Origin of the sequence: Corynebacterium kalinowskii (genome assembly GCF_009734385.1) — a bacterium.
Classification (GTDB): domain Bacteria; phylum Actinomycetota; class Actinomycetes; order Mycobacteriales; family Mycobacteriaceae; genus Corynebacterium; species Corynebacterium kalinowskii.
In genome coordinates this window covers 1322970-1553655 of the sequence record NZ_CP046452.1, presented here as the reverse complement: position 1 = coordinate 1553655, position 230686 = coordinate 1322970, and the positions used below count along the sequence as shown (strand labels likewise).

Here is a 230686-nt window from a genome sequence, read left to right as displayed (position 1 = left end):
TGCTGCACCAGCTGAAGAAAGCCGCGCCGGAAGCAAACTTCCTGCCGGTCAACGACCGCGCAGAGTGCGGCTACATGAAGCGGATTACTCCAGCCGCCCTGCTGCGATGCCTCACAGATGGAGCAGATGTTGTTGACGTTGACCCGGACGTGGCTGCGAAAGCCCGAGCCAGCGTGGAACGCATGATTCAGATCGGAAAGCCAGGTGACGGCGAATAATGCCAGATTTCGGCCTTGACCTTGCGGATGCCCGCAAGGTTATTCGAGTGGCACTCGATGAAGACCTCGCATACGGACCAGATATCACGACCTTCGCCACCGTCGGTAGCACGCAGCGCAGCCGAGCAAAGGTGGTCAGCCGGGAGCATGGAACCATCGCCGGAGGTGCGCTGATCGCTGAGGTCATCGCTTTGGTGAGCGAGAATTCGGACTTCACTGTCAACTTGCTCAAGCAGGACGGTGACACAGTCGCGCCGGGGGAGGCCGTGGCTGAGATTGAATGCCCGACGCGGGTTCTGCTCACCGCCGAACGTACTTTGCTCAACCTGCTTACCCATTTGTCCGGCATCGCCACGGCGACCTCCGCATGGGTTGAGGAAGTAGCCGGCACCAAAGCGAAAATTCGTGATTCCCGCAAAACCCTGCCGATGCTCCGGAAACTACAAAAGTACGCCGTTCGTGCCGGTGGGGGAGAAAACCATCGCATGGGACTGGGCGACCGCGCCATGATCAAGGACAATCATGTCGTTGCTGCCGGTTCAGTGGTCGAAGCGCTGCGCTGCGTCCGACTCGAATTCCCAGACGTATGGTGCGAGGTTGAAGTCGATACCCTGGCGCAACTTGATGAACTGCTCACCGAGTCCCCGGACGAGATCCTGCTGGACAACTTCGACCTCTGGGAAGTGCAGGTGGCAGTGCAGCGCCGAAACGCGTTGTCCCCAGAGACTTTGCTGGAGGTGTCGGGTGGCCTCATCCTGGAACAAGCAGCCGAATACGCCAACTGTGGCATCGACTATCTGGCTGTAGGTGCACTGACGCACTCTGTGCGAACCCTCGACCTCGGGTTGGACTTCGACTAGTCAGCGCTGGCGGTGCGCTGGCCTATTGATCTGGCCAGCGCACTGGCGACGAACCGGTGATCTCAAGGCTCAGCGCATCGATCGCTCGCAGAATTGATTGAGTGGCGGAACCGATGACTTCGCTGAGCTGGTCCGCGCTGAAACCATGAGTGATCGGGATGGCGTACTCCACCCGCAACTGCAAGTGTTCCTCTTCTTCCACCCACAACGCGCGAGTGGCTGCTGGGGCGTTGTTCCAATCGTTGGCAACGAGAAATGCTCGCAGCCAGTCAGATTCCGGAAGATCGCAATCCCAGTGCCCGCGCATCAGCAGTGACGGGCCATTGTCAATGAATACCGCCATCAAGATGTTGTTGATGCCGGTGACAATGAAGTCCTCATGCTTTTCCATCTTCTCGATGCCCTTTTCGCGCCAGGCTTCGGCGATGCCGTCGATGGTGACGGGGGTCAAGGGGTCGTCGAAAAGCGCAGGCTCCTCAGAGGAGTCCAGGAAGAGGTTGAGCGCGGTGCTTTCGTCGAGGTCGCGGGTCGGGTCGCCGTCGATATCGTATGGGCGAAATAGTGTCTGGCGGAGGGCTTTATCGTCTTCGTAGGTGCGGGCGTAGTCGTTGAGCGCAATGAGGTGGCTGCCCAGCGTGCTGGCAAGTTCGGTGACAGCCATGTCGGTGACATCGCAGGAGCGGTACATGAAGTCGCTGAGTTGCTCCCACGATGCGCCGGCACCAATGGGGAAGTGTGACACGAAGGATACGGACACGTCACCTTCGTCGGTGACGCGGAACGAGGCAGTGGGGTTGATGCGCTCAGAGTTCCAAGACTCAATGAACTCGGTGACGTCATGGAGCTTGGCCATGCTGATATCGCACCGTACCTGGGCGATGGACACGATTGCAGGATCTGGATGGGCAGTGAAGGTAAACAGCTGTCGATGCAAATCCCAAGGAACGAGGAGTCGGTCAGCTCCCTCGACAAAATTGAGCCCAATCGACTCAGCAACCGCGCTGAGCGTCGCGATTGTAGGAAACATCAGAATTTTCTTGCGCTCGGCTTCGTCGTAGTTCACCTGACACCTCCTTCCGAGTCTTACCCACCCACCGGGATTGTATAATTTGCAAAAGGGTGAAAATTATTGTCTCGGTGTTGCCTGCTACCACTCTAAGCCCCCTAAAAAGGGCGGAAAATAGGCGCTGGCCTAGCGGAGTTTAAAGTACCAGGTAGACAGACACCTAGAATAATCCATATTTCCACCATGCCAGATCGCGACCGGCCACTGGGCCAAGGAGGCTGACCACCATGCTAAGCACCATCGATGTGCGTGGACAAGTAACGAGCATGAGCGTGCTGCGACGCACGCTGCCTCGCGCACAGATGGATGTGGACGCCGTACAGTCTACGGTTCAGCCCATCGTTGAGGACATCAAACAGCGCGGTGCCGTCGCAGCCCTGGAGTACGGGGAGAAGTTCGACGGTATTGTTCCTGATTCGGTAAAAGTGCCAGCGGACGTCGTGAAGCGTGCTGCTGACGAGCTTGACCCGCAGATCAAACAAGCCCTGACTGAGGCTATCGCGCGGGTGCGCACGGTTCACGCCGCCCAGAAGCCGGAAGGCAGCACGGTCACCTTGGGCGATGGAGCTGTTGTGCGGGAGGAATTCCTGCCCGTTGAGCGCGTTGGATTGTACGTCCCGGGCGGTAACGCGGTGTACCCATCCTCTGTGATCATGAATGTGGTGCCTGCGCAGGAAGCGGGCGTTGCTTCTCTTGTCGTCGCCTCACCGCCACAGAAAGAGTTCGGCGGCTGGCCACACCCGACCATCCTCGCTGCCTGCTCGCTGCTGGGCGTGGAGGAAATTTGGGCCGTGGGGGGCGCGCAGGCCATCGCGCTTCTGGCGTACGGCGACAACGACCTGGATCCCGTGGACTTGATCACCGGCCCGGGCAACATCTTTGTCACCGCTGCTAAGCGCTGCGTGCGTGGTGTGGTCGGCATCGACGCCGAAGCTGGCCCGACCGAAATCGCGATCGTAGCCGACGAGACCGCCAATCCGGTCTACGTCGCCTACGACCTCATCTCCCAGGCAGAGCACGACGTCATGGCCGCATCCGTGCTGATCACCCCGTCAGTCGAACTGGCCGAAGCAGTGGACCGCGAGATTGAGGCCCGTTACGGTGTCACCCTCAACGCCGACCGCGTCGCCCAGGCCCTCAAGGGGGAGCAGTCGGGCATTGTGCTTGTCGACGACATCGACCACGCCATCGTGGTGGCCAACGCCTATGCCGCCGAGCACCTGGAGATTCACACCAGGGCGGCCACAGAAGTTGCCGCGAAGATCAGGAACGCTGGCGCCGTCTTTGTGGGCGAACACGCCCCGGTGCCGCTGGGAGACTATGCGGCGGGTTCCAACCACGTCCTGCCGACATCCGGCTCCGCAGCTTATGCTTCGGGCCTGTCTACCTACACCTTCCTCAAGCCCATGCACTTCGTGGAATACACGCAGCAGGGGCTGCGTGAAATCGGTTCAACCATCATCACCCTGGCAGATGCCGAGCGCCTTCCAGCGCACGGCGAAGCAATCAAAGCACGACTGGAGAAGAACTAATGGCCCTGAGCGATCTTCCGCTGCGCGAGGAGCTGCGTGGTAAGTCCGCCTACGGCGCACCTCAGCTCGACGTTGACGTTCGGCTGAACACCAACGAAAATCCCTATTCGCCGTCTCAGGCGCTCATCGACGACCTCGTCGCCGAGGTCGGCAAGCTGGCGGCGGATCTCAACCGCTACCCAGAACGCGACGCGGTAGAACTGCGTACGGCGCTGGCTGATTATGTCAGCGAGCAGACCGGGGTAACAGTCACCGTCGACAACGTGTGGGCAGCCAACGGATCGAATGAAGTGTTGCAGCAGCTGCTGCAGGCGTTCGGCGGTCCAGGGCGTACCGCCATGGGCTTTGTGCCGAGTTATTCGATGCACCCGATCCTGTCTCAGGGCACGCACACTGAGTTCATTGGAGTGCCTCGTGGCGCGGACTTCCGAATCGACATGGAACTGGCTCTGTCTGAGATCGCAGACAAGCAGCCTGACGTTGTCTTCGTGACCACGCCAAACAACCCAACTGGCGACATCACCTCGCTGGAGAACATCGAAACAATCGTGCAGGCCGCTCCCGGCCTCGTCATCATCGATGAAGCCTATGGCGAATTCTCTCCGTCGCCATCGGCCACCACACTCCTTGCTAAGTACCCGAACAAGCTGGTCGTCTCCCGCACCATGAGTAAGGCTTTCGACTTCGCGGGCGGTCGCCTCGGCTACTTCGTTGCCGACCCCGCCTTCATTGAAGCAGTCATGCTCGTCCGCCTGCCGTACCACTTGTCCACCCTGTCTCAGGCCGCCGCGATCGTGGCGCTGCGTCACCGGGAAGACACACTCGCGACCGTCGCAAAGCTAGCTCAGGAGCGTGACCGGGTAGTGGCTGGGCTCACCGAGCTGGGGTACGAGGTTATCCCGAGCGAATCGAACTTTGTGTTCTTCGGCCCGTTCGCGGACCAGAAGGTAGCCTGGCAGCAGTTCCTCGACGAGGGCGTGCTCATTCGAGACGTCGGCGTTGCCGGCCACCTCCGGGCCACCATCGGATTGCCAGCAGAAAACGACGCCCTGCTTCGGGCAGCACAGAAGGGTAAATAACATGCGCATCGGACGGGCATCTCGTACTACCAGCGAATCGGATATTCAGGTCGAGATCAATCTCGACGGCAGCGGCAACGTCGACATCGACACCGGAGTACCTTTCTTCGACCACATGCTCACCGCTTTCGGCGTGCACGGCGCTTTCGATTTGAAGGTGCATGCCAAGGGCGACACCCACATCGACGCGCACCACACCGTTGAGGACACCGCAATTGTCCTCGGCCAGGCGCTGCTTGAGGCAGTAGGGGACAAGAAGGGCATCCGCCGCTTCGGCTCGGCAATGCTGCCGATGGACGAAACCTTGTGTGAAGCCATCGTGGACATCTCCGGTCGCCCGTACTTTGTCATGAACGGCGAGCCAGAGCACATGCTGCATCAGATTATCGGCGGGCATTACGCCACCGTGATCAACGAGCACTTCTTTGAAACGCTCGCTCTCAACTCCCGCATTACGCTGCACGTGCGCTGCCACTATGGCCGCGATCCGCATCACATCACGGAAGCCGAGTACAAGGCGGTGGCTCGCGCATTGCGCGCTGCTGTCGAGGCTGATCCACGCCTCACCGGCATTCCTTCCACCAAGGGCGCTCTGTAGTCCATGGCGGAAGTTGTTACAGTGGCTAGCAGTGCAACTGGGCCGAACTACGCTTTTGTGTACATTCTGTTCATTCTCGCCGGCCTTTTGGTTGGTGGGGCATGGTCGGCGTACCAAGCGGAAAACCGCCGGGCGACGTACGGCTTGGCTGTGATCGCGGCTGTAGCTATCATCGCTGCGCTGTACATGTTGATTGGAGAAATGTCCTAAGAGGAGGATTGATGGCGAGGAACCGGCGGCTGTCACGCGAAGAACTTGATCAGCTGCCCAGCATGTGGAGCAGCCCGGGGTTTCTCGCCACAATCGTGGCAGTGGCCGCAGCCTTCGGTAGCTGGTCGCTGCTCCTGCCCGTCGTTCCTCTCGCTGTCATTTCCTCCGGAGGCTCCGATGCCTACGCCGGAGCAACAACCGGCGTATTTATGGCAGCAACCGTCCTTACCCAGATTTTTACACCGCGGCTGTGCCGGATGTTCGGCTACATCCCAGTGATGAGCGTGTCGGCATTCCTTCTGGGAGCGCCTGCACTCGGTTACCTGTTCAGCATGGATCCGCTACCTGTGCTGCTCATTTCCGCGCTGCGAGGCGTGGGTTTCGGCGCATTGACGGTGGCTGAGTCAGCCCTTATCGCGGAACTGGTCCCGCTGCGCTTTCTAGGCAAAGCTTCGGGAATGCTGGGGCTCTCGGTAGGGTTGTCTGAACTCATCTTCCTGCCCGTTGGTCTCTACCTCGCTGAACAAGTGAGCTTTGCTTCCGTGTATGTCTTGGGCGCGATAGTGGCGCTGATCGCTGCCGTCATGTGTCTGTTGATCCCACGAATCAAGCCCGAGCCGAAGGGATCCCCGGCCGCCGTCGAAACACAAGCTGCACCAGTGGCTACCTGGAAATTGGTCACCGTCCCTGCGATCGGCATCTGTGTCGCCTCCATGGGATTTGGCGTGGTGTCTACTTTCCTTCCGGCAGCGGTACGTGAAGCCGATGCCCAGAGTGGTGCCTTGTACGCAGGAATCGTATTGTCTATCGTCGGCGGCGCGCAGATGGTGTTCCGCTACCTTGCCGGCGTGGTTGCGGACCGCCGTGGCACACCGGGAGCCAGCATGGCGCCCGCGTTGCTAGCTGGGGCATTCGGCTTGGCGTTGATGGCGGTGACCGTGGCTAATGGCTGGTCCGTGTGGCTGCTGTTTTTCGCTGCCGTGTTTTACGGTGGCGGTTTTGGCGCAGCGCAAAATGAGGCCTTGCTGGAGATGTTCACCCGTTTGCCGCGCAGTCGCGTTTCTGAAGCTTCTGCCATCTGGAATATCGCTTTCGATTCCGGTACCGGCATCGGGTCCTTTGCTCTCGGTTTGGTGGCCGCCACCTACGCTTATTCGGGTGCTTTCGCGGCCGCTGCGGGCCTCATGGCCCTCGGTTTAGTGGCTACGCTTCTCGACGCTCTCCTCGGCCGTCACCGCATCAGCGAGACCGACAACAGCAAGGAACGTTTGCGTCGGGTGCGCCCGGTACGCCCCTTGCGCCCGAAGCGGAAACGCAAGTAGCTAAAATATCCGGCATGAAGAAGATCGCCCTGCTTGACTACGGCTCAGGTAACATCCGCTCGGCCCAACGCGCCCTGGAACAGGTCGGTGGTCAGGTTACTGTCACCAGCGATCCAGAGATCGTCCTCGATGCGGATGGATTGCTGGTCCCAGGCGTTGGCGCTTTCGACGCCTGCATGAAGGGGCTGCAGGCTGTTCACGGTCCTCGGCTCATTGGTGAACGACTAGCCGGAGGGCGGCCCGTACTGGGGATCTGCGTAGGCATGCAGATCTTGTTCGAAACGGGTGTCGAGCATGGTGTGACCTCCAAGGGGTGCGGGGAGTGGCCGGGGAGCGTTGAAAAGCTCGAGGCCCGAATTCTTCCGCACATGGGGTGGAACACTGTGGATGCACCCGCTGACTCGGCCATGTTTGAGGGCATCGATCCCGATGACCGGTTCTACTTCGTCCACTCCTACGGTGTGCGCACCTGGGAGTTCGAAGGAGACGGTCTGACAACTGCGCCACAGGTTGCCTGGGCCACTCATGAAAGTGACCGATTCGTGGCGGCCGTGGACAACGGCGCACTTTGGGCCACCCAGTTCCACCCAGAGAAATCTGGAGACGTGGGGCTGAAGCTCCTCCGCAATTGGGTGCAAAGCCTCTAAGAATAAAGGTTAGACTCAGTAACTATGACTTTCACTCTTCTTCCCGCAGTAGATGTTGTCGGTGGCCAGGCTGTGCGCCTGCACCAAGGCGAGGCCGGCAGCGAAACTGTGTACGGCACTCCACTCGAAGCTGCCCTCATGTGGCAGGAGCAGGGCGCGCAGTGGCTGCACTTCGTGGATCTTGATGCGGCGTTTGGCCGTGGCTCCAACCATGAAATGATGGCCGAGATCGTCGGCAAACTCGATATCAATGTCGAGCTCACGGGTGGCATTCGCGATGATGCTTCGCTTGAGCGGGCGCTCGGCACGGGTGCTCGTCGTGTGAATATCGGCACTGCTGCGCTAGAGAAGCCAGAGTGGTGCGCTGAGGTGATCGCCAAGTACGGTGACCGCGTGGCCATCGGCCTGGATGTTCGCGAGGTCGACGGCGAGTGGCGGGCCAAGGGCAATGGCTGGGTGACCGACGGCGGTGACATGTGGGAGATCCTGGAACGGCTTACCCAGCAGGGCGTCTCCAGGCTCGTCGTCACGGACGTGTCCAAGGATGGCACGTTGACTGGACCAAACATCGACCTGCTGCGTGACGTGGCAGCGGCTACCGACGCGCCCATCGTGGCCTCGGGGGGCATTTCCGTGCTTGACGACGTCATCGCCCTGTCGCAATACGTGGCAGAGGGAATCGACTCCGCGATCATCGGCAAAGCACTGTATGAAAAGCGTTTCACGCTGCCGGAAGCACTAGCAGCGGTAGCAGACAAGTAGCTCCGATGGATCCGCGCATGCTGCTTGCCATAGCCGAAGCGGTGGTGGATGACTGCGAAAAGGAATTCCTCGCTGGACTCGGCACAGCGGAGCGGGTGTCCAAAGGCAAACATGATTTTGCTACCACCGCCGATCTGAAGATCGAGCTCATGTTGCGCCGGGAGCTTACTACGCTCACCGGAATCCCGGTGTATGGGGAAGAAGGCGGCGGCAGCCTCGATGATCCAGCTGTGTGGGTGGTCGATCCCATTGACGGAACTTCCAACTATGCTGCGGGCAATCCTATGTGTGCCATCTTGGTTAGCCTCCTGTTTAAGGGGCAACCGATCGTGGCACTCTGCTCGCTCCCAACCATGGGCAAACGACTCACTGCTTTCGAGGGCTCCCCGTTGATGATCAACGGTCAGCCTCAACCCCAGCTTCAGGCCCCTGCTCCCGAGGTAGTGCAAATCGGCTTCGGATCGCTGGTGGCCAGTTCATCGCACCAGTTCCGCACCCGGCTGCGCCAAGAACTACTCGGTACCCTCGCTGCGTCACACACCCGGCTGCGGGTAACGGGCTCGGTTGGGGTGGATCTTGCGTTCACCGCCATGGGAATCTTCGCCGCATCGGTTACCTTTAGCCCCTTTGCCTGGGACAATGCTGCTGGAGTGCTTTTGGTCCAAGCGGCAGGAGGACAGGTGACGGATCTCGACGGCAACCCGTGGACGACAGAATCGGTCGGCATTGTCGCGGGGGCGAAAGAGAAGCAGGCTGACCTCTTGGCTACCATCAATCAGATCTGTGAATAAGGAGTGAGCATGGCAGTTGCAATTCGTGTTATCGCATGTTTGGACGTAGATGGTGGGCGAGTGGTCAAGGGCGTCAATTTTGACAATCTTCGCGACGCTGGGGATCCGGTCGAGCTGGCCGCCCGTTACGGCCAAGAGGGTGTGGATGAGCTTACCTTCCTGGATGTCAGTGCTTCTAAGGAAGGGCGTGGCACCATGCTCGATGTGGTACGTCGTACGGCTGAGCAGGTATTCATCCCGCTGACAGTGGGTGGTGGTGTCCGCAGCGAAAACGATGTAGATGAACTGCTTCGCGCAGGCGCTGACAAAGTCAGCATCAACACCTCCGCCATTCACCGCCCAGAACTGATCTCTGAGCTCTCCCAGCGTTTTGGGGCGCAGTGCATTGTGCTGAGTGTTGACGCGCGTCGCGCAGCGGATCAGCCATCTGGGTTTGAGGTCACCACCCACGGTGGAACCAAGTCTGCTGGTTTAGATGCCATCGAGTGGGCGCGTCGCGGTGCCGAGCTCGGCGCGGGCGAGATCCTGCTCAACTCCATGGATGGCGACGGCACTCAGGACGGCTTCGACATTGAGCTGATCGAAAAGGTGCGGGCTGTGGTGGATGTCCCCGTCATTGCCTCGGGTGGCGCGGGAACCGCTGCGCACTTCCCGCCAGCTGTGGCCGCCGGTGCGGACGCAGTGTTGGCAGCCTCGGTATTCCACTTCGGCACTGTCGCGGTCTCCGAAGTCAAGGATGCACTGGCCGACGCAGGTTATGAGGTTCGCCGATGACCAATCCCGCTGAATTCGTCCTGGACAAGGACATCGAAAGCAGCTTGAAGTTCAATGACGCAGGGCTCATCCCGGTTATTGTCCAGGCTGAGGGCACTAAGGAAGTGCTGATGATGGCATGGATGGACAGCCATGCACTGGCGCATTCCCTTGCCACTCGACAGGGAACCTATTTCTCACGCTCCCGAAATAGTTACTGGATCAAAGGGGAGACCTCTGGGCACGTTCAGGAAGTGGTGAGTGTTGCCGCCGACTGCGATGGTGACACATTGCTGATGGTCGTCCGGCAAACTGGCGCGGCCTGCCACACCGGTTCCCGTACCTGCTTCGACGGGCGGGAATTGCCATGCGCAAACTAGCCACAGCAGGTCTCGCACTTTCCGCGATCGCGATGTGGGCAGCCTCGCGCCTGACTTGGCTCGAAGTGTCCGTATTCGATGACAAATCTGGCGACGCGCACCACCAGCTCGTCGGTGCGGTGTGGTCGACCGAGACCACTGCTGTTGCCCTGCTGTTGCTGGCTGCGGTCGTCGCCATGCTTGCTTTGCGACGTCTCGGGCGGCGCATCGTTGCCGCTATCGCGGCCCTTGCCGCCGCAGCTGCGAGCTGGCAACCGCTACAGCTGTTGCTGTATGGTGCGGATCCGCTTCGTACGAAGGAACTGCTCACCAGCGGTGCGGCTTCACAACAACAGAATAAGCCGGTGACCGTCACAGAATGGGCCCAGATAACCGACATTTCCGTCAGCGCAGCCGGGCCAGTGCTCACATTGGTTGGTTGCGCTGTGGGCTTGCTGGCGGGCATCGTGCTGGTCATGAAGCCGGGCGAGGATAGTGTGCGCAAGAGCAAATATGAGCTCAAACAAGCACGGGAAGAAAAGCTCGCCGACGAGCTGAACGAGGATCCTGACTCGCCACGCCTGATGTGGGACGCACTCGATGCTGATGTTGACCCGACAGCAAATAGGCGTGATTTTTAACCACCCTAGGGGAGCGACTAGCCTTAGGAATCGTGCACCAAACTAACTCGGTTCTGCGCGGGAGGTCAGGCTAACTGATGTCCATTTTTGAGCAGATTATCCAGGGCGTCGTGGAGGATGTTGCCTACCGCGAAGCTCAGGTGCCCTTCAAAGAAATCAAAGCGCTGTCCAAATCAGTGGAGCCGCCGCGCGATGCGTTAGCTGCTTTGCTGCAGCAAGGCTGTGGTGTGATCGCGGAGATCAAGCGCGCGACACCGTGTCGTGGACAAATTGCTAGCATCGAGCATCCCGCTGATCTGGCTATTCAGTTTGAGGCCGGCGGCGCGCGCATTATTGGCTGCCAGACGGAACGTCGTCGCTTCATGGGGTCCTTAGAGGACCTGGCCGCCGTGAAAACGGCAGTGTCGGTGCCGGTGATGAGCAAGGACTTCATCATCGACCCGTACCAGATTCACGAAGCTCGCTACTACGGTGCGGACATGGTGCCGTTGGTAGTTTCTGCACTCGATCAAGCGCGTCTTGAATCACTGCTCGACCGCATCGAGTCCCTTGGCATGACCGCGTTGGTGGAGGTATATACCCCGGAAGATGCGTCCCGAGCAATCCAAGCTGGAGCCAAAGTCGTCGGTGTCAATGCCCGCAACCTTCACTCGATGACCATGAACCCGAGTGCCTTCGGCGATATCGCACCGGGTCTGCCTCGCGAAACTGTGCGCATTGCCATGTCGGGTGTGCGCGATGCCAAAGATTTGCGGTTGTATGCCAGCGCCGGCGCGGATGCCGTCGTGATCGGCGAATCCCTGGTGACAGCCCCGGAACCGATGAAACTGGTGCGGACGATGGTCGCGGTGGGGCAGCACCCTGCGACGCCAACCGCTCGTTAATTAGTGGGGTAGTGGCAGCGGATTGCTTGCCAATGGTGCACACTAGTGTGCGTGATGAACCTCGCTTACCTTCCTTCCCCTCCTCAAGGTGTGTGGCATCTCGGCCCTGTTCCGATTCGTGCCTATGCGCTGTGCATAGTAGCTGGCATCTTGGTGGCAATCTGGATCACCAAACGCCGTTACGTCGCGCGCGGTGGGAACGAGGACGTGGTCATGGATGCGGCGCTGATCGCTGTCCCTGCGGGCATCATTGGTGGCCGCATTTACCACGTCATAACAGACAACAATCAGTACTTCTGCGATACCTGTAACCCAGTCGATGCCCTGAAGATCACCAACGGTGGTTTGGGAATCTGGGGTGCAGTGGCCTTGGGCGTGGTGTGCGTGTGGATCATGATGCGCATGCGCGGGCTTAAGTTTGCACCGCTTGTCGACGCCGCTGCTCCCGGAATCATTTTGGCCCAAGCAATCGGTCGCCTGGGTAACTATTTCAACCAGGAACTGTATGGTGGGCCGACCACTGCGCCCTGGGGCCTGGAGATTTATTACCGGGTGGACGCGAACGGCGCTTTGGCGCCCCTTACTGGTCGCTCCACGGGCGAAGTGATCGACGTCGTGCACCCCACCTTCCTTTACGAACTGCTGTGGAACGTGCTGATATTCGCGCTGCTGTTGTGGGCCGATAAGCATTTCAAGCTGGATCGCGGCCGCGTGTTCTGGCTGTATGTAGCCGGATACACCGCTGGTAGATTCTGGATCGAACTGATGCGTAGTGACCCGGCGACCCTTGTTTTTGGTTTGCGAGTAAACACCATTACCTCGGCTGTGCTGTTCGTCATTTCGGTAGTGATTGTGATGTGGCTGAGTCGAAAGCGTGCTGAGGTTGATGCGTCACGACCAAAGCAGGATTTGTAGCAGCACTGCCCCAACCGGACTAGGGTGGGGATCGTGAACAGACGAACGAAGATTGTATGTACGCTTGGTCCAGCCGTAGCAAGCAAAGAGGGTCTCCTCGGTCTTGCCAAGGCTGGAATGAATGTCGCGCGAATGAACTTCTCGCACGGCGAGCACGAAGATCATGCACAAAACTACCGCTGGGTTCGCGAGGCTACTGACGAAACTGGTCAGGCCATCGGTGTCCTTGCTGACCTGCAGGGCCCAAAGATCCGACTCGGACGATTTGTCGACGGCGCTACCGTCTGGGAGACCGGCGAGACTGTCCGCATCACTGTTGAAGATGTCCCTGGCACTCACGACCGCGTGTCGACCACCTACAAGGAGCTAGCCAAGGACGCCAAGCCTGGCGACCGCCTCCTCGTTGACGACGGCAAGGTTGGGCTCGTCTGCGTAGCTATCGATGGCAATGACGTAGTCTGCGAAGTCACCGAAGGTGGCCCGGTATCCAACAACAAGGGTGTATCCCTGCCAGGCATGAACATCTCCGTCCCGGCGCTGTCCGAAAAGGACATCCGTGACCTGCGCTTCGCTTTGAATCTCGGCGTGGACTTCATCGCCTTGTCCTTCGTCCGTTCTCCGGCCGACATCGAGCTCGTGCACAAGGTTATGGACGAAGAAGGTCGCCGAGTACCAGTGATCGCCAAGCTTGAAAAGCCTGAGGCTGTCGAAGCTTTGGAGTCCATCATCCTTGCCTTTGACGCAGTCATGGTCGCTCGTGGTGACCTCGGTGTTGAGGTACCGCTGGAGGATGTTCCAGGCGTACAGAAGCGTGCCATTCAGATTGCCCGCGAGAACGCCAAGCCAGTAATCGTGGCAACTCAGATGCTGGACTCCATGATCGAAAACTCCCGCCCGACCCGTGCAGAAGCTTCGGACGTTGCCAACGCCGTGCTCGATGGCGCTGATGCCGTCATGCTCTCCGGTGAGACCTCCGTGGGCAAAGACCCACAGAACGTGGTCCGCACTATGTCTCGCATCGTCACTGCTGCGGAACGCAACGGTGAAACTCCGGCGCTGACCCACATCCCGCGGACGAAGCGTGGTGTGTTGTCTTACTCGGCACGTGACATTGCTGAGCGTTTGAATGCCAAGGCTCTGGTAGCGTTCACCACCTCTGGTGATACCGCTAAGCGCCTTGCTCGTCTGCACAGCCGCCTGCCACTGCTCGTGTTCACTCCTGAGCCTGCCGTACGTTCGCAGCTCGCTCTTACCTGGGGCGCACAGACTTTCCTGTGCCCTCGCGTGAGCACTACCGACGAGATGATGGTCGAAGTGGATAAGGCGCTGCTGGCAATGGAAGAGTACGAAGTCGGCGACGTCATGGTCGTCGTCGCCGGTACCCCTCCGGGGGAGCCTGGCAACACGAATATGATCCACGTTCACATGCTGGGCGAGGATGTCAGCGAAGTTAAGTATTAAATTCACTTCCTCCGGTCGCGGATTCCTGGCTTTGTGGCAGAGTTGGAGGGGTGAAACCTTCGAACTCTGTGAATGTAGTACAAAGCGTCCCAGCCGAGCTCACTCCGCTGTGGCGCCTGGCCATGAATCTGCGCTGGTCTTGGCGGCGCGAAACCCGCGAGCTGTTCAAGACGATCGATCCACTGAAGTGGAGCGACTTCGACGAGAATCCCCGTCGGATGCTCATGGAAGCATCCGCGGTTCGCCTTCAGGAGCTGGCCGCCGACGCGGACTACGTTGCTAAGGTCCGGGCGGAAGAGCACAACCTCAACGAATACCTCCAGTCCTCTCTCTGGTACCAAGACACCCACGCTGTCCACCAGGTCAAGGATCAGGCCACGGTAGGGGAGAGCGACCTCGGCCCAGCCGACCCAATCGCCGCCTACTTCTCCATGGAATTCGGCATTCACCCAAGCCTTCCGATCTACTCCGGTGGCCTGGGTGTTCTTTCCGGCGACCACATGAAGTCCGCCTCCGACCTCGGCGTTCCGCTGATTGGCGTCGGCCTGCTGTACTCCTACGGCTACTTCACCCAGTCCTTGTCCGGCGATGGCTGGCAAGAAGAGCACTACGAATACCACGACCCGCACAAGCTGCCTGTCGAGCCAGTCCTCGACGAAAAGGGCCAGCAACTCAAGGTCACGGTCGCATTCCCTGAAGGTCGCGACATCGTTGTCGCACTGTGGGTCGCAGCTGTCGGCCGTGTGCCACTGCTCCTGCTGGACACGAACATCCCAGATAACCCACCGGAGATGCAGAATGTCACCGACCGTCTCTACGGCGGCGACAACGAGCACCGCGTGCGCCAGGAACTCGTCCTCGGCGTCGGCGGTGTCCGCGCGGTCAACCTGTTCTGCGATACCCGTGGTCTTGCTCGTCCACGCGTCGCCCACCTCAACGAAGGCCACGCCGGCTTCCTTGGCCTGGAGCGCATCCGCGAGCGCATGAACGAAGGCTTGTCCTTCGACGCTGCTCTGACTCAGGTTCGCGCAGCGAGCATCTTCACCACTCACACCCCAGTTCCTGCTGGCATCGACCGCTTCGACATGAACCTCGTGCGTCGCTACCTCGGCGAAGGTCTGCCAGAGGATCGTCGTCTGGTCCCAGGCGTTCCGATGGATCGCTGCCTCGAACTCGGCGCCGAAGCTGATCCACACCGTTTCAACATGGCGCATATGGGTCTGCGACTGGCTCAGCACGCCAATGGCGTCGCAAAGCTGCACGGTGAGGTCTCCCGTGAGATGTTCGCTTCCCTGTACCACAACTACGAGCCAGCAGAGGTGCCAATCTACTCCGTCACCAACGGTGTGCACCTGCCAACGTGGACCAAGCCGGAAATGCGCGACATCATTGAGCGCTTTGCCGACGGCCAGGACCTCGCAGTGGCTGACACGTGGACCAACGAAGATGCAGTTTCTGACGAAGAGCTGTGGGAGACTCGCAACAAGCTGCGCGCCGACCTGGTCCGGGTTGCCCGCACCGCGGTCAAGCAGTCTGGTGTCAAGCGCGGACAGTTCGAGGCTCAGCTGAACTGGACCAACCGAGTCCTTGACCCGAACATCCTCACCGTAGGCTTCGCGCGCCGCGTGTCTACCTACAAGCGTCTCACTTTGATGCTGAAGAACCCAGAGCGTCTGCGCAAGATCCTTCTCAACGAAGATCGCCCAGTTCAGTTCGTCATCGCTGGTAAGGCGCACCCACACGACATGGGCGGCAAGAAGCTCATGCAGGAGATTGTCCGCTTCGCCGATGAAGCAGGCCTGCGCGACCGCTTCCTGTTCCTGCCTGATTACGACATCGGACTGGCTGGCTTCCTCGTATCCGGCTCCGACATCTGGCTGAACAACCCGGTCCGCCCACAGGAAGCTTCCGGCACCTCGGGTATGAAGGCCGTAATGAATGGCTGCATGACCCTGTCGATTTCCGACGGCTGGTGGGACGAAATGCCACAAGAAGGCTACGGCTGGACCATCCCTACCGTTGAGACAGACGACCTGATGTTCCGTGATGAGCTCGAAGCTGAGGCAATGTACGACCTGCTCGAGCACGAGATCGTCCCGATGTTCTACGATCGCGACGAGAAGGACATGCCGCGCGAGTGGCTGCAGATGATTCGTCGCTCCATGACCACGCTGTCTCCAATGGTCAGCTGTACCCGCATGGTGCGCGACTACACCGAGCAGTTCTACCGCCCAGCCAACCATGCATCCCGACTGGTGTTGCATGACAACGACGCTGCCCAGCAGTTCGTGAACTGGAAGGAACGCGTCTACCAGGGCTGGCCAAACCTCCGACTGTCTGATCTGCAGTTCGGCAACGCTACCAACTGGGATCGCGCGGTTACCTCCGGTGAGCCAGTGGCAATTTCTGTTGATGTCGAGCTCGGCATGCTCACTGACAGTGACGTTTCCGTACAAGCAATTGTGGGTAAGGTCAACGCCGCTGGCGACATCGTAGACCCTACGATCACCGAGATGCAGGATAACGGTGAGGGCCGCTACTGGGCACAGCTGCCAATTCACGAGCCAGGCAATCTGGGCTACACCGTACGGATCGTGCCGAAGCATCAGATCCTGCCAAACCCGGCGGAACTTGGTCTAGTTAAGTTCTATTAATTCACAGTTATAGGTATGGTGGGACATGTGAGTCCCCTCGAAGGCATTCGGATCTCCCGCCGTACCACCCAAGCCCAAGTGGCGTACAACGAACTGCGTCGTGCGATCACTTCTGGCGAGCTGCCTGGTGGAACCCACATTGTGCAGTCTGAATGGGCCGACCGGCTAGACGTGTCAATCACGCCTATCCGGGAGGCCATTCGTCGTTTAGAACAAGATGGGCTCGCGCACTCAGAAGCGCACAAGGGAACAACTGTCACCCAACTTAGTTTTGAGGCCGCAGAGGAAATCTACACACTCCGGCGGACGCTAGAGCCAGTTCAGCACCGATTGGCAGCGGGTCGACTTTCCGGGACGGTCGACGAGGCGCGCGAGTTGTGCGTAGAAATGAATGATGTGCGCGACCCGGTCGAGTTTTGTGACCTCGACCTGCGCTTTCACTGCATGATCATGGGGCTCAACGACTCCTGGACATCCCGCGTCGCACGACTGCTGGGGATTGCCGCCGGTCCGTACATCACGATCAGCCTGCATGCCGATCCCGAGTTGATGGCGGTGGCAAACGAGGAGCACTTCCAGCTCCTCGATGCCCTTGAAGATGGCGACATCGAACGCGTCATTTCGTTGAACGCACGGCACCTTGAGCACGCCGTTAGCGTGCTCAAAACGGTGCGCTTTCCTATTTCTTCAAATAAGTCAGTACAGCAGTAGCCGCAGCCAGATTCGACGCCTGAACGGTTGGCTCGAAATCGGGAAGGAAATTGCTCATGTGGTTGGACGGGATGTCCTCGGTCACTCGTCCCGCTGCCACGGCAGCATCCCATTGAGCTCTTGGTGTGGCACCGACCATCCAGTACAAGTAGGGCGCTCCGAATGCGCGCGGTACCTGCGAAAAGTCCTCGGATGCCGTCCATGGGGTTCCGTCGATGGAATCTACGCCGAATACAGCATCGAAATTGCTTCGGACCGCTGCGAACACCTCGGGTGAGTTGTCCGTCAGTGGTGCATGATCGGTGTACTCAAAAGTTGGCTCCTGCGGGCATCCTGAAGCCTGGCATTCTGCTCGGACAACTCGTTCCACAGCCGCGTACAGGTGGTGCTTGACGGCATCGTTGTAGGTGCGGCAGTTCAGCACCAAATTAGCGGTGGCCGGAATCGTATTATTGGAATTGCCCGAGGTGAGCGTACCCACGGTAATTACCGCGAACTCGGACGGAGGAATCTCCCTGCCGACGATGGCCTGGAGGCGCACCACAATCATCGCGGCCACAAACGTTGGGTCCACAGACAGATGCGGCATGGAACCGTGTGACGACCGACCAAAAATTTGGATTCGGATCGTGTCGGCAGCGGTCAAAGCAGGTCCTGGCTTCGACATGACTGTTCCAGCGGCGCCGGGTCCGATGTGTTGGCCCAGCACCACGTCCGGAACCGGCATGAGGTGCTTGAGCCCGTCGTTTACCATGGCCAGAGCGCCAGCACCGTTTTCTTCAGACGGCTGGAACAAAGCGATGAAGGTACCAGACCATTGATCGCGAAGGTCGTCGAGAAGCGCGCAGCAGCCGAGCAGCGCGGTGGTGTGCATGTCATGACCGCAGGCATGCATGAGCTTGGTGCGCACGCCTTGTGGGGTGACTCCCTCTGCGACAGAGGCGAACTCGACGCCGGTGGTCTCTTCGACGGGGAGGGCGTCGAAGTCAGCACGCATCACTGCGGTGGGGCCTTCGCCATTGCGGAAAATGGCAATGATGCCGTGGCCACCGATGCCGGAGACGACTTCACAGTCAAAGTCAGCCAGCTTGGCCTGGATCCGGCTAGCAGTGCGCTCTTCCTGCATGGACAACTCGGGGTGAGTGTGCAGGTCGCGGTAGAAATCTCGCTGCCAGGTGAGATCGGTGGTGGCTGAGTTGAGCAGCTCGGCAATATCGTTCACAACGGAATCCTCTCGTTCTTTCTCTAAACCCTAACGCAGGACCGGGTTGTACTTCAGGCAGTTGCGCTCTACATATGCCTCGGTGGCGATGCGAATCGTCGGCGCAATGCGTCCCTCATCGCGCAAGGAGAACATGGCACTGACCACACGATCGCGAATGTTCTGAGGCGACAGAGTATTGAGATAGATTTTGGTGCCGCCTTCGAATCCGGCGAGATTGGACACTCGCCATTTGATCATGACGCGCCATGGCATAGGAATGTCGAGGTCGATGGGCTTGTGGTGCCATTCTTCATTGCACGGCACATCAGGGCCGGTCGCGGCATGGCAGGCGTGCATGAGATCGCTCATGCCACCAATCTCATCGTCCGTCTGTAGCCATGGTTCCGGGGTAGCGGACTTAGAGTAAATCTCCAGGGTGGGGTAGCGGTGGCCGAAACCGGCGAAGGCGACGGCGTAGTCGTTTTCGGCGATGATGAGATTGTGGTAGTTCGCGTAGTCGACGGCCCACTCGTTGTACATGTTCGGGTTGGCCCGCAGACGCGCAATTTCTTCTTCCGCGTGCACGCCACGCTCGTCGATGGCCACCAGTTGCTTGTGTAGGTGGTCAAAGGAAGCACCCGCAGGCTTGAGCCAGTTTTGAAACACTGCCACGTATGGGGCGTAGCGATTGCGGGCGTAGAGGTCGGCAACGGCCTGGGTGGTGAAGCGAATGAGGGCGCGGTGTTCATCTACGCTGAGCGTGCCTGACGACGCCAATTGGTTGTCATGCGTCGCCCCGTCAACGTAGTGCCTGCGCCCAATGATGAGGTCGTGCCCACCGGCGAAGTAACCGCCAGCGCGTTCCAGAAGCTGTTCTTCGGTCATCGCTTCGAGCTCTTCGGCAGGTTTGCCGGCGGCCTTCAGCCTCGTACGCACGATCGACAGGACGTGGTCTCGGCCCGCTGGATCTGCCAAATAGTCCTGCATGCGTGCGTTGGTTTCCGGGTCGATCTGGAATCCGTAGTTCTCCCGCCAATAGTCAAAGGAGACAATCTCGAACAGGTTGGGTACCCGCCGGAATTCGGCGACGCTTTGGCCCAGCTGGCTGGGGAGAAGTCCTGGGCGGGTGAACCAGGTTCCATTTTCCCGCACCATGCGGGACTTCTCCGGAGGAGTCTGTAGGAGCCTGTCGGAGCAGAAAGCGCACGCAGAGGTGTGATCGGCATCTGAGAGCGGTCGGGGATCAGTTGCTGGGGTAGACAGCGGTCGGTTTCCCCGGCCGGGCACTGTCCATACCTCGGTACCCGTTAGTGGATTGACTTGCTTCAGGGTGCCGTCAGCCATGGTGATCAGGGGAGTTGGGCGATTGTGTAGCGGTGTGCTCATAACCTACAAGCGTATTCGCTACTGTGAGGTTATGCCTGAAATCGTGTTTGATGCCCTTGTTCCCGAAGCAGAAATCCCTGCGCTTTACCAGCGCTTCGAGCAACTTGCCGCAGCAATGCATGTCACCGTATCTGTCAGCGACGAGGTGACCGTCACCGAAGACGTCGAACGCCAACTTCGGGAACAACTCGAGGATGAGGCCCCAGACCGCCGAGTGGTTCGATTTTCAATCCACGCAGCCAGCAATCTCAATCAGACGGCCATGACCTTTGCCCGCTTGTTGACACCACACGCGGATTTGCCTCCGGAGCCGACGGCCCTCGAAAACGAGGAAGCCTTCGAGGTTGCTGCCGTCTATCCGTGGACTGTGGTGATCGTCCCTTAGAACTGGGCGGCGATGCGGCGACCGGCGTCGATAAGCTGCGTTCGCACATCAGCATCGATGAGCTCGGCGGTGAGCACTCCCGCGGGCGCATCGGAGATCTTTCCAGCCACGATCGCGGACCGTACCTGGGCGCGTTCAGCGAGCTCAAGCACCATACCGGTGACTTTGCCGGTGAGCGATTGGGAATCGAAGGAGCCCTCGCCCGTAATCACGAGATCGGCTTCTGCAAGCTGCTGGTCCAGGCCCATCGATTGCGCCACTACCTGCGCGCCGGGCAGCACGTGGACCGCGTCTTCGGTGCCGTGCAGCATGGTAGACAACCAGGTCAAAGCGATGGGAACGCCGCCGGCAGCACCGAAACCAGGGCGCTCGGGGTCAATGCCGCAGCGCTCGCACAGAGTGGCTAGGGCTTGATCGAGCTTATCGACGTCCGTCTCGCTCGCGCCCTTCTGCGGGCCAAACACAGCGGCAGCACCGGTTGGTCCGGTGGCTGGTGCCGTAACGTCTGCGAGTAGCACCCATTCGACTGAAGCTGCTGGAATGTTGAGTTGAGCGGTATCGAAGTGGTCGAAATCTACGAGGGCGGCGCCGCCTTGACGGAGTGGATGCCCCTCCTTATTCATCGGGGTAGCGCCGAGGGCAACGAGGATGCCCGTGCCACCGTCGACGGTCGCACTTCCGCCGAGGCCCAGGGTGATGCGGCGGGCACCACGGGATACTGCATCAGCAATCAGCACTCCGGATCCATATGTGTCGCCGGTGGTCGGTACCAGATTGTCTTGGACCGCCGGTAGCCCGGAGGCTGCGGCGATGTCAATGAAGGCCTCGCATGTTTCAGCGTTGTAGACGTAGCTGGCTTCGGTAAGACGACCTGCCGCATCGGTAGTCGGCAGCGTGATGGACGAACCGGAGAAGCAAGCGGCGGTTCCTTCCCCTCCGTCGGCGAGGGGGAGAGTGGTTATTGAGGAATCGGGGAGGACTTCGGCGACACCGGTAGCGATGTACTCGGCTGCTAGTGCCGCGGTCGCGGTGCCCTTGAAGGAATCTGGGGCGATCAGGATGTTCATGTCTGTATAATTTCCAATCGAATGCATAATCGTGCCAAGAGTTTTATTCTCACGTGGTGGAATATTGTTCAACACTACATTTGGTTATTTGAGATGGTCAGCGCTATTTTCAATGTTTTCCCATGATAATACCGTTGTGACTGACATCTCAAAAATGCCTTGAAACGGGTCTGCGATACCTTCGGGCGTGAATGGGCTAAGAATATTCTGATAGGGTTTCCATCGTCACATTGTTAGTTGAAGTAATTCACTTGCAGGTGGTCGTTTTATCCGAAAGCGCATGTCCCACAGTGCTAGACATTACCCACTGACATGGCCTTTTCGAAGGTTAGGGCTGCGCGAATGTTGAAAGGAATGCAGCATGTCAAATATTGAGGCTCAAGTCTCTGACTATTACAACAAGCTTCTGCTGCGCAATGCCGGCGAGCCAGAGTTCCACCAGGCCGTCGCTGAAGTACTCGACTCCCTCAAGATTGTGCTCGAAAAGGATCCGCACTATGCGGACTACGGGCTGATCCAGCGTCTGTGCGAGCCTGAGCGCCAGCTGATGTTCCGTGTCCCTTGGGTAGATGACCAGGGTGAAGTTCAGGTCAACCGCGGTTTCCGTGTTCAGTTCAACTCCGCAATCGGCCCGTACAAGGGTGGCTTGCGTTTCCACCCATCCGTGAACCTGGGCATCATCAAGTTCCTCGGCTTTGAGCAGATCTTCAAGAACTCCCTGACCGGCCTGCCAATCGGTGGCGGCAAGGGCGGCTCCGACTTTGACCCTAAGGGCAGGTCCGATGCTGAAATCATGCGTTTCTGCCAGTCCTTCATGACTGAGCTGCACCGCCACATCGGTGAATACCGCGACGTTCCTGCCGGTGACATTGGTGTCGGTGGCCGTGAGATCGGCTACCTCTTCGGGCAGTACCGTCGTCTGGCTAACCAGCACGAATCTGGCGTGCTCACCGGCAAGGGTCTGGCATGGGGCGGCTCCCTGGTTCGCACCGAAGCCACCGGCTACGGCCTGGCCTACTTCACCAAGGAAATGCTCACCGAGCATGGCGAGTCCTTCGAGGGCAAGAAGGTCATCGTCTCCGGCTCCGGCAACGTGGCAATCTACGCCATCGAAAAGGTCCAGGAGCTCGGCGGCACGGTCATCGCCTTCTCTGACTCCTCTGCATGGGTGGAGACCCCTAATGGTGTCGACGTGGCAAAGCTGAAAGAGGTCAAGGAAGTTCGTCGCGAGCGCGTGGCTGCGTACGTTAACGAGGTTCCAGGCTCCAAGCTGCGTCTTGAGGGGTCCATCTGGGATCTTGCGTGTGACATCGCGCTTCCTTGTGCCACTCAGAATGAGCTCAATGGTGCTCAGGCCACCACCCTGGCTGACAACGGCTGCAAGTTCGTAGCTGAAGGCGCCAACATGCCTTCTACTGCTGAGGCAATCGAGGTCTACCGCGAGCGCGGCATTCACTTCGGCCCAGGTAAGGCTGCCAATGCCGGTGGCGTGGCTACCTCTGCACTCGAGATGCAGCAGAACGCATCCCGTGACGCATGGAGCTTTGAATACACCGACCAGCGTCTGCACGACATCATGGCCAACATCTTCCGCAACGTCGCCAAGACGGCTAAGGAATACGGCCACGAGGGTGACTACGTAATTGGTGCAAACATCGCCGGCTTCAAGAAGGTCGCCGACGCCATGCTTGCCCAGGGCGTTATCTAATCACAGCTCTTAAAGGCCATCCCGCATCGTGTGGGATGGCCTTTTTGCGTTTCTGCCACAGTCGCGCGAGAACCGTTCCCGTTTGGATATCGGGTAGGACGAGAAACTCATTGGCGCTCTTCTGCGTTGTCCTCCCAGCCCAGTGGAGCAGTCTAGGTAAGCTGGGCACCATGTACCGCGTTTTTGAAGCTTTGGATGAAATGGTTCAGACCGTCGAGCAGGCCTATGGCGTGCCGATGACCGCCAACTGCATGGTGCCCCGCAATGACATGCTGGCGCTTCTCGACGACCTCCGCAACGCCCTACCTGTCGAGCTTGATGACGCTCAGGACGTCCTCGATCAGCGCGAAGAGATCATTCGCGGTGCCGAGGATAAGGCCGCAGATATTGTTGAGGATGCCGACCGCGAGGCCAATGATCTCGTGACGACCGCTCGTCACGATGCTGACGTGATGGTCTCGGATGCAGAGAACCGCGCTCACGCCACCGTGTCCAAGGCGCAGGATGATGCCGGCCGTATGGTCGACGATGCGCGTCGAGAAGCCGATGCGCTGGTCGACCGCGCTACCGCCGAGTCCGAGCGCTTGGAGAAGCAAGCCCGCGACTCTTACGATCGTGCGGTCCAGGAGGGCCTCGCCGAGCAGCAGCGCTTGGTCTCTGAGTCCGAGGTTGTTCGCCGCGCTAATGAAGAAGCACACCGCGTCGTCGATGCTGCTCACACCGATTCCAATCGCCTGCGCATGGAATGCGACACGTACGTGGATGGCAAGCTCGCCGAGTTCGAGGAGTCTCTGTCCGCCACGCTGCGCACCATCTCCCGAGACCGTGCTGCTATCCGTCGTGGCGCAGGCGCTTCCGGCGCTCGAGAGGAAATCTAAATGGCCTCGCCACTCGTCTTTAACGTCACCGCGTTGCTCCGCGGCTCCGGCATGCCAGAACAGCGCACCCAAACCGGCGTGTCCGAGGAACGTATCGGCGTTGCGATGATCGCTATTGAGCCGGGTACCGAACTCACCGTCGATGCGACTCTCACCCCGCTAGGGGAGGGCATCATGGTCGACGCCACCGTTTCTTCCACGTTGACCGGGCAGTGCTCGCGCTGTCTAACTGAACTTCATCCTGCGTATGAGGTCACCGTCAACGAGGTTTTCGCTGCATCCGAGGACTTTATCCAGGGCGATGCGGGCGATGACGAGGATGAAATCCCGCAGGTCGTCGGAGATGACATTAACCTCACCCAGAGCGTGATCGATGCGGCCGGACTTGACTTGCCATTCAACCCCACATGCGAGTACTTTGGCCTCGACTGCGGGGACGATGAGGTGCCCGCCCCGGACGGAGTTTCCGGTGAAGAGGACGACCGCCCAGACCCTCGCTGGGCTGGACTGGAGAAATTTAAGTGAGTCGAAAGAAGGCCCGCATCACCGGCGCTGAAGCTCTTGATGAGGCATTTGCCGCAGTCGATCACGCGCCCTTGCGTGCTTCGCTCGGCGTAGACATTGACGACGAGCACCTGCGCCTGGCCCTCACACACCGCTCCTTTGCCAACGAAAATGGCATGCTCCCGAACAATGAGCGCCTCGAGTTTCTCGGCGACGCAGTCCTTGGCCTGTCGGTAGCAACGCAGCTATACGTGCAGTACCCGGACCGTCCTGAGTCGGATATTTCCAAGATGCGCGCCTCCATCGTGAGCCGCTATGGCCTTGCCGATATCGCTCGCGAAATCAACCTTGGCCAGCACATTCTGTTGGGTAAGGGCGAGGAAGGCACCGACGGTCGCAGCAAGGATTCGATTCTCGCGGACACCATGGAGGCAATCCTCGGCTCCATTTACCGCCAGTTCGATTTCGAAACTGCCCGCGACGTGGTACTGCGTCTCTTCAAAGCCAAGATCGACACCGCCTCCGCCCGCGGCTTGCACCAGGACTGGAAGACGACCCTTCAGGAAAAGGTGGCGGAGAAGAAGCTGCCAGCTCCGGTCTATGAATCAGTAGTGGCCGGTCCTGACCACGATCAACTGTTCACCTCAAACGTGCTCATCGACGGCACTGTCCGCGGCACCGGCACCGGCCCGAACAAGAAGCTCGCCGAACAGCAAGCCGCTCACGAAGCGTTCCTCGCCATTCGCTAATGCCGGAGCTGCCAGAAGTCGAGGTGGTGCGACGTGGGTTGGCCGCCCATGTCGTCGGCAAGCGCTTTGCGACGGCGGAGGTTTTGCATCCACGCGTTGCACGCCGCCAGCCCGGTGGCGCTGCCGAAATTGAGGCTCGCATGGCAGGTGCCCTCGTCGAGGGCATTGACCGCCGGGGCAAGTATCTATGGCTTGATACGTCGCAGGGGGCGCTGCTCGTCCACCTTGGCATGAGTGGGCAGATGCTCATCAAAGATTCTTCCGCCGAGCCTCACAAGCACCTCCGGGCGCGCGCAGTTCTCGACGACGGCCACGAAGTTTGGTTCGTGGACCAGCGCACCTTCGGGTACTGGCACGTCGGGGAGCTAGTCGATGGGGTTCCTGAACTAGTGTCCCATGTCGCTTCCGATCTCTTAGATCCTGCGCTGGACCTGGGCTTTTTGGGTGAGCGGATCCGTTCGCGACGCTCAGCAATTAAGCGGGTGCTGCTTGATCAAACCGTAGTGTCCGGGATCGGCAACATTTACGCAGACGAGATGCTGTGGCAGGCGAGGATCCATGGGGAGCGCCTTGCTTCTTCTCTTTCGGCTTCTGAGGTCGCTGAATTGTTGACCTCCGGTATTGAAGTGATGCAACGGGCCCTGTCCCAGGGCGGAACTTCTTTTGACGCGCTGTACGTGAATGTCAATGGAGAATCTGGTTATTTTTCTCGGTCGCTGAATGCTTACGGACAGCTAGGACGGCCGTGCCCGCGCTGCGGCACGCTCATCGTTCGGCAGCAATTTGCGAACCGCGGATCGCACTTTTGTCCGCGGTGTCAGGCCTTGTAGTCATCGCTAAAAAGACGCAGCGTGGCGGCAGTCATGAAAGTCCAACTATGTGTCATAGGGTACAAGCGTTTACGCTACCCCTATGGAAAACCTCCAAACATACGTAGAGACATTCAATGAGCACTACTGGAAGTTCATGATCGTGCTTCTGGTCGGTGCGGGCCTCTGGTTCTGTATCACCACCATCGTCGTACAGATCCGCTACATCCCCGACATGTTCAAGGCGGTCGTCGAAAAGCCATCCGACATCTCGGAAGGGCAAAAGGGCATATCGGCCTTCAAAGCTTTCACCATTTCGGCTGCCTCCCGCGTGGGCACCGGCAACGTGGCCGGCGTAGCCATCGCCATCGCCACCGGTGGCCCGGGTGCGGTGTTCTGGATGTGGATGCTTGCCATCATCGGCGGTGCCACGTCATTCATCGAGTCCACGCTGGCGCAGGCATTCAAGGTGCGCGATTCACAGTCGTACCGAGGTGGCCCGGCGTACTACATCACCAAGGTCTGGAAGCTGAAGTGGGCAGCCGCCCTATTCGTCGTGCTCATCACCGTCACCTATGGTTTTGTGTTCAACGCCGTGCAGTCCAACTCCATCTCGGAGGCCATGGCTCAGTCCTTCGACGGCGATCCCATGCGCACGAAGATCATCGTTGGTGCCGTGTTGTCCCTGCTGACGGCGATCATCATTTTCGGTGGCGTGCAGCGCATTGCCAACTTCACACAGGTCATCGTGCCTGTCATGGCCACCATGTACATCGTGATCGGCATAATCGTGTTGGCCCTGAATGCCGACAAGATCCCCGGAATGGTGTGGTCCATCTGGACTCACGCGTTCGGCATCCGTGAATTCGCGGGCGCCACATTGGGAACAGTGATCATGAAGGGCGTACAGCGTGGCCTGTTCTCCAACGAGGCCGGTATGGGTTCCGTCCCCAACGCTGCCGCTACCGCTTCGGTATCTCACCCGGTTAAGCAGGGTCTGATCCAAACCCTCGGCGTGTATTTCGACACCATCGTTGTCTGCTCCATCACGGCCTTCATCATCCTGCTGGCCCGTGGCGACATGGACCCTGAACTCACTGGTATGCAGATGACGCAGAACGCGCTGGCTTCCAACGTCGGCGAGTGGGGCATTCACTTCCTCACCGTGGTCATCATCTTCCTGGCGTTCTCTTCCGTCATCGGTAATTACTACTACGGCGAAAGCAACATCGAATTCTTGACCCAGTCCAAGGGCGTGCTCAACGGCTTCCGCGCCCTGGTTGTTGTCTGCGTGTTCGCCGGTGCTCTCGGCTCTGTGCCGCTCGTCTGGGCGCTTGCCGACACCTTCTCCGGCCTCATGGCCACCGTTAACCTGCTTGCGATCCTCCCAATGGGTGGCATTGCCGTCGCACTGCTGAAGCACTTTGCCGAGCAGCGCTCCCAGGGCCTCAACCCGGTGTTCCACCGCGACGATGTCAAGGGCATTCGCGGCTGGGACGGCATGGAATGTTGGGATGGCTCGGACCCGCTCACCCAGCGATGACCCGCCTCACTGCATTTGTGCTTGGCGACGTCCAAGGCGTCGGATTCCGTTGGCACACCCGCTCACGAGCTCTCGAACTAGGGCTAGCGGGTAGCGCCACGAATCTGGTCGATGGCCGTGTGTGCGTCGTCGCAGAAGGACCGCGCGCACACTGCGATGAACTTCTCTCGTGGCTGCGCAGTGGGAACACCCCAGGCCACGTTCAGACCGTAGTCGAGCAGTGGTCGGAGCCGAAAGGCGTAACAGGGTTCGACATCCGCTAGGCGAGGGAGCTTAATTGCTCCGACTCTCCTTTGTGGGTCTCCCTAATCAAATCCGCCCGGTGTTATTATCTACCAGTGCATTTGAAATCGTTGACGCTGAAGGGATTTAAGTCCTTTGCGTCAGCGACGACCCTAAAATTTGAACCCGGCATCTGCGCCGTGGTCGGCCCGAATGGTTCGGGCAAATCCAACGTGGTGGACGCATTGGCGTGGGTGATGGGCGAGCACTCCGCGAAAACGCTGCGTGGCGGCAAGATGGAAGATGTCATCTTCGCCGGCGCCGGAGACCGCCAGGCGCTTGGCCGCGCCGAAGTGACACTCACCATCGACAACTCTGACGGCGTGCTACCGATCGAGTACTCGGAAGTGTCCATTACCCGCCGCATGTTCCGCGACGGCGCCAGTGAGTATGAGATCAACGGCTCCAAAGCCCGTCTGATGGATGTGCAGGAGCTGCTCTCAGATTCCGGAATCGGCCGCGAGATGCACGTGATCGTGGGGCAGGGGCGCCTAGCTCAGATCCTGGAGTCGCGCCCTGAGGAGCGCCGCGCGTTCATCGAAGAGGCAGCGGGTGTGCTCAAGCACCGGCGTCGTAAAGAAAAAGCCCAGCGCAAGTTGGTGAACATGCAGGCCAACCTGGACCGACTGGAAGATCTGACCGACGAGTTGAAGCGGCAGCTCAAGCCGCTAGCTCGCCAGGCAGAGACCGCCCAGAAAGCCGCCACTGTGCAAGCTGATGTGCGAGACGCACGCCTGCGCATTGCGGGCGCTAACCTGGTGGAATTGCAAGACAATCTCAGCAATGTCGAGCAGCAAGCCCGCATGTTGAAGGAACAGGTAGAGGCCCTCAGCGATCAGCTGGAGGAAGCTACCGGCGAAAGCATGGAGCTCGAGGCGCTGGTGGAGCAGGCGACCAAAGAATCCGACGACGCGCAGCAGTTGTGGTTTCAGCTCTCGGCCCTGGCAGAGCGCGTATCAGCTACCGTGCGCATCGCAGCCGACCGTGCCAAAGCAGCTCCAGAGGTCCCATACTCCGGACCTGACCCAGATGACCTTGAACGCAGAGCTGAGCAGGCGGAGCGCCAACAACAAGAGCTCGACCAGGCCGTTGAAATCGCCCGAGAACGCCTCGAATCTATCCGCGAAGAGGTAGAAACCCACGAAGACTCCTTGAAGCGAGCCGATAAAGAACACTTAGCCCGAGTGCGCGCGATCGCCGACCGCCGCGAAGGCGTAGTTCGCCTGCTCGCAGCGGAGGAAACCCACCGAGCCCAGGTGGGCACGAGCCAAGCCGAGGCCGAGCGACTCACAGAAGAACTCGAATTGACCTTGGAGCGTGCGCAAAAAGCCACGTCCGAGCAAACTGGCCTCGCCGAGGAAATGGCCGAGCTGCGCAAGGCGCGACAACCCCTGGAGGAGGCGCATACCCGTGCCGCCGCCGAGGCGGGCGCGGCGGAGTCTCGCCTGGAACAGTTGCGCACGCAGCAGCGCGACCTAGAGCGCGCCGTGTCCAAATGGGAATCACGCATCGAAACGCTGCAGCAAACCGCGCCCAAGCACGAGGTCAACCTCGAGGGTTGGGCACCAATCACCGAGATCATCACCCCACACAAGGGCCGCGAGACCGCGCTGTCAGCAGCGCTTGGCCCGATCGCGGAGGCCCTCAGCGGCAGCGATATTGGCGCGGCCCTCCAAGAAATTGGCAGCACCGACATCACCCGCACCGTGCTCATCGAGGTGTCTGACAAAACCGAGTGGCGCATGGACACCACGCTGCCGAAGGGTGCCACGTGGCTGTTGGACGAGGTGGACGTCGATAAGCGCTTTGCCCGCCCGCTCACGCGCTTGCTTGCCGACGTCGTGCTGGTCACCGACGCAGCCCTGGCTCAGACCGTGGTCGAGCAGGACCCTCGTCTGCGCGCAGTCACTCTTGACGGCACGCTCAGGGGAGAAGGCTGGGTCGCAGTCGGCTCGGGGACGAATGCCGTGGAGACTGCGGCGCACATCGCCGAGGCTAAGGCGGAACTCAAACAAGCTAAGGCGGAGCTCGCGGACATCGCTGGTACCTTCGAAGGCGCAGTCCAGGCCGCAGAGGAAGCCCGCGTAGCCGCAGCAGGAGCCAAGTCCGCGCTACGGGAGCATGACACCAACCTGGGAGCGTTGGAACGCGACGTTCTCCGATTGGAAAAGCAGGCTGGGGCCAGCAAGAACGAACACGAACGCATGGCTGCCCGCGTGCAGCAGGCAGAACTGCGTGCAATCGAGGCACAGCAGAAGCTGGATGAGACACTCGACCGCCTCGCACGCGTGGAGGACCAAGACGAAGAAGAACCCTCCACCGAGGAGCGCGACGCCGCCCAGGCAGCCCTGGCCCAAGTCAAGGCCATGGACATGGAAGCACGCCTATCCCTGCGCACTGCAGAAGAGCGGGCCGGACAATCCCGCGGGCGCGCTGACCAACTGCGGCGCCAGGCCCAGCACGAACGTCAGGCGAAGGCGCGACATGAAGCCGCGATGGCATCGCGCCGGGCTGCCGCTGAGCTGGCCCGGGCCGTCGAACGTAATGCGTCCCTCATTAAGGACCGTGTCTCGGAGGCGCTCGCTCAGGCAGAGCAGCAGCGCGTACGTACCGCGGAAAACAAGAACCTGTTGAACTCCAAGCTGCACACGGTGAAGGAACAGACTCGTCAGCTGCAGCAACAGCTCAATAAGTTCAGCGATTCCAAGCACGCCTCAGATATCGCTCGTTCGCAAGCTCAGGTCCGCATCGAGGAAGCGCAGGCACAGGCCGAGGAACAATTAGGCGTGCCGGTGGAGGTTCTGCTCAGCGATTACGCGCCTGCAGAAGACTTTGACAAGGGAGCCGAGCTTGCCCGGCTGAAGAAGGCGGAGAAGGCCTTGGCCTCGCTCGGCAAGGTGAACCCACTCGCGCTGGAGGAGTTCAAAGCGCTGGAGGAGCGCTACGAATACCTCGCCGGTCAGCTCAATGACGTGCAGCAGGCCCGGAAGGACCTGTCGGAGGTGATCGAGGACGTCGATAAGCAAATCCTGCAGCTGTTCACCGATGCCTGGCACGACGTGGAGCGCGAATTCCCTGCCGTCTTTGCCACCTTGTTCCCGGGCGGTGAGGGCAGGCTAGTGCTCACCGACCCAGACGACATGCTGACCACCGGCATCGAAGTTGAGGCGCGCCCGCCAGGCAAGCGAGTCAAGCGCCTCACGCTGCTGTCCGGTGGCGAGAAGTCCCTCACGGCGCTCGCCATGCTGGTGGCCATTTTCCAGGCACGCCCGAGCCCGTTCTACGTCATGGACGAGGTGGAAGCGGCGCTCGATGATACCAACCTGCGCCGCCTCATCGCCCTGTTTGAAAAGCTGCGGGAAAGCTCTCAGCTCATCGTGATTACGCACCAAAAGCCTACGATGGACGTGGCAAACGTTCTCTACGGCGTGACCATGCGAGGCGATGGCGTCACCCGCGTTATCAGCCAGCGCATGAGTCCTGCTACAACTTAAGGGTTAGCTACGAAAGGAAGAACATTGAGCGGCGGCCAGCCTATTGCGGATTTGCAGGACTCTCTCCTCGGATGGGCATCACAAACCGAGCTTCAACTGAGTCAAACCCTCGCCGACATCGACTTCTTTCCCCACTCCGGACTCGGACGTGACGAGCTCCAGCGCATCGAGCGTTTCTTCGGTACCTTCGTGCGCCGTCAGCTCTCCGCCGGTGCGGATTTCGCCGCGCTTATCGACGTCATGCCCGCGCTCACTTCAGCCACGCTGATTAAGCGTGCTTCGCGCATGGTGGAGAAAGAACAGTTCTTTACTGAGTACTGTGCCGGACTGGAAATCGATGCCTCTCTCGCCTCGGTGGTGGCTGGGAAAGTCTTCGAGCTGTTGGAAAAGACCGGGCTGTACGTCGGCTCGGAGGATCCGGTGCTGGCCTTGGAACTTCACACCGGCGTGACCAGCGCGAAGATCCCCGATGTGTTGGAAGCCATGGATGGCGATTTCGATCCCGCTGAGCTGGGCATCCCACTCAGCCCCTTCCATGAGCAGCTGTTCGCAGACATCGCTGAGGTGCGCGCTTTCTCCCTGGAACATCCGAATTCCTGGTTGGATCGGGATCGCTCCCACCTGGCGCTGGCTCCATTGGTCAGCGATTCCGTGGTGGAGGAGTTGAAAGAACGTCCTGCCGGAACGGAGAATCGTCGCACGGCGGTGGGAGTTGCCACCCGAGAGCTGCGTCCACGCATCATTTTGGATGCTAACCGCCGCAAGGTCTGCCTGCGACTGCCCGAGCAGCGAGTAGCTGAAGACCATGAGATCGTGTGGCGGGTCAGCATGGAGGGCACCACCCGGATCTACCGAACCGGGCGCCCGTGGGGCGATACCTCGCCGTTTTCCGAGGCTCTGGACATCACGCTGGATCGGCCAATTCGCGAACTGACCGTTGTTGACTCAACGAACAACATCACCTGGAATGTGCCTGTCATTGACTCCGAAGACCCGGTATTGGTCTTTAGTCCTAAGGGACACGACATGTCCTCGAAGATGACGCTGCACTATGCCTCGTTGTCGGTCATCGCTCCCGAGGACGCCACGCTCGTAGATGTAGTGACCTCTAAGCCACTGCCCGAGGTTGAGCAATTTGCCATCGAGGGCTGGGATGCATGGATTTGTCATATTTTGGATACCACAGCGGCAGATTCGATCCAGCTCGTTCGCCCCGGCCAACAGATCTCACCAGTTCGTCCTGTTCGTGCCATCAGCCCGCGTCAGCGCGTGACATTCCGCGATCCGGCTCCCGCCATCGACAACATCCGCACGACCTCTGGTCTCAAGGTTCATAGCGTCAGCCTGATTGCGGATTTCCCGCCCACTCTGTCAGGCGCCGATGAGACCTGGTATTTGTCTATTTCCTCCTTCGTTGGTGCCGGCGCGTCCGGCGAGGAAGTATCCCAAGAGGAGCCGCTGGAGGTTCCCGCCGAGGGCGGCAGCTTCGAGATCTTCGACCCCGAGGCCTACGACGATCCGTGGGTTGGTGAATACCTCGTCCGCATCCGCGGCCCGCGCAACGAGTCTTTCCGTCACGAGTTCGCCATTGTCGAGGGCATGGCTGCCTCCACCGATTTCGCAGGTTTGGTGCGTTCAGTGCGCATCCCGGCAGCTGGTGGGCTTTCCGAGGCCGTGCTCCTGGTCAAGCCGACATTTAAGGAATCCGACGTCACCCCAGCGGAGATTTCCGTGGCGCCAGATGCCGCAGAAGCGACATTCGCGATCACCACTGAGGTCGGTGATCAACTGCCACTAAGGTTTACGCCGCCGCGTCTACAGTTTGAACTCCCGCTCGTCGGCAAGCCTGCGGTGTGGCGCACCGCCCGCATCTCGTGCCGTGCGTCGGACATCGACCCCGCCCGCCCGATCCGGATCCGTGCCGGTCAAGGACTTGGTCGCCCACAGGTTTCGCTGCGCAACCAGCACGGCGCACCAGTGCGCACCGTCAAGCTGACCACCGAGGACGACTACACCTACGAGGCGCTGCTTCCAGCCACGACCATGATGGGGGGCCGCCTCGAACTTGAATGGACGGACCCGCGCAGCAAGAAACGCGCTTCGGTCAACCTTGCCGACATCACCTCGCAGCCTGCGTTTACCTCGCTCGAGCTCGCCGAGGACCGCCTGCTTATCGACGGCGATGGCCTCGCAGCCTGGATCTGGCTCGCCGCTGCGCCATGGGTACCGGCTCGCTCTTTGGCCCTGACTCGCGACACTGCGTTGCCAGCCGACCTGGTGGGCGCCGGCGACCTTATCGTGGACGTGCACTCTGATGATCCTTTCAACATCCTGCGCGCCCCGTATGCACCGACGGAAGCTGCTATTCGCCTGCCACAAGCTGGCTGCTACCAGGATCCAGAACCTGCCTTCGCGCAGCTCTCCGCGTTTTTAGCTGGTGAGGAAGACACCGCTCCGAACGATCCTCGTCTCATGCCCGTGCTGTGGGACTACCTGGCGTCTTGGAAGGGCGAGCTTGGCGATAGGGAAGCGGTGCTCACTGCACTGCGCTCGAACCCAAGCGCCGCGTTGGACGCATTGTCAAGCTCCCTGGTTCCGGCAGAACTGCAGCCGGGCAGGATTATTTCTTCCGGCCTCATCCTGGGACCGTTCTCCGCTGCAGACGGATCGTCGAAGCATCGCAGTCCTTGGATTGGTGCTTTGGAGCTACTCGGTCAGTTGCCTGGTCTGATCGAAGGTGAACAGCCGGTGCGTCCGGTGGTGAAAGAACTGGAAGCGCTCGCTGGAAAGCGCCTGGTTGAAGCGCTGTCCACTGGACGTGACAATACGCTCGATACCGCCTGCATCGATCGCAGTACTGTCCAGCTCGCGATGATGGACGAAGCACAGCAGCAGGCGCTGCTCGGTGTGCTTTTCGCCCAAGGCGATATGGTTCCTGGAGCAATCATGGATGACACCTCGCGTCTACTTGCCGTGATGGAGACCTTCCACAAGCGCGCCGAGTTGACCTCTCTGATTGACGAGGAACTGATTCAAGCAGCCGTCAGCACCCTGCGCGCGCTCAAGGGCGCAAACAAAGCTGTGTACGCATCCGCTCGTGTGCGCTTCGACAAGCTTGATGGCGTGGACACCAATGCACGAGAGAACCATTGGGCGCTGGTCCCCGTGGTGTCCATGGTCTTCGCGTTGGCAGCTCGTATGCACGCCCATGGACTCATGGGCAAACCTAAATTGCTGCTCAAAGCAGCGGGAGAGTGGGCAGAGCTAGCTGAGATTGTGCCGGATCTGGTCACCGCAGATTTGGTCGCAGCAGAAGCTATGGTCTTGGCGGTCAAGTATCCGGGAATGTAGCCAGGTAGGCTGCGTGGGTCCTCGTTGGGAAGATCTGGGGCGTCGAGAAGCCAGCAACGGGTGGTAGCAGTTTGAGGGAAAAGTGGCAGCCTAGTAGGCACTACTGCCAAGATGGAAGCCATGACTATGACTTACCTGATTATCGGCGCCGTTGTCCTTCTTCTGCTCCTCCTCATTGTTGTCATTGCGCTTGGCAACAAGCGCAAAAAGGAAAAGACGGTCTCTTTTACCAAGGAAGAAGCGCCAAAGGAACTGACCCGCGAAGAAAAGAGTGGCAATTACACTGCTACCGGCGGGTTCAATTTTGCTCCAGCGAAGGAAACAGAACCAGTTCTTCTTGATAATCAGAAGCTCGATGCTCCGCAGCCAGCCGCTGCGCAACCACTCAAAATGCAAGAACCTGAGGTCAAAGCTCCAGCGGCACCCGCAGCAGCGCCAGTGGTTCCGGTGGTCCCGGAGATCCCAGAAGAGCCACAGGTGGACGTCCCAGTCGAGGCACCGGTTTCTGCCGCCACGCCGATTGCTGCGACGCCGATTGCACAGGAAGTTGCTGAAGAGGTAGCTCCTGAGCCGGTAGTTGACCCTGATGCCGACCCGGAAGAAGAGCCAACGGTCGAGCCAGCTGGTCAACCGGATATCGAGCAAGAAGATGAAGTCCTCAAGGAAATCCCTGAGCTCGATGAACTTGATGAAGAAACCGAATCCCCAGTAGTGGAAGAACCGGTTGAAGCCCCGACCGAGGACAAGGCACAAGAGTCCCCAGTTGCCGCCGAGCAGGAAACCACACAGGAAGCGGAAGAAGCCGCCGAGGCTGCAGCTGTTACCGTCGATGCCGCCGAGCGTGCGCTGGAGGAAACCCCAGTTCCGAGCACCGCGCCGGCTCCAGCACCTGCCCCGCTCGACGACATCGAACCAGCGGCAGGACGCCTGGGCAAGCTGCGTGGCAAGCTGGTCAAGTCCAACAACTTCCTTGGCCAATCCGTACTTGGCATGCTCACCGCGGGCGACCTTGATGAGGATGCCTGGGAAGAGATCGAAGACCAGCTGATTATGGCTGACCTTGGTACCGCCACCACCGTGAAGGTTGTGGAGTCGCTCCGGGCCAAGATTGCCGAGCGAGGCGTGGAAAGTGAAGCACAAGCCAAGGCGATGCTGCGGGAGACGCTGATCGAGGCAGGAAAGCCGGAGCTTGACCGTTCCATTAAGGCCATGCCTTACGAGGGCAAGCCAGCCGTCGTCCTCATCGTCGGTGTGAACGGCACCGGCAAGACCACCACGACCGGAAAGCTCGCCCGCGTCCTTGTCTCCATGGGACACAAGGTACTGCTCGGCGCAGCCGATACTTTCCGTGCCGCTGCTGCCGACCAGCTCGAAACCTGGGGTCGCCGCGTCGGAGCTGAGACCGTCCGTGGCGCCGAAGGCGCAGACCCGGCATCGGTTGCTTTCGATGCCGTGGCCAAGGGCGTCGAGACGCAAGCAGATGTGGTGCTTATCGATACCGCCGGTCGTCTCCACACCTCAGTCGGTCTGATGGATCAGCTGGGTAAGGTCAAGCGCGTGGTGGAGAAGAAGGCCAAGGTCGACGAGGTTCTCTTGGTGCTGGACGCCACTGTGGGACAAAATGGCCTCATGCAGGCGCGCACCTTCCGTGACGTTGTGGACATCACCGGCGTGGTTCTCACCAAGCTGGACGGCACCGCCAAGGGCGGCATTGTCTTCCAGGTACAGGAGGAACTCGGTGTGCCAGTCAAGCTCGTTGGCCTGGGCGAAGGCGCCGATCATCTGGCCCCATTCGAGGTGGAGAGCTTCGTCGATGCGTTGCTGGCCTAAGTGCTGGCGGGCAATTTCTCCGCCTGAATTTATTTCTCTACAGCATCCTTAGTAAGCCTTATGCTTTTCTGCATTGGGCTACTGATGGGCCCCTGATTGTGAAAGAAGGCCCGTCATGACTACGGAAGTCTTTGCCAACGAAAGTTGGATGCTTATCTCGACAGCGCTGGTGCTCCTCATGACACCAGCGCTTGCGCTCTTCTACGGCGGTATGTCTCGCCAGAAGTCCGTGCTGAACATGATGATGATGTCCTTCGGCTCTCTCGGAGTTGTCGCCGTCGTCTACGTGCTCTGGGGCTGGTCGATGTCTTATGGAACCCAAGACATTGCGGGAATCTTCTCCAACCCATTCGAGTTCTTCGGTCTTCGCGACTCGATCGGAAGTTCGGAGGCTCCAGTCATTTCCAAGTACGGATACCCGACCGTCATCGAAGTCGGCTACCAACTCACCTTTGCCGTCATCGCCTGTGCACTAATCTCTGGTGCGCTCGCCGACCGCGTGAAGTTCGGCACCTGGATGGTCTTCACCGCACTCTGGTCGACCTTCGTGTACTTCCCGCTCGCGCACATGATTTGGGGCGGTGGCATCCTTTCCGAGCATGCGCATTCCGTCGCTGCCTGGATGTTCGGCTCCGAGGACGGGGAAGCGAAGGTTCCCCCAGTCGATTTCGCGGGCGGCACCGCCATCCACATTTCCGCCGGCACGGCTGCGCTCCTGCTGGCAATTGCCGTCGGTAAGCGACACACCTTCATGCGCACCGCGCATCGCCCGCACAACCTGCCCTTTGTGATGCTCGGCGCTGCGCTGTTGTGGTTTGGCTGGTTCGGCTTCAACGGCGGCTCGGCGCACGGCGCGGGGTGGACTGCGGGCCTGGCCACGCTCAACACCACGTGCGCTGCCGCGGCGGGAATCCTCGGGTGGCTGCTCGCCGAAAAGCTTCGCGACGGCCATGCCACCTCACTCGGCGCAGCCTCCGGCGTCGTCGCTGGACTTGTCTCGATCACCCCGGCGGCAGGAGTCCTCATGCCGGTGACCTCGATTATTTTGGGTTTTATCGGCGGATTCCTTGCGGCTTTTGGCGTGGCGCTGAAGTTCCGTTTCAAATTCGATGACTCGCTCGACGTGGTCGGCGTGCACCTCGTCGCCGGAATTTGGGGCACAATCGGCCTGGCACTTTTTGCCCATGACAAGGGCATCTTCACCGGCGACATTTCCTATGGTTTCAAGCTGCTGATCGTACAGATTGTGGTCGCAGCCTTGACGATGCTTTACGCCGGAGTAATTACCGCAATTATCGGATTTGTACTCGAAAAGACTCTCGGATGGCGCGTCGACTGCGCTGTTGAACACGGGGGCATCGATGCCCATGTCCATGGCGAAACCGCCTACGACGCACTCGGAATGGAAGGAAAGTAAATGAAACTAGTAAGCGCTGTTATTCAGCCCTTCATGCTCGACGAGGTGCGAGATGCCTTGAGGAAGCTGGGATGCCACGGCATGACCGTTACTGATGTGCAGGGCTTTGGCATGCAAAAGGCCCAACAGGAGGTGTACCGCGGTGCCAACTACAACCCGGAATACGTAGCGAAGTCGAAGATCGAGATCCTGATCCACGAGCAGTTCCAAGAACAAGTTGTCTCCGCGATTGTCGAGGCCGCACGAACGGGGAATGTCGGAGATGGCAAGATCTGGGTGACAAACGTGGAGGAAGCAGTGCGCGTCCGTACCGGCGAACGCGGAGACGCGGCGCTGTAGGTGTTTCTGGGGCGCTAACTTCGTGTAGCGAAGCAAGCCGACTAGCATGGTTACGACATAGCTAACAAAGACTAGGGAGCAATAGACGTGTTTGAATCTTTGTCCGACCGCCTGCAAACCGCCCTGACGGGGCTACGGGGTAAAGGCAAGCTTTCAGAAGCGGACATCAACGCCACTGCGCGCGAGATTCGTCTAGCTCTCCTCGAAGCCGACGTTTCCCTCACCGTCGTCCGCGGGTTTATTAAGCGCATCAAGGAACGTGCCGCCGGTGCCGAAGTTTCCGAGGCGCTGAATCCTGCGCAGCAGGTTATCAAGATTGTTAACGAGGAACTCGTTGACATCCTCGGTGGCGAGACTCGTCGCATTAACCTGTCAAAGAACCCACCGACCGTCGTCATGCTTGCCGGTTTGCAGGGTGCAGGTAAGACGACTCTCGCCGGTAAGCTGGCAAAACACCTGGTTAAGCAAGGCCACACCCCGATGTTGGTGGCCTGTGACCTTCAGCGCCCGGGCGCTGTGCAGCAGCTGCAGATTGTTGGCGAACGCGCTGGCGTGCCGACGTTCGCCCCGGATCCCGGCACTGCAGTAGACACCTTCGAGCACGAAATGGGCACCTCCCACGGTGACCCAGTTGAGGTCGCCCGTCAGGGCATCGAGGAAGCTAAGCGCCAGCAGCGCGACTTCGTGATTGTGGATACCGCAGGTCGCCTCGGTATCGACGAAACCTTGATGACGCAGGCACGCAATATTCGCGATGCCGTCAACCCAGATGAAGTTTTGTTCGTCATCGATTCGATGATTGGCCAGGATGCGGTCCACACCGCGCAGGCCTTCCGCGATGGCGTGGACTTTACCGGCGTCGTTCTGACCAAGCTGGACGGTGATGCCCGTGGTGGTGCGGCGCTGTCGATCCGTGAGGTTACCGGCAAGCCGATCATGTTTGCTTCTACAGGCGAGAAGCTGGAAGACTTTGATGTCTTCCACCCAGAGCGCATGGCGAGCCGTATTCTCGGCATGGGTGACATGCTCACCCTGATCGAGCAGGCAGAAGCCACACTTGATCACGAGCAAGCATTGGAAACTGCCCAGAAAATGGGCACCGGCGAGCTCACTCTGGAAGACTTCCTGAACCAGATGCTGATGATCCGCAAGATGGGGCCTATCGGCAACATCTTGAAGATGCTCCCCGGTGGCAAGCAGATGTCCCAAATGGCGGACATGGTGGATGAGAAGCAGCTCGACCGCATCCAGGCCATCATTCGAGGCATGACCCCAGCCGAGCGCGAAGATCCGAACATCCTCAACGCCTCCAGACGCAAGCGAATCGCCAACGGTTCCGGTGTGTCCGTCTCAGACGTGAATAATCTGGTCGAGCGCTTCTTCGAAGCCAAGAAAATGATGGGCAAGATGGCCGGCCAGATGGGCATGGGCGGCATGGGTGGTGGCTCCGCTACGAAGAAGAAGCGCACCACCCGCAAGGGCAAGGGCGGCAAGAAGAAGCCAATCAAGAACCGTGGACCAAAAATGCCGGGCGGCGGCATGCCAGGAATGCCTGGTGGAATGCCAGATATGGCCGAACTGCAGAAGATGCAGGAGCAGATGGGTGGCGCTGGGATGCCAGGCATGCCTGGGCTTCCGGGAATGCCCAAGATGCCGAAGGGCATGGAGAACATCGACTTGAGCAAGCTCAAGTTTGATAAGTAGCTAGGTCCTCGACCATTCGATACTGAATCGATAGTGGCGACGCCGTCTGATTCTGGCCCCAGGAAGAATCTTTTCAGCCTGGGACTTAATCTCGGCGTAGTCCTCCGCTGGATCCTTCATGGCCACTTCCGGGTCTGTTTTTCCGCGGATGATTGACTCGGCAGTTTCAGGCAGCCAGCTGAGGCCTGCAACGAGGTAATCCAGAGGAGTGCTGAGCCGGTGGAGTCCGAGGATGTACAGTTTCCCGCCGTCTTTAAGCTGTGTGCGCATCTTTTTCAATGCAGGCATGAGAGGCATGTGGTGCAACGACGCTACGGAGACAATGTAGTTGAACGCCGGCAGCTGTGTGGTCAGGAAGTCGCCCTGGACTGTTGTTCCGTGGTCCGCCGCCGAAACTAGGGCAGTGGGATCTGGGTCCACGCCCCACAGGTCATCGGAACGGGATTTCAGACAGCCCAGCAGCTCACCAGTGCCGCAGCCGATGTCGAGAGTGCGTGCACCATCAAACGGCATCGCGCGAACTATCTCGGGATAGAAGGCCGAGTTATGATTCCAAAATGGAGCGTTTTGGTTCCCAGCGGGCATGTGGTCTAAACTAGTCGAGTTCCTGCGTAATTTCCGTTACCGGCCCCGGCCGAGCGGAGACGTCACACGCAGAGCAAATAAGGGGTTGAACCGGTCTTGTTAAGAGAACAAGATGTCTGTACTGCCCAGTGACTAGAAGGAATCTGCATGTCTGTAAAGATTAAGCTGCAGCGTATGGGCAAGATCCGTACCCCGCACTACCGCGTTGTTATCGCTGACTCCCGCACCAAGCGCTCCGGCAAGGTTATCGAGAACATCGGTACCTACGAGCCAAAGGCTGAGCCATCCGTCATCAAGATCGACTCTGAGCGCGCTCAGTACTGGCTCGGCGTTGGCGCACAGCCAACCGAGTCCGTCATGGCACTGCTGAAGGTTACCGGCGACTGGCAGAAGCACAAGGGCCTCGAAGGTGCAGAAGGCACCCTCAAGGTTGCCGAGCCAAAGGCTTCCAAGCTTGACCTGTTCAACCAGGCTCTCGCCGAGGCTGCTGACGCTCCTACCGCTGAGGCAATCACCGAGAAGAAGCGCAAGGCAAAGGAAGAGGCTGAAGCTAAGGCTAAGGCTGAAGCTGAGAAGGAAGCTGCCGAGAAGGCTGCTGCTGAAAAGGCTGCCGCAGAAGAGGCTGAGAAGGAAGCTGCTGCTGAAGAAGCTCCAGCTGCCGAAGAAGCACCTGCTGAGGAAGCTGCTGCAGAGTAATTCCTGCTAATGCAAAACCGCGCCATGGACAATCCAGGCGCGGTTTTTTCATGCCTTGAAGCGAGTGGAATCCGTAGGCCTACCAAAACGGCACGGGCCCGGCATCTTCATTCCTTCGCAGGTAATCGCGCATCCCTGGAATAGCGAAGCGCAGCATGCCGTGGCTTGGCGAAACAACGATGTGTCTGTCCAGGAGTCGCCTACGGTACTGGCTCACGGTATCAGGAGTCTTCTCTAGGCGATCGATGAGGTCAGCGAGCTTTGAATCCCCATTATCTTCAGCCATCGCATTCAAGAAATCGCGTTCCAGGGCGGTGCAGCGTGACAGGACCGGTTCAAGCACAAGCGTGCCGAGTTCCTGCTGCGCGCGGATGATCGCATCAGTGGCATCGGTGATGGTGCCGTTCGGGGAGTTTTCCCAGGCGTGATAGCCAATGAGCTGGATGAGGAATGGGTAGCCGTGGGTCGCTTCGACAGCGGACTTCAAAGCTTCGGCAGACCAGGTACCACCGGCTTCTCGCACGGGTTCGGACAAGCCACGAGATGCGTCGGATCGTCGCACGGCGCCAAGAATCCGCCGGTCAGCGCGCCGTAGGAAGGTGATTCCTGGGTGCTCTAGCAATTTGGCAACTTCTTCAGGAAGACCCGCCACAGCGAGGGCGACATTGCGACGCTCGCGGAACAGGTGCTGAATCACTGCCATGAGCTCTGCGAGCTCGTCCACGGTTGCGCGACCGACCTCGTCAACGGTGATAAACAGCCCGTTGCTCACCAGGTCAGTTGCCGCAGTTAGCTCGCCACGCAGGCCACGTCGTGGTTCGTGTTTCTTTTCCACCTCGGAACGAATGCCTCCCAACCCTGCCGGGGCATTAAGGCCGGTGATCTTGCGTGTTACCGAGTTCGGATCTAACTCTTTCAAAAGCTCGGGCAGTTGTTCCTCGGCAAGACGGCCAACCAGGCCCGGCAGCGCCGTTTCGGACAGGATGTGCCAACCTTCGCCCCTGGCTGCATCCTCCAGCTCATTGAGGAGTACGGTTTTGCCGACGCCACGGGTGCCAACGATCAGCATCGCGCGGCTCGGCGCTCCGGGGCCCTGTCGCAGTGACCGCGTAAAGTCGGAGACGATCTCTTCTCGTCCTACGGGCAAGCTTGGCGACGTCCCAAAGGTGGGAGTAAACGGATTGGTCAACACTGCAATCAACGCCTTTCAGTTTACTCAGTTTGAGCTTTGAGACTCAGTTTACTCAGTTTTACCGCTCGGGTACACTAATCGCATGGAATTGATGATCGGTCGCGTGGTGAAATCGCACGGAATCAAAGGCGAAGTGGTGGTGGAATCTACCACTGATGAGCCGGACATTCGCTTTGCGTTGGGCGAAGTCCTGCATGGCAAGCAGAGCAAGAAGGAACACGAGTTGACCATTGATGCAGTGCGTGTCCATCAGGGCCGCTTGCTGATCAAGTTTGAGGAAATTCCAGATCGCACCGCCGCAGATTCTTTGCGTGGCACCCAGTTTTTCGCAGCTCCCCTTGAAGACGATGACGACGAGGGATTCTACGATCACGAGCTCATTGGCTTAAAAGTCATGCACAACGGCAAAGAGATCGGCGAGATCACCGGTGTCAGCCACGGCCCTGCGCAAAGTTTGCTGGAAATGGGCGATAAGCTCATCCCATTTGTCGAAGCCATTGTTCCCGAGATTGATGTGGAAGAGGGAACGGTAGCGATCACTCCGCCAGAAGGGCTGCTCGATCTCTAATGCGCCTCGACGTCATCACCATCTTCCCCGAGTACCTCGAACCGCTCCGCCACGCCTTGCTTGGCAAAGCAATCGAGAAAGGCATTCTGTCCGTAGGAGTTCACAACCTGCGTGATTGGGCCACCGACGTGCACAAATCCGTCGATGACACCCCGTATGGCGGTGGGCCGGGCATGGTGATGAAACCGACCGTATGGGGGCCAGCGCTCGACGACGTCTGCGTAGGTAAGTCTGCTGGTTGGCAGCTGGATTCCGCGGCACCGCACGTCGATAAGCCCCGGCATGATGACCTAACTGGGCGCGAATTCGAGGGGTACGTGGAGCCTGCGGAAGAGGATAAGCCGCTGCTGATCGTCCCGACACCGGCCGGAAAGCCGTTTACTCAAGAAATGGCACGCCGTTGGTCAGGCGAGCAGCACATTGTTTTCGCGTGTGGCCGCTACGAGGGCATTGACCAGCGCGTTGTAGACGATGCCGCGCATCGCTACCGCGTCGAGGAAGTGTCCATTGGCGATTATGTGCTTATCGGTGGGGAAGTTGCCGTGTTGGTGATCGTTGAGGCCACTACTCGTTTGATCCCGGGTGTGCTGGGCAATGCGTCTTCGCATGAAGATGACTCATTCTCGGACGGCTTGCTGGAGGGGCCGTCGTATACCAAACCGAGGGAATGGCGTGGTTTGGCAGTGCCTGACGTGCTCTTTTCAGGCAACCACAAGCTGGTGGAGGAATGGCGACGCGAACAGTCTGTGAAGAGGACACGGGAGCGCCGGCCGGATTTGTTGGAAGGATTGGAATGATTGTCTTAGTCTCTGAAGACTTGTTGCGGGAACGCATCGGCAAAGCACTGCGAGAAGAACGCAAAATTCAAGGCCGGACGTTGGAGGAAGTGGCTCGAAAAGCAGCGATTTCCCCCTCCCACTTATCGGATATTGAAAGAGGCGAAAAAGAGGGATCTTCTGAGATTATCCGGGGCGTTCACCGAGCGCTTGGCTTGGAGCTCGATCAACTGTTAAATCGTGCGCTGAGTGCGTCCTCGCCTCGGCTTTTTGCAGCAGCTTAGAGGCCACCGGTAACAGAAATGACCTGTCCGGTCATCCAACGGGCATCCTTGCTGGCCAGGAAAGACGCTACGCCGGCTACATCTTCGGGTTGACCATAGCGCCCCAGCGGAATCATTGTTGCTATCTGTTCTCGGATCGCCGGATCTGGATTGACAGCGCGGTTTCCAGGAGTGTCTGTTGGCCCTGGCCGAAGCGCATTGACTGTAATTCCTTGCGATGCCAACTCCTTAGCAGCAACTTGGGTGAGCGATTCCAACGCCGACTTTGCTGCGCAGTATCCTGCAATGCCTGGCTGTGGCATGGCAGTGTTGAGCGAAGATATGTTGATGATCGAGCTTCCTGTAGGCATAGCAGGGCTGAGATGTTTGATGAGGAGAAAAGGCGCAGTTACGCCAATCGTGAGGTTTTCTTGCCAGGTTGTGAGTTGAGTTTCCGTAATAGGTGCAATCTCGGTGACGCTCATAGCGTTATTGACCAGAACATCAAAACTCTCTGCCTTAACATCACTGACGAGGCGTTGGATTCCTTCGACGGAGCTGAGGTTTGCTTGGAATGCGTAACCTGAGTTGCCACACGCTGAAAGATCTTCGGCTAGGCTCTGGGTCGCCGAAGAATCGCTATGCCACGTAAAGCTGACTTGGAATCCGTCACTTGCCAAGCGCTTGACAATCGCGCGTCCGATTCCGCTAGATCCGCCTGTAACGAGGGCCTTTTTCGTTTTCATGCTTGCTATTGTGTGGGAGCCTGAAGCGAATTGGAGAGTTTTCCGCTATCAGCGAAAAATCATCATTGATGGCGACATTCAATAGCGACGTCACGTGGGAAGAATTACGGCTCCACTTCAAATTTCACTACATCTACCTCCGAATCAGCTTCTAGTCCTGGGTAGTGGAAATCGAGGGCGCCGTTAAGCTCGGCAAGGTCCCGAAACCCATCACGACGAGCAATCTCATCAGTTAGCTCGCGCCGTTTGATCGTCAGGGACGAGTGAATCGTGGCAGCAAGTTCAACAACGCTGCCGTCGCTCTTTTCAAACACGATTGTTGCAAGGCCCGGAGGGAAAGGGTCATCGACACGAATGGTTTGCTTTTTCTTGCCGGAACGAATCATCTCTTCGTATCCTTCCCACATATACATTCGTCGGGGTTCTTCTGCTGCGCGCCAGTCATATGCATGAGGAAGTAGTTCATGAATCGAAAGACTGGTGAAACCATTTGGTGTGCGGACAATTGCTTTGATGTCCCGATCCAGGTCGAAGAACACTTGGCGACATTTTCCGCAAGGAGAAATCACGTCACCCGTTGGTGCATACACGGCGACAACGGTTGTTATAGGATCGCCATTTTTCAGTTCTGCATGCTTGCTGAGCGCAGAGATTTCAGCGCATGGACCGCCGAGGAAATGGTACACGTTGACACCAAGGATGATGTCTCCTGAGGCGGTAAGCAAACCAGCCGCTACGGTAGTTTCATTGTCATTAGAGGTGGCTAATGCGTGCTTGCGAACTGCGTGGATGAGGGCTCGTTCTTCAGGTGAAATCATAAGGAAAGTATGGCAGACCCCTCGATCCCGGGATACCTTTCGGGAGCGAGGGGTCTGCTTAGCTACTTCCAGGAGGAGTTGTGCCTTCAGGAGGGGTGACACTACTTCTTAAGGAAATAGCTCCTTCACGTCGGTGCCGGTGGCGAGCGCAGCAACAACGAGAATTCTGGATTGGCCAGGGCGGAGGATGCCCGAACCAATCACGCCTTTTTCGGCAAGGGTGGCACCGCCGCCAGCACCGCCGTACGTTCCTTCGACCAGGCCCTTGTCCACGCGGGTGGACATGACTACTGGGATGCCTTTCTCGGCGACGGCGACGATGGCATCAGCTATCTCGCCACCGACGTTGCCGGAACCCATGCCCTCAATGACGAGGCCCTTGGCGCCGGAATCAACAGCAGCCTTGACCAGTTCTCCGGGAGCACCTGGGTAAGCGGCGATGATGTCGACGCGAGTACCGTCCAGCTTCTTCACCGGCAACGGCTTAGGCCGTTTCACGTCTCCGGAAGCATTCGTGTCGAAGCCGTCCTTACTGGAGGCATCCTTCTTGTACGCGCCGCGGGCGGCGAGAATCTTTCCGCCGAACGCAATGAATGCGCCCTTGCCCTTATTTTTTGGATCAGTGGCCGCGGTGACCGCGAGGGTCAGGTTGTCCGGGCCGTCTGTCTCTGGGTCGTCGAAGGGGAACATCGAACCGGTGAGCACAACCGGTTGATCGGCATCCAAAAACGTATCGATCGCGATGGCGGATTCTTCCATCGAGTCTGTGCCGTGGGAGACGATGATGCCCGTGACTCCGTCTTCCTTGAGCGTTTTATGGACCATCTCCAGAATGCCATCGGTGTCCTTGAGAGTCATGGCGCTCGAATCGAGTTGGCTGACCTGACGAACTTCGATCTTGAGCTTGTTCTTGTCGAACTTTTCGTAGACCTTTTTCAGCAGCTCCTCGCCCGTCACAGTCGGGACAAGCGCGCCGGAGGCATCTTTCTGGCTCGCAATGGTGCCGCCTGTGGCAAGCATGACGAGCTTTCCCGAGATCGACTTGTAGTCGACTTTGCTTGCGGGAGTGGCAGCAGTAGATGTTGTCTCTGCCGTCGTCGAGCTCGTGCTGCAGGCAGCCAACACACCACCAGCGGAAACGAGCGCGCTGCCAGCGAGGAAACTTCGACGAGAAAATCCGTGGGATCCCATCTTTCTTCCTTTCCTTAAATTGAACTTAACTTCGATTTAATCCCGTTCGGCGCCCTCTCCGCAGCAGTTGAGAGGTTTTTCATTTCTGGGAACTGTTTTACTTTTACTTAATTGAGCCAGGTGCTTTCGCGGGAGGACCGGCGCGTTACCATGGTCAAATGCTTTCCCTCATTGCTCAAGAACTCGGAATTTCCGAAAGCCAAGTCACTGCGGTCCACAAGCTCCTCAATGAAGGCAACACCGTCCCCTTCATCGCGCGTTACCGCAAGGAAGCCACCGGGGGTCTCGACGACACCCAGTTGCGCACCATCGAAGAACGGCTGACCTACCTGCGCGAACTCGAAGACCGCAAGTCTGCAATCCTCAAGGCAATCGAAGAGCAGGGCAAGCTTAACGACGACCTTCGCGCCCTCATCTTGGAAACGACCACGAAGGCTCGTCTCGAGGATCTCTATCTGCCGTTCAAAAAGCGCCGCAAGACCAAAGCAGACATCGCTCGCGAAGCCGGCTTGGAACCGCTGGTGGATCAGCTTCTCGAAGCCAAAGAACCAGATTTGAAGTCCTTCTACGCTGAAGGCTTCGCCGATGACAAAGCTGTCCTTGATGGCGCTCGCGCCATCTTCGTCGATCGCATGGCCTTGGACGCCGACCTCGTCGGTGAAGTTCGCGAAGAAATGTTCAAGCGGGGCACCATGGCTGCATCCGTGGTGGCAGGTAAGGAAGAAGAAGGCGCGAAGTTCAAGGACTACTTCGAATTCTCGGAGCCATTCCATACCTTGCCGAGTCACCGCATTCTCGCGCTGCTCCGCGGTGAGAACGAAGGGATCCTGCACCTCAACTTGGACGCAGATGACACCTTCTTCGAAGGGCTGATTAAGAACCGCCTAGACCTCAATGACACCCAATGGATTAACGATGCTGTTCACTGGGGATGGAAGACCAAGCTGTACATCTCTGCAGGCCTTGATACTCGCATGCGGCTGAAAGAGAAAGCAGAAGAAGGCGCGCTTGAGGTCTTCAAAAAGAACCTTCGGGACGTTCTGTTGGCCGCGCCCGCGGGGCACCGGGCAACGCTGGGCCTGGATCCTGGTTACCGTAATGGCGTCAAATGCGCGGTGGTGGACGAGACCGGCAAGGTGCTCGACACCCTCATCGTGTATCCACACCAGCCGCAAAACCAGTGGTCGCAGGCGGTCCAAGCACTCGCTTCCAAGGTTGCAGAGCATGGGGTTGACCTACTCGCCATCGGCAATGGCACGGCATCCCGCGAGACCGAGAAGCTGGCAGGGGAGATCGCTAGTTTGATCAAGGAGGCCGGTGGAAAGAAGCCGACGCCTGTCGTCGTGTCGGAGGCAGGGGCCTCCGTGTACTCCGCATCCAAGCTGGCCGCCGAGGAATTCCCGGACATGGATGTGTCCCTGCGTGGCGCTGTGTCCATTGCCCGTCGTCTGCAGGATCCGCTTGCCGAGCTGGTAAAGGTCGACCCGAAGTCTATCGGCGTGGGGCAGTACCAGCACGACGTGAATCAGACTGCGCTGGCAAAGGCACTGGACAACGTGGTGGAGGACGCCGTGAACGCTGTCGGCGTGGATCTCAATACTGCCTCCGTCCCGTTACTGACACGAGTGGCAGGCGTGAACGAAACGATCGCCAACAATATCGTGGCGTTCCGCGACGAAAACGGCATGTTTGCCTCCCGCGCAGCACTAAAGAAGGTGCCACGTCTGGGGCCTAAGGCCTTTGAGCAGTGCGCAGGCTTCCTGCGGATTCAAAACGGCAAGGATCCCCTTGATGCCTCTGCCGTGCACCCTGAGGCCTACCCGGTGGTCAAACGCATTTCGGAACAGACGGGGCTAAAAGTACAAGAGCTCATCGGAAACAGCAGCGTCTTGCAGAAACTCAAGCCCGCGGACTTCGCTGACGAAAAAGTCGGCATTCCAACAGTTACCGACATCATCTCCGAACTGGAAAAACCAGGTCGAGACCCGCGCCCAGAGTTCAAGACCGCCACCTTCAAGGAAGGCGTGGAAAAGGTCTCTCACCTCAAGCCCGGCATGATCCTCGAAGGTGCTGTGACAAACGTAGCGGCGTTTGGTGCCTTCGTGGATATCGGAGTCCACCAGGACGGCCTCGTCCACGTCTCGCAGTTGGCGAACACGTTTGTCGACGATCCACATAAGGTGGTGCGATCCGGACAGATCGTAAAGGTCAAGGTGTTGGAAGTCGATGAGCAGCGGAAACGAATCTCGCTGACCATGCGCTTGGAGGAAGAGCCACAGCAAAAACGTGATCGCGGGCCGCGAAAGTCGCAGGGAGCTCCTAAGGCTGGCAAGGGGCGTCGACAAGCGCCTGCAACAGGCGGATCCATGGCTGATGCGCTGAAGAAGGCGGGATTTGGTCGCTGAGTCCCAAGGTGGCATACTGCTTAGGTTGACTGCTTACCTAAGCAGCGGCGAACCATGTAGTGAATACGAACCGGCCGAGTGAAAACCGCTAGGTTCCTCTGTTCTGATGTAAAAGGATTGTTTCATGAACAAGATCGACAAGCTCGATGCACAGTCCCTGCGCGAGGACGTTCCTGCGTTCCGTCCAGGCGACACCCTCGACGTCCACGTGAAGGTTATCGAAGGTAACAAGACCCGTACCCAGCTGTTCAAGGGTGTTGTTATCCGTCGCCAGGGCGCTGGCGTCCGCGAGACCTTCACCATCCGTAAGGTTTCCTTCGGTATCGGCGTTGAGCGTACTTTCCCAGTACACTCTCCAAACCTTGAGAAGATCGAGGTTGTCACCCGCGGTGACGTTCGCCGTGCAAAGCTGTACTACCTGCGCAACCTGCGCGGCAAGGCAGCAAAGATCAAGGAAAAGCGCTAGTCTTCCTTGGCTTAAAGCACTCCAGTTCGCTGGGGTGCTTTTTCTTTTGGGCACCACAAGTAGAATCTTGCGTTTAGGGTCAAAATTGGGCGAATTCCGGCCGGAAATGTCGAAATTTACTTGTGCATCTCTGGAGTCCATTGATCGGACTGCTAAACTTCTCGCTTATGACTGACTCAGCTGCAAAGAAGCAAAAAAAGGACACACCTTGGTACATTGAAATACCGATGGTGATTATTACGACCTTTATCATTATCGCTTTGGTGCAGGCTTTTATTGGTCGGCTGTATGTCATTCCGAGTCAGTCCATGGAGCCAACTCTGCATGGTTGCCCTGGCTGCACGGGTGACCGCATTTACGTAGATAAGATCGCTTACAAGACCGGTGAGCCTGAACCCGGCGACGTCGTTGTCTTCCGTGCACCCGATTCTTGGACTGGTGGCCACTACACCTCCAAAGACAACAACATCTTCTCCGGCCTGCAGAATCTCGGCTCCTACATCGGCCTGACCTCCGCTGACGAGACGAACATGGTCAAGCGCATCGTGGCAACCGGTGGCCAGACGGTGCAGTGTTTGGAGGGTGACGAAGGTGTCAAGGTTAACGGCAAGGTCATTGACTCTTCCTACCAGCTGCAGCCAATGACCTATGCCGTCAACCCTGAGCGTGGTTCTGATGTCTGTGGCGGTGACTACTTCGGCCCGGTACAGGTTCCGGAGAACAATTACTTTGTTATGGGCGACAACCGCACCAACTCTGCGGATTCCCGTTTCCACCTCGGCGATGAGCACCAGGGAACGGTGCCTCACGACAACATCGTGGGTAAGGTGCAGGCGATCGTGCTGCCGTTCAACCGTATTGGCGCGGTTGAGGACTTCGACATCCAGCAGTGATCGAAGCAGCTCTCCACGCGGCCGGTTTCAGTCCCATCGTTGGGATCGATGAAGCCGGCCGTGGCTCGTGTGCGGGCCCGATCACTATCGCGGCGTGCATCCTGCCACCGGCTTTGCCCGCCGAACTTGTCGGCCTTGATGACTCCAAGAAGCTGACCCCGCTGCGTCGCGCCCGACTGTTCCCCCTCATCAAGGAACTAGCTCTGAGCTGGTCGATTGTTCACATCTCTGCCACCGACATCGATCGCTTCGGCATCCAGCACGCCAACATTTCGGGCATGCGCCGGGCGGTGGCGCAGCTGGGTCTCACCGCCAACTACGCGCTTATCGACGGCTTCGGTGTCCCCGGCCTCCGCCAGCCACAGCTGCCCATCATCGGCGGAGATGGCTTCGCGCGCTGTGTTTCCGCCGCCAGCATTTTGGCCAAGCATGCACGTGATGAGTTGATGATTGACTACGCAGCGCAGTATCCGGGTTACGCCTTTGAAAAGCACAAGGGGTATGGCACGAAGGTTCACCTCGATGCGGTGCGCCGTCAAGGAGCGAGTCCGATTCATCGTTATAGTTATGCCAATGTGGCCCTGGCACATGGTCAATGGTTGAGCGAGAAGGAGCATCGGTGAGCGCTGAAGAGCTGGAAAACTACGAGTCTGAGGTTGAACTGTCGCTGTACCGCGAGTACCGAGATGTGGTCAGTCAGTTTTCTTATGTAGTGGAGACGGAGCGTCGTTTCTACCTGGCCAACGCTGTAGAGCTCATTCCGCACACTACCGGTGGCGATGTCTACTACGAAGTACGTATGTCGGATTGCTGGGTCTGGGATATGTACCGAGCGGCGCGATTCGTGCGTTTCGTCCGTGTGATTACGTACAAGGATGTCAACATTGAGGAACTCGACAAGCCGGAGATGATCATTCCGGAATAGGCCTCCGGAGGTTTTGTCAACCCCTCTGATTTAGTACCCTTCGAAAGTTGTGGATAACTCGGGTTATCCACAACTTGTCTATTCCCATCGTGGCCCCTATCAGCTGACACTGGCATATTCCAGAGCACCAGGTCGCGAAAAGATTAGGGGGACACATGGCCAATCAACTTGGAATCTACGGGGAACAGCAGGCAGCGCAGTACTTTCTCTCGCGTGGCGGCATCATCCTCGGACGCAACGTGCGCTACAACTGCGGGGAAATTGATCTGATCGTCCAGATGGGCGGAGAAGTAGTCTTCGTGGAAGTAAAGACGCGCAGCAGTTGGGATTTTGGCGCAGCGGAATCAGTTACGCCACGAAAATTCACGAGGATGAAGCGCGCCGCAGCGGCGTGGCTTGAAGGCCAGCCGTATCGGTCGGTGCGGTTTGATGTGTGGGTCTATGTCGTCGACAAGGGCGCGGTCGAGCACTACGAGGGGATCGACGGTGGCGCTAGCTAAGACACTGTGCGTGAGCTTTGAGGGCGTGAGTGCCCTGATCGTGGGGGTCGAAGCAAACATTGGGGCGGGCTTGCCAGGGATGTACGTGGTGGGCCTGGCTGGGGCTGCCATGTCTGAGGCTAAGGATCGGCTCAAGACCGCGATGATCAATGCCGGGCTGCCATGGCCGAAGACGAAGCTGATTGTCAATCTTTCGACGGCTGACCTGCGCAAGAGCGGAAGCCACTTTGATTTGGCGATCTGCGCCGCAGTGATGTCTGCGACACTCAACGTGCGAACGGATGACACGATGTTCCTCGGCGAGGTCGGACTCGATGGTGCGATAAAGCCGGTGCCAGGTATTCTGCCAGCACTCTTGGCGGCGCGTGATCATGGAGTGCAGTGCATTGTTGTCCCCGCCGGCAATGAAGCTGAAGCCGGCGCATTGGCAGGAATCACCGTTCTGACGGCTTCCCATATCACCGAGGTAGCCGACTGGTTGCAGGGGCATGGACCGCTCGATCGAGCAGTTGGGTATCAACGAACTGCGGAACGGCACCCGGATATGGCCGATGTCGTAGGGCAGGAAGAAGCCAAGATTGCAGCTGAAGTCGCAGCAGCAGGAGGACATCACCTACTCTTGATTGGCCCACCGGGATCTGGAAAGTCGATGATCGCGGCACGTATCCCAGGAATTCTTCCGGAGCTGACGGACAATGAAGCTATCGAATCATCAGCTGTTCACTCGATGTCGGGTAGCGGACTCGACGGGCTGCTACGAAGTGCGCCGCTCGTTACACCACACCACAGCGTCAGCAGCGCAGCACTGATCGGTGGTGGCTCCGGCAGGCCGAAGCCCGGTGCGGTGAGCTTGGCACATCACGGAGTGTTGTTTTTAGACGAGATCAACGAGATTCCTGCCCACGTGCTCGACAGCCTACGAATGCCCTTGGAATCTGGGGTGGTCCGGCTTCTACGAGGTCAACGTGAAGTCATGTTTCCCGCGCAGTTTCAGCTGGTGATGGCCGCGAACCCCTGCCGATGTGGTTGCGAGGAACCGGCCGATTGTACTTGCCCCGCAACCGTGCGACGCCGCTACCTCAGCAATTTGTCGGGGCCGCTCAAAGATCGGATCGACCTCTGTGTGCGCACACATGTCCAGGGAGCACAGATTCTTGGCGATGCCGAATCGTCCGCAGCGATCGCGGCTCGCGTCGTAGCTGCCAGGGAAAGGGCGCTCCACCGGTGGGGAGTCCTTTCTGGTCGAATGGACTCCCGCACGCTGCGCCGGGATTTCGCAGCTGACGAAGCCGGTATGGCGTACCTTGGCGCACTGTTAGCAGACGGAGAACTAAGCCAGCGCGGGGTGGATCGAACCCTGCGCGTGGCTTGGACTCTGTCAGACTTGGCACAGCAACCCAAGCCTGGACTCGAGCAGATAGCGGCAGCGACTGCTCTCCACAACACGAATGTGACGGTTCCGGTATGAGCAGAACACGTGCGTGGGCTTATCTGTCTCGGTGCGTTGAAGGGCCGAATCGGCAGCTCCAGGCGCTATTGGCTAATGGTCGAGATGTCGAAGAGATTGTCCAAGGGATAAAGAGACGCGAAACGTGGGTGGGGGACCTGCTGCGTGCGACGGAGGCGAGGTACCAGTTCGACCAATCCCAGCAAGATCTGGACGCAATTTCCAGGCTCGGGGGACGCTTAGTTACGCCAGACGATGCCGAATGGCCGACGAACGAATTTGCTCAGGCCTTCGGATTTGCAGCATCAGGCCTGAGCGACTGCGCCCGAAGCGTGCAAGACGATGCTGTGGCACCCCACGTTTTGTGGGTTCGAGGCAAAAACGTGCGCGAGCTCGTGGCAAGGTCCGTCACGGTAGTGGGCACTCGAGCGCTGTCCACCTATGGACGAGATGCCACGAGGATGCTGGTCCAAGGTTTGGTGGGGCATCAGTGGACCATCGTATCCGGGGGAGCACTAGGTATCGATGCGGTGGCGCATAACACTGCGCTCGACTGCGGTGGCCGGACAATCGTGGTGGCAGCCTGCGGACTGGACCGCAACTATCCGAGTTCACACACCGGACTATTCGACAAGGTAGTTCAGCGTGGCGCCATCTTAAGTGAGTATCCACCTGGAGTAACTCCGGCGCGACATCGATTTCTCACGCGTAACCGGTTGGCCGCGGCGCTCACGGCAGGCACCGTTGTAGTCGAGGCGGCCTGGCGCTCGGGAGCTTTGAATACGCTCACCTGGGCGGAAGGCTTGGGCAAGGTCGCCATGGCCGTTCCAGGGCCGATTTCCACACCAGGGTCGCTGGGCTGCCATGACCGGATCCGCAGTGGCCGGGCTCAGCTAGTAGTGAGCGCAAACGAGATCAGGCAGCTGCTCTCTCGCGTGGGTGAGATAGACGTGGACGGGCAATACGAAATGTTGTTTGCCCCCAACACAGTTCAGTCGCTGTCGCGAAATGAGATGCGGGTGTTTGACGCACTGAATCGAGAAGGATGTACAGCGGACGAAGTTGCCGGCGCCGCAGGCCTAACAGTCAGTCTGAGTGTTCATATCTTGGTTGACCTGGTTAAACGGGGAGTAGTTGTGCGAGATGGTGGAAAGTTTAAAAGGGTGGAGAATGAGGGAAAATATTAATGAAACAAAACCCTTGCGTATTTCATGTTTTGCCGCTAACATAGGTTAGGCAAGCCTAAGTGAACGGGGTTTGCGGGGCACTTCCTCCCCGTAAGCCCCACCAAGCTTCAACTGCCTGATTGCGGTGGCGCCTCCATCAATCCGCGATCGGGTAGGCACTAAGGTTATGCATTATGGGTGAGTTCGACAGCACGGCGGTACGGCGATTCGCCGTGCCGCTTTTGCTGGTGGTGTCATGGCAGAGTTGATTCCCCTCATCGAGGACTACTGTGAATCCCTTCATTTGGTAGCAGGGAAGTCCCCGGCAACAATCAAGAGCTACCGCAGCGATTTGCAGCTCCTTGCCCAGGATGTGGCTACGACAAAGGAATTAACGCTCAGTTCGCTGCGAGCGTGGCTGGCTAAGGCGGTAGCTGAAGGTAAAAGTAAAGCTACCCTCGCGCGACGCACTGCATCAGTAAAGGGATTTTCAGCCTGGTTGGTTAAGCAAGGTGAGCTGGATCGCGATGTGGCTGCTCGCCTCGTCACTCCGAAGGCTGGTAGGCATTTGCCCAGGGTGCTAGCCCAAAAAGAAGCCGGCGAACTGGTGGGAAATGCGGTGTCGGAAGACGAAGTGCAGTTTGCACGCGACAGTGCGATTCTCGAGTTGATGTACGCGGCGGGCGTGCGTATTGGTGAGCTTGTGGGTTTGGATGTCGGGGACGTGGACGTCGCAAAGCGCACTGCCAAAGTCACAGGCAAAGGCAACAAACAGCGGATGGTGCCTTTCGGCGCAGCAGCTGCGGACGCGCTGAGTCAGTGGATCACAGTACGGGGCGAATTAGCTCAAGCCGAGGAATCCGCCTTGTTTGTCGGAGTGCGTGGCAAGCGGATAGATCCACGCCAAGTGCGCAGGGTGGTTGAACGCGCAGCTGCGGTGACCGGCGTTTCTGACCTAACACCGCATGGCCTGCGACATTCGGCTGCCACTCATATGTTGGAGGGGGGCGCTGACCTGCGTATTGTGCAGGAAATGCTGGGTCACTCATCGTTGCAGACTACGCAGATCTATACCCATGTCACTGCTTCTCGTCTCAAGGCTGCCTTCGATCAAGCCCACCCACGGGCTTAAGGCGAATTGTTGGCAATGAGAGCAGCGACAAGGGATTGATGTAGTCATCCTTGCCGATAAGCGCTCCCCAGTGGAGTCCTTCATTGCCCGCCAACCGCCCAATGACCTGTCCTTCCGCTACCTGGTCGCCCTGCTTAACTAGTGCATGCACCGGCTGGTAGGTTGTCTTAATCCCATCTGAATGCTCGATGGCAATAACCGGTGTTCCTGCGATGACTCCCACGTAGCTGACTATCCCGGCCGCTGCGGCGCGTATCGACGCCCCCGGTGCCGCAGCTAAGTCGACCCCGCGGTGCCCACGGTTCCAATTGTGGGCTGGTTTGTCGAAGGGCCGCGCCACTCCACTGGCGTAGTCCTTTCCGGTGGTGGGGGAGACATAGGCTGTGAGGAGCGGCATCATCAGGACCATCGCAATTGCTTTGGTATTCATGGCCACTGATTGTGATGGATCTTGACGCCAGTGAAAAGCTCTTTCTTATTGCTGCTGTGGATGCTGGTGCAGATGTGATGGAAATAGAACAACGTGTGGATAACCCCATTCATGCATTTGGAAAGTTCACTTGGAGCAGTTATCCTTGCCTTAGCAGTGTGTCCGCACGCTGACTACGCGCGTCCAAATTCGTTCTCACGCAACGTGGTCCCTGGGGAAACTTAGGGTGTTGCGCCACAGACTTGGTCGCTAGGAGCAGGAGAAAAACCTGCAAAATACGAAAACCGAAACTTCTACTTGAAAGGAAGCACCCATGGCAGTTGTAACCATGCGCGAGCTTCTCGACGCGGGCGTCCACTTCGGACACCAGACCCGTCGTTGGAACCCAAAGATGCGCCGTTTTATCTTCACCGATCGTAACGGCATCTACATCATCGACCTGCAGCAGACGCTGACCTTCATTGACGAGGCTTACGAGTTCGTCAAGGAGACCGTTGCTCACGGTGGCACCATCCTCTTCGTCGGCACCAAGAAGCAGGCTCAGGAAGCAGTTTCCACCGAGGCTACTCGCGTTGGCATGCCATTCGTCAACCACCGTTGGCTCGGCGGCATGCTGACCAACTTCCAGACCGTTGCCAAGCGTCTGCACCGCATGAAGGAACTGCAGGCCATGGACGCAGCCGAGAACGGCTACGAGGGTCGCACCAAGAAGGAAATCCTCATGCTCACCCGTGAGCGCACCAAGCTGGAGCGCGTCCTGGGCGGCATTGCCGACATGAACAAGCTTCCTTCCGCAATGTGGGTCATTGACACCAACAAGGAACACATCGCGATTTCCGAGGCTCACAAGCTGAACATCCCAGTTGTTGCCATTCTGGACACCAACTGCGACCCAGACGTTGTGAACTTCCCAATCCCAGGTAACGACGACGCCATCCGCGCTACCGCGCTGCTGTCCCGCGTCATCTCCACCGCTGTGGAAGAGGGCAAGAAGGCTCGCGAAGAGCGTCAGCTCGCCGCAGCCAAGGAAGCCGCTGGCGACTCCGTAAAGGAAGACGCTGAAAAGGTTGAGGTCGCTGCCAAGGTAGAGGCAACCGAAGAGGTTGCAGCTAAGGCCACCGAAGAAAAGACTGCTGAGTAACACCCAGCTCCCTTTCTCTTTACCTAAAGCCCCCGAATTTCATAAGGAAATTCGGGGGCTTTTCGGCATTCTTGGGCCCCGCTGCAAGCAAGGTCCCTGGTTGTCGACTACGCTTTCAAAAGAATACCGCTCAATTACTCAAGGAGGATCGCCCCACATGGCGAACTACACCGCTGCAGACGTCAAGAAGCTGCGTGAAATGACCGGCGCTGGCATGATGGACAGCAAGAAGGCACTCGAAGAAACCGCTGGTGACTTCGAAAAGGCTGTTGAGCTGCTCCGCATCAAGGGAGCCAAGGACGTCGGCAAGCGCGCAGAGCGTACCGCCGCTGAAGGTCTCATCGCTGTTTCTGGCAACACCATGGTCGAGATCAACTCTGAGACCGACTTCGTTGCTAAGAACGCTGAGTTCAAGGAATTCTGCGCAAAGATCGCTGACGCTGCAGCAGCAGTGAAGGCAAACTCCACTGAAGAGCTCGCCGCTGCTGAGGTTGACGGCATGACCGCAGCAGAAGCTATCCAGCAGCTCTCCGCCAAGATCGGCGAGAAGCTCGAACTGCGTCGCGCAGTTACCCTCGAAGGCGACAAGGTTGCTGTGTACCTGCACCACCGTGCAGCTGACCTGCCACCAGCAGTCGGCGTTCTCGTTGCTTACGAAGGCGACGACGAGGCTGCTGCCAAGGCTGCAGCTATGCAGGTTGCCGCTATGAAGGCTCAGTACTTGTCTCGCGAAGACGTCCCAGCTGACGTCGTCGAGAAGGAGCGCGCAACTCAGGAGAAGATCACCCGCGAAGAGGGTAAGCCAGAGGCTGCTATCGCTAAGATCGTCGAAGGTCGCATGAACGGCTTCTACAAGGACGTCACCCTGCTTGAGCAGGCTTCCGTCTCTGATAACAAGAAGTCCGTCAAGCAGCTCATGGACGAAGCAGGCGTCACCCTGACGTCCTTCGCTCGCTTCGAGGTAGGCCAGCACTAGTTTTAGTGCTCATGAAGACGCGTTCCGTGCCACAAGGTGCGGAACGTTTTTTCATGTCCGTAGGTCAAGGTAAGCTGATTTAAGAAATAACGACCCTGTAGGAAGGTGCACCGTCTATGTCAGACGACTCCGGTAACGAACGCCAAGGATTCAAGCGAGTAATGCTGAAACTGGGCGGTGAAATGTTCGGTGGCGGAAACGTTGGTATTGATCCCGATGTGGTGCAAAACGTAGCACGCCAGATCGCTGAGATCGCTAAGACAGGCACCGAAGTCTGTGTTGTCATCGGTGGTGGCAACTTCTTCCGCGGGGCACAGCTGCAGCAACGTGGCATGGATCGCTCACGCTCGGACTACATGGGCATGCTCGGTACTGTGATGAACTGCCTTGCTCTCCAGGATTTCTTGGAAAAAGCAGGCGTCGAAACGCGTGTGCAGACCGCCATCAACATGGCTCAGGTGTCAGAACCTTACCTCCCACTGCGCGCAAAGCGTCACCTGGAAAAGGGCCGCGTTGTCATCTTCGGTGCTGGTATGGGTATGCCATTCTTCTCCACTGACACGACTGCGGCCCAACGTGCCCTAGAAATCGACTGTGAAGTCCTGCTCATGGCCAAGGCCGTCGATGGTGTCTACAACGCTGACCCGCGCAGCAACCCCGATGCTGTCATGTACGACGAGATCACCCCACAGGAAGTCATTGAGAAGGGCCTGAAGGTCGCAGATTCCACCGCATTCAGCCTGTGCATGGACAACAACATGCCGATCCTCGTGTTCAACCTCCTTACGGAGGGCAACATTGCGCGCGCCGTGCGTGGTGAAAAGATCGGTACCCTGGTCCGATCCTGATAGATTTACTATTCGACAACCAAAGCTAAGCTAGAGGAACAACATGATCGACGAAATCCTGTTTGAATGCGAAGAGCGCATGGGCGCTTCCGTTGACCACACTCGCGAGGATCTCACCACCATCCGCACCGGACGCGCCAACCCAGCGATGTTCAACGGCGTCATGGCTGAGTACTACGGCACCCCGACCCCAATTACTCAGATGGCAACCATTTCAGTCCCTGAGCCTCGCATGCTGCTGATTAAGCCATACGAGATGTCAGTGATGAACGAGATCGAGAACGCCATCCGTAACTCCGATCTCGGGGTGAACCCAACCAATGACGGCCAGGTCCTCCGCGTCACCATCCCGCAGCTGACCGAGGAACGTCGTAAAGACATGGTCAAGCTAGCCAAGGGTAAGGGCGAGGACGGCAAGATTGCTATCCGCAACGTGCGCCGCAAGGGCATGGAACAGCTGAAGAAGCTGCAAAAGGACGGCGATGCCGGTGAGGACGAAGTCCAGACCGCAGAAAAGGATCTAGACAAGATCACGCAGAAGTACGTCGGCCAAATGGACGATCTCGTTGCTGCCAAGGAAAAGGAGCTCATGGAAGTCTAAGGACTTGCCATGATTCTAATAAAGCGCTGCCCACTACAGCAGCGCTTTTCGTATGTAGGAGAAAACGGTGGAGCACATTCGGCCAAAGAACTCGGCTGGTCGAGATCTAAAGCAGGCAATCGCTGTGGGCGTAAGCCTCGGTGCCCTAGTCCTGCTGGCAATTTTCGTCATCCCGTTTGGCTGGTACCCGCTTGTCGCCACAGCAGTCTTTCTAGCTACCTGGGAAGTGCACGCACGCCTCAAAGAGCACGGCTACGTGTTGCAGCGTATCGTGCTCCTGATCGGCGGACAGGCCATGGTGTGGCTGTCCCTGCCGTTCGGGACAAACGGTCTGGTATCGGGCTTTGTAGCTAGCGTCCTTCTGCTCATGTTTGGCCGACTCTTCCACCACGGCCGCAACACCGCACCCCAGAACTACTTGCGCGATATGTCCATCGGCATCTTCGTGCTCACCTGGATCCCGCTCTTTGGATCTTTCGCAGCCATGCTCTCGCAGTTGGAACAAGAAGGCGTGCGCTATGGCATGTACATTGTGACATTCATGCTGTGTGTGGTCGCCTCGGATGTCGGCGGCTATATCGCCGGAGTCATGTTTGGAACCCACCCGATGGCGCCAGCTGTTAGCCCCAAGAAATCCTGGGAAGGCTTTGGTGGTTCCATCGTGCTGGGCAGCATCGCCGGCATGCTCACCGTCACTTTGTTCCTCGGCGGAACTTGGTGGATTGGCATGCTGCTCGGCGTGGGCCTAGTCATCTGCGCGACCCTCGGGGACTTGGTAGAAAGCCAGTTCAAGCGCGAATTAGGCATCAAAGATATGTCCGCCATGCTCCCCGGACACGGCGGCATCATGGACCGGTTAGACGGCATGTTGCCGTCAGCCATGGTCACCTGGCTCGTACTGAGCCTGATCTAGCAGCTTGGTCTAGCAGCTTGGTCTGGGAACCTCACCTAGAACTGAAGAGCAGCCTTGCGGGCGCTCTTCACCTGGCGGCGCAGTTCAAGCATGCGTACGCCGCCGACAATCGCCATGATCAGGGCGCCTGTGATGGCTGCCAGCAAGAAGCCGACACCAGCCGGAACGGCGAAGGTCCAAGCAAACAGGTTTAGCTCAACCTGCTGTTGATTCTGCATGATGAAGACCAGCAGCAAAATCATCAGCAAAGTGCCAAAGATCAATGCCACCCAGGTGCCACCCGCAAGGGAACCGCGCACCTTGGGCTTAACTTCCGAAGACTGCAAAGCAGGAGTATGCGGAGTTTCGGATTCGGTGGTGTTGGGGTTGTCGTCGTAAAGCGGTGCGTCTGGTGTAGTCATATCACCCATTCAACGCGTCGCACGGACAATGTGCCAATTGGCGTATGAAAAAATTAATGGAAAGATGGGCAGTATTATGGCTGAAATTCCCCTCGTATTCAATGCCCCCAAGCGTGGCATGCCACCTACCCACTTCGCTGACCTGTCCGCGGAGGAGCGCATCACCGCCGTCACTGAGCTGGGCTTGCCGAAGTTCCGCGTCGACCAGATCGCGCGCCACTACTACGCCCGCCTCGAAGCCGACCCGATGACTATGACGGACCTGCCGGCTGCAGCACGCGAAAAGGTGCGCGACGCACTGTTTCCAACACTTATGACTCCGGTGCGGGAAATCTCAACCGATGGGGGAGAGACCACCAAAACACTGTGGCGTCTTCACGACGGAACTCTCCTCGAATCAGTGCTCATGCGCTACCGCGACCGTGCGACCCTGTGTATCTCATCGCAGGCGGGATGTGGCATGGCTTGTCCGTTCTGCGCCACCGGCCAGGGCGGTTTGGATCGCAACTTGTCGACGGCGGAAATCGTGGACCAAGTCCGAGCTGCCGCCGCAACAATGCAGCAGGAAGGCTCACGCCTGTCCAACATCGTTTTCATGGGTATGGGCGAGCCGCTAGCCAACTACAAGCGCGTTGTCTCCGCCGTCCGGCAGATCACGTCGCCGGCTCCGCAAGGTTTCGGTATTTCCCAGCGCAGTGTTGTGGTCTCTACCGTGGGTCTTGCGCCAGCTATTCGTAAATTGGCCGACGAAGAGCTTTCGGTCACCCTTGCCGTCTCGCTGCACACTCCTGACGATGAGCTTCGCGATAGCCTCGTTCCTGTGAACAACCGCTGGTCGGTAGAGGAGGTGCTGGATGCAGCCCGCTACTACGCCGACACGTCCGGTCGCCGTGTTTCTATCGAATACGCCCTCATCCGCGACATCAACGATCACGGTTGGCGCGCTGACATGTTGGGCAAGAAGTTGCACAAGGCCCTTGGCCCGCTCGTACACGTTAATCTGATTCCGCTGAATCCGACCCCGGGCTCAAAGTGGGATGCTTCTCCTAAGGAGCAGCAGGACGAATTTGTTCGCCGCGTTATTGCGCAGGGCGTGCCGTGTACTGTGCGTGACACCCGTGGCCAGGAAATCGCCGCGGCTTGTGGCCAGTTGGCCGCAGAAGAGCGGTAGCCTCCTTTTCCTGTTTTGTGGCCGACCTCAAAACAGGAAAGCACAACAAAAAACTCCCAGGAGGACAATCTTCCTGGGAGTAATTTGTTGTGTCACTAGTTCAGTTCGCGCTTGACCATCTTAGGGTCGACGTTCTGAGCACGCAGCTGGCTGTCGGTGAGGTTGGCGTGGGTGCCGGTGAGGGTGAGCTGGTCGTAAGTCCAGTGTGGCTCCTCGTGGCCGACTGGCTTGTTGTGGCCAGTGACGGTGCGAACCTGGGATAGCTTTGGCTGGAACAGCTGAATCAGCAGGCCGATGGCGATGAGGGCTGCGATAGAGCAGAGCCAGATGGTCTCAACGTGGCCACGGTGGTTACCGAAGTTCATGCCGAGCAGGAAGGCGACGGAGATCCAGCCAGCGATCTGGATTGGGCCACGACCGATGTTGTGCCAGCCCCACGCTGCCGATGGCTCGTCGAGGGTAGACACGCCGTTGTGTACCTCCGGCTCAATCTTGTGAGAACCAGCCACGTTCTTAGCTCCTTCATGTAAAGAATTACTGTTCCTAAATATCTTTGCATAGTGTAGTGCCCTAAGCATCCATTCAACGCACCGGCCTGCCCCTGCCGGGTGGGAGTACACCCAAAAGTGGTGGGTGCTGCAATAATAGATTCGTGAAAAAGCGCATTCTCATCCTCGGTAGTACTGGTTCGATTGGCACCCAGGCTTTGGAGGTGATCGCAGAAAACCCGGACAAGTTCGAGGTCGTGGGTATCGCCGCGGGCGGTTCCAACCCCGATGCGGTGATCGCGCAGGCGCGAGAGCTGGGGTTGCGGGCGGGGCAAGTGTGCGTCGCAAAGCCAGCTGCGGCATCGCAGGTGTCTGAGGCGCTCGGGGGTGCGGTGCTCACCCACGCGCACGAGCTTGTCGACGCCATCGAAGCCGACACCGTCCTCAACGCGCTCGTCGGATCGATGGGTTTGCGCTCGACGCTGGCAGCATTGGCATCCGGCGCGACTCTGGCGCTCGCGAATAAGGAATCCTTGGTTGCGGGCGGGCACATCGTGTTAGAGAAGGCTAAGCCGGGGCAATTGGTGCCGGTGGATTCGGAGCATTCGGCGATGGCGCAGTGCCTGATGGCAGGGGATAGGGCAGAGGTAGCCCGGTTTGTGTTGACGGCGTCCGGTGGCCCGTTCCGCGGTTGGACGCGGGAGCAGATGTGGGAGGTGACTCCGGAGCAGGCGGCGAAGCACCCGACCTGGTCGATGGGTCAAATGAACACGCTGAATTCGGCAACGCTCATCAACAAGGGCTTGGAGCTTATTGAGGCCAGCCTGCTGTTCGGGGTTGATCCGGAGCTGATCGATGTCACGGTGCACCCGCAGTCCATCATTCACTCGATGATCACCTTCCATGACGGCGCGACGATCGCTCAGGCATCGCCACCGTCAATGAAGCTGCCGATCTCCATGGCGCTCGACTGGCCACACCGCGTAGCTGGGGCACAGCCTGCGCTTGACTTCACAGGTGCCCACGACTGGACCTTCGAGCCGGTGGACGATATCGCGTTTCCTGCGGTTCAACTGGCTCGCGATGCAGCCACCGCTGCTGGCACCACGCCTGCGGTGTACAACGCCGCTAACGAGGAAGCTGCCGAGGCCTTCTTGCAAGGACGGATTAAGTTCCCGCAGATTGTGGATACGGTGGCTGAAGTGCTGAGTTCTGCATCCGAGTTCGCCGGTGTACCGTCGAACGTCGACGATGTCATCGCTGTGGAAACTGAGGCGCGTCGCCGGGCTAACGAAATCGTGGACCGGATCGAATCCTAAAGCTGGGGAGACTAAAGCAGTGGGCTATTTCGCGGGTGTCGCACTTTTCGCGCTGGGTATCGCCCTGACCATTGGGCTGCACGAATGGGGCCACTACAGCGTGGCGCGAGCTTGTGACATGCGCGTGCGCCGCTTCTTCATTGGATTCGGCCCGACGGTGTTTCAATTCACCCGTGGCCACACCGTCTACGGCCTCAAGGCCGTGCCCTTGGGCGGGTTCTGCGACATCGCAGGAATGACGGCGATTGATGAAGTCGCCCCAGAGGAAAAGCCCTACGCCATGGTGGATAAGCCCTGGTGGGCTCGCGTAGCGACGCTCCTTGGCGGCGTTACCATGAACCTGCTCATTGGCCTGATCGTGCTGTACATCGTGGCGGTTGGCTCTGGACTTCCCAATCCGAAGGCCGACTTCACTGCCACCGTTGCGGAAACTACGTGCGTCACCCCAGATTGCACTGATGCGGGGCCAGCAGCTGCAGCTGGCATCAAGCCTGGCGACCGTATTCTGCAGGTAAATGGCCAGGACGTTCCGACGTTCATGGACATGCGCGAACTGATCATGGGCAAGCCGGGGGAGACCGTCACCCTGCAGGTCGAGCGCGACGGTGTCCGCCAAGATGTGCAAGTGGATGTCCCTGCGGTTGAGCGCCCAACCGAGGACGGTGGCATCGCAACAGTCGGCGCGATCGGCGTGGTCAATCAAAAGCCTAAGGATGCCATCAAGCAGTATGGGCTTATCGACGCTGTCCCCGCGACCTTCTCCTTCACTGGCCAAATGCTCTCTGCAACGGTCCAGGGCGTTGCCGCTATCCCAGCGCAGGTGCCTGGAGTTGTTGCTTCCATCTTCGGAGCCGAGCGCTCAGAGTCCTCTCCAATGAGCGTCGTCGGCGCTTCCCGAATCGGTGGTGAAGTTGCAGAGCGCGAGCAGTGGGCGACGTTCCTGCTCATGTTGGCCAGCCTGAATTTCTTCCTGGCTTTGTTCAACCTCATACCGCTGCCTCCACTTGATGGCGGACACATTGCGGTGGTGCTCTGGGAGAAGCTACGCGATTGGGGACGTGGCCTCCGCGGGTTGGCTCCTGCCGGGCCTGCGGACTACACCAAGCTCATGCCACTGACTATTGCGATGACGGCTGTGCTGTTGGTCTTTGGTGCCATCGTGATCGTTGCGGACATCGTCAATCCCATTAGGTTGTTCTAACCGGGCATTAGCTGTCGCACCTGGGTTGTCTGGAACTTGCTGACATCCCAGGCTGGCTCGGGCCGGTGCTAGAATGGCTACCACTGATTTCTAGTGGTTAATTCAAAGGAGCACGCACTGTGTCTAACCCCATCGGCCTCGGAATTCCGGATGCGCCACTGCCAACCCTCGCGCCTCGTCGTAAGACGCGCCAGCTCATGGTCGGCAAGGTAGGTGTCGGTTCCGATCACCCGATTTCGGTGCAGTCAATGACCACCACCAAGACGCACGATATCAACGCGACGCTCCAGCAGATCGCGCAGCTGACCGCCACTGGCTGCGACATTGTTCGTGTCGCCTGCCCAAAGACGGTGGACGCTGAGGCGCTACCGATCATCGCCAAGAAGTCTCCAATCCCAGTGATTGCGGATATTCACTTCCAGCCGAAGTACATCTTTGCCGCCATCGATGCCGGTTGCGCGGCAGTTCGAGTAAACCCAGGCAACATCAAGGAGTTCGACGGTCGTGTCAAGGAAGTAGCCAAGGCTGCTGGCGACGCAGGTATTCCGATCCGCATTGGCGTCAACGCTGGTTCTCTGGACGCTCGCATCATGGAAAAGTACGGCAAGGCCACGCCAGAAGCCCTGGTGGAGTCCGCACTGTGGGAAGCTGGCCTGTTTGAAGATCACGGTTATGGCGACATCGCCATTTCCGTGAAGCACAATGACCCAGTGGTCATGGTGGAGGCCTACCGCCAGCTGGCAGCAAAGTCCGACTACCCGCTACACCTTGGCGTGACCGAGGCCGGCCCTGCATTCCAGGGCACCATCAAGTCCTCGGTAGCTTTTGGCGCACTGCTGGCAGAGGGTATCGGCGACACCATCCGCGTCTCCCTGTCCGCTGACCCAGTAGAAGAAATCAAGGTCGGCGATCAGATCCTGCAGTCCCTGAACCTGCGCCCACGCAAGTTGGAGATTGTCTCGTGCCCATCTTGTGGTCGCGCCCAGGTGGATGTGTACAAGCTGGCCGAAGAAGTCTCCGCAGGCCTGGAGGGTATGGAGATCCCCCTTCGCGTAGCCGTCATGGGCTGCGTTGTGAACGGCCCAGGCGAGGCGCGCGATGCGGATCTTGGCGTCGCATCCGGCAATGGCAAGGGCCAGATCTTTGTTAAGGGCGAAGTAATCAAGACCGTCCCGGAATCAGAGATCGTGCAGACCTTGATCGAGGAAGCTATGAAGATCGCTGAGACCATGGAAGATACCACGATCACTGGTGCTCCAACGGTGTCTATTACCAAGTAACTGCAACAAGATTCAGCCGCACGATAACTTCTATCGTGCGGCTGAATCTTTTCCTGGGTCGAAGAAGTAGCTACGAACGCGCCTCCCCAGAATCCAGGAAAGCGCCTGTTAAAGTTGGTTTTCATGAGAGCCCTCCCCGTCGTCGCAGCTGTCACTATCTTGGCTACCGTCGCTTCGTCGTGCACTCCGAAGCCGGACTTTGCAGACCCGACGGTGACGGAGTTCGTCGAGGCGATTGAGCAAGGGGACGTCGATAAGGCAGCGTCGCTCACCGACAATCCGGACTTGGCAAAGGACCTTATTGGCCGCACTATCTCTGGCATGCAGGCGGAAGGGGTCGACGCCGCAGTTACGTCCGTTACCAATCAAGACACCCTCGCTACCGCCAACGTGCACCTCGATTGGAAGCTGCCACGGGAGCGCGCCTTCGCCTATGACTCCACGGTGACGCTCACGAAGGTCAAGAACGAGTGGAAAGTGCGATTCCTGCCCACGATCATTCACCCGACGCTGGGAAACAACCAACACCTCGAGCTGCGGCCTATTGAAGCCAAAAAATCACGGGTGGTCAGCGCCGACGGAGCGGACGTACTGCAACCAGGTAGCGTGTACCGCATCCTCGTCAATACCAGCAGTGGAGAAAACCTCACCGGTACCGCGGCTCGTGTGGCGACCGTGGTGAACGCTAACAAAGGACAGAGCTCGATTCCGGAGCTGAACTCAGCTGATTTGGCCCGAAAATTGGCGGATCATCAAGGCAACTACTCCGTGGCTGTCGTGGGCGGCCCCGAGGGGCGAGCAATCGCCGATGAGTTGCGTGGAGTTCCGGGTGTCGTGATCAATGAGGAAGCAGCAATGGTCCGCACTGACCCGACCTTCGCCCCGGAAATCATGTCTCGGGTGGAGAAAATCGTCGCTGATGAGCTCGAGGGAGCCAATGGCTGGCAAATTGCCGTAGTCAACCAGAACGGCACCGCGATCGAGTCTCTGGAACGGCACGAACCACAGTTGGCGCCGGCCGTGCGCGTCAGCCTCGACCATAAAATGCAGCAGGCAGCGCAGGAAGCAGTGGACCTGCGCAAAGATAAAAAGACGATGCTGGTGGCAGTGCGTCCGTCCACCGGTGAAATCTTGGCCGTGGCACAAACTCGAGAAGCAGACAAAGACGGCGACCCAGCTCTCATGGGCATGTACCCACCGGGTTCGACATTCAAAATGATTACCGCCTCCGCTGGCATGGCTCATCAAGGTGTCACCCCGGGTTCTACCGTCCCATGCCCGGGCACCATGGAAGTGGGACCCCGCATCGTCACCAACTACAACACATTCTCCCGTGGCAATACCTCACTTGACGATGCGTTTGCCCAGTCGTGCAACACCACCTTCGCCGACATGTCCTCCCGCCTAGCACCTGGGGAATTGCAGAACATGGCCAAAAGCTTTGGACTTGGTATCGATTACAACATTCCCGGCCTCGACACGATTACCGGATCAGTGCCCCATGGCGACGAGTTTATGCAGCGCGTGGACGAAGGATATGGCCAGGGCCTTGACCTGGCGAGCCCCTTTGGCATGGCGCTCGTGGCCGCCACCGCGGCTGCCGGAAAGACACCAGTGCCCAATCTCATCTCGGGACACCGCACCGAGGTCAGTGAAGATGTCCCGGCTCCGGATCCAATGGTCGTCGAAAATTTGCGTGGCATGATGCGTTCGGTGGTGACCTCCGGTACCGCTCGTGGCATGAGCCAAACCGGCGGTGAAATCTACGCCAAGACCGGTGAAGCAGAATTTAGTGGTGGCTCCCACGCGTGGTTCGCCGGTTACCGCAGCGACGACATCGCCTTTGCCACGCTGATCGTCGGCGGCGGTGGCTCGGAGACCTCCGTTGCAGTGACCGATCACTTTTTCAAAAAGATTGACGAGCCAGCGAAACCTTAACGCTCTTTCACCAGCCACTTCGGTCCGAATGCCATGTTTGTGCGGTGAACCTGCCATACCAACACGGCGGTGACCACGGCAAACACTAAGACGGTCAGTACGGAAGCTTCGATGCCGAACGCGCCACCGGTGACCGCTTCGTGGCCTGCCAGAGATGTGGTCCATATGCCTACTGTGGTGTTGCCAGACACCGGCATTCCCAGGATTACTCCCTGCATGGCGTTCCAGGCAGCATGTACGCCAATCACCAACCACAGCGAGCGGGTGAGCGCGTACAAGAGCCCGAAGAACACGCCAGCGGTGAGTGCGATGGCCACAGCGGACCAGGCAGTCGCGTTCTCATTTCCTAAGTGCAATGCGCCGAACACCGCGCCTGAGATTACAACGGCGAGCCATGTGCCCAGCACCGATTCCAAAAACCGGTAGATAACGCCGCGCGTGATTATCTCCTCGGCTATTCCGGCGGTGATCACGCTGCTGATGAGCCGATCGCGCCAGAGTGACCAGTCGATACTTTCGGTCCGAGTTAGGTGCACCTCGGCAAAGGGAACCGTGGTGCCTACGCAGATCAAGAACAACGCGCCACCTACGATCAGGCCCGCAAGGAGCTGCCAGCTGCGTAGGGGAGCCAGCTCAAAGGGCACACGACGACCTTCGCACAGCCAAGCCACTAACCAGTACGTGATCAACGCAGTCAGGATGGACACCACAGCAGTCTGCGCAGTGTCCGAGAGCCCGCCGGATGCTAGTGCGATCGGCATTCCCACGACACCAGACAGCAGGAAAAACGCAAGCAGTCGAAAGAACGGGTTCCGAAGAACTTTAGTGAGGGTCGACTGTTGTTCAAATGACTGAGGTTGGTCTGGGGAGCTAAGTATAGAGCGCATACCTCCATTAGATGCGCGGTTTAATAGGTTGGCAATAGGTGGGGAGCAGCGAGCGCGTTAACATAAGGGACATGACTAGAAGCGCCAAACTCGTCCCAGGAAATCCCACCCCGATTCGGAGCGTGCCAAGCAGCATCGCCCGTCCCGAGTATGCGTGGAAAGACAGCGTCCAAGAAGCCATCGGCGAACCGCTCATTCAAACCCCAGAGGTCATCGAGGCGATGCGCGAAGCTTCCCGTATCGCCGCCAACGCCTTGGTCCTTGCCGGCCGTGCAGTGCAGCCCGGTGTGACTACCGATTCCATTGACGCGATTGCGCATGAGTACATGTGCGACCATGGTGCTTACCCATCTACGCTCGGCTACCGCGGCTACACCAAGTCTTGCTGCATCTCCCTCAATGAGATCGTCTGCCACGGGATCCCGGATTCCACGGTGATCGAAGATGGCGACATCGTGAACATTGATGTCACTGCCTTCAAAAATGGTGTCCACGGCGACACCAACGCCACCTTCCTCGCCGGAAATGTTTCGGAAGAACACCGCCTGCTAGTGGAGCGCACCAAAGAAGCCACCATGCGCGGCATCAAGGCCGCCAAGCCGGGGCGTGAAATCAATGTCATTGGCCGTGTGATCGAGTCTTACGCCAAGCGCTTTGGCTACAACGTGGTCCGCGATTTCACCGGACACGGTGTGGGACCGACCTTCCACAATGGTCTCGTGGTGCTGCACTACGATTCCACCGCCTATACCGATGTGCTGGAGCCAGGAATGACGCTCACCATCGAGCCGATGATCAACCTCGGCGGCCTAGAATACGACATTTGGGACGACGATTGGACCGTCCAGAACCGAGACGGCAAGTTCACTGCTCAATTTGAGCACACGATCGTCATTACCGACGACGGAAATGAGATCTTGACGCTGCCTGACGAAAACATCTAAATGTCAGCCGTCCTCATCGCCGGTACTACTTCGGACGCCGGCAAGTCGGTCGTGGTTGCCGGGCTTTGTCGCGCACTGGCCCGGCGTGGCCTCAAGGTTGCGCCCTTCAAGGCTCAGAATATGTCGAACAACTCGGCGGTGTGCCCTGACGGTGGTGAGATCGGACGAGCTCAAGCGCTGCAAGCACTTGCTTGTGGCCTTGAGCCCAGTGTGGACTTCAATCCGGTCCTGCTCAAGCCGGGTTCGGATCGCACGAGTCAGCTCGTCGTGCGTGGACAAGCTGTCGGTTCTGTCAGCGCTCGCAACTACATTGAACACCGCTCCGAGCTTCGCGAAGTATCAGCGCAATGCCTGCGTGACCTCGAGTCTCGTTTTGACATTGTCATTTGCGAGGGAGCCGGCTCCCCGGCAGAAATCAACTTACGCGAGACCGACGTGGCCAACTTTGGCCTAGCCGAAGCTTGCGATCTCCCCGTCTACGTGGTGGGCGACATCGATCGCGGGGGAGTGCTGGCCCACCTCTACGGCACCTATTTCATCTCCGCGCCGGAAGACAGGGCGCGAATCAAGGGGTTCGTGATCAACAAATTCCGTGGCGATCAGTCCATCCTCGACCCTGGCCTGCTGCAATTGCAGCAGCTCACTGGAGTTCCGACCGTCGCCGTCCTGCCGTTCATCAATGGGCTGTGGATCGATGCCGAAGACTCCTTGCAATCCGCGGTCGGTACCAGCATCGGGCCTGCCACCAACGCACTTGGTACCCAGCGCCTCCGGGTCGCAGCCATCCGCTTGCCGCGCATCTCAAACGCCACGGATGTGGAAGCACTCGCCTGCGAACCAGGCGTAAGCGTCACCTGGTCCACCGACCCGGATTTCATCGCAGACGCCGACCTCGTCGTCCTACCAGGTTCAAAGGCAACCCTGTCTGATCTAGCCTGGCTTCGCGATTCCGGCATCGCGACTGTCCTCCAGCAGCGGACCCAGCCCACCCTCGGGATCTGCGGCGGGTTCCAGATGATGTGTACGCTTATCGACGACCCCGTGGAAGGCCACTCCACTGAAGAAGGACTCGGAATCTTCGACTCCGACATCACTTTCTTCCCGACCAAGACACTCCTTCGACACCCCGATGGTGCTTATGAGGTCCACCACGGGCAGGTCACGCGAACTGCAGAAGATCCGTGGATCGGTTCCGAAGGCGCTCAGCGTGGTGTGTTCCGGGGAACTCATCGGCACGGCCAGCTGGAGAACGACACCTTCCGTAGAGACTTTTTGCGTTGGGTGGCCCTAGCTACTGGGAAGAAGGGTTTCGTGGTCAGCGAGGACACTAGTTTTCAGCAGGAGCGCCTTCGTCAATTGGATTTGATTGCCGATGCGCTCGAGGCAGTCTGGGATGTGTCGGATTTGGTAAAGCAGACTATCGAAAACGCTGGCGATCGACAGTCTGCTTCCCCAAATTCAACAAGCTAAAACTCTAGGCCGAGCAGCGCATTCTCAATCAGCTCTGGCAGTGCAGGGTGGATCCAGTACTGCTTCGTGGCCACCTCGCGACAGTCGAGGTCGAAGGCCATTACGGTGATGAGCTGCTGAATGAGAGTAGATGCCTGCGGACCGATGATGTGGGCACCGAGCAGTTTTCCGGTGCTGCGGTCGGCGATGAGCTTAGCGAACCCGTCAGTGTCTTCCATGGCCCAGCCATAGGCCACATCACCGTACTTCTGCACCTTTACCGTGACGTCGTACTTCTCTCGTGCTTCAGTTTCAGTGAGTCCGACATAGGCAATCTGCGGGTTGCTGAAGACCGCTGCAGGTACGAAATCGTGCGGCATCGAACGGAGATCTTGTGGGTGGGCAATGTTGTGTTTAACGGCCCGCATTTCGGCGTTAGCGACATGCTTGAGCTGGTACGGGGAAGAGACATCGCCGAGTGCCCACACACCCTCAGCTGTGGTGCGACCGAATTCGTCAACCTTGACGCGATCCTCATCCATTTCGACACCTGCGGCGGCTAGGTTCATCTGATCGCCGTTAGGCGTGCGGCCTGTGGCCACCAGCAATACGTCGGTGTCCAATGTCGAGCCGTCGGACAGTGCCAAGGAAATTCCAAGGGTAGCCGAGACGACCTCGGTGTCGTACTTTACGGTCCACTGGGATTCGGCGGCCTTGGCGAAAGCGGCGGCGATGTCGTCGTCAATCCCGCGAAGCATGCGGTCGGAACGCACAAGCTGGGTGACCTCGACGCCCAAAGCGGAGAAGACGTGGGCGAACTCGCAGGCGATGAACCCGGCGCCGACGATGGTCATGCGACGCGGCAGCTCGGGCAGGCGCATGATGTCTTCGTTGGTGTAGTAGCGCACGCCTGATTCTGCGATGGCAGTGGGGATGACGGGGCGCGAGCCAGTGGCTATGATGATGGTATCGCCGGTGATTTCCTCGCTGCCGACGCTGAGCGTGCGAGGGCCGGTGAAGCTAGCGTGCTGGTCGTAGACGTCGATGTTGGGAGTTTCAGGGCCGCGTCGATAAGCCTCACCGCCAGCAGCGATGGGATCGATTCGCTTGTCAAAAACTCGCTGGACGATCGACTGCCAATCCACCCCATCAAAGGAACCCTGGATGCCATAGGTGCCCGCATGCTCGATGGTGCGAGCGACGTCAGCGGCGTAGACGTACATTTTCGTCGGGATGCATCCCACGTTCAGGCAGGTACCACCGAAAACGCCCTTTTCCACGATGGCGATGGATTTGTTGTCGAACTCTGGGCCCGGAATTGAGTTACCGGAACCCGTGCCGATAATAACGATGTCGTAGTGCTTGGCCACGGAAAACTCCAATCAGTATGTGGAGCCAATCATAGCCTTTGCTGCGCGAGCCACTGCCCGCACGTAGTCAGCGCTTGATTCCGGGGCTTTTCTCGCGAAAGGAACACATCGTGGCGAGCGTCCTGAATGGAAATCGTGGTGACATCGTCGCCCAGTTTGTTCGACCACTTGATGGATTCGTCAATGTCGAGCACGACATCGCAAATGTTTGATTCCTCTGAATAGGGTTTGTTGAGCCAGGACTTCGACGAACACAGCACCAGAATAGGAATCCGGCAGTGGACTTTCCCTGACTTCACGCGATCAATACTGCGAATTACGGCGTGAATCCAGCCCCAGTACTTGTCATGGCCGCCCACCGGTTTGTATTCGAGGGAGAAATCCCATTCGCCGTATAAATCCTTATGCAGGGATGAAACGTATGCTTCTAGCTTTTTGGTGTGTAGTTTTGCCTCTGGCCGGTGCGTGGCCATGATTGGTGCTAATCGACGCCCCATAGCCACGGTAGGGAAGGAGAACATCAAATCCAGCCATGGACTGTTCATGATAATTCCCTTAACAAAAGGAAGAATTGTATTGTCTTGTGACTTCTGTAGGTGATCGATCCACATCGCTGCTGTCAGGCACCCCATTGAATGCGCCATCATGACCATGGCCGAATGGCCCGCATTAATGATCTCGGTGGTGGCAATGGTCAGATCCTTGAAGTAAATGCCTAAGTCTGAGATGTAGTACCAGCGCTGGCCTTCTTGGTGAGAGCGCGCGCACTTCCGAAAGTCGACAGAGTAAAAGGCATAGCCCTGTTCATGAAAGTACTTCGCGACATGCTTGTGGAAGAAGTAGTCACTCGTACCAGGAATGTACAGAATGGCCTTTCGGGTGTGAAACGTACTCTCACTACCCTCGGGCAGGTAACGAACCAGAGTGACCACGACAGGTGGCTGACCATCGGGATCTATGCCTACGTCGAAGGTCCGTCTTTCGAAATCTGGACCGAGAATATCCTCGGTCCACTCTGGAGATATCGGGAGGGGTGCCATACGTGCCAATCTTCAAATCGGGGTGATTGAAATGTTCGACGATACTTAGTTGATACTAAGACAAAATTTAGTCATAAGGGAATAGGTACGTCCTGCTCGATGAGATTCAGGTTGCAAAGAGGGGTGCGTGGGCATAAACCCGAATTCGGGGGAGGCTCAAAGGGGGTTGGGAACCACGCCAAGGTTAATTACATTGCCGACATTTGCAATTGGCTGGAAACTCCAACTTTCTATCCCGCTTTTGCCACCGGGCCAAAATATCAGCGTAAGCTAGATGGGCAAAGGACTTGGTCGGTCTGCATTAGTGGAACCGACCGGTATGGGAAGTCCACCTCAGGGACTCGGTACTTCCGCTCCTCGTTGCTGCGGGGTAGGGAGCCGTGGTGTTCGAGGTTTCTATGAAACGTTGCACAGCCTATGAAAGAAGTTGAGTTACAGTGTCCGAAGCTAATGTAAGCGCAAAGGTAACTGACGAGGCGGATGTAGTCCTCATCGGCGCAGGTATCATGAGCGCCACGCTCGGGGCGATGCTCAAGCAACTCGAGCCAACGTGGTCGCAGATCATTTTCGAGCGCCTGGATGTTCCGGCAGAAGAGTCTTCTTCCCCGTGGAACAACGCCGGCACCGGCCACTCTGCGCTGTGCGAGCTGAACTACACCCCGCTGCAGCACGGTGAGGTGAACATCGCCAAGGCAGTGCGAATCAATGAGAAGTTCCAGGTCTCTCGCCAGTTCTGGTCCCACCAGGTGGACAACGGTATCCTGACCGATCCGCGCGAGTTCATCAACCCGGTTCCTCACGTCTCCTTCGGACGTGGCGATGAGCAGGTTGCCTACATTAAGCAGCGCTACGAAAAGCTGTCCAAGCACACCTTGTTTGAAGGCATGCAGTACTCCGACGATGACGCGAAGTTCGCTGAGTTCCTGCCGTTGATGGCGAAGGGGCGCGACTTCGAAGCCGAGAAGGTCAACATCTCTTGGTTCGAAGGTGGCACCGACATCAACTACGGTGCTCAGGCAAAGCAGTTCCTCGAAGCAGCTCAAAAGGGCGGTACCGAGATCCGTTACGGCCACGAGGTAGTCACCATCAAGGCTGACGGCGCCAAGTGGAAGATTGTGGCTAAGAACGTCCACACCGGTGACATCTCTACTGTCAAGGCTTCCTTTGTATTCGTCGGCGCTGGCGGCATGGCTTTGCCACTGCTGCAGAAGTCCGGAATCAAGGAGATCAAGGGCTACGGCGGATTCCCAGTTTCCGGAGCTTGGCTGCGTTGCACCAACGACGAGCTCATCGAGCAGCACGCCGCTAAGGTCTACGGCCAGGCATCTGTAGGTACCCCACCAATGTCCGTGCCTCACTTGGATACCCGCGTCATCGACGGCAAGAAGGGCCTGCTCTTCGGCCCATACGCTGGCTGGACCCCTAAGTTCCTGAAGCAGGGTTCTTTCCTGGATCTGTTTAAGTCCTTCCGTCCAACCAACTTGCCTTCTTACATGGGCGTTGGTGTGCAGGAGATGGGCCTGACCAAGTACCTGATCACTGAGGTGATGAAGGACGAGGCTGCTCGCCTGGAATCTCTGCGCGAGTACATGCCAACCGCTAAGGCTGAGGACTGGGAGCTGGTGATGGCTGGTCAGCGCGTCCAGATCATTAAGCCTTCTGGCGCTCCTCGTTTCGGTTCCCTGGAGTTCGGCACCGCCCTGATCAACAACCCTGAGGGCACGATCGCTGGTCTGCTCGGCGCTTCCCCAGGCGCTTCCATCGCACCATCCGCCATGATCGAGGTTCTGGAGCGTTGCTTCGGTAACCGCATGATCGAGTGGGGTCCAAAGCTGAAGGAAATGGTTCCTACCTACGGCGTTGCTCTGTCTGGCGACAAGCAGCTGTTCCGCGAGGTATGGGATCGTACCCAGCAGACCCTCAAGCTGGAGGACTAAAAACCGTTGACTAACGCCCCTTATCCGGGTTTTCCATTCGCTGCCGTTGTTGGGCAAGAGCAACTTAAGTTAGCGCTCATCCTTAACGCGATCGCTCCCCGGATCGGGGGCGTTGTCGTGCGCGGCGAAAAGGGAACCGCCAAGACCACCACCGTGCGGGCCTTTGCAGCGCTTATCGACGGCGCACCCCTGGTCAACCTCCCCCTCGGTGCCACCGAAGACAGAGTGGTGGGCTCACTCAACCTCGAGACCGTGCTCACCACAGGAAAGGCCGAGTACCAGCCAGGTCTGCTCGCGCAGGCCAATGGCGGCGTGCTCTATGTTGATGAAGTCAACCTGCTAGCCGATCACCTGATTGACGCGCTGCTCGATGCCGCGGCCACTGGCCAAGTCACCATCGAACGCGATGGAATTTCCCACAGTTCTCCGGCATCGTTTGTGCTGGTGGGCACGATGAATCCGGAGGAAGGGGAGCTGCGGCCGCAGCTGCTCGACCGGTTCGGTTTCGCGGTGGAGGTCGCCGGGACGAAGGACGTCGAAAAGCGCGCAGACATTATGCGCCGGCGACTTGCTTTCGAGGCTGATCCAGTTCGGTTCGCGCGGGAGTGGTCGGAACAGACGGAGGCATTGGCTGCGCAAATCGCGGTGGCGAAGGAGCTGGTTGGCCGCGTGCTGCTCAGCGATGAGGCTTTGACGGCGATCGCGAAAGTATGCGCTTCCTTTGATGTCGATGGCTTGCGCGCTGATCTCGTTATCGCTCGAGCTGCGGTGGCACATGCCGCGTGGCGAGGCGCCGAGGAAGTAGCGGAGGAAGACATCCGAGTGGCTGCAGAGCTCGCGCTGCCACACCGCAAGCGTCGCAATCCGTTCGACGAGCCGGGTGTGACGGAGGATGAGCTGGACGAGGCCTTGGATGGCGCGTTCGATGAGCCGGAACAGGAACCTCAGCCGCCTTCGGAACGGCCTGAGCGCGAACCAGACGCGCAGCCGGACTCGGATGGAAAGGCAGGTAGCGCCGACACCGGCGCCCAGTTTCGCACCTAAGCTCCTTCGCCGACGCTCCAATGCCGCAGAAGGCAGCCCGGGACGACGCTCACATGCTCTGACATCTGCAGGCTCGACGATTCGCGCAGTATCCGGTGGTCACGGACTGCACCTAGTCGGGACTTTGTTCGCGGCGGCCGAAAGAGGCGCGCATATCGATGGCGCCAGCCTCGACTTCCGTCCCGCCGATCTGCGCGGCCAAGTGCGACGCGGCAAGCGCTCTAACCTCATCGTGTTCGTGGTTGATGCTTCCGGGTCGATGGCCGCGCGGGATCGGCTCTCGTCGGTCACTGGCGCTGTGTTGTCATTGCTGTCTGACGCCTACCAGCGCCGCGACAAAGTGGCGGTGATTTCGGTGCGAGGCGCAGCTCCTGAGCTGCTGCTGCCACCGACCTCGTCGATCGATGTAGCAGTCCGGCGCTTGTCCAACGTGGCCACCGGTGGTCGGACGCCACTGGGCGAGGGCCTGCTGATGGCACACGAGCTCACGGAGCGCGAGTACCGACGCGACCCGGGCAAAGAACCCATCCTGGTGGTGTTGTCTGACGGTCGGGCCACCGGCAGTTCAGGATTGGCGGGAGCTAAACAGGCTGCTGCGCTCATCGCTTCACGCAAGATCGCCTCTTCGGTGGTGATCGACTGCGAGGCTGGATCCCGGGTGCGCCTCGGATTGGCGTCCGAGCTAGCTAAGCAACTGGAAGGCGTGTGCGTGTCGTTAGCCGAGCTTTCAGCCGACTCGGTGGCAGGGATTATCGAGGCGCTGTAGGGCGAGTACGCCGTGTTTTGGGATACGTAGAACCGCATATTGCAAGCAGCACTCGTGGTACTTGTGATGAAGATGGCCGGATAGCGTTTGTTCTACTCGCGATATGGGGTTTCACGTATGCGGTTTCCGGATCCAAGTCGCCCATAACAGCGTTCGGAAGCTTGCCTCCAACACGGGTACATTCGGAATCATGACCACAACGATCGTGCCCAACATTTGGTGCAATGGCAACGCCCGTGAGCTCGCTGAGTTCTACACCGAGGTCTTCCGCAATACTCGGGTTATCGGTTCCCAGCAGTACCCAACCGAGGGGCTGCCTGATTTCCAAAAGGACATGGCGGGCAAGGATGTGACAGTCGATATTGAGATCGATGGTCTGCCAATGACCCTGATCAACGCTGATGACACTTTCCGTCCAAACCCGGCGCTCGGCTTCATGGTGAACTTTGATCCAGCCCAGTTTGAGGACGCGGAGAAGTACCTAGATCTAGCTTATGAAAAGCTCAAAGACGGTGGCCGGGTGCTCATGGAACTGGGTGAGTATCCATTCTCCAAGAAGTACGCCTGGGTGGAAGACAAAGCAGGCGTGAATTGGCAGCTCATCATGACGCGACCGGAAAACGATCCACGCCCGCACATCATCCCGGCCTTCATGTTCTGTGGGCAAGCGCAGGGCAAGTGTGCGGAGGCAGTGGATTACTACTGCGAGGTTATCCCGAAGTCTGAAGTCGGACGTCGAGTGATGTATCCGCACAGCCCGAACGAGGTCATGTTCTCCGAATTCCAACTCGCCGGCCAGTGGTTTACCGCGATGGATTCGGGTGTGCCACAGGACTTCAGCTTTGTCGGTGGCGTCGCCATGTTGATCAATGCCAAAGACCAGGAAGAGATCGATTACCTGTGGTCCAAGCTCGCGGCACAGGAGCAGCCGTGTGGATGGTGCGTCGATAAGTTTGGTGTGGCGTGGGAGATCATTCCAGAGAACTTTGGGGAACTGATGGCAGCACCCGGTGCGTATGAGACGATGATGGGAATGACCAAGATAGAGATTGCCGAATTTGGTTAAGCAAACCGTAGAAACCACTACTGAATCGTCGCTTTGTATAACCAAATTCGGCCTGCGTTGTCTAAGGAGTAGTCATGCCCCAAGGAAAAGTAGATCCTGCCAACATCCCTGATGATGGCCTCACCACCCGCCAGCGCCGCATGCTGCCCATCACTGCGGTGCACACCGGTCCGGGCAAGGGAAAGTCCACTGCCGCTTTCGGCATGGCCATGCGCGCCTGGAATCAAGGCATGAAGGTGGGTGTCTTCCAGTTCGTGAAGTCGGCGAAGTGGAAGGTCGGTGAGGAGGCAGTATTCAAGCGCCTCGGCGAGCTGGAGCCGGGCTCCGTGGAGTGGCACAAGATGGGCGAAGGCTGGTCTTGGACCAAGAAGCAGGGCTCAGATGAGGATCACGCACAGGATGCGCGTGATGGCTGGGAAGAAGTCAAGCGTCGCCTGAACACCGAAACCCATGACTTCTACGTGCTCGACGAATTCACGTACCCCATCAAGTGGGGCTGGGTGGATGTCGATGACGTTGTGGCCACGCTAAAGAATCGACCGGGAACCCAGCACGTGGTGATCACCGGTCGCGATGCCGATCCGAAGCTCATCGAGGTCGCTGATTTGGTCACCGAAATGACCAAAATCAAGCACCCGATGGATGTGGGGCGCAAGGGGCAGAAGGGTATCGAGTGGTAACTCCCGGCATCCTCATTGCCGCTACCGGTTCGGGGACGGGTAAAACCACCATCGCCACCGGCCTCATGGCCGCGCTGAGCAAAACGCGAAAGGTCGCCCCGTTCAAGGTCGGCCCCGACTACATCGACCCGAGCTATCACAGCCTTGCTACAGGCATGCCTGGCCGCAATCTGGATGCAGTCATGTGCCCGGGCCTCATCGGTCCGCTCTACGCCCACGGATCCGCGGGCAAGGACATCGCCGTGGTCGAAGGCGTCATGGGGCTTTTCGACGGCCGCATCACCGATTCTCACCAGGCGCTTCCCGCAGGATCTTCGGCAGCGATCGCCGCTGAGCTTGGGCTGCCTGTAATCCTGGTGGTGGACGTCCGCGGGATGAGCCAATCCGTGGGCGCTTTGGTCAAGGGTTTTGCCACCGAGTCAACGGACGTTCATGTAGCGGGCGTGATCTTGAATCAGGTTGGCAGTGATCGCCACGCTGCGGTGTGCCGTGAAGCAGTAGAAGCTGCGGGCATCGCTGTAGTAGGCGCAATCCCCAGAGTGGAAAAAGTCGAGGTGCCGAGCAGACACCTGGGCCTGATCACCGCGAAGGAACATGGGGAAAAGGCACGCCAAGCCGTGGAACGCATGGCTGAGCTGGTGGAAAAACACTGCGACATGGCGGCAATAGTTGGCCTGGCTGCGGCGAATTACGCGGGCGAGGAGTGGGTGCCGGGGAGGGTCGTCGAGAAGCAAAAGGCAGTGACGGTCGCGATGGCCGCGGGTCCAGCGTTTACGTTTGCGTACGCCGAGCACCGAGAGCTGCTGGAGGCGGCTGGCGCTCGTGTGGTGGACTTTGATCCGCTGACCGAAGCTTTGCCTGAGTGTGATGGCCTGATCATCCCCGGCGGGTTCCCGGAGGAGCATGTGGAGGCGCTGGCTGCGCGGGAGGATTTGAAGCAGCAGGTGCGGGCACACGTGGCTGCGGGCAAACCCGTCCATGGTGAATGCGCGGGACTGCTTTGGCTGGTGGAGAGTCTGGACGCCCATCCGATGTTGGGCGTGATCGGCACGCATGCAGCTATGGGGCGGCGGCTGACGCTGGGGTATCGGGAGTCTGTGGCGCTGACGGACAGCGTGCTGTACCGCGCTGGCGAGCGGATCACCGGTCACGAATTCCACCACACTGCGCTGACGGACTCCGATGCTCAGGGCTTCGATAAGGCGTGGGGCTGGCGTGCCTGGGACGGAGCCCCGAAGCAGGAAGGGTTTATCCGAGGCAATGTTCATGCTTCTTACCTGCATGTTCACCCGGCGTCATGCCCGCAGGCCGTGCAAAGATTCGTGGCAGCCTGTGGCGGGTTAAACTAATAACCCATGGGAAAGCGCAGTGTAGTTTTGGTCGGTGGCGGTCCCGGCGCCTGGGACCTCATCACGGTGCGGGGCATGCATGCCTTGCAAGCCGCCGATGTCATTTTGGCCGACCACCTTGGGCCGACGTCGGAACTGGAAAAGCTGTGCGATATCACGACCAAAGAGATCATCGACTGCTCCAAGTTGCCCTACGGCCGACAGGTGGCGCAAGAGAAAATCAATGAGATGCTGGTCGAGCATGCGCTTGCCGGCAAGAATGTGGTGCGACTGAAGGGCGGTGACTCCTTCGTATTCGGACGCGGATTTGAAGAGGTCCAGGCCTGCGCCGAGCATGGCATCGAGGTGGAAGTTGTCCCCGGTGTGACCTCTGCGATCTCCGTTCCGGCAGTGTTCGGGGTGCCGGTTACACAGCGCGGCATGGTGCATTCTTTCACTGTCATTTCCGGGCACGTCCCTCCCGGACATCCCACCTCGCTCAACAATTGGTCCGCGCTTGCGCAGACTGGCGGCACCCTCGTGGTGATCATGGGTGTTAAGAACGGTCCTGCCATTGCGAGCGCGCTTATCGACGCAGGTCGCCCCGCCTCGACTCCTGTCGCCGTCATTCAGGAAGGTACAACTTCGTCCCAAGTAGGGTTCCGCTGTACACTAGAGACGTTGGGGATATCATTGCGTGGCAATGGAGTTATGCCTCCAGCGGTCATCGTTATTGGGGAAGTTGCCGGACTAGAGGTGTAGCTCACTATGCAGGCTTGGTGGCTGTATTCGCTTGGAGTACTACTCTCCGTGTCTGCGATGCTGCTTTCACTCAACCCCGGCGGTTTGCCGTTGTTTTGGCTCATGCCGTGGGTACTGCTGCTGTTGCTCTTCAGTTTGACGTGGGTTGTCACTTTGCTCCACCGACATGCTGTACGTGCGCTCTGGGGGAGCGCACTGGTGTGCGTCGTCAGCGCCGCAGTTGTGCTGGCAGGAGTGCCATTTCAGGTGCACTGGAATTTTGTAAAACCAGATCTTGAGCGAGCCCTGGAAACCGGGACGTGTCCGGATCGCGCGGGACTCAGCAAAGTTCACTACTGTTCTACTGTTGTCGGTGAGCGGGCGTTCAATTTTGGCACTGGATTCATCGACCAGAGCTATGTGTTGCGAACTACCGTTGAGCCCGTGGCGAACGGCCCGGACCAATTGGTCCGGGTGAAGAAGATAGATACCGACTGGTACGTCGTGGTACGGGAGTTCTAAGAGTCTACTTCCAGAATGTGTCGCCGAGCTTCATCACGATTGCTGGCATCACAACGGTGCGCACCAGAAGCGTATCGATCAGCACACCGATGAAAATGACCACGCCCATCTGTGCCAGCGCAATCAGCGGGAGGACACCGAGCGCGGCAAACACCGAGGCCAGCAGGATGCCCGCAGAGGTGATCACGCCGCCGGTGGAAGATAGCGCCTTGAGAATTCCTTCCCGCGTTCCCACATGGGTAGCTTCTTCCTTCGCACGAGTGATCAAGAAGATGTTGTAGTCGACACCTAAAGCCACGAGGAAGACAAAGGCGTACAGCGGAGTGGTCTCGGCGATCGCACTGAACTTGAACACGTGCTGGAACACGAGCCAGGAAAGGCCCATCGCGGAGAAGTACGTCAGGATGACGGTGGACACCATGATCAGTGGGGCTACCCACGAGCGCAGCAAGAAACCAAGTGCCAGCGTCACTAGCAGTGCGAGCAGTGGGAATACTACCAGCTGATCCCGCTTTGCGGCGGCAATGTTGTCCTGGTTCTCGGCTTCCGGGCCGCCCACAGTTGCGTTGCTCAGGCCCGCGCGAAGCTCGTCTACGGATGGGCCGGAGACAAGCAGCACGTCCTCCTTTGTGCTCATGACCCGGCCACCCAACTGCTCAATCTCCTTGGTGGTGGCGGCGACATCTTTCGCCCACACATTGGCCGGGGTAGCATCTGCTTGGAACTCGCGTTCCAGCGTCTCGGCTGCACTGATGGATTCTGGGGTGTCCATGAATTGCTCAGAGGTTTCAAGTCCCACACGGGAGCCGAACAGCAACGTTCCCGCTGCTATGAGCACCAGGATAGATGCCGTCATGACGGCGGTGGCGTGGCTACGAACCAGGTTGCCAACCTTTTCCCACACTGCTGCATGCTGAGGTTCGCCGTCCTTCGGAACACGCGGCCAGAAAATCCACCGTCCGAAAAGCACCAAGGCGCCTGGCAAGGCGAGCAGCGCAAAGGCCGCAGCGACGACGATGCCATAGGCGCATGCCAAGCCCAGGCCTCGGGTGGCAGGCACCAGGGAGAGCAGTAGACACAGCATGCCCAGCATCACGGTGGTAGCACTCGCAATGACTGACTTGGCGGTAGGCCACCACGCTGCTTGCATGGCCTCGAAGCGGTTTTCATGACGGTGGAGTTCGTCACGATAGCGGGAAATCAGCAGCAGTGCGTAGTCAGTGCCCGCGCCGAAGACGAGGACAGACAAGATTCCGGAGGTGGATTCATCCCACACCACGCCCGTTGCGGAGAGCAGGTGGGTAAACGTGACGCCCGCGAATCGGTCCGCGATGCCGATCATCAGCAGCGGAATCAGCCACAGGAAAGGGGAGCGGTAGGTGATGATCAACAAGATGGCCACAATGGCGGCGGTGACTGCCAAGAGTAGGAAGTTCGCGCCGGAAAACACCCCGGCTAGGTCAGCTTGGATGGCCGCTGGGCCGGTGACTTGGACGCTTACGCCGTCGGGAAGCCACTCCGTGGCCTTGGCTCGCAGCTCCGCGATCGTGTCCTTATCCTGCGCATTCGTGCCGTCAGGAACCTCGAGTGGGACCATTGCGGCCCTGCCGGACTGCGCCGGAATGAGTGGACCACCGAGCTTGCTAGCCACGGCTTGAAGCTGTCCAATAGCTGCGGGGTTGTCAAAACTGAAGACTGCGACTGCAGTGGAGGTTTCCTCGCCCGGCAGTTCTTGCATGTGCTTTGCGACGGCCGTTGAATCGAAGCCATCAGGCAACCGATCTGCCGGCGTGGACGCAGATTCTTTTGCTCCAAACATAATGCCGAGCAGGCCGATGATGACCGCAATGAGGAGCCAAATTCTAAAGGGATGGAGTTTGGTGGCAGATTGCATAAGGCAATCTTACGGTGCCGTAGTCAGCGGTCTATTTCTAGCGCGCGCCCTTCCCCGCTGTGGGTTAGGATGAGCTGTCATTTCTGTGCGGAAGAGCTAGGAAACTGCATTATGGCTGGGAAACACCGTAATTCCAATGCCCGTAAATTGAGTCGCCGACAGCTGCTTGCAGTTGCAGCGTTGGCTCCGGCTGCCGGGGTAGTAGGCGCGACCGATGTGCGTGGATCCGCACCAGCGCCTGTAGTGGAGGAAGCCGTTGCTGCTGATACAGCTGTGCCGGAGGTCATTGTTCCAGTCGTGGATCGGTTTCGAGGCCGTACACCGGTAGCGTGGGGCATGGACCTGCCGGGGATTGTCCACTCGGTGCCCACCGTCCCTGGCCGGCGCACCCTCGCCCTTACCTTCGACGCCTGTGGCGGTGGAGTCGGCGTTGCAGAGGAAGCAAAACTCATCGCCGTCCTGCGCGAGTTCGCCGTGCCTGCCACCTTGTTCCTCAACAGCCGCTGGATCACCGTAAACCCTCAGCTCATGCGCTCTATTATCGACGACCCCCTGTTCAGCGTTCAAAATCATGGCACCAGACATCTGCCGTTGAGCGCCTCTGGACGACCGGCCTATGGCATCCCAGGAACTGTTTCCGTAGATGATGCGCTGGCCGAAGTCACTGGCAACCGAGACAGTGTTCGCGAGCAGTTTGGGCATGAGATGACCTGGTGCCGATCAGGCACGGCGCAATACGACGATGTATGCGTAGACATGTGCAACGCTTCCGGCATCCGTATCGCCGGATTCACCACCAATACCGACCACGGTGCCACCGCATCCGCGGCGCAGATCAGCGCGACGATCCGCAACATGCCCGATGGTGCGATCGGGTTCGGACACATGAATCACCCGGGATCGGGCACCGCCGATGGGGTGCGCGATGCAGTTGGTCAACTCAAGAACCAGGGTGTTCAGTTTATGAAAATGACCTAGCAACAAAACTGGCTGTATTCAAGGAATTTAGAACGGACGATCCGCCAGTAATGCTGATTGCCAACACCGGAAGATGCTGCATACAAAAATATGTATAGGCAACAATATTTCCTAAATACCTGCTAATGCAGATTAGATGTCGAGAAGATTATGCAGTCCATTTCTTTGTACATATTGGGATTATCTTAGCTGCGAGGAGGCTTCATTGGATCGCGCTTTTCAATTCCCTTGTACGGCCCTTCAGATTTCTTGGTGTCCAGGTAGTTGCCGTCGCCGTCATATTTATCCCAGCACTCGGTTCGAGGATTCCAAGTTTGATAACGATCGCTTACTTGTCCGCGTCGAAAGCCTTCATTCGTATTTCGTGCCATATCTTTCCCAATTAGTAGAGTTAGGACGGGTAGAGATACCCCAATTTTCGAACCGTGCGATGCGAATTTCTATCTCGGGGTATCAAAATGAGAACTCCGTACCCGTACTGATGGTTGCCCAAAATGCAGCTTGGCCGTGTACCGTTATGGATTCTTCTCTGTTCACAGCGTATTCGCCGGCAAGCTATGCAGGGCTCTCAACTGGTTACAGACGGGTGACCGCTTCTTTCCCTAGTTCATGCCGAAGGAAGGCTCGAAGATTTCCATGAACTTTTGCTTTGATATTCAAGCTATCGCTTGAATAGGTTTCCTAATAGGCTCCCCAGAAATCCAGATGAGTCAGATTTGCTTGGCTTGGGAGGGTTGGGCGTAGAACGATAGTGCGTGCGAACAGAAGACTCGCCCCGGTTGTGCGAGTGAACAAACACCCGTTTCTTTCCATCATTGGTCTTTGCCATGGGAATCTCCGAATTTTAGCTTCGAATATGTAGGTTAAGCGTAAAACCACCATAAACTACTTTCGTATTCATTGCGACAAGTACAGACTATCTTTGGATTCCGAATTGTTGACACTAAAATTCATTTGAAACTGACCAAATGGTCATCTAGATTTCGAGGCACAACTGGTCGTCGCTTCTCTTCTTAAGCTCTATGCCAGCTTCTGCGAGGATTCGTATAACATCGTCGGTACTTGTGATGCCACTGGCTACGATCGCCAACTCCCGCGCCACCAGCCCGCGGTAGTGCTTATTAAAGTGACTGACCACTTTTCCGTTCTTTTCCACCCGGACTGTGACGGCTCCGGGAACAGGTCCGAGCTGCTGGTACGTGCCGCTGCGTAGGTCAACGATCAAGCCGGACTCCGCCGACAGCACGCGCGTGATGCGGGCACCCCAGCGTGCCTTCATCGTCTTCGTGGAACGAGGGAGCTTGCTGCCACCGGAAAGTCGATAGTGCGGGATCTGGTCTGTAGCTCTGACGAGACCGAAGAGCGCTGAGCCGATGACCAGCCGATCGAGGGCGGGAGCGGGGAGAGTGGGAGCGTCAAGGGCGTCGTAAAGCACGCCCGTGTAGCGCAGAATCGCCGGCATGGTGGGGGAGGTGAGCAGCTCGCGGTTGGCAGCGGCCTCGTCCAATTGCTTTTCCGACAATCCGAGGGATTTCCTAGCCTGCACGTCCGTCATGCCAGAGACGATGCGCAGCAGCTCGCGTCGCACGGGGTTCAATGAAGGAAAGCTGAGCTTTTCGACGTCCAGCGCCGGGCCATCCCCGCCCCACGCTTTCGTCTCAGAAGGTGGCAACACGATCAACATGGGTCATACTTTAGCTGGAGGTGAGAAAATTGAAGTTGACCAGCTCTCGCGAGCAACTCCCAGTTTTCGTTGACGTATTGATGGCGCTTGCTCTCGTGGTCAGCTTGGTGTGCTTGCTGTATGCGTCAAGCGTCCCCGGCGGCGCCACATCTATGTTGATCATCGTCGTGTTATGGATTCTTCCGCTGTTCGGGTTGACCTACCTGGCGGTGGTGGGAGTATCCATCGCGAGCCGTAAGCTTTTCCGTTCATTGTGGTGGCCGCCAGTTTTCATAATGGTGTCAATTGCGATTCTGGCACTTGACGTTTCGGAAAGAATCCACTGGCCATTCATCAAGTCTGATCTAGAACAGGCCGTTGCTTCTGGGCAGTGTCCTAGCTCCGCCGGCCTAACCAGAGACATCACTTGCACTGAAGTCTCTGGCAATCCCGCCTTCGATCTTGGTGGTGGCTTCATCGATTCGTATTATCTCGTCCGCGCCCCTGGCGGGCTCGATCTTGCGAAACCCATGGAAATCCAACGCGACCTGGGAGACTCTTGGTATCTCGTGTACGTGCCCTTCGAATAGGCGCGGTATATTTATCAACCATGATCACTCGCATGTCCTCACTCTTCCTTCGCACACTTCGCGAAGATCCGGCTGATGCCGAAGTCCCAAGCCACAAGCTGCTCGTTCGCGCTGGATACATCCGTCGCGTTGCCCCGGGCGTGTACTCGTGGTTGCCACTGGGCCTGCGAGTCCTCCGCAATGTGGAGACAGTGGTTCGTGAAGAGATGAACGCCATCGGCGCACAGGAGTTGTCCTTCCCAGCACTGCTGCCACGCGAGCCATACGAGACCACCAACCGCTGGACCGAATACGGCGACTCTTTGTTCCGCTTGAAAGACCGCAAGGGTGCGGACATGCTGCTCGGCCCCACCCATGAGGAAATGTTCACGGCCACGGTGAAGGACCTGTACAGCTCCTACAAGGATTTTCCAGTCACCTTGTACCAGATCCAGACCAAGTACCGCGACGAGGAGCGCCCGCGCGCTGGCATCCTGCGTGGACGCGAGTTTGTGATGAAGGATTCCTACTCCTTCGACATGTCTGACGAAGGCCTCGAAGAGTCCTACCAAAAGCACCGCGTTGCTTACCAGCGCATCTTCGACCGCCTCGGCGTGAAGTACGCCATCTGTGCCGCTACTTCCGGCGCCATGGGTGGCTCCGCCTCTGAAGAATTCCTCGCTATCTCCGAGAACGGTGAGGACACCTTCGTGTCTGCAACTGATGGTGACTACGCTGCCAACGTTGAGGCAGTGGTGACGCAGCCGGGCGTCGAAAAGCCGATCGATGGGCAACCAGCAGCAGTCGTGCACGAAACCCCAGATGCAGTGACCATCGCTGCCCTCGTTGAGTGGGCCAAGTCTGTTGGCATCCAAGCTGAGGCAAAAGACACTCTGAAGTGCTTGGCAGTGAAGGTTCGCAAGCCGGGCGAGGAGTGGGAGCTCACGGGCGTCTTGCTTCCTGGCGACCGTGAGGCTGACATGAAGCGCCTCGAGGCATCTTTCGAGCCGGCCGAAGTTGCGCTGCTTGAGCCTGAGGATTTTGCCAAGTACCCATTCCTAGTCAAGGGTTACATTGGACCAAAGGGCCTGGCAGACAATGGTGTCACGGTGCTTGCAGACCCACGTGTCGTCGCCGGCACCTCGTGGATCACCGGTGCGGATCAAGCAAATCACCACGTGGTGGGCATGGTCTGTGGCCGCGACTTCACCCCAGACGGCTTCATTGAGGTCGCCGAAGTTCGAGAAGGCGACCCAGCACCAGAAGGAATGGGCACACTCACCCTCGAGCGCGGCATCGAAATCGGCCACATCTTCCAGCTCGGCCGGAAGTACACCGAGGCCATGGACGTGCAAATCCTGGACCAAAACGGCAAGACCGCTGTCCCGACTATGGGTTCTTATGGCATCGGCGTTTCCCGCCTCGTCGCTGTGCTAGCGGAGCAGATGCACGACGACAAGGGCCTCGTCTGGCCTGCCGAGGTCGCGCCATTCCAGGTGCACGTGGCCGTCGCCAACAAGGACGAAGCTGCAGGTAAAGCGGCCGAAGAACTGGCCACCGCATTGTCTGCTGCCGGTGTTGAAGTGCTTATCGACGACCGTCCCAAGGTCTCCCCAGGCGTGAAATTCAAGGATGCCGAGCTCCTCGGTACGCCATTCGCCGTAATCCTCGGTCGCTCCTTCGCCGACGGCAAGGTTGAAATTCGCGTGCGCGGCGGCGAAACCCTGGAGATCGCCTACGACGAGGCGCTGGCGAAGATCCAAGAGCTGCTTTAGTTCTGAACCCAAAAGTTTCACCCCTACTTGGCCTCAAAAAATGATTTAGTGCCAAGTAGGGGTGAAATTTTATTTAGTTAGGACAGCTTCAGGAACGGGGCCTGCATCGGGTCCTCGCCCCGAGCGCTGACCAAGGCTGCATACCTGACGGCAGCATTGCCGGCCTGGACCAGGGCGTAGCGGCGCCATTCGTCATTGCCAGACGCGAGAGCGGAGGATTGCCAGCGCGAGACGCTGTCGGCTTCGACTGCCACCAGGAAATCGCTGGTTGCCTCGACAGGCGGATACTGGCTGAGGTCGTAAGCAGCTGGGGCTGGGGTGGAACCTGCAGGCAGGGAAGCAACCAGTTCCTGATGGCGCTTCAATGACTCTTCCACCATCGGAGTGGCCGATCCCGAAAATGCGAGGGAAACATCCAGCCCGTACACCACAGCGTTTTCCCACTCGAGCATCGCGGCATCGACGGCGGACGGAGGCGTGGCGGAAACTGGACCGGCCATCATCGCGAGCTGCGTGTAGATCGCTGCGACCCGTGGCCGAGAGGACTCGTCGAGCGAGGGGAGTGCGTCCAGCACTCCACTGGCCGCGTCCGATGGGGCCAGTGGTGCAACAGTTGGCTCGGCCTTCGGATAGCGGCACGCTTCTGGGGTGGCACCATCGGAGGTGGTGCCACAGAGGCGGGCGATTTCGTCGAAAAGCGCTTGGGCCTGGGTGGCACGCACGTCGGCGTAAGAAGCATCGGCAGACTTGGAGTCGCTGAGCGCTTGTTCGCCGAGGCCAACCAGCGCCGGATCGGGCGTGGCGACCGAACAACCGGACAACAGGAAACACAGGGCAAACAGGCGCACTTTCACAGCAGCTTAGTTTAGTGACCTGCGCCCGCTATTGTGGTAGCCATGGCTTTTCCCACCGCAGATAAAATTACCGAGCTCATCACGCCGACTCTCAGCAGCTATCAGCTGGATCTTGAAGAGTTGAAGATCACGAAGGCAGGCGCGAAGTCTGTCGTCTCGATTGCGGTGGATCGTGATCAACGACCGGACCTCGACCTCCTGGAGGTCGTGTCGAATGAACTCTCCACCCAGCTCGATGCGGCCGAGGAGCGTGGCGATGTCTCGTTTGGCCCTGGCTACAGCCTTGAGCTGTCAACCCCGGGCGTCGATACGCCGCTCACCGCGCCGCGTCATTGGCGCCGCAACCAGGGGCGCAAGGTCGCCATCACCCGCGAGGGTCAACGCGAATTTGCGCGCATCGGGGCGCTTAACGACGCCGCCGACACCGTCATTCTCGTCACACGAACCGGGAAAAAGCTGGAAGTAACCGAACTGGAATTGGCCAAGGAACACCACGCAGTGGTAGAAATTGAATTCTCAAAAGTTCCCGCCGACGAGTCTGAACTCGCGGCCAAGACATTCGACGAAGCCATAGCGTGGCGAGAGGAAAACAAGTGAATATTGACATCAAGGCTTTGGAGGCCATCGAAAAGGACAAGCAAGTTTCTGTCCAGGACCTCATCGTGACTATCGGTCAAGCCTTGCTGGACACCTACAAGGCGTCTCCGGGGAACGAAGGCACTCGCGCCCGCATTGACATTGACCAGGTCAGTGGAACAGTGTCCGTCATCGCTTCCGAGCGCGATGAGAACGGCAACGTCACCGAATACGACGACACGCCACAAGATTTCGGTCGTGTGGGAGCACTGGCCGTGCGAGATGCGATTGTAAAGAAGCTGCGTGAAGCAGAAGCATCCCAGGCTTATGACCAGTACTCCGGACTCGAGGGCACGGTTGTCTCCGGCATCGTTGAAGCCGATGCCATGGCAAACGAGCGCGGCATGGTCGTAGTCAACCTGGGCACGGAACTTGATGGTCAGGATGGCCTGTTGCTTCCTGGCGAGCAGATTCCAGGGGAGAAGCTCAAGCACGGTGACCGCGTAAAGACCTTCATTGTTGAGGTCAACCGCCAGCCACGAAATGTTCAGATCAATCTCTCCCGTACTCACCCAGAACTAGTCCGTCGTCTCTTTGAACTTGAAGTTCCCGAGGTTGCTGACGGTGCTGTAGAGATCATGGGAATTGCCCGCGAGGCTGGCCATCGCACCAAGATCGCTGTCCGCGCCACGGTGAGAGGGCTCAATGCTAAGGGAGCATGCATCGGCCCACGCGGTCAGCGTGTGAACAACATCATGACCGAGCTTGGCGGTGAGAAGATCGACATCGTCGACTATGACGACGATTCCGCCAAATATGTCGGTAACGCTCTGGCCCCGTCCAAGGTGGTACACGTGGAAGTTATCGACCACGAAGCACAGCATGCCCAGGTCACGGTACCGGATTACCAGTTGTCTCTTGCCATCGGCAAGGAAGGTCAAAATGCCCGCTTGGCTGCGCGACTGACCGGTTGGAAGATCGATATTCGTTCCGACGCTGAATAAAGAGCCGTGTCGGGTGAACCTCGGGTTAACTTTTGGCCCGAGGTGGCGTAGAGTAGTCAACGGCCCGTGCGCGGGCCGGCGATATTCTACTGCCATTTTCAGCCCAACGTTTGACCAATGAAGTGAGTTCCAGAAAGGCCGTGCATGACCCAGTCCCAGCTGCTTTCCCCAGGAAAGACTGAACGACTGAGAACCTGTATCGCCACCCGGAAAACGCTTCCTGATTTTCAGCTGCTGCGTACTGTTCTCAGCACCTCTGAACCTAACGTTGTGGTTCCTGACCTGGAACGAAAGTTTCCAGGCCGGGGCGCATGGATAACTCCAACGCTCGAGGCGTTGGATACTGCTGAACAACGTAAAGCCTTTGGGCGCGCGTTTAAGGTGTCTAGCCTGCTAGACACACGTCTCGTCCGGCAATACCTGCTGGACACGACAACGAAACAAGAAGGACTACAACACTGATGAGCACCCGATGAAGCATCAGCGATGAACGTCAATATAGACACCTAGAAGCGCCCGGCTTTTCGACGGCCTGGACGCTTCTAGAAAACCTAGAGGAGAAAAGTGCCCGGAAAGCTACGTGTACATGAGCTTGCAAAGCAACTCGGTATTACCAGCAAGGAACTACTCGCAACCCTGAAAGACCAGGGCGAGTTTGTGAAGACCGCGTCTTCCACCATTGAACCACCTGTGGTCAAGAAGATGGCCCAGTTTTACGAGAAGAAAAGCGGCTCGCCTGCGAAGGACCAGGCAAAGCCTGCTGCGCCTAAGCCAGGTGTAGCTGCAGCCAAGCCTGGTGCCGCCAAGAAGCCTGCGGCCACACCAGCACCTGCTCAACCAGGAGCTCCAAAGCCTGCTGCCGCGGCAGCCAAGCCTGGTGCGCCTAAGCCAGCTGTCAAGCCCGCTCCGGCACCACGTGCCGCAGCCGAGCAGACCCCTAAGTTCCAGGCTCCACAGGCGGAATCCGCCAAGCCGGGTGCTCCTAAGCCAGCTACTCCGAAGCCAAGCACGCCAAAGCCGGGTGCACCTAAGCCAGCTCAGGATCAAGCTCCAGCGATGCCACGTCCAATGGCAAAGCCAGGACCGAAGCCTGGTGCTCGCGCGCCACGAGTAGCTAACAATCCTTTCTCCACTGGTGGTTCTTCTGAGCGACCAGCACCACGTCCAGGTGGACCACGCCCAGGCGGCGGTCGTCCGGGCCAGGGTGCTCCACGTCCAGGTCAGGGCGGACCTCGTCCGGGCCAGGGTGGCCCACGTCCTGGTCAAGGTGGACCTCGCCCAGGTCAGGGTGGCCCGCAGCGTCGTGACGCTCGCCCACAGGGCGCAGCATCCGGTTCCGAGGAACGTCAGGGTGGCGGACGTCGTCCATCGCCAGCGATGATGCCTAACAACGCACCTACGCCAGGTCAGATGCCTACGCGCGCCGCCGGTGGCGGACGCGGTCGTGGCGGCTCCGGTGGCCCAGGCGCTGGCGGCGGCCAGGGTGGCGGCTTTAACCGTCCAGGTGGCGGCACCGGTGGACCTGGTGGCGCTCGCGGCGGTCGTCGCGGCGGTACTGCTGGTGCTTTCGGACGTCCTGGTGGCGCACCTCGCAAGGGTCGTAAGTCGAAGCGCCAGAAGCGTAGCGAATACGAGGCAATGCAGGCCCCTAACGTCATCGGTGGCGTACGCCTGCCTGACGGTCAGGGTGCAACCCTGCGTCTTGCTCGCGGTGCATCCCTGTCTGACTTCGCTGAGAAGATCGGCGCAGACGCAGCAGCACTCGTCCAGGCGTTGTTCAACCTTGGTGAAATGGTCACTGCAACCGCATCCGTGTCTGAAGAGACTCTGATGCTGCTCGGTGAAGAAATGAACTACAAGGTCCAGGTCGTCTCCCCAGAGGACGAAGACCGTGAGCTCCTGGAGAGCTTTGACCTGCAGTTCGGTGAAGACGAAGGCACAGAAGAAGACCTCGCGTCTCGTCCACCAGTGGTCACCGTCATGGGTCACGTTGACCACGGTAAGACTCGTTTGCTGGATACGATCCGCCAGGCAAACGTTGGTAAGGGCGAAGCCGGTGGCATCACCCAGGGCATCGGCGCCTACCAGGTCGAGGTTCACCTCGAGGAGCAAGATCGCACCATTACGTTCCTGGATACCCCAGGTCACGAAGCCTTTACGGCTATGCGTGCCCGTGGTGCCAAGTCCACTGATATCGCGATCCTCGTCGTTGCCGCCGATGATGGCGTCATGCCTCAGACCGTGGAAGCAATCAACCACGCTCAGGCTGCCGACGTCCCAATCGTCGTGGCTGTGAACAAGATCGATAAGGAAGGCGCATCCCCGGAGAAGATCCGTGGTCAGCTGACCGAATATGGCCTGGTTCCAGAAGAGTACGGCGGCGAGACCATGTTCGTGGACATCTCTGCAAAGCAGGGCACGAATATCGACGCACTGCTCGAGGCTGTCTTGCTCACCGCAGATGCTTCCCTCGACCTGCGCGCTAACCCAGACATGGATGCACAGGGTGTTGCTATCGAAGCGCACCTGGACCGTGGCCGTGGCCCAGTGGCCACCATCCTCATTCAGCGCGGTACCCTCCGTGTCGGCGAGTCCATTGTTGTGGGTGACGCCTTCGGTCGTGTTCGTCGCATGGTGGACGAATACGGCGAGGACGTTGAAGCTGCGGGTCCATCCCGTCCAGTCCAGGTCCAGGGCCTTAACTCGGTACCTGGTGCCGGCGACAACATCCTCGTGGTAGAAGACGACCGCGTGGCACGCCAGATCGCTAACCAACGCAGCGCCCGCAAGCGCAACGCGCTGGCAGCGAAGACCCGCAAGCGCGTATCCCTGGAAGATCTGGATGCAGTGCTCAAGGAAACTTCGACCCTCAACCTCATCCTCAAGGGCGACAATGCAGGTTCTGTCGAAGCTCTGGAAGAGGCTCTGCTCAAGATCGAAGTGGACGACGAAGTGCAGCTCAACATCATCGACCGTGGTGTCGGTGCTGTGACGCAGACCAACGTCTCCCTGGCAGCTGCTTCCGACGCAGTGATCATTGGCTTCAACGTTCGCGCTGAAGGCAAGGCCACTGAGGAAGCTAACGCCGAAGGTGTCGAGATTCGTTACTACTCCATCATTTACCGCGCTATCGAAGAGATTGAGCAGGCTCTCAAGGGCATGCTCAAGCCAATCTACGAAGAGCGGGAAGTGGGCAAGGCCGAGATCCGTGCGATCTTCAAGGCTTCTGCTGTCGGCCTCATTGCAGGTTGTATGGTCGAATCCGGCAAGGTGCGTCGCAACGCTCAGGCTCGACTCATCCGCGACGGCAACGTTATCGTGGAGAAGACGAACATCGATTCCCTCCGCCGCGAGAAGGACGATGCTGTCGAGGTAACCGCAGGTTACGAGTGCGGTATGGTGCTGTCCTACCCTGATATTCAGGTTGGCGACACCATTGAGGTGTACGAAATGGTCGAGATTCCTCGCGATTAAGAAAGTTGAATGTGGCCCTCAGATCGGACGAATTAAGCTAGAAACGTCCGTACAGAGGGCCACATTCGCCCCAAGGTTTAGGAGTTATCCGTGGCAGACAACGCTCGTTCCGCTAGGCTTGCCAAGCGCATCCTCCAGATCGTGGCTTCCGCAGTGGAGCTGCAGATCAAGGATCGCCGACTTGAGTTCGTGACGATTACCGACTGTACGGTGAGCGGCGATCTGCACGACGCCACGGTGTACTACACCGTGCGTGGTGCGACGATCGATGAGGCTCCGGACACGGAGGCCGCTGCAGAAGCTCTGCACCGGGCTCGTGGCCAGCTTCGAAAGATCGTTGGTGATCAGTTGGGTGTCCGCTTCACTCCAACCTTGTCCTTTAATCTGGATACCGTTCCGGAGGCTTCCGCTCACATGGAGGCGTTGCTCGCCAAGGCCCGCAAGCGCGACGAGGAGTTGCGCAAGCTGGCCGAAGGGGCAAGGCCTGCCGGTGATGAAAACCCATATAAGGACGAATAGCAGATGAATCCTCTGCCTTTTTCCGCCGCCACCGCGCTGGTTGCTCAGGCGACGTCCATCGCGGTGATCGGGCATGTTCGTCCCGACGCAGATGCTATTGGCAGTGTGAGCACATTGCTGCAGGCATTTCAGCAGTTGGGTAAGGATGCGTCCGGGTGGATTGGGCAAGAGGATGCATTCGCAAGCAATCTGTTGTCGATCCCGTTCGCGAGCGATGTCTCGTGTGCGGCCGTGCTTCCACAGGTGGACCTCCACGTGGTTGTCGACTGTGGCTCGATTGATCGCGCTGGCGCCTTTCGGGAGTACCTAGAAACCTGTGGTGTGCCACTGATCATGGTGGACCATCATGCATCTAACTCTGGGTTCGGCGATGTCAATCTTCTTGATCATTCTGCTGAATCCACCACGACGATTTTGCGCGAGTGGCTGCGTGACCTCGAAGTCTCGCTGAACACCGGCATCGCGCACAGCTTGTACGCGGGCTTGGTCACCGACACCGGCAACTTCCGGTGGGGTCGTCCCCAGATGCACACTCTGGCCGGCGAGCTGGTCGCGCATGGCCTCGACACCCGCGTCATTGCGGGCCAGCTTATCGACGACGTCAGCCTCAGCGGACTCAAGATGGTGGGCAAAGTGCTGTCCGGCATCGAGCTGCGACAGGCGGGAGACCTGCAAGTCGCAATCCTCACGGCCACCCACGACGTGATTGCAGGGCAATCAATGTCCGAGGTCGAAGGCCTCGTCGACTACGTCCGTGGTATCGACTCCGCCGATCTTAGCGTGGTCTTCAAGGAATATTCGCCTGGCTGGTTCGCAGTATCCCTGCGCACCACCAAGGACCTAGATGTTTCCGCCATTGCTGGCAAACTTGGTGGCGGGGGTCATGTCCAAGCGGCTGGGTACACCACGGAGGGCACTGTCGCTCAAGTCCATTCGGATTTGCTGCACGTGGCGGAGTCCGTCGGTAGGTAAGTGGCTGCTATGGGCGTCGATAAGGCGGTGCGCGTTGATGCGCGCACCATTTTCGGTCTTGCTTTGCCCGCGTTGGGTGTGCTGGCAGCAACCCCGCTGTACCTACTTTTGGACACAGCTGTGGTGGGTCGGCTCGGCACCACTGACTTAGCGGCTCTGGGCGCTGCGACGACGATTCAAGCCCAAGTGACCACCCAACTGACATTTCTGTCTTATGGAACGACAGCGCGTTCGGCGCGGCTGTTTGGCGCTGGTCGCAGGGCAGATGCTGTGCGGGAGGGCGTCCAAGCAACGTGGGTGGCATGTGCGGTCGGCCTAGTGCTGGCAACGTTCGTGTGGTTTTCTGCGCCAACCTTGAGTTTGTGGCTGGCAGGGGAGCAACCAGTGGCACAGGAGGCCACGCGCTGGCTTCGGGTTGCTGCACTAGGCATTCCACTAATTCTGGCCACGATGGCGGGTAATGGCTGGTTGCGTGGCATCCAAAACACGCGCTTACCTCTTGTCTTTACGCTGTGCGGAATCATTCCGAGTGCGGCGCTCGTGCCAGTGCTCGTGCATCGTTACGGGATTGTGGGTTCGGCGTGGGCGAACCTCATTGGGGAGACTATTACGTTTTGCGGGTTCCTCGTTGCGCTTCTTGTGACGCATAAGGGTTCGTGGCGACCAGACTTTGGCATCATTGGCCAGCAGCTCGCAATGGGTAAAGATCTGATTTTGCGGTCGTTGCTCATGCAAGTGTCGTTCGTGTCGGCGGCTGCGGTGGCAGGCAGGTTTGGCGCGGCATCGCTCGCGGCACACCAGGTGATGTTGCAGTTGTGGTCCTTTTTGACGCTAGTGCTGGATTCGCTGGCAATCGCCGCGCAATCGCTGGTCGGAGCTGCGCTGGGTGCGACTTCGATACCAGCGGCTCGGGAGATCGCAGTGAAGGTCGTGCGCTATTCGGTTGCGCTGGCTCTTGTGTTAGCGCTGATTCTCGCGGCAGGGTACCAAGTCATTCCCGCGCTATTCACCAATGATGCTGTCGTGCTGGATACGATGCTCACCCCGTGGTGGCTGATGTGCGCGATGGTTGTTGTGGGAGCTGTTGTCTTCGCGTTCGACGGTGTGCTCCTCGGCGCTTCCGACGCGGCCTTCCTCCGCAATGCGACGCTGCTGGCAGCCGTTCTGGGGTTCTTGCCCCTGGTGTGGCTGTCGCTCGCCTTCGACTGGGGAATTGTGGGCGTGTGGTGCGGTTTGGCAAGCTTCATTGTGCTTCGTGCTATCGCTGTCGTGGCACGTTTCTTCAGTATGAAGTGGACGCAGTCGGTCGTTGTGGCGGAAAATAGGGCATAATCAAGAAATGCAAGAGCAGGAAGGAGACCCGAGTGACGCATGTGCAAACGCTGTGGGCTGTCTCTGACCTCCACGCCGCGGTCAAAGCCAATGGTGCGGTCATCGACTCGATCCAACCTCGGCATCCATCTGACTGGCTGATCGTGGCTGGCGACGTAGCCGAGCGCACTGAGCTGGTCCTCGAACAACTCACGAGGTTGCGACAGCGTTTTGCGTGCGTCATCTGGGTGCCTGGAAACCACGAGCTATTCTCCCGCTCCGGTGACCGCGCCAAGGGACGCGACAAGTACGACGAGTTGGTGGATGGCTGCAGGCTTATCGACGTCCTCACCCCCGAAGACCCCTACCCGGTCTTCGCCGGTCGCACGATCGTCCCACTGTTCACCCTCTATGATTACTCCTTCCGTCAACCTGGTCACACCGTTGAGCAGGCGGTGCAAGCAGCTCATGACGTTCAAGTGGTGATGACCGACGAGTTTGCCATCGCCCCCTTTGTTGATATCCGTGCCTGGTGTTGGGACCGGCTCGCGTACTCGATTAAGCGCCTTGGGAGAGTGAGTGGGCCGACCATTCTCATCAACCACTGGCCGCTGGTCCAAGACCCGATCATGAAGCTGGCGTGGCCGGAGATTGGGCTGTGGTGCGGCACCCGACATACGCGTACCTGGGCGCAGCGCTATGGCGCCGAACAGGTCATTTACGGTCACCTTCACATGCCGGGAATCATCGAGGTGGGCGGCGTGCCCCACGTGGAAGTGTCGCTCGGCTACCCGCGCGAGTGGGAAAACTATCCGCAGGATCGGCCGTGGCCGTATGCCGTGCTGGAGGTTGAGCATGCTTGATGGCTCGCTTTTCCCGGCTTCCGCAAAGTTCAAGACTTTTCGCACCGGTCCTGAGCACACTGCGCTGGATCATTTTCACAAACTGCATCCACTTGAACGCGCTCTGGTTGCACACTCGCTGGACGTGCGGAAGGCCGAGTTTGGCGACGCTCGTTGGTGTGCCCATGAGGCTTTGAAAGAGCTCGGCCGTGATAGCGGTGCCCCGATTTTGCGTGGCGAGCGGGGGATGCCGCTATGGCCAGCCTCGGTCAGTGGATCCCTCACTCACACCGATGGTTTCCGTGCTGCGGTCGTAGCCCCACGGCTGCTCGTCCGTTCCATGGGGCTCGACGCGGAACCGGCAGAACCGTTGCCAAGTGGTGTGTTGTCTTCTGTCGCTCGGGAAGGCGAATTGGAACAGCTGGATCGTCTCAAAGCTCAGGGCGTCCACTGTGCGGATAGACTGCTGTTCTGCGCTAAGGAAGCTACGTACAAAGCGTGGTTCCCCCTCACACACCGCTGGCTCGGGTTCGAACAAGCTGAAATCGACCTGCGCGATGACGGCACCTTCATTTCCTACCTCTTAGTCCGCCCAACCCCGATACCATTTATTTCGGGCCGGTGGATCGTCCGAGATGGATATGTGATCGCTACGACTGCGGTGACCTAGTAAGCCCGGTCGGATTTGGTAATGCAGACTGACTTTTTCGGCAGTTTTCGTCAAGGTGCTTAACCAAATCCAGCCTGGGTGTCTACAGCGTCGAAGGGCGCGCCACGAACACCGTCGACAGCCGCTTGCCTTTCTCTTTCACCAGTGCCACAGCCTGGCCATTGGGCATGATCGCTGCGTGCACGCCCTGGAGTCCGCGCGGTTCGAGCCATTTGCCCATCGCTAGGTCGGCACCCTCAGCTTCGGTCACCTCGAGCACCGGGTATGAAAGTGCTAGCGCTTGATCAAGCGTCAAGGAAAACGAGGGAGATTCTTCAATCTCGGCGAGCGTGCGGGCATGAGCCAGTGTGAATGGTCCAACAGCCGTTCGGCGCAGCGCCGTCAGGTGGCCGCCGACTCCGGTGAGTTCGCCTAGGTCGCGGGCCAGCGAGCGGATGTAGGTTCCGGAGGAACAGTGCACTCGGACATCGAGGTCGTAGAACTCTTCGTCACGACGGCGATCCAGGACATCAAAGGCGAAGACTGTCACCGGGCGCTCCGGGATCACGACGTCTTCGCCGGCGCGGACGCGTTCATGCGCGCGCTTGCCATCGATCTTGATGGCGCTGACTGAGCTTGGCCGCTGCATGATGTCCCCGGTGAGCTGGGAGATGAAGGTATCGATGCTGGAGTCGTCGACAAGCGCTGCACTGGCGCGACTGACCTCGGTGCCCTCGGCATCGTCGGTGGTGGTGGCCATGCCGAGTCGGATGGTGGCCTCGTACGTCTTGGTTTCGGCGACCATGTGCGCGAGGAACTTGGTGCCACGCTCGATGCCTGCGACGAGCACGCCTGTCGCCATCGGATCAAGCGTGCCTGCGTGGCCAACCTTTCGGGTGCCGAAAGCTCGACGCAGCTTGGCCACCACATCGTGCGACGTCATGCCCGCAGGCTTATCGACGACCACAATTCCCGAATTCGCAAGCGCATCACACATGGCCACTAGTGTATGACGTACTCTTTATCCGTGGATATTTGGCATGGACTTGGAGACGTTGCCCCGGCGGCATCTGTCGTAACTATCGGTGTGTTCGATGGCGTGCACCGAGGACACCAGACGCTGATTGGTCGGGCCGTAACAGAGGCTACTGCGCGGGATCTGCGCAGCGTTCTCCTTACTTTCGACCCGCACCCGGTGGCCGTGATTCGTCCGGACAAAATGCCGGCGCTCCTCGGCACCATGACTGACCGTGCAGCTCGCGCCGAGGCCCTGGGCATTGATGCGATGCTCGCAGTTCCGTTCACCCGGGACCTCGCGCAGCTGTCGCCCGAGGAGTTCTTCTCCTCGGTGTTGTTGGATGTGGTGCAGGCTCGCGTCATTGTGGTGGGGGAAAACTTCACTTTTGGTCGGATGGCTGCCGGAGACGTCAATACCTTGCGCGAGCTGGGGGAGGCACACGGTGTCGAAGTTATCGTGTTGCCGCTGCTCGAAGAAGACGGCATCCGTTTTTCTTCGACCACTGTTCGTGGAATGCTGGACTCCGGGGATGTCTCTGGTGCCGCCCGTGTTCTTGGCCGCCCCTTTTCCGTATCGGCGACCGTAGTGCGCGGTGCCGGCCGCGGCGGCAAAGAGCTGGGCTTTCCGACGGCCAACATGTACTTCCCAGATGAGCGCGCCCTACCTACTGATGGCGTTTACGCCGGATGGTTCATCATTCGTTCCGCGGCGCCGATCTCTGGCGACATGGAGCCAGGACAGCGGTACCCAGCAGCCATTTCAGTGGGAACCAACCCCACATTCGGAGATACCCGCAGGTCGGTTGAGACTTTTGTCCTGGACAAGCACGCCGACCTCTACGGGCATGACTGTGAAGTCGAATTTATCGAGCACATCCGTGGCATGGAGAAGTTCACCTCCGTGGAAGAGCTGCTCTCAGCGATGAACCGCGACGTAGCTGAAATCCGCACGGTTTTGGGTATTTCTTCCTCTTAATGGTAGAGTCCCCAGGTGGTTTTACTGCGGTTCGCAGCAGTTGACCCGTCGCTTGTTTCAAGCGGTACATTTCATGCGGACTGAAATATATACAAGGAGAAAACTCCATGGCTCTTACTACTGAGCAGAAGAAGGAAATCCTGGCCGAGTACGGCCTGCACGAGACCGACACCGGTTCTCCAGAGGCTCAGGTTGCAATGCTGACCAAGCGTATCCAGGTCCTGACCGAGCACCTGAAGTTCCACAAGCACGACCACCACTCTCGTCGTGGCCTGCTGCTTCTCGTTGGTCGCCGCAAGGGCCTGCTGAAGTACCTCGCTGACAACAACGTCGAGCGCTACCGTGACCTCATCGGTCGCCTGGGTCTGCGTCGATAGTCTGCAGATAAGACTTCTTATATAGCAATTACCTCCGCCATGTTTTTGGTGGAGGTTTTTGTGTTTCTTGGGTGTTGAGGGCGCATCGCTTCCAGTTGACGTGCGGTGATGATCAAACTCTTTGCGTTACCCTGCACCGACGGATTGATGGGTAAACCTGCTCAGAGGTGGCGGGTTTACCCACCATTTGGTTGACTAGCTCGTCGGATTGATGGGTAAACCTGCACCTGGCCCGGAAGTTTACCCACCAGCTGGTGGGCTAGAAAGAGCAATCGTGCCTCTAAGCGGTGAACCGAAGGTCAGCTAGTCGGCTTTCGGTCTAAGAGGCGTCGACAAGCCAGCAAAGCTGGAATCCAGCACTTGCCCAGCTAGATGATATAATCGCAGGCAGTCTAAACACTGGACCCCAACATGGCGGCACCGATGACCGCCACGCACGATGAACGCAAAGAGGAGAACTCGCCTACATGAGCGATGTCGCTTTCTATCAAGACCCCGAATTTGGCACCTACGGTGTCACCGCAACTATCGATAACGGTGACTTTGGTACCCGTACCCTCCGGTTCGAAACCGGACAGCTGGCCCGCCAAGCAGATGGCGCAGTGACGGCTTTCCTCGATGAGGAGACCATGCTGCTGGCCACGACCACGGCTTCGAATCAGCCACGTGAAGGCTTTGATTTCTTCCCTCTGACCGTGGACGTTGAAGAGCGGATGTATGCCGCTGGCCGCATTCCGGGTTCTTTCTTCCGTCGTGAAGGCCGTCCTTCCACTGAGGCCATCCTTGCATGTCGCCTGATCGATCGCCCGCTGCGCCCGACGTTTGTCAAGGGTCTGCGTAACGAAGTACAGATCGTCATCACCGTACTGTCCATGGATCCTAAGGACATGTACGACGTCGTCGCTATCAACGCGGCATCCGCAGCTACCCAGCTTTCCGGCCTGCCAGTGTCCGGCGCTGTCGGTGGCGTGCGCATGGCACTCATCGCCGATGAAGCACACCCAAAGGGCAAGTGGATTGCATTCCCAACTCACGAACAGCACGAGCAAGCGCTGTTCGAGATCGTCGTCGCAGGCCGCATCGTGAGCAAGAACGTCGGCCGCAAGACGGTGAATGACGTCGCCATCATGATGGTTGAAGCTGGTGCGACCGAGTCCGTCATCGAGCGTGTCAAGGGTGGCGCCCCAGCGCCGACCGAAGACGTTGTTGCTGAGGGCCTGGAAGCTGCAAAGCCTTTCATCGAGGCGCTGTGCCGTGCGCAGGCCAAGCTTGCCGACGCCGCCGCCAAGGATGCTCAGGAGTTCCCACTCTTCCCGCCATACACCGACGACATTTACGCCGCGGTGGAGAAGATCGCTGCGAAGAAGCTCGAGAAGTTCATGTCCATCAAGGGCAAGCAGGAGCGCGAAGAAGCTACCAATTCCTACATGGATGAGGTCGTGGCAAAGTTTGAAGAAGACGAAGCCAAGGAAGTTCGCGCAGCCTACAACGCTGTGATGAAGGCTGTCGTTCGCCGCCGCATCCTGACCGAAGAGTTCCGCATCGACGGCCGCGGTGTCACCGACATTCGTGACCTCGGCGTAGAGGTCGACCTGATCCCACGCGCACACGGTTCCTCCCTGTTCGAGCGTGGCGAGACCCAGATCATGGGTGTGACCACCCTGGACATGCTGAAGATGGAGCAGCAGATTGACTCTCTGACCCCAGAGAAGTCCAAGCGCTACATCCACCACTACAACTTCCCGCCATACTCCACCGGTGAAACCGGTCGCGTGGGTTCGCCGAAGCGTCGCGAGATCGGCCACGGCGCCCTCGCTGAGCGCGCATTGCTTCCAGTGATCCCTTCCCGTGAAGAGTTCCCTTACGCAATCCGTCAGGTATCTGAGGCACTCGGCTCGAACGGTTCCACCTCGATGGGTTCTGTCTGTGCCTCCACGTTGTCCCTGTACAACGCCGGTGTGCCACTGAAGGCTCCAGTTGCTGGCATCGCGATGGGCCTGGTTTCCGATGAGGTTAATGGCGAGACTCGCTACGTTGCCCTCACTGACATCCTCGGCGCTGAAGATGCTTTTGGCGACATGGACTTCAAGGTTGCAGGTACCCGCGAATTGGTTACTGCATTGCAGCTGGACACCAAGCTCGACGGCATTCCTTCCGAGGTTCTGACCGCAGCACTGGCTCAGGCTCGTGACGCCCGCATCACCATCCTGGAAACGATGGCTGAAGTTATCGACGCCCCAGACGAGATGAACTCTCTGGCACCGCGCATCAGCACCGTGACCGTGCCTCAGTCCAAGATCGGCGAGCTGATCGGGCCTAAGGGCAAGACCATCAACGCCATCACCGAAGAGACCGGTGCTGACATCTCTATCGAAGAAGACGGCACCGTTTACGTTTCTGGCACCGGCGCGGCAGCCGATGCTGCGATCGAGAAGATCAACGCCATCGCTAACCCACAGCTGCCACAGGTCGGCGAGCGCTACCTCGGCACCGTGGTCAAGACCACCGCCTTCGGTGCGTTCGTATCTCTGCTGCCTGGTCGTGACGGCCTGGTGCACATCTCCAAGCTTGGCGGCGACAAGCGTGTGGAAAAGGTCGAGGACGTGGTAAGCGTCGGCGACAAGATTCAGGTTGAAATCGCGGACATTGACAACCGCGGAAAGATCTCCCTGGTTCCAGTCGAAGACTAATCACTAAGAAGTTAACCCCTTTCCGAGTCATGGAAAGGGGTTAACTTTTGCCTACATTCGAATGCCCAGCTGCTCAGCCTGCCGCTTGAGCTGCACTACCAACGGGTGTTGCGGTGCAAGACCGATAGCGGAAACAAGCGCCAGAATTGGCAACAGTGCGGCGATGAGACCACCGATGGCAGAACCCGTGGAAGAGGTTTCGGCAGAGCCTCCTGTATTGCCCGCCGTTGCGCTATCGCAAGCCGTGCCACGTGGCAGTGTGTTGCCCTTGCTATCCACGTAGATTTCCTGGATGTCGTTGTACTGGCGACGCTCGACCTGGACCAGGTTGTAGTCCTTGTCTAGCACTGGGAAGGCGTAGACCGGGGTAGTGGTGATCTTGGCGGCAACGGCATTGCTGCACTGGAGAGGAGCGAAGTCCATCTGAAGGTGGCCGTAGTGCTTACCGCCGTCGATAAGCTGGCGCGTACCGTCAATGTCCTGCCATAGCTCCGGCGCATCGGTCTGGGCCATCCACTCGGAGTGGGAGTTGAATTTCACCGGTGTGTACGTTCCGTCTTCGTTCTTGACGTTGTACTCGCCGCGGAGGCCGTCAGCTGCGACACCAACGTCGAAGTGGTGAATGCCGGTGCCGTCGCCGTCTGCATCGACAAAGGAGCGCTCGAACATTTCGTCATGGCCGGAGATGACGGTGGCCACGCCGTACTTCTCGAGCAGTGGTTCGTAGACGCGCATCGGGCTGCCCGGCTGCTCGTCTGAGGTAGCGGAAGCCATAGCGGTGCCGTGAACGCCAGAGGAGTAGGCGCTGTGGTGGAACTGGACAACGATGATCTGGCCCTTTTCGCGTGCATCGGCTAGTTGCTTTTCTGCCCAATTCCACTGCTCAGAGCCAGGATTGAAGTCCGGTTGATCTTCGCTGCCAGCAGCGCGGATCTGCTCCTCGGTGTAGGAAGTATTGGTGTCGGTGCCGAAAGCATCGGCGGCAGCAATGGCGGTGTCGTCTCCAGGGATGGCCTTGAGCTTTTCGACGTCTGCGTCTTGGTCTGGCAGGCCATTCGTGGAATCCAGCGTGATGATGGTCAGTGGGCCGTGGTCTACGCGGTGGTAGGAATCGGCGTGGTTCGGGTTATCGGAACCGAAGGTGTCGATGTAGGTCTGGTAAGCCTTGCGCCCCTTGGCTGGTCCTGCAGCAACACCTGCATCGTTGAGGTATCCGCCGTTGAGAGCACCGAAGGTTTCCCAGTTACCTAGTGCAGTAATCATGGGGACCGAGCCAGCAAGGTCGCCGTTCTCGCCGGCCATGTAGCCAAAAAACTCGTCCCATCCTGGCTGGTAGCCACCGCCCTGAACCAGGTCACCGGCAACCATCAGCAGGTCAGGGTCTTGACCTTGGATGATCTTGAGGTTCTCGCGCATCGCCTGATCCTGCGTGAGTGGGTAGCGCGGTTCCTCCTTGCCCAAGCGCTTATTGTGGCCGAACTTCTCAAACCACGCGGACCCTTCAGTCGGGCGTGGCAGGGACCCCTCAGCGTAGGACTCCGGGGCTTCCCATTCACGGGCGCCAGACACTGTTGGACGGCCTGCCGGTTCGGTCTCCGAGTCAGAGAACGCGATGACGCGGAACTCGTCCCACGTGCCACCTTGCGCGGGCGCGGTTGTGAAAGAGTCCGTGTAGGTGTGACCGTCGAGCTCGACGGTGTAAGAGTATTTTGTGTTGGGAGTCAGGCTCGTGGCGTGGGCCTGGTATTTCACATTGGTGTTGGATTTGAGCCAGGATCCTTGCTCCAGCCCCTCGATCTTTTGCGCTAGCTCGGCAGAGGTGTACGCCAGATGCGGCTGTGCTTCGCCCGTCACGGTTTCATTCACCACGACCTCGCCCTTCGGGGAGGTGACGGTGACAGTTGCAGGAGCATTTGTCTCCCCGAACCACGTCAGGGTCATTTCGTTAGCGGCTGGCTTCATGAGGTAGGGCGTGATACGAAAACCTGGTGCTGCGTCGGCAGCTACCGCGATTGGGGCGGTGATGGCTCCGTGTACTAGAGATAGGGACGCGATAAGCGCCACAAGGGGGCGGGAGGACATAGCTGGGCTCCTGATGAGGTGGGTGATGTTGCCTCATCGTTATAGCAATCCCACGTTTCCATCCAGCGGAATAGAAATTAACTCCTGGTAAACTGCCTTTAGTATCGCTTCAGATACCGGGTATTATGGCTCCGAGGTCGAGCCGTTGCGAAACTTCGGCGAATTTTCGGCCTAGACTGGATGCTTATCCGCCGATTGAAAGGCTAGAAAGATAATGAACGACATCAAAGTGGGTGTCCTTGGTGCAAAGGGGCGCGTGGGGCAGTCAATCGTGGAAGGTGTTAATACTGCCGACGGACTGACCTTGGTCGCTGAGGTTGATAAAGGCGATAGCCTTCAGCTGCTCGTCGATGCCGGCGCCCAAGTTATTGTCGATTTCACGGCTCCCCAGGTTGTCATGGACAACCTCGAGTTCTGCATCAACAATGGCATCTCCTGCGTCGTTGGTACCACCGGCTTTACCGAAGAACGGTTGAACACGGTACGGGGCTGGCTTGCCAACAATCCCGAGGTCGGCGTTCTCATTGCCCCAAACTTTGCTATCTCTGCAGTATTGACCATGCAGTTTGCTAAGCAAGCAGCGCGATTCTTCGACTCCGCCGAAGTTATCGAAATGCACCACCCGAACAAGCTTGATGCGCCTTCAGGTACCGCTATCCACACCGCTCAGGGCATTGCCGATGCGCGTCGAGAAGCAGGCATGGGGCCACAACCGGACGCAACCGAGCAGTCCCTAGACGGCGCGCGTGGCACGCTTATCGACGGCATTCCAGTCCACGCCGTTCGTATGCAGGGCACCGTTGCACATGAAGTAGTCATCTTTGGCGCCCAGGGGCAGTCCTTGTCCATTCGTCAGGACTCTTACGACCGCACCTCCTTTGTGCCGGGCGTACTGGTCGGCGTGCGTGAGGTGCAAAACCGTCCGGGTCTGACCATCGGGCTTGAGAACTACCTCGACATTTAGTTGAAAGGAAATAGGCAGTAATGGCGAAAGCCGTAACACTCAGCGTTGACCTCATCGCGTGCACCAACTTCGTGGCACCAGCGGACATTGACTGGAGTACTGAAGCAGGCGGTGGGGAAGCGCTCGTTGAATTCGCGGGTCGGGCCTGCTACGAGAGTTTTGATAAGCCCAACCCTCGGACGGCCAGCAACGCTGCCTATTTGCGCCACATTTTGGAAGTCGGCCACACCGCGCTACTCGAGCACGCGACGGCCACGTTGTACCTGCGGGGAATATCCCGCAGCGCTACTCACGAGCTGGTCCGACACCGACACTTTTCGTTTTCGCAGCTCTCGCAACGATTCGTCCACCCGGAGGAATCGAATGTCATCGTCCCGCCGCTCATTGCTGAGGACGAGGACCTGTTGCGACTCTTTCATCGCGCAGTGGACGAGTCTCGGTTCGCCTTTGATGAGCTGCTCGAAGCGCTCGAGGACAAGCTCGCCGACGAGCCGAACGCATTGCTGCGCAAAAAGCAGGCACGACAAGCCGCTCGATCCGTGCTTCCCAACGCCACAGAGTCTCGAATTGTCGTAACAGGTAATTTCCGCAGCTGGCGACACTTCATTGGTATGCGTGCGACCGAACACGCCGACGTAGAAATCCGCAAGGTTGCCGTCGAGTGTCTCAAGGTCCTCAAAGTGCAAGCTCCCACGGTATTTGGGGACTTCGACATCGCCACGCTGCGCGATGGTTCTGAAATGGCAACTAGCCCTTACGTAACGGACTTTTAAGAAAGCCACACCACAAAAGGAGACGAACAATGAACGCAAACAAGAACGGTGTCGACCTATTCGGCACCATCTCAGTAGCCATGGTGACGCCTTTCGACGCAGCTGGCGACATCGACGTTAAGAAGACCGGCGAGCTGGCGCACTACCTGGTTGACAATGGTATTGACAGCCTTGTGGTCTCCGGAACCACTGGAGAATCTCCGACCACCACTTATGAAGAGAAAGCCACCTTGATTAAGGCGGTTCGCTCCGCAATCGGCGACTCGGCGAAGATTATCGCAGGTGTCGGAACCAACAACACCGCTGCTTCCGTACGGCTCTGCCGTGAGGCTGCCGACGCAGGTGCCGACGCACTCCTAGCGGTTACTCCTTATTACTCCAAGCCGTCTCAAGAAGGCGTATACCAGCACATGATTGCTGTCGCTGATGCGACAGATCTGCCAGTGTGCCTGTATGATATTCCGGGTAGGTCCTCGATCGAGATTGCATCTGATACGATCAAGCGGTTAGCTGAACACAAGAATATCCGTGGCATGAAGGACGCAAAGGGCAACCTCTGTGCAGCCACCGAGCTAATCGACGAGACAGGACTCGCGTGGTATTCGGGAGATGACCCCCTGAACCTGCCGTGGCTGAGCCTCGGCGCATCAGGATTTATCTCGGTGATCGGCCATGCAGCTCCACGCGCATTGCGTGAGCTCTATACAAGCTTCGAGGAAGGCGACCTCGCCCGTGCGCGGAAAATCAACGCCACGCTGTTCCCGCTGTTTAATGCGCAAGCACGACTCGGCGGGGTCAGCATGAGTAAGGCTGCTCTGCGACTGCAGGGCATTGATGTAGGAGATCCTCGTCTGCCACAGGTTGCAGCTACTGCGACTGAGGTTGAGGAACTGCGAATTGACTTAGTAAAGGCTGGAGTCCTCTAAACATGACCGAACCACGTAATCGCGCTCGCAAGGTAACCCGTAAGGCTGGACCACCCGAGGCCGTTGAGGCAGTGACGTTCCAAGCACCGGAAATGCCTACTGAGAGCGATTTCGCTCCGGCAAACCAAGCGGCGGAAGCACCAGCTGCAGAGTCATCCGAAGGTGACAACCGCGGCCGCGGCCGCACGAATGGTAACCGTCGTGGTGGACGTTCCCGTGGTCGCTCAAACGGCGGCAATAACGGCAACGGTGGCAACAATAATGGTGGGGGCCGCGGTCGCCGCACCGTGGTTCAGACCATGCAGGGCGCTGATCTGACCGAGCGTCTTCCAGAGCCTCCACAACCATCCAAGGATGGTCTGCGCATCGTCGCACTCGGTGGTATCTCCGAAATCGGCCGTAACATGACGGTCTTTGAATACAAGGGCCGCCTGCTGATCGTTGACTGTGGCGTGCTGTTCCCGTCCTCCGGCGAACCAGGCGTGGACCTGATCCTTCCAGACTTTTCCTACATGGAAGATAAGTGGGACAAGGTCGAGGCTTTGGTTGTCACTCACGGCCACGAGGATCACATCGGCGCCATCCCATGGTTGCTCAAGCAGCGCCACGACATGCCAATTCTGGCCTCCCGCTTCACTTTGGCGCTCATCGCCGCTAAGACGAAGGAACACCGCCAGCGTCCGAAGCTGATCGAAGTCAACGAGCAGTCTGATGTCACTCGTGGCCCATTCAACCTGCGCTTCTTCGCCGTCAACCACTCCATCCCAGAGTGCCTGGGCATCGCCATCAAGACTGGTGCAGGCCTCGTCGTACACACCGGCGATATCAAGCTCGATCAAACGCCAACCGATGGTCGCCCAACCGACCTGCCGGCGATGTCTCGCTTTGGTGACGAGGGCGTAGACCTCTTCCTGTGTGATTCCACCAACGCGACCACACCGGGCGTTTCCGGTTCGGAGTCCGAAATCGGGCCGACCCTTAAGCGTTTGGTCATGGATGCTAAGCAGCGCGTCATCATCGCCTGCTTCGCTTCCAATGTCTACCGCGTGCAGTCCGCTATCGATGCCGCTGTCGCTTCCGGTCGCAAGGTTGCTTTCAACGGCCGCTCCATGATCCGCAACATGGAAATTGCGGAGAAGATGGGCTTGCTGAAGGCCCCTCGTGGCACCATCATCCAGATGGACGAAGCCGCGAAGATGGCTCCGCACAAGCTGCTGCTGGTCACCACTGGTACCCAGGGCGAGCCTATGGCAGCCCTGTCCCGCATGGCTCGTCGCGAACACCGCCAAATCACGGTGCGCGACGGCGATCTCATCATCCTGTCTTCTTCGCTCGTTCCGGGCAATGAAGAGGCCGTCTTTGGCGTCATCAACATGCTCTCCCAGATCGGTGCCACCGTGATCACGGGTCGCGATGCCAAGGTACACACCTCCGGCCACGGCTACGCCGGCGAGCTGCTGTTCCTGTACAACGCTGTCCGTCCTAAGAACGCCATGCCGGTGCACGGCGAGTGGCGCCACCTGCGCGCCAACAAGGAGCTGGCTATCTCCACTGGTGTCCAGCGCGATCGCGTTGTGTTGGCCCAGAACGGCGTAGTTGTGGACCTCGTAAATGGTCGCGCACAGGTCGTGGGCCAGATCCCAGTCGGTAACTTGTACGTCGATGGCACCACGATGGGCGACATCGATGAGAAGGTCCTGGAGGACCGTACGTCCATGGGCGAGGGTGGCGTCATTGACATCACCGCAGTAATCGACAACCGCACTGGCCGCTTGCTCGAGCGCCCAACCGCACGCGCAGTCGGCTTCTCTGAAGATGCCATCGCCATGATGCCGGAGATTGCCGAACTCGTTGAGACCATCATGACCGAGCAAGCTGGTGAGGGTGAGAATGATCCTTACCGTATGGCACAGCAGGTCCGCCGCAAGGTTTCTCGCTTCGTCGAGCAGAAGTGGCGTCGTAAGCCGGTTATCATGCCGACCGTCGTCCCGATGACGTCCGAGACTGAGAAGATCGAAGACTCCGAGTTGGATGCCGCGCGTCCAAGTCTGTAGTTCGAACGGTTAGCTATGCGCCCGAGAGTAGGTTGTGCCTACACTCGGGCGTATGTCTTTTTCTATTGCTGAGCGAGCCCGACTGGTCCAGTCCCTGTTGAGCGTGGGGCCCGATGCCCCGACATTGTGTGAGGGCTGGACCGCCCATCACCTCGCGGCGCATCTGCTCATTCGCGAGCGCAAACTGCTTGCCACGGCGGGAATGTTTGTGCCACCGCTGTCCGGAATCACTGATCGAGCCATGGCAAGCCAACTCGGCCGCCCGTTCGAGGATGTGGTCCAGGAGTGGGGGAGGGGACCGCGCGGTGCGTGGAAGCTCATCGACAAAAAGGTCAACGTCGCCGAGCACTTTGTCCATCACGAAGATGTGCGCCGTCCCCAGGGCATGGAAGCACGCGGCTTCTCGACGCCCGAGATTGCCGAACTCTATGCTGCGCTCCGCACCGCGAGCGCTGCCTTTGGGCAGTCATCAGCCGTGGTAGAACTGTGGCCACATGGTCAACTGCCTATTTACGCTGGCGACCGTCATGCAGCTGAGCGCGTGCAAATCCATGGCGATGTGGGCGAGTTGTTGCTCTACACGTTCGGCCGTCCAGTTTTGAAGCTTGATTTTGTTGGTAATGAAGAGCTAGTGCGACGCCGTTCGGTGTAAATTTCCCAACATAACCGGTGTGGCGCGTGTGACTAGTGTGCCTTGAGCGACTAAGGTTTGGGGCATGTCAGTCTCTGCAAAGCCAAAGTCCTCGAATCGGACCCGTCGAAAAACGGGGCCGACGACGAGTTCACGACGCAGCACATCGTCTGTTTCGCTGAACTCTCGCTCCGCAAGCCGCGCTGCCGAAACCTCTCATGAGCGTACCGGCAGCGCCTTTCGTGCGGTAGGTTCAGGACTTGGTGCAATGTTTGGGGCAACCGCACGTGGGGTCGGTGGCGCAGCGCGCAAGATTGGTCGACAAGACTTGGGGGACAAGGATGTGAAGGAAAAAGAGCTGCAGCCTGAGGAAAACTCCGGCCGGGGTCTGAACCTCGACGAACAGGCAGACGGTATCGGCCTGACCTTGATTGGCCTTGCGCTGGTCCTTGGTGGCACGGTGTGGTTCAACGTTGCTGGCCCGATCGGTCAAGGAATCGCCGATATCGCCCACCTTGCTGTTGGCGCTGGGGCGTTAATTCTTCCCATCGCATTGTTCGTGCTGGCGATGGCCTTGATGCTGGGCAAGAAGCCGAGCGCTGATCGGCAAACCGGATTGGTAATCGGAACTGCCCTCATTGTGCTCAGCATGCTCGGTTTGGTGCACATCTTCGCGGGCAATCCTGCCGATTGGCCAGCTCGCAAGACCGCCGGTGGCGCACTTGGTTACATCGTCGGAGGGCCCCTTGCTGCTGGATTTAGCTCCTACCTCGCGATTCCAATTCTTGTGCTCGTCATTGTCTATGGAGCGCTCCAGGCCACCGGCGTGGCAGTCCGAGAGTTCGTTGACTATGTCATTGGTGCTGTAGGTTTCCGTGACGGTGCTGACATGGACGAAGAGGACGATGATGACCCATACGCAGCTGCAGACCGCGAAATCGAATCGCTGTCTCGGGCACCCCGGGCCGCTCGACCGGTCAGGTCTGCCCGCCCACTAGACAACTATCCACTCGACGAGGGCGAAGACGAGGAGGACGAAGACCCGCAACCTTCTCTGTTCACTCGGGCGAAGCCAACTCCGAAGCCACGTAAGGCCGCTATTCCAAAGGCCACGGAGAATCTCTACGACGAACCAGTCGCAGCTCCAGACACCGACGAGTTCCCGGCAGTTGTAGCCGACAAGCAGCCGGCGCAGCCTACAGTTGCTTTGCCTACTGCGCCTGCCGTACCTGTGGGCGTCGATAAGGCGCCTGACGCTGTTGCAGCCAGCCGCGAGGCGATCCGTGACGCGATCATTGCCCGTTCCGGCATTGATCCAGCTGCAGTCAAAGCCTCCACGCCGAAGAGCGAGCTGAAGAAGGACACACCACCGCCTGCGCCGCGCGAGGTGGCGGGAAATTACGAACTGCCAAGTACCGAGCTGCTGATCCCCGGTGAGCCTCCAAAGACTCGTACCGCAACGAATGATCGCATGATCGAGGCGATTACTGATGTCTTCCGGGAGTTCAATATCGACGCCGTGGTGACCGGATTCTCCCGTGGTCCGACAGTCACCCGCTACGAGGTCGAGCTGGGGCCGGGTGTCAAGGTTTCCAAGATCACCAACTTGCAGTCCAACCTCGCTTACGCAGTCGCAACGGACAATGTTCGCCTGCTCGCACCAATCCCGGGCAAGTCGGCAGTGGGCATCGAGGTGCCAAACGCCGATCGTGAAATGGTACGCCTTGCCGACGTCCTCAATGCGCCGGAGACGGTATCCAACCATGATCCAATGCTGATCGGACTGGGCAAGGACATTGAAGGCGACTTCATCTCCCATTCCATGCAGAAGATGCCGCACCTGCTGGTTGCTGGTTCCACCGGCTCCGGTAAGTCTGCATTCGTCAACTCGATGCTGGTATCGCTTCTTACCCGTGCGACCCCAGACGAAGTCCGCCTAATTCTGGTGGATCCAAAGATGGTGGAGCTCACGCCTTACGAAGGTATCCCGCACCTGATCACGCCGATCATTACTCAGCCGAAGAAGGCTGCCGCGGCGCTGCAGTGGCTGGTGGAGGAGATGGAGCAGCGCTACATGGACATGAAGTCCACGCGTGTGCGCCACATCAAGGACTACAACCGCAAGGTGAAATCCGGTGAGATTACGGCTCCGCTTGCTTCGGAGCGCGAGTACCGTCCTTACCCGTACATCGTGTGTGTGGTGGACGAGTTGGCAGACCTCATGATGACCGCTCCGAAGGAAATCGAAGAGTCCATCGTGCGCATCACCCAGAAGGCGCGTGCTGCCGGTATTCACCTGGTGCTGGCAACTCAGCGTCCGTCTGTTGACGTGGTCACCGGCCTGATTAAGACCAACGTGCCATCGCGTCTGGCCTTTGCGACGTCCTCCCTCACCGACTCCCGCGTCATCCTGGACCAGGGAGGCGCCGAGAAGCTCATTGGCATGGGCGACGGCCTGTTCATCCCGCAGGGCGCGGGCAAGCCGATCCGTATGCAAGGCGCATTTGTCACCGACGAAGAAGTGCAAGCTGTGGTCGAAGCAGCTAAGGATCAGGCGGAGCCGAACTACACCGAAGGCGTCACAGAAGAAAAGGCTTCGGAAAAGAAGGAGATTGACGAGGAGATCGGCAACGACCTCGAAGATCTACTCGCAGCAGTTGAAATCGTGGTCACTTCCCAGCACGGTTCGACGTCGATGTTGCAGCGTAAGCTCCGAATCGGCTTTGCTAAGGCTGGCCGACTTATGGACTTGATGGAAAACCGGGGAGTGGTTGGCCCATCTGAAGGCTCGAAGGCGCGAGAGGTTCTGGTGAAACCAGAGGAACTCGACACCATCTTGTGGATGATCAAGGGCGCAGATCCTGCGGACGCTCCAAAGGAAGATGGTTGGGAAGAAGCAGGCGACGACGATGTGAATATCGTCCAAGCGAATCCCCAAGGCGGCGTCTTTTAGGCGTGCTTTATGACACACCACTCTAGATCCGCTAGAGTGGTGTTTCGTCTTGGAGGGGAGTACCCCACTTTTCGGCATTGATCGTCAACACGGCTACCCAACAAAACGGGTTCCCGGTCATGTCGGCCCTTGTTTCAGCAAGGGCGGGGGAGACCTCCGGTCATTTTCGTGGATCCGATTAGGCCGGAGGTCTTTAGTAGTGGAAGTAAATATGTTGACCTGGAGCATCACCGGACTGGTGATCTTGGGGCTGTTTATATTCGATTTTTATACCCACGTGCGCAATCCGCATGAGCCAACCATGAAGGAATCCGCATACTGGATGCTCTTCTACATGGCCCTTGCCACAGCGTTCGGCGTGTTCTTGTGGCTCACATGGGGTGAGCCGAATGATCCGCACCAGCATGGAATGGAGTTTTTCACGGGTTATGTCACGGAGCTAGCGCTCTCAGTGGACAACCTCTTCATGTTCGCCCTCATCATGGGCTCGTTCAAGGTCCCTCGTATGTACCAGCAAAAGGTACTGCTCATCGGCATCGTTTTGGCGCTGGTGTTCCGACTGGTATTCATTCTCCTCGGCGCGGCAGTGATCAACGCCTGGACCGACGTGTTCTACCTGTTCGGTCTGTTCATCTTGTACACCGCAGTCAAGCTCATCATCGATGAGATGTCTGACCAGCCGGAGCAGGACCCATCGGACATGTGGGTCATTCGGACGCTGCGCAAGGTCATCCACGTCACGCCGACGTATCAGGGTGACAAGCTGTGGATCCGGCACATGGGTAAGCGTGCGTTGACCCCACTGTTCGTGTGCCTGGTTGCTATCGGCATGATCGACGTGATGTTCGCACTGGACTCGATCCCGGCCATCTACGGCATTACCCAAGAGCCATACATCGTGTTCACTGCTAATGCCTTCGCACTGCTTGGCTTGCGTCAGATGTACTTCCTCCTGGACGGTCTCATCGATCGTCTCGTGTACCTGCCTTACGGCCTAGCCGTGATCCTCGGCTTCATCGGCGTCAAGCTCATCCTGCACGCATTGCACGAGAACAACCTGCCGTTCATCAACGGTGGCGAGAACCTGCATGTCATCGAAATTCCGACTTTGGTCTCTCTCTTGGTGATCGTTGGCGTGCTGGCCATCACCACTGTTGCTTCCCTCATTAAGAGCAAGCGCGACGAAGCACAGGGTGGTGTCATGCCGGAGTGGAACCCGGCGAAGAACATCGAAGACCCAAGCCTGTAAGTCCTTTCCACAGAAAACAGCCCGTACGCCTGTAATTGAAAAACAGGAGTGCGGGCTGATTCCGTTTTCAAGCGGGCTAGTTGAAAACGTTGAGGACGGGGTTCCAAGGGCGGATGCTCCGGCCATCTAAAGCACTTTCGGTGTGGAATGGATCCTTGTCCATCAGCTCGGTAGCTTCCACAACGGTTGCACCTTCCGGCAAGCGAATGACGATCAGCGCGCCACCGTCCTGGTCGAGGAATGGTCCGGAGCCGACGAGGATGCCTCGATCCTTAAGTGTGCCGAGGAATTCTCGGTGGATCGGACGAATGCTGGCGATGGCTTCAGAATCGGCAGGGTAGCTGTAAGAAACGGCAAAGTAGTTCATGGCTTCCAAGTTTAGGGGCGTAGCGTTTGTAGGCGCAGAGAAACAGGTAGGGTAGTGCCTTGTGAATGGCGTACAAAAGACCTCAAATTGGAACGTGCCGAATGTGCTCACTAGCTTGCGCATCATTGCTGTTCCACTTTTTGTGTGGCTGGTGCTCAAAGCTGACCACACAGACACCACGTGGATGTGGTGGTCTTTCGCATGTTTTGTGGCGCTCATGTTTACGGACAAGCTTGATGGCGATATCGCCCGCAAGCACAATCTGATCACCGACTTTGGCAAAATCGCCGACCCGATTGCCGACAAGGCGCTGATGATCTCGGCGTTTGTCAGCCTCAACATCGTGGGAGTGCTACCCGTGTGGGTGACCGTGGTCATTGTTGTGCGTGAGCTCGGCATAACCTTCTGGCGCATGATTCAGCTGCGACAGGGCAAGGTGGTTCCGGCGTCCAAGGGCGGCAAGATCAAGACCACCTTGCAATCCGTCGCGGTGGCGCTGTACCTTATGCCTCTGCCGGATTGGGCGTTTCTATTTGCGCAGGTAGTGATGTACGCCGCTGTTATCATCACTGTGGTTACCGGCGTGCAGTACCTCCTCGATTCTCGAAAGGAAAACCGTGCCTAGTTTTCTTGAAACTCTCTCCTCCCGAGGCCAGACCCTCGCCACCTGCGAATCTCTCACTGCGGGACTGTTGTCCGCCACTATCGCTTCCTATCCAGGCGCGAGTGCGGTCTTCCAGGGCGGGCTGGTGACCTATTCTGCCGCGCTTAAGACCCAACTTGCCGGCGTGCCTGCAGAGCTTATCGACGCCCACGGCATGGTCTCCGCCGAATGCGCGGAGGCTATGGCGACCGGCACTCGTTCGGCTCTTGGCGTTGACTATGCCTTGGCGTTGACCGGCGTCGCCGGTCCAACGGTGCAGGAAGGCAATCCGGTTGGTGTCGTGTGGCTCGCACTTGCGGGTCCGGAGGGAGTTGTGAGCACCCGGGTGCTGCCGGAAGGGCAAACCCGCTGGGCCCTGCGCACTGACGCTACCGAGCCTGAGGAAGTACTTGACGGTTCTCGTAATGAGATCAGGCAGCGCGCAGCCCTGTTCGCCTTGGACTTTTTTGAATCACACTTGAACGGGAACTAAACAGCGCGCCAACGCGTTGTACTAAATGATGGTTACAAATACAGCATTGCTAGAGAAGCCAGTGGCAGAGCCATTGCTTCGTGAGGCCCTTGGCGCGGCTCTCCGCGCATTTCGCGCTGACCGCAGCATTACGCTGCGCGAACTCGCTGAAATGTCGAGCGTGTCACCGGGCTATCTGTCAGAACTAGAACGCGGCCGCAAGGAAGTCTCCTCGGAATTGCTTGCTTCGGTATGCCATGCGCTCGGCGTCAGCGTGGCCGATGTCCTCATTGAAGCTGCAGGCTCAATGGCGATTCGTTCCGCTGATTCCGAGTTTGCGCGGATTTAGACCTGCACGTTTTCGTTTCCTAGGTACACTTGGAGCGTTAAGAATTTTTGCATTCTGGAAGGTTAAATTACATGGCTAACCCATTCGTCAAGGCATGGAAGTACTTGATGGCGCTGTTCGACTCCAAAATCGAGGAGAACGCAGATCCAAAGGTCCAGATTCAGCAGGCAATTGAGGATGCACAGCGTCAGCACCAGGAGCTTTCTCAGCAGGCAGCCGCAGTGATCGGCAACCAGCGCCAGCTGGAAATGCAGCTCAATCGTCGCCTGGCTGACATCGAGAAGCTCCAGGGCAACACCCGACAGGCTCTTCAGCTAGCCGATAACGCTCGCGCAGCCGGCGACATCGCCAAGGCTACCGAGTACGAGAACGCAGCTGAGGCATTTGCCGCACAGCTGGTCACCGCGGAGCAGTCCGTGGAAGACACCAAGCAGCTGCACGATCAGGCACTCCAGCAGGCCGCTCAGGCCAAGCAAGCTGTTGAGCGCAACTCCATGCAGCTGCAGCAGAAGGTTGCTGAGCGCACCAAGCTGCTGTCCCAGCTGGAGCAGGCCAAGATGCAGGAGAAGGTCTCCGAGTCCATCAAGTCGATGAACTCCTTGACCGCTTCCGGCAACACGCCAAACCTTGACCAGGTTCGCGAGAAGATCGAGCGTCGTTACGCTAATGCTCTTGGCCAGGCCGAGCTCGCTCAGAACTCCGTCGAAGGTCGCATGGCTGAGGTCGAACAAGCTGGCGTCCAGATGGCTGGTCACTCCCGACTGGAGCAGATTCGCGCTCAGATGAAGGGTGAGCTGCCAGGTGGCGCCGCTCAGAAGTCTATTGAAGATGCAGCAGGCGGTGCCACAGCTACTGACGATGCCGTCGCTCAGAAGATGCGTGAGCTTCGCGGCGAATAATTAATAAAGCCCGGAACCCGGTCCACTAGCTCCTGTAAAGGAGTGGTGGGCCGGGTCCTTTGTTTCTTTTCTGTGGCTAGTCGCCAACTCCACGAGCAATCAATGCGTCGCCGATGCTTTCCGCGCGTCTGATCGACCGGATGACGACTGGTGTGCCGAAAGCGCGGACGGAAAACTCGGCGCCACGTGCCTTTCGAGCATCCAAAACCTCGCGAACGGTCGCGAGCTGCAGTGGGATGAGCCTAATCGTCAGGCTGATTGCGAGGGCGATGGCATCTACCGGAACACCGAATCGGCGCAGTGGTTCCAGACCGGCAGTGACGGCGTCCATCATTTCGCTGACCCTTGTGGTGAGCGTGAGTAATGTCGCCGCGGCAATAGCTGCATAGATCACCACGATGATCACGGTGGCTTGCATCCAGCCCAACTGCCACACCTGGAAGGCAAAGAGCATGGCCAAGATCGGAAACGGGGGAGTGAGCTGGGTCCAGGCAACTTTTACTGGGATACGAGCCACGAGATAGCCAAGCAGAGGCATGACAAAGGCAGCAAGTGCCCAGGGGACTGTTTCGATGAAGACAGCCGTAATGATCACGAACGAAATGAGAACTAGGAATTTCACACCCGGCCGAGTGCGATGAATAACTGTATCTCCAGGGACGTATGCGCCCAAAGGTACCTGTAGCATCTATTCCGCCATCAACTGTTCGTACGTAGCGATGACCTCGTGTGGTTGCCCATCAGCGACAATCGTCCCGCCGTCCAGACACAGCACGCGGTCGAAATCAGCCACGAAATCCAGATCATGCGTCACCACAATCAACTGCTGCGGTAACTTGGCAAACTCCGCCTTGATCTTCATCCGGTTCTTCAGATCTAGGAGTGTGGTCGGCTCATCAGCAATCACGATGCTTGGCTCCATGATGAGAACGGCTGCGAGAGCCAGGAGTTGCTTCTGTCCACCGGACAGCGTGTGCGGTGAGTCATCACGGTGACCTGCAAGATCAAACCGCTCCAGCATCTGGTCAACGCGGGCGCTACGCTCAGCCTTCGGCAACTTCAGTCGTCGCAGCGAGAATTCGACATCCTCGGCCACCGTGGGCATCACGATTTGGTTCTCTGCGTCGGAAAAGACGAAGCCCACATTGCGACGCACCGCTCGGCCATCAGTAGACACATCGAGGCCGTCGACAAGCACGGTGCCAGACGTAGGCGACCCCAGGCCATTGATTAGCCTGATGAGCGTGGATTTGCCACCCCCATTAGCACCAATGATGCCGATGCGGGATTCGGTGAGCTCCAGGGTGATGTCGTGGAGCACGTCACGCTGGTCGTAGCTGACCGAGACATCGCGAAAAGAGATCATTGCTTAGCGACGCGTAAGGGCTGGGAATGCAGCGTGGACGCCGGAAGCGATGGCGACCATGATGCAGATCTTGACGGTATCCAGCAAGATGAATGGCAACTGGGCGGCTGCGGCAGCATTGAGAGACATGGAAGTGACGATCATGAGGCCAATCGCGCCGCAGACGTACTGCGTGATCAGGCCAAACGCGCCACCCAGAGCAAGGTTGACCAAGCGACCGCTGCGAGATGCGGCTGGTCGATAAGCAAGAAAGCCTGCGACTGCCGGGCTAATGACGTAGCCGACGATGTATCCAACTGTTGGACCTGCGAGTGCTGGCAGGAGCTGACGGCCACCTGCCATCACCGGAAGGCCGATCAAACCGACGAGGAGAAACAGCAGAGCAGCAGCGACTCCACGCTTGCCACCTAGGATGAGACCGGTGAGAATGATGATCGCGTTTTGCAAGACGATTGGCACGCCCGCGGCACCAACAGGGATAGCGACGAAAGCGAACACGATAATAAGGGCTGCAAAAACAGCGATATAGGCCAAGTCGCGGATGGCGGACGAAGACATAGTAGAGGGCTCCTTTGGAGAACAGCAAGAGACCGCTTAAACGGTGTTTAAGGGCGGTAGATGTGCATTACTTTAGCAATCATGGGACCGAGTCAAAGCAGAAAGGTGGGCGCGTCCTCGACTAGTGTTGATAGCCATGCGTTTAGCCCAGTTTCATCAGCTCGTCAATGACGAATTTGGTTCGGCATTGGGGCAGTTTCATATCGAATCCCATGTGCTGTCGGGGTACGGCCAAACCCCGCAGCGGGCAATCGAACAAGGCGTTGATGTTCGCGAGGTGTGGTGGGCGATCTGCCGTGATTTCGAAATCCCAGAAAACCGCTGGTTGGGGGAGGATTACTGAACTGAGGACACGCTAAAGGTACATGGTGGAAATTCGAACAGTTGTTTGTGTATGATCGGGGTGTGTCCGATCGGTGTTCTAGTGTGATGCTTGAAGGAATTCGCCGGCAATTGCAACCTTTTTGGTTGCTTTAGCAGTCTAACTAAGTAGACCCCAAAAATTTTCTACGCTTAAAGGATTGATGAACGTGGCAACGAAGAAATCGAAAGTTGCGCCTAGCAACGACCGTGAGAAGGCTCTCGCAGCCGCTATGGCGATGATCGAGAAGGATTTCGGCAAGGGCGCCATCATGCGGCTTGGCGACGACAATCGGCCGCCCATTCAGGTGATCTCCTCGGGCAACACCGCGATCGATATCGCGTTGGGCATTGGCGGTTTCCCCCGTGGTCGAATTGTGGAGATCTATGGTCCGGAATCTTCGGGTAAGACCACAGTGGCGCTGCATGCCATTGCGCAAGCGCAGCGAAATGGCGGCATCGCGGCATTCATCGATGCCGAGCACGCCCTTGACCCGGACTATGCCCGCAAACTGGGTGTCGATACCGACCAGCTGCTCGTTTCCCAGCCAGACACGGGCGAGCAGGCGCTGGAGATCGCCGACATGCTGGTTCGTTCCGGTGCTATTGACATCATCGTCATTGACTCTGTCGCAGCTTTGACGCCAAAGGCGGAAATCGAGGGCGAAATGGGCGATTCCCACGTCGGTCTTCAGGCTCGCCTCATGTCTCAGGCGCTGCGAAAGATGACCGGCGCACTGTACAACTCTGGTACTACGGCAATCTTCATCAACCAGCTTCGTGAGAAGATCGGTGTCATGTTCGGCTCCCCGGAAACCACCACCGGCGGTAAGGCACTGAAGTTCTACTCCTCCGTGCGTTGCGACGTCCGTCGCATTCAAACCCTCAAGGACGGCCAAGATGCAATTGGTAACCGTACCAAGCTGAAGGTTGTGAAGAACAAGGTTTCGCCACCGTTCAAGATCGCAGAATTCGACATCATCTACGGCGAGGGCATCTCCCGCGAATCCTCCATCATTGATCTCGCGGTGGAAAACGGAGTGATCAAGAAGTCCGGATCCTGGTTCACCTATGAAGGAGAGCAGCTCGGGCAGGGTAAGGAAAAGGTCCGCATCAACTTGAAAGAAAACCCGGACCTTGCCGACGAGCTGGAAGACAAGATCTACCAGAAGATCGGATTTGGCAAGTACGACACCAAGGACGACGTACTGCCCGATGAGCCGATTGATGTGCTGCCAAATGTTGACTTCGACGATCTTGACGATATCGACGAAGTGACGGCTGCTGACAAGGCCTAAAGACGGGTATGGCAACCCACGAGGACAAGTTGGCAAAGCTGGCGACCCTGCGCGAACAGCTCGCCAGCGCGACCGGAGAGCCACTGTTTGATCGTGTCCACGAGGAAGCGAAAGCGCAGGTCAGGCACCGCGCCTTATTGCTCCTCGATCAACGGGCGCGGTCTCGTGCAGAACTGGACACCAGGCTGGCCCGCCTCGAATTCGAGTCGGGTCTGATCCAGGAGGTCCTCGACGACCTCGAGCGGTCCGGTCTCATCGATGACTACGCGTTCGCCAGTGAATGGGTCAGACAGCGTCACCAGTTGCGAGGCAAATCGCGCAGAGCACTGAGCCAGGAGCTCGACGCAAAAGGCATCAGTGCTGATATCAAGGACGAGGCACTTCAACAAGTCAGTGAAGAAGACGAGTCGGAAATCGCCATCACACTCGCCGTCAAAAAGGCACGCACCATTCGCACACAGCCTACTGACCGCAAAGACTACGACAAGCACCTACGCCGCATCGTAGGAATGCTGGCCCGCCGGGGGTATGGGGAGTCGCTGAGCTATCGCGTCGCAAAGCGGGCCCTCGATGACCGGCTCACGGAAATCGGCAAGGAATGACGAAACCCGCCCCGAGCGTAAAAGACGCAGGGAGCGGGTTCATTCTTGCGTTACTCCGCGGTTGAACGCAGATCCTTGTGGTGTGGATCGTGCCAGTCGACAGTCGCTTGGTCCTTGGTCTCCAGTCCTTGGTCTGGATGTTCCGGAACCTTTGCCAGAATATTCTTACGAGCGCGGCCAGCACGCAACTGGCGTTCGATGCGCTCCGCCAAGTTGGTGAGGGCGTAGTTGATGATGATCATGACAATTGCGGTTACCACGAGCGCCGCGAGGAAGTTGCGGTAGTAGGAAGCGGACTGCATACCGCTGCGAACGACCTCGATGTAGCCGAGCTGGTAGCCAAGCGCAGAGTCCTTGATCGCGATGACCATCTGGGAGATCAGAGCAGGGAGCATTGCGGCTACAGACTGGGGGAGCAGGATTGACCACATCGTCTGGCGGTGGGTCATTCCCAGTGCGCGAGCGGCCTCGACCTGACCCTTGGGTAGCGAATTAATTCCGGATCGCAAGATTTCGGCGATCACGGAGCCGTTGTACATAGTTAGACCGAATACCACTGCTGCAAAAGCCAGCTGGCTGGACGGGAATACCGCGTACTTGGCAAAGAGCTGGTAAGCGAAGATCATGAGCAACAGCACTGGAATTGCGCGGAAGAACTCGACGATGACGCCGCAGAACCAGCGAATGAGTGCGACTTCTGAAAGGCGTCCGAGTCCCAGGGCAACACCGATGACAATGGCCAGCACCACGGAGAACACTGCTGCCTTCAAAGTTCCAATGAGGCCAGGTAGCAAGTAGGTAGTCCAGGTGGTGGACTTCAGGAATGGAGTCCACTTTTCAGCCACGAGTTGGCCGTTGTCGCCGAGGATCTTGAAGATCCACACCAATGCGGCAAGAGCGACTAGACCTGAGACGGCAGTGATGATGGTGTTGAGTCGTCGACCCTTGGGGCCGGGAGCATCGTAGAGGACTGTTGCGCGTACGGAGGAAGACATTTACTTCTTCACCGCCAATCGAGTGGAGAGCGAACCGACGGCGAGCCCCATCGGGAGGGTAAGAATGATGAATCCCAGTGCAAAGATGCCGAACACGAGGAAAAGCTGGTTGGCATGGTTTTCGATCGTCGACTTCATCAGCAGGGAAGCCTCAGCCACGCCGATAACCGACGCGATGGTCGTGTTCTTAGTTAAAGCAATGAGGGTGTTGCCCAGCGGGACGATGGCCGCACGCAATGCCTGCGGGAAAATGATCTCGCTGAAGATCTGCGGAAAACTCAAGCCCAGCGAACGTGCTGCTTCGGCCTGGCCAAAGTGGACGGTATTGATGCCTGAACGCAGCGATTCAGCGACGAAGGTGGAGGTATAGAGCACAAAACCAAGGACTGCCAGCCAGAAGTTGTTGTTCTTAATGAAGTTGTCATTTTCCGGGGCGAGGGTCAGTCCCAAGTTTTGGTATAGCCCCACAGAGCAAAACAGCACGATGAGTGTCAGCGGCGTGTTTCGCACCGTGTTGATGTAGATCGTTGACACGTTGCGCAGAAATGAGACGGGAGAGACTCGCATAGCAGTGAGAACGGTGCCCAGCGCCATCGAGCCGAGGGCTGCGAAGAAAGTGAGTTTGATTGTGACCCAGAATGCCAAGATGAGTTTGGGTTCCAGGTCGGTCCATAAGGTGTCCATGATGTATCCCTAACTACTTGGCATCCAGGAAGGAAAGGTCGCCTGGTTTGCCTTGTTCGACGACCTTGGCGTCTTCGCCGAGGTTTTCTGTCATAATCCGGTCGAAGGAACCGTCCGCGTACATCTTTTCCAGGGCTTTGTTGATCGCCTCGGTGGATGCACTGTCTCCCTTAGCGTGGCCGATGCCATAACGCTCGTTGGTAAATGGCTTGCCGTCGGCTTTGTTCATTGCCACCACGCGGAATTCGCCTTCGTACTGGGCTGCGAAGCCACCGAGAATCGTGGCATCTGTGGTCAAAGCATCGACCTTCTTCTGGTGCAGGGCCTCGACACATGAAGAATAGGAATCGTACTCCTGGAGCTGGACTTCGGGCAGTTCTGCCTTAATCTTCTGGGCAGGGGTGGAACCAGTCACGGAGCAAAGTTTGCGACCGTTGGCGAGGTCTGCGAGTTCGTCGAGCGAATGATCGTCGTTACGTACGAGGAGGGCTTGGTGAGTGACCAGGTACGGACCGCCAAAGCTGACGGCTTTCGCTCGGTTGGCGTTGATGGAGTATGTCGCAGTAATCATGTCCACCTCGCCGTTCTTGATGAGGGTCTCACGCTGCGCTGATGGGGTCTCGCGCCAGGTGATCTCGGGGTGTGCCCAACCGTGCTCGTCCGCAATGGAATTGACCACGTAGGTGGCGATGTCTACGTCGATTCCGGACATAGATTTGTCCGGGTGGCGCAGTCCGAGGCCAGGCTGGTCGTATTTGGTGCCCAAGATGACCTTTCCGGCTTCGATGCTGCTAAGTACACTGCGGGGTTCGGAGCTACCACACGCAGCGAGGGACATGAGCGTGGCGACGGCGGTGACCGTCGTTACGCAGGCTCGAAGGAGATTCATTGTTGGACTCCCTAGTGTCCGAGGATCTTGCCGAGGAAGTCCTTGGCGCGTTCAGACTGTGGGTTGGTGAAGAAGGACTCCGGGTCGGTGTCTTCCACGAGGGTGCCGTCGGCCATGAAGAGAATTCGGTGCGCAGCTTTGCGGGCGAAACCCATCTCGTGGGTTACGCACACCATCGTCATGCCTTCCTTAGCAAGGTCGGTCATTACCTCGAGGACTTCATTTACCATTTCTGGGTCAAGAGCAGAGGTCGGCTCATCGAACAGCATGATCTTTGGGTTCATTGCCAAGGCGCGGGCGATCGCCACGCGCTGCTGCTGGCCGCCGGAGAGCTGGGCTGGGTACTTGTCAGCTTGCGCTGCGATGCCTACGCGCTCCAGCAGCTTAAGTGCTTGCTTGTCTGCCTCTACTTTGTCCAGCTTGCGTACCTTGCGGGGAGCCAGCGAGACATTTTCCTTGATGGTCAGGTGTGGGAAAAGGTTGAAGGACTGGAAACACATGCCAACATCTGCGCGCAGCCGGGCCAGATCCTTGCCTTCTTCTGGCAGAAGTTTTCCGTCGATGAAGATCTTGCCTTCATCGATGGTCTCGAGGCGGTTGATGGTGCGGCAGAGCGTGGATTTACCGGAGCCGGATGGTCCGAGCACGACAACGACCTGTCCTTTTGGGATTTCCAGGTTGATGTCCTTCAATGCATGAAAGTCATCGAAGTACTTGTTCACACCCTGAATTGAGATCATCGTGTGGTTCATGTCACTAGTCATGCACACACTATAAGGTAACGAGGGTCACAAAGAAAACTTAGAATGACACAATTCGGCCAATTTGTGAAGTTGTTATGCAAATCTCGCAAACTCCGGTTCAGGAGTGCCCGATTTAGGCGCAGTGAATCCCGGCGTTAGACTGTCCAATCGTGGTGGAGCAAATAACTCAAGCAAGAACGTACGAAGTTCGCACCTTCGGGTGCCAGATGAACGTACACGATTCCGAGCGTCTCTCCGGCTTGCTCGAGGATGCCGGCTACGCTCCCGTGGCCGAAGGCAACGATCCAGACCTCATAGTGTTCAACACCTGTGCGGTGCGAGAGAATGCCGATCAGCGTCTCTACGGCACCCTAGGAAGCCTGCGGGCGCTGAAAGAAAGCCGACCGGACATGCAGATCGCCGTCGGTGGTTGCCTGGCTCAAAAGGACAAGGACACCGTGGTGAAAAAGGCGCCGTGGGTGGACGTTGTTTTTGGCACGCACAACATCGGATCGCTTCCTGCGCTGCTGGGCCGCGCTGCACATAACAATAAGGCGCAGGTTGAGATCGTTGATGCCCTGGAGCAGTTTCCTTCAGTGCTGCCAGCTAAGCGCGAGTCCGCTTATGCGGGGTGGGTCAGCGTTTCCGTCGGCTGCAATAACACGTGCACATTTTGTATCGTGCCGTCTTTGCGTGGCAAGGAGGTCGATCGCCGTCCCGGTGACATTTTGGCCGAAGTGCAAGCTTTGGTCGATCAAGGCGTGTCAGAGGTTACGTTGCTTGGCCAAAACGTCAATGCCTACGGCGTGAACTTTGTCGATCCAGATATGGAACGCGATCGCAGTGCCTTTTCTAAACTGCTGCGGGCCTGTGGTGACATTGAGGGCCTCGAACGTGTGCGATTCACCAGCCCGCACCCGGCCGAATTTACCTCCGATGTCATTGATGCCATGGCGGAAACTCCCAACATCTGCCCTCAGCTGCATATGCCACTGCAGTCCGGTTCGGACAAAGTGCTGAAGGATATGAAGCGTTCGTACCGTTCGAAAAAGTTCCTCGGAATTTTGGAGGAGGTGCGCGCGAAGATCCCGCACGCCTCGATCACCACGGACATTATTGTTGGTTTTCCAGGCGAGACCGAAGAGGATTTCCAAGCAACGCTGGATGTCGTCGAAAAGGCCCGCTTTACCAGCGCATACACCTTCCAATACAGTCCGCGTCCGGGAACGCCAGCTGCTGAGTATGATCAGCAGATTCCGAAAGAGATCGTTCAGGAACGCTACGAGCGTTTGCTTGCCCTGCAAGAGCGCATCTGCCTGGAGGAGAACACCAATCTAATTGGTACTGAGGTGGAACTGCTCGTTCAAGCGGGTGGCGGACGCAAAAACGATCGCACGCATCGCATGACGGGTCGGGCTCGCGATGGCAGGCTCGTCCACTTCACCCCGGAAGGTGAAACCGATGGGCAGATCCGCCCAGGAGACGTGGTCACTGTGGTGATTACCGAGGCAGCGCCGTATTTCATGCTTGCCGACGCCGGTGTGTTGACCCACCGCCGGACGAAAGCAGGCGACATGTCAGAAATCGGTAAGACCCCAACCACCGCGCCGATCGGCGTGACATTGGGAATGCCGAAGATTGGTTCCGTGGCCTTGCCAATCGGCGAGCCAGCCCCGAATGGGCAAGAGTGCTGTAGCTCCCACTAGATTGGTAGGCAGCAGAAGAAGCAATTACATGAAGGAATCGAGACCGTGACCGAATCAACCAAGCAGAGCGCCGAGGAACTTGCACGTCGTGAGCGGGTGGCCGCCCAGCGAATCGACATGTCTGGATACCGGGCACCGCTCTGGGGCGGAGCTGTGGCGATTGCCGCGAGTTGGTTCTTGCCGTACACCGGCCATCTCACTGGCCTCGATATCGCCTTGATTACCCAGCGCTCTATCGACTACGGCATCTCAACCCCAGAGCGAGTGTTCGTATGGCTGTGTGCCCTCGGTCCGGTGGCGTTGACTTTGATTTCGTACCTGCGCAAGTCCACTCAGCTCGCGCAGATTGCGTGGGTGCTATCCGGAATTTCGATGTTCTTCTCGATCTTCGCCATCTGGATGCGTCAAACCCGCGATCAGGGATCTGGCGTCGGAGTCGGTCTGATCTTGGCTGCTTTGGCGGTGCTCTTCGTAGTGTATGGCCTGTACAACGTGGTGACTATGCGCTCGGACGAGCAAGAGGAGATTGCCGAGCTGCGTCGCAAGGAAATCTACGTGGACCCGGTTGCTCAGGAGCAGCGCGAGAAGTTCGGAGCCAAGAATTCGCAGCTTGCCGACGACCGCGGCCCCATCGACGATCGTCGCTCCCGCCGCAAGCGCTAGCGTTCTCAGCTAGCTAATAAGTCGCTGCCAGGCGCCCACCCGGGACACCGGGATTCCGCCGAGGCTCTTGGTGAGTTCGAGCTGGGAAGTGTGGCCGTCGGTAGCGCTGGCGTAAACCCGTGACAGCTCCGGGTGCGCCTTCTTTGCGGCTGCAAGTGCCGCAGTAGCAACAGAGTTTTCGAGGCCTTCGCCTCGGCGGTCGGCCACTACGTAAGTGAGTCCCTGAACACCGACTTGAGGGTCAGCGTCTGCGTGGATCCACAGCTCAGACAGTGCGATGACGTTGTCCCTCTCATCCAGGATGAGTGCGTGGAAGTTCTCGGTACCGAGCATGCGGAAATGGGCGGTGCTTTCGGCGAGGCGTTGCGCGTCCCACTCTTCGCGCTCCACGCGTAGCGATCCCAGTGGCTGGTCTACGGACGCAGCAGAATACAAGGCTGCCACGCCGTTTAACACATGCGCCGGGAAATTCTCATTCGCAAAGACCAGGACACCGTCGGTGACGGCCTCCTCGGACACCGGGAGCACGAATTCCGTTGCTGCCAACGCATGTTCAAAGCCTGACGCGGAAAAAGCTTCCGCATAGGGCGAGTTCGAACTCAGCGGATACTGCTGCCACAGCTGAAGAATCGTACGATCCAATGCGACGGCAATCTCGCCGGCCGACTTCAGCAGGAACGCAATGGTATCGGCACTTGCTGCAGGAATCTGGCCCTCCATCGGCTGCAGATCCACATCGAGGACCAGCGACAGTTCCACCACGTCGGTGTTGTCAGCCAGGGGAGTAGTAGCGATCAGCCACCCAAGAATGTCGGGTTCCTCGTCCGTTCCGGAGGTAGGCACCAACGGATACCCAAGCTCGGAGAGCGGACCGGAGACCTGTTCTGTGGTGGCAGCGAAGATGTACGTGCACGCATCGGGAGCAGGGTGGGTGAGGGCGTCGTAAAGCTCCGCCACGCCCCGCGAGGCATCGGCGCGGCCCGTGATGTCCTGGGCTGCGAAATTGGCCATGAAGACAGCAGTGCGGAGCACATCCGCTGGCTCTTGGCCGGGAATGGGCTCCGCAAACTGGACTAGTTGCATTTACAGGTCTTCCACTGCGTTCATTGCCGCTTCGGCCCATTCCTGCCACTGCGCAGCCTGGGCGCGCAGCTCGGCAGCCTTCTTGGCCTTGCCAGCGGCCTCAGCAGCTTCGGCCTGCGCGGTGAAGTCCTTCACACGCTCAGTGAACTGGGCGGCGCGTGCCTGGGCTGCCGGGTCGGTGCGACGCCACTGCGCATCGACGGCCTCGGACACGAGCTTTTCCAGTTTGCCGATCTTGTCTTCGAACTCACGGACTCGATTCTTAGGAACAAATCCGATTGCCTCCCACTTTTCCTGCATTTCGTGCAGCTTCTTGCGGGCACCTTCGAGGTCTTTGTCGGGATCGATGAGGGGAGCGTACTGCTCGAGAAGAGCTTCCTTGGCCTCCGCATTAGCGATGAACTCGCGATCGCGTTCCTCGTTGACGGCGTTGCGAGCGTCGAAGAAGAAATCCTGGGCGGCCTTAAACGCAGCCCACAGCTTGTCATCAACTTCACGTGGCGCACGACCGGCTGCTTTCCATTCCGTCATGAGATCGCGGAATGCGTGTGCCGTGTCGGCCCATTCGGTGGAGGTCTTGAGCTCCTCCGCACGTTCGACGAGGGCTTCCTTCACCTTGCGGGCGGCAGCGCGACCACGGTCAAGGTCAGCGAAGTGAGCGCCACGACGGCGGTTGAAGGAATCACGAGCGCGGGAGTAACGCTTCCACAGGGCGTCATCGGTCTTGCGATCAATGCCACGAATGGTCTTCCACTCTTCCAAGATCACCAGCAGACGGTCACCGGCGGGCTTCCAGTCAGTGGAGTTTTCACCGATCTCTTCAGCCTCAGTGGCCAATGTCTCCTTGCGGGCGATGGCCTCTTCACGCTGCTTCGCCTTGGCTTCCTTGGCGGCCTGGCCAGCCTGCTCGGAAGAAGCAATCACGGAATCCAGGCGTTCGTCCAGGGAAATAAGGTCACCGATCACAGTGGCCTCGGGAAGCGTCTTCTTCAGCTCCGCAGCCGCAGTGCGGATGGCAGCAGCGTCATCCGGGTGTGCGATGAGGCGTGCCTCGAGCAGCTCGACCTCGGTAGCGAGGTCATCGAACCGGGTGCCGTAATGAGCCAGACCTTCCGCCGGCGTACCTGCCTGCCAGGAACCGATGAGGCGCTCGCCATCAGCAGTTTTAACGAACACATCACCGTTGTCAGCAATTCGACCCCACTTGGCGGGGTCATTGGAGGTTACCCGAGGCACCACCACAGGTACTACCTGCTTGGCTGCACCGCTGGCCACCTTAGCTCCAGGTCGTGGTCCTGGACGAGGTCCTGGGCGTGGTCCTGGCTTGGGCGTTGAAGTGGTCATGGGTCGTCCTTCGGGTTTCCTGCCGCGCGACACGGCTGCCAATAAAAACTGCTGTTCTTCCGGAGATGAACTGTAGGGTCTGATTCTACCTGGAACATGGTGTTCGCGTGGCAACTAACCCACGCTACAGTTGGTGGCGTGCCTGTAATTTTCCTACCCACCTCGCCTTCGTTGGTGCCAGAGCTCGGGCGCGGCGATTCTGACAGTGCTGACCTGCTCTCTGCTGCCCGCACGCTTATCGACGACCTTCGCGCGCAGCACCCGGTGGCGTCGATAAGCCTACTGGGAAGCGACGACTCCCGGAACTACACAGAGCACACTGGTAGTTTTCGGGCGTGGGGCGCTCCTGAAGTGACGGTGGGCGAGGGAAATTACCTCGCTGAGCTCGTACAACGCTACGTTCTTAAGGGGTGTGACCTCCCGATCCGCACGGTTCAGTGTCTCACGGATCCGACGGATTTTGTGCTGTACGGACTCGACGGCCCAGCGGCCTTGAGCGAACGCGCTCCGTTATCGCTATTGCCGTCAGCTCCGGCGCGGCATCAGTGGTGCACAGATCTGCTTGCTGGCGAAGAAGTCGATTGGCCCGCCGATGTAGCGGCGTTGGCTAAAAACGGAATCATCGAACCTGAGATGTGGTGGCTGCTGAAAGACATTCGTCCTCAAGGAGCTCGAGTGGTCCGAGCATCAGATGCCCATGGCGTGGGCAGATACGTAGCCGTGTGGGAAGGCTGGACACCGAAATGAAACCGATTGCAGTAGTGGGGCCGACGGCCTCAGGCAAATCAGCGCTAGGAGTCGCGCTTGCGCACCGCTTTGATGGGGAAGTAGTCAATGTTGACTCGATGCAGCTGTATCGAGGGATGGACATTGGCACCGCCAAATTGACCATTGAAGAGCGCAAGGGGATTCCTCATCACCAGCTGGACGTATGGGAAATCACGGAAACAGCTTCCGTGGCGAGATACCAACACGATGCCATCGCAGACGTGGAAGAGATCATGTCCCGTGGCAAGACACCGATTTTGGTGGGCGGGTCGATGCTGTATGTCCAGTCCTTGGTGGATGACTGGCAGTTCCCGCCGACAGACCCTGAAGTTCGTGCCAAGTACGAGGAGCGGTTAGCAGATATCGGTGTGGCGGCGTTGCACGCCGAGCTGGCACACGTTGACCCAGCTGCGGCCGCGATCATCGAGGACGCAGACCCAAGGCGCACGGTGCGTGCCCTGGAAGTGATCGAGTTGACCGGTAAGCCTTTCGCCGCAAGCCAGCCACCCATCAATCAGCCCCCAAGGTGGGATTTGACCTTGTTGGGTCTGAAAACGACCAGCGAGTGGCTCAATCCGCGCATCGAATTGCGCACCACCATGATGTTTGAATCAGGGCTCGTGGCCGAGGTAGAAGAGCTAGTGGATAACGGGCTGGTTGCGGATTCCACCGCTGGACGAGCCATTGGTTATGCACAAGTGCTAGCCGCGATGCGGGGCGAGTTGACGTGGGAAGAAGCCAAGGAACGCACTATTACCGGCACCCGCAGGTACGTGCGACGTCAGCGTGCGTGGTTCAACCGTGATCAGCGCATCAATTGGCTGGATGCTTCGGCGAATACCTTCGAACAAGCCCTCGCTGTGCTGGAGACCTAACTAGGGCCAATCTCGCGGGCTGCTTGTCGGGCCTGCAACCAGGACTGACGAAGCAATTCTGCTCTTTCGTCGGTGATGGTGAGCAACCGCTCTGCTTGTTTGACTGAAAGGGAGCCAGCGAGGCGAGCTGGAAGACGGTGCAGGAACCGCTGCGCGTTTGCATAGTCTTCGTGAAACTGCGCGATGGCGGGCACCGAGCTGTCCTTATCCGCAAGGGCAGGTCGAAGAAATGTGCGGTCTTCCAGATTCTTAGCATCCGGGCTACTGCAAAACTGATCGAATTCCACCAAGGTGTCGTTGATGTCCTGCGCACTTAGGGAGATGGATGATGCGAGAGCATCGATTTCGATCGCGTCCGGGCGTCGACTAGCCAGAATGACGATACCGAGCAAACCTAGGGCTAAGAATGCGCCCGCGACTTTAAACACGATGACTAACCAGAGTCCGGCAACCAGCGCCAAGGAAAGGAGCCACCACGGGGTGTGGCTGCTGTGGCGCGGCACATCCGGATTCTGATGGTTCACGACGTACTCCTTCCCCTGACTCGGGCTGTCTTCAGTAGGCGATCACTGCGCGGAGACTAATGTCCGCCGCAGCCTCCGCCACAACCGCCGGAGCCACAACCGCCATCCCCACCGCACCCTGCAGGAGGTTTGATCTCGGACGTAAGGAGGAAGGTACCGCTGACAACGTTGCCATCAGCTGGAATCGTACCGGTGTATGGCAAACAAATATCGAGGGCAATTGGGCTGGTAGCCAACGCATGCACGAACTTCGTGCCGGTGAGTTCATTGGTACGCACCGTGGCACCAGTTAGCTCAACAGTTAAGGTAGCCGAGGCATCCGGGGCAGAAGCGGCACCGGAGTTTACGATGTCAGCGCCATGGCTGACCAAGCTGCCCGGCTCAACGCCCGCCTCTTGCGCTGCGGCAGAATCCGAGTACACGCTGGTGTCCACAGCAAGCGCGCTGAGCTTGAGGTGCTGCCACTGCTGAGTTGGTTCGTCTACCAGGAGCGGTCCCTGGGCCAGATGCGCCGCCACGGTAGCAACGTGGTAGCCCTCGTCATTGACCAGGTCGCACAGTGCGAGCACGTCGTTGACCATGCTCACATGCGCATCATGAACGGTGCTGGCGTCGAAACCAGAAAAGGTGGTGAATGGTTCGGCAGCGAGAATAAACATCTGGGCCCCCGAAGGGTCGGTGTACTCGATCAACTGTCCGCCACGAACTTCGCCAATAACTTCGAGTTTCTCGGACGCGATAGCGGCTTCCACGGCATCCTGCCAGCGCTCGAAACTCATACCAATGCTTTGCAATTCTCGGGTCATGGTCCTCAAGTCTAATCTTTAGTTGTAATTCACCCTCAATCGGCAGCCCGAGGCTATTGGCTCTAGCACCTAGGTGCGTGACACAATGGCTTTCAATGACGAAAAACAACAAAGACGATGCATTCAGCGACATCCTGAACGAGGCCTTCAAAGACCACCGGACGCCTTTGCCGAAAGAAGACGCGGGCGTGGACCAGTCTGAGTCGCTGACGGCGTCGGCAAGCCAGCCGACTACCGGTGAGCTGGACCTCGAAGCCCGCGATGCGATGCGTAAGCTCTCACGCGGCTCGCAAGTGCGAGACACCGAGCACCGCGAAGGCTATGAAGTCGAGTACCGAAAACTGCGCCTGGAGCGAGTGGTCCTGGTCGGCGTGTGGACGGAAGGATCCACGGCGGAAATCGAGGCCAACATGGCTGAGCTTCGCGCTCTGGCGGAAACCGCCGGCTCTGAAGTAACTGATGTGCTGTATCAGAAGCGTGACAAGCCGGACCCAGGCACCTTCATCGGTTCAGGCAAGGTCAATGAGCTGCGCGAGATTATCGCCGCCACCGACTCAGACACTGTTATCTGTGATGGTGAGCTCAGCCCCAGCCAGCTGATCTCCTTGGAAGAGGCGCTGCGGGTAAAGGTCATTGACCGCACGATGCTGATTCTGGATATCTTTGCTCAGCACGCCAAATCCAAAGAAGGCAAAGCCCAGGTGGCTCTGGCTCAAATGGAGTACCTGTTCAACCGCGTCCGTGGTTGGGGTGGCAACCTGTCTCGTCAGGCTGGTGGTCGCGCCGGATCCAACGGCGGTGTGGGCCTGCGTGGCCCCGGCGAAACGCGAATCGAGGCGGATCGTCGCCGTCTGCGTGCGGACATGGCGCGGCTGCGCAAAGAGATCGCAGGCATGAAGACCACACGTGAGACGAAGCGTTCCCGCCGTCGCGCGTCCACTACGCCACAGATCGCGATTGCCGGGTATACCAATGCCGGTAAGTCATCGCTGATCAATGCACTCACGGGTGCGGGTGTGTTGGTGGAGGATGCGTTGTTCGCCACCCTTGATCCGACAACCCGGCGCGCGGAACTTGCCGACGGTCGCCTGGTCACCTTCACCGACACCGTCGGATTCGTCCGACACCTGCCAACCTCCTTCGTGGAAGCTTTCCGATCCACCTTGGAAGAAGTCGTGCAAGCAGACCTGGTGCTACACGTGGTTGATGGTTCGGATGCCTTTCCACTCAAGCAGATTGATGCCGTGAATACGGTCATCATGGACATCGTGCGTGAGACCGGGGCGGAAGCGCCGCCGGAGATCATTGTGGTTAACAAGATCGATCAGGCTGATCCTTTGACACTCGCTGAGCTGCGTCATGCGCTCGACGGCGCGGTCTTCGTATCCGCGCACACTCTGGAGGGCATCCCAGAGCTCGAAGCGCGCATTGAATTGTTCCTCAATTCCCTTGATGTGCACGTGCACATGCTCATTCCATTCACTCGCGGTGACATCGTGGCACGTTTGCACACGATGGCCACCGTCCTTTCGGAAGAGTACCTAGAGCAGGGCACGCTTATCGACGTCCGACTGCCGAGCTCACTAGCTGGGGAGCTTTCCGAGTTCGTTGTGGAGCCGGATGCCTTCGACTAGTTAGTGTGGGTTTGGCAGTAGCTGCCCGTGGGCGGATAATAGGCAACCGTGATGAAGAGCATGAGTTGGAGCGTCCATGGGGACGGCAAATCTATTAAACCTGGGGCGGTAGTCGCGCCCGAAGAGCGACTGAGCTGGGGCCGGACGATCGGCATTGGCATGCAACACGTTATTGCGATGTTTGGTGCAACGCTGTTGGTGCCAACCCTGACCGGGTTCCCGGTGAACACCACTTTGCTCTTCTCGGGTCTGGGCACGATGTTGTTCCTGCTGCTGACCCGCAACCGACTTCCGAGCTATCTCGGTTCCTCCTTCGCATTCATTGCTCCGTTGATGGCGACTCAAGGCGAGGGCATCGGAGTCCAGTTGGGTGGCATTTTTGTCGCAGGCATTGTGCTCGCCCTCATTGGTGTGGCGGTGAAGGTCGCTGGCAGGGCAGTCATCGATGCGATCATGCCTCCGACAGTCACTGGTGCCATTGTTGCGCTGATCGGCCTGAACCTATCCCCGGTGGCAGCTCAGAATTTCTCCACTCAGCCCCTCGTGGCAGCGGTCACCATGGTGGCTATCTTGCTCGCTACAGTCGCCGGTCGTGGCATGGTGGCCCGACTGGGCATCTTGATCGGTGTCATCATCGGCTGGGTGTTTGCAGCGCTGACCGGCAACTTGTCTGAGGGCGCTGCCGACACTATCGCTTCTGCAGCATGGATCGGCATGCCGACCTTCCACAGCCCAGAGTTCAAGCTGTCCGCAATCCTCGTGACCTTGCCTGTGATTATCGTGCTGGTGGCCGAGAACGTGGGGCACGTCAAAGCCGTGTCGGCAATGACCGGACGGAATCTCGATGATCTGGCCGGCGACGCATTAATCGCCGACGGCATCGCTACCACGCTGGCTGGTGGCTTCGGCGGCTCCGGCACTACGACCTACGCCGAGAACGTCGGTGTGATGGCAGCGACGAAGGTGTATTCCACGGCGGCTTATTGGGTGGCGGCTTTGACTGCGATCTCGCTGGCCTTCATCCCGAAGTTCGGCGCTCTTATCTTCACCATCCCAACTGGCGTACTGGGCGGAGCGACGATCGTGCTCTACGGCTTGATTGGTATGTTGGGCGTTCGAATTTGGCAGGACAACAACGTCAACTTCAATGATCCAGTCAACCTCACCGCGGCAGCCGTGGCGCTAGTTGCTGGTATCGGTAACCTCACGCTGACCATCTTCGGTGTCGAGTTGGAGGGTATCGCCTGGGGATCGGCCGGAATCATCATTATCTATCCGATTCTGCGTGCGCTGTACACCGTGGTCGGAGAAGGACGCCTGGCCGGGCGAGGCTAGACTTTAAGCTTCGAGGCTGCACATAAAAAGCGTCGTCGCCACCCTGAATCTACTGGGTGGCGACGACGCTTTTTATGCGGTGAAGCCCTTAGGCGTCGAGATCCTGCTCAATGAGCGCCGCAATCTTCTTCATCGCTTCCTCGTTTTCGGAGGAGACGACCACCTGGTCGTCCTTTTCAGCGCCGAGAGCCATGATCATCAGGGAAGAGGCAGCGTCGGTAGGCTCTTCGTCTTCTTCGCCGACGAGTGCGAGGTAGATGTCCTCGTCGTACTCGGAGGCTGCCTCAGCGATGATGGTAGCTGGGCGAGCGTGGAGGCCGACGGCAGAGCCAACAGTGACGGTGGTAGAGAACATAGATAAGCCTTTCGGTCGTGAGGACGTTATGTCGCCCAGTCTAGTGAAAACTTAAGCAGCCTGGAGGGCCTTGTTAGGCCAAAACTGCTTGAAGGCAATGACGGCAACAGCGGAAATCAAGGAGCCAACCACGATGGCCAGGAGCCAGGCCCAGAATGGGTTGATCGCAAAGAATACGAACAGACCGCCGTGAGGTGCACGGGAACCTGCGCCCAAAGCCATGGATATGGCACCAGTGGCGGCGCCACCAAGCATCATGGATGGAATAACACGGAACGGGTCGGCAGCGGCGAATGGGATGGCGCCTTCAGAAATGAAGGACAGGCCCAGCAGCCAGGAAGACTTGCCGTTTTCTTGCTCGGCCGGAGTAAACAGTTGCTTGCGGGCAAACGTTGCCAGGGACATAGCGATTGGCGGAACCATACCGGCTGCCATGACGGCCGCCATGACCTTCATGGAAGCTTCGTCGCCCGTGGACAGTCCGGCGGTAGCGAACAGGTAAGCAGCCTTGTTGACTGGGCCACCCAGGTCGAAGCACATCATCAGGCCGAGGATGATACCGAGCAGTACTGCGGAGGAGCCGCTCATAGAGGTCAGCCAATCCTGCAATCCGGTCATGATGGCAGCCAGTGGGCGGCCGAGCAGCAAGAACATCAGTAGGCCAACTGCCAAGCTGGTGACCAGCGGGATGATGACCACAGGCATCAGCGAGGCAATGATTCGTGGCACCTTCCAGGAGCTGATCCACATGGCGATCAGACCAGCGAGAATACCGGTGACCAGACCACCGATGAAGCCTGCGCCGAGCATGACAGCGATAGCGCCACCAGCAAAGCCTGGAGCGATACCAGGGCGACCTGCCAGTGCGTAGGCGATGTAGCCCGACAGCGCAGCGACGATGAAGCCCATGGCTGCTTGGCCAATGGCAAAGAAGACAGCACCCAGGTAGAGCATCAGTCCGGCACGTTCGAAGGTGACGTCTGCGCCTTCAACAGGGACGGTGTGCCCAGGCAGATTCGTCAATGAGTAGCCGGTGGCGATTTCTTTCCAGCCACTGGCCATATCGTAGCCACCGAAGAGGAAGCCAAGAGCCAACAGCAAACCACCGGCAGCAACGAACGGAATCATGTAGGACACGCCAGTCATGACTGCCTGCTGAATCCGCTTGCCCCAGCCGAGCTTTCCTGCTTCTTCTTCACCGGATGATGCAGCGGCTGTGCCGGAAACGCGGTGAGCGTTAGGGTTCTTGGCGGCTGCTACGGCCTCGTCAAGCATTTTCTCCGGCTCATTGATGGCCCGCTTAACACCCGACTCGATGACCGGCTTGCCCGCAAAACGTTCGCGATCCTTGACTCCCACATCGGTGGCAAAAATGACCGCGTCGGCGTTCTTGATCACTGCGGCAGCCAAAGGCGTGACCGCAGAGGATCCCTGGGTCTCAACCTCAATGTCGATGTCATCACGCTTGGCCGCTGCCTGTGTCAAGGAATCAGCAGCCATGTAGGTGTGTGCGATGCCGGTAGGGCAGGCGGTAATGGCAACGATGCGAGTCTTGCCCTCGGTCGCTTCGGCAACCGGGGTGGCCGCTGCCTTCTTGGGGCTGGATTCTAGGACTTCCGTGACAAGCGCCACTACCTCGTCCTTGGTGGATGCGCTGCGCAGGGCTGCAGAGAATTCTTCCTTCACCAATGCGCGTGCCAACGTCGACAGGATCTTCAGGTGTGCTTTGCCACTGCCTTCGGGGGCGGCGATGAGGAAAACCAAATCGGCATCGCCGTCAGGTCCTCCGAAATCAGCAGCGGGAGCGAGTCGGGCAAATGCCAGTGTTGGCTCCGTGACTGCGGTCGTGCGGCAGTGCGGGATAGCAATGCGACCGCGGAATCCGGTAGGGGATTTGTCTTCGCGGGCTTTGGCGTCGGCAAGCAGCGTGTCAGGAGTTTCGGTGCGGCCGGCACTCGCGACGAGGTTAGCGAGGTGGGAAATAACCTCATGTGATGAGTGGCCGAAGTCTTGGTCGAGACTGACCAGCTCCGGGGTAATGACGGGAGTACTCATGTGTAGTCCTTTAGAGAGAAGTGACGTTGACGAGGTCTAATTGGAGGTCTTCAGGCGTTGGGATCGTGGTACCTGGCAGAGAGGCTGCCGCGGAGCCGTAGGCCACCGCATGTGCGAGGGCTCTGTCATAGGAATGACCGGCAGTTAGCGCCATCACGAAGCCCGCGAGCGAGCTGTCTCCAGCGCCGACCGTGGATACCGCCTTGATTGGTGGGGGAGTCGCCGCCCACGAGCCATCTGCGCGGACAAGCACCGCGCCAGCAGCGCCCAGGGTGACCAGCACGTTTTCGGCGCCACGTTCGATGAGCAGCTGCGCAGCCTTAACGACGCCACTGACATCGCCTTCCTGCGCGAGCTGCTCCAGCTCGCCGCCATCCACGCCCACCGCTTGCCCAAGCTCTTCGCCGTTAGGCTTGATGAGCGTTGGTCGAGCCGTTTCCAGGTTGTCGAAAAGGGCTTTGAGCGGCGCATCGGAGGTATCGATCGCAATATTGATGGCGGGGTTTGCTTCGCGAATCTTCACCGAAAGCTGTGCGTACCAATCCATGGGGACTCCTGGAGGCAGGGATCCGGCCAGTACTGCCCATGAGCTCCCGGAAGCTTGCTCCATGAGAGCTTTTTCGCAATCGGCAATGACCGCTGGGGACAAGCGTGGCCCTGGGCCGTTGAGCTTGGTTGTGGTGCCGTCCGGTTCGGTAATAGTGACGTTGGTCCGCACGGTTTCTGTGGAGGAAACGAATTTATAACCGATGCTCGTTTCTAGCAACAACCTGATGAAGGGATCGTTGTGTGGTGCCGGGAACACGGCCAATGTTGGGCGCCCTGCTCGGTGAGCTGCGACGCTCACATTAATGCCCTTGCCGCCTGCGACGCGGGTGACCTCCTGCAAGCGGTGGACGGAGCCACGCGACAGGTCAGAGGTGAGCACCATCGTGCAGTCGATGCTTGGGTTGGCGGTGAAAGTCAAAATCATGAGATAACTACCTCAATTCCCTTGGAGACCAAGGCTTCAACGTGGTTGGGATCAACGTTTTCGTCGGTGACGATGACGTCGACGGCGTCGAGTGAAGCAAATGTGACGAGAAAATCTTTCTTGAACTTGCTGGAATCGCAGAGAACCATCACTTTTCGGGCGCTGCGGATCATCGCCGACTTCACGGCAGCTTCGGAAGGATCCGGAGTAGAACAACCATGGTTGATAGACAGTCCGTTTGTACCCATGATGGCGAAGTCAGTGCGTAGGCGCTCAAACTCCAACACCGTATGATCGCCCACGACGGCGCGGGTGATCGGGCGGATTCGGCCACCAACCAGGTGCACCCCGTTGATTCCGTAGTCCGTGGTGACGGTGGCCACTGGCAGCGAGTTGGTAATGATGGTTAGTCGCTGAGAACCAAAGATCTTGTTGTTGGATGCGAGTACCCTCGCAAATTCCACGGCAGTGGTGCCCGAATCGATGGTCAAGCTGCTGAGATCTTCCTCTTGCTTGATCCGATTCCAGGCAGCCTCAGCGATGGACCGCTTGCTATCCATGTTGACCATTGCATTGGAGTTGAACTCGGTCTCTATACCTTGAACTGCATTAACCGTGACGGCGCCACCGTGTACGCGAACGAGATGGCCTTGGAGTTCCAAAGACTTAAGGTCGCGTCGGATGGTCTCTGGCGTGACGCCAAAATGATTCGCCAACTGGGAAACACTCACGTGGCCAGTTGAGCGGGTGGATTGCGCGATCTCGGCCTGGCGTTCAGGTGCGGAAAGCATGATGGCCCTCATTTGTGTGTGCTCGTCTAAACAAAGCGAGCGTTCGAGTATGTGACTTGGATTAATATGTTTGCGACATTGTGGTGTCCATTAACAGCTTAATACCACACCGTGTTGGATTGCCAACAAGTGTGACCAGGATTCCAGACACAAAACAACATCGAGGTGTAAGATGAGTGGCAAGTACATCCAAACCTCTTAGACGGGTGATAATCGTGACAGACTCAGCACAATCTGTGACAGTTAAGGGCACTGCAGTCGTCGGTGGCGTTCGCTTCGCCCCCGCAGTTTGGGTCGCTCCGCGGCCTGAACTCCCAACCGCTGGATCGCCACTTGCTGAAGACCTCCGACCTGCCGAATTGGAGCGGTTCACGGCTGCTGCAGACATCGTCGCTGAGCGTCTCGATGCTCGCGCGCAGGAAGTTTCTGGCAACGCTGCCGGAGTGCTGAAGGCGACCGCCGGAATGGTTCGTGACCGCGGTTGGCGAAAGTCCGTTCGCAAGGCAACCAACAACGGGCACACCGCCGAATACGCAGTTGTCGATGCCACCGGCACATTCATTGCCATGTTTGAAAAAGCTGGCGGCCTAATGGCTGAGCGCGTTACCGACCTTCGTGACATTCGTGACCGTGTTATTGCTGAACTCCGCGGCGAGCCAGAGCCTGGCCTGCCACAGGTAAAACACCCGGTGGTGCTTTTTGCTGATGACCTTTCCCCGGCAGACACCGCAGTGCTCGATACCGCTGTCTTCACTGCACTGGTCACCCGCCTGGGTGGACCGACCAGCCACACGGCTATCATTGCTCGTCAGCTGGGTGTGCCCTGCATCGTGGCAGTTGGCGATGAGATTGAAGTTATTCCAGAAGGCACCGAAGTTCTCGTTGATGGTGTCGCAGGCACAGTGACCACTGGTGTCGACCCGGACGAAGCGGCCCGACTAGTCTCTGAGTCTGATGCCCGTGCGGAAAAGATCCGCCAGTGGCGCGGTCCATCTCAGACGAAGGATGGACACCGCGTGCAGTTGCTGGCCAACGTGCAGGACGGCAATGCAGCCCGAATTGCGGCGGAAACTCAAGCCGAAGGCATCGGTTTGTTCCGTACCGAGCTATGTTTCCTTTCTGCTACCTCTGAGCCCTCTGTTGAGAATCAGGCTGAGGTGTACCAAAAGGTGTTTGAAGCCTTCCCAACTTCAAAGGTAGTGGTGCGCACGCTAGACGCAGGATCTGACAAGCCGGTGCCCTTCGCCTCTATGGCGCAAGAGGACAACCCTGCTCTGGGCGTTCGTGGCCTGCGTATCGCCCGCAAGAATGAAGAGATGCTGTGTCGCCAGCTCGACGCTATCGCACTTGCTTCTAAACAAGCAGGACGCAGCGAAGACGTACCGACCTGGGTCATGGCACCGATGGTGGCAACTGCGTATGAAGCTGAGTGGTTTGCGAGACTGTGTCGCGAACGTGGCCTGACCGCTGGAGCAATGATCGAAGTTCCAGCCGCAGCGCTCATGGCAGATCACCTGTTGCCGCACCTTGACTTCGTTTCCATTGGTACAAATGACCTCACGCAGTACACCATGGCAGCCGATCGGCTGTCTCCAGAGCTCGCGTACCTGACTGATCCATGGCAGCCAGCAGTTCTCCGACTGATCCAACATACGTGCGAAGTTGCCAAGGTCACACAGACCCCGGTAGGCGTGTGTGGTGAAGCCGCAGCTGATCCATATCTAGCCTGTGTCTTGACTGGCCTAGGTGTATCTTCGCTGTCGGCAGCCTCCAGCTCCGTGGCTGCCGTTGGTGCCCACCTTGCAGAGGTCGACATCGAATTCTGTATGAAGGCAGCAGACGTAGCCATGGCTGCTTCCGGAGCGCAGGAAGCTCGCGCGGCCGTGCACGAGCTCTATGACACCGAAGTGACTAAGTAAGTCGAACCAGTTCCGGATGAACCATATCGGGCGTCGGAACTGCTCGCACACCATCACCGATCTCGGCATTGGCCCAGCCCAATGCCGAGACAAGTGCCTTTTGCGGATTCTCATCTGGGTCGGCTAGGAGCACGCCGGCCAGGGCTGAGTCGATCCAGGGCAGCCATTGCTTACCTGGAGTTCCTTCGAAGTCAGCAACCAGGGAGGTGCCCCTCGAATGCAACTCAAAATGAGTGCGCTGGTGGCACACCAGAATGTGCGGCACGTCGGCGTCGATAAGCGTGTTGACAGCGTCGGTGCGCTCAGAGTCGGATGAGAACTCAGTGGCATCCAGCACCATGAGATCCGGCTTGGTGGTGTAGACCTGTCGCAGGGCTGCGCCGAAAGCAGAGCCGGAGGTACTCACCGCGATGCGCACGTTCTGGTGATAGAGACGAAGCGCCCGCATCACATCCACGTACCATCCGGCGTTTGCCACGTTGGGTAGTACGCCGGCTAGGACGATCCAGGATGCGTGCTCAGCTTGTGCGACGCAGAGATCGCGGAGCATCGCCAACTCTGTGGTCTTGAGATCCATCGGCGGGTCGACGAACTGGAGCTGCCTGCCGTCTGGAGCGTCAATGAGGTAACGGACGGGAATAGGGCCCGGGACATCCACGAGGTCATACGGGATACCGTTCAAAGAAAGTACGCGAATGAACTGGCTGACTTCCGGCGCAGGGACCAGCAATTTGGTTTCGGCTCCGGCACAGTACAGGGCAGCGGCCATATTAGTTCCTCCGCCGGCTGGCACGACAGCGACATCTGAGAGATTATTCTCATCTGACCACGACACCGGCGCGGAGAGAACCGAGGTGCGAAACAGTTCGGGGGTAGTTGCCACCGTGATAATCATGAAGCGATCACTACCTGGATTTCGCGCTCGCGCAGGGTTTCCACGATTGCCTCCGGCGCATTTGAATCAGTGATAACGACGTCGATGTCGTCGATTCCAGCGAAGCTCACCAGGTAATCGTTACCCAGCTTGGTGGAATCGCAGAGCACGACGACCTGTTGCGCATTGGTAATCATCGCGCGCTTCACAGCGGCTTCTTGGGAATCAGCTGTAGAAAGTCCATGGTCAAGCGTCAGCGCGTTCGTACCTATGAAGGCGACTTCGGCACGCATCAGCGCCAGGGTACGCAATGCTGTGTCGCCAACAACGGCCTGGGTGATAGCGCGCACCGTGCCACCGAGTAGCTGCACTTCGTCGATACCGTGGTTGGCTAGACCCAATGCAATGGACAAGCAGTTGGTGACGATTGACCATTGGCGCGCATTGTGCTGTTCAGCGAGGAGGTCGGCGAACGCGGAAATGGTGGTACCGGCATCAAGAAAGATGCCACCGTTACGATCGGGAAGAAACTCCAAGGCTGCCCGAGCAATGGCCATCTTGGCGTCGGAGGCCGACTTATACCGGGCGTCTAGGCTGAATTCGGTGGTGAGGAAACTTTGCGTAGCAACTGCTCCGCCGTGCACTCGATGGATGATTCCATCTTGGGCAAGAACCGCGAGGTCTCGGCGAACCGTCTCTGCGGTGACATCGAACTTCTGAGCAAGGTCTGTGACGTTCACTCGGCCCTCGATGGCAGTGAGGGACGCGATTTGACGTCGTCGCTCTTCTGCGTACATGTGGACTCCTCGGTAAGCGTGGCCGAACAGCGAAATTATCGCCAGGTGACCTAATCGCATTGGTCGCGTTCGGGGCTTCGATATTCATGAAATGTATTGAATAAATCGAGTCCAGTCTCCCACATGACACCTGTCTGATCGGGCAAACCGGACATAGTGTGGCGAAGAAGGTAGTGAAACTACCCCCGAATGTGGAGCGAGATCCGTAGCTAAAGCTTGCGGAGCACGGAGACCACTTTGCCCATGATCTCTGCTTGCTCACCGGGAATAGGGGAGAAGGAATCGTTGTGGGGTAGTAGCCAAACGCCGGTGGAGTCCTTGTGGAATTCCTTTACGGTAGCTTCTCCGTCGATCATGGCGGCAACGAACTCACCTTGCTCGGCCACCGGCTGGGAACGAACAACCACCCAGTCACCATCCAAAATTCCGGCATCCTTCATTGAAAGTCCGACAACTTGAAGCATGAACAGCTCGCCATCGCCAACAATTTCTGCCGGGAGGGGGAAGTAGTCTTCGATATTTTGCTCGGCAAGAATTGGATTGCCAGCGGCGATGCTGCCTACTACTGGAATGTAATGAGCGGGCACAGCATCGTTTGGGGCATCCTTTGCCTGCTGTTCCTTCTTCCAACCAACCTTAGGTCCAGCCTTAGGTTTGTTCGCGTCCGGCATGATTCGAACGTCTACTGCGCGTGGCTTGTTTGGGTCACGGCGTAGGAACCCCTTCTCCTCGAGCTGGCGGAGTTGATAGGCGACGGACGATGTGGACTGCAGATCGACCGCGTCTCCGATCTCGCGAATGCTAGGCGGATATCCGCGCAGCACAACCGCGTCCCGAATAACTTCCAGGATGCGGCGTTGACGATCAGTGAGCTTTGGAGGTTGATTGCTGCGCTTTGCGGGAGGCATGACAAGTCCTTTGTGGCTATGAGCGAACATCTTCGAACAGATAGAGAGATGTGCTGGCAGTTGATGGCGTTGAAAGTTTCGAATACGGCCGAGTGGTAACAGCCTTGTCCCTATCGTATCAAGCGAACATGCAGGTGTCACGCGCATAAGCGGGTGTGGTGTAGTTTTCTTTCGAAAATATGGGCCAAAGGTAGACATTCGAAAACCAATGTGCTAAAAATCGAACATAGGAACTAAATTCGAACATGAGGGCGAACGAGTGTCCGGTCAGTCGGAAGCGTCTTCTACAGTTCAACTAAATCAACGAAAGGTAACTACATGACCACCATGATCTACCCACGAGGCCAGCGTATTTCTTCCACCCGAACTTCGCAGCGCGGACCACTCGTAACCCCCGTGCCTCCCGCTGCTACCTGGAACGGCGGGCTGGATCAGCGACCGGTTTCGGTACGAACTCATGTGTCCGCAACGCAGTATCGTAAACATCCGGATAAGTCCCTGAAGAGTCCTCGGATGCGCAAACAGCGCTATCGGGATGCGGTCGGACAATTTGCATTAGGTGGCGTTCTTGGACTCACTGCAGTCATAGGAATGCTTGCAGTAAACGGTACCGCCGAGGAAGATGTGGTAGGCCCTACTACGATCAGCGTCGCCACAATGGACGTGAAGTAGTACGAACGAGTGGGCGTAACCGATAGACTAGCAACGCAAGAGACGCGTTCGAATGCGTCGCGCCCACCATTCACACCTTGTACGGAGCCCGAAGACCCGTGTATTGCCCGTTTTGTCACCACACCTCGTCGCGAGTCATCGATTCTCGTGTTTTTGATGCTGGCGCAGCAATTCGCCGACGCCGAGAATGTTCTCAGTGCGAGGGGCGCTTTACAACGGTAGAAAAGGCTGTGCTCCTGGTGATAAAGCGCAATGGTGTCACCGAACCGTTCAGTCGCGAGAAGGTCATTACCGGTGTGCGTCGTGCTTGCCAAGGGCGAGATGTCTCTGACGATGCGCTAAAGCGCCTCGCTCAGGAGGTAGAAGAGACCGTACGCGCCCACGGTAGTAGTCAGATCAATGCCAATGACATCGGCCTAGCTATCCTGGAACCGCTGCGCGAACTGGATGAGGTCGCCTACCTACGATTTGCCTCAGTGTATAAGTCGTTTGAGAGCGCGGACGACTTTGAATCCGAGATTCGCTTGATGCGACGCCGAGCTCGACAACAGTAGGAAACCGTCACCGGAGCTTTGCAATTGCCTTCTCAATTCGTCGAGCTGACACCGGGTGCGCGGTACCAAGCTGTTGGGCAAACAGGCTAACTCTTAATTCCTGCAGCATCCATCTGACGTCTTTCACTGCTGTGGTTTTGTCTCGCCCGATCGGTAGCTGCTTCAATCGAGCTTCCAGCAGTACTTCGCACGCTGAGACTTCGTCTTGCAAATCAGCATCCCGATCGGGATCTCGATCCATCGCATCCAACCGAATTCTCATGGCCTTGAGGTATCGAGGTAGGTGACGAAGACGTGCACTGCCATGCACACTTAACGCATGCGGTGGCAAAAGAAACTCGAGCTGAGCCTGCATGTCATCAATCGCATCGCCGGACCAGCCGTCTAAGTCGGAGCGTATGTCCAGGTAGTCCACTAGCGCTGGTGCGAGGGAGACGACCATCTGCCGTACCGCGCCAGCTACAGCAGGTTTGATGCTTTCGGTCAGTTGCGTGAAGGCAGCTGGCGTTCGCACTGGTCCGCCGGCAGCGATGAGCAAGTCACGTACTGCCGCCACCTTTGCATCAGTGATCAGCCCTGGGAGGCCGCCGTGTGGGTAATGCTCTACGGCAACGCGCTGCTTCAACGGCAGTCCGTTAGCCATGTTCTTTCCTGGAGTTGGCAGTTCTCTAAGCAGAAGAGTCAAGGTCGAGGTCAACATAGCGGCGTCAGCTTCCGCCTGGGTAGGCATTGCATGGACGGACACGCCGTCGTTTGTCACAACTAGGGCTGGGTAGGCTACGATGTCTTGGCCATCTACCCTCGTCACAACTTCGGTTGCAATATCACCTTGAGTCTCGAAGGTCCACGTTGCTGCAGGCGCGACAACTTGTTTGCCCCGTTGAACAGCTTTGTTAACTGAGGCTCGGATCTTCCCAGAGCTACGGCTTTTCAGTGCTGCTAGTTCCTTGTCCGAATCTACAATCTTCCCGCGCTTATCGATCGCAGCGAATGTGACCCGGAGGTGTGGTGACAACTTCGTAGCATCGAAGTCAGAGGCATTGATTCCAACTGCACCGAAGCCACGAAGTACCTCCGCTAGCTGTTCGCGTAACGAGCCAAAATGTGGCTTCAACAAGGGAACAGCTCGCGCGGCGAAATCTGGAGCTGGAATAACAGTTCGTCGCAACGCCTTAGGTAAACTGCGAATCAGTTCAGTGACAAGCTCCAATCGCAAACCCGGAACCAGCCAATCGAACCCTTCCACTGATGCCCCGGCTAGCAATGGAACCGGAATGCGCACTGTGACGCCGTCATACTTGTTTCCGGGTTCGAATTGATACGTCAGTTCGAACTCAAGCGACCCCTGCCGCCACACGTCGGGAAACTGTTCCTCGGCAAACTCATTGGCACCCTCCGCCAAGAGCTTGGCGGGATCGAAGTTCAATGCGTCCGGGTTCTTGGGTTGTTCCTTCTTCCACCAAGAATCGAAGTGGCGCGCAGTGGTGATGGACTCTGGTAGACGCTGGTCGTAAAACGAGAATAGGGTGTCCTCATCGACTACTAAGTCGCGTCGACGCGCCTTATCTTCCATTCGCATGACATCGTCGAGCTTGGCAACATTGTCATGGAAAAACTGATGGTGAGTGTTCCATTGGCCGTCGATAAGCGCGCTGCGGATGAACATCTCACGTGCCGAAACTGGATCAACCTTGTGATAGGGCACTAGCTTATCGACGACCACCGTCACGCCAAACAGCGTCGACTTCTGGTACACCATTGCTGCGCCCCGCTTGGAAGACCAGTGCGGTTCGGAATGCTGGTGGCGTAGCAGGTCACCGGCGAGTTGCTCTAACCAGTTGGGGTCAATAGCGGCGACATCCCGGGCCCACAGCCTCGAGGTATCGACGAGTTCCGCAGCCATGATGAACTGAGGGGGCTTTTTCGCAAGAGCGGAGCCAGGGAAGATCATGAATCGAGTGCCACGTGCGCCGTGAAACTCCTTAGAGTCGCTCTCGCGTTGTCCGATGTGAGACAGAAGACCAGCCAGCAGTGATTGGTGCAGCGCATCGGCGCTCAGGGGAGTGGTTTCTGTTTTCCACCCTAATTCCTTAACAATGCCTCGCAGCTGACGGACGAGGTCCTGCCATTCTCTAATACGCAAATAGTGCAGGAATTCCCTCTTGACCAACTTGCGGAAGGCGTTTCCAGACAATTCGCGGGATTGCTCCATTAAGTACTCCCACAGCTTGAGATAGCTCAGGAAATCGCTAGAAGTGTCCTTGAATCGGGCATGGAGTTGGTCTGCCTGTGCTTGGTGATCAAGCGGACGCTCGCGCACATCCTGAATGGTCAGTGCAGCCACGATGATGATAACGAAGTCGAGGCAACCATTGCGGTCGGCTTCCACCAGCATGCGGGCTAGGCGGGGGTCAACCGGGATACGGGAAATCGTCCGGCCAATAGGGCTCAGCTGGGGCGCACCCTTATTCTCTTTTTGTGAAATCGCTCCAAGTTCGTGAAGCAGCAGGAGGCCGTCCCGAATTGCCTTGGAATCAGGTGCTTGCAGGAAAGGGAACTCTGCGATGTCACCCAGACCTAGCGATGCCATCTGGAGGATGACGCTCGCTAAGTTGGTGCGCAGAATTTCTGGATCGGTAAACTCTGGGCGGGAATCGAAGTCCTGCTCCGAGTACAAACGGATGGCGATACCGTCCGCTACGCGACCGCAACGACCCGAACGCTGGTTGGCGCTGGCTTGGGAAATGGGCTCGATGGGCAGGCGCTGGACTTTAGTGCGCGTCGAATAGCGGGAAATTCGGGCCAAACCAGTGTCAATGACGTAGTGAATACCAGGCACAGTCAGTGACGTCTCGGCGATGTTGGTAGCCAAGACAATTCGGCGCTTGGCATGTGGTGCAAAGACTCGGTGTTGTTCCTCATTCGACAGTCGTCCGAACAGCGGGACAACCTCAATGTTTTTGAATCGACGTTTATCAATCACCTCCATGGCATCGCGAATATCGCGTTCGCCAGAGAAGAAGCACAGGATATCGCCGTCGCCCTCGGCCATGAGCTCTTCTAAAGCGTGAACCAGGCCATCGAGTGGATCAATGTCGATGATTTTGTCTTCGTGCTCAATCTCGAGCGGGCGGTAACGAATTTCTACCGGATACGTACGCCCGGATACCTCGATGATCGGCGCCGGAGTGCCGTCCGCGGTGCAAAAATGCTCTGCGAATCGCTCCGGATCGATGGTCGCGGAAGTGATAATGATCTTGAGATCTGGCCGTTTCGGAAGCAGATTCTTGAGGTAGCCCAGTAGGAAGTCAATGTTGAGGGAACGCTCATGGGCTTCGTCGATGATGATCGTGTCATAAGCCCGCAATAGGCGGTCTCGCTGCAACTCAGCGAGCAAAATGCCGTCGGTCATCAGCTTGATGGTCGTGCTTTCGGAAACGCGGTCATCGAAGCGGATCGCATAGCCGACACTGTCACCGATCTGCTGGCCAAGCTCGTCGGAAATTCGTTCTGCCACCGAACGTGCCGCCAAACGACGTGGCTGGGTGTGTCCGATCAATCCCCGCACACCGCGCCCAAGATCCAGACACATTTTAGGAATCTGTGTGGTTTTACCCGAGCCGGTCTCGCCGGCAATGATCACCACTTGGTTGTCGCGAATAGCAGCCATGATGTCTTCGCGACGTGCACTGACGGGCAAAGACTCCGGATAGGTCACGTCAGGAAGTGACTCTCGCCGTAGCGCCAGCAGTGCTTCTGCCTCGGCGATGTCTTGGCCAATGGCGACCAAGGCGCGCGGTGATCGCGCCTTGGCGAGGCGCCGCCGGAACGAGTGGGCAGCGGCCAAAGAGACGTCGTCAAGGCGCGCGTACAAGTCTCGCTTGGAGGGCGCGGGTGCGGGAGAATGCGGGGTATTCATAGCTAACGCAACAGTTTAGCCCCGGCCACGCTCGAAGCGTTAGATCGCAGCGGCGAATGCCTTAGCCACGACTTTGCCGAACTCTTTAAACTCTTCCGCGCGGTGGGTAGAAGAACGGAAGGCCAAGCCGATGGTGCGGTGTGCTTGGACGTCGGCAGCGAAGGTAGCGGTAGCGATGCCTGGTCGGTGAGATTCCCACTCGAGAGCAGATTCTGGGATCAGGGTAGCGCCGAGCCCACCAGCCACACACTGCATGACGGTAGCGAGACTCGATGCCTGAGCTACCGCGGAGCGGGTGGTGGTTGGGTGCACAGCGACCATCCGGCAGAGGTCCACAACTTGGTCTCGCAAACAGTGGCCATCATCGAGCAGCAAAAGGTTAAGGTCCTGGAGGACAGAAAGTGGGAGATCGGTGCGGCCCGCCAGTGGATGATCAGCAGGCACAGCGATGACAAACTTCTCGGTGTACAGCGGGACCTCAATGAGGCCTTGCTTACCGGAAGGCAAGGCAATGAGAATGACATCGAGATGGCCGTCGCGAAGCTGCGAAATCAGCTGTTCGGTCTGAGCTTCCACGATGCGAGGCTCCAACTCGCCGAAATCACTGCTCATGAGGCGCAAGAACTGCGGCAGAATGTACGGGGCCACCGTAGGAATCATGCCGACGGTCAGCGGGCCAGCAAGTGAGCCCTCGGCGCCCTGTGCATGGCTGAGAAACTTGTCTGCTGCATCAAGCGTTGCTTTAGCTTCCGGCAACAGAGTCTCGCCGATAGGGGTGACAATCACGCGACGCGTGGAACGCTCGATCAATTGCACGCCTAGGCCAGTCTCTAGAGCGACCAGCGCCTGGGACAGGGAAGGCTGGGAAATCGCCAGTTTTGCGGCAGCCGTACCAAAGTGCTTGGTTTCGGCAATAGTCACAAAAGTACGCAGTTGTGCCAGGGTTGGGCGATATCCGCGATTTGCCATTGAATAATCCTCATCAAACTAAAGATTGGAGCTGGCCAAGGATCAGCCGAGTGGTAGCCTACGCGACAAATTGCGCGGTGTGGCGGTTTCCTTACCCGACCTAAAACCAGATTTGATCAGCTTTGAATAACAATTCTGTTACAACATTGCTTTTGATATCTAAACACTTTTGATGCAACAAGTCACTTACAGACTCAGACTGATGAACCTTCAGGGGGTAAAAATTGGCCTTCACCAGTGATTATTATGGCAAAACAGTGAATTAAACTCTGCCTAGAAACCCCTGATGCTCAAGGAACTCAAGACGACTTCGCCCACCTCATCGCTGGCATCAAGATCAACAACTGCCTCGAAAGCGAAGGACTTGTCATCTTCAGGATCCTTGATGATCTGCTCAGCCTTCCACCGTCTACCGGAAGTCTCCACAGAGAAGTAGTGGGGGCCACGAGCGCTTGGCCCAAGGTCGAGGTCAGCGTACTCATCAAAGTATGCATCCAAAGCTGCGCCGAAATCTGGGGCATCATCGAGATGAGCGGTCAAAGCCTGGAGATCCTCCTCCTTCTCCAAAGCAAAGAGCTCGACTAGACGGAACATGGCATTTCGGATCATTATCTTGAGCGCACGAGGGTTTGCTGACAATGCTGAAGGATCCTCGACACCGAACGCGAGCTCTCGAGCAATGGTGTCTGCAGACACTGGCGCATCAGGATCGGCCATTTGCGCCCACTCGTCAACCAGTGATGAATCCACCTGTCTTACCAGTTCGCCGAGCCAGACAATGATGTCCTCAAGCTCTTCTGTCAGATATTCCTTCGGCACAGAATGCTGTAGAGTACGCCAGGCATCGGTGAGGTATCGCAGAGCCACGCCTTCGCTTCTGCCAACCCCGTACGTTGCTACCAGGTCGGAGAATGTCATGGCGTGTTCAATCATGTCACGAACCACTGACTTCGGAGACAATTCAAACTCACGTACCCATGGATGCCCCTTGGCGTATGCCTCGTACGCATCCTCTAGCAACTCGTCCAAAGGCTTGGGCCAAGTAATGTCCTCCACGATGCTCATACGCTCTGTGTAGTCCACGCCTTCTGCCTTGAGAGCAGCGATTTCTTCACCGCGGGCAGCCTTTTGCTGTGCCACAAGAATTTGGCGTGGATCATCCAAAATCGCTTCAAAGACGCTGATGACGTCGAGAGTAAAGGTCTCTGACTCCCGATCAAGCAGCTCGAGCGCTGCAAGTGCGAATGGGGCCAGGGGCTGGTTAAGCGCGAAATCTCGCTGGAGCTCAGTGGTGAGCTGGTAGCGTCGCCCCTGCTCGTCCGGGCCATCGGGCAGCTTTTCGACGATCCCCGCTGTCAACAACCCCCGGAATAGTTCAATCGCGGTCAGGATGTCTCGGTTCTGCTTGGGCCGAGGATCGTGATTGCCGCGCAGGAGACCCCGCATGTGTTCGAACCCGTCTCCCGGACGGGCAATCACATTGAGGAGCATCGAGGTCGATACCCTGAACTGGCTGCTCATCGGTTCCGGGTCAGCGGTGGTGAGTCGTTCGTACGTGCTGGCAGTCCACGTGACTTCGCCTTGGCGCGCCACCTTCTTTTTGATCTTCTTGAGCTTTGCGGGATCTGTGCCCGCCTTTTGTCGAAGCCGGTAGTTTTCGATCTCATGCTCGGGCGCTTCGATGACAACAGTGCCGATCGTGTCGTAGCCAGCGCGTCCCGCGCGTCCAGCGATTTGGTGAAATTCACGAGACTTGAGCATGCGCATCTTCGTGCCATCGAACTTTGTCAGCCCTGTCAACAACACCGTGCGAATAGGGACGTTGATACCAACACCCAAGGTGTCAGTTCCGCAGATGACTTTGAGTAAGCCAGTTTGCGCTAGTTTTTCTACTAGACGGCGGTACTTGGGGAGCATGCCAGCATGATGGACACCGATGCCCTTGCGCACCAGTTTGGACAGCGTCTTTCCAAAGGTCGTAGTGAAGCGGAAATCGCCAATCTCAGCAGCGATGCGCTCTTTCTCCTCAGGGGTGAGCATGTTGATCGATGTCATGGCCTGAGCGCGCTCGGTAGCTTCACGTTGGGTGAAGTGGACGACGTAGATAGGAGACTTACCAGCAGAGAGCAGATCCTCAATGGTTTCGTGCACAGGGGAGTAGACGTAGGAGAATTCGAGGGGCACAGGCCGCTCGGCGCCCTTAACTACGTTGGTCGTGCGTCCGGTTCGCCTCGCTAGATCGCCTTCGAGAAAGGTCGTATCGCCAAGAGTGGCGGACATCAGCAGAAACTGCGCCTTGGGCAGCTCCAGGAGAGGCACCTGCCAGGCCCAACCACGGTCAGGTTCCGAGTAGTAGTGGAACTCGTCCATTACTACCTGGTCGATGGCAGCGTCTTTGCCGTCGCGAAGCGCTATGTTTGCCACAATCTCGGCGGTGGCGCAGATGATGGGCGCCCGACCATTAACGGTGGCATCTCCGGTCATCATGCCTACGTTTTCCGGCCCGAAGATATCGCAGAGACTGAAAAACTTCTCGCTGACGAGCGCCTTAATCGGGGCGGTGTAGAAGGAACGCTGGCCACGGGCCATCGCAATGAAGTGGGCAGCGATGGCCACCATGGACTTACCGGAGCCGGTGGGAGTAGCCAGAATGACGTTGTCGCCGGCGAGGATCCCGAGCGCTGCTTCCTCCTGGGCTGGGTACAGGGAGATTCCCTTTTGCTTAGTCCAAGATAGGAACGAATCGAAAATGGATTCGTCAAACAGTGACTCGGGGACTTCGCTGAGATCGGGCAACATCTGGCTGAGGTTCACCCATCCCAGCGTAGTCAAAGCCTTCCGGCTGGTGCGCTAGGAGTCGCCACTTTCTGTGTCGTCGTCCTCGGCATCTAAGCCTGCGAGGAAGCGTTCGAATTCCGCACCCAGCTCATCGCCCGTGGGGATCTCTGAATCTCCCGGCAGAATCTCGTTGCGCTGGTGCTGCTCCATCTCAGAGTCATACTGGCTTTCGAGGGCCCGAACTACCGCTTGGATTTCATGTGAGTCCTGGACCTGTTCTTCAATCTGGATTCGGACTTTCTCTGCGTCGGCCTCCAGAGCAGCCAGTGGAAACTTCAGTCCCGTGGTGTCAGAGATAGCGCCCAGGAGACGGTATGTAGCCTCTGGGTAATCAGAAGCAGCGAGGTAATGCGGGACGTGGGCGGTGAAACCTGCGACATTGCGGCCCCGCTTGTGCAGCTTCCGCTCGATGTGGAGTGATGCTGAACCAGGGATAATGATACGGCTGTTGATGGAGAACAGCTTGGACACCAACTCCTTAGAGTTGCCGTGTGCGGACACGACTAGCGGCCTGGTGTGTGGCACGGCCATGGGCGCTCCGTAGAGGCAGATGGTCTGCTGGACCCCAAATCGTTCGGCCAGGTCAGCGACTGAGCGTGTAAAGGATTCCCAGCGCAGATCTGGTTCGGGGCCAGAAAGCAGGAGGAAAGAAGTCCCGGCGCTGTCGCGGACCACGTGCAGGTTGAGTTCGGGCAGCTCTGCGTCGATGAGTTCGTTGTGCTCAATGGTGACGGCGGGGCGCCTCGAGCGATAGTCGATGAGTTCATCGGTGTTAAACGTGGCCAGCAGTCGGTGGTCCAGAGCCTGCAACAAATGCTCTGAACTGGATTCCACTGCCTGGCCGGCATCTGCGTATCCTTGCAGCGCCACGATGAGAGTTGGACCGTGCGACCCTTCGGAGGCCACGTCGGGCGCAGGGTATTCGAGTTCATACATGCGCGGCGTGCGGCCATTGCCTGCGAGCTCAGTCATGTCGTCTCCTCCTAGTGTCGCTGTTGTCAGTGTATTGCTTGGTTCGGTTGGACTAGCCAACCTGGTACTGCATCCAACAGGTATGAATCCTTCATTATTCCATGCCCGTGCATGACAGTGTCCAATCTCAATCCAGAGACCTTGTGGATAACTCGAGTTTTCCACAGCCAGGCGTGACTCGGTGGCAACCCCAACCGTGAGGAGCGCGAGTTTCCCAGATACTGCAGGCATGACATACTATTCAGAGCACACAACTCATGTGACACCTGGTTTCATCTTCTCCAATATCCCTGGCAGCCTCGGCTATCACCCGGAGGAAAGCCTCATTGTCTTTCTGTTCCACCGTGAGGACAACTCGGACACCGGCTGTCGCTACACACTTGGTCCGATGCTCCGCGCCGACATCGAACACCTTGATCAGCCCCATGACTTTCTTGGTTATGTCTGTGGCTTCGAACCCCACCTGATCTTCGCCGTGGCTATCGGAAGCGAGGCATCAGCGTCGGCTGCCCTAGAGTTTGAGGATCTTTGCCTCGAATTAGATTTGCCACTGGCCGCCGTCTGGCATGTGCCGGAACTGTACTCGGGTGCGCCCTATGAACGCATTGGGGGCGAGTCCGCCGCTGAACTTGGGCCGTTCACTTCCGGACGCGATGACTGGGACCGCGGACAGGTAGCGGAGATTCTGGCCGCTCCGTCGATGGAAGCTTTTCGACGGCGCGGGGAGCTCCCAGAGTTGTCGCGCGCGGAAAGCTATGCGTTCCTTTCGCAGCCGAATCCGAACACAACTCGACGCGACCGCCGCGGGCTAAGCAAACGCGGAAGACAACACGCGCTGGCGCTGCTGGCGGCCCTGGAAGAAAGCAGCCCGGAAGAGGCCGAGTACATGGTCGATTCATTGCTCGATGATGTCCAGGACGTGATCGATACCATCATTTCCCAGCAGCTAACTCCGGAGGAGATCTGCGAAGACATGGACCTGATCGAACAATGTGCGGTGTATTTTTCCCACCCGAGCTTGCGCGATCCTCTCTTGCAGTGGGCAGTGTCTGACTATGCGCAGGCTTTCTACGCGTTGAGCGTCGCCATTGCGCGATCCACTGACTACGAAACGAAAGCGAGTGCGCTGTGTTGCGCAGCGCTTTCGGCCTCGTACACAGGGCAAAAGCACCGAGTACTACAGGCCCTTCAGTTGGCTCACGAAGGTGCGCCAAAGCACCGGCTCACCGTGCTGATGGTGGAAGCGTTGCATTGTGGCGGGCTGGAGATGCTTTACCAGGCGTGCTATGAGGGTGCAATGCTGGCTCGGAAGGCGTTGCTGAGCAGCTAGCGAACGCGACGTGCGCTGTGCGCAGCCGACCCTAGATTCTTGGTAAACGCCCAGGCGTCGGAGACGATCGTCTCGAGGTCAGTTCGGGACGGAGCCCAACCAAGCTCGCGTTGGGCCTTCTCAGACGAGGCAATGAGTGTTGCGGGGTCACCTGCGCGGCGCGGTGCCACTTCCGCGGGGATCGGGTGTCCGGTGACGGTGCGGCACACGTCGATCACCTGACGTACCGAATAGCCATCTCCAGAACCGAGGTTGAAGATGCGATGACTGCCAGACTGGTTAGTTTCCATAGCTAGGAGGTGCGCATCGGCGAGATCACGGATGTGAATGTAATCGCGGACCGGGGTGCCGTCTGGAGTTGGCCAGTCATCCCCAAAAATCATGATCTTGTCGCGGTGTCCGAGCGCAACCTGGAGGACGAGGGGGATCAGGTGAGTTTCTACCTCGCGATTCTCGCCGACCGCGCCATAAGCGCCAGCCACGTTGAAGTAGCGCAGACTAGTGGCGGCAAGCCCGAAAGCTTTGGCATATGAGGTGATGGCGTAATCGATGGACAGTTTTGTGGCACCGTAGGCGTTGGTCGGTGAAGTTGGCATGTCCTCGGTGATTGGGACAACCTCAGGCTCACCGTAAGTAGCTGCCGTGGAGGAAAACACGAGGTTGTTAACACCGTGAGAACGCATAGCATCGAGCAGCGTGAGCGTGGTGACGAAGTTGTCATGCCAGTACTCGTCAGGCTTTTCTACAGATTCACCGACTAGCGAGCGGGCTGCAAAGTGCAACACTGCATCGAAGTCAGCGCCGGCCAACACATCCGCAATGACGTCCTTGACATCGCCCTCGACAAAGGTCGCAGCTTCCGGAACGGCGCTGCGATTGCCGGTAGTCAGATTGTCAAGAATGGTCACTTCGTGACCTTCCTCAACAAGTACATGCGCGCAGACGCTGCCGACGTAACCGGCACCGCCGGTGACCAAGACCTTCATGTTTTCCCTGATTTCCTCGAGCTTTTGTTAAAGAACGTCGATACGGATGGCGTGGCAAAGGTCCTCAGGAAGCGTGACAGTGGTCTCCCCGGACTGGATTTCGGCGCCAACTTTGCGATTAACGACGGTGATGTCGGCGCCTAATGTGATTCCGGCATCGCGTAGCTGTCCGACCATGTCGGTTTCGACCTGAATAATCTCATTAATCTGCTTCACGCGGGCATGCACTGTCTTGTCACGAGGCAAGTCAGCTATCCGCTTTCCGAGGGCTACAGTGGTTTCGCTGACACCGAGTTCGTCTAGACCTGGAATTGGATTTCCGAACGGAGAGGTGGTGTGCTCTTGCAGCACCTCCACCAGACGTAGCTCCACCTCATCACTCATCACGTGCTCCCAGCGGCACGCTTCTTCGTGGACCTTTTCGATTTCGAGGCCGATGACGTCGGTGAGCAACCGCTCAGCTAGGCGGTGCTTACGCATCACAGCAGTAGCGAGAGCGCGACCGGCTTCCGTCATTTTCAAGCTGCGATCGGATGCTACCTGGACCAGGCCGTCGCGCTCCATTCGGGCGACCGTCTGACTGACAGTAGGGCCTGATTGGTCCAGACGCTCGGCGATGCGGGCGCGCAGGGGAGTGATGCCTTCTTCTTCCAGCTCATAGATCGTCCGCAGGTACATTTCGGTGGTGTCAACCAAGTCCTTCAAGAACTCTCGACCTTTCTGGGAGGGCAGGCGATGCGTGTCGCGTCCTGCTCAACCGCGTGAGGAGGGCGATGTGCGTTGCCGAAACGAGATGATGGATACGAACGTGGTCGCATCCGCAATGGTCCTAATAGTAGCGCATCGGACATCGTCGTGGCGTGCAAAGTAAAACCCCTCCGGCTCCGCCGCGAAAAGCGGGAGAGCACGAAGGGGTACCCAAGGGGGATTAGACAGAGTAGTCACGAAGCTTGTCGGCGCGCTCGCCGTCACGCAGCTTCGCCATGACTTCGCGCTCGATCTGTCGAACTCGCTCACGAGAGAGACCGAACTTGCGGCCGATCTGGTCCAGGGTGCGTGGAACACCGTCATCGAGTCCGTAGCGCAGGCAGATGACGTCCTGCTCTCGCTGTTCGAGGGTGCCGAGAACAGAGCGGATGTCGGAATGGCGCAGCGAAGCGACGACAGCGGTTTCGGCATCCGTTGCCTCGGAGTCTTCAATGAAGTCGCCCAAAGGTGCTTCCTCGTCGGCGCCGACTGGCATATCCAGGCTCACTGGATCACGGGACTGACGAAGCAACATTTCAATCTTGGACTCGTCGATACCGGATTCTGCTGCGAGCTCTTCATTAGTAGCCTCGCGACCCAGGTTCTGGTACAGCTCACGCTTGATGCGGGAGAGCTTGTTTACCTGCTCAACGAGGTGGACAGGGAGGCGGATAGTACGGGACTGATCAGCCATACCTCGGGTGATTGCCTGGCGGATCCACCACGTGGCATAAGTGGAGAACTTAAAGCCCTTGGAGTAGTCAAACTTCTCCATCGCACGAATAAGGCCGAGGTTGCCTTCCTGGATTAAGTCAAGCAGGGGCATGCCTCGGCCGGTGTAGCGCTTGGCCAATGAAACTACTAGACGGAGGTTGGCCTCTAGGAGGTGAGCTCGGGCTTTCTTGCCCTCCTTGACCAACACTTTAAGGTCACGCTTCTTAGCGCGAGTGAGCGTATCGGCTTCATTTTCTAACAAATGCTCTGCATAAAGACCAACCTCAATGTCTTGCGCGAGGGTGACCTCTTCCTCAGCGTTCAAGAGGGGAGTCTTGCCAATTCCATTGAGGTAGACGCGGACTAGGTCCGCAGAAGGATTGTCATTGGAATGACCACGACGGCTGCCGCGATCTACCTCTGCTCCATCAATAGCTTCAGTGGACGGTTGAGTCATTGGTGCCTCCTGCTCGTCTTAGGTTCTACCCTTACTAACGGACAGCGGTCCGATTGAGTTCCCGATTGCCAAAAATCTTTCTCGGTTTTGGCCCATTAGCACTCGACGATAACCGTGAACGGCCCTTCGTTGACGCTGGCTACCTGCATCATTGCGCCGAAACGCCCTTCTTCCACGGTGATTCCTCGGCTTCGAAGTGCCTGGGCTATTTGCGCGATAACTGGTTGCGCTACTTCGCCGGGAGCGGCATCGCTCCACGACGGTCTGCGACCTTTAGCTGTACGGCCGTGCAGGGTGAACTGGCTGACCAAGAGAACCGGCGCACCCACTTCCTCTACAGATTTTTCTCCGTCGAGGATGCGAAGTTCGGCAATTTTGCGTGCCATGGTTTCCCAGGCATCAGAGCTATCTTCGCGACCCACACCCACGAGGGCGAGAATCCCGCCTGTTTCCGGGCAATTGATAGCGCCGACGACTTTATCATCCACGCGAACGCTGGCGGATGAGACCCGAGTCAAAACTGCGCGCATTAGTTCTCCTGGAATAACTCTGACGGGATGATGAACCCGTGGCGAATAAGATCGATGCACGCTCCGACGGCGGCAGGGCCGAAAGTCTCCACATCCACGTCATTGGCCATGGCGTACAGGTCGATAATCTCTCCCAGCGACAGCCCTGCCGGGTGCAAGCCGGAAACGATGCGCAGCAGATGCTCATCTACTTCATGGCTCCACCGAGGCCCGTCCATGCGGGTAATTCTGGTGAGCTCAGTGGCAAAGCCCATGCCTTGTTCCTGGTCCGGTATCGCAATCTTCTCACTTGCGAGCGAGGGGCGGACCAGAAATTGGGAAGCGAGGATGTCGGGCGTGGTGACTTCTCGGAGCCACTGGCAGCGCAGGAAGTACTCGCTGACTTCGTCTCTCAGAGGATCGCTGAAGTCGTGGCTGAGTTCCTCAGCGAGGATGTCGGAGGGGACGTCGTCGTCAAGGCGCTGCACCGCTACGTAACCAAAACCGATGCCGGTGACCCCATGCTCGGCGAAGTAATCCAGCCAGATCTCTGTCCGTTCGCGCGCTTCAGGCGAACGTGGGTCAATGGACTCGTCGCGCAGCCAGGTGCCCACGTACATTTCGGGATCGACTACATCGCGCTGCACAATCCAGGCGCACACTCCGGTATCTGGTAGCCAGGAAGCGACCCGGCTCTGCCAGCGGTCAGCGTCAGTGTGTACCCATGCGGCGAGGACATGTGCGGTACCGCCGGGTTTCAAGTGGTCGGCGAGCTGTGAAACAACCAGTTCGCTGGCGCCATCTAAACTCAATCCGGAATCCCGGTACACGTGTCCGATCTGTGGCAGACCGACAACGAACGGCGGGTTAGCCACAATGCGATCAAACTTCTCACCAGCAACTGGCTCGAACCAGGAACCTTCGCGCAGCTCGACATGGTCGTTCCCCGCGAGAGTTGCGCGGGCGAAGTCGAGGGCGCGTGCGTGCACGTCGGTGCCCACCACGCGCTTTGCGACGCCCAGCTGACCGAGAATCTGAATGCCGGAACCAGTACCTAGATCGAGCACGGCATCCACTGGATCAAGAGGAACTGTGGCAAGAAGTGAGAGGGAAGCCGCGCCAACACCTAACACGTGGTCCGGGCCGGGTACATGCTGCACCATCGAGGCATCTACGTCGGAAAAGACCCAGTGGTCCTCGCCTTCGACGACGTGCGGGATGATGTCGAAAGCGACAGAGCCGTCTTCGAGGATGAGCGCCGCTACCTCGGGACCAATGAGCTGAGCAAGGCTATCGAAAGAAACCTCGTCTTTGAGTAGGAATGCACGTACCAGCAGCGGGAGGGCTTCGTCGGCGCGACACAGTCGGCGTACCGCGGCCGGTTCGCCTCTGCGCCAGGCTGCCATCCCTGCCGGGCCGAGGAGATCCATCAGGCCCTCCAACGTAAACCGGTGAGTCTTAAATGCTGCCACCAAGGTAGGGGCAACAGCTGCGAGCTGGGCAGGAGAAGAAGTCACGTTGGGCACAGTCCTTATGTCCAGGGGGTTAAGAATCTAGTCGTGGTCAATGATCGTTGGCGGCGACTCGGGTTGCGAAGGTGCCTGGCCGAGCTCGAGCGTCTGCGCCTGTTCTTGCTTCAGAGCGAGAGTCTGCTCGACCTGCTGTTGTCGCGCCCGGGCAACTTGTGGCTTGTACACCTGCTTGGTGCGCTCGTCCTTGGCCTCGCCACGACCATTAGCAATTACTACCGCGATTCCGGGCAGCGGCACCGAAATAACGAAGAATATCGTGGCCAGGATCCAATTATGGAGCCACATATACGAGGCACCAGCAGCAAGCAAAAACGGCACACGAGAGAATTGGATCCAGGCATACACGCGCTTGCGGTGCGCCCAATCTTCGAGAGGAGATCGCGTCGCGTCCGTGATGAGAGCGGGCTTTGGTCGTCGAAAAGCGAAGCGGCGCCTTTTCCCGGTAGTTATCCAGCCCATATAGACAACCTTAATCCTGTTGCTACGTGCTTCACCACGATGGGGCATGATAGTGGGCGTGAGTACGTTAACGAAGACCATCGAAAAGACAGACGTCCGGGAAGACACCGGGACAAGCGACGACACTCCGAAGTTCTTCCACTACGTCAAAAAAGACCAGATCATCGACTCGGCCGTCAACGGCCGCATGGTCGTCGCACTGTGCGGTGAGACTTTCCCGGTAACCAAACAAGCCAAGCCCGGCAGCCCAGTCTGCCCTGACTGCGAACGGATCTACCGAGGTCTGCGCAAGAAGTGAGTAGGAAGCTTCGTGCCTGGCAGCAGGCAGCTTTGGACAAATACATGGAGTCCAAGCCAAAAGATTTTCTAGCTGTAGCAACCCCGGGCGCGGGTAAAACAACCTTTGCGCTGACGGTAGCGTCGGAGATCCTGGCAAATCGGACGGTTGACCGCATCATCGTTGTCGTTCCGACGGAACACCTTAAGGTGCAGTGGGCTGAGGCAGCGGCCCACTTTGGTATCTCCCTGGACCCCAACTTCTCCAACAGCTCGGGAGTGGTCAACCCCCAGTATCAAGGCATTTGTGTTACTTACGCCCAAGTGGCAATGCACCCCTACAAGCATCACGCTATTTCCACGGCCCGCCGCAGCCTGGTGATTCTCGATGAAATTCACCACGGCGGCGACGCGCGTAGCTGGGGCGACGGTATCCGCACTGCCTACGAGGACGTGGAACGACGATTGGCACTGACCGGCACGCCGTTCCGTTCAGACGATTCGGCCATTCCTTTCGTGCGCTACATCGAGGACGGCGAAGGCCACCTGGTGTCCCAGTCCGACCACACGTACGGCTACTCAGACGCGCTTCGTGACGGCGTCGTGCGCCCCGTCGTGTTCTTGGCCTACTCCGGCGAAGCTCGCTGGCGCGATAGTGCAGGCGAAGAATACGCAGCACGCCTCGGCGATCCGCTCAACCCAGAGCAAACCGCACGAGCGTGGAAAACTGCTTTGGATCCCAAGGGGGAATGGATCCCTGCCGTCTTGCAAGCTGCGCACATCCGGCTCAAGCAGCTGCGAGAGTCGATCCCCGATGCCGGTGGCCTGGTCATCGCTACCGATAAGACCACTGCCCGAGCCTATGCCCGCATCCTAGGCAGGCTGTCGACTACTCCGGTCGCCGTGATCCTGTCAGACGAAGAGGGCGCTTCAGAGCGCATCGCCTCCTTCTCCCAAGGAACAGAAGAGTGGATGGTCGCCGTCCGCATGGTGTCGGAAGGAGTTGACGTCCCTCGACTAGCGGTCGGTGTGTACGCCACCTCCGCGTCCACCCCGCTCTTTTTCGCTCAGGCGATTGGTCGCTTTGTGCGAAAGCGTAAAGCAGGGGAAACCGCATCGGTATTTCTGCCCTCGGTCCCCGTGCTTCTTGACCTTGCTGCCAAACTCGAAACCTCCCGTGACCACGTCCTGGGTAAGCCAGACCGGCCGAAGGAAGGTTGGGATGACGAACTCCTTGCCGAGGCAAACAAGGTCAAGAATGAAAAAGATGACCTTCCTGCCTACGAAGCATTGGGGGCCGAGGCCGAACTCGATTCCCTCATCTACGACGGCTCCACCTATGGCACTGGAGCGTTGACAGGTTCTGCAGAAGAGGCCGATTACCTCGGGCTTCCCGGGCTTCTCGACGCCGAACAGATGCGCGCACTTTTGCGGCAACGCCAAGCCGAGCAAGTTGAAGCGCGGGCGGCAGAGGAAAAGAAGCGCAAAGAAGAAGCAGCCAGCACAGAGCCTCATAATCCGCGCGCCGGGCTAGCCAGCGATGAGATTCCTAAGCTGCGCAAGGAACTCAATGCGCTGGTGTCTATTACGGCATCGCGTACGGGCCGTCCGCATGGCGCCGTCCACACGGAAGTTCGCAACGCCTGTGGCGGGCCGCCGACTGCCCTGTGTACTGCGGAGCAGCTTCGTGATCGGATTGCCTATCTTCGGAAGTGGTGAGTGGGGTAGGTCGGTGCTAGCCTAGGTTTATTAGCACCGACTTTCGATTAGACGGGATCTTTATCGTGCCTCAGGCAGTGTCAGCCACCCCTTCACGAATACTGTCTCCTGATTTTGCGCGAGGCCTCACGCTTCTCGGAATTGCGGGGGCAAATCTAGCCACCGCGTGGGCTCCGGTGAATGATGCTCCTCTGGCATCGCTGATGGGTGGGGTTGTCGACGGCAGCGTAGCGGACAAGATTGCGGTCATGATTGGTGCCATGTTCTTGCACGTACGTGGTCTGCCAATGTTCGCCACACTTTTGGGATTTGGCATTGGTCTTATTTCCATGAGCCTCTATCGGCGCCAGTATCCGCTCGCAGCGGCACGAAAACTCATTGCAAAAAGGTATGGCTTCCTGGCACTCTTTGGCCTCGTGCACTGCATCTTCATGTTTTATGGCGATATCATGTTCGGGTATGGGCTGATTGGCATGCTGCTTGCGCTGTGTATCGCCGTGCGTGACAAACCCTTGCTCATCTCTGCTGCGGTTCTCATGGGACTCAACCTGTTGCTGTTCCTTGCCCTCGGAGTAGCTTTCCTCTTTTTCAGTGATGCAATGAGCGGCAATGCCTTGAGCGCCGGAGGCATGCTGGGTACCGGTGCCTTTTCCGAACAGCTTCCCTGGATTGACGACAGCTACTGGGGGCAACTTTTCATGGGTGCGATTCTGGCAGTGGCTACTCCATTCAGTTTGCCTCAATTGATCATGATGATTGGCCCATTGATGCTGATTGGGTTTGTGGCTGCCCGCAGGGGAGTGCTCACTGATGTCGAAACTTATCGCAGATGGCTTCAGATTTCCGCTGGTGTCGCACTGGGCGTCATGGTGTGCATCGGAGTGCCATTAGGCCTGGCCGGCATTGGTGTGTTGCCCAAGGAATGGGAACTGGGCTTGTTCATGCTCAATCAAGGATTTGGCATATTTACCGGTCCTGGGATCGTCGCTATGATCGCGCTGGCTGCTGAGCCTCTCCAACGTCGCCTTAACGAAGGGGGCACGTTGCCGGCTCCGCTCGTCGCAGTCCAAGCATTGGGCAAGCGTTCTATGTCCGGCTATGTGTTGCAGTCCTTGCTGTGCATGATCTTTGTGACCAACTATTCCCTTGGGATCGGCCAAGGGAAGGGTGCTGCAGACACCCTGGCTATTGCTGCGGTTATCTGGCTGGTGAGTGTGGTGTTGGCCTACGCATTAGAGCTGCTAGGGAAAAAGGGGCCACTAGAATACCTACACCGCAGGCTCTCTTATGGGCACGAGGGACTACCTCAGGTGTATCAACCGGTTCCGGCACAAAGGTAGGTTAAGCACTAAGGTCTAATACACCCCAGCCCCAGGTTGAAGTGAGGAAGGTTTCTGCCGTGACTAATCCCTACAATTCTGCGCAACAACCAGAGCAGTCTTCTTTCGACAGCTCCACCAGTCACGAGAACCAAGCTTTCGAGAGGCCAGCGCGACAGTTCCCAACACGGTTTGCGGTTCCTGAAGCCACGTTTACCACGAGTTCCTCTCCGCAGTATCCTACTAATCCGCCACCAACCCAGGCGCCCACTTATGCCCAGTATGCGCAGTACTCCCACTATGCGCAGCAGCCTGAGGTCAAAGGCAACCCTGCGGCGGGGTGGGCACTTGGCTTGTCGATAGTCGGACTTGTCCTAACGCTCACCGTTATCGGCATCGTTGTGTCGTGGGTGTTCTTGGTGCTCGGATTCGTTCTTGCCCTCTTTGCTTTAGGAAGATCAGGAAAAGCTCACCCGCAGCTCGCGCACAAAGGCATGTCCATTTGGGCTCTAGTCATTAACATTTTCGGCGGAATCTGTTTCGCGGGCATCGTGGGATTCTTCTTCTTGGTGGTCGCAGCCGTCAACGAAGAAGCAAATCTTCAGGCGATGGTGGAATGTGCTTTGCTGCCCGAAGATGAGCAAGTTGAGTGCATTGACCAAGTGGTTGAGGAATCCGGTAGATAGGAACCGAAAAAGCCCCTGTCTCGAACCGATCCCGTACGGGAACAGTCTGAAACAAGGGCTTTGCTTCGCTACGACCTAGTCTAGGTAGTCGCGCAGAACTTGCGAGCGCGAAGGGTGGCGGAGCTTCGACATCGTCTTCGATTCAATCTGGCGAATGCGCTCTCGGGTCACGCCATAAACCTGGCCGATCTCATCAAGGGTACGTGGCATGCCGTCGGTGAGACCGAAACGCAGCTTGACGACGCCCGCTTCACGCTCTGACAAGGTTTGGAGGACGTCTTGGAGCTGGTCCTGCAACAAGGTGAAGGAGACTGCGTCCACGGCCACGACGGCCTCGGAATCTTCGATGAAGTCGCCCAGCTGTGAGTCGCCCTCGTCACCGATGGTCTGGTCGAGGGAGATCGGCTCGCGAGCGTACTGTTGGATCTCCAGTACCTTCTCTTCCGTGATGTCCATTTCCTTGGCCAGCTCAAGCGGCGTAGGTTCGCGTCCCAAATCCTGGAGGAGTTCACGCTGGATGCGTCCCAGCTTGTTGATGACTTCCACCATGTGGACTGGGATACGAATCGTGCGAGCCTGGTCAGCCATAGCGCGAGTGATGGCCTGGCGGATCCACCAGGTGGCGTACGTGGAGAACTTGTAGCCCTTGGTGTAATCGAACTTCTCCACGGCGCGAATGAGACCGAGGTTGCCTTCCTGAATCAAGTCGAGGAATGCCATGCCACGGCCGGTGTAGCGCTTGGCCAGGGAAACCACCAGGCGAAGGTTTGCTTCTAGCAGGTGGTTCTTAGCCTTGCGGCCGTCGCGGGCAATAGCGCGCAGGTCGCGCTTGACCGCAGGAGTGAGTTTGGCATCCTTGTCCCCGGAAGCGAGAGCCTCTTCGATCTGCTCAAGCTTGAAGGTGGCGTAAAGCCCGGCTTCAATCCGCTTGGCCAGAGATACTTCCTGCTCTGCGTTCAGCAGAGCAACCTTGCCGATTTGCTTCAGGTACGCACGTACCGAGTCGGCGGAAGCTGTGAGCTCGGCATCCTTGCGGGCCTGGCGAAGAGCAGCGGATTCGTCCTCGTCCCAGACGGAAGAACCCTCTTCCTCTTCTTCCTCCTCGACCTCGGCTTCTTCGTCGTCGCCCAACTCGGTGAACACTTCGTCGGGTTCAGCCTCGAAGTCCTCGTCGACCTCAGAGTCAAGCTCGGTCTCTAGGTCGTCGTCGAGCTTCTCGCCTTCAAGGCCCTTTGCTGGAGCTGATTCAGCGGGGGAAGCAGCCTTTTTCGCAGCCTTCTTGGCAGTCTTCTTTACTGCTTTTTTGGCGGTCTTCTTCGCCGCCTTTTTAGCAGTCTTCTTTGCTGCCTTCTTGGCGGTTTTCTTTGCAGCAGCCTTTACTGGGGCCTCTGCAGCATCCGAACTGGTGGAAGAATCAGTTTCTGCTGCGGCTGGCTCGACGACTGCAGCTGGCGTGACAGAATCGGCCGTCGGCTGAGCTGCGCGCGGGCTAGCCTTACGCGCAGCTTTCTTTGCGACCTTCTTCACTGCCTTTTTCACAGTCTTCTTCTCAGCAGCACCTTCAGGTTGTGCCGAATCAGGAGAGTCGGTGGCTACCACGTACGCCCTTTCACCTTGATCATTCATCCAGTACCAGCCCCACCACGACTTGCGTGGTGAATCTCAGTGGCTGGCGCTTTTGCAGAAATCAAGCGCATCGCTGGACATCAACGGGTGGTGTATTCACGTATCGCTTTAGCTGCGACATGTAGAAGATGTCCGAGCCGATGCTTACCTGAAGTCAACGGTCAACACGCCAGTATAGAGCAACTTTGATTTTTGGTGTGCGTTGACCCCACAGTTTTATGGGAGCAAGCGCTTTTCGACGGCCATAGCCGCCCCAACAATTCCCGCTTGATTTCGCAACTCGGCGGGAACGACGGGAGTGGATACGGTCAGCAGCGGTACCCACTTTTCATGCTTGCGAGAAATTCCACCGCCGACGATGAAAGCATCTGGCTGGAAAAGTGCTTCGAATTCGTGCAGTACCCGGTCTACGCGCGCCGCCCATTCCGGATAACTGAGCCCCTTACGGTCTTTCACGGCAGAGGAAGCACGGTGCTCGGCTTCCTTGCCGTCGATCATGAGGTGACCGAGCTCGGTGTTGGGGAAGAGCTCGCCATTGAGGAGAAAGGCAGAGCCGATTCCGGTTCCGAAGGTCAACAGGATAGCCGACCCAGTGTTGGCTTCTTGAGCGCCAAAGTTCGCTTCCGCGATGCCGGCAGCGTCGGCATCGTTGAGAACGAAGATTTCGCGTGCAGTGAGGTGGCGCTGGAAAAGTTCCTGCACGTCGGTGTTCACCCAGGTCGGATCGATGTTGGCAGCGGTGAGAGCATGCTGCTTCTTGATCACCGAGGGCAACGCAATGCCGACCGGCCCTTCCCAGTCAGCCTGTGCGACGATCTTTGCTACCGTCGCGCCAACAGCATCTGGGGTGGCGGGCTGAGGGGTAAGAATCTTGATGCGTTCCTCGGCGAGCTCACCTGTGCTGAGGTCAACGATGCCGCCCTTGATACCGGAACCGCCTACGTCAATGCCGAAACCGAATTGAGTCATGTCAATCATTTTAGAGAAGTTCTCCTCCGCAGGCGCGTGGAGCCGGAGTAGGGACACAATGGGGGCATGGACAACGTCAAAGAACTTCAGTTAGTAGCCGAGCGCGTCGCGCTCGACGCAGCGGCCAGGATTCGTGAAAAGCGAGCGGAGCTTGGGGACATCGCCAATTTCACCCAAACCAAAAGCTCTCCAGTCGATCCCGTCACCATCGTCGACACCTATGCCGAAGAATGCATCGTCAGCGCACTCCAAGATCTTCGGCCGCAGGACGGGGTAATCGGTGAGGAAGGCACTGAGACGGCTTCAGCTTCTGGCGTGACCTGGATCATTGATCCGATCGACGGAACCGTCAACTTCCTTTACGGCATTCCGCAATTTGCCGTATCGATTGGTGCCGCTGTCAACGGGGAGGTCGTGGCCGGGGCCGTGATCAACGTGACAACTGGCGATCTGTACAGCGCAGCCAAAGGTCAGGGTGCGCAGCTGCGCACGTCCGACAACGTCACTCAACTGCACTGCACCAATGTCAGCGAGCTGTCGCTAGCTCTCGTAGCAACGGGATTTGGTTATGCAGCTGCTCGACGGGCCAGGCAAGGGGAGATCGTCGCAAAGCTGCTACCGCAGGTGCGTGACATCAGACGCATGGGCAGCGCCGCTTTGGACCTCTGCGCGGTGGCATCAGGCCAGGTAGATGCGCATTGGGAGCACGGACTCAACGCTTGGGATTATGCGGCGGGCAGTTTGATTGCTTCGGAGGCCGGCGCGGAGATTCACATCCCGCCATTGTCCAGCTCTGGGGCGAACGGAGAGCTCACTATGGTGGCTGCGCCAGGCATCTTCGAACAGCTCTTGGTTGTCCTCGAAGAACTCAACGCCGTTGGGCCGCTTCGGGTGCAGTAAGAGGGGGCATCCGCTCCGAAAAAGTGCAGGTGGGGAAAGAGTTTTGAAAAAGTCTTGGTGGCAACGTGACAAATGGGCGAAGTTGTTTTAATATCCGCGACGATATATGCACATTCGTCAACCACCATCGGTTGGCTGTTTCTTAACCAATCCAAAAGGAACCTACAGGCATGGCTACCGACTACGACGCACCCCGCCGCCGCATCGAAGACGAACTCGAGACTGACTCTCTCGAAGGTCTGAAGGCCGCAGAAAACACCGTCAGCGATATGGACGATGACGATGACATGGTTGAGCCGTTTGACCTTCCAGCTCTCGATCTTTCCGGCGAAGAGCTCAACGTGACCGTGGTTCCCCGCCGCGAAGATGAATTTACCTGTGGTAGCTGCTTCTTGGTACAGCGTCGCAATCGCATCTCCCATACGGAGGTCGACGGCACGATCATCTGCCTCGATTGCGCCTAGTAGGACATCACAAAAATGCCCCGCGCCTGCCTCGTTGTTGAGGTAGCGCGGGGCGTTTTTCTTCGAACTTAAGAGTGGAAAGCCGCCAGGAGTGCGTCTGGATCCTTCGAAGTGACCAGCCAGTAGGGAGTGGAGTCTTCTGGATCGTCAAGGACAAACATCGCCATCTCGGGGATCCAGCTTCGGGACACTACGAAAGCTGCGGGATCTAGCTGGCGGCCCATCGCATTGCGCTTAGCCGTAGCCGGTACCGCGAGTGTCCGGGAAACGACGGCAGCTGGGAGGTTCGCATCCCCCGCGCGCAGCCAAGTGAGGCCATCTGCGTCCTTTTCCACGGCAATGTGCGTGCTCGATAACCGCCACAGCGACCACAGCGCGATGGTGCCAAAGAAGATAAAGGGCACCCAGAACCAGATCTCATCACGATTGTGCGCAATCTGCGCCGCCGTGAGAAACGAAATCCCTAAACCTGCTAACCACCAGTACCACGGCACCCATTGGCGCTCTTGATACAGGACCGCCGGGGAGGCAGGTGTCTCCTTCGAACCTGATGTATTCACGAGAACCAACCTTACTAGACCGCCACAACGCCACTAATCCCGCACGCTTAAGTCGACAAAAGCTAGGGTAGGAGGCGTGAGTGAAATGAACTTCCCCGCTACGATCCAGATCAAACGACTCGATCCGGACCTTCCGCTTCCGCGACGTGCACACCGGGGTGACGCCGGTGCCGACCTTTATGCCACAGAGTCGGTCACTATTGCGCCAGGTGAACGAATTCTCGTAGGGACGGGAATCGCTATTGCACTTCCGCTGGGGACTGTCGGTCTGATTCATCCCCGTAGTGGATTGGCTGCTCGGCAGGGACTTTCGATTGTGAATGCTCCAGGTACTGTCGATGCCGACTATCGTGGGGAGATCAAGGTGTGCCTGATCAATCTTGACCCACGCGAGGACATCGTGATCACACGTGGCGATCGCATCGCTCAACTGGTAGTTCAACGAGTTGAACTGGTGGACTTTGAAGAAGTCGACGACCTTGACGAGACTGTCCGCGGAACTGGTGGACACGGCTCAACCGGCCGATAGAGAAAGCAGCAGGTAAAACAACCATGTGGCCATTTTCGAAAAAGAACGACACCGTAGATGCTCCCGAAGCAACTTCTGGCGACACTTCAAGTGTGGAGTCTGCTGAGTCAGTAATCGCGCCGCAGCAAGTTCCTGCGACTGTGCCTGCCGCCGACCCCAACCGTGGCCCTTTCGATGGTGACGAGGTTGCAATCGAAGAGTTCGATTTCTCAGATTTCTCGGACGGTGTACTAGACCTTGGTTCGATCAAGATTCCTATGCCACGCCCGTCCGAAGTACAAGTGGAAATGGGTCCGGATGGTCCTCGTATGGTCCACCTCGTCACCAAGGTTGGCCGGGTAACTCCCGTAGCTTTCGCTTCTGCGCTTTCCGGAGGTCTTTGGCAGGATTCAATCGCAGAGATTCAGGAAGGCATGAGCCGAGACGGCTTGGAAGCCGAGTTGGAAGAAGGCCCCTGGGGGCCGGAGATCGTCGGCAAAACTGAACACGCGACTATTCGCATGATCGGTGCCGAAGGGAATCGTTGGACACTGCGCGTGACGCTGGCCGCTCCCAACGAAACTGCTGCGGACCTCGCACTACTAGGTCGAGAGATCATTGCTCGAACCTTCGTCTATCGAGGTGAGAACCCGATGATGGCGGGAACCGTATTGCCAGTGGTGATGCCTGCTCCGTTGGTCGAACAAGTTCAACAGGCGATGCGCGAACGAGCAGCTCAAGGCGGAGCACCAATTCCTACCCAGCAATCTGCGCAAGCTCCTTCAACGCCAGCGGATTCTTCCCCAGTACCGGACAACCAAGGTCCCGAGGTACACCCCGATTCCGGTTCCGCGCTGCAGCAAATGCAAGCTCGCGATGCACAGCATCAGGAAAACGAGGGTCGATGAACCAGAGCCCAGCAGTACAGAATACCGAAGCGGCGACGGACGCCGAGCCCACCCTCTTGGAGCAAATGGGCGGACTCAGTGGCCTCGTTTCATCGACACTGCCAATCCTGGTCCTGATCCCCGTCAACAACCGATTAGGGCTCCTTCCCGCTCTTGCTGCGGCACTGGGCGTCGCACTCGTGATCGCCATTGTGAGAATGGTGCGCAAAGAAAACATGCAGCCCGCAGTTTCGGGTGTCATCGGTGTGGCTATCGGAGCGGGCATCGCGTGGTATACGGGCGACGCCAAAGGCTACTTCCTGTATGGGATCTGGGTGAGCTTGCTCTTCGGCATTGTTTTCCTTCTTTCCATCGCGTCGCGATGGCCCGCTGTCGGAGTCATCTGGAGGGGCATTAACGGCGAGGACATGTCGTGGCGAAAGAACAAAATCGCGTTACGGATGTACGACCTGGCCACCGGCGCCTGGGCCGTGGTGTTCTTTTCTCGATTCTTTGTCCAAAACAATCTGTACAACCAGGACGCAACCAACACCTTGGCTGCTGTCAAACTCATCATGGGCTGGCCACTCACCGGACTTGTCACACTGTTGACTGTCTGGGCTGTGCGTCGCGCCAATGCTGCACAAGAGGAAGCACAATCACATGGATAGCCTGAGCATCGGCGACCAATTCACTCTCACCATCGACTCTGCTGCCCACGGCGGCGAAGGCGTCGCACGACACGAGGGCGCAGTGATTTTTGTTCCCGGAGCATTGCCTGGTGATACCGTGCGGGCCACCTTGGTCGAGGTGAAGAAGAGGTTTGCTCGCGCGCGTATCGACGACATTGTCGAATCTTCGCCCGGCCGGGTGCCACACCGTTGTCCTGCAGCGGCAGCAGGTGCTGGGTGCTGCGACTTCAGTACAGCTTCTCCGGAATTGGAACTGGAGATCAAAGCAAAAACGGTTGCCGAGCAGCTCCAACGGATCGGTAAATTGGAGAACCTGCCGGAAATCGAGGTAATTGACCTTCAGCCGACCGTTGGTTGGCGAACCCGCTTCCGCCTCGGGGTAGATAGCCAAGGGCGTGCCGGCATGCGGGCAACGTTGTCCAATGAGATCGTCACCGGTGCCGTGTGCGCTCAAGCAGCTGCGGGCGTTTTGGACGATGTCGTTGCTGCCGATGCACGATTTACTCCAGGAGCGGAGCTAGTTGTCGCTGTGGGCAGTAATGGCCAGCGCACTGTGGTCGAATCCAAGAAGGCAGCTCGAGGGCGCAATGTGACTCGACAAACCCGGAAGATCAGTGGACCAGCCACCGTCGAGCAACAGGTTGGTGACACCACTTTCCACCTTGATCCCTTGGGGTTCTGGCAAGCTCACGTTGCAGCACCGACAGCTTATACAGACACGGTGACCGAATGGCTCAGTTCCGCCGAGCTGCCAGCAGATGCTCACGTATGGGATCTCTACGGTGGCGTGGGTCTATTCGTACCCGCAATTAGAACTGCGCTTCCCAATGCCAGCATTAGCTCGGTGGAGCTCGGAGCCGGTGCCGCAAAGGCGGGGCGCGCAGCCGTACAGGATGCCAAGGTTGAGTTTGTTACCGGTGACGTGGCGAAGGTCGTCGACAAGCTGCCTGCTGCTGCAGCAATCGTGCTCGATCCACCACGAAAAGGCGCCGGCGCGGCGGTCATCCACAAGCTCGCAGAATCAACACCACAGGCTGTTGTTCACGTTGGTTGCGACCCGGCAACAATGGCGCGTGACCTGGCAGTATGGGTCGAACACGGATATAGCCTGCGCGACCTCAGGATGTTCAATGCTTTCCCAGGCACGCACCACAGTGAAACATTCGCATTCCTGACACGCGACTAGGGCTGCTGGAAACAGGAGCGGGAGACCGCGTATCATTGCGAGAAATAGCTGGCCCCCTTACGGGGCGCGTTGATGAACTAGCTCGCTTCAAAGGCGAAACAGCGCAGGTAGAGATGGATTTGGTTAGGTAAAGGTGTCTTCATGGATGAGTGCGAAATTCTTGCTGGCATAGCATCGCCCGCAGATGTTAAGGCGCTGAGTCCTGAGCAACTCGAGCAACTGGCGAGCGAAATCCGGGATTTTCTAGTGCAAAAGGTCTCTGCCACGGGTGGTCACTTAGGGCCGAACCTCGGTGTGGTCGAGCTGACGATCGCATTGCATAAGGCTTTTGATTCGCCAACAGATCCGTTTGTCTTTGACACGTCGCACCAGAGCTACGTTCACAAGATTCTGACTGGCCGGCACGACCAATTCGACACCCTGCGTCAAAAGGGCGGACTGTCGGGTTACACCAGTCGGGCTGAAAGCGAACACGACTGGACTGAATCGAGCCATGCCTCCGCGTCGCTGTCGGTGGCGGATGGCTTGTCTAAAGCCGCTGCCCGGACTGGCAAGGCGAACAAGACCGTAGCCGTTGTCGGCGATGGTGCTTTGACCGGCGGTATGTGCTGGGAAGCGCTGAACAACATTGCCACGGACAAAAGCAGCAACGTAGTTATCGTGGTCAATGACAATGGCCGCAGCTATTCACCGACCATCGGTGGCCTGGCCGAGAACCTAGCCGAACTTCGCATGCAGCCGTTCTACGACCGCGTGATGGAGCAAGGCAAGTCCACCTTGAACTCTATGGGGTGGGTCGGACGTCGCACCTTTGACGCGCTGCACGCGTTCAAGGAAGGCGTGAAGAACACCGTCATCACCACCGAGATGTTCCCAGAACTGGGCATGAAGTACATTGGCCCAGTGGACGGCCACAATCTCAAGGCATTGGAGCATGCTTTTGAGTACGCCCGGGAGTACGAAGGCCCGCTGATCGTCCACGTTGTGACGGAAAAGGGGCGCGGATACGCCCCGGCGGAGGCCAACACCGCTGACCTTATGCACTCCACCGGAGTAATTGATCCGCGCACCGGAGACCCATTGTCGGAATCCGGACCGTCCTGGACTGGACAGTTTGCCAAGACGCTGGTTGATGCCGGCGAACGTCGCGAAGACATCGTGGCGATTACCGCCGCGATGGCAGGTCCTACCGGACTGGCCGCATTCGGCTCTCGTTTCCCCGAGCGCTTTTATGACGTCGGTATCGCAGAGCAGCACGCAGTTGCCTCCGCTGCCGGTTTAGCGCTGGGCGGTCTGCACCCAATAGTAGCGATCTACGCCACTTTCATGAACCGTGCCTTTGACCAAGTGCTCATGGATGTTGCGCTGACGGGCCTGCCGGTCACTTTTGTGCTCGACCGCGCTGGCATCACGGGTTCTGACGGTGCAAGCCACAACGGTGTGTGGGACTACTCCTTGCTCAGTATCGTGCCAGGCATCCGAATCGCCGCGCCGCGCGATGGGGAACAGCTCGTTGAGCTTTTCGATGAAGCAATCGAGGTTTCCACTGGACCTACCGTCGTCCGCTTCCCGAAGGGCAATCTGCCGAAACCGATTGAGGCGATCGAGCAGCTTCACGACGGCGTCGATGTACTCCGCTATGGTGAGGCTGATCAGGACGAGCAAACTCCGAGCATTTTGTTAATTGCCACCGGTTCGACGGCTCACGACGCACTCATTGCCGCCGATGCCCTGCAAGAATCCGGTTCGAACGTCACTGTGGTCGATCCCCGCTGGGTCGTTCCCGTTGCCCCTTCGCTGTTGGCACTAGCCGATGATCACGATTTGGTGGTGACCATTGAGGACGGTGTCATGCACGGTGGCATTGGCGCATTGATTTCTGAAGCACTGAACTGCGCGAGCATTGATGTGCCGGTCCGCCACATTGCTGTTCCCGAGAAATTCCTCGAGCACGCTTCCCGTGGCCAGCTGCTGGAAGAGCTGGGTATGGACGCACCGGGCATTATTGCATCTGTCACCGAATGGCTGGAAGAGATCACTACGAATGACGAGGAACCAGAGGTCTAAATAAGGATCTCGGCTAGCAGGGGAGCGGTGAGCTCCTGCTGCCAAGGACGCACTCCAACGGTGGCCATGTAGTCGCGCAACTGCGCGCTCGTGGTCACTTTTCGCGTTACCACGCTTGCCCAAATGATCTCCCGCAAGATAGCCGGTTGGATCAAGTTCTCCTGAGGGGTGTGGGTTGCCTCTGCGAGCTCTGCGAGATGCATTCGAGCGGCCTCCAACGCTGCCTGTGCGTCCGGGAAGCTGGAGCTCCACATGGAACGTGGGGCAGGCGCTAGGTTGTAGTCGCGCCGCGTAGGCTGTGGCCACGTCTCTTTCGGACTAGTGCGAACGCGGTTCATTGCCACGGAAATACGCGACACCAAGCCCGAACTCGCACGACGCCCGATCGATGAACGCACACCTTCCCTGGAGGTGGGTAAGGAGGTGGCAAGGGCAATGATCGCCTTATTGGCGAGAATCTTATGTGGCGCTTGGTCTCGCTCACGCCCCACTGCTTGACGGCGCTCCCACAATGTCTTGGCGATGAGCAACTGTTCCGAGGTGTGCAGCTTTCCGACCCCCTTGAGATCACGCCACGTTGGATCAGCCGGGGCCGCAGTGGCTGCGATGTGGGCGCATTCTTGCACGAGCCAGGAGAGTTTGCCAGCGGCGTCGAGAAGCTCAGTGAGCGCCTCGGCGAGCTCGAGCAGCAGCTCTACGTCCAAGGCAGCGTAATTGATCCAGGATTCGGGCAGGGGCCAAGTGGACCAGTCTTCGTTGCCGTGTTGCTTTTCTAGGGCAACCCCGAGCACATCTTCGGTGAGGGCTGCCAGGTTGACCTTGGGGAGCCCGAGCAGCCGACCGCTGACTTCGGTGTCAAAAATCAGGCCAGGTTTCAGACCGAGTTGGTACAGTGCAGGTAGGTCGCTGGCCGCCGCGTGCAACACCCATTCCTGACCATTGAGTACTGGTGCGAGGGCTGCTCGGCACTCGGGGCGGTGGCCTTCAGGTGCGATGAGAAAAGTGCCAGAGTCGCGTCGTCTGATCTGAATCAGAAAGGCGCGGTCATCAAAGCGGTAGTCGGATGCGCGCTCGGTGTCGATGGCAAAGGGGCCGCGGCCGGCATCAAGCGCGCGTGCGGCAGCTATGAATTCTTCAGGGGTGTGGGCGACCGCTGGCAGGCCGTCGCGAGGCTCGAGCAGCAGCGGCGCATTCACTACGTGGTGGAGCCAATCTCTGCGATGCCCGCAGGTGGCAGACCGGCAACATTCGCCAGAACTTGTGCGAACGCTTCAACGTGGGGGGTGAGGTCATTGGACTGCGCTGTCCAAGAGGCCCGCAACTCAAGCTGGAAGGCGCGTGGCGGGCCACCAATTTCGCCGAAGCGAACCGATGCCGTGGAGGTGACAGTGCCCCCCAGATTGCTGTACTGGGCTCCGATGGTGTCAAGGCCTTCGTTGAGCCATTCCCACGCAACTTCAGGCAGTAGCGGGTCGCCGGCGACAGAATCGTCCATGTCGGCCTGAATGTAAGCGACAAGTCGCATGTCGCCGTCCCAGGTCTCATCAGAGCCTGGGTCGTGCAGCAAAATAAGGCGCCCAAAAGCGTCGCCTTCACTTTCAGCTGCGATGATATCGGTGTCCGGATGTGCGACTTCCAAACCGATCGCGTGACTGAACGGGGCTAGTCGCTGTGGTGGACGAATCGGACCCAGTGAAATCTCGTCCCGAAGCTGCGCACGGTGCATTGATTCGACAGCGTCTTTGAACGCAACAGGCTCGGAAACCTGCTGCTTGCCAGCTGTCGAGATAAGGCTACGAATTTCGGAGTCGCTCACAAGGATCCAAGGTATCTAGCGAAGTGGCCGGGGTGGTGAAGGCGCGCCGAGAGCCTGCAGGCTTATCGACGTCCCTGGTTTCATCAGCCTTCGACCTCTCTCCAACTAAAGGTTGATATAGTTGGGCAGAACATTCATTTGAGAAAGGACACCCTTTTCGATGGCCGAGAAGTTGGATTTCGACAAGCTGAACAGCATGCAGCGCTACTCCATGTTTGCTACGTTCAAGGTGCTTCCCGGCGCCTTGGGCAACGAACGTGCGGACATTGTGGCTGAGGCGCAAGCATTCTTAGCCGAACTGGAGAAGGCCGGTGTCGTCACCGTGCGCGGCATCTACGACATCTCGGGTATCCGCGCTGAAGCTGACTACATGATCTGGTTCATCGCTGAAGAAATTGCCGACATCCAGAAGGCATACAACGACTTCCGTCGTGTGACCGTTCTGGGACAGGTTTCCGAGATCTTCTGGACCGGCACCTCCCTCCACCGTCCTGCAGAGTTCAACCGCTCCCACCTGCCGTCCTTCATCATGGGCGAAGAGCCAGGTGCTTGGATCTGCGTGTACCCATTCGTGCGTTCCTACGACTGGTACCTGATGGATGCCAAGGAGCGTCGTCGTATCCTCGCTGAGCACGGCCAGTCTGCCCGCGAGTTCCCAGATGTACGTGCGAACACTGTTCCTGCATTCGCGTTGGGCGACTACGAGTGGATGCTCGCTTTCGAGGCACCGGAAATGCACCGCATTGTCGACCTCATGCACCAGATGCGCTACACGGAGGCTCGTCTCCACGTGCGTGAAGAAGTTCCGTTCTTCTCCGGCCGTCGCGTCGCGGACATCTCTGAAATCATCGAAGTTATGCCTTAAAGCTGAGATATGACAAAGGCCTTCCCCTCGGGGAAGGCCTTTTCTGTTTGGAGCAACAAACGATTAAAAACTTGATTACTTCGCGGGCTCGAAGGTCATGCAAATCGAATTGATGCAGTACCGCAGATCAGTGGGAGTCGGGTAACCTTCTCCCTCGAACACGTGCCCCAGATGGGATTCGCAGTTGGCACATAGCACCTCAACTCTGCGCATCCCCAGGGAGTTGTCTTCCCGTTCGATGATTCGATCGCCGGCAAGAGGGCTATAGAAAGCAGGCCAGCCACAGTGTGCCTGGAATTTAGCGTCGGCGCGGAACAGCTCGGCGCCGCAGGCGCGGCACGAATAGATACCCTCGGCGAAAGTGTCAGTGTATTCACCGGTGTGCGGAGCTTCAGTGCCCGCTTCGCGCAGCACCTGATATTCCGAAGGGGTGAGGCGCTGCCGCCATTGGTCGTCGCTAAGCAGCTTGAAGTCTGTCATGGTGGGTGCCTTTCTGTTCTGAAAGCGCCCATACTACCGCGCTCACAGAGATAACGATAAGGATCAACGCCCAACCAACAGTCGGTAGGAGGAATGTGAACCAGCGGCCGGTATCGATCCACTCGTCGGAGTTCCAGTTGTCAATGGTGAGAAAACCGTAGGCAGCCAGCCAGGCAAGGGGATTATGCATGGGGGAGCGTCGCAAGGTGGCAGTAAACAGCAGCGGGAACAGCAGCATGGAGTAGTACATCTGGCCTAGCGACGACAAGAAGAACACGCCCGCGAGGAGCAGCGACGCGGTACACACCATCCACAGCAACGGGTCACTGTAGCGGTATCGCAGCAGCGCGATAAGGCCAGCGATAATGATCAGGGCGAAAAGGAAAAACCAGAACTTTTCCTGCCACTGTGGCATCCCAAAGTAGAGGGCGATGCCGGGGAGGGAAGAGTTGGCGAAATCTCTGGTCAAGCCCAGGTAAGGCACGGTACGGGTGACATAGTCGCTTGCCTGTGGCACGATCGGCCAAGCGGCAGCATTGAATGCGATTGGGATGGCGAAAGCTGAGACAATTGTTTGCCAGTTCGCCTTAGCAAACGGCAAGAACAGCAGCGGGGCAAAGATAGGTTTGATCAGAATAGCCACGCCCAAAATCAGGCCTGCTGACCAGCGTCTATCGGATTTCAGCAGTGTTAAAAAGGACGCCAGAGCGAGTAATAGCAGGCCGTTGATGTTTGAAAAGACCAGGGTGTTTTGCACGGCCTCGGTGAGGTATGCCGCCACTACAGAAAACGGAAAGAGGGCGCTGCGTAGCGAGTACCCGAAGAGCCTGGTTATCATTCCCAGCGCAGCCACGATGGCTAGTGCATTGGCCAAGATGAAAATGGTGCGCGCGGTATCAAAGTCGGTTTGCAGCCCGAGCGGGGACAAGAACAAGGTCGCACCAGGGCTGTAAAGATAGTGGGGATCAACGAAATGATAGGTCTCGTTGTAGACCGAGACACCATCATGAAATCGGCGCAGCGCGTAGTACACGGTGGAAAAGTCATCCGTCACGTTGCCGTTGATGGCTAACACGAAGACCCGATGGATAATGAGCATCAGAGCAATCGGCCAGAGAGCGGCGTTTGCTAGCGCATCTATGGGGGTGCGACGACGGCGCAGCTCATCAGACACAGGCTCACCCGCAACCCAGATCTGCGCCATCCGGCTTTCAATCGCATTCATCACTTGATCACAGTAACTGCCGCCAATGGGATCGACGGTGAGCAACACTCATTTACGCACGCGATATCGCAGAAAAACGCAGCCGTCTTCGTCGGCGGCGTGGTGCTCTAGTTCCAATTTCTGAGTTACCTCGATACCCTGCAGTAGAGAAGCTTCATCACTCCACACGATCCACGGAGCGACCGTAACGTGGAGCTTATCGACGGACCCCTGGCTTAGCAACGCGCCAATAAGTTGTGGTCCGCCCTCAACGAGAATTCTACGAAACCCGAGTGAATGCAATTTGTCCAGAGCACTGGCAGAAAACTCGTGAATGCTTGCCCCTGCGGCCTGGAGAAGTCGGCCGTGCTCGGTCACACTTGTGTTTTCAGGTACAAGGATCAAGGGGGGCGTGGAAGTGTCGGTGAAGAACTGAGAATTCGGATCAATATCTAACGAGCGAGTCACTACACAGATTGGTGGAACAGGGCTTTGTCCGCGAAGGAGTCGCGTCTCCTTGTCACCCACATTTGTGCGCACTCCAAAGTAGTTTTCCGAAACTACGGTTTTCCTACCGACGAGAACACAATCCGACCATTGCCGCAAAGAATTCAATAGCTCGAAATCGAGTGGCGATCCTAATCCGTGCGAACGTCCGTTTAGCGATGCCTTGCCATTGATGCTGCTCACGCAGATTGCTCGCACCTCCGGCATCGTTGGAGCTAGAACGGGACCGATCAACGATGAGAGCGAAGAAGTGGGCATGAAAGTACCTTCGTAAGTGATAATGGACTATCGACATGCCATTGTAGTAGGTATGTCAGATCACACTCGAGGAGCTGGCGTGGCACAAACTGAAGTTGACTATGATTCGTACGCGTCGGAGATGCATGCGATCGTTGACGCACAACCAACGGATTGGGTTTCGGGATTTGCCACCTGGATCGTCGATAACGATATTGCGTTCTCCGACATGCTCAACTTGGCAGCGGGGGTATGTTGGTACGCCCGAAGCAAAAACAATAGCGCCGTGGACATCGTTCAGCGCCGGGAACTCACGAACGCTGAGCCAGGTTTGCGAGGGTTCACGATCATCTATTGCTATTTGCAATCTGCCCGATTCGATTTCGATTATCGCAAGATCCGTCAGGCAATTGGGATTCTCGACGAAGTTCCCAAAGAGTATCACGCAATTGTCAGTGCCTTTCGCCTCTTTGCCGACCTGGCCAAAGGGGAAAAAGTAAGGGTAGAGGACATCGAAAAGGTCATTGCTGAGAGTGATCATCCAAAAATTCTGCATTTGCTAATTCACGGAATGTGGCTGTCGCCGCTCGGCGCCTACGGCGACAAACTGGTTGATATTTCTACCCAACTGATTCGTCTAGATCCGAAGGACTCGAATGCTTGGATGCGCCGCGCTGAAGGTCATCGTAGACTCGGCGAATACGAAAAGGCCATCGATTCCATCGACACTGCGATTGCCGCCCTGCCTGCGAAAGAGGTCGTCATTCATGGCGACTATGTGCGCGAACGTGGCAACATTCTGACTCAAAAAAATTCACTCTATGTTCTAAACCAAAAGATGACCACCATGCGAGAAGAACTCGAAGCTCAAGGAGCACAGCAGATCGCACAAGTGGAGGCAATGATCGCCGCTCACACGAAAAGCCTTGAGGCTCAGTATCGTGACATGCTCTTTCGCATCATGGAAATCCTTGCCCTCTTCGTTTCGTTGATCGCGCTTCTAGCCGTGATTATCGGTTCCTCGATCGCGGGCGGGGTATCGGTACAAGGCAGGGTAGCCATCATCTTGTCCGGCTCCATTTTCGTCATCTTCTTTTTCATGATGGTGCACATTTTGGCGCGTCCGAAAGTACAAAAGGTTCAATTCGTCTCGCAGAAAGGATTGGAGAAGTGAACGGTGACTTAGGAGCGCCCGTCGAGTATGTGGCGGACGACCAGAAGATCGAAAAGGGGGCGCATGATGTAACCGACGTAGATTCCGCACGGGCGATGATAGATGAATTCATAAACCTTCGAATTGACGCTCTGCTTGCAACCAACGACCAACGCCCGTCACTTTTGCTTTCGGGTGGCATCGATTCGATTCTGATTGCTTCCTATCTTTCCGACAAGTCACCAGACGTATTAGCAGTTCACTTTTGCATCTCCGATGACTACGTCGGACGTAAAGAGCGAAGCATCGCGGCTGCAGTAGCAGAGGGACTCGGGATGGAGTTTGTTGTAGCGGAACCTACCTCAGAGGAATTTGGTTGTGTTGCTCAATCGGTAGCGCACGATTTGTCCTCGGCGGATGTGTGGGAAGTGTGCGCAGGTGCAGTTCTGCGGTGTTGCGACGACGTGGCGCGCAAACACGGTGCAAATGGCTTGATCTTCACTGGCGCTGGAGCTGATGCCTTGTTTTGCGGTGGTAAGACTCTCACTCCTGCTGAATGGGCCTCCACGGTTCAAGGGGAAATCGCGTCGCACTTTACCTACCACAGGAACATTCCTGACTTTTACTCCCGAATCCTGGCCGATCCTGAGCGACATGTACAGCTCTGGCAGTCTCACCGTGCTACACAGATCGCGCAGAAGTTGAACCCATACGTCGTGCGTGGCAAAGATTTTGGATGCGACAAGTGGTTGTTCCGAGAGATGGCGAAGCAGCGGGGGATTGCTCCAAGTTTTTGTTTCACGAACAAAGATCCTATGCAGTCTTCTTCAGGCGCGATTCGAGCATTGGAGTGTTCGGCCCGGCTCATGCTTTCCCGGGATAAATCACACATTGCGTATTCGGACCCACTCGAAGAATCATCGGAGAATATTATCGGGCGTCTGTGGCTCATGCTTGGACAGGGACAAAAGTAAAAGGTGGGTCCGCTGAAGCAGACCCACCATTCTTGAGCGGATGACGAGACTCGAACTCGCGACCCTCACCTTGGCAAGGTGATGCGCTACCAACTGCGCTACATCCGCATTACGTATTGGTTTTATCTGGTGCCCCGCCGGGCACCAGTGCGCGATACTGGGATTGAACCAGTGACCTCTTCCGTGTCAGGGAAGCGCTCTCCCGCTGAGCTAAACGCGCTAACGTGCGAGGTGGAAACGGGAATCGAACCCGTGTGCACGGTTTTGCAGACCGTTGCCTCACCACTCGGCCATTCCACCGTGGCAGGAAATTCCCGCCTCAGGTACTTAAAAAAGTACCAGAGCGGATGACGAGACTCGAACTCGCGACCCTCACCTTGGCAAGGTGATGCGCTACCAACTGCGCTACATCCGCATTCGCATTCATTTATTTCTGGCGCCATGCGTGGTGCCGGTGCGCGATACTGGGATTGAACCAGTGACCTCTTCCGTGTCAGGGAAGCGCTCTCCCGCTGAGCTAAACGCGCAGGATTGATTTCCGAAAAAATCAGAGCGGATGACGAGACTCGAACTCGCGACCCTCACCTTGGCAAGGTGATGCGCTACCAACTGCGCTACATCCGCATTGCACGAACAACAAAAGCTGTTGTTTGGTGCGAACACAAACATTAGCGCGTTTAGGCTTAAGTTAACAAATCTGCACTACAACGCCGGATTTTCGAACTTACGGTGATGTAATTTAGCAGCCAGTTGTACTCGGTTTACCCAATTTTAATTTTGACGAGTTCTGGTGCTACTGTATTGACCAGTTCCACATCAGGTCCCATGGCTCAGTGGAAGAGCGTTCCGTTCACACCGGAAAGGTCGCTGGTTCGATCCCAGCTGGGACCACAACACGCCCCGTTTTACCCCCTGGTAAAGCGGGGTTTTCGCATGTCAAGGCCTATTTGCCGTAAAGTGCGCCTTAGACAGTATTGGACGAAAATAACCGTTTGTGCCCACACATTGGGCACGAATGTGGGCACGAGGGCACGAGGGCACGACATGGCGAAAAAGAACGAAGTGAGCAGCTTTGGCAATATCCGCAAACTGCCAAGTGGCAAGTTTCAGGCTCGATACGTTGGACCGGATGGACTGCGCCATAAAGCACCAGAGACTTTTTATCTGATTGGTGATGCCCACCAGTGGCTCGAGGATGAGGAATACCTCATTCGTAAGGGGCACTGGACACCCCCGGCTGAGCGCATAGCAGCAGAGCAGGAGAAAAAAGACGATGAAGCTTTTACCGTTCGCGTCCTCATGGCTCGCTGGCTGGACGAGAAGGAGCGCGAAGGCCTTGCCGTCTCCACGATGGCTAAATATCGCGACCGCGTAGATCGCAGGATTACAGGCGATGGTGTTCCCGGCTCGTTCGCAGATCTCCCCGTGAAGGAGGTGACCGTGTCCAAGACGCGGATGTGGTGGGACCAGATCACGGACCAGTGGCCCGACAGTGGAGAGATGAACCGGAAGGCCTACCAGCATCTAAGAAGCGCATTCGCTGACCTCGTAGAGGACGAATTGATTCCAGCTAACCCAATCAGTGTCAAGGCTGGAAAACGGAAGGTGAAGCCCACCTATGAGAAGGATCTTCTCGACGTGAACGAGCTTGTAGCTCTCTACGGACAGGCTAGTGACCGTTACAAGCTCATGACAGCCTTAGTGTTCTTCCATGGCCTGAGAATAGGTGAAGCCATCGCGCTAAAGCGGAAACACATCCTCGTCACCCGCGACGAGAAGGGAGAAGTCACCAGTATTTCCGTCAAGGTTGAAGACAATTATCAGCGAATTGACGGCAAGATGGTTTCTATGGGCAAGACGAAGACACCAGCAGGAATGCGCACTGTGCCGGTTTTCAAGGCGTTCTATGCCGACATCATGAAGCATCTAGAGACCTTCACCGGACCAGATGATGACGATCTAGTCACCACGACGAGAAGCGGAAGCCCTGTTATGGATACGTCCTACCGATCCACGGTTAAGGCGATGAAGGATAAGGCAGAGATCAAGAAGCGGGTACATCCACACTCTGGCCGTCGATTCGTCACCACGGCACTATTGGAGCAAGGAGTGGAGCCTTCCGTGGTTGGCAAGATCATTGGCGACCGCGACCTAACAACGGTCCTCGAGGTCTACGCTCAAGTTCGCCCTGGACGTACTCAAGAGGTTATGAACAAGCTAGGGGAGACGATCACGCTATGACCCTGGACATCAAAACTCTGCGCAGAATCGCCCGGACAACCTACAGGTGCCCTCGCGGGTGCGTTGTCGGTTTTGTGGTGATGCTCGAAGTAGAAGGCACGCCCGGCGACAGTGTCCCGGCTCTAGCCTTCCATGACGGGCACGCCTGGCAGCTAGAGAGTGACCCGATAGTTCCGGTAGCTGTCTCGTGTGGGCACATCAAGGGCCTGTTGCCCTGGACTGACAGCGACCCTAAAAATGTGAATCTCAGCCAGGAGGACGTGAGGTCGATTGACCCTGACGGGCACCACATGCACCACGCGGAAGCAATAGCCGTTGAACCGATCACCCGCGAGACGTGGAACAAACTTTTCGGTAAGCCTTGACATTCTGTACAGCTCTGTCTAACTTGAGGGCATAACCCAATAGCTTCCCGGCCAAATGAGGCCAAAATATTTCAGCCAGTAGGACGGCTCACTTGAAGGAGTGAACTATGTCCACTGGCTTTTCTCATGCCGACACTGAGCCGTACGTAACCCTGCAAGATGCGTCGAAACATTTTGCCGTCTCAGATAAATTGCTTCGGCGGATGATTGCCCAAAAGCAAATTCCCGCATACCGAATTGGTGGCCGTTGTCGTGGCCCAATTCGTCTGAAGATCTCAGAAATTGAGTCCGCCATGTACCCGATGGGTGCAGCCATGTAATGCCATCGCGCGAAAACCGCCCCATAATCGACGCCAAATAATGTTACTAAAACGTTATCTTTGGCGTCGATTTTCCTATTTTTGGAGCGGTTGTGACCTGGGAAAACTTAGGCTTTACATTACTAATCAATGGCTGTCAATAGGGGGTATGGTACGATACACCCAGCAGTGATCTACAACACACCTAAGGAGGAAAAGTGACCAGTACAACAGTCAATAAAATGTTGACAAGTAAACAGGTATCGGGTCTGCTCAACGTCACGGAGCAGACGCTGTACTCATGGCGCAGAGATGGCAAGGGCCCCGCCCATGTCAAGCTAGAGGGCCAAGTTCGCTACAGGCTCTCAGCGGTACAAGCGTTTATAAATGGCACGGATGAAGTGATTTCCAATTTCGGAACGTACTTTGTCCCGCTCAATGACGGGAGCGGGGAGATCCAGTTCGTGGCGGGTCCGAAGGTCAAGGCCATTCGCGCGGAGCTGGGAGAGCATCGCAGCGCCTTGTGGGGTGATGCGATTGACATGCACGGCTTTGCTGAGATCTCGCTCGGGGGAGAAGATCCCGAAGAAGTCATTAAGGCGTACCGCGATTTTGAAAAGTTGCGCGAAACTGGCTGGGAGATCTACCCACAACATGACCAGTACGAGACCTACACCCTAGTTAAGGACATGTTCACAGCAGAGAAGAAGGAGAGTAAGAATGAAGTATTCAGCACAAGAAATTAGAGACCTCGTTGTCTCTAAGATGCACCGCGATGAGCTACGCGAAATTGCATCGCCACTAATTGCCGTGGACATGGCACAGGAGATCGTCAGCATCGATCTCGCAGCCTTCCGCGAGAAGGCAGGAGAAACCAACCTCCCCCATGAGGTAACCGATTTGTCATCGCGTCTCCGCTACGCCATGAAGGATGCCGGATTAGAACGTCGCGTTATCGAGCACCCTACCCACCCTGGCAGCACCATGATCTGCCAGGACTCCTGGGCATTTCCTGAGAGCTGGCTCGTTGAGAAGGTGGAGACCGTCACGACACTGGCTAAGGTCACGAAGGCCATCAAAGGCGCAGACGTGGAGCCGTCGCCATTGTGGGATAGCGCCCAACAGGTAGGCAGGACCCTAGAGCTGAGATTTACCGCGACTACCGATGCAGCAGATAAAAACCGGGTTGCTTCTCAAGTGGAGATCTTGAAGGCTCACGGCTTCCGCGTTGAGGTTGTCATGGAAGGCCATTACGACTCTCAGTCATTTTTCTCGAATATCGTCGCCGGGTACTCCGTCATGCCACCCAACGAAGGCATGGCACCGGCTGAGTCTGTTTGCGAATTGCTGCGTCGGTATGTCCACAATTGCCGATGGTGGGTTCACGGTATCGAAGAGCATGGCTATTGGCTGTTTAATTACGGTCACGGCTACAAGAGAATGCAGGCTGAACAGGAGAACTTGGAAGCCCTCGGATTCACTCTCGACTGGGACGAAGACGAAACAGGTATGCCATACGTCATGATCTACCCACCAGCAGGCGTGGTTAAGGCGGTGGCGTAGATGGACAATTTTGATTCTGGAAGCCTTGAGAAATACCTCGAGCGGGAGAGCGAGACAGGATTAGGACGCTACCTCGAGCAGGAGAGCGAGACAGGCCTAGCTAAGTACTTGCCACCCAAGATGACTGGGTGCTACGCAGACTCCTTAGAGGGCTAGACAGCACAACGCCCGGCGCGTTCTCTGGTCTGGGAGCGGGTGCGCCGGGCGTTGTGCTGAATTATTAAGCACGTCGAACCTCTGGGTAGAAGCTATGAACATGTTCATGAGCTTGCCGTTTTGGAAGCTCTGAGAAGATTCTAACACACCTAAAACCTAAAACGCCCTACACTTTAATTTAAAGGGGTGCAAGTCAATACCCCCGTCGTGGGGTGAAATTTCGGGAATTTGTGATATGGTTAATGAGAAACATCCAATCAACGAGAATAGGAGTATTAAGGATGAAGCAATATATTTCAGCAAACGTGCTGGAAGAAGCGACAGGAATCAAGGCCACCACGCTGGCTAACTGGCGCTCGCGAAAAATTGGCCCGCCGTTCGTCAAGATCGAAGGGGCCGTCCGGTATCCGGTCGATGAAGTAGAAGCCTGGATCAAGGCACAAAACCCTGAGCGGGTGGCGTAGTTGGTCAAAGTGTTCAATAAGACCGGCATGGTCGCCTACCTATACGAGCAACAAGAAGAGCCGTTGACTAGGTATCTGTACGACCTTGACGATGATCTCAACGAAGAACAACAGCAGGTGGCCTAAACGATGTCCACCAAGAGCAAAGCTCCCGGTTCACAACGCCGGGAGCTTCACACCAAAACGGAGGTTATCAACCACTACCATTTGAAGGAGTTCCCCTTGAGTCTACCATACGATGTGACCGCAGTCACTACCCATTTTAAGAACGGTCTCGCGCTGTTTCCACTACCAGCAGGCCAAAAGTTCCCGCCTGCTCAGGGCTGCACGGGCAACATCCCTAACCTGACGCTCGATGAGATTAAGAAGCTCTGGGATAACGCACCCGCTGGCTGCAATACCGGCGTGAGAGTGCAGCAGATCCCCGGAACTGAGCAAGAGGTAATAATCCTCGACGTTGACCAGTATGACGGCAAGCAAGGCTATGAGAGCTTCAAGCGGGTGTGTGGGGAGCTAGGTCTCGACGCTGACCAGATCCTCAACTCGACCATTCGGGTAACTCGCAGAGACTCCGATAATCCTTCCGGTCACTTTTACTTCACCGTGGTAGCAGGCCATAAGTTCCAGCGCTCCTGTGGCGCAGATGTTGACGTGATCCAAAAGGGTCACAGATACGGTATCGCGCCCGGCTCTGTCGTGGATGGCAAAGAATACAAGTGCTACCGGGGCACTAGCGACGAGGAAACCACCTTCTCACTAGATAAGGCGCAGGCTCTGCCTTCTGCCCTGTTTGACTATCTGGTCGCTGGTGTTGCTGGTGACCCTGAGCTTCCAACTGGGGAGTCCTACGGCACCAGCAAGGCGATGCAGTGGCTCACGGCTTCCGCTCCAGAGATTGACGGAGATCTCGGAGACATTTTCACCTCGGAGCTAACCGGCGATGAACCGAAGAAATTCTCCTCGGAGATCTGGCAGGACAACAACAGCCATGACGCGCTCTGCGCCGTGACACGCTGGGCTATTCGCCTGGCCGTGTTTGAAGGTGAGCCAGGCCTTAAGAAGGCTCTGGGCACCATTCGGAAGGCCTTCTTTGATCGCCCTAAGTCTCACCACGCAACGGAAGGCGAATTTCAGCGTGCCGTCACTGGTGAAGTGAATAAAGTTCGCGCAGAGATCGAGAAGGGGCGGAAGACTTATCTTGAGAAGACAGCCCTCCTGGAAGGTCTCGACTTCTCGACCATTGCAGGCGCAGAGCAGGCAGAGAAGGCCTTCTCGGAGCTGGTGGGTAAGTCCGTTGTCTGGCTGGACACTCTCTCCGTAGGTGACGCGCTGGCTGAGATCACGGCTCTCATGTCGCCGGATCTGATTTCCTCGGAAGGCTCGATCCTCAATATCCACACCCTCGAGGAGGTCTCGAAGGCTCACCTTAACTCGCAGATTAAGAATCGTGTGCGCCCATTGCTGGTGGAATTGCGTAGCAGGTTCGATGTCGATTCTGACAACCCTAAAGAGTCGTATATCGGAGAACAGGTTCGGAGAGCCATCCAACTAGCGGATGACGGCGCTAAGCGCAGTGCGCAGCTTATGCAGCTTGAGAGCGCCCTTATCGACGCTGGAAGAGAAGTTCCTCGGAGCCGGTTCAACTCGACCCCGGACATTATTGGGCTACCTGGCAGGCAATGCATTGATCTTAGGCTCTGTCTCGAGCACTACCGACGAACTGGGGAGGTTGACATCATCACGCGCCCGCTTGGGGGCAACGAGATTGAGACTCGTTACCTCAAGTTTGACGTGGCAGCAGGCAAGGCAGCATACGAGAAGCGACGCGCCCAACCAAAGAACAACCTCGTTGCCGGGGAGGAGTTCATGAAGGTGTTCGCGCCCGATGACCGCGATCAACAGCAGCTCTGGGATATTTTCTCGGAGGTGCTGACCAAAGACTCTCGCAATGCGGTTATGCCGTGGCTGTTTGGCTCTGGTGGCTCTGGTAAGTCCGGTTTCCTCGACATGATTACATCCTCGTTCAATGAAACGAGACTGGGGCTTGTAGACCATGATCTTTTCGGCAAGCTCAACAGTGGGCACCTGAGTTCTCGGACATCGGGCAACTCACACCAGCACTCCCTATTTGTCGAAGCTGGCAGGTTCGCAGTACGTCTGTCAGAGGTGGATAAGAACAGCGATGCAGCGGAAGCCGTGGTGAAACAGGTTCTCGGCGGTGGCGGTATCTCAGCTAAGGAGAACGGCACCAAAAGACAGGCAGTCTTCAACTCGACGTTGATAGGTGAGACGAACGAACCCCCAACATGGAACGGTGATTCCGGTATGCGTAGACGTATTTTCGCATTCTGGTGCGATGCCAGGGAGTCCGACATCCGCGCTTTTAGCCGTAAACATCATGGCTACGAATGGATGACGGATGATGACCAGCGTTACTGGGTTTTGCTACAGCTCATTGGTGGCTGGATACGTCGTGAGACTGGTGAGGTGGACATCTTCAACCGCGAGAATGATTCTCCGATGCTCAAGGAGGGTACGGAGCGTTTTTGGAGTGAAGCCGATCCGGTATGGCAGTTCGTCAAGGAGAACCTGGTGTTCTCGGAAGACTCGAGAGATTCCCTATCCATCGTGGAGATTGAGGTTCGCGCACGAGAATCTGGTCTACTGAGCCGTGGAGAGTCATTCGATAAGGCCACGCTCTCAGCTCTCAAGTACCACCTGACAGAGTTGGGATGTGAACATAAGCTCAAGGTTCCTCGCAATGGAAAGAATGCGACGGATCGCAGGACTAACCGTAGTGTTGGCTACCGCAATATCTCATGGCGTGATGAACCGGCGTTGTATCTGGTCGAATCTGCCTAACCCTTCCGCTCGTTTGATGGTCTCCTATGAGGTCACAACGAGCGGTTTTCTTTTGTGTCCATTGTTCCTGGTGTGTGTCGGCCTTATGTCGGCCTTTTTTCGGCCAAAGTGGACACACAAAAATTAGCTCTGACCTCGGGGGATGTCTGTGTGTGTCTACTGTGTCTACCTTTTTTAATAGATATAGATATATATATAAAGGGGGAGGTGGTGCATATGTACATACACTGTAGCGAGCGCACATCGCGAAAATGGTAGACACAGTAGACACATAGGGTCTGACCTGCGCAAACAGTGAAAAAGTCGGTGGACACATTACGGACACACGCTCGGACACACCCTCAAAAGCCGTCACCGTGACGATATTTACAGGCAGCGACACCAGCGCAGGAGCGCACCCCCGGTCTCGTCAAGGGGTGGCCGGGGATAGCCCCACCTGTCGGCACACGCGCCCCTCCGGTGCTGTACTTTTGGCTATTGAAGAAATTGGTAAAAATAGGCTTTTATATAGTAAATCGAACATTAACCGCGTTAAGAGTTGCTTAATTGATATGATGTGACGTACATCACATTGTCAATTTTGAAGGAGCAGACATGACACGCGGGAGAAAAGCAAAAGTTGGAGGTCTCAGACCAGACCAGCGGAAGCCAAGCAAACAATTAGACCCCAAGAAGAACGAGCACAACGAGATCCCGGAATTGCCACCCGCTGACCAGTTCCTCGGAGTGGGGAGAACGTGGCCTGAGCCGGTCAAGGCGTGGTGGCGCGATATTTTCCGGTCTCCCATGTCCTCGGAATGGGTTAGCTCGGACGTTCACGGCCTGTACAACGCAGCACGTTTTCTCGCGGAAGCCATCAACCCGAATAACAAGATCTCGGAGAGATTGAAGTGCTCGCAGGCCTGGGAGAAGTCGCTCGTATCGTTCGGTCTCACCCCAACAGCTCGCGAAGGCCTGAGATGGCAAATCTCACAGGGTGAGATGGCAGAGCGTAGAACTCGCGAATTGAGAAGCGCCCCAACCTCAACTGTGACCACTGAGCGGGTGCCTGGCAGTAGTGACCAGATCCTCACCCTGTATAGCCAGATCCACGGCTGAGCGCCTAACAGCTCGGAGGGGTCTAGTAGGTCGCCTGACGATCTTTAACGCCTTAGACAGGCTCGTTTTTCACGGTTTTGCCCAAAAACAGGGTCTGAGCTGGGCAAACATCGCCGGCGAATTGTAAAACCGCAGGTCAACGCATGTTTTCAGATTGTCCGGTAAAATGGATCTCACCAGCGCGGATGTCGGGGGTAAAAATGTAGTCGTGGGCACGCATGAGGGCACGGCGAAAAAGTAGTTAATGTGAAGCCTGGCATGACCTGGCTAAACAGGTCTAGTGGGTGGTTTCCAGCTGGGACCACAACAGACGAGGAAGTTCATTCAAGAGCTTCCTCGTTTTGCTATTTTGTTCGCCATTTTCCAAGGGGTAATGACTAAATCTGGGGTTTTAAGTTACGCATGGCCCCGGGGGTAGACTGGAATCGATCTTGGGAACTAAACATCAAACGCCTCCGACTACTACCCAGACCGCAACCGCTTAGATGTGAATCAAAGCGGGAAGTTCACGTATGTAAGGAGGGGGCGAGCAAAGGATGAATGTGAAACAATTCGCATCCAGGCTTGTCGCCAGCACCATGATCCTCCTTACTACCGTGGTCGGCGGTGCAACGCCTGCTCTGGCGCATGATGTTGTCATGCGGTCGATTCCGGCTGATGGCAGTACTGTGCAGCAGGCCCCAACCCAATTGGAGCTGGAGTTTTCGGGTATACCGAAGGACACCTTCAATACGGTCGCACTCAGCAACCAGGACACTGGCAAAGTGTTATTTTCTTCTGATCCTGTTCTTCAAGATCAGATCATCCGCGTCGACATACCAGCAGATCTGAAGTTGGAGCCGGGCAAATACAAAATCGGTTTCCAGATCACTTCATCTGATGGACATGCAACGCGCGGTATGACCACTTTTACGTTGGCAGGGGATACCGCCCAGAAGTCGTCAACGTCGGAAGAAATGGTTGCTAGCTCGTCTGAAGCTCCGTATTCAAATGAGACCTTTCTCTACTGGGTGATCGGCGGCCTAGTGGCCTTTGTCGTCATCGTTGTGGGAATCGTTCTTGTACTTTCACAAAGGAAGAAGAAATCATGAACGCATCTTTTAAGAAGATCAGCACCATCGCAGTTGCAGCATTGACTGCAGCCTCCCTCACGGCGTGCGCTAACTCCCAGAAGGACTCGGAGTCCAAGGTTGAGACAGCGACGAGCGTCGAGAAGCAAGCTACCTCTGCGACCAAGGCAGCAGCGGACCAGCAGGGCGATGTGGCATTTGTTGATACTTTTGTGAAGGCAAAGCCTGCTGACAAAGACATGACCGGCATCTTCGGCAATCTGAAGAACAATACCAAGGAAGACATCAAGATCGAGTCTTTCACCACCGACACCAACGCGGGTAAGTACGAGATCCACGAGGTTGTCAACGGTGTCATGCAGCTCAAGCCTGGCGGAATCACCATTCCAGCCGGTGGCGAGTACCTGCTCAAGCCAGGTGGCGACCACCTCATGATCATGGACATCAATGACCCAATCGAGGCTGGATCCAAGGTCAAGGTCACGCTGAACTTCTCCAATGGCGACTCCGTCACCGTCGACTCTGAGGTTCGTACCATCGCCTCCGGCATGGAAAACTATGGTGCCAATGGCGGCGTCATGGGCGACAGTGGCATGACCTCTGCACCAGCAATGCACTAACACTATGAGCAACAAACGACTTACTCGCCGAGGGTTCCTCACCGCCTCAGCCACCACGGTGGCCGGCGGTGTCGCCGTGTCTTGTGCTGCCCCAAACAAGGCAGGGACTTCAGCAGAACCCGCCGAAATCCAGCTCGCCAGCATGGTTCACGACTTTGATGGGGAGCACCAAGCGGGCGTATCGACGCCCGGACAAGCGCTACTCAACATGGTCGCCTTTACTGTGCGTCCCGGCGTCGACCGCGCGGGAATCATCCGCTTGATGAAGGTCTGGACAGACGACGCCCGTCGCCTGTGTTCGGGTCAAACCCCGCTTGGTGATCTTGAACCCGAACTGACCGTCGCTCCATCGAATATGACCATCACGTGTGGTTTCGGTGCCCGACTTTTCGAGATTATCGGTGAGGAGGTCCCGGAGTGGGTCACTCCGATTAAGCCGTACAAGCGAGACAAGCTCGATGATCGGTGGGGAGCTGCCGATCTTGTCTTGCAGATCTGTTGCGATGACCCGGTTGCGCTGTCCCATGCCACGCGCCAAATGGTGCGCGGCGGTATCGATTACGTGTCCACACGGTGGATGCAACAGGGCTTCTTGCATGCGTACGGTGCCACGGAGAAGGGACAGACCCCTCGAAATCTGTTCGGGCAGATCGATGGAACGGTCAATCCACGAACCGAAATGCAGCTGAACCGGCAGGTATGGATCGATCAAGGTCCGGAGTGGGCACACGGTGGCACCGTGATGGTGGTTCGCCGCATCAAGATGAACCTGGACGAGTGGGAAATCTTGGACCGCGAGTCCCGGGAAATCGTAATGGGTCGTCGCTTGGATAACGGCGCACCACTCACCGGCAAGGAAGAGTTTGATGCTGCTGATTTTGCAGCGACAGACGACTTCGGGCTGCCAGTGATCGATAAGCAAAGCCATATGGCTCGCGCTGTAGCACCGGTTGAACACCCGGAGCAAGCTTTGCGACGTCGTTCGTACAACTACGACCACCCGGTCGAGCCCGGTTCGGAACAAACTGCGAATGCGGGCCTGGTGTTCGTATGCTTCCAACAAAACCCGAAGCTGCAGTTTGAACCGATTCAGGAGCGCTTGGATGAGTCCGATCGCCTGAATCAGTGGATCGAACACATCGGTTCCGCAGTGTTCTTCATCCCGCCTGGAACCACGGCGGGGCAGTATTGGGGTGCTGGCCTGCTGGAGAAGTAGGGGAGCGAGTAGGATTTGTCCATACAGTTTCGTTTCCCGCCATTAGCGTGGGAAACGGCTGGGACAATTCCATTTGGCTGACGGCCAGGTATGCCGTCAGCTACGAGCGCATAAGGAGCGCCTACACCGTGACCACCATGACTTCTTTCCAGGTACCAGCAGGAGTAGCTGTGGGTGCCGCAATGCGGGACCTCGAGTTACCTAATAAAGGCGAAGACGCGATCGTTGCCGCAAAGGATACTTCTGGCGCAATCAAGGACCTGTCTTTTGTCCCAGCAGAGGACTCCGAATTCACTCCAGTCTCAGCAAACACCGAAGATGGTCGCGGTGTTATTCGCCACTCCTGCGCCCACGTCCTGGCGCAGGCTGTGCAACAGCTCTTCCCAGGTACCAAGCTTGGCATTGGCCCGGCTATCGAGGGTGGCTTTTATTACGACTTTGATGTCAAGGAGCCATTCACGCCGGAAGATCTGAAGAACATCGAAAAAGCGATGAAGAAGATCATCAAGTCCGGCCAGAAGTTTGAGCGCAAGGCCTATGCTTCCGTCGAAGAAGCTCGCCTCGAGTACGCCAACGAGCCGTTCAAGATGGAGCTTATCGACGACAAAGGCAACGTTGACCCGGACTCTGACGAAGCCATGGAAGTTGGCTCTGGCGAACTGACCGCCTACTCCAACGTCAACCCACGTTCCGGTGAAGTTGAGTGGTACGACCTCTGCCGTGGACCACACGTTCCAACCACCAAGTACATTCCTGCGTTTGCGTTGACCCGATCTTCCGCGGCCTACTGGCGTGGTGACCAGTCCAAGGCTGGCCTTCAGCGTATCTATGGCACGGCCTGGGAATCTAAGGAAGCCCTCGATGAGTATCAGACGATGCTCGCTGAGGCCGAGAAGCGCGATCACCGTCGCCTTGGCTCGGAACTTGACCTGTTCAGCTTCCCAGATGAAATCGGCTCCGGTTTCCCAGTGTTCCACCCTAATGGCGGCATTATTCGCCTGGAGATGGAAGAACACTCCCGTCGCCGCCACATCGCCTCGGGCTACTCCTTTGTCAACACGCCTCATATCACGAAGGGTGATTTGTTCCAAAAGTCTGGTCACCTGGACTTTTACGCGGACGGCATGTTCCCTCCGATGCAGCTGGATGGCGAGTTCGATGAACACGGCAACTGCACCAAGCAGGCGCAGGACTACTACGCCAAGCCAATGAACTGCCCAATGCACAACCTGATCTTCGCCTCCCGAGGCCGTTCCTACCGTGAACTCCCACTGCGACTGTTCGAGTTCGGTACCGTCTACCGCTACGAAAAGTCCGGCGTGATCCACGGTCTTACCCGCGCGCGTGGCTTTACCCAAGACGATGCCCACATCTACTGCACCGAAGATCAGCTGGAAACTGAACTCACCTCGGTGCTGGAGTTCATTATTTCGTTGCTGAAGGACTATGGTCTGGACGACTTCTACCTCGAGCTTTCCACTAAGGACCCCAATAAGTTCGTCGGCTCCGATGAGATCTGGGAGAAGTCGACCGAAATCCTAGAGCGCGTTGCCACCAAGTCTGGCCTGGAGCTTGTGCCAGACCCAGCGGGCGCCGCCTTCTATGGCCCGAAGATTTCGGTTCAGGCCCGCGACGCTATTGGGCGTACCTGGCAGATGTCTACGGTTCAGCTCGACTTCAACTTGCCAGAGCGCTTCAACCTGGAATACACCGCTCCGGATGGCACTAAGCAGCGCCCAATCATGATTCACCGCGCGTTGTTCGGTTCTATCGAACGATTCTTCGGCGTGCTGCTCGAGCACTACGCTGGCGCTTTCCCAGCTTGGTTGGCTCCGCACCAAGTGGTCGCGATTCCTGTGGCAGGCGACTTTGCGCCTCACCTGGAAGAGGTATGCACCAAGCTGCGTGAGAAGGGTATCCGTGCAAATGTGGATACCTCGGATGACCGCATGCAGAAGAAGATCCGCAACCACACCCAGGCGCGCGTTCCGTTCATGCTGCTCGCTGGCGCTCGCGACGTGGAGCAGAACGCCGTGAGCTTCCGGTTCCTCGACGGTACCCAGATCAATGGTGTGCCAGTCGATGAGGCCGCTACCCTGATCGAGACGTGGATCCGCGATCGCATCAATGATCAGCCAACTGAGGAGAATCTCGGTGTCCGCCGATAACTTCGTCGACACCGGTATTGGTGGCGAAGATCGATTGCAGCGCCTGTGGGCGCCGTATCGAATGAACTACATCGCCACCAAGCCTCGCACCGAAAAGAAGTCGGACCCCTTCGTTCAGATTCCCACTCTGCCGGATGAGGAAGGCCTCATCGTGGCACGTGGCGAGTTGGTTTACTGCCTGCTTAATCTGTTCCCGTATAACTCGGGCCATTGCATGGTGGTTCCATATCGTAAGGTGGCCAACCTGGAAGACCTTACCCTTGAGGAATCAGCGGAGCTGATGTTGTTTGCCCAGTCAGTGGTCAAGGTCATCAAGTCAGTCTCGAATCCGGATGCCTTCAATGTCGGATTCAACCTAGGTCGGGCTTCCGGTGGATCAATCGGCGATCACCTTCATCTTCACGTGGTGCCACGTTGGTCCGGAGATGCTAATTTCATGACTGTCCTGGGCGAAACTAAGGTGCTGCCACAGTTGTTGCGTGATACCCGCAAGATTCTCGCAGCGGAGTGGGCGCAGCGCGACGATCTACCAGGAACAGCACGCCCCTAGCAGGCGGAATAGGATTGAGGACGACAACGTGTTGAGTGTGCGTGGGCGGCGCCCGGCTGCCGTGGTAGTCGAACCAGTGGCCAAAGCGTGCCTCAGGCTCGGGCTGACCCCCAACATCGTGACCGTCATCGGTACCGTTATTGCCTGCGGTATCATTCTGATCCTCGTTCCGCTGGGGGAGCTCTTCTGGGCTGCGGTGCTGTCGGCACTGTTCACGGCCTTCGATCTCGTCGATGGCACCATGGCTCGGCTCCGAGGCGGAGGCACAAGCTTCGGTGCCACCCTCGACGCAACCTGCGACCGCATCACTGACGGTGTGCTCTTTTCGGTCATCACATGGTGGCTGATCTATCGCTACGATGCCAATGTTTGGCTCGTCGGAGCGGCATTTTCGGTTTTGGTCTCGTCTCAGGTGATCAGCTACGTCAAGGCTCGCGCGGAGGCCAGCGGGATCAGCGTGGTCGGTGGCCTCGTCGAGCGTGCTGAGCGGCTGATCCTTGGCCTCCTTGGTCTTGGATTAACCGGACTCGGCGTCCCTTTCGCAATTGACACTGCCATCTGGATTCTCGCAGTCGGCTCCGTGTTGACAGTCATTCAACGCTTGGTGATGGCGGCCCGGAATGAGCGCGCCAACGATCCCATCGCTCCGCCCCCGGGAGCGGAGCCTGCGCGCCCATGAAACTCATCGATGCGCTACGAAGCAAAGATCCTGCGGCGATCGGATATATCGCCGCTTGGAAAATCGTAGGGCTCTTGCCGACACCCATGGCACGCTGGCTGTTTGAAACCGCCGGTGCACGGGTCGCCCGCAAAGAGGGCGCAACGCGTTATCTGCGGCTCAATCTGGCTAGGGCCGTCGGCAAGCCTGCCTCAGATGTGTTGGTCGAACAAGCCATGCGCTCATATGCCCGCTATTGGGCGGAAGCTTTTCGCCTGCCGGTGCTTAGCCGTCATGACTTGGGGGAGCGCCTCGATCCGCATGTCACCGGGCGCGAGCACCTGGATGCCTCACTGTCCAAGGGCAAGGGCGTGGTCTTGACACTGCCGCATTCTGGGAATTGGGACATGGCTGGTGTCTGGCTTGTGCACCACGCAGGTAGCTTTACGACGGTCGCGGAACGCCTACGCCCAGACGTGCTCTTTGAGGCTTTCGTCGAGTTTCGTGAGGAGCTGGGCTTTGGCGTCCTGGCTCACGCGGGTGCGGAACCTCCCTTCGAGCGCCTCCAAAAGGTGCTGCTGGACGGTGGCATCGTCTGTCTGTTGGGAGAACGCGACCTGAAGGGGAAAGGGGTGCCGGTGAAGTTCTTCGGCGAGGACACGACCTTTCCTGCTGGCCCAGCACAGCTGGCGCTCACCACGGGTGCAGCCCTGCATACTGTGGACTCGCACTTCACACCTAACGGTTGGGGTTTTGCTATCTCGCCGCCACTCGACGTTGATGATTTGGGCTCAACGGTCCAGCGGATTGCCCGCAATTTCGAGGCGAGTATTGCTGCCCATCCGGAGGATTGGCATATGCTACAACCAGTATGGTTGGCAGATCGACGTAGCCGGAAGTAACTGGTTGTGGGGGAAGGGAGGCGGCATGCGGATTGGGATCGTGTGCCCCTATTCCTTTGACCAACCCGGTGGCGTGCAGGCGCACATCCTGGACCTTGCTGAGTACCTTCGCGGTCAGGGGCATTTTGTCCAGGTTATAGGTCCGGCCAGCAATGACATTGACCTTCCCGGCTATGTCGTTAAGGGCGGGCCTTCAGTCGCGGTGCCCTATAACGGGTCTGTGGCCCGTCTTGCTTTAGGACCGCGGGTGTCCCGGCAGCTGAAGCAATTCATAGCTGAGGGCCAGTTTGATGTGCTCCACATCCACGAACCCAATGCTCCAAGCTATTCACTACAAGCTATGGCGCTGGCGCAGGGGCCAATTGTGGCGACGTACCACGCCAGCGCGTCGGAGTCGCTCGTGCTTCGGGTTGCCGCAGCGGGGCTGCGTCCCATGTTGGAAAAGATTCGGGGCGGCATCGCGGTGTCCGAAATGGCCCGGCGCTGGCAAGTGGAGCAACTTGGCGGCGATCCGGTGCTGATTCCGAATGGGGTAGACACCCAGCTGTTCGCGACCACGAAGCCACGCCGTAATGATCCCTTGGAGGTGGTGTTCCTCGGCAGGATCGATGAGCCCCGAAAAGGACTCGACATTTTGCTTGATGCCCTCCAGGAGGTGAATGCGCCGTGTCATGTGACAGTCATGGGCGGAGGTACACCAAGGGACATCTCGGGGGTGAGTTTCGTCGGTCGAGTTTCTGAGGCGGAGAAAGTGGCATACTTGCAGGCTGCCGACATTTACGTCGCCCCCAATACCGGCGGAGAGAGCTTCGGCATCGTGCTTGTGGAGGCGATGGCGGCTGGCGCAGTTGTGGTGGCTTCGGACATTGAGGCGTTCCGACACGTCCTGCAAACCCACACTGACGAACCCGCAGGCATGGTATTTCGCAATGAGGATGCTCACGATCTCGCTAGGGCCCTGACCTTGGCGCTCACCGATTCTGAGCTGCGCACGAGGCTGCGTGAGCGAGGGCTTCAGCGGGCCGCCGTGTATGACTGGGCCCGAGTAGGAGCCGACATCCTGCGGGTCTATGAAACAGTTGCCGATGGCACCATCGTGCATGTCAAGGAGAAGCGTCGATGAATCTGGCACTGGTTGCGGTGGTTGCGGTCGTCGTTACGCTTGCGCTCTCGTGGGCCTACTTCACAGCGCAGCGCCTGAACCGCCTGCATATCCGCGTTGATGCCTCACTGCAAAACTTGGCAGCCGCGCTTGATCGCCGGGCCGCGCTCATCGAGGCGCTAGACCCCGGGGCAGCCAGTCAGGCCAAAGCCGCGCATGGTATCCCCCTCGAGCCGGCGCTTTTCGACGACCGGGCCGCCGCCGAACGGCAGATGATGGAAGCGTGTACCTCGACACACCCGTCGATCGTCGACGCCAGCGCCCGAGTTGAACTCGCCCATCGCTTCTACAACGAGGCGGTCAGTGACACCAGATCCTTACGCATCAGGCCCCTGGTGCGCACGTTTCGGCTCGGCGGCACCGCCAAGCTGCCGGTCTACTTCGAGTTGCGGACCTCCGGGCTTTGAGGGGGAGATGTTCCCTCGAGTCACTCAAGCGTTTAACATAGGGGGAGTCGAAAAATTTTGACCAAAGAATTAAGAGGAGGCACCACCGCCGTGACAAATATGGAACCCGCACAGGGCACCGCGCGCGTGAAGCGCGGACTGGCTGAAATGTTGAAGGGTGGCGTCATCATGGATGTCGTAACCCCAGAGCAGGCAAAGATCGCTGAAGACGCTGGTGCCACTGCAGTTATGGCGCTGGAGCGTGTCCCTGCCGACATTCGTGCCCAGGGCGGTATTTCTCGCATGTCCGACCCGGATATGATCGAGGGCATCATTAGCGCCGTGTCCATCCCAGTGATGGCTAAGGCCCGCATCGGCCACTTCGTGGAGGCCCAGGTCCTGCAGTCTCTCGGCGTTGACTTCATCGATGAGTCTGAGGTGCTGTCTCCGGCCGATTACACCAACCACATTGATAAGTTCGACTTCACCGTGCCGTTCGTGTGTGGTGCGACCAACTTGGGCGAGGCACTGCGTCGCATCAACGAAGGCGCTGCCATGATTCGTTCTAAGGGCGAGGCAGGCACTGGCGATGTGTCTAACGCCGTTACCCACATGCGCACCATCCGCGCCGAGATCAACCGTCTCAAGTCCATGGCTGCAGACGAGCTCTATGTCGCAGCCAAGGAGCTGCAGGCACCATACGAGCTGGTCTGCGAAGTAGCCCGTGCAGGTAAGCTCCCGGTCGTGTTGTTCACCGCAGGTGGCATTGCGACCCCTGCTGACGCTGCAATGATGATGCAGCTTGGTGCTGAAGGCGTTTTTGTGGGCTCCGGTATCTTCAAGTCCGGCAACCCTGAGGCTCGCGCGAAGGCCATCGTTCAGGCAACTCAGAACTTTGATGATCCTGACACCATCGCTCGTGTGTCCCGCGGATTGGGCGAGGCAATGGTTGGCATCAACGTTGATGACGAGCCGGTTCCACACCGACTCTCCGAACGCGGTTGGTAATAAATAGCAAGAAGGCCCCTTCGGGGGCCTTTTTTCGTTGTCCGGCTACTTCTTCAGCGCCTCCAGCGGAGACCCAAGGGACAGCAGTATCGCGAAGACAATCGACACCGCCACCAAGATAATGATGGCGGCGAGCAGGGGACGACGCACCACCAGAGCCAGACAGTGCTCAAGGAAGCCGTGGGGCTGTTCGCTGGAGTTGGCAAAGCGCCATGGGCCGTCGAGAAGCCCTGCTTTCTCGGTATTGCGCTCGAATGGCAAAGTGGCAAACGGAATGACCGTTGAAATCAGACCGGCGACGAAACGCGGCAGGGACCAGCGATTGTTGATCCAGAGCAAGATAGTGATGGCGCCGTAGGTAAGGAATGTGAAGCCGTGGATCGGGCCGGCGATCCGAACGCCCAGTGGCGTGACTGAGGAATACTTGAGGATAGTTCCCAGGATCAATAAGGCCCAGGTGATCATTTCGGCGGTTGCAATGGTGGAATAGAGACGGCGTGGTGTCATAATTGGACACACTAGCAATCATCGCGATGGGGAAGAGAACATGGCTGATATCAACAAAGTCCTGAATCTGGAACTTATTGACCGAAATATTTATCAGGGCCCCATCATCCCCTCAAAGCTGACGCGTACGTTTGGCGGTCAGGTGGCTGCGCAGGCGCTGGTTGCAGCAACACGAACCGTGGGTCCGGAGTATCGGGTCCACTCGTTGCATGGCTATTTCGTGGCTCCCGGTAACCCAGAGAAGCCAACGACCTACCTTGTCGATCGAGTGCGCGATGGTCGCAGCTTTTGCTCCCGCCAGGTCAAGGCGGTGCAGGATGGGGAAGCCACTTTCATCATGCAAGCGAGCTTCCACCAACGTGGCCAAAATGGCCCCGTGCATTCCGATGTCATGCGCAGGGTGCCCATGCCGGAGGACATTTCCCAAGACTCCAGTCGGGTGAGGCCAGCGTATCGCATGCTTGTCGACGACGAATGGTCCGACTGGGACATCCGGGTGGTCCCCAAAGAGGACTACGACGAAAACCCATACACCGCCAGCCAACAGGTGGTGTGGTTCCGCTCCAAGACCAAGCTGCCGGATGATGAAACGATGCATATCTGCACCCTGGCCTACATGTCGGACATGACGCTGCTGCAGGCGGCACTGGTGCCGCACCCGGATGCCAAGGTCATGGTCGCCTCGCTGGACCACTCGATGTGGTTCTTGCGGCCATTCCGCGCTGATGAATGGCTTCTGTATGACCAGATTTCGCCGTCGGCAAGCGATGGGCGCGGGCTGACTCACGGTCGAATCTTCGATAGAGAAGGACGGCTCGTGGCGGTGGTAACTCAAGAAGGGCTGACTCGAACGCTCGAACCGGGGCAGCAAGCAATTCCTAAGCGAGAGGGAGAATCCTAAATGCTCATCGGAGTGTTGGCAGTGCAGGGCGGTGTTGCGGAGCACGAGCGAACCTTGGACGCTATCGGCGTGTCGCATCGGCAGGTGCGCAGAGTGGAACACCTGCAAGGACTCGATGGCATTATCTTGCCGGGAGGCGAGTCTACGACGATGTCAAAGTTGCTGGAACTGGGCGGGCTCCTCGAGCCACTGCGGTCTGCGATTAATGGTGGCCTGCCGGCCTATGGCACCTGCGCCGGCATGATTCTACTGGCGAAAGAAGTACTAGACACCCGCGCAGATGCACACAGCTTGAATGCTTTGGACATCACTGTTCGTCGTAATGCCTTTGGTCGACAAGTTGATTCGTTTGAAGCTGCCTTAGATTTCGCTGGAATTGAGGGAGACGTTCCGGCAGTTTTTATTCGTGCGCCATGGGTGGAGCGTGTGGGCGACGAGGTAGAAGTGTTGGCTACCGTGCCTAGTGGCCCGGCTGCAGGGGCAATTGTTGCCGTGCGCTGCGGACACGTGATGGCAACGAGTTTCCATCCCGAAGTTTCCGGAGATACCCGCGTCCACGAGTTTTTCATCAATGAGGTCGCTTCACAAGGGAACTGATTGCTTTTCTCAACAAGACAGGGGCGTATACTAGCTACCCAGTGGCACCCGGAGGGGTGCCAGAAATAGAAAGGTGAAGGGGTACATGGCTGGCCACTCCAAATGGGCGACGACGAAGCATAAGAAGGCAGCGAACGATGCCAAGCGTGGTAAGGAATTTGCCAAGCTGATCAAGAACATCGAAGTGGCCGCTCGTACCGGTGGCGGCGATCCGGCATCCAACCCGACGCTTGATGACATGATCAAGAAGGCTAAGAAGGCCTCTGTTCCTAACGACAACATCGAGCGTGCTCGTAAGCGTGGCTCCGGTGAAGAAGCCGGTGGTTCTGACTGGGAAACCATCATGTACGAAGGCTACGGACCGAATGGCGTCGCAATGTTGGTCGAGTGTTTGACCGACAATCGCAACCGCGCTGCTACCGAGGTTCGCACGGCCTTCACTAAGAACAACGGCAACCTGGCAGAATCTGGGTCCGTTTCCTACATGTTTTCCCGCAAGGGCATTGTGCTGATCAAGAAGGGCGAGCTCTCCGAGGATGACGTCCTCATGGCTGTCCTCGATGCCGGTGCCGAAGAAGTCAACGCGCTGGACGAGCAGTTTGAGATCGTTTGCGATGCCTCCGACACCACCGCGGTGAAGGAAGCACTGGCCGATGCTGGCATCGAAGTCGATGACACCGACACCGACTTCCGCTCCTCGGTTCTCAACCCGCTCGAGGTCGAAGACGCGAAGAAGATCATCAAGCTTATCGACGTCCTCGAAGACTCCGACGATGTCCAGAACGTGTACACCAACATGGATCTGACTGACGAAGTTATCGCGCAGCTTGAGGCTTAGCCTTCAAGCCTGATATCCCTGACTGAAAACTCAGTCAGGGATTTTTCATGTGTTGCTTAGGGGCGGGGAACCAGGAATCTACCCGCGCCCTCGACTACCTCAGCCTTGAGATAGCCGTCGCTGAACGGCCGACAGTCGGCAGCATTGGGCTGATTCTCATGTTCGATGACGATGGATTTCGCGCGATAGGTCGTCATGAAGTCCAACTTGTCGGGCTTTCGCTGGTAGAGCTTCCAAAAGCTACTTAGCAACTCTCGCTCATTGAAATCTGGGACAAGACTGATGTCAAACAGCCCGTCATGGTGATTGGCTTCCGGACACATCATCATGCCTTGTCCGTAATACTGGGTGTTTCCGATGGCGCACAACAGGATATCTTCCGTTATGACCAGATCGCCGTCTAGTGTGATGGTGCACGGCGCAGAATGGAAATCAAAAATTGAAGCCACCGCGCCGAGGGGGGCGCGCAGAGCCCTCAGTCGGCCTCCGAAGTACTTGGAGCGCTGCGTTACTCGCGCGTCAAAGCCCGAACAAGCGATGGTGGCAAACCATCTAGTCTCGTTAGCATTGTTAGACACCCGACCGAGATCGGTGGTGGTAAAAAAGCCACGCATGACGATATCGGCCGCCCGTTTGGGATTAATCGGGATATTCAACGAACGTCCGAGATCGGAATGCTCACCTGCTGGAATGAGACCCAGGGGTTTCTCAGATTCTGCCTGTGGCTGGAGTGCGAGGTTGATGAGGGGATCGTCCCCACAAACTACGAGGGCATCGATCGAGTCAGACCTGACCATCTCATTAACCAGGTCAATAGTGGCGGCGTCATCTTTTGCCTGAATACTTACGACATCTATGCCAGCATCATTGAATCGTTGACGTGCAACCGCGGCCGCCTTGATGGCCTCAGCATTGCCAACACCCGGGCTGGTCAAGAAGCCGATTCGTTGAATGTCGGCGATTCCGATGTCGTAGATCTTGCTCATATATTAAACATTTCTGTGCGTAGAGCAGTGGACCTTAATATCCTATCAGGTGCATATGAAGAAATCTTAGGGACGCGTTAGTGGGATTAACCTCGTGTGGGCTGGCGGGTTGCACGAAACTTCGAAATTGTGTGCTATATGATGGTGTCAGTGATCTAGAATTTGGTGAGGAGTAAGTTGACAGCGGTTGGATTAAGGGTGATGGGAATAGATCCGGGTCTTACCCGGTGTGGACTCTCCGTGGTTCAATCCGGACAAGGGCGCACGATTTATCCGGTATCAGTGGGGGTTGTGCGGACACCAGCTGACGCTGACCTCACCGAACGCCTGCTACGTTTGAGCACAGCTGTCGGATCGTGGATGGATGAGTATCAGCCTGATGTGGTCGCGATTGAACGAATTTTTGAGCGTGGAAATGTTTCCACTGTCATGCATACCGCTCACGCCGTGGGGGTGTTAGTGCTAGCAGCAGCTCAGCGTGACCTACCGGTGCATATGTACACTCCATCTGAGGTAAAAAAGGCGATCTCGGGCAACGGTCGTGCAGATAAGAAGCAGATGACCATCATGATCACCCGCATTCTCGGTCTGAGCGAGCCCCCTAAGCCGGCCGACGCTGCCGATGCTCTAGCCCTTGCCGTTTGTCACTGTTGGCGAGCCCCTATGCTGGAAAGGCAGAAGATCTCAGAGGTACAGCTGGCCCAGGCGAGGCGCTCTCAAACAGGCAAATTGGGCAAAGCGAAAGCAATGTTCAATGACACTCGCCGACAACGCACGACGCCAACGCCCACGATCACCCATTCGAACACTCACCGGAGGACTAATTCATGATCGCATCGCTGCGTGGCACGGTTATCGCCATCGAACTTGGTGGGGCGGTCATCGAATGCGGTGGCGTAGGTTACTACTTCGCTGCAACGCCGCAAACGCTGAGCAACCTGCGCCGAGGCGAGGAATCCCTCGTCTACGTCACCATGGTGGTTCGCGAAGATGCTATGACGCTTTTTGGATTCGGCGACCTAGAAAACAAGGCGATGTTCACCACCTTGCAGGCAGTTTCTGGCCTTGGCCCCAAGCTGGCTCTTGCCGCTTTGGCCATGTACAACGCTGCTGAGCTGGCACATGCCATCTCAAGTGGTGATGTGAAGCAGCTGCAGCGCATTCCAGGAGTAGGAAAGCGCACTGCGGAGCGGATGATCGTTGACCTTAAGGACAAGGTGGCCGGATTTGGTGAGCCGGAGCCGGTGGCGTCGATAAGCGGCGTAGCCCCGGCCGGTGCGGCGGACATTGTGGAAGCCCTGATTGGCCTGGGCTTCCCGGAGAAGAATGCGGCAGCCAGCGTGGACGAAGTGCTCGCGCAGGACCCTGAAGCAGATCGATCGACCACGCTCCGGCAGGCGCTTGCCCTGCTCGGCCGAAAGTAGGAGGTCGCGGTGTCCGATATTGAGAAGACCGAGTTCCAGATTCCCGGCGGGTTGCCACCGCGGACGCGTGACTCGGTAGTTGACGCGCAGGAGCAGCGCGGAGAGACGGATGTCGAAGTCTCACTCCGCCCGCGTAGTCTTGATGAATTCATTGGCCAGCCTAAGGTGCGCAGCCAGCTCGACCTGGTACTTACCGGCGCAAAGAATCGTGGGGTAGCGCCGGACCATATTTTGCTCTCCGGCCCTCCCGGTCTGGGAAAGACCACGATGGCAATGATCGTGGCCCAGGAATTGGGGGCCAGTCTGCGCATGACATCGGGGCCAGCGCTGGAGCGCGCTGGCGACCTCGCTGCAATGCTTTCCAACCTGATTGAAGGTGACGTCCTTTTCATCGATGAGATTCACCGTATCGCCCGGCCAGCCGAAGAAATGCTGTACATGGCGATGGAGGATTTCCGCATCGATGTGATTGTGGGCAAGGGTCCGGGTGCGACCTCAATCCCGCTGGAAATCGCCCCGTTTACGTTGGTGGGAGCTACCACTCGATCTGGCATGCTGACTGGTCCATTGCGCGACCGCTTCGGATTTGTCGCCCAGATGGAGTTTTACAACGATGAGGATCTGACCAAGGTAGTGACTCGAGCAGCGTCCATTTTGGGCGTTTCCATTGACGCTGACGCTGCCTCAGAAATCGCCTCTCGGTCTCGAGGCACCCCACGAATCGCAAACCGTCTGCTTCGCCGCGTCCGAGACTTTGCGGAAGTCCATTCCGACGGACACATTGATTTAGGGGCTGCAAAAGCTGCGTTGATCGTCTTCGACGTGGATGAGATTGGCTTGGACCGCCTGGACCGCGCGGTGCTCAACGCCCTGATCCGCGGCCACGGCGGCGGTCCGGTGGGCCTGAATACCCTGGCCGTGGCAGTGGGTGAGGAGCCGAGCACCGTGGAAGAGGTGTGCGAGCCGTTCCTGGTCCGCGCCGGACTCATCGCGCGTACCGCACGGGGACGCGTTGCGACGGCCTCGGCGTGGCAGCACATTGGCCTCGAGCCTCCAGCCGATGCAATCGGCGGGTACCAGACTTTGCTCTAAAGTTTGGGCGAGCGCACCAGCACCTCAGATTGCTCATGGCGTAGCATAAAGCGTTGGGTTTTCTCACCTGCACAGATGTTCACTATGTAGCGTTCCTCAAGTTTCGGGTTGAGGATCGCGCAACAAAAGGAGTCCCCTCAGTGTCCAGTTCGTCAGAACGACCACGGAGCAGCCGGGCATGGCCGAAGCAAGCAATCGCCTTGTTCCTGTTGGCATTATTCGGCGTCTATGCCTTGGTTTTCTTCACCGGAGATCGCTCCGCTAGTCCAAAGCTCGGAATTGATCTGCAGGGCGGAACACGTGTGACCCTGGTGCCGCAGGGCGCGGAACCTACCTCAGATCAGCTTGCTCAGGCTCGCTTGATTTTGGAAAACCGCGTGAACGGTATGGGTGTCTCCGGAGCGAGCGTTGTCTCTGATGGCAACACGCTGGTAATCACTGTCCCTGGCGAAGACACCACCCAGGCTCGTGCTTTGGGTCAAACCTCTCAGCTGATGTTCCGGCCCGTGGCTCAGCCAGGCACCCCTGATCCAGGAAAGGTTGTGGATACAACCCTGGACATGGCGAATCGCTGGGTAGAAAAGGGCGTCATCTCGCCAGAGCAAGCCACGGAGTCATTCAAGGGCCTAGTGGATTCGGCGAACCAGGGGCTGGCGGAAGGCCAGGCGCCTTTCGAGGTGAAAGAAATTACCGCCGTCACGCCTGAGGAACCAAAGAACTCGATCGAAGCCACGAAGCGTCGTCAGGACATCACGGAGATGCTGCGCTCCGACCGCCAAAGTGATGATCCGAGCGTCCAGTTCGCGGCTGCGGCGCTGTTGCAGTGCACCGAAGAGCTCGATCCTTTGGCAGGTTCTGACGACCCGGCGAAGCCGTTTGTCACCTGTGACAGCGAAGGCCAAAAGTATGTGCTGGAGCCGGTTCCGCTGTTGGTTGGAGAATCAGAAGGCGGCAAACGGCTGACGGGCAACGAGATTGATGCCAATCGTGAGATCGCGGGCGGGCTCAATTCTCAAACCGGCCAGATGGAGATCAACTTCGCCTTCAAGGCACAAGGCAATGAGAAGGGCGGCGAGACTTGGGCAAAGGTGACCCAGGATTACCTGCAACGCCAAGTTGCGATCACGCTTGACTCTGCGATTATTTCCGCTCCGGTCATTCAGGGAGCTACCCCGGCAGGTTCCCCAACGTCGATCACGGGTGATTTCACCCAGCAGGAAGCCCAAGACTTGGCCAACAACCTCAAGTACGGCGCGCTACCACTGAGCTTTGCCGGTGAAAACGGAGAGCGTGGCGGTACCACCACGACCATACCGGCTTCGCTGGGTACTGCCTCTTTGAAGGCTGGCCTCATCGCTGGCCTGGTCGGCTTGATCGCCGTAGCTATCTATGCGTTGGCGTACTACCGAGTGTTCGGTGTACTAGCCATGTTTACGCTGGTGGCTTCCGGAGTGCTTGTTTATGGTTCCTTGATTCTGCTTGGCCGTTGGATTGGCTATTCCCTGGATCTCGCGGGTGTCGCAGGTCTCATCATCGGTATTGGTACCACGGCTGACTCGTTCGTAGTGTTTTACGAACGTATTAAGGATGAGATTAGGGATGGTAGAACTTTCCGGTCCGCTGTCCCGCGGGCATGGGACTCGGCCAAGCGCACGGTGCTTACTGGTAACTTCGTATCCCTGATCGCAGCCGTCGTTCTCTACATCCTTGCTGTGGGTGAAGTGAAGGGCTTTGCATTTACCCTGGGACTGACCACCGTTTTCGACCTTTTTGTCACCTTCTTGCTCACTGGACCGCTAGTCATCCTCGCCTCCCGCAACCCTTGGTTTGCTAAGAGCTCGGTGAATGGTTTGGGCGCTGTGGCCAAGGTGGCTGAGCGTCGTCGCGCGGACGGCGAATTTGATGGCACTGAGCAGGCTGCAACCGAGGAGAAGAACTAATGAGTGCATCTACTATGAGTCGTCTATACACCGGAGAAGGCGGAATCGACTTTGTCGGCCGCAGCAAGCTCTGGTACGGCATCACCGCTGCACTTCTTGCAGCGAGTATTTTGCTGATCGTGTTCCGCGGTTTCTCCCTCGGCATCGATTTCGAGGGTGGCACCAAGATGAACATGCCCGATGCTAACTACAGCGTCGAGCAAGTTGAAGAAGTGTTTACGGAAGCTACTGGCGTGACACCCGAACTGGTTCAGGTAGTGGGTGCTGGAGACACTCGCATGGTGGAGATCAACGCCGAGCGTCTGACCGAAGACCAAATCGATAATGCGCGCGTCGCACTCTACGAGAAGTTCCAGCCTAAAGATCAAACTGGAACGGCTTCGCCGGATGCAGTGGGTGATTCCACGGTGTCTGAGTCATGGGGCTCAACGATCACCAACCGCATGATCATTTCCATGATCGTGTTCCTAGCTCTGACCTTCGTGTACATCATGATCCGTTTTGAGCGCGACATGTCAATTGCCGCAATCGCAGCTCTTTTGGTGGACATTGTCGTTATCTCGGGCATTTACTCTCTCGTCGGCTTTGAGGTAACTCCAGCGACGGTCATCGGCCTGCTCACCGTGCTTTCCTTTTCCCTCTACGACACGGTGGTGGTCTTTGACAAGGTCCGCGAGAACACCGCCGGGTTCGAGGCTTCCAGGCGACGCACGTATGCCGAACAGGCGAACTTAGCTGTGAATCAGACGGTCATGCGCTCGATTTCCACCACGGTTATCTCCGCCCTGCCTATCATCGCGCTGATGGTTGTCGCCGTGTGGATGATGGGCGTCGGCACGCTCAAGGACCTGGCTTTGGTTCAGCTCATCGGAGTTATCGAAGGCGCACTATCCTCCGTATTCCTGGCCACCCCGATTCTGGTGTCGCTGAAGCGTCGCCAGAAGAAGATGCGCGAGCATGAGCAGACGGTGTTGGATTACCGCGCGGGCAAGCTTGACGACGACACTTCCGTGGCCTCCGTAGCATCGCCCCGTACCGTTGCACCAATGAGCGCTGAGATCGCCACAGATTACCTTGACACCAAGGGCAACGGGAAGACGTGGCGTCCCGGTCAGTAGTTGTAGCGAAGGCGTAGATGGGCTGGAAGGGGAGTACTCCTTCTGGCCCATAGTCTTATGCACACCCGGAAAAATAGGCTATCGAAACCGACGGACTATACTTGATAGGTCCGCATCAGCGAATCAATGAAGGGCGGCATGGTGAGACCGAAACTGGTACCTGGGGGCGTCGATAAGCGTCTGAGAAAGGTTGCCGCAGTGATTGCAGTGGCTGCAGCGACCTTGGCGGGGTGCTCGACTAGCCCAGAAACTCCCGTGGATCATTTCGGTTTCGCGGTGGGGTCGCCGTTGCTCACCACAAACGCCCAAACGATGGAAGGCGCATCTACTTCGAGCGATGCGCTCGCCGGTCGCTTATACCCACCTGTGTTCGTTTCGGGTCCTGCCGGGCAGATGATCCCGAATCGTGATCTTGCAATGGCGCAGCTCCTGCCAGGGGCGAACACGCAGGTTATGTACTCAATTAATCCGGCAGCAAGATACTCCGACGGCGTGCCCATCACATGTACTGACTTTTTGTTGGCGTTCAAAGCTGGAGCTAATCCCGCACTGTTTCGCTCCCACGCCCCATTGATGCAGCAAGTGGAGCGAGTGGATTGTACCGCCGGTGCCCGTGAGTTCACCGTGGTGTTTAAGGAACACATGGGGGCGCGTTGGCGTCAACTTTTCGGTCCGGGAACGGTGGTTCCTTCCCATGCGATTTCCAATCGTTTGGGATTAAGCGAAGAGCAAATTGTTGCATTGCTCCAGTCGGACAACCGAGCGGCGTTGATGCCGGTGGCTGACCTGTGGAACAACGGCTTCGATCTACGCAACTTTGACCCGGATCTGCAAGTATCGGCGGGCCCGTACCGGATCGAATCAGTAGGTCAAAACGGCGAAGTCCAGTTGGTGCGCAATGAACACTTCCATGGCGACGCAGCAAACATCGATCGAGTCATGATGTGGCCACTGAATACCGACCTGGCCAAGGCCAACGAATCTCGCAGCGTTGAGGTTGCGGATTTGGTTGGTGTCAAGGACGTAACGTGGGTAGACCGGCAAGATCCAAAGAATCGGTTTGTCGTTGAGCACGAACAGGGACATCTTACCGAAATGCTCTCCCTGGGCACCGCAGGTGTTTTTGAAACTGCCGAGTCGCGGCGTGCCTTCGCCGCCTGCATTGCTCAGAACGACATTGCCGCTGTCTCGTCCCAAGAGTCAGGCGTAGACGTCACTCCTATTACTTCGCGTCTGACTACCGCAGGTGAACCGATAACCTCCCAGCTTGCGGAGCAGAACGATCAACACCTGCCGGTCAACATCGCCGAGGCCGAGAAACTCCGCGGAAAGACTGTACGAGTTGGCTACTCGGGCCCGGATCCACGAAAACAAGCCATGGTCGCAGCCATCGCCCGCTCCTGTGAACCTGCAGGAATCACGGTGGTGGACGCTTCCTCCGAGGAGACATCTTTGGAAGACGTCAGCCGAAAAGAGCAGTTCCGCGGTGGGGTGCGAGACTATGAGGGTACGCTGGACGCGTTCTTGTATGCCGCCGATCCCCACCAGGGTTACGGCCATGTGGACGGCGGACTCGATGACGTCGAAAAGCTGCGTGCTACAGAACGCCAACTGTGGGATGAAACCGATACAATTCCACTTGCTGCGCAACCGCGCACCATTGTCTACGACAAGTCAATAGCCAACGTTGTTTCCAACACCTCGCTGTCCGGCATTGGATGGAATATGGAGCGTTGGGTAGAAGGGAATCCGCAATGAGCCGCACATACGCTACCGCGCATGAAGCTCTGACCGACCTCGTCCGCCTGGTACCTAACTTTCCAAGTGAAGGCGTGCTGTTCGAGGACTTGACGCCTGTGCTCGCGAACGGCGAGGCATTCCGGGTGATCGTTGATGAGTTGGCTGTCGCCGCTGAAGAGATGGGCGCCGACATGATTGGTGGTCTCGATGCCCGCGGATTCTTGGTCGGTTCCGCAGTAGCCTACAAACTCGGGCAGGGCATCCTCGCAATCCGCAAGAAAGGCAAGTTACCGCCTCCAGTGCACTCTCGCTCCTACGAGCTGGAGTACGGCAGTGCCGCGCTCGAAATTCCTGCCAATGGCATCGAACTAAAGGGCAAGCGTGTGGTCCTCGTCGACGACGTTCTTGCCACCGGTGGCACTCTCGTCGCCGCCCGCGATTTGCTGGAGCAATGTGGCGCTGAGGTCGTCGGATATGTGGTCGTCTTGGAAGTTGAAGGACTCGGCGGCCGCGAGCGCCTCGCCGGTAGCCCGCTTGTTGTACTGAATGACCGCTAGTTGATTGCCCCTGGTTCCTCATCGGGCTGCCACGCATAGGTAGCATAGAGAGATATTTAGTTAAGGGGCATGAGTATGGCTGAGCGAAAGCAACAGAAGCAGCAGGTTGGCATGCGCAGCATGTCTGCTAGGTTGGCGCGGAGCCTCACCGGCGGGCGCACGAAGGTCGATCCAGTCCTAGAGCCTTTGCTCAGTATCCACCGGCAATTCCACTCCAAAGCCGACGCTGCTTTGCTGCAGCGCGCCTACGATACGGCTGAGCGCCTGCATGAGGGCGTTATTCGCAAGTCCGGTGACCCTTATGTCACGCATCCACTCGCCGTGGCGACCATTGCGGCCGAAATCGGCATGGATACGACGACTCTGGTGGCCGCGCTTTTGCACGACACTGTCGAAGACACCGATTATTCCATCGCCGACCTCACCGCCGATTTTGGTGCGGAAGTTGCACGGCTTGTCGACGGCGTAACCAAACTCGACAAGGTTGCCCTCGGCGCCTCGGCTGAAGCGGAAACCATTCGCAAGATGATTGTGGCAATGAGCCAGGATCCGCGCGTGCTGGTGATCAAGGTGGCCGATCGCCTGCACAATATGCGCACGATGCGCTTCCTACCACCGGAAAAGCAGGCCAAGAAGGCGCGCCAGACCCTCGAAGTGATCGCTCCGCTCGCACACCGCCTCGGAATGGCGTCGGTGAAATGGGAGTTGGAGGATCTTTCCTTCGCAATTCTCTACCCGAAGAAGTATGACGAGATTGTTCGCTTGGTGGCCGATCGTGCACCGAGCCGCGACAGGTACTTGTCGGAAATTATCGCCTCGGTGTCCGGCACGTTGAAGGAAAACCACATCGAATCTGAGGTCGCTGGGCGACCGAAGCACTATTGGTCGATCTATCAAAAGATGATTGTCCGTGGCCGCGATTTTGACGAGATCTTCGACCTCGTGGGCATTCGAATCCTGGTGGACAACATTCATGATTGCTACGCAGCCATTGGTGCAGTTCATGCGTTGTACCCGGCTATGCCGGGCAGGTTTAAGGACTACATCTCGGCACCGCGGTTTGGCGTTTACCAGTCGCTCCACACCACGGTAATCGGGCCCGGCGGCAAACCGCTGGAAGTTCAGGTTCGCACCCACGAGATGCACTACAACGCCGAATTCGGCATCGCAGCCCATTGGCGCTATAAGGAGACCAAGGGCAAGCAATCGGGAGAGCAGACCGAAGTTGACCAAATCGCCTGGATGCGCCAGCTATTGGATTGGCAGAAGGAGGCTGCAGATCCGAACGAGTTCCTGGACTCCCTCCGTTATGACCTGACCACGAAGCAGATCTTCGTCTTCACCCCGAAGGGTGACGTGATCAATCTGCCGGCGGATTCCACGCCTGTCGACTTCGCATATGCGGTTCATACCGAGGTAGGGCACCGGTGCATCGGCGCAAAAGTCAACGGCAAGCTCGTGGCACTCGAGTCAACACTGAAATCGGGCGATCGTATTGAAATTTTCACTTCTAAAGATCCGGCCGCTGGTCCGAGCCAGGATTGGCAGAAGTTCGTGGTCTCGCCTCGCGCGAAGGCTAAGATCCGCCAGTGGTTTGCCAAGGAGCGTCGCGAAGAATCTCTGGAAGCCGGACGCGATGCGCTTGCTGCAGAGATCCAACGCGGCGGTCTGCCAAAGCACCGCTTGTTCAATGCCCACTCGATGAAGGATGTTGCGTCACTGCTCAACTTCCACGATGTGGATTCACTGTATAGCGCTATCGGTGACAACAAGATCTCAGCCAAACACGTGGTTGACCAGATTACCTCCTACTACGGTGACGACGAAGAAGTCCAGGATGTACTGGCATCGCGAGCTCCGTTTAGCGAGATTGTCAGTGCAAAGTCCGCCGAGCGAGAGCACCAGGCGGGCAAGGGGGCTGGCATCCTTGTGGAGGGAAGTCGGGATGTCATGGCAAAGCTCGCCAAATGCTGCACACCCGTGCCTGGCGACGAGATCTTTGGCTTCATCACCCGAGGCGGGGGAGTGTCCGTCCACCGCTCGGACTGCACCAATGCAACCAAGCTTTACGAAGAAAAAGAACGCCTCATCACCGTGGAGTGGGCATCGGAAGGTAACTCCGTATTCGCTGCGGTGTTGCAGCTAGAAGCCATTGATCGCAGCGGTCTGCTCCTCGACATCACTAGGGTCATCAACGAGGACAGACTGACCACGACGGCGATGAGTATCCATACCTCCGATGACAGAGTAGCGGTCGCGCGGTTCACCTTCGAAGTGTCGGACACCAAGCAGCTCGGTTCCGTCATGTCACGACTGCGCAACATCGAAGGAGTATATGACGTGTACCGTCTCACATCCGGGGGGTAACTTTGGGGGTGTGCGGTTTTCTGTCATGTGAATACTTTATGTCGCTTTGGTAAACGTGCACGTCGCATTTCGTGTTGCACTGCAGGTTAGGCACTTATTGGTTACAACGATTAGGTAACTATCCCACCACTCAGGAGCCTTATCGTGTCTTCCGTCATGTTCAAGCGCGTAGTAGCAGCGCTGGCTCTGTCCGGCCTCACCGTAGCCGGCCAGCCAATTGCTCAGGCGCAGACCACGCCAGTGACCTTTAATATCGCAGGCATCACCGACTTCCACGGTCACATCGAGACTCTCGATGGCAAGGAGCCAGGCGCTGGCGTACTTGCTTGCATGCTCCCGGTAGCTGCTGAGGGCAACGAACAGCTTTTCGTTTCCTCCGGTGACAACATCGGTGGCTCTGCATTCATTTCTGCGCTGCTCGATGATGAACCAACCATCGCAGCTCTCAATGAAATGGGCCTGGATGTCTCCGCAGTAGGTAACCATGAGTTCGACGCTGGTTACGCTGATCTTGCAGGCCGTGTCAACGACTTGGCTGATTTCGAGTACGTGGGCGCCAACGTGAACGGCGAGTCTCCGGAACTTGCTGAATACGTGGTCAAGGATGTCGCTGGCCTGAAGGTTGCCTTCGTGGGTTCTGTGACGGATACGACCGCATCCAAGGTGGCTCCATCTGGAATCGTGGGCATCACTTTCGGTGATCCATACGCTGCCACGAACGCTGCAGCAGACAAGATTAAGGCCAACGGCGAAGCTGATATCGTTGTCGCGCTGGTTCACGAAGGCTACTCCACCCCTGCAATGTTCAACAAAACCGTTGACATCGCTATGGGAGGAGACTCGCACTTGGTCGATAACCAGGTCATCGATCGTACTGATGGCTCCAAGTTTGCCCTCGTCCAGGCTGATCACTACGGCAAGGGCCTTGCTGACCTGGACATAACCTTCGATCCAGCAACCAAGAAGATCACCGACATCAAGGCCGATGTGATCAGCGCCGAAGCAATGTTCACTCAGTGTGGTGCCACCCCGGTTCCAGCTGTTCAGGCAATCGTCGACGCAGCCAAGAGCGCTGCCGAGGTTAAGGGCAATGAGACGGTAGCTACCATCGGCACCGACTTCTTCCGTGGTGCCAATGCCGACGGCAAGTCCGGTGGCAATCGTGGTACCGAGTCCACCTTGAGCAACCTGATCGCAGAGGCCACCAAGCAGTACGTGGGTGTAAATACGTCGGTGAAGCCTGACCTGGGCGTCATGAACGCCGGCGGCGTGCGCGACGATCTCCTCCAGGGCGACGTAACATACGCAGAAGCTTTCGCGGTTCAGCCTTTCGGCAACGAGCTCACCTACGCTTCTTACACCGGTGCGAAGCTGAAGGAAGCGCTGGAGCAGCAGTGGAAGGACAACGATCCAACTGCATCCCGTCCGATCCTGCACCTCGGCTGGTCCGACAACTTTACCTACACCTACGATCCAACCAAGCCATGGGGCGAGCGCGTTACCTCGATGTCCATCGATGGCAAGCCAGTTGACATGGCCAAGGAATACGTTGTTGCAGGCTCTACCTTCCTGCTCGGTGGCGGCGATGGCTTCACGGCCTTTGGTAATGAGACCTCAGTGTTCCCGAACACCGGCATCATGGATGTCGATGCTTTCATCGGTTACCTGAAGGCCAACCCAACGGTTGAGGCACGTGGCGGCCAGAGCAACGTGGGTGTGACCTTCGATAAGCCACTGGTCGCTGGTGAAACCGTCACCATTGACCTGTCTTCCTTGATCTACACTCTGGGCGACTCCGCCAAGACCGTGACGGTAAACCTCGCAGGTGTCGAAGCAACTGCTGACATCGATACCACCATCATCGACAAGCTGCCAGAGTCCGGTAAGGCTACCGTCACGGTAGAGGTCCCTAAGGAGGGCGACAGCGCTCCAACACTGACCATCACCACTGACGCTGGCACCGACATCACCATGCCTGTAGAGATTGAGGGTTACAAGGTTAAGTCCGGTGGCTCCTCCGACGGAACTTCTGACGGATCTTCCGGTTCTTCCGCAGGTTCCTCTCTCGGTGGTGGCCTCTTGGCTGTCCTGGGCATCTTCGGAGCACTCGGTGTTGCTCTGCACACCGCGCTGCAGTTCAATCCACAGCTGGCCAATATGCTGCTGAACATGCTCCCAGTGCAGGTGCGCGAACAGCTGAAGGCTCACCACATGGGCTAATGCTCACAACAAGTAGAAGCCGCTTGCTCTCTGATAAGAGAGCAAGCGGCTTCGTTGTTTCCATGCCGTATGAAGTAGGAACTACTCACAAAGAAGTCCTGTAGCTTGCGATTCGTGAGGTGCCGATTGGTTTCAACCCACGCAAGTTTCACGAGCGCCAACGCAAACAGCCCGCCACTACATTGTGGCGGGCTGAAACAGCTGATCTAAAAGTAAAACTAGATCTGGAAGCTCTTCATCAGGCGATCCATGTTGTTGTTGATGGTGATGATCGCACCGAAGAGTGCACCGACACCGGTCAGGATGGAGATGATTTCCTTCAGCTTCTCGCCAGCGGTCATCTCGATTGGGTTGCCGTCCTTGTCCTTCTTGACGAAGAACTCGGAGGACAGGTCAGCGGAATCATCAGAAGAGCCGGAAGCGGAAGAACCGTTGTCCTTCGCTGGAGCCTCTGGCGTGGTGGTGTCCTTCGCTGGAGCCTCTGGCGTGGTGGCTGGCGTAGTAACCGGAGTGGTGGTTGGCGTAGTGGTCTGAGCCATTGCAGGAGCGGTCAGGGACGCGGTGGAGATTGCAGCAGCAGCGATCGTTGCGGTGATAGCCTTGCGGGAGATGAGCTTCATGGTATTCCTTTACGTCAAAAGAAGCGGTGGACCTTCCCACATGCTAATTGCCCTGGTGATGTTCCGCAACAGTTTAGCACCGTGGTCCCGCAGCAGAACCCCTGCTCGAAGCGGGACAGCTATGAAGCGAGGGCTCTCAGCCCTGGACACTGTAGTGCATAAATAGGCAAAAACCCCGCCGGTGACGCTATCAATGGCGTCGATAAGGCGGGGTTGTTGTTATCTAACTGTTAGGAAGCTCTTAGCCTAGGTTCGCCTTGGTAATGCGCACCTCTTGGGCCGGCTTGCCGTCCGGTGCGCCACCTTCGGCGCCATTGGCAGCTATCTTGTCCAAGGTGCCTAGGCCTTCGTCGGTGATGCGACCGAAGTAGGTGTAGTTAGCTTGGAGTGGGGAGTCCTGGTAGTTCAGGAAGAACTGGGATCCGTTGGTATCCGGGCCAGAGTTCGCCATTGCGAGTGAACCGCGAGGGTAGATAACCTGCGGCGCATCAGGCATTTCATCGGTCGGATACTCATTGGCAAAGCTAAAGCCAGGGCCGCCGGTGCCCGTGCCAGTTGGGTCGCCACACTGCAGGACGTAGATGCCATTGGTGGTGATGCGGTGGCACACGGTGTCATCGTAATAGCCGTTGTAGGCCAAATGCTCGATGGCATTGACCGTACAAGGTGAGGCCGCGCGATCCAGCTCGAGGCCGATTGGTCCGGCTGTGGTATCTAGGTTCAGCTTCACCGTGCCGGTTGTGGAAACGTCCGCGGTGCGGGTAGGTACGCTAACAGGCTTTGCGGACTGTCCGGCCTCAGGGTACTGGCAGGACACCTTTTCTGGGAGAGCGGATGCACGCTTCATCGTCAAGGGCTGTGCCTGCGGCTGTTCCACAGTCGGCTCAGGCTGAGCTGAGTTCTCCGCCGGATCGGAGTTGCGCGTGGCGGCGAACCAAATACCGCCGACGAGGGCGAGGATGACGAGGGCGGCGGTCACAATGACGCCAAGTGGCTTAGCCTTTTCAGCGCGCTCTCGGTTCTTTAGTTCGCGATCAAGATTGCGGAGCGCTTGCTCGCGTCGTTGCTTGTTAGAGGTCACGTTGCTTTGCTTTCCAGTGGGCGGATAGTCCTAAAACAGGTTTCCATCTTAATGCACAGGTGAACCTCGGTAGTGTGGTGGGCATGGATATTATGGGTTTTGCCGCTGGACCATTCCAGACCAACTGCTACATCTGGTCCCATGAGGGGCACTGCGTGATCGTCGACCCGGGAATGCACGCGCACGATCGAGTGGTCGAGGTCGTCGAAAAGCAGGGCGCAACTGTGGAGTCGGTCGTGCTCACGCATGGCCACATCGATCACACTCGTGACGCCGGCAGCCTCGCCAAGCGTTATGGCGTGCCGGTGTACATTCACGCTGATGATGAGTTCATGCTCGAAAAGGGTGCCGGGGTGCGGGCGGAAACGCGCCAGCTTTTCGACGCCGACAACATGACACCCATTGCGGACCTCCGTCACCTATCCCACGGCGAAACCGTGACGATGGCCGGAATCGAATTCGATATCCACCATGCTCCGGGACACTCGCCGGGATCCGTGTTGCTGGTCTCTAACGACTCACATGTTTGTTTCTCGGGCGACGTGCTGTTCAAGGGTTCAATTGGGCGCACGGACTTGGATCACTCCAACCATCAGCACATGATTGCTTCGCTCCGGGATCAAGTGCTCACGCTTGATGATTCCCTTCACGTCCTGCCAGGCCACGGCGAGGCCACCACGGTTCGTGCGGAGCGGATGACTAACCCCTTCCTGCAGCAGCTCAGGTAGGACAGGGTAAAGTTTTCCTATGTGAGTGAAGCAAAGAAATTCCAGCCGTTTAGCGCCCCAAAGGGCGTGCCTGACTATGTCCCACCTGTGTCGCCGGAGTTCCTTGCCGTGCGCAACACTTTCGCGCATCAGGCGCACCTGGCTGGATACGAGCACATTGAGTTGCCGATCTTTGAAGATACCGGCTTGTTTGCCCGTGGCGTTGGCGAATCAACGGACGTGGTGTCCAAGGAAATGTACACCTTCGCCGACCGTGGCGACCGCAGTGTAACCCTCCGCCCGGAGGGTACTGCCGGCGTCATGCGCGCCGTAATCGAACACGGCCTGGATCGTGGCCAGCTGCCGGTTAAGCTGACCTACGCCGGTCCGTTTTTCCGTTACGAACGCCCCCAGGCTGGTCGGTACCGCCAGTTGCAACAAGTCGGCGTCGAGGCCATCGGCGTCGATGATCCTGCGCTGGATGCCGAGGTCATCGCCCTTGCCGATCGTTGCTTCCGCTCCATCGGACTGAGCGGCTTCCGCCTGGAGCTCACCAGCCTCGGCGACGACACCTGCCGTCCGGCTTACCGTGAAAAGCTCCAAGAGTTCTTGTTCAAGCTGCCGCTGGATGAGGAAACCCGTCGCCGCGCGGACATCAATCCCTTGCGCGTACTCGATGACAAACGCCCTGAAATGAAAGAAATGCTCGTCGACGCACCGCTCATGCTCGATCACCTTTCTGCGGAATCAAAGGCCCACTTCGAGACAGTCCTCGGCATGCTTGATGACATGAAGGTGCCGTACACCATCAACTCCCGAATGGTGCGCGGCCTGGATTACTACAACAAGACCACTTTCGAATTCGTCCACGACGGCCTCGGCGCGCAGTCCGGCATTGGCGGCGGTGGCCGATACGACGGTCTGATGGCTCAACTCGGTGGCCAGGAACTCTCCGGCGTCGGCTTCGGACTTGGAGTCGACCGCGCTCTGCTGGCGCTCAAGGCGGAAGAGCAGCAGGTCACCGCCGGTGTACGGGTAGATGTTTATGGCGTAGCCATGGGAGCCGACGCCAAGCGTCGCATGGTATCCCTGATCAATGATCTCCGTATGGCCGGTATTTCTGCCGACATGGCTTACGGCGACCGTGGACTCAAGGGTGCAATGAAGGGCGCTGACCGTGCCGGCGCCTCCTATGCCTTGGTGCTCGGAGATCGTGAGCTCGAGTCTGGTCAGGTAGCGCTGAAGAATCTAGCCGAGCACACCCAAGAGGACGTGAGCTTGGAAGGGATCATCGAAAAGCTGCGTGCTTTGCTTGGCTAGCACTCGGTGTGGTTGACCGGCAAACCAATATGTACAGCGAGGCCTCCCATGGAGGTCTCTTTGTATTTGCCCATCATGTCGCGGCCGGTGTCAGCCATGGTACGGACGCAATCATCGAGTGATACGTGGTGAATGCCGGTACCAAGGTTGGCGAGGCGGGCCGCGTTAATCGCTTGGACTGCGGCAATCGCGTTGCGTTCGATGCAGGGGATTTGGACGAGGCCACCGACAGGATCGCAGGTCAGGCCAAGGTTATGCTCGAGTGCAATCTCCGCGGCGTTGGTCACTTGCTCCGGAGTACCACCCAGGATCTCCGAAAGCCCGGCCGCTGCCATCGCCGCGGCGGAGCCCACTTCGCCCTGGCAGCCAACTTCTGCCCCTGAAATGGAAGCGTTCTCTTTGATGATCAAGCCGATCGCTGCCGCGGTGAGCAGGAAGCGACGAGCATCTGAATCCTGGAAGGACGGGAGAAAATCCCGCGCATAGTGCATCACTGCGGGAATGATTCCGGCTGCGCCATTTGTAGGTGCGGTAACAACGCGGCCACCAGCAGCATTTTCCTCATTGACCGCCAGTGCAAAGAGATTAACCCACTCCATCGCCCCGAAACCGGCCGAGATGTGTGGATCGCGTCTATTCTGTAGTGCGTTGTGCAAGCGCGGGGCGCGGCGTTCGACGGACAAACCTCCTGGCAAAGTGCCTTCCGTAGATATTCCGGACTGCACGCAGTTTTGCATGGTGTGCCATACGCGATCGAGATGTTCTTCGACTTTGTCCCAGCCGTGCAGCGCTGTTTCGTTGGCTGCCATGATCTCGCAAATACGCAGCTCATTGCGATGACTCAGCATGAGCAGGCGGGCGCTCGTGGTGAAGTAGTAGGGGACATCGTCGGGGTGCCCCGTGGTAGTAACTCCTGCTCCCAGACCGCCGCGCTTGGTGCGCTCGGCGAGTTCGGAACCGGTCAGGATGAATCCCCCTCCGACAGAAAAGAAGCGTTCCTCAGCGCCATCGCCCGCGCGGAAGAGCATCGCATTTGGGTGTTCCGGCAGCGGATCGGTGTTAAACGTAATGGTGTACTTGCGGCCGTCGGAAAGCTGTCCCGAAAGTGCCACAGGCTCTCCTGCGGGCGGATCGACGTTGTCGGGCACTGAATCTGGCGCGTACCCTTCCAGGCCGAGGATGACGGCGCGGTCTGTGCCGTGGCCGACCCCAGTGGCTGCGAGAGAGCCGCGCAGCTCGATGTGGACGTCCTGATGTGGGTGGTCAGAGGCGAATCGGGCAGCAGCGCGCATCGGGCCAACGGTGTGTGAGGATGACGGCCCGATGCCGATGCTGAACAGGTCCACAGCACTGATGGCCATGTGCCACAGTCTAGTTATATTTCCTCAACCGGTCGGCGAAGCTGCCGCCAGTGCCTTCGTCGTCCTCACCGTGACGGGCGAAGCTGCCACCGAGCCCACCTACCGTCGAGCTCTCTGCCATGAGGGACATCGCCAGCTCGTTGGCTGCTCGCACGATGCGAGCTTGGAGATCATCCGCTGCGTCGCCGCCAAAGTCTTCGGTGGCGGCGAACACTGCGGTTGGAATGGTGCGTGCCCGAAGGAAGGAAAAGAGGGGGCGAACTGCGTGCTCAAGAGCGAGGGAGTGTCGCGGAGTGCCAGCGGTGGCAGCCAGCAGCACGGGCTTATCGACGAGCGCCTTGGCATCAATGATGTCGAAGAACATCTTGAACAGTCCGGAATAGCTGGCCTTGTAAATAGGCGTGACCGCAATCAGCGCTTCCGCATTAGTGACAGACTCGATTCCCGCAGTGAGCGCGGGGGAGGAATAGCCGGGCGAGGTGAAAGTGTGCGCGAGGTCGACCGCTAGGTCACGCAGGTCCAGGAATTCAGTGTGGACCGCTTCACCACGAGCTGTGATCGCCGATTCTGTAGCGCCTGCGAGCTGTTCCGCAAGAGTGCGGGTACTAGAGGGAGCGGAGATGCCCGCGCTGACGGCGATGATGCGGTGCACTAGATGTCCTTTCCTGGCATGACCTGAAAGTGTGCCGAATCAGGGTTGGCCCTGAGCGTGGCGTGGGTTGGCGGGTTTGAAGGAACGTGGTCCGGTCGGCGAGCCTCCATGCGACGACGAAGCTCGGGAACGATGTCTCGGCCCAGAATCTCAATCTGCTGGAGAACGACTTCCAATGGCAGACCTGCATGGTCAACCAAGAACAGTTGGCGTTGGTAGTCTCCCACCCAGTCGGCAAACTGCATGGTGCGTTCGATGACCTGTTCCACCGTACCAACCGTGAGTGGCGTAGCCGTAGTGAACTCTTCCAGAGAAGGGCCATGACCGTAGACTGGCGCATTGTCGAAATAAGGGCGGAAGAATTTCTTGGCTGCCTCTTCCGTCTCTCCGACGAAGAACTGGCCACCAAGACCTACGATGGCCTGATCTGCGCGGCCGTGGCCGTACCGCTCAAACTTTCGGCGGTAAATGCCGACCATCTTCGCAGTGTGTTCCTTGTTCCAGAAAATGTTGTTATGGAAGAAGCCGTCACCGTAGAAAGCAGCTTGATCAGCAATTTCTACAGAGCGGATAGAACCATGCCACACGAATGGCGGTACGCCATCAAGGGGAGCCGGGGTGCTGGTGTAGCCCTGCAACGGAGTGCGGAATTCACCCTGCCAATTGACGATCTCTTCTCGCCACAGCCTGCGCAGCAGGTGGTAGTTTTCGATGGCGAGTGGAATACCCTTGCGGATGTCTTTGCCAAACCACGGGTATACCGGGCCGGTGTTGCCGCGTCCCATCATTAAATCGACCCGCCCACCTGCTAAGTGCTGTAGGAAGGCAAAATCCTCTGCGATCTTTACCGGATCGTTGGTGGTGATGAGCGTGGTAGAAGTGGAAAGGATCAGTCTTTCCGTCTGTGCTGCGATGAATGCTAAGTGGGTAGTAGGGGAAGAGGGGACGAAAGGCGGATTGTGGTGCTCGCCGGTGGCGAAAACATCGAGACCTACTTCTTCCGCTTTAAGCGCGATGGCAGTCATCGACTGAATTCGTTCCGCTTCGGTGGGGGTGGTGCCGTTAGTGGGGTCGGTGGTGACATCACCGATCGTGAAGATTCCGAACTGCATGAGTACTCCTGTTTAACCTAATGTTGACACGACAACAATAGCGCAGTTTTGAGCATTCTGTCTAGGGTGTGGAGATCAGTGCCTGGTGCAGCAGGGCGAGGTCGGAGCGTCCAACCGCGCGCAAGGGCTTTTCATGGGGTCGGCCATTTTCGGTAATGATCGCGAACTGCGCAGAACCTGGTTGCATAAACGTGGCAACCGCGTGGGCGGCAGTGACATCTCGGGGGAAGAACTCAACGTGTTCCGCGTGCTCGGCATACTTAAGAGCGTCGGCAATAGTGACGGCATCCAAATGGTTATTGTCGTCCAGATCATTGGCTACCCAGCGTGCGATCGTGTTGGTGGTCAGCAGCCCTACGAATTTTCCGCCCTCATACAGCGGGAACTGGGAGATGGTGGAATCCCGAATGAGGGTGAGTGCCTTCAAGATGCTGGATTGTGGGGTCAGGTGTTGCACATCTTTCGCTCCCACTACGTCTAACACCGTGACAGGGGCAACGATGGCATCGCGAATGCTCTCGATGTGGGTGATGGTATCGGGCCGAGGATCAGCAATCGCGTGACCGTCGCTGAAATCGCCATGCACGATTGCGTTGCGCAATTCTGCGAACTCTTGCAGTGATCGAGACTGCGCCTCGGTGATGATCTTTTTCTTGGCAGCCAGCCGGACCATCCACGTGAAGCCGTCTGAATTTTTAGCCTTGAGTGCATCACGTAGATGTGACTCGATGGAATTGAAGGCGGAAAGGAACTGTGTGGCTGGCGACATCATGAACTCCACAGTAGGCGAATTCTAGGGCGTGAGTCCTGCGAGAAAGACATCTACCATCTGGTGTTCCAGGTCTGCGATGGGCGGCAGAATGGTCTGCGCTGGCGGCCTGGCCGATTGGATTAATCCCGAAATGAAAAACAGCGACGTGATGTCGCGCCGCACCAGGTCGTGCTGTTTGGCCAAAGCGATAATTTCACGGTTGTTGGTGGTGAGTTGGTCGCGAACCTCTTCGTAGTGCGGCATGAGATCTTGCACGCGGGCATCGTCAGCGTTGACGATGAGTGGAGCGAGGCCAAGATTAATCAGGTCATGGGCATATAGGGAGAGCGCGGTCTCGGGGCGATCGGCGAACCTTTTGAGAGCGGTGGATTGGACGTCGACAATGCGTGCGAGCAGCTCATCAAGGGTGGCAATGAGCAGAGCGTCCTTGTCCTTGAAATTTCGATACACCGTTGCGATACCAACCTTCGCGACCCGGGCGACCTCCTCGAGAGTGCCGGAGTCGGGGCCGTGAGCAAAGACGGTGCGGGCCGCGGCGAGGATTGCTTGTCGACGGCGCAGTGCATCAGAACGCATGCAGATACATCCTTACCTGAAGTGCCAGTTTGCGAATATTCACATGGCGGAGCATGATGGTCACCATCCTAACTGATAGTTCACCCTCCGGTTAAAATTGGGGCTTTTAACAATGACAGACACAGCTTTCTTGCGTGTCCACGATCTCGTGGTTGCGACGGGGCTGCGCGTGCCCGACTTCGAACTAGACAACGCACTGACTTTGCTCTGCACTGGACGTGAAGCATCTGCCACAACCACGATGCTCACCCTGGCCGGCCGAATGAAGCCGGTGAAAGGGTCCATCGAGCTGGATCTTCCCGATGGGTCCACGTTGGACAGTCCACGCGCTCTGAATAAGCACATCGCATTGGCGGGCGTGTCCAGCATCGATGGCCTAGACAGAAACGTTCGCGTGGCTACGTACATCCGTGAAGTTTCGGCGTGGTCCAGCCCGTGGTATCGGCGCACTCCCACTGACATTACGAACATCGAACGTTGGCAGAGTATTCGGGACCTTTTTGAACTCGAAATCGAGCCGCGAGCACAGGTCGGTTCTCTGAATCCGACCCATCGATTCGTATTACGGGTTGCCCTCGCCTTGCTCGCACGCCCAGAGCCGGCGCTCGTAGTGATCGATGACATCGACCAAGTCCGCAGCCTTGACATACGTGCTGAACTTATCGATCACCTGCGCACGCTGTCCGAACGCACCCCCGTCATCGTGGCCTCCACCAATTCCGACACCCACCAGCAATTCGACCGTGTCATTTCCTTGACACAAGGGGAGTAAGCCATGAATCTCTTCCACATCGGCTCTGAGCTCCGGCGTTTTGCCAGCGGCAAGCTACCGCGAGCCGCCTTCGTCGTGCTCACCTTGCTTCCGCTGATCTTTGGTGGACTGTTTCCTTGGGCCTACTGGGATCCGATCACTGGCTTGAAGGACCTACCGGTAGCCGTGGTCAATTCCGATCAAGGAGCGGACAAAGACGGTACTCGCATCAATGCTGGTGACCAGGTTATGCATAAACTGCTGCAGACCGACAAGGTCGGTTTCGAGGCAGCCACCGCAGAGCAAGCGGCCCGTGGAGTCGCTGACGGCACCTACTACTTCGCCCTCGAGCTGCCCACCGATTTTTCCCAATCTGTGCTCAGCGTCAACACTGACCAGCCCCAGTCCGCCCAGATCGCCACGGTCTACAACAACGCCAACGGCTTCATTGCCAGCATGCTCGGCAACCAAGTTACGAATCAGGTCGTGGCAACGATCGATGCTGAGCTGGGAAAACAGGCAAGTAACCAGCTCCTGATCGGCTTCAACACGATCGGTGATGGCCTCAGCCAGGCAGCAGACGGCTCGGGGCGACTCAAGGAGGGCGTGACAGATGCTCGCACCGGTGCCAGCCAGCTTGCCGACGGCACCGGGACGCTCTCGGAAAAGAGCGCCCAACTCGATTCAGGCGCTCAGCAGCTGGCTACTGGAGTTCAGCAGCTAGATACGGGACTGAAAGAAGCGAAAAAGGGCGCCTCACAACTCGATCAAGGGCTGACATCGCTGGGCGGCGCAACAGTTCAGCTCGGCAACGGGGCCCAGCAGATCTCAGCCGGGGTCGATCAGGTGGTGACAATGGCGAATCAAGCGACCAACGCTCAAGAGCAGGTGGTTGCACCGCTTGTGACTGCATCGGCGCAGCTGCGTGCACTCGGCGTTCCAGCTGCCGTGGAGCTTGCCAACCAGTTCGACGCTACGATCGCAGCCGTTAATGGTCAGGGCCTCGGCCCGCAATCAACAACAGCCTCCGACCTCAAGCGCTTGCAAGAAGGTGCCCGCACCTTGGCCTACCAACTGGGTGATCCGAATTCGGAATATCGCCTAGGAATGACTGCCGCCGACTCCGGCGCCAGTGAACTCGCGAGCGGTTTGACCCAACTGTCTGAGGGATCAGGCAAGTTGGTCGTCGGCACGCAAACCCTCAGTGATGGGACGACCAAACTCGTTGAAGGCACACAGCAGCTCTCGGTGGGCGCCTCAGCGCTGCGTGACGGATTGGTCCAGCTCGATGAAGGTAGTGGGGAGCTCAGTCTGAAACTAAGTGATGCAGCCTCACGTTCGCCGAAGTTCGATGAGGACAAGCGCGACAAGGCGTCGACAATGCTCGGCCAGATGGTCCAGACACACAACACCGGTCAAACGCTGACTTCCTTCGGCGTGGGACTTGCACCGTTCTTTTCCTCGTTGGCGATGTTCCTCGGCGGCACGATGATGTTCATGGTGCTGCGCCCCCTCAAGCGACGCGCCATCGACTCCGGAATGCACCCAGTACGCGTGGCGATCTCCTCCTGGATACCCGGCATCGTGATCGGCAGTTTGCAGGCCACCGCTGTGTGGTTCGTGCTTGAGGTCGTGCTCAAGGCACATGCCGTTCATCCGATTGGGCTGTGGGCAGCACTGGTCGGAGTGTCGATGTGCTTCGTGGGTGTCACACAGGCAATTAACGCGTTCTTTGGTACGTCAGCGGGTCGTTTGCTCTGCATCATTTTGATGGCGCTACAGCTAGTCTCCTCAGGTGGTCTGTATCCTCCAGAGACCCAGCCAGCATTTCTCCGGTGGTTCCACCACTATGATCCGATTTCCTACTCTGTTGAACTCTTCCGCCAAATGTTGGTGGGCGGACACTCAGTTTTCGACGGCAGATTAGAGCATTCTATCGTGGTGCTCGTGCTGGTCTGGCTGGGCGCAATGACGGTGACTTCGCTGTCTGCCTGGCGTGATCGACTATTGACGCTGGACAAGCTTCACCCAGAACTCGACATATAAAAAGAACACCATCCGGAAATCTTCGGATGGTGTTCTCTGGCTGTCGGGAGACTTATTTGTAAACGCCGCGCCCCAAGGTGTCACAGGACTTCATGGTGCCTTCGTTGAAGCCGGTGAGGAATGCGTTCGCGCGGTCCTTGGAAGAACCGTGTGTCCACAGGTCAGGGCGAACCGAGCCACCCGAACGCTTTTGGATGTTGTCATCGCCCACGGCAGCAGCGGTCTTCATCGCGCTTTCCACCTGCTCAGGGGTGATTTGGTTGAGGATGGCGTCCTCGCCGTCATCGGCATGGTGCGCCCAAATGCCGGCGTAGCAGTCGGCCTGCAGTTCGATCTTCACTGCGTTAGATTCGGCACCAGGATCGTTGTAGTTGGAAAGGCCCAAGGTGCCTTCCAGTTTCTGGATGTGGTGACCGAATTCGTGGGCAACGATGTACTCCTGCGCCAGTGGGGCATTTTCGCCGCCGAGCTTTTCCAGCATGGCAAAGAAGCTGCCGTCGAAGTAAGTGGACTGGTCACCAGGGCAGTAGAACGGGCCGGTGTTTGCGGATGCTGTGCCACAGCCAGAGTTGGTGGTGTTCTCGAAGACAACCAAGCCAGGTTCCGTGTACTGAATTCCAGCTTGTTCCGGCAGCAACTTCTCCCACACACGGTCAACGGAGATGCCGGTGAATTCGATTCGGCAATTCACGTTGTTGTTGGCGTCGGCGCCAGTCTTACACTCGTCGAGGCCACCCGACTGTTCCTGTCCTGCCGGCACTTGTTGCTGTTGGCCAATGACCTGGCCAATGTCCGCAGGGTTGCCACCCATAAGCAAGAACAAGCCGACCATAAGCAGCGTGCCGATACCGCCGCCGGCGGCGAGACGGCCACCGCCACCGCCACGGCTGGCTCGATTCTCGGTCTTCTGGAAATCTTCGCGAAACGTCATGTGTTCCATCTTTCTTTAAGCAACCCCCAAGTGCAACAATTCGAGGGCCTTCCGAGTAGACTCGACACGACTATTAACAGTAATTCCCATTGGAAGGAACATCCTAAGTGTTGCGCACACACCTTGCGGGCGATCTCCGTAAAGACACAGTAGGGCAGT

220 protein-coding genes and 7 tRNA genes (2 of these 227 only partly in view) are annotated in these 230686 nt (G+C 57.8%); 154 read left to right on the top strand and 73 right to left on the bottom strand.

Annotation, left to right across the window (positions count from 1 at the left end; genetic code table 11):
* Together nadA and nadC are read left to right on the top strand one after the other, a co-directional pair.
* Window positions 1-218: the 3' end of a quinolinate synthase NadA gene (nadA, locus tag CKALI_RS07330; protein WP_156192674.1), read on the top strand. It extends 826 nt beyond the left edge of the window; only the last 218 of its 1044 coding nucleotides appear in the window; its start codon lies off the left edge, out of view; it ends in the stop codon at window positions 216-218.
* Window positions 218-1078, top strand: a complete 861-nt coding sequence (gene nadC / locus CKALI_RS07325; RefSeq protein WP_156192673.1) for a carboxylating nicotinate-nucleotide diphosphorylase — start codon at window positions 218-220, stop codon at window positions 1076-1078. Before nadA ends, nadC begins: the two co-directional genes overlap by 1 nt.
* A 22-nt stretch (window positions 1079-1100) precedes the next feature.
* On the opposite strand, the gene CKALI_RS07320 is transcribed toward nadC, so the two are convergent.
* Window positions 1101-2141: a YbjN domain-containing protein gene (locus tag CKALI_RS07320; protein WP_156192672.1), complete on the bottom strand. Its 1041-nt coding sequence runs from the start codon at window positions 2139-2141 to the stop codon at window positions 1101-1103.
* Window positions 2142-2371: 230 nt separating this feature from the next.
* On the opposite strand from CKALI_RS07320, the gene hisD reads away from it, so the two are divergent.
* The 16 genes from hisD to CKALI_RS07240 all read left to right on the top strand — a co-directional run bounded on the left by hisD (window position 2372) and on the right by CKALI_RS07240 (window position 17463).
* Complete coding sequence (gene hisD, locus CKALI_RS07315) at window positions 2372-3676, top strand: histidinol dehydrogenase (RefSeq protein WP_156192671.1); 1305 nt, start codon at window positions 2372-2374, stop codon at window positions 3674-3676.
* Window positions 3676-4755, top strand: coding sequence for a histidinol-phosphate transaminase (locus CKALI_RS07310; RefSeq protein WP_156192670.1), 1080 nt, complete (start codon window positions 3676-3678; stop codon window positions 4753-4755). The genes hisD and CKALI_RS07310 overlap by 1 nt, the downstream gene beginning before the upstream one ends.
* 1 nt (window position 4756) lies before the next feature.
* Window positions 4757-5353, top strand: coding sequence for an imidazoleglycerol-phosphate dehydratase HisB (hisB, locus tag CKALI_RS07305; RefSeq protein WP_156192669.1), 597 nt, complete (start codon window positions 4757-4759; stop codon window positions 5351-5353).
* 21 nt (window positions 5354-5374) lie between these two features.
* On the top strand, window positions 5375-5563 hold the full coding sequence (locus CKALI_RS07300) for a hypothetical protein (protein WP_231580431.1): 189 nt from the start codon (window positions 5375-5377) through the stop codon (window positions 5561-5563).
* 62 nt (window positions 5564-5625) lie between these two features.
* Window positions 5626-6885 carry an MFS transporter gene (locus CKALI_RS07295; RefSeq protein WP_156193700.1) on the top strand — a complete coding sequence of 420 codons (1260 nt, stop codon included), beginning with the start codon at window positions 5626-5628 and terminating at the stop codon, window positions 6883-6885.
* A gap of 14 nt (window positions 6886-6899) precedes the next feature.
* Entirely contained in the window at window positions 6900-7532 is a 633-nt protein-coding gene (gene hisH / locus CKALI_RS07290) for an imidazole glycerol phosphate synthase subunit HisH (RefSeq protein WP_156192667.1), read from the top strand.
* A gap of 24 nt (window positions 7533-7556) precedes the next feature.
* Window positions 7557-8294 carry a bifunctional 1-(5-phosphoribosyl)-5-((5-phosphoribosylamino)methylideneamino)imidazole-4-carboxamide isomerase/phosphoribosylanthranilate isomerase PriA gene (gene priA / locus CKALI_RS07285; protein ID WP_156192666.1) on the top strand — a complete coding sequence of 246 codons (738 nt, stop codon included), beginning with the start codon at window positions 7557-7559 and terminating at the stop codon, window positions 8292-8294.
* Window positions 8295-8299: 5 nt separating this feature from the next.
* The gene (locus CKALI_RS07280) at window positions 8300-9085 is read left to right on the top strand and encodes an inositol monophosphatase family protein (protein ID WP_156192665.1); all 786 of its coding nucleotides are present in this window, start codon (window positions 8300-8302) and stop codon (window positions 9083-9085) included.
* A 9-nt stretch (window positions 9086-9094) separates the two neighbouring features.
* Complete coding sequence (gene hisF / locus CKALI_RS07275) at window positions 9095-9859, top strand: imidazole glycerol phosphate synthase subunit HisF (protein WP_156192664.1); 765 nt, start codon at window positions 9095-9097, stop codon at window positions 9857-9859.
* Window positions 9856-10218, top strand: coding sequence for a phosphoribosyl-AMP cyclohydrolase (gene hisI, locus CKALI_RS07270; protein WP_156192663.1), 363 nt, complete (start codon window positions 9856-9858; stop codon window positions 10216-10218). The genes hisF and hisI overlap by 4 nt, the downstream gene beginning before the upstream one ends.
* A complete protein-coding gene (locus tag CKALI_RS07265) occupies window positions 10206-10838 on the top strand; it encodes a TIGR02234 family membrane protein (protein ID WP_197079659.1) in 633 nt (210 codons plus the stop codon). The genes hisI and CKALI_RS07265 overlap by 13 nt, the downstream gene beginning before the upstream one ends.
* A 74-nt stretch (window positions 10839-10912) precedes the next feature.
* Window positions 10913-11722: an indole-3-glycerol phosphate synthase TrpC gene (gene trpC / locus CKALI_RS07260; RefSeq protein WP_156192661.1), complete on the top strand. Its 810-nt coding sequence runs from the start codon at window positions 10913-10915 to the stop codon at window positions 11720-11722.
* A gap of 54 nt (window positions 11723-11776) precedes the next feature.
* Window positions 11777-12637 (top strand): prolipoprotein diacylglyceryl transferase, encoded by an 861-nt coding sequence (gene lgt / locus CKALI_RS07255; RefSeq protein WP_156193699.1) that lies wholly within the window; start codon window positions 11777-11779, stop codon window positions 12635-12637.
* A gap of 33 nt (window positions 12638-12670) precedes the next feature.
* Entirely contained in the window at window positions 12671-14098 is a 1428-nt protein-coding gene (gene pyk / locus CKALI_RS07250; protein ID WP_156192660.1) for a pyruvate kinase, read from the top strand.
* Window positions 14099-14166: 68 nt separating this feature from the next.
* Window positions 14167-16752, top strand: a complete 2586-nt coding sequence (gene glgP, locus CKALI_RS07245) for an alpha-glucan family phosphorylase (RefSeq protein WP_269076348.1) — start codon at window positions 14167-14169, stop codon at window positions 16750-16752.
* A 27-nt stretch (window positions 16753-16779) separates the two neighbouring features.
* Window positions 16780-17463 (top strand): GntR family transcriptional regulator, encoded by a 684-nt coding sequence (locus CKALI_RS07240; RefSeq protein WP_197079657.1) that lies wholly within the window; start codon window positions 16780-16782, stop codon window positions 17461-17463.
* Here the strand turns inward: CKALI_RS07240 and CKALI_RS07235 are convergent.
* Together CKALI_RS07235 and CKALI_RS07230 are read right to left on the bottom strand one after the other, a co-directional pair.
* Window positions 17432-18685, bottom strand: coding sequence for an amidohydrolase (locus CKALI_RS07235; RefSeq protein WP_156192657.1), 1254 nt, complete (start codon window positions 18683-18685; stop codon window positions 17432-17434). The genes CKALI_RS07240 and CKALI_RS07235 overlap by 32 nt on opposite strands.
* A 30-nt stretch (window positions 18686-18715) precedes the next feature.
* Window positions 18716-20053 carry a DUF4921 family protein gene (locus CKALI_RS07230; RefSeq protein WP_156192656.1) on the bottom strand — a complete coding sequence of 446 codons (1338 nt, stop codon included), beginning with the start codon at window positions 20051-20053 and terminating at the stop codon, window positions 18716-18718.
* Window positions 20054-20084: 31 nt separating this feature from the next.
* On the opposite strand from CKALI_RS07230, the gene CKALI_RS07225 reads away from it, so the two are divergent.
* A complete protein-coding gene (locus CKALI_RS07225) occupies window positions 20085-20438 on the top strand; it encodes a hypothetical protein (RefSeq protein WP_156192655.1) in 354 nt (117 codons plus the stop codon).
* On the opposite strand, the gene CKALI_RS07220 is transcribed toward CKALI_RS07225, so the two are convergent.
* Window positions 20435-21505 carry a glycerate kinase gene (locus CKALI_RS07220; RefSeq protein WP_231580430.1) on the bottom strand — a complete coding sequence of 357 codons (1071 nt, stop codon included), beginning with the start codon at window positions 21503-21505 and terminating at the stop codon, window positions 20435-20437. The genes CKALI_RS07225 and CKALI_RS07220 overlap by 4 nt on opposite strands.
* A 361-nt stretch (window positions 21506-21866) precedes the next feature.
* Here CKALI_RS07220 and gdhA point away from each other — a divergent pair, with 361 nt between their 5' ends.
* The 13 genes from gdhA to ffh all read left to right on the top strand — a co-directional run bounded on the left by gdhA (window position 21867) and on the right by ffh (window position 40113).
* Entirely contained in the window at window positions 21867-23213 is a 1347-nt protein-coding gene (gene gdhA, locus CKALI_RS07215; protein WP_156192653.1) for an NADP-specific glutamate dehydrogenase, read from the top strand.
* Between the two features lie 170 nt (window positions 23214-23383).
* The gene (locus tag CKALI_RS07210) at window positions 23384-24091 is read left to right on the top strand and encodes a DivIVA domain-containing protein (RefSeq protein ID WP_156192652.1); all 708 of its coding nucleotides are present in this window, start codon (window positions 23384-23386) and stop codon (window positions 24089-24091) included.
* A complete protein-coding gene (locus CKALI_RS07205) occupies window positions 24092-24616 on the top strand; it encodes a YceD family protein (RefSeq protein WP_156192651.1) in 525 nt (174 codons plus the stop codon).
* Window positions 24613-25344, top strand: a complete 732-nt coding sequence (gene rnc / locus CKALI_RS07200; RefSeq protein WP_156192650.1) for a ribonuclease III — start codon at window positions 24613-24615, stop codon at window positions 25342-25344. The genes CKALI_RS07205 and rnc overlap by 4 nt, the downstream gene beginning before the upstream one ends.
* Window positions 25344-26174 carry a bifunctional DNA-formamidopyrimidine glycosylase/DNA-(apurinic or apyrimidinic site) lyase gene (gene mutM / locus CKALI_RS07195; protein WP_156192649.1) on the top strand — a complete coding sequence of 277 codons (831 nt, stop codon included), beginning with the start codon at window positions 25344-25346 and terminating at the stop codon, window positions 26172-26174. Before rnc ends, mutM begins: the two co-directional genes overlap by 1 nt.
* A gap of 82 nt (window positions 26175-26256) precedes the next feature.
* Complete coding sequence (locus CKALI_RS07190) at window positions 26257-27696, top strand: alanine/glycine:cation symporter family protein (RefSeq protein ID WP_156192648.1); 1440 nt, start codon at window positions 26257-26259, stop codon at window positions 27694-27696.
* Complete coding sequence (locus CKALI_RS07185) at window positions 27693-27959, top strand: acylphosphatase (protein WP_156192647.1); 267 nt, start codon at window positions 27693-27695, stop codon at window positions 27957-27959. The genes CKALI_RS07190 and CKALI_RS07185 overlap by 4 nt, the downstream gene beginning before the upstream one ends.
* Before the next feature lie 75 nt (window positions 27960-28034).
* The gene (smc, locus tag CKALI_RS07180; protein ID WP_156192646.1) at window positions 28035-31472 is read left to right on the top strand and encodes a chromosome segregation protein SMC; all 3438 of its coding nucleotides are present in this window, start codon (window positions 28035-28037) and stop codon (window positions 31470-31472) included.
* Window positions 31473-31496: 24 nt separating this feature from the next.
* The gene (locus CKALI_RS07175; RefSeq protein ID WP_156192645.1) at window positions 31497-34823 is read left to right on the top strand and encodes a hypothetical protein; all 3327 of its coding nucleotides are present in this window, start codon (window positions 31497-31499) and stop codon (window positions 34821-34823) included.
* Window positions 34824-34943: 120 nt separating this feature from the next.
* On the top strand, window positions 34944-36653 hold the full coding sequence (gene ftsY, locus CKALI_RS07170; protein ID WP_156192644.1) for a signal recognition particle-docking protein FtsY: 1710 nt from the start codon (window positions 34944-34946) through the stop codon (window positions 36651-36653).
* 115 nt (window positions 36654-36768) lie between these two features.
* Window positions 36769-38070, top strand: coding sequence for an ammonium transporter (locus CKALI_RS07165; RefSeq protein WP_156192643.1), 1302 nt, complete (start codon window positions 36769-36771; stop codon window positions 38068-38070).
* Window positions 38071-38409, top strand: coding sequence for a P-II family nitrogen regulator (locus tag CKALI_RS07160; RefSeq protein ID WP_156192642.1), 339 nt, complete (start codon window positions 38071-38073; stop codon window positions 38407-38409).
* A gap of 87 nt (window positions 38410-38496) precedes the next feature.
* Complete coding sequence (ffh, locus tag CKALI_RS07155) at window positions 38497-40113, top strand: signal recognition particle protein (protein ID WP_156192641.1); 1617 nt, start codon at window positions 38497-38499, stop codon at window positions 40111-40113.
* Here ffh and CKALI_RS07150 read toward each other — a convergent pair whose 3' ends face one another.
* Window positions 40114-40698, bottom strand: a complete 585-nt coding sequence (locus tag CKALI_RS07150) for a class I SAM-dependent methyltransferase (protein ID WP_156192640.1) — start codon at window positions 40696-40698, stop codon at window positions 40114-40116.
* A gap of 147 nt (window positions 40699-40845) precedes the next feature.
* Between CKALI_RS07150 and rpsP the strand changes: the two genes are divergently transcribed.
* Window positions 40846-41394: a 30S ribosomal protein S16 gene (gene rpsP / locus CKALI_RS07145; RefSeq protein WP_156192639.1), complete on the top strand. Its 549-nt coding sequence runs from the start codon at window positions 40846-40848 to the stop codon at window positions 41392-41394.
* A gap of 79 nt (window positions 41395-41473) precedes the next feature.
* On the opposite strand, the gene CKALI_RS07140 is transcribed toward rpsP, so the two are convergent.
* Window positions 41474-42586 carry an ATP-binding protein gene (locus CKALI_RS07140; protein WP_231580429.1) on the bottom strand — a complete coding sequence of 371 codons (1113 nt, stop codon included), beginning with the start codon at window positions 42584-42586 and terminating at the stop codon, window positions 41474-41476.
* 82 nt (window positions 42587-42668) lie between these two features.
* Between CKALI_RS07140 and rimM the strand changes: the two genes are divergently transcribed.
* From rimM to CKALI_RS07125, 3 genes are read left to right on the top strand one after another with little or no spacing between them, the layout of a single operon-like run.
* A complete protein-coding gene (gene rimM, locus CKALI_RS07135) occupies window positions 42669-43154 on the top strand; it encodes a ribosome maturation factor RimM (protein WP_156192637.1) in 486 nt (161 codons plus the stop codon).
* Window positions 43154-43951 carry a tRNA (guanosine(37)-N1)-methyltransferase TrmD gene (gene trmD / locus CKALI_RS07130; RefSeq protein WP_156192636.1) on the top strand — a complete coding sequence of 266 codons (798 nt, stop codon included), beginning with the start codon at window positions 43154-43156 and terminating at the stop codon, window positions 43949-43951. The genes rimM and trmD overlap by 1 nt, the downstream gene beginning before the upstream one ends.
* A complete protein-coding gene (locus tag CKALI_RS07125) occupies window positions 43948-44214 on the top strand; it encodes a helix-turn-helix domain-containing protein (protein ID WP_197079655.1) in 267 nt (88 codons plus the stop codon). The genes trmD and CKALI_RS07125 overlap by 4 nt, the downstream gene beginning before the upstream one ends.
* On the opposite strand, the gene CKALI_RS07120 is transcribed toward CKALI_RS07125, so the two are convergent.
* From CKALI_RS07120 to CKALI_RS07110, 3 genes are all read right to left on the bottom strand, one after another.
* Entirely contained in the window at window positions 44211-44939 is a 729-nt protein-coding gene (locus CKALI_RS07120; RefSeq protein WP_156192634.1) for an SDR family NAD(P)-dependent oxidoreductase, read from the bottom strand. The genes CKALI_RS07125 and CKALI_RS07120 overlap by 4 nt on opposite strands.
* A 104-nt stretch (window positions 44940-45043) precedes the next feature.
* The gene (locus tag CKALI_RS07115) at window positions 45044-45757 is read right to left on the bottom strand and encodes an ASCH domain-containing protein (RefSeq protein ID WP_156192633.1); all 714 of its coding nucleotides are present in this window, start codon (window positions 45755-45757) and stop codon (window positions 45044-45046) included.
* A gap of 108 nt (window positions 45758-45865) precedes the next feature.
* The gene (locus CKALI_RS07110) at window positions 45866-46948 is read right to left on the bottom strand and encodes an asparaginase (protein WP_156192632.1); all 1083 of its coding nucleotides are present in this window, start codon (window positions 46946-46948) and stop codon (window positions 45866-45868) included.
* 158 nt (window positions 46949-47106) lie between these two features.
* On the opposite strand from CKALI_RS07110, the gene CKALI_RS07105 reads away from it, so the two are divergent.
* From CKALI_RS07105 to CKALI_RS07065, 9 genes are all read left to right on the top strand, one after another.
* Window positions 47107-49353 carry a Tex family protein gene (locus CKALI_RS07105; protein ID WP_156192631.1) on the top strand — a complete coding sequence of 749 codons (2247 nt, stop codon included), beginning with the start codon at window positions 47107-47109 and terminating at the stop codon, window positions 49351-49353.
* A gap of 124 nt (window positions 49354-49477) precedes the next feature.
* Window positions 49478-49819 (top strand): 50S ribosomal protein L19, encoded by a 342-nt coding sequence (gene rplS, locus CKALI_RS07100; RefSeq protein ID WP_156192630.1) that lies wholly within the window; start codon window positions 49478-49480, stop codon window positions 49817-49819.
* A gap of 167 nt (window positions 49820-49986) precedes the next feature.
* The gene (lepB, locus tag CKALI_RS07095) at window positions 49987-50712 is read left to right on the top strand and encodes a signal peptidase I (protein WP_156192629.1); all 726 of its coding nucleotides are present in this window, start codon (window positions 49987-49989) and stop codon (window positions 50710-50712) included.
* On the top strand, window positions 50709-51335 hold the full coding sequence (locus tag CKALI_RS07090) for a ribonuclease HII (protein ID WP_156192628.1): 627 nt from the start codon (window positions 50709-50711) through the stop codon (window positions 51333-51335). The genes lepB and CKALI_RS07090 overlap by 4 nt, the downstream gene beginning before the upstream one ends.
* Window positions 51332-51637 (top strand): DUF2469 domain-containing protein, encoded by a 306-nt coding sequence (locus CKALI_RS07085; RefSeq protein WP_156192627.1) that lies wholly within the window; start codon window positions 51332-51334, stop codon window positions 51635-51637. Before CKALI_RS07090 ends, CKALI_RS07085 begins: the two co-directional genes overlap by 4 nt.
* 155 nt (window positions 51638-51792) lie before the next feature.
* Window positions 51793-52137, top strand: coding sequence for a YraN family protein (locus tag CKALI_RS07080; protein ID WP_156192626.1), 345 nt, complete (start codon window positions 51793-51795; stop codon window positions 52135-52137).
* Window positions 52124-53605 carry a YifB family Mg chelatase-like AAA ATPase gene (locus tag CKALI_RS07075; protein ID WP_156192625.1) on the top strand — a complete coding sequence of 494 codons (1482 nt, stop codon included), beginning with the start codon at window positions 52124-52126 and terminating at the stop codon, window positions 53603-53605. The genes CKALI_RS07080 and CKALI_RS07075 overlap by 14 nt, the downstream gene beginning before the upstream one ends.
* Window positions 53602-54771 (top strand): DNA-processing protein DprA, encoded by a 1170-nt coding sequence (gene dprA, locus CKALI_RS07070; RefSeq protein ID WP_156192624.1) that lies wholly within the window; start codon window positions 53602-53604, stop codon window positions 54769-54771. Before CKALI_RS07075 ends, dprA begins: the two co-directional genes overlap by 4 nt.
* A gap of 235 nt (window positions 54772-55006) precedes the next feature.
* Complete coding sequence (locus tag CKALI_RS07065; protein ID WP_156192623.1) at window positions 55007-55882, top strand: tyrosine recombinase XerC; 876 nt, start codon at window positions 55007-55009, stop codon at window positions 55880-55882.
* On the opposite strand, the gene CKALI_RS07060 is transcribed toward CKALI_RS07065, so the two are convergent.
* On the bottom strand, window positions 55845-56312 hold the full coding sequence (locus CKALI_RS07060; protein WP_156192622.1) for a M23 family metallopeptidase: 468 nt from the start codon (window positions 56310-56312) through the stop codon (window positions 55845-55847). The genes CKALI_RS07065 and CKALI_RS07060 overlap by 38 nt on opposite strands.
* Window positions 56313-56625: 313 nt before the next feature.
* On the opposite strand from CKALI_RS07060, the gene rpsB reads away from it, so the two are divergent.
* The 5 genes from rpsB (at window position 56626) to CKALI_RS07035 (ending at window position 60791) form a co-directional block, all read left to right on the top strand.
* On the top strand, window positions 56626-57453 hold the full coding sequence (gene rpsB, locus CKALI_RS07055) for a 30S ribosomal protein S2 (protein WP_156192621.1): 828 nt from the start codon (window positions 56626-56628) through the stop codon (window positions 57451-57453).
* A 157-nt stretch (window positions 57454-57610) separates the two neighbouring features.
* Complete coding sequence (gene tsf / locus CKALI_RS07050) at window positions 57611-58429, top strand: translation elongation factor Ts (protein ID WP_156192620.1); 819 nt, start codon at window positions 57611-57613, stop codon at window positions 58427-58429.
* Window positions 58430-58545: 116 nt separating this feature from the next.
* Window positions 58546-59277, top strand: a complete 732-nt coding sequence (pyrH, locus tag CKALI_RS07045) for a UMP kinase (RefSeq protein ID WP_156192619.1) — start codon at window positions 58546-58548, stop codon at window positions 59275-59277.
* A gap of 43 nt (window positions 59278-59320) precedes the next feature.
* Window positions 59321-59878, top strand: a complete 558-nt coding sequence (gene frr, locus CKALI_RS07040; protein ID WP_156192618.1) for a ribosome recycling factor — start codon at window positions 59321-59323, stop codon at window positions 59876-59878.
* A 67-nt stretch (window positions 59879-59945) separates the two neighbouring features.
* Window positions 59946-60791 carry a phosphatidate cytidylyltransferase gene (locus CKALI_RS07035; protein WP_156192617.1) on the top strand — a complete coding sequence of 282 codons (846 nt, stop codon included), beginning with the start codon at window positions 59946-59948 and terminating at the stop codon, window positions 60789-60791.
* A gap of 35 nt (window positions 60792-60826) precedes the next feature.
* Here the strand turns inward: CKALI_RS07035 and CKALI_RS07030 are convergent, their stop codons facing one another.
* Window positions 60827-61201, bottom strand: coding sequence for a LapA family protein (locus tag CKALI_RS07030; RefSeq protein ID WP_197079654.1), 375 nt, complete (start codon window positions 61199-61201; stop codon window positions 60827-60829).
* Between the two features lie 67 nt (window positions 61202-61268).
* Here CKALI_RS07030 and rlmN point away from each other — a divergent pair, with 67 nt between their 5' ends.
* Entirely contained in the window at window positions 61269-62363 is a 1095-nt protein-coding gene (gene rlmN, locus CKALI_RS07025) for a 23S rRNA (adenine(2503)-C(2))-methyltransferase RlmN (protein WP_407643744.1), read from the top strand.
* Window positions 62364-62458: 95 nt separating this feature from the next.
* Here the strand turns inward: rlmN and CKALI_RS07020 are convergent, their stop codons facing one another.
* Window positions 62459-62872 (bottom strand): DUF2631 domain-containing protein, encoded by a 414-nt coding sequence (locus CKALI_RS07020; protein WP_156192615.1) that lies wholly within the window; start codon window positions 62870-62872, stop codon window positions 62459-62461.
* 143 nt (window positions 62873-63015) lie between these two features.
* Between CKALI_RS07020 and dxr the strand changes: the two genes are divergently transcribed.
* The 4 genes from dxr to CKALI_RS07000 all read left to right on the top strand — a co-directional run bounded on the left by dxr (window position 63016) and on the right by CKALI_RS07000 (window position 68589).
* On the top strand, window positions 63016-64170 hold the full coding sequence (dxr, locus tag CKALI_RS07015; protein ID WP_156192614.1) for a 1-deoxy-D-xylulose-5-phosphate reductoisomerase: 1155 nt from the start codon (window positions 63016-63018) through the stop codon (window positions 64168-64170).
* Window positions 64171-64189: 19 nt separating this feature from the next.
* Entirely contained in the window at window positions 64190-65371 is a 1182-nt protein-coding gene (locus tag CKALI_RS07010) for a M50 family metallopeptidase (RefSeq protein WP_231580428.1), read from the top strand.
* 119 nt (window positions 65372-65490) lie between these two features.
* The gene (ispG, locus tag CKALI_RS07005; RefSeq protein ID WP_156192612.1) at window positions 65491-66651 is read left to right on the top strand and encodes a flavodoxin-dependent (E)-4-hydroxy-3-methylbut-2-enyl-diphosphate synthase; all 1161 of its coding nucleotides are present in this window, start codon (window positions 65491-65493) and stop codon (window positions 66649-66651) included.
* Window positions 66652-66774: 123 nt separating this feature from the next.
* Window positions 66775-68589, top strand: a complete 1815-nt coding sequence (locus tag CKALI_RS07000; protein ID WP_156192611.1) for a penicillin-binding transpeptidase domain-containing protein — start codon at window positions 66775-66777, stop codon at window positions 68587-68589.
* On the opposite strand, the gene CKALI_RS06995 is transcribed toward CKALI_RS07000, so the two are convergent.
* Window positions 68586-69350, bottom strand: coding sequence for a CPBP family intramembrane glutamic endopeptidase (locus CKALI_RS06995; protein ID WP_197079653.1), 765 nt, complete (start codon window positions 69348-69350; stop codon window positions 68586-68588). The genes CKALI_RS07000 and CKALI_RS06995 overlap by 4 nt on opposite strands.
* Window positions 69351-69547: 197 nt before the next feature.
* Here CKALI_RS06995 and map point away from each other — a divergent pair, with 197 nt between their 5' ends.
* Both map and CKALI_RS06985 read left to right on the top strand, forming a co-directional pair.
* Entirely contained in the window at window positions 69548-70420 is an 873-nt protein-coding gene (map, locus tag CKALI_RS06990; RefSeq protein WP_156192609.1) for a type I methionyl aminopeptidase, read from the top strand.
* Window positions 70421-71890: a cobyric acid synthase gene (locus CKALI_RS06985; protein WP_156192608.1), complete on the top strand. Its 1470-nt coding sequence runs from the start codon at window positions 70421-70423 to the stop codon at window positions 71888-71890.
* On the opposite strand, the gene mtr is transcribed toward CKALI_RS06985, so the two are convergent.
* Both mtr and CKALI_RS06975 read right to left on the bottom strand, forming a co-directional pair.
* Entirely contained in the window at window positions 71887-73251 is a 1365-nt protein-coding gene (gene mtr / locus CKALI_RS06980) for a mycothione reductase (protein WP_156192607.1), read from the bottom strand. The two genes, CKALI_RS06985 and mtr, sit on opposite strands and share 4 nt — an antisense overlap.
* Before the next feature lie 17 nt (window positions 73252-73268).
* Window positions 73269-74279, bottom strand: a complete 1011-nt coding sequence (locus tag CKALI_RS06975) for an alpha/beta hydrolase (protein ID WP_156192606.1) — start codon at window positions 74277-74279, stop codon at window positions 73269-73271.
* Window positions 74280-74716: 437 nt separating this feature from the next.
* On the opposite strand from CKALI_RS06975, the gene mqo reads away from it, so the two are divergent.
* The 8 genes from mqo to CKALI_RS06935 all read left to right on the top strand — a co-directional run bounded on the left by mqo (window position 74717) and on the right by CKALI_RS06935 (window position 82363).
* On the top strand, window positions 74717-76216 hold the full coding sequence (mqo, locus tag CKALI_RS06970; protein WP_156192605.1) for a malate dehydrogenase (quinone): 1500 nt from the start codon (window positions 74717-74719) through the stop codon (window positions 76214-76216).
* A gap of 6 nt (window positions 76217-76222) precedes the next feature.
* Window positions 76223-77260, top strand: coding sequence for an ATP-binding protein (locus tag CKALI_RS06965; RefSeq protein ID WP_156192604.1), 1038 nt, complete (start codon window positions 76223-76225; stop codon window positions 77258-77260).
* Window positions 77214-78026 carry a vWA domain-containing protein gene (locus CKALI_RS06960; protein WP_156192603.1) on the top strand — a complete coding sequence of 271 codons (813 nt, stop codon included), beginning with the start codon at window positions 77214-77216 and terminating at the stop codon, window positions 78024-78026. Before CKALI_RS06965 ends, CKALI_RS06960 begins: the two co-directional genes overlap by 47 nt.
* 190 nt (window positions 78027-78216) lie before the next feature.
* Window positions 78217-79092, top strand: a complete 876-nt coding sequence (locus tag CKALI_RS06955) for a VOC family protein (RefSeq protein ID WP_156192602.1) — start codon at window positions 78217-78219, stop codon at window positions 79090-79092.
* Between the two features lie 74 nt (window positions 79093-79166).
* Window positions 79167-79772, top strand: a complete 606-nt coding sequence (gene cobO, locus CKALI_RS06950; protein ID WP_156192601.1) for a cob(I)yrinic acid a,c-diamide adenosyltransferase — start codon at window positions 79167-79169, stop codon at window positions 79770-79772.
* Window positions 79766-81121: a cobyrinate a,c-diamide synthase gene (locus CKALI_RS06945; RefSeq protein ID WP_156192600.1), complete on the top strand. Its 1356-nt coding sequence runs from the start codon at window positions 79766-79768 to the stop codon at window positions 81119-81121. The genes cobO and CKALI_RS06945 overlap by 7 nt, the downstream gene beginning before the upstream one ends.
* Window positions 81122-81127: 6 nt before the next feature.
* A complete protein-coding gene (gene cobA, locus CKALI_RS06940; RefSeq protein WP_156192599.1) occupies window positions 81128-81862 on the top strand; it encodes a uroporphyrinogen-III C-methyltransferase in 735 nt (244 codons plus the stop codon).
* Between the two features lie 6 nt (window positions 81863-81868).
* Window positions 81869-82363, top strand: a complete 495-nt coding sequence (locus CKALI_RS06935) for a hypothetical protein (protein ID WP_156192598.1) — start codon at window positions 81869-81871, stop codon at window positions 82361-82363.
* 4 nt (window positions 82364-82367) lie between these two features.
* Here CKALI_RS06935 and CKALI_RS06930 read toward each other — a convergent pair whose 3' ends face one another.
* A complete protein-coding gene (locus tag CKALI_RS06930) occupies window positions 82368-84257 on the bottom strand; it encodes an MMPL family transporter (protein WP_156192597.1) in 1890 nt (629 codons plus the stop codon).
* Between the two features lie 111 nt (window positions 84258-84368).
* Here CKALI_RS06930 and CKALI_RS06925 point away from each other — a divergent pair, with 111 nt between their 5' ends.
* On the top strand, window positions 84369-85235 hold the full coding sequence (locus CKALI_RS06925; protein ID WP_231580426.1) for a polysaccharide deacetylase family protein: 867 nt from the start codon (window positions 84369-84371) through the stop codon (window positions 85233-85235).
* A 976-nt stretch (window positions 85236-86211) separates the two neighbouring features.
* Here the strand turns inward: CKALI_RS06925 and CKALI_RS06920 are convergent.
* Complete coding sequence (locus CKALI_RS06920) at window positions 86212-86919, bottom strand: YaaA family protein (protein ID WP_156192596.1); 708 nt, start codon at window positions 86917-86919, stop codon at window positions 86212-86214.
* 29 nt (window positions 86920-86948) lie between these two features.
* On the opposite strand from CKALI_RS06920, the gene CKALI_RS06915 reads away from it, so the two are divergent.
* Both CKALI_RS06915 and CKALI_RS06910 read left to right on the top strand, forming a co-directional pair.
* Window positions 86949-87488, top strand: coding sequence for a hypothetical protein (locus CKALI_RS06915; RefSeq protein ID WP_156192595.1), 540 nt, complete (start codon window positions 86949-86951; stop codon window positions 87486-87488).
* Between the two features lie 20 nt (window positions 87489-87508).
* Window positions 87509-89242 (top strand): proline--tRNA ligase, encoded by a 1734-nt coding sequence (locus CKALI_RS06910; RefSeq protein ID WP_156192594.1) that lies wholly within the window; start codon window positions 87509-87511, stop codon window positions 89240-89242.
* A gap of 77 nt (window positions 89243-89319) precedes the next feature.
* Here CKALI_RS06910 and CKALI_RS06905 read toward each other — a convergent pair whose 3' ends face one another.
* A complete protein-coding gene (locus tag CKALI_RS06905) occupies window positions 89320-90096 on the bottom strand; it encodes a hypothetical protein (protein WP_156192593.1) in 777 nt (258 codons plus the stop codon).
* Window positions 90097-90138: 42 nt separating this feature from the next.
* Here CKALI_RS06905 and rimP point away from each other — a divergent pair, with 42 nt between their 5' ends.
* The 9 genes from rimP to CKALI_RS06860 all read left to right on the top strand — a co-directional run bounded on the left by rimP (window position 90139) and on the right by CKALI_RS06860 (window position 99464).
* Window positions 90139-90693 (top strand): ribosome maturation factor RimP, encoded by a 555-nt coding sequence (gene rimP, locus CKALI_RS06900; RefSeq protein WP_156192592.1) that lies wholly within the window; start codon window positions 90139-90141, stop codon window positions 90691-90693.
* Window positions 90690-91676 carry a transcription termination factor NusA gene (gene nusA / locus CKALI_RS06895; protein ID WP_156192591.1) on the top strand — a complete coding sequence of 329 codons (987 nt, stop codon included), beginning with the start codon at window positions 90690-90692 and terminating at the stop codon, window positions 91674-91676. The genes rimP and nusA overlap by 4 nt, the downstream gene beginning before the upstream one ends.
* Before the next feature lie 144 nt (window positions 91677-91820).
* Window positions 91821-92138 carry a YlxR family protein gene (locus CKALI_RS06890; RefSeq protein ID WP_156192590.1) on the top strand — a complete coding sequence of 106 codons (318 nt, stop codon included), beginning with the start codon at window positions 91821-91823 and terminating at the stop codon, window positions 92136-92138.
* A 102-nt stretch (window positions 92139-92240) separates the two neighbouring features.
* The gene (gene infB, locus CKALI_RS06885; protein ID WP_156192589.1) at window positions 92241-95150 is read left to right on the top strand and encodes a translation initiation factor IF-2; all 2910 of its coding nucleotides are present in this window, start codon (window positions 92241-92243) and stop codon (window positions 95148-95150) included.
* 90 nt (window positions 95151-95240) lie between these two features.
* Window positions 95241-95669 carry a 30S ribosome-binding factor RbfA gene (gene rbfA, locus CKALI_RS06880; protein WP_156192588.1) on the top strand — a complete coding sequence of 143 codons (429 nt, stop codon included), beginning with the start codon at window positions 95241-95243 and terminating at the stop codon, window positions 95667-95669.
* A gap of 3 nt (window positions 95670-95672) precedes the next feature.
* Window positions 95673-96641: a DHH family phosphoesterase gene (locus CKALI_RS06875; protein WP_231580425.1), complete on the top strand. Its 969-nt coding sequence runs from the start codon at window positions 95673-95675 to the stop codon at window positions 96639-96641.
* A gap of 9 nt (window positions 96642-96650) precedes the next feature.
* Entirely contained in the window at window positions 96651-97973 is a 1323-nt protein-coding gene (locus tag CKALI_RS06870; protein ID WP_156192587.1) for an MATE family efflux transporter, read from the top strand.
* Window positions 97974-98014: 41 nt separating this feature from the next.
* Complete coding sequence (locus CKALI_RS06865) at window positions 98015-98815, top strand: metallophosphoesterase family protein (RefSeq protein WP_156193695.1); 801 nt, start codon at window positions 98015-98017, stop codon at window positions 98813-98815.
* Window positions 98808-99464 (top strand): 4'-phosphopantetheinyl transferase family protein, encoded by a 657-nt coding sequence (locus CKALI_RS06860; protein WP_156192586.1) that lies wholly within the window; start codon window positions 98808-98810, stop codon window positions 99462-99464. Before CKALI_RS06865 ends, CKALI_RS06860 begins: the two co-directional genes overlap by 8 nt.
* Before the next feature lie 82 nt (window positions 99465-99546).
* Here CKALI_RS06860 and truB read toward each other — a convergent pair whose 3' ends face one another.
* Entirely contained in the window at window positions 99547-100440 is an 894-nt protein-coding gene (truB, locus tag CKALI_RS06855; RefSeq protein ID WP_156192585.1) for a tRNA pseudouridine(55) synthase TruB, read from the bottom strand.
* A gap of 12 nt (window positions 100441-100452) precedes the next feature.
* On the opposite strand from truB, the gene CKALI_RS06850 reads away from it, so the two are divergent.
* The 3 genes from CKALI_RS06850 (at window position 100453) to CKALI_RS06840 (ending at window position 104503) form a co-directional block, all read left to right on the top strand.
* Entirely contained in the window at window positions 100453-101436 is a 984-nt protein-coding gene (locus CKALI_RS06850) for a bifunctional riboflavin kinase/FAD synthetase (protein ID WP_156192584.1), read from the top strand.
* Between the two features lie 107 nt (window positions 101437-101543).
* Window positions 101544-101813, top strand: a complete 270-nt coding sequence (gene rpsO, locus CKALI_RS06845; RefSeq protein ID WP_156192583.1) for a 30S ribosomal protein S15 — start codon at window positions 101544-101546, stop codon at window positions 101811-101813.
* Window positions 101814-102280: 467 nt separating this feature from the next.
* Entirely contained in the window at window positions 102281-104503 is a 2223-nt protein-coding gene (locus CKALI_RS06840) for a polyribonucleotide nucleotidyltransferase (RefSeq protein WP_156192582.1), read from the top strand.
* 51 nt (window positions 104504-104554) lie between these two features.
* Here the strand turns inward: CKALI_RS06840 and CKALI_RS06835 are convergent, their stop codons facing one another.
* Window positions 104555-106585, bottom strand: a complete 2031-nt coding sequence (locus CKALI_RS06835) for a metallophosphoesterase (protein WP_156192581.1) — start codon at window positions 106583-106585, stop codon at window positions 104555-104557.
* A 214-nt stretch (window positions 106586-106799) separates the two neighbouring features.
* Between CKALI_RS06835 and dapB the strand changes: the two genes are divergently transcribed.
* From dapB to CKALI_RS06800, 7 genes are all read left to right on the top strand, one after another.
* Window positions 106800-107549: a 4-hydroxy-tetrahydrodipicolinate reductase gene (gene dapB / locus CKALI_RS06830; protein WP_156192580.1), complete on the top strand. Its 750-nt coding sequence runs from the start codon at window positions 106800-106802 to the stop codon at window positions 107547-107549.
* 20 nt (window positions 107550-107569) lie between these two features.
* Window positions 107570-108322 (top strand): FAD-dependent thymidylate synthase, encoded by a 753-nt coding sequence (gene thyX / locus CKALI_RS06825; protein WP_156192579.1) that lies wholly within the window; start codon window positions 107570-107572, stop codon window positions 108320-108322.
* A gap of 29 nt (window positions 108323-108351) precedes the next feature.
* Window positions 108352-109248 carry a 4-hydroxy-tetrahydrodipicolinate synthase gene (gene dapA, locus CKALI_RS06820; RefSeq protein WP_156192578.1) on the top strand — a complete coding sequence of 299 codons (897 nt, stop codon included), beginning with the start codon at window positions 108352-108354 and terminating at the stop codon, window positions 109246-109248.
* Between the two features lie 2 nt (window positions 109249-109250).
* Window positions 109251-111302 (top strand): ribonuclease J, encoded by a 2052-nt coding sequence (locus CKALI_RS06815; protein ID WP_156192577.1) that lies wholly within the window; start codon window positions 109251-109253, stop codon window positions 111300-111302.
* A 52-nt stretch (window positions 111303-111354) separates the two neighbouring features.
* Complete coding sequence (locus CKALI_RS06810) at window positions 111355-111954, top strand: TIGR03085 family metal-binding protein (protein ID WP_156192576.1); 600 nt, start codon at window positions 111355-111357, stop codon at window positions 111952-111954.
* A gap of 64 nt (window positions 111955-112018) precedes the next feature.
* A complete protein-coding gene (locus CKALI_RS06805; RefSeq protein ID WP_156192575.1) occupies window positions 112019-114886 on the top strand; it encodes an FtsK/SpoIIIE family DNA translocase in 2868 nt (955 codons plus the stop codon).
* A gap of 199 nt (window positions 114887-115085) precedes the next feature.
* Window positions 115086-116135, top strand: a complete 1050-nt coding sequence (locus tag CKALI_RS06800) for a TerC family protein (RefSeq protein ID WP_156192574.1) — start codon at window positions 115086-115088, stop codon at window positions 116133-116135.
* 76 nt (window positions 116136-116211) lie between these two features.
* Here CKALI_RS06800 and CKALI_RS06795 read toward each other — a convergent pair whose 3' ends face one another.
* Entirely contained in the window at window positions 116212-116502 is a 291-nt protein-coding gene (locus CKALI_RS06795; protein ID WP_156192573.1) for a YciI family protein, read from the bottom strand.
* 61 nt (window positions 116503-116563) lie between these two features.
* Between CKALI_RS06795 and pgsA (CKALI_RS06790) the strand changes: the two genes are divergently transcribed.
* The 4 genes from pgsA (CKALI_RS06790) (at window position 116564) to CKALI_RS06775 (ending at window position 118865) form a co-directional block, all read left to right on the top strand.
* Window positions 116564-117127 (top strand): CDP-diacylglycerol--glycerol-3-phosphate 3-phosphatidyltransferase, encoded by a 564-nt coding sequence (gene pgsA / locus CKALI_RS06790; RefSeq protein WP_156192572.1) that lies wholly within the window; start codon window positions 116564-116566, stop codon window positions 117125-117127.
* A complete protein-coding gene (locus CKALI_RS06785) occupies window positions 117120-117638 on the top strand; it encodes a CinA family protein (RefSeq protein ID WP_156192571.1) in 519 nt (172 codons plus the stop codon). Before pgsA (CKALI_RS06790) ends, CKALI_RS06785 begins: the two co-directional genes overlap by 8 nt.
* A gap of 28 nt (window positions 117639-117666) precedes the next feature.
* Complete coding sequence (locus CKALI_RS06780; protein ID WP_156193694.1) at window positions 117667-117966, top strand: helix-turn-helix domain-containing protein; 300 nt, start codon at window positions 117667-117669, stop codon at window positions 117964-117966.
* 71 nt (window positions 117967-118037) lie between these two features.
* Window positions 118038-118865 carry a PspA/IM30 family protein gene (locus tag CKALI_RS06775; protein ID WP_156192570.1) on the top strand — a complete coding sequence of 276 codons (828 nt, stop codon included), beginning with the start codon at window positions 118038-118040 and terminating at the stop codon, window positions 118863-118865.
* Window positions 118866-118941: 76 nt separating this feature from the next.
* Here the strand turns inward: CKALI_RS06775 and CKALI_RS06770 are convergent, their stop codons facing one another.
* Genes CKALI_RS06770 through CKALI_RS06760 form a run of 3 tightly spaced genes read right to left on the bottom strand, consistent with a single transcriptional unit; the run spans window position 118942 to window position 120789 of the window.
* The gene (locus CKALI_RS06770; RefSeq protein ID WP_156192569.1) at window positions 118942-119553 is read right to left on the bottom strand and encodes an energy-coupling factor transporter transmembrane component T family protein; all 612 of its coding nucleotides are present in this window, start codon (window positions 119551-119553) and stop codon (window positions 118942-118944) included.
* On the bottom strand, window positions 119554-120231 hold the full coding sequence (locus CKALI_RS06765; protein ID WP_156192568.1) for an energy-coupling factor ABC transporter ATP-binding protein: 678 nt from the start codon (window positions 120229-120231) through the stop codon (window positions 119554-119556).
* Window positions 120232-120234: 3 nt separating this feature from the next.
* On the bottom strand, window positions 120235-120789 hold the full coding sequence (locus CKALI_RS06760) for a biotin transporter BioY (protein WP_156192567.1): 555 nt from the start codon (window positions 120787-120789) through the stop codon (window positions 120235-120237).
* Window positions 120790-120925: 136 nt separating this feature from the next.
* Between CKALI_RS06760 and CKALI_RS06755 the strand changes: the two genes are divergently transcribed.
* From CKALI_RS06755 to CKALI_RS06745, 3 genes are all read left to right on the top strand, one after another.
* Entirely contained in the window at window positions 120926-121132 is a 207-nt protein-coding gene (locus CKALI_RS06755; protein WP_156192566.1) for a DUF3046 domain-containing protein, read from the top strand.
* A 181-nt stretch (window positions 121133-121313) separates the two neighbouring features.
* Window positions 121314-122447 carry a recombinase RecA gene (recA, locus tag CKALI_RS06750; protein WP_156192565.1) on the top strand — a complete coding sequence of 378 codons (1134 nt, stop codon included), beginning with the start codon at window positions 121314-121316 and terminating at the stop codon, window positions 122445-122447.
* A gap of 8 nt (window positions 122448-122455) precedes the next feature.
* Window positions 122456-123049 (top strand): regulatory protein RecX, encoded by a 594-nt coding sequence (locus tag CKALI_RS06745; RefSeq protein WP_156192564.1) that lies wholly within the window; start codon window positions 122456-122458, stop codon window positions 123047-123049.
* 50 nt (window positions 123050-123099) lie between these two features.
* Here CKALI_RS06745 and CKALI_RS06740 read toward each other — a convergent pair whose 3' ends face one another.
* The 4 genes from CKALI_RS06740 to gluA are packed head-to-tail and all read right to left on the bottom strand — an operon-like array spanning window position 123100 to window position 126357.
* Complete coding sequence (locus CKALI_RS06740) at window positions 123100-124044, bottom strand: amino acid ABC transporter permease (protein ID WP_156192563.1); 945 nt, start codon at window positions 124042-124044, stop codon at window positions 123100-123102.
* Complete coding sequence (locus CKALI_RS06735) at window positions 124045-124728, bottom strand: amino acid ABC transporter permease (RefSeq protein WP_156192562.1); 684 nt, start codon at window positions 124726-124728, stop codon at window positions 124045-124047.
* A 13-nt stretch (window positions 124729-124741) separates the two neighbouring features.
* A complete protein-coding gene (locus tag CKALI_RS06730) occupies window positions 124742-125617 on the bottom strand; it encodes a glutamate ABC transporter substrate-binding protein (RefSeq protein ID WP_156192561.1) in 876 nt (291 codons plus the stop codon).
* A gap of 11 nt (window positions 125618-125628) precedes the next feature.
* Window positions 125629-126357: a glutamate ABC transporter ATP-binding protein GluA gene (gene gluA / locus CKALI_RS06725; protein ID WP_156193693.1), complete on the bottom strand. Its 729-nt coding sequence runs from the start codon at window positions 126355-126357 to the stop codon at window positions 125629-125631.
* A gap of 149 nt (window positions 126358-126506) precedes the next feature.
* Between gluA and miaB the strand changes: the two genes are divergently transcribed.
* Both miaB and CKALI_RS06715 read left to right on the top strand, forming a co-directional pair.
* The gene (gene miaB / locus CKALI_RS06720) at window positions 126507-128066 is read left to right on the top strand and encodes a tRNA (N6-isopentenyl adenosine(37)-C2)-methylthiotransferase MiaB (RefSeq protein WP_407643765.1); all 1560 of its coding nucleotides are present in this window, start codon (window positions 126507-126509) and stop codon (window positions 128064-128066) included.
* Between the two features lie 45 nt (window positions 128067-128111).
* Window positions 128112-128729, top strand: coding sequence for an Rv2732c family membrane protein (locus tag CKALI_RS06715; protein WP_156192560.1), 618 nt, complete (start codon window positions 128112-128114; stop codon window positions 128727-128729).
* A 9-nt stretch (window positions 128730-128738) separates the two neighbouring features.
* Here the strand turns inward: CKALI_RS06715 and CKALI_RS06710 are convergent, their stop codons facing one another.
* Entirely contained in the window at window positions 128739-129812 is a 1074-nt protein-coding gene (locus CKALI_RS06710; protein ID WP_156192559.1) for a hypothetical protein, read from the bottom strand.
* A complete protein-coding gene (locus CKALI_RS06705) occupies window positions 129813-131156 on the bottom strand; it encodes a DUF349 domain-containing protein (RefSeq protein ID WP_156192558.1) in 1344 nt (447 codons plus the stop codon).
* 138 nt (window positions 131157-131294) lie between these two features.
* Here CKALI_RS06705 and CKALI_RS06700 point away from each other — a divergent pair, with 138 nt between their 5' ends.
* Window positions 131295-131903 carry a hypothetical protein gene (locus CKALI_RS06700; protein WP_156192557.1) on the top strand — a complete coding sequence of 203 codons (609 nt, stop codon included), beginning with the start codon at window positions 131295-131297 and terminating at the stop codon, window positions 131901-131903.
* Window positions 131900-132799 carry a tRNA (adenosine(37)-N6)-dimethylallyltransferase MiaA gene (gene miaA / locus CKALI_RS06695; protein WP_156192556.1) on the top strand — a complete coding sequence of 300 codons (900 nt, stop codon included), beginning with the start codon at window positions 131900-131902 and terminating at the stop codon, window positions 132797-132799. The genes CKALI_RS06700 and miaA overlap by 4 nt, the downstream gene beginning before the upstream one ends.
* Here the strand turns inward: miaA and CKALI_RS06690 are convergent.
* Together CKALI_RS06690 and CKALI_RS06685 are read right to left on the bottom strand one after the other, a co-directional pair.
* Window positions 132796-133323, bottom strand: coding sequence for a hypothetical protein (locus CKALI_RS06690; protein ID WP_156192555.1), 528 nt, complete (start codon window positions 133321-133323; stop codon window positions 132796-132798). The genes miaA and CKALI_RS06690 overlap by 4 nt on opposite strands.
* A 56-nt stretch (window positions 133324-133379) precedes the next feature.
* Window positions 133380-134129, bottom strand: coding sequence for a hypothetical protein (locus CKALI_RS06685; RefSeq protein WP_156192554.1), 750 nt, complete (start codon window positions 134127-134129; stop codon window positions 133380-133382).
* 95 nt (window positions 134130-134224) lie between these two features.
* Here CKALI_RS06685 and hflX point away from each other — a divergent pair, with 95 nt between their 5' ends.
* Both hflX and CKALI_RS06675 read left to right on the top strand, forming a co-directional pair.
* A complete protein-coding gene (gene hflX / locus CKALI_RS06680) occupies window positions 134225-135763 on the top strand; it encodes a GTPase HflX (protein ID WP_156192553.1) in 1539 nt (512 codons plus the stop codon).
* Window positions 135764-135814: 51 nt separating this feature from the next.
* Window positions 135815-137098: a uracil-xanthine permease family protein gene (locus CKALI_RS06675; RefSeq protein WP_156193691.1), complete on the top strand. Its 1284-nt coding sequence runs from the start codon at window positions 135815-135817 to the stop codon at window positions 137096-137098.
* An 88-nt stretch (window positions 137099-137186) separates the two neighbouring features.
* On the opposite strand, the gene CKALI_RS06670 is transcribed toward CKALI_RS06675, so the two are convergent.
* From CKALI_RS06670 to CKALI_RS06655, 4 genes are read right to left on the bottom strand one after another with little or no spacing between them, the layout of a single operon-like run.
* Window positions 137187-137453, bottom strand: a complete 267-nt coding sequence (locus CKALI_RS06670) for an HPr family phosphocarrier protein (RefSeq protein WP_156192552.1) — start codon at window positions 137451-137453, stop codon at window positions 137187-137189.
* 51 nt (window positions 137454-137504) lie between these two features.
* Window positions 137505-139508 (bottom strand): PTS fructose transporter subunit IIABC, encoded by a 2004-nt coding sequence (locus tag CKALI_RS06665; RefSeq protein ID WP_156192551.1) that lies wholly within the window; start codon window positions 139506-139508, stop codon window positions 137505-137507.
* A gap of 10 nt (window positions 139509-139518) precedes the next feature.
* Window positions 139519-140481: a 1-phosphofructokinase gene (pfkB, locus tag CKALI_RS06660; RefSeq protein WP_156192550.1), complete on the bottom strand. Its 963-nt coding sequence runs from the start codon at window positions 140479-140481 to the stop codon at window positions 139519-139521.
* Window positions 140478-141272: a DeoR/GlpR family DNA-binding transcription regulator gene (locus CKALI_RS06655; protein WP_197079651.1), complete on the bottom strand. Its 795-nt coding sequence runs from the start codon at window positions 141270-141272 to the stop codon at window positions 140478-140480. Before CKALI_RS06655 ends, pfkB begins: the two co-directional genes overlap by 4 nt.
* Before the next feature lie 206 nt (window positions 141273-141478).
* Here CKALI_RS06655 and ptsP point away from each other — a divergent pair, with 206 nt between their 5' ends.
* A complete protein-coding gene (ptsP, locus tag CKALI_RS06650) occupies window positions 141479-143191 on the top strand; it encodes a phosphoenolpyruvate--protein phosphotransferase (RefSeq protein WP_407643743.1) in 1713 nt (570 codons plus the stop codon).
* Here the strand turns inward: ptsP and CKALI_RS06645 are convergent.
* The 3 genes from CKALI_RS06645 to lexA form a co-directional block, all read right to left on the bottom strand.
* Complete coding sequence (locus tag CKALI_RS06645) at window positions 143184-144086, bottom strand: carbohydrate kinase family protein (protein ID WP_156192547.1); 903 nt, start codon at window positions 144084-144086, stop codon at window positions 143184-143186. The genes ptsP and CKALI_RS06645 overlap by 8 nt on opposite strands.
* Window positions 144083-144862, bottom strand: a complete 780-nt coding sequence (locus tag CKALI_RS06640) for a DeoR/GlpR family DNA-binding transcription regulator (protein WP_156192546.1) — start codon at window positions 144860-144862, stop codon at window positions 144083-144085. The genes CKALI_RS06645 and CKALI_RS06640 overlap by 4 nt, the downstream gene beginning before the upstream one ends.
* A gap of 209 nt (window positions 144863-145071) precedes the next feature.
* Window positions 145072-145770: a transcriptional repressor LexA gene (gene lexA / locus CKALI_RS06635; protein WP_231580423.1), complete on the bottom strand. Its 699-nt coding sequence runs from the start codon at window positions 145768-145770 to the stop codon at window positions 145072-145074.
* A gap of 318 nt (window positions 145771-146088) precedes the next feature.
* Here lexA and CKALI_RS06630 point away from each other — a divergent pair, with 318 nt between their 5' ends.
* The gene (locus tag CKALI_RS06630) at window positions 146089-146442 is read left to right on the top strand and encodes a hypothetical protein (protein ID WP_156192544.1); all 354 of its coding nucleotides are present in this window, start codon (window positions 146089-146091) and stop codon (window positions 146440-146442) included.
* A gap of 98 nt (window positions 146443-146540) precedes the next feature.
* Window positions 146541-146996, top strand: coding sequence for a transcriptional regulator NrdR (gene nrdR, locus CKALI_RS06625; protein WP_156192543.1), 456 nt, complete (start codon window positions 146541-146543; stop codon window positions 146994-146996).
* 7 nt (window positions 146997-147003) lie between these two features.
* Here nrdR and hrpA read toward each other — a convergent pair whose 3' ends face one another.
* The 4 genes from hrpA to CKALI_RS06605 form a co-directional block, all read right to left on the bottom strand.
* Window positions 147004-150915, bottom strand: coding sequence for an ATP-dependent RNA helicase HrpA (gene hrpA, locus CKALI_RS06620; RefSeq protein ID WP_156192542.1), 3912 nt, complete (start codon window positions 150913-150915; stop codon window positions 147004-147006).
* Between the two features lie 39 nt (window positions 150916-150954).
* Complete coding sequence (locus CKALI_RS06615) at window positions 150955-151884, bottom strand: hydrogen peroxide-inducible genes activator (RefSeq protein ID WP_156192541.1); 930 nt, start codon at window positions 151882-151884, stop codon at window positions 150955-150957.
* A 273-nt stretch (window positions 151885-152157) separates the two neighbouring features.
* Window positions 152158-154698 carry a DEAD/DEAH box helicase gene (locus CKALI_RS06610; RefSeq protein ID WP_197079650.1) on the bottom strand — a complete coding sequence of 847 codons (2541 nt, stop codon included), beginning with the start codon at window positions 154696-154698 and terminating at the stop codon, window positions 152158-152160.
* Between the two features lie 36 nt (window positions 154699-154734).
* Window positions 154735-155694 carry a PAC2 family protein gene (locus tag CKALI_RS06605; RefSeq protein ID WP_231580422.1) on the bottom strand — a complete coding sequence of 320 codons (960 nt, stop codon included), beginning with the start codon at window positions 155692-155694 and terminating at the stop codon, window positions 154735-154737.
* 229 nt (window positions 155695-155923) lie between these two features.
* On the opposite strand from CKALI_RS06605, the gene CKALI_RS06600 reads away from it, so the two are divergent.
* Window positions 155924-157024 (top strand): DUF4192 domain-containing protein, encoded by a 1101-nt coding sequence (locus tag CKALI_RS06600; protein WP_156192540.1) that lies wholly within the window; start codon window positions 155924-155926, stop codon window positions 157022-157024.
* Here the strand turns inward: CKALI_RS06600 and galE are convergent.
* The 6 genes from galE to CKALI_RS06570 all read right to left on the bottom strand — a co-directional run bounded on the left by galE (window position 157021) and on the right by CKALI_RS06570 (window position 162428).
* Window positions 157021-158010 carry a UDP-glucose 4-epimerase GalE gene (gene galE, locus CKALI_RS06595; RefSeq protein WP_156192539.1) on the bottom strand — a complete coding sequence of 330 codons (990 nt, stop codon included), beginning with the start codon at window positions 158008-158010 and terminating at the stop codon, window positions 157021-157023. The genes CKALI_RS06600 and galE overlap by 4 nt on opposite strands.
* A gap of 27 nt (window positions 158011-158037) precedes the next feature.
* Window positions 158038-158715 carry a metal-dependent transcriptional regulator gene (locus CKALI_RS06590; RefSeq protein WP_156192538.1) on the bottom strand — a complete coding sequence of 226 codons (678 nt, stop codon included), beginning with the start codon at window positions 158713-158715 and terminating at the stop codon, window positions 158038-158040.
* Between the two features lie 223 nt (window positions 158716-158938).
* Window positions 158939-159928 carry a sigma-70 family RNA polymerase sigma factor gene (locus CKALI_RS06585; RefSeq protein ID WP_156192537.1) on the bottom strand — a complete coding sequence of 330 codons (990 nt, stop codon included), beginning with the start codon at window positions 159926-159928 and terminating at the stop codon, window positions 158939-158941.
* Window positions 159929-160023: 95 nt separating this feature from the next.
* Window positions 160024-160458: a D-aminoacyl-tRNA deacylase gene (gene dtd / locus CKALI_RS06580; protein WP_156192536.1), complete on the bottom strand. Its 435-nt coding sequence runs from the start codon at window positions 160456-160458 to the stop codon at window positions 160024-160026.
* A complete protein-coding gene (locus CKALI_RS06575; protein WP_231580421.1) occupies window positions 160458-161954 on the bottom strand; it encodes a DUF7782 domain-containing protein in 1497 nt (498 codons plus the stop codon). Before CKALI_RS06575 ends, dtd begins: the two co-directional genes overlap by 1 nt.
* 36 nt (window positions 161955-161990) lie before the next feature.
* Window positions 161991-162428, bottom strand: a complete 438-nt coding sequence (locus CKALI_RS06570) for a DUF3099 domain-containing protein (RefSeq protein WP_197079649.1) — start codon at window positions 162426-162428, stop codon at window positions 161991-161993.
* A 58-nt stretch (window positions 162429-162486) separates the two neighbouring features.
* On the opposite strand from CKALI_RS06570, the gene CKALI_RS06565 reads away from it, so the two are divergent.
* From CKALI_RS06565 to CKALI_RS06550, 4 genes are all read left to right on the top strand, one after another.
* Window positions 162487-162726 (top strand): DUF3039 domain-containing protein, encoded by a 240-nt coding sequence (locus CKALI_RS06565; protein WP_156192534.1) that lies wholly within the window; start codon window positions 162487-162489, stop codon window positions 162724-162726.
* Complete coding sequence (locus CKALI_RS06560) at window positions 162723-164423, top strand: DEAD/DEAH box helicase (RefSeq protein WP_156192533.1); 1701 nt, start codon at window positions 162723-162725, stop codon at window positions 164421-164423. The genes CKALI_RS06565 and CKALI_RS06560 overlap by 4 nt, the downstream gene beginning before the upstream one ends.
* Before the next feature lie 65 nt (window positions 164424-164488).
* Window positions 164489-165763 (top strand): DUF418 domain-containing protein, encoded by a 1275-nt coding sequence (locus CKALI_RS06555; RefSeq protein WP_156192532.1) that lies wholly within the window; start codon window positions 164489-164491, stop codon window positions 165761-165763.
* Window positions 165764-165822: 59 nt separating this feature from the next.
* Entirely contained in the window at window positions 165823-166428 is a 606-nt protein-coding gene (locus CKALI_RS06550) for a hypothetical protein (RefSeq protein ID WP_156192531.1), read from the top strand.
* Window positions 166429-166503: 75 nt separating this feature from the next.
* Here the strand turns inward: CKALI_RS06550 and CKALI_RS06545 are convergent, their stop codons facing one another.
* On the bottom strand, window positions 166504-168054 hold the full coding sequence (locus tag CKALI_RS06545; protein WP_156192530.1) for an RNA polymerase sigma factor: 1551 nt from the start codon (window positions 168052-168054) through the stop codon (window positions 166504-166506).
* 216 nt (window positions 168055-168270) lie between these two features.
* A complete protein-coding gene (gene ppgK / locus CKALI_RS06540) occupies window positions 168271-169032 on the bottom strand; it encodes a polyphosphate--glucose phosphotransferase (protein ID WP_326519782.1) in 762 nt (253 codons plus the stop codon).
* Between the two features lie 57 nt (window positions 169033-169089).
* On the opposite strand from ppgK, the gene CKALI_RS06535 reads away from it, so the two are divergent.
* On the top strand, window positions 169090-169923 hold the full coding sequence (locus CKALI_RS06535) for an inositol monophosphatase family protein (protein ID WP_156192528.1): 834 nt from the start codon (window positions 169090-169092) through the stop codon (window positions 169921-169923).
* A 170-nt stretch (window positions 169924-170093) separates the two neighbouring features.
* Entirely contained in the window at window positions 170094-170387 is a 294-nt protein-coding gene (locus CKALI_RS06530) for a DUF4193 domain-containing protein (protein WP_156192527.1), read from the top strand.
* Window positions 170388-170455: 68 nt separating this feature from the next.
* Here CKALI_RS06530 and CKALI_RS06525 read toward each other — a convergent pair whose 3' ends face one another.
* Window positions 170456-170956 (bottom strand): DUF3093 domain-containing protein, encoded by a 501-nt coding sequence (locus tag CKALI_RS06525; protein ID WP_407643742.1) that lies wholly within the window; start codon window positions 170954-170956, stop codon window positions 170456-170458.
* 76 nt (window positions 170957-171032) lie between these two features.
* Here CKALI_RS06525 and dut point away from each other — a divergent pair, with 76 nt between their 5' ends.
* The 5 genes from dut (at window position 171033) to dxs (ending at window position 176287) form a co-directional block, all read left to right on the top strand.
* On the top strand, window positions 171033-171476 hold the full coding sequence (dut, locus tag CKALI_RS06520) for a dUTP diphosphatase (protein WP_156193687.1): 444 nt from the start codon (window positions 171033-171035) through the stop codon (window positions 171474-171476).
* 23 nt (window positions 171477-171499) lie between these two features.
* Window positions 171500-172363 carry a DUF3710 domain-containing protein gene (locus CKALI_RS06515; RefSeq protein ID WP_156192525.1) on the top strand — a complete coding sequence of 288 codons (864 nt, stop codon included), beginning with the start codon at window positions 171500-171502 and terminating at the stop codon, window positions 172361-172363.
* Entirely contained in the window at window positions 172360-173013 is a 654-nt protein-coding gene (locus tag CKALI_RS06510) for a DUF3159 domain-containing protein (RefSeq protein WP_156192524.1), read from the top strand. The genes CKALI_RS06515 and CKALI_RS06510 overlap by 4 nt, the downstream gene beginning before the upstream one ends.
* The gene (locus tag CKALI_RS06505) at window positions 173006-174220 is read left to right on the top strand and encodes a class I SAM-dependent RNA methyltransferase (protein WP_231580420.1); all 1215 of its coding nucleotides are present in this window, start codon (window positions 173006-173008) and stop codon (window positions 174218-174220) included. The genes CKALI_RS06510 and CKALI_RS06505 overlap by 8 nt, the downstream gene beginning before the upstream one ends.
* Before the next feature lie 141 nt (window positions 174221-174361).
* Window positions 174362-176287, top strand: a complete 1926-nt coding sequence (gene dxs / locus CKALI_RS06500; protein WP_156192522.1) for a 1-deoxy-D-xylulose-5-phosphate synthase — start codon at window positions 174362-174364, stop codon at window positions 176285-176287.
* On the opposite strand, the gene CKALI_RS06495 is transcribed toward dxs, so the two are convergent.
* Window positions 176284-177483 carry an HRDC domain-containing protein gene (locus CKALI_RS06495; RefSeq protein ID WP_231580419.1) on the bottom strand — a complete coding sequence of 400 codons (1200 nt, stop codon included), beginning with the start codon at window positions 177481-177483 and terminating at the stop codon, window positions 176284-176286. The two genes, dxs and CKALI_RS06495, sit on opposite strands and share 4 nt — an antisense overlap.
* Window positions 177483-178103: a DUF3000 domain-containing protein gene (locus CKALI_RS06490; protein WP_156192521.1), complete on the bottom strand. Its 621-nt coding sequence runs from the start codon at window positions 178101-178103 to the stop codon at window positions 177483-177485. Before CKALI_RS06490 ends, CKALI_RS06495 begins: the two co-directional genes overlap by 1 nt.
* A gap of 160 nt (window positions 178104-178263) precedes the next feature.
* Here CKALI_RS06490 and hemQ point away from each other — a divergent pair, with 160 nt between their 5' ends.
* Window positions 178264-178968, top strand: a complete 705-nt coding sequence (hemQ, locus tag CKALI_RS06485; protein ID WP_156192520.1) for a hydrogen peroxide-dependent heme synthase — start codon at window positions 178264-178266, stop codon at window positions 178966-178968.
* Between the two features lie 75 nt (window positions 178969-179043).
* On the opposite strand, the gene msrB is transcribed toward hemQ, so the two are convergent.
* The 3 genes from msrB to CKALI_RS06470 are packed head-to-tail and all read right to left on the bottom strand — an operon-like array spanning window position 179044 to window position 181417.
* Window positions 179044-179448 carry a peptide-methionine (R)-S-oxide reductase MsrB gene (msrB, locus tag CKALI_RS06480; RefSeq protein ID WP_156192519.1) on the bottom strand — a complete coding sequence of 135 codons (405 nt, stop codon included), beginning with the start codon at window positions 179446-179448 and terminating at the stop codon, window positions 179044-179046.
* Complete coding sequence (locus CKALI_RS06475; RefSeq protein WP_231580561.1) at window positions 179426-180673, bottom strand: glycosyltransferase family 87 protein; 1248 nt, start codon at window positions 180671-180673, stop codon at window positions 179426-179428. Before CKALI_RS06475 ends, msrB begins: the two co-directional genes overlap by 23 nt.
* Before the next feature lie 48 nt (window positions 180674-180721).
* Window positions 180722-181417, bottom strand: coding sequence for a pyrimidine reductase family protein (locus tag CKALI_RS06470; RefSeq protein ID WP_156192518.1), 696 nt, complete (start codon window positions 181415-181417; stop codon window positions 180722-180724).
* 79 nt (window positions 181418-181496) lie between these two features.
* Between CKALI_RS06470 and CKALI_RS06465 the strand changes: the two genes are divergently transcribed.
* Window positions 181497-182570: a hypothetical protein gene (locus CKALI_RS06465; RefSeq protein WP_156192517.1), complete on the top strand. Its 1074-nt coding sequence runs from the start codon at window positions 181497-181499 to the stop codon at window positions 182568-182570.
* Between the two features lie 29 nt (window positions 182571-182599).
* On the top strand, window positions 182600-183523 hold the full coding sequence (locus CKALI_RS06460; RefSeq protein ID WP_156192516.1) for an asparagine synthase-related protein: 924 nt from the start codon (window positions 182600-182602) through the stop codon (window positions 183521-183523).
* 35 nt (window positions 183524-183558) lie between these two features.
* Here the strand turns inward: CKALI_RS06460 and CKALI_RS06455 are convergent.
* From CKALI_RS06455 to CKALI_RS06430, 6 genes are all read right to left on the bottom strand, one after another.
* Window positions 183559-183631 (bottom strand) — tRNA-Gly (locus tag CKALI_RS06455).
* A 40-nt stretch (window positions 183632-183671) separates the two neighbouring features.
* Window positions 183672-183743, bottom strand: a tRNA-Val gene (locus tag CKALI_RS06450).
* 9 nt (window positions 183744-183752) lie between these two features.
* Window positions 183753-183823 (bottom strand) — tRNA-Cys (locus tag CKALI_RS06445).
* 42 nt (window positions 183824-183865) lie between these two features.
* Window positions 183866-183938: transfer RNA gene (locus CKALI_RS06440), tRNA-Gly, on the bottom strand.
* 40 nt (window positions 183939-183978) lie between these two features.
* Window positions 183979-184050 (bottom strand) — tRNA-Val (locus CKALI_RS06435).
* 24 nt (window positions 184051-184074) lie between these two features.
* Window positions 184075-184147 (bottom strand) — tRNA-Gly (locus tag CKALI_RS06430).
* A 195-nt stretch (window positions 184148-184342) separates the two neighbouring features.
* On the opposite strand from CKALI_RS06430, the gene CKALI_RS06425 reads away from it, so the two are divergent.
* The 19 genes from CKALI_RS06425 to pdxS all read left to right on the top strand — a co-directional run bounded on the left by CKALI_RS06425 (window position 184343) and on the right by pdxS (window position 202311).
* Window positions 184343-184414: transfer RNA gene (locus tag CKALI_RS06425), tRNA-Val, on the top strand.
* A 153-nt stretch (window positions 184415-184567) separates the two neighbouring features.
* Window positions 184568-185764 (top strand): site-specific integrase, encoded by a 1197-nt coding sequence (locus CKALI_RS06420; protein WP_197079648.1) that lies wholly within the window; start codon window positions 184568-184570, stop codon window positions 185762-185764.
* The gene (locus tag CKALI_RS06415) at window positions 185761-186129 is read left to right on the top strand and encodes a hypothetical protein (RefSeq protein WP_156192514.1); all 369 of its coding nucleotides are present in this window, start codon (window positions 185761-185763) and stop codon (window positions 186127-186129) included. Before CKALI_RS06420 ends, CKALI_RS06415 begins: the two co-directional genes overlap by 4 nt.
* Before the next feature lie 107 nt (window positions 186130-186236).
* On the top strand, window positions 186237-186449 hold the full coding sequence (locus CKALI_RS06410; RefSeq protein WP_156192513.1) for a helix-turn-helix domain-containing protein: 213 nt from the start codon (window positions 186237-186239) through the stop codon (window positions 186447-186449).
* A gap of 221 nt (window positions 186450-186670) precedes the next feature.
* Complete coding sequence (locus tag CKALI_RS06405) at window positions 186671-187174, top strand: helix-turn-helix transcriptional regulator (RefSeq protein WP_156192512.1); 504 nt, start codon at window positions 186671-186673, stop codon at window positions 187172-187174.
* Window positions 187149-187991 carry a hypothetical protein gene (locus CKALI_RS06400; protein ID WP_156192511.1) on the top strand — a complete coding sequence of 281 codons (843 nt, stop codon included), beginning with the start codon at window positions 187149-187151 and terminating at the stop codon, window positions 187989-187991. Before CKALI_RS06405 ends, CKALI_RS06400 begins: the two co-directional genes overlap by 26 nt.
* Window positions 187992-188428: 437 nt before the next feature.
* Window positions 188429-188611: a helix-turn-helix transcriptional regulator gene (locus CKALI_RS06395; RefSeq protein ID WP_156192510.1), complete on the top strand. Its 183-nt coding sequence runs from the start codon at window positions 188429-188431 to the stop codon at window positions 188609-188611.
* A 222-nt stretch (window positions 188612-188833) separates the two neighbouring features.
* Entirely contained in the window at window positions 188834-191473 is a 2640-nt protein-coding gene (locus CKALI_RS06390) for a bifunctional DNA primase/polymerase (protein WP_197079646.1), read from the top strand.
* A gap of 594 nt (window positions 191474-192067) precedes the next feature.
* Window positions 192068-192571, top strand: a complete 504-nt coding sequence (locus CKALI_RS06385; protein ID WP_156192508.1) for a phage terminase small subunit — start codon at window positions 192068-192070, stop codon at window positions 192569-192571.
* 542 nt (window positions 192572-193113) lie between these two features.
* Window positions 193114-193662, top strand: coding sequence for a copper resistance CopC family protein (locus CKALI_RS06380; protein WP_197079645.1), 549 nt, complete (start codon window positions 193114-193116; stop codon window positions 193660-193662).
* Window positions 193659-194261: a copper chaperone PCu(A)C gene (locus tag CKALI_RS06375; protein ID WP_156192506.1), complete on the top strand. Its 603-nt coding sequence runs from the start codon at window positions 193659-193661 to the stop codon at window positions 194259-194261. Before CKALI_RS06380 ends, CKALI_RS06375 begins: the two co-directional genes overlap by 4 nt.
* 4 nt (window positions 194262-194265) lie before the next feature.
* Window positions 194266-195477 carry a Dyp-type peroxidase gene (locus CKALI_RS06370; protein ID WP_156192505.1) on the top strand — a complete coding sequence of 404 codons (1212 nt, stop codon included), beginning with the start codon at window positions 194266-194268 and terminating at the stop codon, window positions 195475-195477.
* Window positions 195478-195614: 137 nt separating this feature from the next.
* Window positions 195615-197645 (top strand): threonine--tRNA ligase, encoded by a 2031-nt coding sequence (thrS, locus tag CKALI_RS06365; RefSeq protein WP_156193684.1) that lies wholly within the window; start codon window positions 195615-195617, stop codon window positions 197643-197645.
* The gene (locus CKALI_RS06360; RefSeq protein WP_156192504.1) at window positions 197605-198195 is read left to right on the top strand and encodes an HIT family protein; all 591 of its coding nucleotides are present in this window, start codon (window positions 197605-197607) and stop codon (window positions 198193-198195) included. Before thrS ends, CKALI_RS06360 begins: the two co-directional genes overlap by 41 nt.
* Before the next feature lie 28 nt (window positions 198196-198223).
* Window positions 198224-198874, top strand: a complete 651-nt coding sequence (gene pgsA, locus CKALI_RS06355; protein WP_156192503.1) for a phosphatidylinositol phosphate synthase — start codon at window positions 198224-198226, stop codon at window positions 198872-198874.
* Complete coding sequence (locus CKALI_RS06350; protein ID WP_156192502.1) at window positions 198871-199755, top strand: phosphatidylinositol mannoside acyltransferase; 885 nt, start codon at window positions 198871-198873, stop codon at window positions 199753-199755. Before pgsA (CKALI_RS06355) ends, CKALI_RS06350 begins: the two co-directional genes overlap by 4 nt.
* Before the next feature lie 25 nt (window positions 199756-199780).
* Entirely contained in the window at window positions 199781-200878 is a 1098-nt protein-coding gene (locus tag CKALI_RS06345; protein WP_156192501.1) for a glycosyltransferase family 4 protein, read from the top strand.
* Window positions 200875-201324 (top strand): hypothetical protein, encoded by a 450-nt coding sequence (locus CKALI_RS06340; protein WP_407643741.1) that lies wholly within the window; start codon window positions 200875-200877, stop codon window positions 201322-201324. Before CKALI_RS06345 ends, CKALI_RS06340 begins: the two co-directional genes overlap by 4 nt.
* A gap of 99 nt (window positions 201325-201423) precedes the next feature.
* On the top strand, window positions 201424-202311 hold the full coding sequence (pdxS, locus tag CKALI_RS06335; RefSeq protein WP_156193682.1) for a pyridoxal 5'-phosphate synthase lyase subunit PdxS: 888 nt from the start codon (window positions 201424-201426) through the stop codon (window positions 202309-202311).
* A gap of 45 nt (window positions 202312-202356) precedes the next feature.
* On the opposite strand, the gene CKALI_RS06330 is transcribed toward pdxS, so the two are convergent.
* The gene (locus CKALI_RS06330) at window positions 202357-202818 is read right to left on the bottom strand and encodes a DUF3817 domain-containing protein (RefSeq protein WP_156192500.1); all 462 of its coding nucleotides are present in this window, start codon (window positions 202816-202818) and stop codon (window positions 202357-202359) included.
* Window positions 202819-202858: 40 nt separating this feature from the next.
* On the opposite strand from CKALI_RS06330, the gene CKALI_RS06325 reads away from it, so the two are divergent.
* The 3 genes from CKALI_RS06325 to CKALI_RS06315 all read left to right on the top strand — a co-directional run bounded on the left by CKALI_RS06325 (window position 202859) and on the right by CKALI_RS06315 (window position 205154).
* Window positions 202859-203719 (top strand): acyl-CoA thioesterase, encoded by an 861-nt coding sequence (locus CKALI_RS06325; protein WP_156192499.1) that lies wholly within the window; start codon window positions 202859-202861, stop codon window positions 203717-203719.
* A complete protein-coding gene (gene pdxT, locus CKALI_RS06320; RefSeq protein WP_156192498.1) occupies window positions 203720-204316 on the top strand; it encodes a pyridoxal 5'-phosphate synthase glutaminase subunit PdxT in 597 nt (198 codons plus the stop codon). It begins immediately after the preceding gene.
* Between the two features lie 85 nt (window positions 204317-204401).
* Entirely contained in the window at window positions 204402-205154 is a 753-nt protein-coding gene (locus CKALI_RS06315; protein ID WP_156192497.1) for a YebC/PmpR family DNA-binding transcriptional regulator, read from the top strand.
* A 56-nt stretch (window positions 205155-205210) separates the two neighbouring features.
* On the opposite strand, the gene CKALI_RS06310 is transcribed toward CKALI_RS06315, so the two are convergent.
* Window positions 205211-206140: a diacylglycerol/lipid kinase family protein gene (locus CKALI_RS06310; RefSeq protein ID WP_156192496.1), complete on the bottom strand. Its 930-nt coding sequence runs from the start codon at window positions 206138-206140 to the stop codon at window positions 205211-205213.
* Window positions 206141-206317: 177 nt separating this feature from the next.
* Between CKALI_RS06310 and ruvC the strand changes: the two genes are divergently transcribed.
* The 9 genes from ruvC (at window position 206318) to CKALI_RS06265 (ending at window position 218598) form a co-directional block, all read left to right on the top strand.
* Window positions 206318-206971: a crossover junction endodeoxyribonuclease RuvC gene (gene ruvC / locus CKALI_RS06305; RefSeq protein ID WP_156192495.1), complete on the top strand. Its 654-nt coding sequence runs from the start codon at window positions 206318-206320 to the stop codon at window positions 206969-206971.
* Window positions 206968-207564, top strand: coding sequence for a Holliday junction branch migration protein RuvA (gene ruvA / locus CKALI_RS06300; RefSeq protein WP_156192494.1), 597 nt, complete (start codon window positions 206968-206970; stop codon window positions 207562-207564). The genes ruvC and ruvA overlap by 4 nt, the downstream gene beginning before the upstream one ends.
* Before the next feature lie 9 nt (window positions 207565-207573).
* Window positions 207574-208656, top strand: coding sequence for a Holliday junction branch migration DNA helicase RuvB (ruvB, locus tag CKALI_RS06295; protein ID WP_156192493.1), 1083 nt, complete (start codon window positions 207574-207576; stop codon window positions 208654-208656).
* A gap of 140 nt (window positions 208657-208796) precedes the next feature.
* A complete protein-coding gene (gene secD, locus CKALI_RS06290; protein ID WP_231580417.1) occupies window positions 208797-210596 on the top strand; it encodes a protein translocase subunit SecD in 1800 nt (599 codons plus the stop codon).
* The gene (secF, locus tag CKALI_RS06285; RefSeq protein ID WP_156192492.1) at window positions 210596-211714 is read left to right on the top strand and encodes a protein translocase subunit SecF; all 1119 of its coding nucleotides are present in this window, start codon (window positions 210596-210598) and stop codon (window positions 211712-211714) included. Before secD ends, secF begins: the two co-directional genes overlap by 1 nt.
* 138 nt (window positions 211715-211852) lie before the next feature.
* The gene (locus CKALI_RS06280) at window positions 211853-213472 is read left to right on the top strand and encodes an ABC transporter substrate-binding protein (protein ID WP_156192491.1); all 1620 of its coding nucleotides are present in this window, start codon (window positions 211853-211855) and stop codon (window positions 213470-213472) included.
* Window positions 213469-214011 (top strand): adenine phosphoribosyltransferase, encoded by a 543-nt coding sequence (locus tag CKALI_RS06275; RefSeq protein ID WP_156192490.1) that lies wholly within the window; start codon window positions 213469-213471, stop codon window positions 214009-214011. Before CKALI_RS06280 ends, CKALI_RS06275 begins: the two co-directional genes overlap by 4 nt.
* A 75-nt stretch (window positions 214012-214086) precedes the next feature.
* Window positions 214087-216378 carry a RelA/SpoT family protein gene (locus tag CKALI_RS06270; protein ID WP_407643740.1) on the top strand — a complete coding sequence of 764 codons (2292 nt, stop codon included), beginning with the start codon at window positions 214087-214089 and terminating at the stop codon, window positions 216376-216378.
* 144 nt (window positions 216379-216522) lie between these two features.
* The gene (locus CKALI_RS06265; protein WP_156192488.1) at window positions 216523-218598 is read left to right on the top strand and encodes a bifunctional metallophosphatase/5'-nucleotidase; all 2076 of its coding nucleotides are present in this window, start codon (window positions 216523-216525) and stop codon (window positions 218596-218598) included.
* Between the two features lie 218 nt (window positions 218599-218816).
* On the opposite strand, the gene CKALI_RS06260 is transcribed toward CKALI_RS06265, so the two are convergent.
* Window positions 218817-219218: a hypothetical protein gene (locus CKALI_RS06260; protein ID WP_156192487.1), complete on the bottom strand. Its 402-nt coding sequence runs from the start codon at window positions 219216-219218 to the stop codon at window positions 218817-218819.
* Window positions 219219-219459: 241 nt separating this feature from the next.
* Window positions 219460-220299 carry a peptidylprolyl isomerase gene (locus CKALI_RS06255; protein WP_156192486.1) on the bottom strand — a complete coding sequence of 280 codons (840 nt, stop codon included), beginning with the start codon at window positions 220297-220299 and terminating at the stop codon, window positions 219460-219462.
* A gap of 83 nt (window positions 220300-220382) precedes the next feature.
* Here CKALI_RS06255 and CKALI_RS06250 point away from each other — a divergent pair, with 83 nt between their 5' ends.
* Together CKALI_RS06250 and hisS are read left to right on the top strand one after the other, a co-directional pair.
* Window positions 220383-221027, top strand: a complete 645-nt coding sequence (locus tag CKALI_RS06250; RefSeq protein WP_156192485.1) for an MBL fold metallo-hydrolase — start codon at window positions 220383-220385, stop codon at window positions 221025-221027.
* Window positions 221028-221048: 21 nt separating this feature from the next.
* On the top strand, window positions 221049-222326 hold the full coding sequence (hisS, locus tag CKALI_RS06245) for a histidine--tRNA ligase (RefSeq protein ID WP_156192484.1): 1278 nt from the start codon (window positions 221049-221051) through the stop codon (window positions 222324-222326).
* Here the strand turns inward: hisS and CKALI_RS06240 are convergent.
* The 5 genes from CKALI_RS06240 to CKALI_RS06220 all read right to left on the bottom strand — a co-directional run bounded on the left by CKALI_RS06240 (window position 222323) and on the right by CKALI_RS06220 (window position 226799).
* Window positions 222323-223687 carry an L-serine ammonia-lyase gene (locus CKALI_RS06240; protein WP_156192483.1) on the bottom strand — a complete coding sequence of 455 codons (1365 nt, stop codon included), beginning with the start codon at window positions 223685-223687 and terminating at the stop codon, window positions 222323-222325. The two genes, hisS and CKALI_RS06240, sit on opposite strands and share 4 nt — an antisense overlap.
* Window positions 223688-223697: 10 nt before the next feature.
* Window positions 223698-224339 (bottom strand): CE1759 family FMN reductase, encoded by a 642-nt coding sequence (locus CKALI_RS06235; protein ID WP_156192482.1) that lies wholly within the window; start codon window positions 224337-224339, stop codon window positions 223698-223700.
* Window positions 224339-225451: an LLM class flavin-dependent oxidoreductase gene (locus CKALI_RS06230; protein ID WP_156192481.1), complete on the bottom strand. Its 1113-nt coding sequence runs from the start codon at window positions 225449-225451 to the stop codon at window positions 224339-224341. The genes CKALI_RS06235 and CKALI_RS06230 overlap by 1 nt, the downstream gene beginning before the upstream one ends.
* 61 nt (window positions 225452-225512) lie before the next feature.
* Window positions 225513-226223 carry a CBS domain-containing protein gene (locus tag CKALI_RS06225; protein WP_156192480.1) on the bottom strand — a complete coding sequence of 237 codons (711 nt, stop codon included), beginning with the start codon at window positions 226221-226223 and terminating at the stop codon, window positions 225513-225515.
* Between the two features lie 21 nt (window positions 226224-226244).
* Window positions 226245-226799 carry a TetR/AcrR family transcriptional regulator gene (locus tag CKALI_RS06220; protein WP_156192479.1) on the bottom strand — a complete coding sequence of 185 codons (555 nt, stop codon included), beginning with the start codon at window positions 226797-226799 and terminating at the stop codon, window positions 226245-226247.
* Between the two features lie 112 nt (window positions 226800-226911).
* Here CKALI_RS06220 and CKALI_RS06215 point away from each other — a divergent pair, with 112 nt between their 5' ends.
* On the top strand, window positions 226912-227571 hold the full coding sequence (locus CKALI_RS06215; protein WP_156192478.1) for a hypothetical protein: 660 nt from the start codon (window positions 226912-226914) through the stop codon (window positions 227569-227571).
* Between the two features lie 3 nt (window positions 227572-227574).
* On the top strand, window positions 227575-229596 hold the full coding sequence (locus CKALI_RS06210) for a YhgE/Pip domain-containing protein (protein ID WP_156192477.1): 2022 nt from the start codon (window positions 227575-227577) through the stop codon (window positions 229594-229596).
* Window positions 229597-229648: 52 nt separating this feature from the next.
* On the opposite strand, the gene ypfJ is transcribed toward CKALI_RS06210, so the two are convergent.
* A complete protein-coding gene (gene ypfJ, locus CKALI_RS06205) occupies window positions 229649-230527 on the bottom strand; it encodes a KPN_02809 family neutral zinc metallopeptidase (RefSeq protein WP_156192476.1) in 879 nt (292 codons plus the stop codon).
* Window positions 230528-230634: 107 nt separating this feature from the next.
* Here ypfJ and aspS point away from each other — a divergent pair, with 107 nt between their 5' ends.
* Window positions 230635-230686, top strand: the 5' end (the start) of a protein-coding gene (gene aspS, locus CKALI_RS06200) for an aspartate--tRNA ligase (protein WP_156192475.1). It continues 1751 nt past the right edge of the window; the window shows 52 of its 1803 coding nt (coding positions 1-52); its start codon is at window positions 230635-230637; its stop codon lies off the right edge, out of view.

Coding starts and splice junctions, on each gene's coding strand:
- lgt (WP_156193699.1), top strand. CDS start 11,777: ATGAACCTCGCTTACCTTCCTTCCCCTCCTCAAGGTGTGTGGCATCTC.
- CKALI_RS06775 (WP_156192570.1), top strand. CDS start 118,038: ATGGCTAACCCATTCGTCAAGGCATGGAAGTACTTGATGGCGCTGTTC.
- CKALI_RS06745 (WP_156192564.1), top strand. CDS start 122,456: ATGGCAACCCACGAGGACAAGTTGGCAAAGCTGGCGACCCTGCGCGAA.
- CKALI_RS06645 (WP_156192547.1), bottom strand. CDS start 144,086: ATGATTATCACGGTGGCAACTACCCCCGAACTGTTTCGCACCTCGGTT.
- CKALI_RS06400 (WP_156192511.1), top strand. CDS start 187,149: ATGAAGTATTCAGCACAAGAAATTAGAGACCTCGTTGTCTCTAAGATG.
- lepB (WP_156192629.1), top strand. CDS start 49,987: ATGACTGACTCAGCTGCAAAGAAGCAAAAAAAGGACACACCTTGGTAC.
- hrpA (WP_156192542.1), bottom strand. CDS start 150,915: ATGAATACCCCGCATTCTCCCGCACCCGCGCCCTCCAAGCGAGACTTG.
- CKALI_RS06545 (WP_156192530.1), bottom strand. CDS start 168,054: ATGAATGATCAAGGTGAAAGGGCGTACGTGGTAGCCACCGACTCTCCT.
- CKALI_RS06420 (WP_197079648.1), top strand. CDS start 184,568: ATGGCGAAAAAGAACGAAGTGAGCAGCTTTGGCAATATCCGCAAACTG.
- CKALI_RS07120 (WP_156192634.1), bottom strand. CDS start 44,939: ATGAAAACGAAAAAGGCCCTCGTTACAGGCGGATCTAGCGGAATCGGA.
- CKALI_RS06405 (WP_156192512.1), top strand. CDS start 186,671: ATGTTGACAAGTAAACAGGTATCGGGTCTGCTCAACGTCACGGAGCAG.
- CKALI_RS06765 (WP_156192568.1), bottom strand. CDS start 120,231: ATGATCTCTTTTCGCGATGTCTCGGTCAGCTACGACCAGCGTGACGTG.
- CKALI_RS07310 (WP_156192670.1), top strand. CDS start 3,676: ATGGCCCTGAGCGATCTTCCGCTGCGCGAGGAGCTGCGTGGTAAGTCC.
- CKALI_RS06600 (WP_156192540.1), top strand. CDS start 155,924: ATGACATACTATTCAGAGCACACAACTCATGTGACACCTGGTTTCATC.
- ypfJ (WP_156192476.1), bottom strand. CDS start 230,527: ATGACGTTTCGCGAAGATTTCCAGAAGACCGAGAATCGAGCCAGCCGT.
- CKALI_RS06780 (WP_156193694.1), top strand. CDS start 117,667: ATGGTTACAAATACAGCATTGCTAGAGAAGCCAGTGGCAGAGCCATTG.
- dut (WP_156193687.1), top strand. CDS start 171,033: ATGAACTTCCCCGCTACGATCCAGATCAAACGACTCGATCCGGACCTT.
- CKALI_RS06835 (WP_156192581.1), bottom strand. CDS start 106,585: ATGTCCTCCCGCCCCCTTGTGGCGCTTATCGCGTCCCTATCTCTAGTA.
- CKALI_RS06665 (WP_156192551.1), bottom strand. CDS start 139,508: ATGAGTACTCCCGTCATTACCCCGGAGCTGGTCAGTCTCGACCAAGAC.
- CKALI_RS06955 (WP_156192602.1), top strand. CDS start 78,217: ATGACCACAACGATCGTGCCCAACATTTGGTGCAATGGCAACGCCCGT.
- CKALI_RS07185 (WP_156192647.1), top strand. CDS start 27,693: ATGACCCGCCTCACTGCATTTGTGCTTGGCGACGTCCAAGGCGTCGGA.
- CKALI_RS06850 (WP_156192584.1), top strand. CDS start 100,453: ATGACGTACTCTTTATCCGTGGATATTTGGCATGGACTTGGAGACGTT.
- CKALI_RS06735 (WP_156192562.1), bottom strand. CDS start 124,728: ATGGACACCTTATGGACCGACCTGGAACCCAAACTCATCTTGGCATTC.
- ruvA (WP_156192494.1), top strand. CDS start 206,968: ATGATCGCATCGCTGCGTGGCACGGTTATCGCCATCGAACTTGGTGGG.
- CKALI_RS07165 (WP_156192643.1), top strand. CDS start 36,769: ATGACTACGGAAGTCTTTGCCAACGAAAGTTGGATGCTTATCTCGACA.
- CKALI_RS06870 (WP_156192587.1), top strand. CDS start 96,651: ATGGGCGTCGATAAGGCGGTGCGCGTTGATGCGCGCACCATTTTCGGT.
- CKALI_RS06960 (WP_156192603.1), top strand. CDS start 77,214: ATGGAAAGGCAGGTAGCGCCGACACCGGCGCCCAGTTTCGCACCTAAG.
- CKALI_RS06890 (WP_156192590.1), top strand. CDS start 91,821: ATGACCCAGTCCCAGCTGCTTTCCCCAGGAAAGACTGAACGACTGAGA.
- thrS (WP_156193684.1), top strand. CDS start 195,615: ATGACTTCTTTCCAGGTACCAGCAGGAGTAGCTGTGGGTGCCGCAATG.
- CKALI_RS07115 (WP_156192633.1), bottom strand. CDS start 45,757: ATGATTTCACCTGAAGAACGAGCCCTCATCCACGCAGTTCGCAAGCAC.
- CKALI_RS06240 (WP_156192483.1), bottom strand. CDS start 223,687: ATGGCCATCAGTGCTGTGGACCTGTTCAGCATCGGCATCGGGCCGTCA.
- CKALI_RS06795 (WP_156192573.1), bottom strand. CDS start 116,502: ATGAACTACTTTGCCGTTTCTTACAGCTACCCTGCCGATTCTGAAGCC.
- hisB (WP_156192669.1), top strand. CDS start 4,757: ATGCGCATCGGACGGGCATCTCGTACTACCAGCGAATCGGATATTCAG.
- CKALI_RS06925 (WP_231580426.1), top strand. CDS start 84,369: ATGGCTGGGAAACACCGTAATTCCAATGCCCGTAAATTGAGTCGCCGA.
- CKALI_RS06515 (WP_156192525.1), top strand. CDS start 171,500: ATGTGGCCATTTTCGAAAAAGAACGACACCGTAGATGCTCCCGAAGCA.
- CKALI_RS06815 (WP_156192577.1), top strand. CDS start 109,251: ATGACCGAACCACGTAATCGCGCTCGCAAGGTAACCCGTAAGGCTGGA.
- CKALI_RS07190 (WP_156192648.1), top strand. CDS start 26,257: ATGGAAAACCTCCAAACATACGTAGAGACATTCAATGAGCACTACTGG.
- rpsO (WP_156192583.1), top strand. CDS start 101,544: ATGGCTCTTACTACTGAGCAGAAGAAGGAAATCCTGGCCGAGTACGGC.
- mutM (WP_156192649.1), top strand. CDS start 25,344: ATGCCGGAGCTGCCAGAAGTCGAGGTGGTGCGACGTGGGTTGGCCGCC.
- CKALI_RS06630 (WP_156192544.1), top strand. CDS start 146,089: ATGACCACCATGATCTACCCACGAGGCCAGCGTATTTCTTCCACCCGA.
- CKALI_RS06585 (WP_156192537.1), bottom strand. CDS start 159,928: ATGACTCAACCGTCCACTGAAGCTATTGATGGAGCAGAGGTAGATCGC.
- CKALI_RS06640 (WP_156192546.1), bottom strand. CDS start 144,862: ATGTACGCAGAAGAGCGACGACGTCAAATCGCGTCCCTCACTGCCATC.
- CKALI_RS06350 (WP_156192502.1), top strand. CDS start 198,871: ATGAAACTCATCGATGCGCTACGAAGCAAAGATCCTGCGGCGATCGGA.
- CKALI_RS06470 (WP_156192518.1), bottom strand. CDS start 181,417: ATGCCCACTTCTTCGCTCTCATCGTTGATCGGTCCCGTTCTAGCTCCA.
- CKALI_RS06270 (WP_407643740.1), top strand. CDS start 214,087: ATGGCTGAGCGAAAGCAACAGAAGCAGCAGGTTGGCATGCGCAGCATG.
- CKALI_RS06280 (WP_156192491.1), top strand. CDS start 211,853: ATGGTGAGACCGAAACTGGTACCTGGGGGCGTCGATAAGCGTCTGAGA.
- CKALI_RS06370 (WP_156192505.1), top strand. CDS start 194,266: ATGAGCAACAAACGACTTACTCGCCGAGGGTTCCTCACCGCCTCAGCC.
- CKALI_RS06330 (WP_156192500.1), bottom strand. CDS start 202,818: ATGACACCACGCCGTCTCTATTCCACCATTGCAACCGCCGAAATGATC.
- CKALI_RS06340 (WP_407643741.1), top strand. CDS start 200,875: ATGAATCTGGCACTGGTTGCGGTGGTTGCGGTCGTCGTTACGCTTGCG.
- CKALI_RS06225 (WP_156192480.1), bottom strand. CDS start 226,223: ATGATGTCGCCAGCCACACAGTTCCTTTCCGCCTTCAATTCCATCGAG.
- CKALI_RS06230 (WP_156192481.1), bottom strand. CDS start 225,451: ATGCAGTTCGGAATCTTCACGATCGGTGATGTCACCACCGACCCCACT.
- CKALI_RS07080 (WP_156192626.1), top strand. CDS start 51,793: ATGGCCAATCAACTTGGAATCTACGGGGAACAGCAGGCAGCGCAGTAC.
- CKALI_RS07265 (WP_197079659.1), top strand. CDS start 10,206: ATGCGCAAACTAGCCACAGCAGGTCTCGCACTTTCCGCGATCGCGATG.
- CKALI_RS06395 (WP_156192510.1), top strand. CDS start 188,429: ATGAAGCAATATATTTCAGCAAACGTGCTGGAAGAAGCGACAGGAATC.
- ppgK (WP_326519782.1), bottom strand. CDS start 169,032: ATGATTGACATGACTCAATTCGGTTTCGGCATTGACGTAGGCGGTTCC.
- CKALI_RS06475 (WP_231580561.1), bottom strand. CDS start 180,673: ATGAATGCGATTGAAAGCCGGATGGCGCAGATCTGGGTTGCGGGTGAG.
- priA (WP_156192666.1), top strand. CDS start 7,557: ATGACTTTCACTCTTCTTCCCGCAGTAGATGTTGTCGGTGGCCAGGCT.
- tsf (WP_156192620.1), top strand. CDS start 57,611: ATGGCGAACTACACCGCTGCAGACGTCAAGAAGCTGCGTGAAATGACC.
- gdhA (WP_156192653.1), top strand. CDS start 21,867: ATGTCAAATATTGAGGCTCAAGTCTCTGACTATTACAACAAGCTTCTG.
- rpsP (WP_156192639.1), top strand. CDS start 40,846: ATGTCTGTAAAGATTAAGCTGCAGCGTATGGGCAAGATCCGTACCCCG.
- thyX (WP_156192579.1), top strand. CDS start 107,570: ATGGCGAAAGCCGTAACACTCAGCGTTGACCTCATCGCGTGCACCAAC.
- CKALI_RS06920 (WP_156192596.1), bottom strand. CDS start 86,919: ATGTTGATCGTGTTGCCACCTTCTGAGACGAAAGCGTGGGGCGGGGAT.
- miaA (WP_156192556.1), top strand. CDS start 131,900: ATGAAACCGATTGCAGTAGTGGGGCCGACGGCCTCAGGCAAATCAGCG.
- CKALI_RS07110 (WP_156192632.1), bottom strand. CDS start 46,948: ATGGGATCCCACGGATTTTCTCGTCGAAGTTTCCTCGCTGGCAGCGCG.
- hflX (WP_156192553.1), top strand. CDS start 134,225: ATGACGAAAAACAACAAAGACGATGCATTCAGCGACATCCTGAACGAG.
- CKALI_RS06275 (WP_156192490.1), top strand. CDS start 213,469: ATGAGCCGCACATACGCTACCGCGCATGAAGCTCTGACCGACCTCGTC.
- CKALI_RS07125 (WP_197079655.1), top strand. CDS start 43,948: ATGATTGTCTTAGTCTCTGAAGACTTGTTGCGGGAACGCATCGGCAAA.
- dtd (WP_156192536.1), bottom strand. CDS start 160,458: ATGCGCGCAGTTTTGACTCGGGTCTCATCCGCCAGCGTTCGCGTGGAT.
- CKALI_RS06710 (WP_156192559.1), bottom strand. CDS start 129,812: ATGCAACTAGTCCAGTTTGCGGAGCCCATTCCCGGCCAAGAGCCAGCG.
- CKALI_RS06315 (WP_156192497.1), top strand. CDS start 204,402: ATGGCTGGCCACTCCAAATGGGCGACGACGAAGCATAAGAAGGCAGCG.
- CKALI_RS06910 (WP_156192594.1), top strand. CDS start 87,509: ATGATCACTCGCATGTCCTCACTCTTCCTTCGCACACTTCGCGAAGAT.
- CKALI_RS07160 (WP_156192642.1), top strand. CDS start 38,071: ATGAAACTAGTAAGCGCTGTTATTCAGCCCTTCATGCTCGACGAGGTG.
- frr (WP_156192618.1), top strand. CDS start 59,321: ATGATCGACGAAATCCTGTTTGAATGCGAAGAGCGCATGGGCGCTTCC.
- pfkB (WP_156192550.1), bottom strand. CDS start 140,481: ATGATTTTGACTTTCACCGCCAACCCAAGCATCGACTGCACGATGGTG.
- CKALI_RS07210 (WP_156192652.1), top strand. CDS start 23,384: ATGTACCGCGTTTTTGAAGCTTTGGATGAAATGGTTCAGACCGTCGAG.
- lexA (WP_231580423.1), bottom strand. CDS start 145,770: ATGCCTCCCGCAAAGCGCAGCAATCAACCTCCAAAGCTCACTGATCGT.
- cobO (WP_156192601.1), top strand. CDS start 79,167: ATGCCCCAAGGAAAAGTAGATCCTGCCAACATCCCTGATGATGGCCTC.
- dapB (WP_156192580.1), top strand. CDS start 106,800: ATGAACGACATCAAAGTGGGTGTCCTTGGTGCAAAGGGGCGCGTGGGG.
- CKALI_RS06535 (WP_156192528.1), top strand. CDS start 169,090: ATGGACAACGTCAAAGAACTTCAGTTAGTAGCCGAGCGCGTCGCGCTC.
- CKALI_RS06770 (WP_156192569.1), bottom strand. CDS start 119,553: ATGCTACAGGTACCTTTGGGCGCATACGTCCCTGGAGATACAGTTATT.
- CKALI_RS06805 (WP_156192575.1), top strand. CDS start 112,019: ATGTCAGTCTCTGCAAAGCCAAAGTCCTCGAATCGGACCCGTCGAAAA.
- CKALI_RS06810 (WP_156192576.1), top strand. CDS start 111,355: ATGTCTTTTTCTATTGCTGAGCGAGCCCGACTGGTCCAGTCCCTGTTG.
- CKALI_RS06670 (WP_156192552.1), bottom strand. CDS start 137,453: ATGTTCTCTACCACCGTCACTGTTGGCTCTGCCGTCGGCCTCCACGCT.
- CKALI_RS06930 (WP_156192597.1), bottom strand. CDS start 84,257: ATGCAATCTGCCACCAAACTCCATCCCTTTAGAATTTGGCTCCTCATT.
- rimP (WP_156192592.1), top strand. CDS start 90,139: ATGGCTTTTCCCACCGCAGATAAAATTACCGAGCTCATCACGCCGACT.
- secF (WP_156192492.1), top strand. CDS start 210,596: ATGAGTGCATCTACTATGAGTCGTCTATACACCGGAGAAGGCGGAATC.
- CKALI_RS07280 (WP_156192665.1), top strand. CDS start 8,300: ATGGATCCGCGCATGCTGCTTGCCATAGCCGAAGCGGTGGTGGATGAC.
- pyrH (WP_156192619.1), top strand. CDS start 58,546: ATGTCAGACGACTCCGGTAACGAACGCCAAGGATTCAAGCGAGTAATG.
- cobA (WP_156192599.1), top strand. CDS start 81,128: ATGGGAAAGCGCAGTGTAGTTTTGGTCGGTGGCGGTCCCGGCGCCTGG.
- truB (WP_156192585.1), bottom strand. CDS start 100,440: ATGTGTGATGCGCTTGCGAATTCGGGAATTGTGGTCGTCGATAAGCCT.
- ftsY (WP_156192644.1), top strand. CDS start 34,944: ATGACTATGACTTACCTGATTATCGGCGCCGTTGTCCTTCTTCTGCTC.
- CKALI_RS06995 (WP_197079653.1), bottom strand. CDS start 69,350: ATGCCGATCGCACTAGCATCCGGCGGGCTCTCGGACACTGCGCAGACT.
- CKALI_RS07030 (WP_197079654.1), bottom strand. CDS start 61,201: ATGGGTGATATGACTACACCAGACGCACCGCTTTACGACGACAACCCC.
- CKALI_RS06530 (WP_156192527.1), top strand. CDS start 170,094: ATGGCTACCGACTACGACGCACCCCGCCGCCGCATCGAAGACGAACTC.
- CKALI_RS07230 (WP_156192656.1), bottom strand. CDS start 20,053: ATGAGCACACCGCTACACAATCGCCCAACTCCCCTGATCACCATGGCT.
- CKALI_RS06860 (WP_156192586.1), top strand. CDS start 98,808: ATGCTTGATGGCTCGCTTTTCCCGGCTTCCGCAAAGTTCAAGACTTTT.
- CKALI_RS06250 (WP_156192485.1), top strand. CDS start 220,383: ATGGATATTATGGGTTTTGCCGCTGGACCATTCCAGACCAACTGCTAC.
- CKALI_RS06705 (WP_156192558.1), bottom strand. CDS start 131,156: ATGACCACTTCAACGCCCAAGCCAGGACCACGCCCAGGACCTCGTCCA.
- pdxS (WP_156193682.1), top strand. CDS start 201,424: ATGGAACCCGCACAGGGCACCGCGCGCGTGAAGCGCGGACTGGCTGAA.
- CKALI_RS06325 (WP_156192499.1), top strand. CDS start 202,859: ATGGCTGATATCAACAAAGTCCTGAATCTGGAACTTATTGACCGAAAT.
- CKALI_RS07150 (WP_156192640.1), bottom strand. CDS start 40,698: ATGCCCGCTGGGAACCAAAACGCTCCATTTTGGAATCATAACTCGGCC.
- msrB (WP_156192519.1), bottom strand. CDS start 179,448: ATGACAGACTTCAAGCTGCTTAGCGACGACCAATGGCGGCAGCGCCTC.
- hisH (WP_156192667.1), top strand. CDS start 6,900: ATGAAGAAGATCGCCCTGCTTGACTACGGCTCAGGTAACATCCGCTCG.
- hisD (WP_156192671.1), top strand. CDS start 2,372: ATGCTAAGCACCATCGATGTGCGTGGACAAGTAACGAGCATGAGCGTG.
- nadC (WP_156192673.1), top strand. CDS start 218: ATGCCAGATTTCGGCCTTGACCTTGCGGATGCCCGCAAGGTTATTCGA.
- CKALI_RS07105 (WP_156192631.1), top strand. CDS start 47,107: ATGCTTTCCCTCATTGCTCAAGAACTCGGAATTTCCGAAAGCCAAGTC.
- dprA (WP_156192624.1), top strand. CDS start 53,602: ATGAGCAGAACACGTGCGTGGGCTTATCTGTCTCGGTGCGTTGAAGGG.
- recA (WP_156192565.1), top strand. CDS start 121,314: ATGAACGTGGCAACGAAGAAATCGAAAGTTGCGCCTAGCAACGACCGT.
- CKALI_RS06740 (WP_156192563.1), bottom strand. CDS start 124,044: ATGTCTTCCTCCGTACGCGCAACAGTCCTCTACGATGCTCCCGGCCCC.
- CKALI_RS06310 (WP_156192496.1), bottom strand. CDS start 206,140: ATGAGCAAGATCTACGACATCGGAATCGCCGACATTCAACGAATCGGC.
- CKALI_RS07220 (WP_231580430.1), bottom strand. CDS start 21,505: ATGAACATCCTGATCGCCCCAGATTCCTTCAAGGGCACCGCGACCGCG.
- CKALI_RS06220 (WP_156192479.1), bottom strand. CDS start 226,799: ATGCGTTCTGATGCACTGCGCCGTCGACAAGCAATCCTCGCCGCGGCC.
- galE (WP_156192539.1), bottom strand. CDS start 158,010: ATGAAGGTCTTGGTCACCGGCGGTGCCGGTTACGTCGGCAGCGTCTGC.
- CKALI_RS06215 (WP_156192478.1), top strand. CDS start 226,912: ATGACAGACACAGCTTTCTTGCGTGTCCACGATCTCGTGGTTGCGACG.
- CKALI_RS07000 (WP_156192611.1), top strand. CDS start 66,775: ATGAGAGCCCTCCCCGTCGTCGCAGCTGTCACTATCTTGGCTACCGTC.
- CKALI_RS06375 (WP_156192506.1), top strand. CDS start 193,659: ATGAACGCATCTTTTAAGAAGATCAGCACCATCGCAGTTGCAGCATTG.
- rplS (WP_156192630.1), top strand. CDS start 49,478: ATGAACAAGATCGACAAGCTCGATGCACAGTCCCTGCGCGAGGACGTT.
- CKALI_RS07295 (WP_156193700.1), top strand. CDS start 5,626: ATGTGGAGCAGCCCGGGGTTTCTCGCCACAATCGTGGCAGTGGCCGCA.
- CKALI_RS06655 (WP_197079651.1), bottom strand. CDS start 141,272: ATGCTTTCCGCACCTGAACGCCAGGCCGAGATCGCGCAATCCACCCGC.
- CKALI_RS06985 (WP_156192608.1), top strand. CDS start 70,421: ATGTCAGCCGTCCTCATCGCCGGTACTACTTCGGACGCCGGCAAGTCG.
- CKALI_RS06410 (WP_156192513.1), top strand. CDS start 186,237: ATGTCCACTGGCTTTTCTCATGCCGACACTGAGCCGTACGTAACCCTG.
- CKALI_RS06730 (WP_156192561.1), bottom strand. CDS start 125,617: ATGAATCTCCTTCGAGCCTGCGTAACGACGGTCACCGCCGTCGCCACG.
- CKALI_RS06345 (WP_156192501.1), top strand. CDS start 199,781: ATGCGGATTGGGATCGTGTGCCCCTATTCCTTTGACCAACCCGGTGGC.
- dxs (WP_156192522.1), top strand. CDS start 174,362: ATGGATGAGTGCGAAATTCTTGCTGGCATAGCATCGCCCGCAGATGTT.
- pdxT (WP_156192498.1), top strand. CDS start 203,720: ATGCTCATCGGAGTGTTGGCAGTGCAGGGCGGTGTTGCGGAGCACGAG.
- CKALI_RS06360 (WP_156192504.1), top strand. CDS start 197,605: ATGATCAGCCAACTGAGGAGAATCTCGGTGTCCGCCGATAACTTCGTC.
- CKALI_RS06675 (WP_156193691.1), top strand. CDS start 135,815: ATGAAGAGCATGAGTTGGAGCGTCCATGGGGACGGCAAATCTATTAAA.
- CKALI_RS06510 (WP_156192524.1), top strand. CDS start 172,360: ATGAACCAGAGCCCAGCAGTACAGAATACCGAAGCGGCGACGGACGCC.
- rlmN (WP_407643744.1), top strand. CDS start 61,269: ATGGCTGAAATTCCCCTCGTATTCAATGCCCCCAAGCGTGGCATGCCA.
- rpsB (WP_156192621.1), top strand. CDS start 56,626: ATGGCAGTTGTAACCATGCGCGAGCTTCTCGACGCGGGCGTCCACTTC.
- map (WP_156192609.1), top strand. CDS start 69,548: ATGACTAGAAGCGCCAAACTCGTCCCAGGAAATCCCACCCCGATTCGG.
- CKALI_RS06840 (WP_156192582.1), top strand. CDS start 102,281: ATGAGCGATGTCGCTTTCTATCAAGACCCCGAATTTGGCACCTACGGT.
- hemQ (WP_156192520.1), top strand. CDS start 178,264: ATGGCCGAGAAGTTGGATTTCGACAAGCTGAACAGCATGCAGCGCTAC.
- CKALI_RS07065 (WP_156192623.1), top strand. CDS start 55,007: ATGGCAGAGTTGATTCCCCTCATCGAGGACTACTGTGAATCCCTTCAT.
- dapA (WP_156192578.1), top strand. CDS start 108,352: ATGAACGCAAACAAGAACGGTGTCGACCTATTCGGCACCATCTCAGTA.
- rimM (WP_156192637.1), top strand. CDS start 42,669: ATGGAATTGATGATCGGTCGCGTGGTGAAATCGCACGGAATCAAAGGC.
- CKALI_RS07060 (WP_156192622.1), bottom strand. CDS start 56,312: ATGAATACCAAAGCAATTGCGATGGTCCTGATGATGCCGCTCCTCACA.
- CKALI_RS06605 (WP_231580422.1), bottom strand. CDS start 155,694: ATGACTGAGCTCGCAGGCAATGGCCGCACGCCGCGCATGTATGAACTC.
- trmD (WP_156192636.1), top strand. CDS start 43,154: ATGCGCCTCGACGTCATCACCATCTTCCCCGAGTACCTCGAACCGCTC.
- CKALI_RS06935 (WP_156192598.1), top strand. CDS start 81,869: ATGCAGGCTTGGTGGCTGTATTCGCTTGGAGTACTACTCTCCGTGTCT.
- CKALI_RS07205 (WP_156192651.1), top strand. CDS start 24,092: ATGGCCTCGCCACTCGTCTTTAACGTCACCGCGTTGCTCCGCGGCTCC.
- CKALI_RS06875 (WP_231580425.1), top strand. CDS start 95,673: ATGAATCCTCTGCCTTTTTCCGCCGCCACCGCGCTGGTTGCTCAGGCG.
- CKALI_RS06415 (WP_156192514.1), top strand. CDS start 185,761: ATGACCCTGGACATCAAAACTCTGCGCAGAATCGCCCGGACAACCTAC.
- CKALI_RS06685 (WP_156192554.1), bottom strand. CDS start 134,129: ATGACCCGAGAATTGCAAAGCATTGGTATGAGTTTCGAGCGCTGGCAG.
- gluA (WP_156193693.1), bottom strand. CDS start 126,357: ATGATCTCAATTCAGGGTGTGAACAAGTACTTCGATGACTTTCATGCA.
- CKALI_RS06505 (WP_231580420.1), top strand. CDS start 173,006: ATGGATAGCCTGAGCATCGGCGACCAATTCACTCTCACCATCGACTCT.
- hisI (WP_156192663.1), top strand. CDS start 9,856: ATGACCAATCCCGCTGAATTCGTCCTGGACAAGGACATCGAAAGCAGC.
- CKALI_RS06210 (WP_156192477.1), top strand. CDS start 227,575: ATGAATCTCTTCCACATCGGCTCTGAGCTCCGGCGTTTTGCCAGCGGC.
- CKALI_RS06385 (WP_156192508.1), top strand. CDS start 192,068: ATGACACGCGGGAGAAAAGCAAAAGTTGGAGGTCTCAGACCAGACCAG.
- CKALI_RS06260 (WP_156192487.1), bottom strand. CDS start 219,218: ATGAAGCTCATCTCCCGCAAGGCTATCACCGCAACGATCGCTGCTGCT.
- CKALI_RS06760 (WP_156192567.1), bottom strand. CDS start 120,789: ATGTCTTCGTCCGCCATCCGCGACTTGGCCTATATCGCTGTTTTTGCA.
- hisF (WP_156192664.1), top strand. CDS start 9,095: ATGGCAGTTGCAATTCGTGTTATCGCATGTTTGGACGTAGATGGTGGG.
- CKALI_RS06615 (WP_156192541.1), bottom strand. CDS start 151,884: ATGGCAAATCGCGGATATCGCCCAACCCTGGCACAACTGCGTACTTTT.
- CKALI_RS06975 (WP_156192606.1), bottom strand. CDS start 74,279: ATGGCACCCCTCCCGATATCTCCAGAGTGGACCGAGGATATTCTCGGT.
- CKALI_RS06570 (WP_197079649.1), bottom strand. CDS start 162,428: ATGGGCTGGATAACTACCGGGAAAAGGCGCCGCTTCGCTTTTCGACGA.
- CKALI_RS07225 (WP_156192655.1), top strand. CDS start 20,085: ATGCCTGAAATCGTGTTTGATGCCCTTGTTCCCGAAGCAGAAATCCCT.
- CKALI_RS06755 (WP_156192566.1), top strand. CDS start 120,926: ATGCGTTTAGCCCAGTTTCATCAGCTCGTCAATGACGAATTTGGTTCG.